Origin of the sequence: Citrobacter sp. Cpo071, assembly GCF_030332765.1 — a bacterium.
Taxonomy (GTDB): Bacteria; Pseudomonadota; Gammaproteobacteria; order Enterobacterales; family Enterobacteriaceae; genus Citrobacter; species Citrobacter portucalensis.
In genome coordinates this window covers 1,362-190,108 of the sequence record NZ_JAOWHE010000081.1, presented here as the reverse complement: position 1 = coordinate 190,108, position 188,747 = coordinate 1,362, and the positions used below count along the sequence as shown (strand labels likewise).

The 188,747-nt window shown below is 52.8% G+C and carries 176 protein-coding genes and 4 pseudogenes; 112 read left to right on the top strand and 68 right to left on the bottom strand.

The window, feature by feature from the left end; genetic code table 11:
- Window positions 1-773 precede the first annotated feature (773 nt).
- A complete protein-coding gene (locus tag OGY09_RS14115; protein ID WP_008785510.1) occupies window positions 774-2,072 on the top strand; it encodes an MFS transporter in 1,299 nt (432 codons plus the stop codon).
- On the opposite strand, the gene OGY09_RS14110 is transcribed toward OGY09_RS14115, so the two are convergent.
- The 5 genes from OGY09_RS14110 to trxC form a co-directional block, all read right to left on the bottom strand.
- Window positions 2,069-2,404, bottom strand: a complete 336-nt coding sequence (locus OGY09_RS14110; RefSeq protein WP_153687927.1) for a YfiM family lipoprotein — start codon at window positions 2,402-2,404, stop codon at window positions 2,069-2,071. The genes OGY09_RS14115 and OGY09_RS14110 overlap by 4 nt on opposite strands.
- A gap of 32 nt (window positions 2,405-2,436) precedes the next feature.
- Window positions 2,437-3,792: a CDP-diacylglycerol--serine O-phosphatidyltransferase gene (gene pssA / locus OGY09_RS14105; RefSeq protein WP_003835350.1), complete on the bottom strand. Its 1,356-nt coding sequence runs from the start codon at window positions 3,790-3,792 to the stop codon at window positions 2,437-2,439.
- Between the two features lie 114 nt (window positions 3,793-3,906).
- Window positions 3,907-6,567: a bifunctional acetate--CoA ligase family protein/GNAT family N-acetyltransferase gene (locus tag OGY09_RS14095; protein WP_032944266.1), complete on the bottom strand. Its 2,661-nt coding sequence runs from the start codon at window positions 6,565-6,567 to the stop codon at window positions 3,907-3,909.
- 36 nt (window positions 6,568-6,603) lie between these two features.
- Entirely contained in the window at window positions 6,604-7,302 is a 699-nt protein-coding gene (tapT, locus tag OGY09_RS14090) for a tRNA-uridine aminocarboxypropyltransferase (protein WP_003835347.1), read from the bottom strand.
- Between the two features lie 69 nt (window positions 7,303-7,371).
- Window positions 7,372-7,791, bottom strand: coding sequence for a thioredoxin TrxC (gene trxC, locus OGY09_RS14085; RefSeq protein ID WP_008785506.1), 420 nt, complete (start codon window positions 7,789-7,791; stop codon window positions 7,372-7,374).
- Window positions 7,792-7,998: 207 nt separating this feature from the next.
- Between trxC and OGY09_RS14080 the strand changes: the two genes are divergently transcribed.
- The gene (locus OGY09_RS14080; protein ID WP_020996710.1) at window positions 7,999-9,078 is read left to right on the top strand and encodes a tRNA/rRNA methyltransferase; all 1,080 of its coding nucleotides are present in this window, start codon (window positions 7,999-8,001) and stop codon (window positions 9,076-9,078) included.
- 33 nt (window positions 9,079-9,111) lie between these two features.
- Here OGY09_RS14080 and ung read toward each other — a convergent pair whose 3' ends face one another.
- On the bottom strand, window positions 9,112-9,801 hold the full coding sequence (gene ung, locus OGY09_RS14075) for a uracil-DNA glycosylase (RefSeq protein WP_008785504.1): 690 nt from the start codon (window positions 9,799-9,801) through the stop codon (window positions 9,112-9,114).
- A gap of 317 nt (window positions 9,802-10,118) precedes the next feature.
- Here ung and grcA point away from each other — a divergent pair, with 317 nt between their 5' ends.
- Entirely contained in the window at window positions 10,119-10,502 is a 384-nt protein-coding gene (grcA, locus tag OGY09_RS14070) for an autonomous glycyl radical cofactor GrcA (protein WP_003037563.1), read from the top strand.
- Window positions 10,503-10,581: 79 nt separating this feature from the next.
- Here grcA and eamB read toward each other — a convergent pair whose 3' ends face one another.
- Complete coding sequence (gene eamB, locus OGY09_RS14065; RefSeq protein WP_032944265.1) at window positions 10,582-11,169, bottom strand: cysteine/O-acetylserine transporter; 588 nt, start codon at window positions 11,167-11,169, stop codon at window positions 10,582-10,584.
- A gap of 102 nt (window positions 11,170-11,271) precedes the next feature.
- Here eamB and OGY09_RS14060 point away from each other — a divergent pair, with 102 nt between their 5' ends.
- The gene (locus tag OGY09_RS14060; RefSeq protein WP_100247265.1) at window positions 11,272-12,168 is read left to right on the top strand and encodes a LysR family transcriptional regulator; all 897 of its coding nucleotides are present in this window, start codon (window positions 11,272-11,274) and stop codon (window positions 12,166-12,168) included.
- A 17-nt stretch (window positions 12,169-12,185) separates the two neighbouring features.
- Here the strand turns inward: OGY09_RS14060 and srmB are convergent, their stop codons facing one another.
- Complete coding sequence (srmB, locus tag OGY09_RS14055; protein ID WP_032944261.1) at window positions 12,186-13,514, bottom strand: ATP-dependent RNA helicase SrmB; 1,329 nt, start codon at window positions 13,512-13,514, stop codon at window positions 12,186-12,188.
- 130 nt (window positions 13,515-13,644) lie between these two features.
- Between srmB and trmN the strand changes: the two genes are divergently transcribed.
- Window positions 13,645-14,382 (top strand): tRNA(1)(Val) (adenine(37)-N(6))-methyltransferase TrmN, encoded by a 738-nt coding sequence (gene trmN, locus OGY09_RS14050; RefSeq protein ID WP_032944259.1) that lies wholly within the window; start codon window positions 13,645-13,647, stop codon window positions 14,380-14,382.
- Here trmN and nadB read toward each other — a convergent pair.
- On the bottom strand, window positions 14,367-15,989 hold the full coding sequence (gene nadB, locus OGY09_RS14045; protein ID WP_286590558.1) for an L-aspartate oxidase: 1,623 nt from the start codon (window positions 15,987-15,989) through the stop codon (window positions 14,367-14,369). The genes trmN and nadB overlap by 16 nt on opposite strands.
- Before the next feature lie 263 nt (window positions 15,990-16,252).
- Between nadB and rseD the strand changes: the two genes are divergently transcribed.
- The 12 genes from rseD to acpS all read left to right on the top strand — a co-directional run bounded on the left by rseD (window position 16,253) and on the right by acpS (window position 25,865).
- Window positions 16,253-16,417 (top strand): rpoE leader peptide RseD, encoded by a 165-nt coding sequence (gene rseD / locus OGY09_RS14040; RefSeq protein WP_122973798.1) that lies wholly within the window; start codon window positions 16,253-16,255, stop codon window positions 16,415-16,417.
- Window positions 16,414-16,989: an RNA polymerase sigma factor RpoE gene (rpoE, locus tag OGY09_RS14035; protein ID WP_003037573.1), complete on the top strand. Its 576-nt coding sequence runs from the start codon at window positions 16,414-16,416 to the stop codon at window positions 16,987-16,989. Before rseD ends, rpoE begins: the two co-directional genes overlap by 4 nt.
- A 31-nt stretch (window positions 16,990-17,020) precedes the next feature.
- On the top strand, window positions 17,021-17,671 hold the full coding sequence (gene rseA / locus OGY09_RS14030) for an anti-sigma-E factor RseA (RefSeq protein ID WP_008785497.1): 651 nt from the start codon (window positions 17,021-17,023) through the stop codon (window positions 17,669-17,671).
- The gene (gene rseB, locus OGY09_RS14025; protein WP_003835334.1) at window positions 17,671-18,627 is read left to right on the top strand and encodes a sigma-E factor regulatory protein RseB; all 957 of its coding nucleotides are present in this window, start codon (window positions 17,671-17,673) and stop codon (window positions 18,625-18,627) included. The genes rseA and rseB overlap by 1 nt, the downstream gene beginning before the upstream one ends.
- Window positions 18,624-19,088: a SoxR-reducing system protein RseC gene (gene rseC, locus OGY09_RS14020; RefSeq protein ID WP_003037576.1), complete on the top strand. Its 465-nt coding sequence runs from the start codon at window positions 18,624-18,626 to the stop codon at window positions 19,086-19,088. Before rseB ends, rseC begins: the two co-directional genes overlap by 4 nt.
- Window positions 19,089-19,358: 270 nt before the next feature.
- Entirely contained in the window at window positions 19,359-21,158 is a 1,800-nt protein-coding gene (gene lepA / locus OGY09_RS14015) for a translation elongation factor 4 (protein WP_003037577.1), read from the top strand.
- Window positions 21,159-21,173: 15 nt separating this feature from the next.
- Window positions 21,174-22,148 (top strand): signal peptidase I, encoded by a 975-nt coding sequence (lepB, locus tag OGY09_RS14010; protein WP_003835329.1) that lies wholly within the window; start codon window positions 21,174-21,176, stop codon window positions 22,146-22,148.
- A gap of 269 nt (window positions 22,149-22,417) precedes the next feature.
- Entirely contained in the window at window positions 22,418-23,098 is a 681-nt protein-coding gene (rnc, locus tag OGY09_RS14005; protein WP_003037579.1) for a ribonuclease III, read from the top strand.
- Window positions 23,095-24,000, top strand: coding sequence for a GTPase Era (gene era / locus OGY09_RS14000; protein ID WP_003037581.1), 906 nt, complete (start codon window positions 23,095-23,097; stop codon window positions 23,998-24,000). Before rnc ends, era begins: the two co-directional genes overlap by 4 nt.
- 27 nt (window positions 24,001-24,027) lie before the next feature.
- Window positions 24,028-24,738, top strand: a complete 711-nt coding sequence (gene recO / locus OGY09_RS13995) for a DNA repair protein RecO (protein WP_008785495.1) — start codon at window positions 24,028-24,030, stop codon at window positions 24,736-24,738.
- Between the two features lie 15 nt (window positions 24,739-24,753).
- Window positions 24,754-25,485 (top strand): pyridoxine 5'-phosphate synthase, encoded by a 732-nt coding sequence (gene pdxJ, locus OGY09_RS13990; RefSeq protein ID WP_008785494.1) that lies wholly within the window; start codon window positions 24,754-24,756, stop codon window positions 25,483-25,485.
- The gene (gene acpS, locus OGY09_RS13985) at window positions 25,485-25,865 is read left to right on the top strand and encodes a holo-ACP synthase (RefSeq protein WP_003037588.1); all 381 of its coding nucleotides are present in this window, start codon (window positions 25,485-25,487) and stop codon (window positions 25,863-25,865) included. The genes pdxJ and acpS overlap by 1 nt, the downstream gene beginning before the upstream one ends.
- Before the next feature lie 106 nt (window positions 25,866-25,971).
- On the opposite strand, the gene OGY09_RS13980 is transcribed toward acpS, so the two are convergent.
- Together OGY09_RS13980 and OGY09_RS13975 are read right to left on the bottom strand one after the other, a co-directional pair.
- Complete coding sequence (locus tag OGY09_RS13980; protein WP_003037590.1) at window positions 25,972-26,232, bottom strand: YfhL family 4Fe-4S dicluster ferredoxin; 261 nt, start codon at window positions 26,230-26,232, stop codon at window positions 25,972-25,974.
- 55 nt (window positions 26,233-26,287) lie between these two features.
- Window positions 26,288-27,136, bottom strand: coding sequence for a MurR/RpiR family transcriptional regulator (locus tag OGY09_RS13975; RefSeq protein ID WP_032944256.1), 849 nt, complete (start codon window positions 27,134-27,136; stop codon window positions 26,288-26,290).
- 117 nt (window positions 27,137-27,253) lie between these two features.
- On the opposite strand from OGY09_RS13975, the gene murQ reads away from it, so the two are divergent.
- The 4 genes from murQ to tadA are packed head-to-tail and all read left to right on the top strand — an operon-like array spanning window position 27,254 to window position 30,725.
- Entirely contained in the window at window positions 27,254-28,147 is an 894-nt protein-coding gene (gene murQ, locus OGY09_RS13970) for an N-acetylmuramic acid 6-phosphate etherase (RefSeq protein ID WP_032944255.1), read from the top strand.
- Between the two features lie 9 nt (window positions 28,148-28,156).
- Complete coding sequence (locus OGY09_RS13965; protein WP_032944253.1) at window positions 28,157-29,521, top strand: PTS transporter subunit EIIC; 1,365 nt, start codon at window positions 28,157-28,159, stop codon at window positions 29,519-29,521.
- 3 nt (window positions 29,522-29,524) lie between these two features.
- On the top strand, window positions 29,525-30,160 hold the full coding sequence (gene yfhb, locus OGY09_RS13960) for a phosphatidylglycerophosphatase C (protein ID WP_032944252.1): 636 nt from the start codon (window positions 29,525-29,527) through the stop codon (window positions 30,158-30,160).
- A 28-nt stretch (window positions 30,161-30,188) separates the two neighbouring features.
- Window positions 30,189-30,725: a tRNA adenosine(34) deaminase TadA gene (gene tadA, locus OGY09_RS13955; RefSeq protein ID WP_275399177.1), complete on the top strand. Its 537-nt coding sequence runs from the start codon at window positions 30,189-30,191 to the stop codon at window positions 30,723-30,725.
- Between the two features lie 40 nt (window positions 30,726-30,765).
- Here tadA and mltF read toward each other — a convergent pair whose 3' ends face one another.
- On the bottom strand, window positions 30,766-32,316 hold the full coding sequence (gene mltF, locus OGY09_RS13950) for a membrane-bound lytic murein transglycosylase MltF (RefSeq protein WP_008785489.1): 1,551 nt from the start codon (window positions 32,314-32,316) through the stop codon (window positions 30,766-30,768).
- Window positions 32,317-32,573: 257 nt separating this feature from the next.
- Between mltF and purL the strand changes: the two genes are divergently transcribed.
- From purL to glnB, 5 genes are all read left to right on the top strand, one after another.
- Window positions 32,574-36,461 (top strand): phosphoribosylformylglycinamidine synthase, encoded by a 3,888-nt coding sequence (purL, locus tag OGY09_RS13945; RefSeq protein ID WP_032944251.1) that lies wholly within the window; start codon window positions 32,574-32,576, stop codon window positions 36,459-36,461.
- 649 nt (window positions 36,462-37,110) lie between these two features.
- Window positions 37,111-38,541: a two component system sensor histidine kinase QseE/GlrK gene (qseE, locus tag OGY09_RS13940; RefSeq protein ID WP_103286014.1), complete on the top strand. Its 1,431-nt coding sequence runs from the start codon at window positions 37,111-37,113 to the stop codon at window positions 38,539-38,541.
- Window positions 38,542-38,563: 22 nt separating this feature from the next.
- A complete protein-coding gene (qseG, locus tag OGY09_RS13935) occupies window positions 38,564-39,307 on the top strand; it encodes a two-component system QseEF-associated lipoprotein QseG (protein ID WP_032944248.1) in 744 nt (247 codons plus the stop codon).
- A complete protein-coding gene (glrR, locus tag OGY09_RS13930; protein WP_304502732.1) occupies window positions 39,307-40,641 on the top strand; it encodes a two-component system response regulator GlrR in 1,335 nt (444 codons plus the stop codon). Before qseG ends, glrR begins: the two co-directional genes overlap by 1 nt.
- A 60-nt stretch (window positions 40,642-40,701) precedes the next feature.
- Complete coding sequence (glnB, locus tag OGY09_RS13925) at window positions 40,702-41,040, top strand: nitrogen regulatory protein P-II (RefSeq protein ID WP_002914032.1); 339 nt, start codon at window positions 40,702-40,704, stop codon at window positions 41,038-41,040.
- A 101-nt stretch (window positions 41,041-41,141) separates the two neighbouring features.
- Here the strand turns inward: glnB and hmpA are convergent, their stop codons facing one another.
- Window positions 41,142-42,332: an NO-inducible flavohemoprotein gene (gene hmpA, locus OGY09_RS13920; RefSeq protein WP_008785485.1), complete on the bottom strand. Its 1,191-nt coding sequence runs from the start codon at window positions 42,330-42,332 to the stop codon at window positions 41,142-41,144.
- Window positions 42,333-42,658: 326 nt separating this feature from the next.
- Between hmpA and glyA the strand changes: the two genes are divergently transcribed.
- Window positions 42,659-43,912, top strand: coding sequence for a serine hydroxymethyltransferase (glyA, locus tag OGY09_RS13915; RefSeq protein WP_003835277.1), 1,254 nt, complete (start codon window positions 42,659-42,661; stop codon window positions 43,910-43,912).
- Window positions 43,913-44,004: 92 nt separating this feature from the next.
- Here glyA and hcaD read toward each other — a convergent pair whose 3' ends face one another.
- The 5 genes from hcaD to hcaE are packed head-to-tail and all read right to left on the bottom strand — an operon-like array spanning window position 44,005 to window position 48,222.
- The gene (hcaD, locus tag OGY09_RS13910; RefSeq protein ID WP_032944247.1) at window positions 44,005-45,207 is read right to left on the bottom strand and encodes a phenylpropionate dioxygenase ferredoxin reductase subunit; all 1,203 of its coding nucleotides are present in this window, start codon (window positions 45,205-45,207) and stop codon (window positions 44,005-44,007) included.
- Between the two features lie 9 nt (window positions 45,208-45,216).
- Window positions 45,217-46,029, bottom strand: coding sequence for a 3-phenylpropionate-dihydrodiol/cinnamic acid-dihydrodiol dehydrogenase (gene hcaB / locus OGY09_RS13905; protein WP_032944246.1), 813 nt, complete (start codon window positions 46,027-46,029; stop codon window positions 45,217-45,219).
- Complete coding sequence (gene hcaC, locus OGY09_RS13900) at window positions 46,026-46,346, bottom strand: 3-phenylpropionate/cinnamic acid dioxygenase ferredoxin subunit (protein ID WP_032944244.1); 321 nt, start codon at window positions 46,344-46,346, stop codon at window positions 46,026-46,028. Before hcaC ends, hcaB begins: the two co-directional genes overlap by 4 nt.
- Window positions 46,346-46,864 (bottom strand): 3-phenylpropionate/cinnamic acid dioxygenase subunit beta, encoded by a 519-nt coding sequence (gene hcaF, locus OGY09_RS13895; protein ID WP_032944241.1) that lies wholly within the window; start codon window positions 46,862-46,864, stop codon window positions 46,346-46,348. The genes hcaC and hcaF overlap by 1 nt, the downstream gene beginning before the upstream one ends.
- Window positions 46,861-48,222, bottom strand: a complete 1,362-nt coding sequence (gene hcaE / locus OGY09_RS13890) for a 3-phenylpropionate/cinnamic acid dioxygenase subunit alpha (protein WP_032944240.1) — start codon at window positions 48,220-48,222, stop codon at window positions 46,861-46,863. The genes hcaF and hcaE overlap by 4 nt, the downstream gene beginning before the upstream one ends.
- Before the next feature lie 135 nt (window positions 48,223-48,357).
- Here hcaE and hcaR point away from each other — a divergent pair, with 135 nt between their 5' ends.
- Window positions 48,358-49,239, top strand: a complete 882-nt coding sequence (gene hcaR, locus OGY09_RS13885; protein WP_032944239.1) for a DNA-binding transcriptional regulator HcaR — start codon at window positions 48,358-48,360, stop codon at window positions 49,237-49,239.
- 4 nt (window positions 49,240-49,243) lie between these two features.
- Here hcaR and OGY09_RS13880 read toward each other — a convergent pair whose 3' ends face one another.
- The 4 genes from OGY09_RS13880 to OGY09_RS13865 form a co-directional block, all read right to left on the bottom strand.
- Window positions 49,244-50,326, bottom strand: a complete 1,083-nt coding sequence (locus tag OGY09_RS13880) for a fimbrial protein (RefSeq protein ID WP_050592534.1) — start codon at window positions 50,324-50,326, stop codon at window positions 49,244-49,246.
- A complete protein-coding gene (locus OGY09_RS13875; RefSeq protein WP_032944236.1) occupies window positions 50,317-52,812 on the bottom strand; it encodes a fimbria/pilus outer membrane usher protein in 2,496 nt (831 codons plus the stop codon). The genes OGY09_RS13880 and OGY09_RS13875 overlap by 10 nt, the downstream gene beginning before the upstream one ends.
- A gap of 42 nt (window positions 52,813-52,854) precedes the next feature.
- Window positions 52,855-53,547, bottom strand: a complete 693-nt coding sequence (locus tag OGY09_RS13870) for a fimbrial biogenesis chaperone (RefSeq protein WP_032944234.1) — start codon at window positions 53,545-53,547, stop codon at window positions 52,855-52,857.
- Window positions 53,548-53,630: 83 nt separating this feature from the next.
- Window positions 53,631-54,209 (bottom strand): fimbrial protein, encoded by a 579-nt coding sequence (locus OGY09_RS13865; protein ID WP_008785473.1) that lies wholly within the window; start codon window positions 54,207-54,209, stop codon window positions 53,631-53,633.
- 493 nt (window positions 54,210-54,702) lie between these two features.
- On the opposite strand from OGY09_RS13865, the gene OGY09_RS13860 reads away from it, so the two are divergent.
- Window positions 54,703-55,851, top strand: coding sequence for a 3-phenylpropionate MFS transporter (locus tag OGY09_RS13860; protein WP_032944232.1), 1,149 nt, complete (start codon window positions 54,703-54,705; stop codon window positions 55,849-55,851).
- Here the strand turns inward: OGY09_RS13860 and csiE are convergent.
- The 7 genes from csiE to OGY09_RS13825 form a co-directional block, all read right to left on the bottom strand.
- The gene (gene csiE / locus OGY09_RS13855) at window positions 55,846-57,123 is read right to left on the bottom strand and encodes a stationary phase inducible protein CsiE (RefSeq protein ID WP_032944230.1); all 1,278 of its coding nucleotides are present in this window, start codon (window positions 57,121-57,123) and stop codon (window positions 55,846-55,848) included. The two genes, OGY09_RS13860 and csiE, sit on opposite strands and share 6 nt — an antisense overlap.
- 883 nt (window positions 57,124-58,006) lie before the next feature.
- On the bottom strand, window positions 58,007-58,606 hold the full coding sequence (locus OGY09_RS13850) for a KpsF/GutQ family sugar-phosphate isomerase (RefSeq protein WP_032944227.1): 600 nt from the start codon (window positions 58,604-58,606) through the stop codon (window positions 58,007-58,009).
- Entirely contained in the window at window positions 58,603-60,240 is a 1,638-nt protein-coding gene (locus OGY09_RS13845; RefSeq protein ID WP_008785469.1) for an FGGY-family carbohydrate kinase, read from the bottom strand. Before OGY09_RS13845 ends, OGY09_RS13850 begins: the two co-directional genes overlap by 4 nt.
- Window positions 60,241-60,257: 17 nt before the next feature.
- Window positions 60,258-61,211 (bottom strand): ABC transporter permease, encoded by a 954-nt coding sequence (locus tag OGY09_RS13840; protein WP_003037658.1) that lies wholly within the window; start codon window positions 61,209-61,211, stop codon window positions 60,258-60,260.
- Window position 61,212: 1 nt separating this feature from the next.
- A complete protein-coding gene (locus OGY09_RS13835) occupies window positions 61,213-62,202 on the bottom strand; it encodes an ABC transporter permease (protein WP_008785467.1) in 990 nt (329 codons plus the stop codon).
- On the bottom strand, window positions 62,195-63,703 hold the full coding sequence (locus OGY09_RS13830; protein WP_008785466.1) for a sugar ABC transporter ATP-binding protein: 1,509 nt from the start codon (window positions 63,701-63,703) through the stop codon (window positions 62,195-62,197). The genes OGY09_RS13835 and OGY09_RS13830 overlap by 8 nt, the downstream gene beginning before the upstream one ends.
- A 103-nt stretch (window positions 63,704-63,806) precedes the next feature.
- The gene (locus OGY09_RS13825) at window positions 63,807-64,790 is read right to left on the bottom strand and encodes an autoinducer 2 ABC transporter substrate-binding protein (RefSeq protein WP_003037665.1); all 984 of its coding nucleotides are present in this window, start codon (window positions 64,788-64,790) and stop codon (window positions 63,807-63,809) included.
- Window positions 64,791-65,210: 420 nt separating this feature from the next.
- On the opposite strand from OGY09_RS13825, the gene OGY09_RS13820 reads away from it, so the two are divergent.
- A complete protein-coding gene (locus OGY09_RS13820; protein WP_032944224.1) occupies window positions 65,211-65,849 on the top strand; it encodes a DUF1007 family protein in 639 nt (212 codons plus the stop codon).
- Window positions 65,840-66,820: a nickel/cobalt transporter gene (locus OGY09_RS13815; protein WP_032944220.1), complete on the top strand. Its 981-nt coding sequence runs from the start codon at window positions 65,840-65,842 to the stop codon at window positions 66,818-66,820. The genes OGY09_RS13820 and OGY09_RS13815 overlap by 10 nt, the downstream gene beginning before the upstream one ends.
- A 103-nt stretch (window positions 66,821-66,923) precedes the next feature.
- Here OGY09_RS13815 and suhB read toward each other — a convergent pair whose 3' ends face one another.
- Window positions 66,924-67,727 (bottom strand): inositol-1-monophosphatase, encoded by an 804-nt coding sequence (suhB, locus tag OGY09_RS13810; protein WP_003835237.1) that lies wholly within the window; start codon window positions 67,725-67,727, stop codon window positions 66,924-66,926.
- Between the two features lie 118 nt (window positions 67,728-67,845).
- Here suhB and trmJ point away from each other — a divergent pair, with 118 nt between their 5' ends.
- The 11 genes from trmJ to sseB all read left to right on the top strand — a co-directional run bounded on the left by trmJ (window position 67,846) and on the right by sseB (window position 76,622).
- Window positions 67,846-68,577 (top strand): tRNA (cytosine(32)/uridine(32)-2'-O)-methyltransferase TrmJ, encoded by a 732-nt coding sequence (gene trmJ, locus OGY09_RS13805; protein WP_003835235.1) that lies wholly within the window; start codon window positions 67,846-67,848, stop codon window positions 68,575-68,577.
- Window positions 68,578-68,816: 239 nt separating this feature from the next.
- Entirely contained in the window at window positions 68,817-69,308 is a 492-nt protein-coding gene (gene iscR / locus OGY09_RS13800) for a Fe-S cluster assembly transcriptional regulator IscR (protein ID WP_003037674.1), read from the top strand.
- A 112-nt stretch (window positions 69,309-69,420) separates the two neighbouring features.
- Window positions 69,421-70,635, top strand: a complete 1,215-nt coding sequence (gene iscS / locus OGY09_RS13795) for a cysteine desulfurase (protein ID WP_003835233.1) — start codon at window positions 69,421-69,423, stop codon at window positions 70,633-70,635.
- A gap of 25 nt (window positions 70,636-70,660) precedes the next feature.
- Entirely contained in the window at window positions 70,661-71,047 is a 387-nt protein-coding gene (iscU, locus tag OGY09_RS13790) for a Fe-S cluster assembly scaffold IscU (protein ID WP_002913991.1), read from the top strand.
- A 20-nt stretch (window positions 71,048-71,067) separates the two neighbouring features.
- Entirely contained in the window at window positions 71,068-71,391 is a 324-nt protein-coding gene (gene iscA / locus OGY09_RS13785; RefSeq protein WP_003835203.1) for an iron-sulfur cluster assembly protein IscA, read from the top strand.
- 108 nt (window positions 71,392-71,499) lie between these two features.
- Entirely contained in the window at window positions 71,500-72,015 is a 516-nt protein-coding gene (hscB, locus tag OGY09_RS13780; protein ID WP_003835201.1) for a co-chaperone HscB, read from the top strand.
- Between the two features lie 15 nt (window positions 72,016-72,030).
- The gene (gene hscA, locus OGY09_RS13775; protein ID WP_003838439.1) at window positions 72,031-73,881 is read left to right on the top strand and encodes a Fe-S protein assembly chaperone HscA; all 1,851 of its coding nucleotides are present in this window, start codon (window positions 72,031-72,033) and stop codon (window positions 73,879-73,881) included.
- A gap of 1 nt (window position 73,882) precedes the next feature.
- Window positions 73,883-74,218 carry an ISC system 2Fe-2S type ferredoxin gene (gene fdx, locus OGY09_RS13770; RefSeq protein WP_003037690.1) on the top strand — a complete coding sequence of 112 codons (336 nt, stop codon included), beginning with the start codon at window positions 73,883-73,885 and terminating at the stop codon, window positions 74,216-74,218.
- 11 nt (window positions 74,219-74,229) lie between these two features.
- Complete coding sequence (gene iscX / locus OGY09_RS13765) at window positions 74,230-74,430, top strand: Fe-S cluster assembly protein IscX (RefSeq protein ID WP_286590551.1); 201 nt, start codon at window positions 74,230-74,232, stop codon at window positions 74,428-74,430.
- A 61-nt stretch (window positions 74,431-74,491) separates the two neighbouring features.
- Entirely contained in the window at window positions 74,492-75,775 is a 1,284-nt protein-coding gene (pepB, locus tag OGY09_RS13760; RefSeq protein WP_032944218.1) for an aminopeptidase PepB, read from the top strand.
- Between the two features lie 70 nt (window positions 75,776-75,845).
- The gene (sseB, locus tag OGY09_RS13755) at window positions 75,846-76,622 is read left to right on the top strand and encodes an enhanced serine sensitivity protein SseB (protein ID WP_016157136.1); all 777 of its coding nucleotides are present in this window, start codon (window positions 75,846-75,848) and stop codon (window positions 76,620-76,622) included.
- 43 nt (window positions 76,623-76,665) lie between these two features.
- Here the strand turns inward: sseB and sseA are convergent, their stop codons facing one another.
- Entirely contained in the window at window positions 76,666-77,511 is an 846-nt protein-coding gene (sseA, locus tag OGY09_RS13750; RefSeq protein WP_032944216.1) for a 3-mercaptopyruvate sulfurtransferase, read from the bottom strand.
- 206 nt (window positions 77,512-77,717) lie between these two features.
- On the opposite strand from sseA, the gene OGY09_RS13745 reads away from it, so the two are divergent.
- The 13 genes from OGY09_RS13745 (at window position 77,718) to OGY09_RS13685 (ending at window position 97,445) form a co-directional block, all read left to right on the top strand.
- Entirely contained in the window at window positions 77,718-82,652 is a 4,935-nt protein-coding gene (locus OGY09_RS13745) for an alpha-2-macroglobulin family protein (protein ID WP_032944214.1), read from the top strand.
- A complete protein-coding gene (pbpC, locus tag OGY09_RS13740) occupies window positions 82,653-84,965 on the top strand; it encodes a peptidoglycan glycosyltransferase PbpC (RefSeq protein WP_032944213.1) in 2,313 nt (770 codons plus the stop codon). It abuts the gene before it with no gap.
- Window positions 84,966-85,113: 148 nt separating this feature from the next.
- Complete coding sequence (gene ndk, locus OGY09_RS13735; protein ID WP_003037710.1) at window positions 85,114-85,545, top strand: nucleoside-diphosphate kinase; 432 nt, start codon at window positions 85,114-85,116, stop codon at window positions 85,543-85,545.
- 251 nt (window positions 85,546-85,796) lie between these two features.
- The gene (gene rlmN / locus OGY09_RS13730) at window positions 85,797-86,963 is read left to right on the top strand and encodes a dual-specificity RNA methyltransferase RlmN (RefSeq protein WP_008785455.1); all 1,167 of its coding nucleotides are present in this window, start codon (window positions 85,797-85,799) and stop codon (window positions 86,961-86,963) included.
- A gap of 283 nt (window positions 86,964-87,246) precedes the next feature.
- Complete coding sequence (gene rodZ / locus OGY09_RS13725) at window positions 87,247-88,245, top strand: cytoskeleton protein RodZ (protein WP_032944208.1); 999 nt, start codon at window positions 87,247-87,249, stop codon at window positions 88,243-88,245.
- 26 nt (window positions 88,246-88,271) lie between these two features.
- On the top strand, window positions 88,272-89,390 hold the full coding sequence (ispG, locus tag OGY09_RS13720) for a flavodoxin-dependent (E)-4-hydroxy-3-methylbut-2-enyl-diphosphate synthase (protein ID WP_032944205.1): 1,119 nt from the start codon (window positions 88,272-88,274) through the stop codon (window positions 89,388-89,390).
- Between the two features lie 110 nt (window positions 89,391-89,500).
- Window positions 89,501-90,775 (top strand): histidine--tRNA ligase, encoded by a 1,275-nt coding sequence (gene hisS, locus OGY09_RS13715; RefSeq protein WP_003835173.1) that lies wholly within the window; start codon window positions 89,501-89,503, stop codon window positions 90,773-90,775.
- A 13-nt stretch (window positions 90,776-90,788) separates the two neighbouring features.
- On the top strand, window positions 90,789-91,409 hold the full coding sequence (locus OGY09_RS13710) for a YfgM family protein (RefSeq protein ID WP_003835172.1): 621 nt from the start codon (window positions 90,789-90,791) through the stop codon (window positions 91,407-91,409).
- Between the two features lie 10 nt (window positions 91,410-91,419).
- Entirely contained in the window at window positions 91,420-92,598 is a 1,179-nt protein-coding gene (gene bamB / locus OGY09_RS13705; protein ID WP_008785453.1) for an outer membrane protein assembly factor BamB, read from the top strand.
- Between the two features lie 118 nt (window positions 92,599-92,716).
- Window positions 92,717-94,189 (top strand): ribosome biogenesis GTPase Der, encoded by a 1,473-nt coding sequence (der, locus tag OGY09_RS13700; protein WP_003835168.1) that lies wholly within the window; start codon window positions 92,717-92,719, stop codon window positions 94,187-94,189.
- A 300-nt stretch (window positions 94,190-94,489) separates the two neighbouring features.
- Window positions 94,490-96,031: a peptide MFS transporter gene (locus tag OGY09_RS13695; RefSeq protein ID WP_003835166.1), complete on the top strand. Its 1,542-nt coding sequence runs from the start codon at window positions 94,490-94,492 to the stop codon at window positions 96,029-96,031.
- Window positions 96,032-96,094: 63 nt separating this feature from the next.
- A complete protein-coding gene (locus OGY09_RS13690; RefSeq protein ID WP_032944203.1) occupies window positions 96,095-97,177 on the top strand; it encodes a Gfo/Idh/MocA family oxidoreductase in 1,083 nt (360 codons plus the stop codon).
- 52 nt (window positions 97,178-97,229) lie between these two features.
- Entirely contained in the window at window positions 97,230-97,445 is a 216-nt protein-coding gene (locus tag OGY09_RS13685) for a zinc ribbon domain-containing protein (RefSeq protein ID WP_003835160.1), read from the top strand.
- On the opposite strand, the gene xseA is transcribed toward OGY09_RS13685, so the two are convergent.
- On the bottom strand, window positions 97,442-98,815 hold the full coding sequence (gene xseA / locus OGY09_RS13680) for an exodeoxyribonuclease VII large subunit (RefSeq protein WP_032944201.1): 1,374 nt from the start codon (window positions 98,813-98,815) through the stop codon (window positions 97,442-97,444). The genes OGY09_RS13685 and xseA overlap by 4 nt on opposite strands.
- A 160-nt stretch (window positions 98,816-98,975) precedes the next feature.
- On the opposite strand from xseA, the gene guaB reads away from it, so the two are divergent.
- The 3 genes from guaB to OGY09_RS13665 all read left to right on the top strand — a co-directional run bounded on the left by guaB (window position 98,976) and on the right by OGY09_RS13665 (window position 103,529).
- Window positions 98,976-100,442, top strand: a complete 1,467-nt coding sequence (guaB, locus tag OGY09_RS13675) for an IMP dehydrogenase (RefSeq protein WP_003037756.1) — start codon at window positions 98,976-98,978, stop codon at window positions 100,440-100,442.
- A gap of 63 nt (window positions 100,443-100,505) precedes the next feature.
- Window positions 100,506-102,083 (top strand): glutamine-hydrolyzing GMP synthase, encoded by a 1,578-nt coding sequence (gene guaA / locus OGY09_RS13670; RefSeq protein WP_008785448.1) that lies wholly within the window; start codon window positions 100,506-100,508, stop codon window positions 102,081-102,083.
- Window positions 102,084-102,275: 192 nt separating this feature from the next.
- Window positions 102,276-103,529, top strand: a complete 1,254-nt coding sequence (locus OGY09_RS13665) for a tyrosine-type recombinase/integrase (protein WP_286590547.1) — start codon at window positions 102,276-102,278, stop codon at window positions 103,527-103,529.
- Here the strand turns inward: OGY09_RS13665 and OGY09_RS13660 are convergent.
- The 12 genes from OGY09_RS13660 to OGY09_RS13605 all read right to left on the bottom strand — a co-directional run bounded on the left by OGY09_RS13660 (window position 103,526) and on the right by OGY09_RS13605 (window position 109,846).
- Window positions 103,526-103,705: a hypothetical protein gene (locus tag OGY09_RS13660; protein WP_286590546.1), complete on the bottom strand. Its 180-nt coding sequence runs from the start codon at window positions 103,703-103,705 to the stop codon at window positions 103,526-103,528. The genes OGY09_RS13665 and OGY09_RS13660 overlap by 4 nt on opposite strands.
- Entirely contained in the window at window positions 103,702-104,349 is a 648-nt protein-coding gene (locus tag OGY09_RS13655; RefSeq protein WP_286590543.1) for an MT-A70 family methyltransferase, read from the bottom strand. Before OGY09_RS13655 ends, OGY09_RS13660 begins: the two co-directional genes overlap by 4 nt.
- On the bottom strand, window positions 104,346-105,020 hold the full coding sequence (locus tag OGY09_RS13650; protein WP_286590541.1) for a hypothetical protein: 675 nt from the start codon (window positions 105,018-105,020) through the stop codon (window positions 104,346-104,348). Before OGY09_RS13650 ends, OGY09_RS13655 begins: the two co-directional genes overlap by 4 nt.
- Window positions 105,017-105,175 carry a DUF1317 family protein gene (locus OGY09_RS13645; protein WP_286590540.1) on the bottom strand — a complete coding sequence of 53 codons (159 nt, stop codon included), beginning with the start codon at window positions 105,173-105,175 and terminating at the stop codon, window positions 105,017-105,019. The genes OGY09_RS13650 and OGY09_RS13645 overlap by 4 nt, the downstream gene beginning before the upstream one ends.
- Window positions 105,168-105,467 (bottom strand): PerC family transcriptional regulator, encoded by a 300-nt coding sequence (locus OGY09_RS13640; RefSeq protein ID WP_000041116.1) that lies wholly within the window; start codon window positions 105,465-105,467, stop codon window positions 105,168-105,170. The genes OGY09_RS13645 and OGY09_RS13640 overlap by 8 nt, the downstream gene beginning before the upstream one ends.
- Before the next feature lie 109 nt (window positions 105,468-105,576).
- Window positions 105,577-105,825 carry a helix-turn-helix transcriptional regulator gene (locus OGY09_RS13635; RefSeq protein WP_000816432.1) on the bottom strand — a complete coding sequence of 83 codons (249 nt, stop codon included), beginning with the start codon at window positions 105,823-105,825 and terminating at the stop codon, window positions 105,577-105,579.
- A gap of 46 nt (window positions 105,826-105,871) precedes the next feature.
- Complete coding sequence (locus tag OGY09_RS13630) at window positions 105,872-106,753, bottom strand: RecT family recombinase (protein WP_053388663.1); 882 nt, start codon at window positions 106,751-106,753, stop codon at window positions 105,872-105,874.
- Entirely contained in the window at window positions 106,750-107,571 is an 822-nt protein-coding gene (locus OGY09_RS13625; protein WP_060683428.1) for a PD-(D/E)XK nuclease-like domain-containing protein, read from the bottom strand. The genes OGY09_RS13630 and OGY09_RS13625 overlap by 4 nt, the downstream gene beginning before the upstream one ends.
- Complete coding sequence (locus tag OGY09_RS13620; RefSeq protein WP_053388660.1) at window positions 107,568-107,870, bottom strand: hypothetical protein; 303 nt, start codon at window positions 107,868-107,870, stop codon at window positions 107,568-107,570. The genes OGY09_RS13625 and OGY09_RS13620 overlap by 4 nt, the downstream gene beginning before the upstream one ends.
- Before the next feature lie 7 nt (window positions 107,871-107,877).
- On the bottom strand, window positions 107,878-108,870 hold the full coding sequence (locus OGY09_RS13615; protein ID WP_108961751.1) for a hypothetical protein: 993 nt from the start codon (window positions 108,868-108,870) through the stop codon (window positions 107,878-107,880).
- On the bottom strand, window positions 108,867-109,025 hold the full coding sequence (locus OGY09_RS13610; protein WP_286590535.1) for a hypothetical protein: 159 nt from the start codon (window positions 109,023-109,025) through the stop codon (window positions 108,867-108,869). Before OGY09_RS13610 ends, OGY09_RS13615 begins: the two co-directional genes overlap by 4 nt.
- A 224-nt stretch (window positions 109,026-109,249) precedes the next feature.
- A complete protein-coding gene (locus OGY09_RS13605) occupies window positions 109,250-109,846 on the bottom strand; it encodes a helix-turn-helix domain-containing protein (protein ID WP_137398964.1) in 597 nt (198 codons plus the stop codon).
- A 155-nt stretch (window positions 109,847-110,001) separates the two neighbouring features.
- Between OGY09_RS13605 and OGY09_RS13600 the strand changes: the two genes are divergently transcribed.
- From OGY09_RS13600 to OGY09_RS13540, 13 genes and pseudogenes are all read left to right on the top strand, one after another.
- The gene (locus tag OGY09_RS13600; RefSeq protein ID WP_003037808.1) at window positions 110,002-110,235 is read left to right on the top strand and encodes a hypothetical protein; all 234 of its coding nucleotides are present in this window, start codon (window positions 110,002-110,004) and stop codon (window positions 110,233-110,235) included.
- Between the two features lie 144 nt (window positions 110,236-110,379).
- Complete coding sequence (locus OGY09_RS13595; RefSeq protein ID WP_137993003.1) at window positions 110,380-110,583, top strand: hypothetical protein; 204 nt, start codon at window positions 110,380-110,382, stop codon at window positions 110,581-110,583.
- A complete protein-coding gene (locus tag OGY09_RS13590; protein ID WP_286590529.1) occupies window positions 110,580-111,641 on the top strand; it encodes a DNA cytosine methyltransferase in 1,062 nt (353 codons plus the stop codon). The genes OGY09_RS13595 and OGY09_RS13590 overlap by 4 nt, the downstream gene beginning before the upstream one ends.
- Window positions 111,631-112,308: a DnaT-like ssDNA-binding domain-containing protein gene (locus tag OGY09_RS13585; RefSeq protein ID WP_286590527.1), complete on the top strand. Its 678-nt coding sequence runs from the start codon at window positions 111,631-111,633 to the stop codon at window positions 112,306-112,308. Before OGY09_RS13590 ends, OGY09_RS13585 begins: the two co-directional genes overlap by 11 nt.
- A 130-nt stretch (window positions 112,309-112,438) precedes the next feature.
- Window positions 112,439-112,903: a crossover junction endodeoxyribonuclease RuvC gene (locus OGY09_RS13580; protein WP_057524760.1), complete on the top strand. Its 465-nt coding sequence runs from the start codon at window positions 112,439-112,441 to the stop codon at window positions 112,901-112,903.
- A gap of 56 nt (window positions 112,904-112,959) precedes the next feature.
- Window positions 112,960-113,460: a hypothetical protein gene (locus OGY09_RS13575; RefSeq protein WP_286590523.1), complete on the top strand. Its 501-nt coding sequence runs from the start codon at window positions 112,960-112,962 to the stop codon at window positions 113,458-113,460.
- Entirely contained in the window at window positions 113,457-114,104 is a 648-nt protein-coding gene (locus OGY09_RS13570; protein ID WP_286590521.1) for a hypothetical protein, read from the top strand. The genes OGY09_RS13575 and OGY09_RS13570 overlap by 4 nt, the downstream gene beginning before the upstream one ends.
- A gap of 17 nt (window positions 114,105-114,121) precedes the next feature.
- Window positions 114,122-114,365, top strand: a pseudogene (locus OGY09_RS13565) (ead/Ea22-like family protein); the annotation flags it as partial.
- Window positions 114,366-114,488: 123 nt separating this feature from the next.
- Window positions 114,489-114,911, top strand: coding sequence for an HNH endonuclease (locus tag OGY09_RS13560; protein WP_181221366.1), 423 nt, complete (start codon window positions 114,489-114,491; stop codon window positions 114,909-114,911).
- On the top strand, window positions 114,908-115,621 hold the full coding sequence (locus OGY09_RS13555) for a DUF551 domain-containing protein (protein ID WP_286590519.1): 714 nt from the start codon (window positions 114,908-114,910) through the stop codon (window positions 115,619-115,621). Before OGY09_RS13560 ends, OGY09_RS13555 begins: the two co-directional genes overlap by 4 nt.
- A gap of 85 nt (window positions 115,622-115,706) precedes the next feature.
- A complete protein-coding gene (locus OGY09_RS13550) occupies window positions 115,707-116,045 on the top strand; it encodes a hypothetical protein (protein ID WP_286590517.1) in 339 nt (112 codons plus the stop codon).
- Between the two features lie 22 nt (window positions 116,046-116,067).
- Entirely contained in the window at window positions 116,068-116,742 is a 675-nt protein-coding gene (locus OGY09_RS13545; RefSeq protein ID WP_286590561.1) for a terminase small subunit, read from the top strand.
- The gene (locus OGY09_RS13540; RefSeq protein ID WP_286590515.1) at window positions 116,739-118,208 is read left to right on the top strand and encodes a terminase; all 1,470 of its coding nucleotides are present in this window, start codon (window positions 116,739-116,741) and stop codon (window positions 118,206-118,208) included. Before OGY09_RS13545 ends, OGY09_RS13540 begins: the two co-directional genes overlap by 4 nt.
- Before the next feature lie 24 nt (window positions 118,209-118,232).
- Here OGY09_RS13540 and OGY09_RS13535 read toward each other — a convergent pair whose 3' ends face one another.
- Together OGY09_RS13535 and OGY09_RS13530 are read right to left on the bottom strand one after the other, a co-directional pair.
- On the bottom strand, window positions 118,233-118,928 hold the full coding sequence (locus tag OGY09_RS13535; RefSeq protein ID WP_286590513.1) for a hypothetical protein: 696 nt from the start codon (window positions 118,926-118,928) through the stop codon (window positions 118,233-118,235).
- Between the two features lie 553 nt (window positions 118,929-119,481).
- A pseudogene (locus tag OGY09_RS13530) lies at window positions 119,482-119,593 on the bottom strand.
- A gap of 551 nt (window positions 119,594-120,144) precedes the next feature.
- Between OGY09_RS13530 and OGY09_RS13525 the strand changes: the two are divergent.
- The 16 genes from OGY09_RS13525 to OGY09_RS13450 all read left to right on the top strand — a co-directional run bounded on the left by OGY09_RS13525 (window position 120,145) and on the right by OGY09_RS13450 (window position 136,200).
- The gene (locus OGY09_RS13525) at window positions 120,145-120,351 is read left to right on the top strand and encodes a hypothetical protein (protein WP_000334867.1); all 207 of its coding nucleotides are present in this window, start codon (window positions 120,145-120,147) and stop codon (window positions 120,349-120,351) included.
- Window positions 120,352-120,365: 14 nt separating this feature from the next.
- Window positions 120,366-122,036 (top strand): portal protein, encoded by a 1,671-nt coding sequence (locus OGY09_RS13520; protein WP_286590509.1) that lies wholly within the window; start codon window positions 120,366-120,368, stop codon window positions 122,034-122,036.
- Entirely contained in the window at window positions 122,033-122,329 is a 297-nt protein-coding gene (locus OGY09_RS13515) for a Bbp19 family protein (RefSeq protein WP_286590507.1), read from the top strand. The genes OGY09_RS13520 and OGY09_RS13515 overlap by 4 nt, the downstream gene beginning before the upstream one ends.
- A 2-nt stretch (window positions 122,330-122,331) precedes the next feature.
- Window positions 122,332-123,060, top strand: a complete 729-nt coding sequence (locus OGY09_RS13510) for a peptidase (RefSeq protein WP_286590505.1) — start codon at window positions 122,332-122,334, stop codon at window positions 123,058-123,060.
- 10 nt (window positions 123,061-123,070) lie between these two features.
- Complete coding sequence (locus OGY09_RS13505) at window positions 123,071-124,078, top strand: major capsid protein (protein WP_279678703.1); 1,008 nt, start codon at window positions 123,071-123,073, stop codon at window positions 124,076-124,078.
- A 12-nt stretch (window positions 124,079-124,090) separates the two neighbouring features.
- Window positions 124,091-124,483, top strand: a complete 393-nt coding sequence (locus tag OGY09_RS13500; protein ID WP_279678705.1) for a Bbp16 family capsid cement protein — start codon at window positions 124,091-124,093, stop codon at window positions 124,481-124,483.
- Window positions 124,476-124,760: a hypothetical protein gene (locus tag OGY09_RS13495; RefSeq protein ID WP_016046608.1), complete on the top strand. Its 285-nt coding sequence runs from the start codon at window positions 124,476-124,478 to the stop codon at window positions 124,758-124,760. Before OGY09_RS13500 ends, OGY09_RS13495 begins: the two co-directional genes overlap by 8 nt.
- Window positions 124,761-124,824: 64 nt before the next feature.
- Complete coding sequence (gene gp10, locus OGY09_RS13490; RefSeq protein WP_032636536.1) at window positions 124,825-125,160, top strand: capsid staple protein; 336 nt, start codon at window positions 124,825-124,827, stop codon at window positions 125,158-125,160.
- Window positions 125,160-125,765 (top strand): phage connector family protein, encoded by a 606-nt coding sequence (locus OGY09_RS13485; RefSeq protein WP_075584439.1) that lies wholly within the window; start codon window positions 125,160-125,162, stop codon window positions 125,763-125,765. Before gp10 ends, OGY09_RS13485 begins: the two co-directional genes overlap by 1 nt.
- Window positions 125,765-128,242: a phage tail protein gene (locus tag OGY09_RS13480; RefSeq protein WP_286590499.1), complete on the top strand. Its 2,478-nt coding sequence runs from the start codon at window positions 125,765-125,767 to the stop codon at window positions 128,240-128,242. The genes OGY09_RS13485 and OGY09_RS13480 overlap by 1 nt, the downstream gene beginning before the upstream one ends.
- On the top strand, window positions 128,242-128,706 hold the full coding sequence (locus OGY09_RS13475; protein WP_286590497.1) for a hypothetical protein: 465 nt from the start codon (window positions 128,242-128,244) through the stop codon (window positions 128,704-128,706). The genes OGY09_RS13480 and OGY09_RS13475 overlap by 1 nt, the downstream gene beginning before the upstream one ends.
- A complete protein-coding gene (locus tag OGY09_RS13470) occupies window positions 128,706-129,248 on the top strand; it encodes a virion core protein, T7 gp14 family (RefSeq protein ID WP_060683445.1) in 543 nt (180 codons plus the stop codon). The genes OGY09_RS13475 and OGY09_RS13470 overlap by 1 nt, the downstream gene beginning before the upstream one ends.
- A gap of 12 nt (window positions 129,249-129,260) precedes the next feature.
- Entirely contained in the window at window positions 129,261-131,771 is a 2,511-nt protein-coding gene (locus tag OGY09_RS13465) for a hypothetical protein (protein WP_286590495.1), read from the top strand.
- Window positions 131,768-133,570, top strand: a complete 1,803-nt coding sequence (locus OGY09_RS13460; RefSeq protein WP_286590493.1) for a hypothetical protein — start codon at window positions 131,768-131,770, stop codon at window positions 133,568-133,570. Before OGY09_RS13465 ends, OGY09_RS13460 begins: the two co-directional genes overlap by 4 nt.
- Before the next feature lie 4 nt (window positions 133,571-133,574).
- A complete protein-coding gene (locus OGY09_RS13455; RefSeq protein WP_286590490.1) occupies window positions 133,575-136,049 on the top strand; it encodes a hypothetical protein in 2,475 nt (824 codons plus the stop codon).
- A 10-nt stretch (window positions 136,050-136,059) separates the two neighbouring features.
- The gene (locus OGY09_RS13450) at window positions 136,060-136,200 is read left to right on the top strand and encodes a hypothetical protein (protein ID WP_234103617.1); all 141 of its coding nucleotides are present in this window, start codon (window positions 136,060-136,062) and stop codon (window positions 136,198-136,200) included.
- Between the two features lie 48 nt (window positions 136,201-136,248).
- Here OGY09_RS13450 and OGY09_RS13445 read toward each other — a convergent pair whose 3' ends face one another.
- Window positions 136,249-136,509 carry a hypothetical protein gene (locus tag OGY09_RS13445; RefSeq protein ID WP_286590486.1) on the bottom strand — a complete coding sequence of 87 codons (261 nt, stop codon included), beginning with the start codon at window positions 136,507-136,509 and terminating at the stop codon, window positions 136,249-136,251.
- A 197-nt stretch (window positions 136,510-136,706) separates the two neighbouring features.
- Here OGY09_RS13445 and OGY09_RS13440 point away from each other — a divergent pair, with 197 nt between their 5' ends.
- Window positions 136,707-139,337: a putative phage tail protein gene (locus OGY09_RS13440; protein ID WP_286590484.1), complete on the top strand. Its 2,631-nt coding sequence runs from the start codon at window positions 136,707-136,709 to the stop codon at window positions 139,335-139,337.
- 17 nt (window positions 139,338-139,354) lie between these two features.
- Here the strand turns inward: OGY09_RS13440 and OGY09_RS13435 are convergent, their stop codons facing one another.
- Window positions 139,355-140,371, bottom strand: a complete 1,017-nt coding sequence (locus OGY09_RS13435) for an acyltransferase (RefSeq protein ID WP_286590482.1) — start codon at window positions 140,369-140,371, stop codon at window positions 139,355-139,357.
- Window positions 140,372-140,531: 160 nt separating this feature from the next.
- Between OGY09_RS13435 and OGY09_RS13430 the strand changes: the two genes are divergently transcribed.
- From OGY09_RS13430 to OGY09_RS13415, 4 genes are read left to right on the top strand one after another with little or no spacing between them, the layout of a single operon-like run.
- Window positions 140,532-140,936: a putative holin gene (locus OGY09_RS13430; protein WP_001275998.1), complete on the top strand. Its 405-nt coding sequence runs from the start codon at window positions 140,532-140,534 to the stop codon at window positions 140,934-140,936.
- A complete protein-coding gene (locus tag OGY09_RS13425; protein ID WP_016046623.1) occupies window positions 140,923-141,231 on the top strand; it encodes a phage holin family protein in 309 nt (102 codons plus the stop codon). The genes OGY09_RS13430 and OGY09_RS13425 overlap by 14 nt, the downstream gene beginning before the upstream one ends.
- The gene (locus tag OGY09_RS13420; RefSeq protein WP_286590480.1) at window positions 141,221-141,847 is read left to right on the top strand and encodes a glycoside hydrolase family 19 protein; all 627 of its coding nucleotides are present in this window, start codon (window positions 141,221-141,223) and stop codon (window positions 141,845-141,847) included. Before OGY09_RS13425 ends, OGY09_RS13420 begins: the two co-directional genes overlap by 11 nt.
- On the top strand, window positions 141,844-142,326 hold the full coding sequence (locus tag OGY09_RS13415) for a DUF2514 domain-containing protein (protein WP_286590478.1): 483 nt from the start codon (window positions 141,844-141,846) through the stop codon (window positions 142,324-142,326). The genes OGY09_RS13420 and OGY09_RS13415 overlap by 4 nt, the downstream gene beginning before the upstream one ends.
- A gap of 246 nt (window positions 142,327-142,572) precedes the next feature.
- Here the strand turns inward: OGY09_RS13415 and mscS are convergent, their stop codons facing one another.
- Entirely contained in the window at window positions 142,573-143,451 is an 879-nt protein-coding gene (gene mscS, locus OGY09_RS13410) for a small-conductance mechanosensitive channel MscS (RefSeq protein WP_032944199.1), read from the bottom strand.
- Between the two features lie 364 nt (window positions 143,452-143,815).
- Window positions 143,816-144,019 (bottom strand): YfgG family protein, encoded by a 204-nt coding sequence (locus OGY09_RS13405; protein ID WP_008785446.1) that lies wholly within the window; start codon window positions 144,017-144,019, stop codon window positions 143,816-143,818.
- A 350-nt stretch (window positions 144,020-144,369) separates the two neighbouring features.
- On the opposite strand from OGY09_RS13405, the gene OGY09_RS13400 reads away from it, so the two are divergent.
- Window positions 144,370-146,640: a bifunctional diguanylate cyclase/phosphodiesterase gene (locus tag OGY09_RS13400; protein WP_032944196.1), complete on the top strand. Its 2,271-nt coding sequence runs from the start codon at window positions 144,370-144,372 to the stop codon at window positions 146,638-146,640.
- Here OGY09_RS13400 and ppx read toward each other — a convergent pair.
- From ppx to purM, 4 genes are all read right to left on the bottom strand, one after another.
- Complete coding sequence (gene ppx / locus OGY09_RS13395; protein ID WP_032944195.1) at window positions 146,620-148,161, bottom strand: exopolyphosphatase; 1,542 nt, start codon at window positions 148,159-148,161, stop codon at window positions 146,620-146,622. The genes OGY09_RS13400 and ppx overlap by 21 nt on opposite strands.
- A 4-nt stretch (window positions 148,162-148,165) precedes the next feature.
- Complete coding sequence (gene ppk1 / locus OGY09_RS13390) at window positions 148,166-150,232, bottom strand: polyphosphate kinase 1 (protein ID WP_032944192.1); 2,067 nt, start codon at window positions 150,230-150,232, stop codon at window positions 148,166-148,168.
- A 216-nt stretch (window positions 150,233-150,448) separates the two neighbouring features.
- A complete protein-coding gene (purN, locus tag OGY09_RS13385) occupies window positions 150,449-151,090 on the bottom strand; it encodes a phosphoribosylglycinamide formyltransferase (protein ID WP_008785442.1) in 642 nt (213 codons plus the stop codon).
- Window positions 151,087-152,124 (bottom strand): phosphoribosylformylglycinamidine cyclo-ligase, encoded by a 1,038-nt coding sequence (purM, locus tag OGY09_RS13380; RefSeq protein WP_020996702.1) that lies wholly within the window; start codon window positions 152,122-152,124, stop codon window positions 151,087-151,089. The genes purN and purM overlap by 4 nt, the downstream gene beginning before the upstream one ends.
- Window positions 152,125-152,419: 295 nt before the next feature.
- On the opposite strand from purM, the gene OGY09_RS13375 reads away from it, so the two are divergent.
- From OGY09_RS13375 to OGY09_RS13360, 4 genes are all read left to right on the top strand, one after another.
- Complete coding sequence (locus tag OGY09_RS13375) at window positions 152,420-153,850, top strand: 6-phospho-beta-glucosidase (protein WP_060683454.1); 1,431 nt, start codon at window positions 152,420-152,422, stop codon at window positions 153,848-153,850.
- Between the two features lie 183 nt (window positions 153,851-154,033).
- Window positions 154,034-154,660, top strand: a complete 627-nt coding sequence (upp, locus tag OGY09_RS13370) for a uracil phosphoribosyltransferase (RefSeq protein ID WP_003835110.1) — start codon at window positions 154,034-154,036, stop codon at window positions 154,658-154,660.
- A gap of 96 nt (window positions 154,661-154,756) precedes the next feature.
- A complete protein-coding gene (gene uraA, locus OGY09_RS13365) occupies window positions 154,757-156,046 on the top strand; it encodes a uracil permease (protein ID WP_003835107.1) in 1,290 nt (429 codons plus the stop codon).
- 95 nt (window positions 156,047-156,141) lie between these two features.
- Window positions 156,142-156,843 (top strand): DnaA inactivator Hda, encoded by a 702-nt coding sequence (locus OGY09_RS13360; protein WP_211924219.1) that lies wholly within the window; start codon window positions 156,142-156,144, stop codon window positions 156,841-156,843.
- A 35-nt stretch (window positions 156,844-156,878) separates the two neighbouring features.
- Here the strand turns inward: OGY09_RS13360 and arsC are convergent, their stop codons facing one another.
- Window positions 156,879-157,238, bottom strand: coding sequence for an arsenate reductase (glutaredoxin) (gene arsC / locus OGY09_RS13355; RefSeq protein ID WP_003037937.1), 360 nt, complete (start codon window positions 157,236-157,238; stop codon window positions 156,879-156,881).
- Window positions 157,239-157,360: 122 nt separating this feature from the next.
- A complete protein-coding gene (gene bepA / locus OGY09_RS13350; RefSeq protein WP_008785438.1) occupies window positions 157,361-158,824 on the bottom strand; it encodes a beta-barrel assembly-enhancing protease in 1,464 nt (487 codons plus the stop codon).
- Window positions 158,825-159,050: 226 nt separating this feature from the next.
- On the opposite strand from bepA, the gene OGY09_RS13345 reads away from it, so the two are divergent.
- The 4 genes from OGY09_RS13345 to iadA all read left to right on the top strand — a co-directional run bounded on the left by OGY09_RS13345 (window position 159,051) and on the right by iadA (window position 162,579).
- Window positions 159,051-160,115 (top strand): AI-2E family transporter, encoded by a 1,065-nt coding sequence (locus OGY09_RS13345; protein WP_003037941.1) that lies wholly within the window; start codon window positions 159,051-159,053, stop codon window positions 160,113-160,115.
- Window positions 160,116-160,281: 166 nt separating this feature from the next.
- Window positions 160,282-160,941, top strand: coding sequence for a nucleoside recognition domain-containing protein (locus OGY09_RS13340; RefSeq protein WP_032944189.1), 660 nt, complete (start codon window positions 160,282-160,284; stop codon window positions 160,939-160,941).
- 1 nt (window position 160,942) lies between these two features.
- Window positions 160,943-161,404 (top strand): YjiG family protein, encoded by a 462-nt coding sequence (locus OGY09_RS13335; RefSeq protein WP_003835099.1) that lies wholly within the window; start codon window positions 160,943-160,945, stop codon window positions 161,402-161,404.
- An 11-nt stretch (window positions 161,405-161,415) separates the two neighbouring features.
- Window positions 161,416-162,579 (top strand): beta-aspartyl-peptidase, encoded by a 1,164-nt coding sequence (iadA, locus tag OGY09_RS13330; RefSeq protein ID WP_008785436.1) that lies wholly within the window; start codon window positions 161,416-161,418, stop codon window positions 162,577-162,579.
- A 107-nt stretch (window positions 162,580-162,686) separates the two neighbouring features.
- Here the strand turns inward: iadA and bcp are convergent, their stop codons facing one another.
- Complete coding sequence (gene bcp / locus OGY09_RS13325) at window positions 162,687-163,157, bottom strand: thioredoxin-dependent thiol peroxidase (RefSeq protein ID WP_003835095.1); 471 nt, start codon at window positions 163,155-163,157, stop codon at window positions 162,687-162,689.
- On the bottom strand, window positions 163,157-163,729 hold the full coding sequence (locus OGY09_RS13320; RefSeq protein ID WP_003037954.1) for a glycine cleavage system transcriptional repressor: 573 nt from the start codon (window positions 163,727-163,729) through the stop codon (window positions 163,157-163,159). The genes bcp and OGY09_RS13320 overlap by 1 nt, the downstream gene beginning before the upstream one ends.
- 145 nt (window positions 163,730-163,874) lie before the next feature.
- Here OGY09_RS13320 and dapA point away from each other — a divergent pair, with 145 nt between their 5' ends.
- From dapA to ypfH, 6 genes are all read left to right on the top strand, one after another.
- Entirely contained in the window at window positions 163,875-164,753 is an 879-nt protein-coding gene (dapA, locus tag OGY09_RS13315; RefSeq protein ID WP_003037957.1) for a 4-hydroxy-tetrahydrodipicolinate synthase, read from the top strand.
- A gap of 16 nt (window positions 164,754-164,769) precedes the next feature.
- Window positions 164,770-165,804: an outer membrane protein assembly factor BamC gene (bamC, locus tag OGY09_RS13310; protein ID WP_003835088.1), complete on the top strand. Its 1,035-nt coding sequence runs from the start codon at window positions 164,770-164,772 to the stop codon at window positions 165,802-165,804.
- 111 nt (window positions 165,805-165,915) lie between these two features.
- Window positions 165,916-166,629, top strand: a complete 714-nt coding sequence (gene purC / locus OGY09_RS13305) for a phosphoribosylaminoimidazolesuccinocarboxamide synthase (protein WP_003835086.1) — start codon at window positions 165,916-165,918, stop codon at window positions 166,627-166,629.
- A gap of 128 nt (window positions 166,630-166,757) precedes the next feature.
- Entirely contained in the window at window positions 166,758-167,621 is an 864-nt protein-coding gene (ypfJ, locus tag OGY09_RS13300) for a KPN_02809 family neutral zinc metallopeptidase (protein ID WP_032944186.1), read from the top strand.
- Between the two features lie 15 nt (window positions 167,622-167,636).
- Entirely contained in the window at window positions 167,637-169,652 is a 2,016-nt protein-coding gene (locus tag OGY09_RS13295) for a tRNA(Met) cytidine acetyltransferase TmcA (RefSeq protein ID WP_286590475.1), read from the top strand.
- A 73-nt stretch (window positions 169,653-169,725) separates the two neighbouring features.
- Window positions 169,726-170,424: an esterase gene (ypfH, locus tag OGY09_RS13290; RefSeq protein WP_008785432.1), complete on the top strand. Its 699-nt coding sequence runs from the start codon at window positions 169,726-169,728 to the stop codon at window positions 170,422-170,424.
- Between the two features lie 103 nt (window positions 170,425-170,527).
- On the opposite strand, the gene OGY09_RS13285 is transcribed toward ypfH, so the two are convergent.
- Genes OGY09_RS13285 through OGY09_RS13275 form a run of 3 tightly spaced genes read right to left on the bottom strand, consistent with a single transcriptional unit; the run spans window position 170,528 to window position 172,243 of the window.
- Window positions 170,528-170,728, bottom strand: coding sequence for a YpfN family protein (locus OGY09_RS13285; RefSeq protein ID WP_003835080.1), 201 nt, complete (start codon window positions 170,726-170,728; stop codon window positions 170,528-170,530).
- A gap of 27 nt (window positions 170,729-170,755) precedes the next feature.
- On the bottom strand, window positions 170,756-171,883 hold the full coding sequence (gene dapE / locus OGY09_RS13280) for a succinyl-diaminopimelate desuccinylase (protein ID WP_003037976.1): 1,128 nt from the start codon (window positions 171,881-171,883) through the stop codon (window positions 170,756-170,758).
- A 3-nt stretch (window positions 171,884-171,886) separates the two neighbouring features.
- Window positions 171,887-172,243, bottom strand: coding sequence for an ArsC family reductase (locus OGY09_RS13275; protein WP_032944182.1), 357 nt, complete (start codon window positions 172,241-172,243; stop codon window positions 171,887-171,889).
- Between the two features lie 389 nt (window positions 172,244-172,632).
- On the opposite strand from OGY09_RS13275, the gene ypfM reads away from it, so the two are divergent.
- Window positions 172,633-172,692, top strand: coding sequence for a protein YpfM (gene ypfM / locus OGY09_RS13270; protein WP_001386977.1), 60 nt, complete (start codon window positions 172,633-172,635; stop codon window positions 172,690-172,692).
- Window positions 172,693-172,767: 75 nt separating this feature from the next.
- Here ypfM and acrD read toward each other — a convergent pair whose 3' ends face one another.
- Both acrD and narQ read right to left on the bottom strand, forming a co-directional pair.
- Entirely contained in the window at window positions 172,768-175,881 is a 3,114-nt protein-coding gene (gene acrD / locus OGY09_RS13265; protein ID WP_032944180.1) for a multidrug efflux RND transporter permease AcrD, read from the bottom strand.
- A 184-nt stretch (window positions 175,882-176,065) separates the two neighbouring features.
- Window positions 176,066-177,763 carry a nitrate/nitrite two-component system sensor histidine kinase NarQ gene (narQ, locus tag OGY09_RS13260; protein ID WP_032944178.1) on the bottom strand — a complete coding sequence of 566 codons (1,698 nt, stop codon included), beginning with the start codon at window positions 177,761-177,763 and terminating at the stop codon, window positions 176,066-176,068.
- A gap of 260 nt (window positions 177,764-178,023) precedes the next feature.
- Between narQ and aegA the strand changes: the two genes are divergently transcribed.
- From aegA to OGY09_RS13245, 3 genes are all read left to right on the top strand, one after another.
- Window positions 178,024-180,003, top strand: a complete 1,980-nt coding sequence (gene aegA / locus OGY09_RS13255; RefSeq protein ID WP_032944177.1) for a formate-dependent uric acid utilization protein AegA — start codon at window positions 178,024-178,026, stop codon at window positions 180,001-180,003.
- Window positions 180,004-180,159: 156 nt separating this feature from the next.
- Window positions 180,160-180,735 carry a GDP-mannose pyrophosphatase NudK gene (gene nudK, locus OGY09_RS13250; RefSeq protein WP_008785426.1) on the top strand — a complete coding sequence of 192 codons (576 nt, stop codon included), beginning with the start codon at window positions 180,160-180,162 and terminating at the stop codon, window positions 180,733-180,735.
- 123 nt (window positions 180,736-180,858) lie between these two features.
- Entirely contained in the window at window positions 180,859-181,902 is a 1,044-nt protein-coding gene (locus OGY09_RS13245) for a DUF1176 domain-containing protein (protein WP_032944496.1), read from the top strand.
- On the opposite strand, the gene tkt is transcribed toward OGY09_RS13245, so the two are convergent.
- On the bottom strand, window positions 181,892-183,886 hold the full coding sequence (gene tkt / locus OGY09_RS13240; protein ID WP_032944175.1) for a transketolase: 1,995 nt from the start codon (window positions 183,884-183,886) through the stop codon (window positions 181,892-181,894). The two genes, OGY09_RS13245 and tkt, sit on opposite strands and share 11 nt — an antisense overlap.
- Window positions 183,887-184,166: 280 nt before the next feature.
- On the opposite strand from tkt, the gene maeB reads away from it, so the two are divergent.
- Complete coding sequence (gene maeB, locus OGY09_RS13235; protein WP_003835063.1) at window positions 184,167-186,446, top strand: NADP-dependent oxaloacetate-decarboxylating malate dehydrogenase; 2,280 nt, start codon at window positions 184,167-184,169, stop codon at window positions 186,444-186,446.
- A gap of 471 nt (window positions 186,447-186,917) precedes the next feature.
- Here maeB and OGY09_RS13230 read toward each other — a convergent pair whose 3' ends face one another.
- From OGY09_RS13230 to OGY09_RS13220, 4 genes and pseudogenes are all read right to left on the bottom strand, one after another.
- Window positions 186,918-187,121: a hypothetical protein gene (locus tag OGY09_RS13230; protein ID WP_286590472.1), complete on the bottom strand. Its 204-nt coding sequence runs from the start codon at window positions 187,119-187,121 to the stop codon at window positions 186,918-186,920.
- 113 nt (window positions 187,122-187,234) lie between these two features.
- Window positions 187,235-187,489 carry a Rhs family protein gene (locus OGY09_RS13225; RefSeq protein WP_223849054.1) on the bottom strand — a complete coding sequence of 85 codons (255 nt, stop codon included), beginning with the start codon at window positions 187,487-187,489 and terminating at the stop codon, window positions 187,235-187,237.
- A 171-nt stretch (window positions 187,490-187,660) separates the two neighbouring features.
- Window positions 187,661-187,770, bottom strand: a pseudogene (locus OGY09_RS25450) (RHS repeat-associated core domain-containing protein); the annotation flags it as partial.
- A 285-nt stretch (window positions 187,771-188,055) separates the two neighbouring features.
- Window positions 188,056-188,747, bottom strand: a pseudogene (locus tag OGY09_RS13220) (RHS repeat-associated core domain-containing protein); the annotation flags it as partial.

Below are 188,747 nucleotides of genomic sequence, written 5' to 3'. Positions count from 1 at the left end.
GAACTGCCAGGCATCAAATAAAAGCGAAAGGCTCAGTCGAAAGACTGGGCCTTTTGTTTTATCTGTTGTCTGTCGGTGAGCGCTCTCCTGAGGAGGACAAATCCGCCGGGAGCGGATTTGAACGTTGCGTAGCAACGGCCCGGAGGGTGGCGGGCAGGACGCCCGCCATAAACTGCCAGGCATCAAATAAAGTGAAGAAGCCCATCCTGCCGGATGAGCTTTTTTGCGTCTGTGCGGGATGAAAACCGCCGGATGCAGCGTGCCGCCTTATCCGGCCTACAGAGGCTGGGCTGAACGTATTTTGTAGGCCTGATAAGCGCAGCGCATCAGGCAACGCGGCGGTACATTGCCGGATGCGGCGTACCGCCTTATCCGGCCTACAGGGGCTGGGCTGAACGTATTTTGTAGGCCTGATAAGCGCAGCGCATCAGGCAACGCGGCGGTACATTGCCGGATGCGGCGTACCGCCTTATCCGGCCTACAGGGGCCGGGCTTAACGTATTTTGTAGGCCTGATAAGCGCATCGTATCAGGCAACACGGTGGTACATTGCCGGATGCGGCGTAACAGCCTTAATCGGCCAACAAAAGCACACTGTCTCGATCTACTACACGGATCTCTCCCTCAGAACATATCTGAATCCTTTCTCTGCTAATTAAAATCGTGATCTTTACCGCACAATAAGATATAACAATTATATAACATTCTGTTCACCAAAAAACACACAACCATCATTGATAAATTCACGCGATCGTTGGCAGGGGTACAATTCTAATGGCTGATAGTAGTGTAACTGAGAACGGGGCGCTGGCAGACGGCGATACCCGTCGTCGTATATGGGCGATTGTCGGAGCATCATCAGGGAATCTGGTCGAATGGTTTGATTTCTATATCTATTCATTCTGCTCTCTTTATTTTGCTCATATCTTTTTTCCATCAGGAAATACCACCACACAACTCTTACAAACCGCTGGCGTTTTTGCCGCTGGCTTCTTGATGCGACCAATTGGAGGCTGGCTGTTTGGCCGTATCGCGGATAAGCACGGGCGTAAAAAGTCCATGTTGCTGTCCGTTTGTATGATGTGCATGGGATCGTTGGTGATCGCTTGTCTACCGGGATATGAAACTATCGGTACCTGGGCGCCTGCGCTATTACTGCTGGCAAGGCTATTCCAGGGGTTATCTGTCGGTGGTGAATACGGAACCAGCGCGACCTATATGAGTGAAGTCGCCGTTGAAGGTAAGAAAGGTTTTTATGCTTCATTCCAGTACGTAACGTTAATCGGCGGACAGTTACTGGCATTACTGGTTGTGGTCATATTACAGCACACGTTAGAAGACTCTGCGCTCAGAGAGTGGGGTTGGCGTATTCCATTTGCGTTGGGCGCCGTGCTGGCTATTGTTGCGCTATGGCTGCGTCGCCAACTGGATGAAACCTCAAAACAGGATGTTCGCGCGCTGAAAGAAGCGGGTTCCCTGAAAGGTCTGTGGCGTAATCGCAAAGCTTTTGTCATGGTGCTTGGTTTTACCGCCGCGGGTTCGTTGTGTTTTTACACGTTCACAACCTATATGCAGAAGTACCTGGTTAACACAGCCGGTATGCATGCCAACGTAGCCAGCGGGATTATGACGGCGGCACTGTGTGTGTTCATGCTGGTACAACCGTTGTTCGGCGCCTTGTCAGATAAAATTGGCCGACGTACTTCAATGTTGTGTTTTGGCGCTTTGGCCGCGATTTTCACCGTTCCCATTCTGACAGCATTGCAAAGCGTAACATCCCCGTATATGGCGTTTGCTCTGGTGATGTGTGCTCTGTTAATCGTCAGTTTCTATACGTCAATTAGCGGTATTCTGAAGGCCGAAATGTTCCCGGCACAGGTACGCGCTCTTGGGGTCGGCTTATCTTATGCGGTGGCCAATGCGCTGTTTGGCGGTTCAGCCGAATATGTCGCGTTGTCCCTGAAGTCTGTCGGTATGGAAACGACATTCTTCTGGTACGTCACTGCGCTGGCAGTAGTTGCGTTTTTAGTATCGCTAATGCTGCATGGGAAAGGGAAAGGTCTGCGCCTCTAGTAATGTGCCAGTTGCCAGACCGCATAGCCGGTAGATGCGCCTGCAACATCCCAGGCGAAGTCCTTCCAGCTCCAGCCGCTCCCTGCGGGACGGCTGTCCCATAGCTCTTTTGACGCACCCAGGCTGACTGAGAACATCAGGCCGATAGCCGCACTGCGATCGCGGCTGTTGCCCTGATGTTGGGCATATTCATTGCCGGCTGCGGCAAGCATGGCGGAGGCGATGAAGTGTTGAGCTTTGTCTTGCCCGCTCCACTGGTCGTTAGCCATATGGCTGCAGCCCGAAATGGCAAGGATACTGGTAAGAATGAACAGGCGCACCGTTGCCTCCATATGAAAAACCCCGTCACTGGACGGGGTCTTGATTACAGAATACGGCTAATTAATCTGTCGATACGAATACGGCGTAGTCGACGGATGAGCTTACGCACTTTGACCGGATAGTCAGCAATGCTTTGCAGGTCGCGATAGTGCTTAACGACGGTAGTATGCGTACGGATAAGCTCCAGCTCTTTATCGCGCTGAGGGGTGAGCTCTTGCTTAGGATCGTGGATAAGGATGGCGTTTTCCAGATCCAGACGCCAGGCACGAGGGTTAAGGTTGTTGCCGGTGAGCAGCATCCATTTATCATCAACCCACATACCTTTCAGATGATAGGTATTGTCATCATCTTTCCATAAGCGCACGACCAACTGGTCGGTATTCACGTAATACTGCAATCTGCTCAAGAAACGGCGCAGATTTATTTCATACAGATAAGGCAGCGCACCGATGATCTTGAATGGCTCATCTTCCGGGATGAAAAAGTCGTTGGCGGTTTTATCACCGACAATGATTTCGACCTTTTTCCCTTCACGCAGCAGTTGAATGATATTGCGCACCAGTATGGCGGGAAGGTTGAAATAAGGGGTACAGATTGTAAGCTTGTGCTCCGCGCAGGGCATAAGATGGAAAATGGTCTTATTTAACAGACTGGATTTCCCAAGGCCCACCAGAGGCGTAACCGAAAGCTGTTCGTTATCAGCATCACCCTGAAAATGGAATGACGCATCGCGCAGTTCCTGACGGTACAGGCGGATGTCGTTTTTAATTTCTGGGCTTTTAGGGCGGTTGATATCATCAAGACGGTTAACGCCGCGACCGTTCATCAGGTTTTGCGTCACCCAATCGAACATGATATCGGCCATTTGCGCGTTGCGAATCAACTGATAACGGTCATAGCGATATTTATCATGCTGATGCAGGTAAACATCGTTCAGACTGGCCCCGCTGTACAGGACGCTGTCATCAATGATAAAGCCTTTGAAATGCAGGACGCCAAGCGCTTCACGGGTGTTAATCGGGACACCGTAGACAGGAATATCGATACCAGGGTTTTCTTGCGCCATTCGGCAATACCAATCAGCATTGGTATTGGATGCCGCAGCACCAATACGACCGCGCTGGGCTCGGTGCCAGTCGACAAGCACCCGGACATCCAGCTCAGGACGCTGCCGTTTTGCCGCATAGAGAGCGTCAAGTATGCCTTTACCACCGTCATCCTGTTCCAGGTACAGCGCAATAATGCAGATCCGTCGCGTCGCGCTGGCTATTTTTTCCAGCAGAGTCTCCCTGAAATTAGCGGGAGCATAAAAGAAATCTACATCATCAACTGACTGAGAAATCTTGGGTAGTTGGGCAAGGTGTTGTTGATGTTTATTACGCTTAAATTTTGACAACATCACAGTGCATTTCTTCTCTGTTCATTGAAGGGTCCTCTGTGCTATGCAGACGACATAAGCGGGCAATGATACCACCAGTACCCATTAATGTGGTCAACATTTCCAGTACCTTACTCACGATTCCTCACATTGGGCCAGATTAAGCGTTAGCCCAACAATTCCCTCTTCGAGCTGGACGTCAACAACAAACCCGAGTTTTCGGGCCAGGGCGACCATCCCACGATTGTTCGGCATCGTAATACCATTCAAACGTATAAGTCCGTGATCTCGAGTATAGGCAATTAATTTTTCCATCAATCGGCGACCCAGTCCAAGCCCTTTGAGATCGGAACGAACCAGTACGGCAAACTCAGCGTCTACGTTATCAGGATCCGAGATTGCTCGCGTTACGCCGAGGATCTCTTCGTGATTATCTTTACAACGCACCGCAACAAAGGCCATTTCCCGATCGTAGTCGATCTGCGTCATATTGGCTAAATCTTCGTGGGTAAATTCGTTGATCTCACTGAAATAGCGATAATAAAGATCTTCTTTTGTCACCTGAGAAATGAACTGCTGAAGATGAGGTTCATCCTCCGGCAAAATGGGGCGGAACAGACAGCGCTCGCCGTTCTTCAACTCCACCCACTCTTCAAGCTGATGAGGGTAGGGACGTACAGCCAGTCTGCTTTCGTTATCTCCCGTGAAAGGGGCAATATCCAGCGTAACGTCCAGCGCGGTAAATTCTCCGGCCGAGGCCAGCAGCGGATGAATATCCAGACGCTGAATTTCCGGGCAATCGACGATCAGGTTGGAGACCTGCACCAGAAGTTGGCTCAACCCGGCGATATCCAAAGGGCGCAGTGCGCTGCGCGCGCGGATCTTTTTATTTTTGATCCCCTGGATCACCAGATAACGCGCCAGATTCATGTTCAATGGCGGCAATGCCACCACGGCTTGCTCTTCCGGTCGCCACTCAACACCACCTTCACCCAGCATAATCAACGGGCCAAATACCGGGTCGTGTTCAACGACGACACGAAGCTCCTGAGCGCCGGCGCGATTCGCCATACTTTGCACTAATAAGCCGTGAATGCGTGCCTGCGGCCAGGCCATTTTTACCCGATCGAAAATTGCATTGGCGGCCTGCTGCACTTCAGTGGCTGTACGCAGGTAGAGCATCACCCCCTGAACTTCTGATTTATGCGGAATATCAGGAGAACGCAGCTTGAGCGCCACCGGGTAGCCGATTTGCTCCGCGATGTGTACGGCTTCCGCGCTGTCGCTGGCGATCCATGTTGGCAGCGTGTGTAAGCCATAAGCCTGTAAAATCGGCTGCACTTCATGGGTATCAAGCGATGTCGCTCCTTCAGCAATCGCCCGCTGTAACAGATTATGCGCTTCGGCGGTGTTGGAGGTCAGGCTGTCAGGCAGCGCAGGCGTTTCTCGTAGCTGCTTCTGGTTTCGCCGATACTCCACCATATGCATAAATGCGGTGATGGTACCTTCCGGCGTGCGGTAGGTGGGCAGTCCGGCTTCGCTAAACAGTCTGCGGGCTTCCTGAGAGGAAAACTCTCCGCACCAGTTGGTCAGCAACGAGACGAATTTTCCTCGGGGGTGATGCTTTACCGCTTCAATCAATGCCAGTGCGCTTTCGGTTCCGGGAGCGGCTGCGCTGGGTGAATGAATCACCATCAGCGCGTCGAAATCCTGGCTGGCGAGCAAAATATCCAGCGTCTTAACGTAGTGTTCGCTGCTGGCGTCATCACGCAGATCCAGCGGGTTGGCGATATCAACATGTTCAGGCAACGCATCACGTAATTTCTGGCAGGTGTCTTCACTCAACGTCGCCAACTTGCCATTTTTTGACCACAGTTCATCTAATGCCAGTGCGGCAGGCGCGGCCCCATTGCTGATGATCATCAGCCTGTCGCCACGTAGTGGACGCATGTGACTCAGGGTTTCGACCGCCGAGAACAGCTCGTGGGTGTCTTGTACGCGTAGTAAACCGGCGCGCTGAATAGCGGCATCCCACGCAGGGTCCATCCCGGCGCTGGTATGCAGTAAACGCTGCGCCGCTGGACTACGACCGCTCTTAATCACCAAAATAGGTTTATTGCGCGAGGCGCTACGGGCGGCGGAAACAAAGCGTCGGGCATCACTTAAATGTTCGAGATACAGCAATATCGCGCTGGTTTTGCTGTCGCGCGCCAGGTAATCCAGCAGCTCATCAACGTCGATATCCAGGCTATCACCCAGCGCGATAAAGTAAGAAAAGCCCATTTCTCTCTGCTGTGCCCAGTCGAGTATGGTATTGGATACGGCAGCGGATTGAGAGATAAAAGCCAGCTTGCCGCGCTTAATCGGGACGGGGGAAAAGCTGGCGTTAAGCCCTTGCCAGGGCGCGAGAAGTCCCAGGCTGTTGGGGCCCAGCAAACGTATGTTGTAGCGTGATGCGCAGGCCAGCAGCTCTGCGTGCTGCGCCGCGGGAGCTGAGAGAATAATGCAGGTTTTACAGCCTTTCTCGCCAAGCGCTTCGAGTAACGCCAGGTTACGGCTGGCATTGGTGCACAACACGGCGAGATCCGGGCTAAAGGGCAGGCTGTTGATATTGGGCCATGCCAGTACGCCCAGCACCGCTTTCCATGCGGGCGTCACCGGTAAAACAGGTCCATTGAAACCGCCGGCAAGCAGGTTACGCATCATCAGGTAACCCGCGCGATTAGGCTTCATTGACGCCCCAATCACCGCAATGGATTTCGGTCGCAGTAGTGCTTCCAGACCACGCTGACTCATATCGGCTTCCTTAATGACACCAGTGACCGAATGATTTTAAACGTTTTCTGAGGAATCTGCTGTGACGCTTCCCTGATGTTGAGTTTTTCCTGCCAGGTAGCGGGTTTTAAAGCGAGTGAAATGATCGCTTAACCCTTCTGCGGCTTGCGTATCTCCCGCCAGATCCAACAAGGCGATGGCCACTTCGGCAGTGCAATATTGCCCTTCAGCGTGAACGCCACGCAGGTGGTAAGCAGAAAGGCGTGATAAATCAACGGAGATCACCGGTAGGTTATCGAGGTACGGGCTTTTGCGGAACATTTTACGCGCCTCAGGCCAGGTGCCGTCGAGCATGATAAACAATGGGGGCTTACCGGCTGGTGGCGTGAAAATCACTTCACGCTCTTCACCCGCATAGGAGGCCGGGAATACAACCATCGGCTGGTAATCCGGATTTTTCACCAGTTCCAGCAGCGCCTGCGGCGGCTCGGTGCGTGACCACTGAAAAGCCGTGGTATCGGGCAGAATATCAGCAATCAAACGCCCCGTGTTGCTGGGCTTCATCGGCTCGGTATCAAACATCACCAGACAAAAGCGACTTTTTGCCTCAGAGGGTGCCAGCGTTGCGCACAAGCAGAGTTTCTGCGGCAGCAGGCAGCGCTGACAGCGGCGAACGCGATTACCTCGGGCAAGGAAAGGACGCGTGGCGCGCGCGAGGCGCTCAGCGCGTAACTGAAGAACAGCGTTATCGGTCATGGGGAAACACGTTGAAAAACGCTATTGTCGCAGAGGTGAAAACGGGGCACAAGATGCGCCCCGTAGAGATTATAATGATTCGTTAAGCCAGCTATCAAACGGGGCTTTTGGTACAGCGCCGTTAAGCATGTCGACGATTTCCCCTTTTTTGAAAATCATAATGGTCGGAATGCTGCGGATACCGAAACGGGCGCTGAGTTCACGCTCGGCTTCCGTATTCACTTTAACAAAACGCACTTTACCGCTACGCTCTTCCGCGACATCTTCAAAAATCGGGGCGAAGTTACGACATGGACCACACCAGGGGGCCCAAAAGTCAACGACCACCGGGAGATCGTCTTTTAACAGTTTATCCAGTGTCTCACCGGTCGCATTGATCACCTCCCCATCAAACAGGTCGTGACCACAGCGTCCGCATTTAGCCGCTTCCTGGACACGATCGTCGGGGATGCGGTTGATAGCCTGGCAGCTGGTACAAACGGTATTCATAACTAACCTCTGGATGAGTGGAGTGGACTTCACGGCAGGAACGCCAGTATGTTTCTATTATGTTACATATTATCGGGGAGTCTGTTCTAAACAACAATGCGTTTTATTCAATGAGTACAATAGTCCTTAGCTTTTAAATGAAATAATGGCTAACGACGTGCACATCGGGTAATCTGCGCGCTTCGCGCAGAGCAGGTGGAGAAAAACATGAGCGACGAACTGAAGAACAAAAACGGCAAGGTCAAAGTGATGTACGTCCGCAGTGACGATGACTCGGATAAACGCACCCAAAATCCACGTACCGGAAAAGGCGGCGGTCGCCCCGGTACTTCCCGAGCCGAAGGCGGTCGTCGCCCTGCCCGTGATGACCGAAAGGGTCCGAACAGCGAACGCGGTCGTGAACGTGGTCGTGACCGCGATGTAGAACGTGACCGCAGACGTGAAGATTCACCGTGGCGTACCGTGTCCCGCGCACCGAATGATGACGCAGCGGATAAAGCCGATCACGGCGGTATTAGCGGTAAGAGCTTTATCGATCCTGAAGTGTTACGCCGTCAGCGTGCGGAAGAAACCCGCGTTTACGGTGAGAATGCCTGTCAGGCTCTGTTCCAGAGTCGTCCGGACGCCATCGTCCGCGCTTGGTTTGTTCAGAGCGTAACCCCGCGCTTTAAAGAAGCATTACGCTGGATGGCGGCAAACCGCAAAGCCTATCACGTGGTTGACGAAGCCGAGCTGGCGAAAGCCTCTGGCACAGAACACCACGGTGGCGTTTGTTTCCTGATCAAAAAACGTAACGGTACTACCGTTAAGCAGTGGGTCGGTCAGGCAGGGGCGCAGGATTGTGTGCTGGCACTGGAAGATATCGCTAACCCGCATAACCTGGGCGGCATGATGCGTAGCTGCGCGCACTTCGGTGTGAAAGGCGTAGTGGTTCAGGATGCGGCGCTGCTGGAATCAGGTGCGGCCATCCGTACCGCTGAAGGCGGAGCTGAGCACGTTCAGCCGATTACCGGCGACAGCATTGTTGATGTGCTGGACGACTTCCGCCAGGCGGGTTACACGGTTGTGATGACCTCAAGCGCGAAAGGCAAACCGCTGTTTACTACCACGCTGCCGGAAAAAATGGTGCTGGTATTAGGGCGTGAGCGTGAAGCTCTGCCAGAAGCAGCATGCTCAGCCGACGATTTGTGCATAGCGATTGACGGCACTGGCAAGGTAGAAACGCTCAACGTTTCTGTGGCAACAGGCGTGCTGCTCGCGGAGTGGTGGCGTCAGAACAAAGCCTGATAATAAAAATGCCAGCGAATCGCTGGCATTTTTTTACTCGCTTTCTGCGGGTAATACCGGCATCCAGTCAATTGGCTTTTCACCTCGTTGTTCCAGCCATTCATTCGCCAGTACAAAGTGATTGCAGCCAAAGAAACCGCGATGCGCAGAGAGCGGTGATGGGTGGGGCGCTTTCAACACATGGTGACGCTGCGTATCAATAATCGCGCCTTTCTTCTGTGCGTGAGAACCCCAGAGCAGGAAAACCACGCCTTCCCTATGTTGGTTAATCAGGCTGATGACTTTATCGGTAAATGTTTCCCATCCAAGGCTGGCGTGAGAATGCGCCTGACCGGCGCGGACGGTGAGTACGGTGTTGAGTAACAGTACCCCCTGGCGTGCCCAGCTTTCCAGATATCCGTGCGTTGGGCGCGTGAAACCTGGAATCGTTGCCTCCAGCTCTTTGTACATGTTCAGCAACGAGGGGGGAGTGGCAATGCCGGGGCGAACAGAGAACGCGAGACCGTGTGCCTGGCCTGGACCGTGGTAAGGATCCTGACCCAGGATGACGACTTTCACGTCACCAAGCTCGGTAAAGCGAAAAGCGTTAAACACATCTTTTTGCGGCGGATAAATTGTCATTCCCGATTGACGCTCGCCGGCAACAGTATGCAGTGTGTTAACAAAATAAGGCTGCTGTTTCTCTTCAGCCAGCACATCGTGCCAGGTTAATTCGGTGGCCATCTCGCTCTCCTGCGAATTTTCAATCCCCCTAGCTTAACTGCTTCTTTCGACGTCGCAAAATTCTGTACGTTACTCAATGGTCTACCCCTTAAAGATAGTTGAAAATTTATGTAAAAAGTTTATCTGCACACATGGCGTAAGTTGATGTAAAACAATAAAATCCACCTATCACCACTTTTCATGTGTGGTTTTTATTGATTTAAATCAAAGATTCAAGGGTGTGTGAGGGGTATATATACACTCAAGCAACAATGGTTTTACCAATTGGCCGGATGACGGCCAACCGAGATCAAATAATTTTGCCGGGGAGGCATCAAATGATTACAGGTATCCAGATTACTAAAGCTGCAAACGACGACCTGCTGAACTCTTTCTGGCTGCTGGACAGCGAAAAAGGCGAAGCTCGCTGCATCGTTGCGAAAGCAGGTTTCAATGCTGATGAAGTTGTTGCAGTCAGCAAACTGGGCGAAATCGAATACCGTGAAGTACCGGTAGACGTACAGCCGGAAGTCCGCGTGGAAGGTGGTCAGCACCTGAACGTGAACGTTCTGCGTCGCGAAACGCTGGAAGATGCAGTTAAGCATCCGGAAAAATATCCGCAGCTGACCATCCGTGTTTCTGGTTATGCAGTGCGTTTCAACTCTCTGACCCCAGAACAGCAGCGCGACGTTATTGCTCGTACCTTTACTGAGAGCCTGTAAGGCTCACGGGGAATAACCCCGTTTAGCAGAGAATCAAAAAGCGGAAGATGCCAGTGCGTCTTCCGCTTTTTTGCATCTGTTAGTAAAAGATCCTCACCGCGCAATACACCAACAGCAGCGCCAGAATGATATTCAACTGTCGACCGTAACGGTGAAAAACGCGCTGAAAAAGATGGCCCGCCAGCGCCCAGCAGGCATTCCCGAAGGTGCCGATCAGCGCTAACAGAATACTCACCCCAATCAGCCAGTGGGCGTCCTGAGTGTACGGTAATACGAACGTGGATAACGCGGTAATGCCGTACAAAATGATTTTCACGTTAACAAACTGCAAGCCAAAACTTGCCCAGAAGCTAATCGGCTCTGACTGCAATCTATCGTTCGAGGTCGGGCTGGTGGCGATCTTCAGCGCCAGCCACAGGATATAAGCGGCCCCAGCCCAACTAAGCCAATGGATGATGGCTGGATCCATGACCGCCAGTGAAAATGAAATCCCGGCGCACATCATCATGACGATTAAAAAGCCCAGACTCATTCCGGCCAGTACGCGTGTACTCTGACGAAAACCGTGTGACGTCGCGGCGCTGAGCGCAAGGATGTTGTTTGGTCCGGGGGTTAGCGCGGTAATCAATGTATAGGTCCAGAATGCACTTAAAAGCGTGGGGGTCACTTGTTATCTCCTCTGTTTTGGTAGACAGTACCCGAGGCAAAACATTAAAAAAAATGAATGTTTTTGCATTCTGAGTTCGATATTTTCGATGGGTTGGTGCGGATGGATTTACGTCGGTTTATTACGCTAAAAACGGTGGTGGAAGAGGGTTCATTTCTGCGGGCATCACAAAAACTGTGCTGTACGCAATCAACGGTTACCTTTCATATTCAACAGCTTGAGCAAGAGCTTTCGGTGCAGTTGTTTGAAAAAATTGGTCGCCGGATGTGTCTCACCAGTGAGGGAAAACGGCTGATGCCGCATATCCATGACCTGACGCGCGTGATGGCATCGATTCGACAGTCGGCACATCAGGATGCGCAGCCGAGCGGCGATCTACGTGTCGCAACAGGTGAAACGCTGCTGGCGTATAAAATGCCGCAGGTTTTACAGCGATTTAAACAACGTGCGCCCCATGTGCGGCTGTCTTTACAGTCGCTGAATTGTTATGTCATTCGCGATGCATTGCTCAGTGATGATGTTGATCTGGGGGTCTTTTATCGGGTGGGTAATGACGATGCCCTGGAGTTGATGCCGCTTGGCGATCAGTCACTGGCATTAGTTGCTTCGCCACTGCTTCAGCACGTTGATTTTACTCAGCATAACCAGCACATTCCCTGCAGTTTTATCATTAATGAGCCGCAATGTATTTTCAGACAACGCTTCGAGGGGCTACTGCGTAAACGACAGATTACGCTGGAAAATACCATTGAGTTATGGAGCATTGAAAGTATTAAGCAGTGCGTATCGGCAAATCTTGGGATCAGCTTTTTGCCGCATTTTGCCGTCGAGAAGGAGTTACGTTCAGGGGAGTTGATTGAATTACCGTTCAGTGAACAACCTGAGTTAATTACGGCATTGTGTGGTTATCATGCCGGAAAAGTCGTTAGCCCGGCGATGCGGGTGTTTCTTGAGTGCATTGAAGAGAGTTTTGCATCACGTGAAAAAATGCCGGGCTAAATGGCCCGGCATTCGGTTTACTCTTTGTCGGACTGCTGGGTAGCAGCGCCGCTCGGCTTACGACGTTTGCCGATATTTTTGGCGTCGCGGTGACGTTTTTTCACCCGCGGCTTCTCTTTCTCTTTCGCCTTTTTCTCAGCGCGCTTCGCCAGCACTTTCTTGGATGGCTTACCGTTAGATTTCTCACTTGGCGCGCGCGTGGTTGGACGCAGTTCGTCAATGACGCGAGCTTTCAGCGGTTCGTCAATATAGCGGCTCGCTTTGCCGAGCAGCAGGTGGTCGTGCGCTTCAACCAAAGAGATCGCAGTGCCTTTACGGCCAGCACGACCGGTACGGCCAATACGGTGCAGATAGGCATCGCCACTGCGCGGCATGTCGAAGTTAAACACGTGGCTGACGTCAGGAATATCGATCCCGCGAGCGGCGACGTCGGTTGCTACCAGCACGTTCACACGACCATCGGTCAGGCGTTTGATCGCTTCGTTACGTTTGTTCTGCACCATCTCGCCTTCGAGATAGCAGTTATTAATGCCCGCCTGGCGCAGCCAGCCTGCCAGCTCGTGCACACGCTCACGTTTGCGTACGAAGACAATCGAGCGAGTCGCTTCCGGCTGTTTTAACAGGTGGATCAGCATGGCAGTTTTGTGCTCGATATCATCGGCACGGTAGTAAAACTGATGGATCTTCTTGCGTTCACGGGTGGACGGATCCGCTGAGACTTCGACCGGGTCTTCCAACAGACGCTCGGCAAAATCTTTAATCGCATCGCCTTCCAGCGTGGCGGAAAACAGCATGGTTTGTTTACGCCAGCGTGTTTCACCGGCGATATGCTCGATGTCCTGGGCAAAGCCCATGTCCAGCATACGGTCTGCTTCATCGAGAACTAGCGTTTCAACCGCATGGCAGTCGAAGTTTTCTTCTTTAATGTATTGCAGCAGACGACCCGTGGTGGCGACCACGATGTCCTGGTTTTCGCTAAAGACTTCCATGTGGTTCATGTAAGCCACGCCGCCGGTAATCGTAGCGATATCCAGATGTGTATTCTTCGCCAGCTCACGAGCGTGTTCGGCAACCTGCATCGCCAGTTCGCGCGTTGGCGTCAGGATTAAAATGCGCGGCGGACCAGATTTCTTGCGCGGGAAGTCGAGCAGGTGCTGCAACGCTGGCAGCAAATATGCCGCCGTTTTACCGGTGCCTGTCGGCGCAGAACCGAGTACATCACGGCCATCGAGCGCAGGCGGAATGGCGGCAGCCTGAATGGCGGTCGGGCGAGTGAAACCTTTTTCCTGGAGGGCATCCAGAAGGCTTTCATCGAGTTCAAGTTCGGAAAAAGTCGTTACAGTCATGTTCTACCTCTGAGTGGGGCGCTGATTATAGACGTTACGGCTGCAATCTTCATCTGTTTGTATGGATATACCTTCTCAGGTATTGTTTTTATCCTATGTTATCGTTTTTTTTCCAGGAAGGTTGTTCTTCATGCCCCAGTCTACATCCGTACTGAGACGTAATGGATTTACTTTTAAGCAGTTTTTTGTGGCACACGATCGCTGTGCAATGAAAGTCGGAACAGACGGCATTTTATTGGGGGCCTGGGCCCCCGTTGCGGGCGTAAAGCGGATCCTGGATATTGGTACCGGGAGTGGCCTGTTGGCGCTGATGTTGGCCCAGCGCACGGATGAAAACGTCATCATTGACGCCGTGGAGCTTGATGTCGATGCCGCGCAGCAGGCGCAGGAGAACATCGCGCAATCTCCGTGGATGCATCGCGTGAGTGTTCATACAGAAGATGCGCAGCAGTGGATACCGCGTCAGACCGTGCGTTTTGATTTGATAATCAGCAACCCTCCCTATTATGAACAGGGCGTGGAATGTGCAACACCGCAGCGCGAGCAGGCGCGCTATACCACCACGCTCGATCACGAGGCGTTGCTTACGCTGGCGGCGGACAGCATTACGGAAGAAGGTTTTTTTTGTGTCGTGCTGCCGGAACAGATTGGGAACGCGTTTACCCAGCAGGCATTAAGTATGGGCTGGCATCTGCGATTACGTACGGATGTAGCAGAAACGGAAGCCCGACTACCGCATCGGGTATTGCTGGCATTCTCCCCGCAGGCCGGGGAGTGCTTTAGCGACAGGCTGGTGATTCGTGGGCCAGACCAACGTTACTCTGAAGGTTATACGGCGCTGACCCAGGCGTTTTACCTGTTTATGTGATGACTTAGCGGCGAGAGAATGGACGGGCCGGCTTCTGGAAGCTGCTCTGGGTAATCCAGCGTGTAGTGCAGGCCCCGACTCTCTTTGCGCATCATTGCGCAGCGGACAATCAGCTCGGCAACCTGCACCAGATTGCGCAGTTCCAGCAAATTGTTCGACACGCGGAAATGGGCGTAATACTCGTCGATTTCCTGTTGCAGCATGGTGATACGGCGCAGAGCGCGCTCCAGGCGCTTGGTCGTACGCACAATACCGACGTAATCCCACATAAACAGCCGCAGCTCATGCCAGTTATGCTGGATAACAACCAACTCATCCGGATTTTCTACCCGGCTTTCATCCCAGCCCGGGAGCGTGCTAACGCCGCGAGCATAAGGCATGCGCCTGTCGATATCTTCAGCCGCGGACCAGCCATAAACCAGACACTCCAGCAATGAGTTCGATGCCATCCGGTTGGCGCCATGCAGGCCGGTGTAACTCACTTCGCCGATCGCATACAGCCCGTCGACATCGGTACGGCCAAAGTCATCCACCATCACACCGCCGCAGGTATAGTGCGCGGCAGGCACGATGGGAACCGGCTCTTTGGTTAAATCAATGCCCAATCCCAGCAACTTTTCATAAATCATCGGGAAATGCTGACGAACAAATTCTTCCGACTTATGGCTGATATCGAGGAACATGCAATCTGCACCAAGGCGCTTCATTTCATGATCAATGGCGCGGGCGACAATATCGCGGGGAGCCAATTCGCCACGTTCGTCAAAATCGGGCATAAAGCGTGAACCGTCCGGGCGCTTCAGGTGCGCTCCTTCGCCGCGCAGCGCTTCGGTCAGCAGAAAATTGCGCGCCTGCGGATGATACAGCGCTGTCGGGTGAAACTGGTTAAACTCCAGGTTGGCGACGCGGCATCCTGCGCGCCAGGCCATTGCAATCCCGTCACCCGAGGAAATATCCGGATTGGTGGTGTATTGATACACCTTTGATGCGCCGCCGGTGGCCAACACTACCGACTTCGCATGGCAGGTTTCGACGGCTTCTTTATTACGATTCCAGATCCATGCGCCGACAACCCGACGCGTTCCCGGCAGACCGATTTTATCGGAGACAATCAGGTCGACGGCGTTGCTCCGCTCAAGAACCCGGATATTGGGGTGATTTTGTGCCTGGCTGACGAGGGTGGTTTCGACTTCTTTGCCGGTAGCATCCGCAGCGTGCAGGATGCGTCGATGGCTGTGACCGCCTTCACGGGTCAGGTGATAGCTCTCTTCGCCGTTAGGCTGAACCTGTGTATCGAATAAGACGCCCTGATCGATAAGCCATTGAACGCAGGTGCGAGCATTGCTGGCGACAAATTCAACCGCATGGCGATCGCACAGCCCGGCCCCGGCAATCAGCGTATCTTCAACGTGGGAGTCGATACTGTCGGTTTCATCGAAAACCGCGGCAATACCCCCCTGGGCATAAAATGTCGAGCCTTCGCTGACCGGCCCTTTGCTCAGGACAATAACCTGATGTTTTTCAGCCAGGCGCAGCGCCAGTGAGAGTCCGGCAGCCCCGCTGCCAATGATCAGCACGTCACAGGATAATTCAGGAGTCGTATTCATGATGTTTGTTTAATTTACTAAACAGTGTTTGGTCACCATAGCACCACATTGCGCGATACTGCACGTTTTATTTTTAAATGTGTTGCAATGACTAAACATGAAGGAAAAGCATGATGAGGGCGAAATAGGCAAAAATATTTTGTGAAGCAGGCCGTTAGCATCAGATTATGTGATGAAATAAAGTGCCCGTTGGGTTACTCTGCAAGCGGTGAAATGGGCATTTCTGTACAGATAGTGCGTTGATCGGGTTATGTAGACTTATAATGAGAGATAAGACCTGTCTACAACATGACAAACAAAAAACAATGCGTAACGGAACTTTACGAAACTTGAGCACTCTAAGCATTTGCTTGCTCATAGTGAAGCTGATGGAGTGGCGTTTCGAAAGCGCGTGGAAATTTGGTTTGGGGAGACTTTACCTCGGATGAGCGAGCAGTTAACGGACCAGGTCCTGGTAGAACGGGTCCAGAAGGGAGATCAGAAAGCCTTTAACCTACTGGTAGTGCGCTATCAGCATAAGGTGGCGAGTCTGGTTTCTCGCTATGTACCGTCGGGTGATGTACCCGATGTAGTACAAGAAGCATTTATCAAAGCCTATCGTGCGCTGGACTCGTTCCGGGGAGATAGTGCTTTTTATACCTGGCTGTATCGTATTGCAGTCAATACAGCGAAGAATTACCTGGTCGCTCAGGGGCGTCGTCCACCTTCCAGTGATATTGATGCGATTGAAGCAGAAAATTACGAAAGTGGCGGTGCGCTGAAAGAAATTTCGAACCCTGAGAACTTAATGTTGTCAGAAGAACTGAGACAGATAGTTTTCCGAACTATTGAGTCCCTCCCGGAAGATTTACGCATGGCAATAACCTTGCGGGAGCTGGATGGCCTGAGCTATGAAGAGATAGCCGCTATCATGGATTGTCCGGTAGGTACGGTGCGTTCACGTATCTTCCGAGCGAGGGAAGCTATTGATAATAAAGTTCAACCGCTTATCAGGCGTTGACGATAGCGGGATACTGGAAAAGGTATTAGGCATGCAGAAAGAGAAACTTTCCGCTTTAATGGATGGCGAAACGCTGGATACTGAGTTACTCAAAGAGCTAACTCACGACCCGGAAATGCAAAAAACCTGGGAGAGTTATCACCTGATTCGCGATTCCATGCGAGGTGATACTGCCGACGTTCTCCATTTCGATATTTCCGCCCGCGTAATGGCCGCCATCCAGGATGAGCCAGTACGTCAGACGGCGCCATTGATTCCTGAGGCCCAGCCAGCACCGCACCAGTGGCAGAAAATGCCATTCTGGAAGAAAATGCGTCCGTGGGCCGCGCAGCTTACCCAAATGGGTGTGGCCGCGTGCGTATCACTTGCAGTTATCGTTGGCGTCCAGCACTATAATGGGCAATCTGAAACGTCCCAGCAGCCCGAAACACCGGTATTTAATACATTACCGATGATGGGTAAAGCCAGTCCGGTAAGCCTGGGTGTACCTTCTGACGCGACGGCCAGCGGCGGTCAACAACAGCAGGTACAGGAGCAGCGTCGTCGTATTAATGCTATGTTGCAGGATTACGAACTGCAACGTCGACTGCACTCTGAACAGCTTCAGTTTGAGCAGGCCCAAACACAGCAAGCCGCTGTGCAGGTGCCAGGAATTCAAACTTTAGGAACGCAATCGCAGTAATGAAGCAACTTTGGTTTGCCATGTCACTTGTGGCTGGTAGCCTGTTCTTCTCTGTAAACGCCTCGGCCAATCCTGCGTCCGGGGCGTTGTTGCAGCAGATGAATCTGGCCAGCCAGTCGCTAACCTATGAGCTGTCATTTGTCAGCATCAATAAGCAGGGTGTTGAATCCCTACGTTATCGTCATGCCCGCCAGGATAACCGTCCACTTGCGCAACTATTACAAATGGATGGACCGCGCCGGGAAGTGGTGCAACGCGGCAACGAAATTAGCTATTTTGAGCCAGGTCTCGAACCGTTCACATTGAACGGCGACTATATTGTTGACTCTCTGCCATCCCTGATTTACACCGATTTCAAACGCCTTGCTCCCTACTATGATTTTATCTCAGTAGGCCGCACCCGTATTGCCGATCGGCTCTGTGAAGTGATCCGCGTTGTGGCGCGTGACGGCACCCGTTACAGCTATATCGTTTGGATGGACACGGAGACCAAACTGCCAATGCGTGTCGATCTCCTCGATCGTGATGGCGAAACGCTGGAACAGTTCCGTGTAATCTCCTTTACCGTGAATAACGGTGTTAGCGACAGCATGCAGACGTTAGCAAAAGCGAATTTACCACCGTTGCTGTCGGTTCCTGCAGGCGAGAAAACCAACTTCAACTGGAGTCCGTCGTGGTTGCCACAAGGTTTCAGTGAGGTCTCAAGCAGTCGACGTCCGCTGCCGACGATGGATAACATGCCGATTGAATCACGCCTTTATTCTGATGGCCTGTTTAGTTTCTCCGTGAACGTAAACCGTGCGACGCAGAACAGCGCCGATCAACTGCTGCGTACTGGTCGCAGAACGGTCAGCACCAGCGTGCGTGATAACGCGGAAATTACGATTGTGGGCGAGCTTCCGCCACAAACGGCGAAGCGTATCGCGGACAATATCAAGTTCAGGGCAGCACAATGATTAAAGAGTGGGCGACGGTCGTCTCCTGGCAAAATGGTCTGGCGACGGTCAGCTGTGATGTTAAAGCATCATGTAGCAGCTGCGCTTCCCGGGCCGGATGCGGGAGCCGCGTGCTGAACAAACTGGGACCACAGACCACACACACTATCGTGGTGCCCTGCGACGAACCCTTGACCCCTGGTCAAAAAGTTGAACTGGGCATTGCCGAAGGTAGCCTGTTGGGATCGGCGATGCTGGTCTACATGTCTCCGTTGGCGGGACTGTTTCTTTTCGCGGCGCTGTTCCAGGTGCTGTTTGGTTCCGATCTTGCGGCATTAAGCGGCGCAGTGCTGGGGGGCGTGGGCGGATTCCTGATTGCTCGTGGATACTCTCGTAAGCTTGCTGAGCGCGAAGCCTGGCAGCCGGTCATTCTAAACGTTGCTCTCCCACCCGATCTTATTCGCGTCGAAACCCAGCAGTGATATCTTTGCCTGATGGCGTTGCGCTTATCAGGTCTACAGCGTGCTCAGATGCAGGCGTAGGCCGGATAAGGCGTTTATGCCGCCATCCGGCAAAAGTTTCACCGACTTTGCAAGGTTGTTTCCAGTTCCCGCTATCCTTGCTCTATGAACGTTTCCTCGCCTCAGCGTTGTAGTGTAGAATGCGGCGTTTCACTTAAACAGACGTTAAGCTCAGATCAGCGACTTCTCAGAGCCTGCTCCGGCGGGCGTAAGGCACAATAATTACACTATATGAAGAACATACGTAACTTTTCAATCATAGCTCACATCGACCACGGTAAATCGACGCTGTCTGACCGTATTATCCAGATCTGCGGTGGCCTGTCTGACCGTGAAATGGAAGCGCAGGTTCTCGACTCGATGGATCTTGAGCGTGAGCGCGGTATTACTATCAAAGCGCAGAGCGTGACGCTCGATTTCAAAGCATCTGATGGTGAAACCTATCAGCTTAACTTTATCGACACCCCGGGCCACGTTGACTTCTCGTATGAAGTTTCCCGCTCGCTTGCTGCCTGTGAAGGCGCATTGCTGGTTGTTGATGCCGGACAGGGCGTAGAAGCGCAGACCCTGGCTAACTGCTATACCGCCATGGAAATGGATCTGGAAGTAGTACCGGTACTGAATAAAATTGACCTGCCAGCCGCCGATCCTGAACGCGTAGCGGAAGAGATCGAAGATATCGTCGGTATCGATGCGACAGATGCCGTTCGCTGCTCGGCGAAAACCGGCGTTGGCGTCACTGACGTTCTTGAACGTCTGGTACGCGACATTCCGCCGCCGGAAGGCGATCCGGAAGGCCCATTGCAAGCGCTGATCATCGACTCCTGGTTCGATAACTACCTTGGCGTGGTGTCACTGGTGCGTATTAAAAACGGCACCATGCGTAAAGGCGACAAAATTAAAGTAATGAGCACCGGTCAGGTCTATAACGCCGACCGTCTGGGCATCTTCACGCCAAAACAGGTTGACCGTACCGAGCTGAAATGCGGCGAGGTAGGTTGGTTGGTTTGTGCGATTAAAGACATCCTCGGCGCACCGGTTGGCGATACCCTGACGCAGGCGCGTAACCCGGCAGACAAACCGCTGCCAGGCTTTAAAAAAGTGAAGCCGCAGGTTTACGCCGGTCTGTTCCCGGTGAGCTCTGACGACTATGAAAACTTCCGTGACGCGCTTGGCAAACTGAGCCTGAACGACGCCTCCCTGTTCTACGAACCGGAAAGCTCTACCGCGCTGGGCTTCGGCTTCCGTTGTGGCTTCCTTGGTCTGCTGCACATGGAGATCATTCAGGAACGTCTGGAGCGTGAATACGATCTGGATCTGATCACCACCGCGCCGACCGTAGTCTACGAAGTCGAAACCACGGCGAAAGAGACTATCTACGTCGATAGCCCGTCCAAGCTGCCGCCGCTGAACAACATCTACGAACTGCGTGAGCCGATCGCTGAGTGTCACATGCTGCTGCCGCAGGCTTACCTTGGCAACGTCATCACCCTGTGTATCGAGAAGCGCGGCGTCCAGACCAACATGGTTTACCACGGTAACCAGGTGGCGCTGACGTATGAGATTCCAATGGCGGAAGTCGTACTCGATTTCTTCGACCGTCTGAAGTCGACCTCTCGCGGCTACGCGTCGCTGGACTATAACTTCAAACGCTTCCAGGCGTCTGACATGGTGCGTGTTGATGTCCTTATCAACAACGAACGTGTCGATGCGCTGGCGCTGATTACCCACCGCGACAACTCCCAGAGCCGTGGCCGTGAACTGGTTGAGAAGATGAAAGATCTGATCCCTCGCCAGCAGTTTGATATCGCGATCCAGGCGGCCATTGGTACGCACATCATCGCGCGTTCAACGGTTAAGCAGCTGCGTAAAAACGTTCTGGCGAAATGCTACGGTGGCGATATCAGCCGTAAGAAAAAGCTGCTGCAAAAACAGAAAGAGGGTAAAAAGCGCATGAAGCAGATCGGTAACGTCGAACTGCCGCAGGAAGCGTTCCTCGCCATTCTGCATGTCGGTAAAGACAGCAAATAATCTTAAGGAGTTGGCATGGCGAACATGTTTGCCCTGATTCTGGTGATTGCCACACTGGTGACGGGCATTTTATGGTGCGTAGATAAATTCATCTTCGCGCCAAAGCGCCGGGAGCGTCAGGCAGCAGCGCAAGCTGCTGCAGGTGATTCACTGGATAAAGCTACGCTGAAAAAAGTGGCACCTAAGCCAGGCTGGCTGGAAACCGGGGCGTCCGTTTTCCCGGTACTGGCGATTGTGCTGGTGGTGCGTTCATTTATCTATGAACCATTCCAGATCCCGTCAGGTTCGATGATGCCGACGCTGCTTATCGGTGACTTTATCCTGGTGGAGAAATTCGCCTACGGGATTAAAGATCCGATTTACCAGAAAACGTTGATCGAAACCGGTCATCCGAAACGCGGTGATATCGTGGTGTTTAAATACCCGGAAGATCCGCGTCTGGACTACATTAAACGTGCTGTCGGTTTACCGGGAGACAAAGTAACGTACGATCCAGTGGCGAAAGAGGTGACTATTCAGCCAGGATGCCGTTCCGGTCAGGCGTGTGAAAACGCGCTGCCGGTAACGTACTCTGATGTTCAGCCAAGTGATTTTGTACAGACCTTTGCTCGTCGTAACGGCGGTGAAGCGACCAGCGGCTTCTTTGAAGTTCCGCTGAACGAAACGAAAGAGAACGGTATTCGCCTTTCTGAGCGTAAAGAAACGCTGGGTGAGGTTACGCACCGCATTCTGACCGTGCCGATTGCGCAGGATCAGGTGGGGATGTATTACCGTCAACCTGGTCAGCCGTTGGCAACCTGGATCGTTCCGCCGGGACACTACTTCATGATGGGTGATAACCGTGATAACAGCGCGGACAGCCGTTACTGGGGATTTGTACCGGAAGCGAATCTGGTTGGTAAAGCGACCGCTATCTGGATGAGTTTCGATAAGCAAGAAGGTGAATGGCCGACCGGTGTGCGTTTAAGCCGTATTGGTGGCATTCACTAATCACCGATAATCGTTCACGTTGTCGTCATTACGGCGGCAGCGTGAATTATTTCTCGGATAAATTCCCGCAGACTAACGACATCCCTTGTCGTTGTGTATAGAATATTCCCCCGAAGTTTTAGGTTGGCACCGACAGGTTGCCACGGCACACGAAACAGCGTTGGTTTGTATACAAAAGCATGCAGGCGAAGCCGGATGGCTCAGCGAAATGCGTATATCAGGTCTGTTTCGTGTGCTGAATTGTTGACGCATTCATTTATTGGTATCGCATGAACCCCATCGTAATTAATCGGCTTCAACGGAAGCTGGGCTACACTTTTAATCATCAGGAGCTGTTGCAGCAGGCATTAACTCACCGGAGCGCCAGCAGCAAACATAACGAGCGTTTAGAATTTTTAGGCGACTCTATTTTGAGCTTTGTTATCGCTAATGCGCTGTATCACCGTTTCCCGCGTGTGGATGAAGGTGATATGAGCCGCATGCGCGCGACGCTGGTTCGCGGCAATACGCTGGCTGAATTAGCCCGTGAGTTTGACCTCGGTGAATGTTTACGTTTGGGGCCAGGTGAGCTGAAAAGCGGCGGCTTCCGTCGTGAATCAATCCTGGCGGATACCGTTGAAGCTTTGATCGGCGGCGTCTTCCTCGACAGCGATATTCAAACCGTTGAGCAATTGATCCTGAACTGGTATCAAACTCGTCTGGATGAAATTAGCCCAGGCGACAAACAAAAAGATCCGAAAACGCGCCTGCAGGAATATTTGCAGGGCCGCCACCTGCCTCTGCCGTCTTATTTGGTGGTACAGGTCCGTGGTGAAGCACACGATCAAGAATTTACTATCCACTGCCAGGTCAGCGGCCTGAGTGAACCGGTGGTTGGCACAGGTTCGAGCCGTCGTAAGGCTGAGCAGGCTGCCGCCGAACAGGCGTTGAAAAAACTGGAGCTGGAATGAGCGAAGAGAAAACCTACTGCGGATTTATTGCTATCGTCGGTCGCCCGAACGTCGGCAAATCCACCCTGTTGAATAATCTGCTTGGGCAGAAGATTTCTATTACCTCACGTAAGGCTCAGACAACACGTCACCGTATTGTTGGCATCCATACCGAAGGCGCGTATCAGGCGATTTATGTTGATACCCCGGGTCTGCATATGGAAGAAAAACGGGCTATTAACCGCTTGATGAACAAAGCGGCGAGCAGCTCGATCGGTGATGTTGAACTGGTTATTTTCGTTGTCGAAGGCACCCGCTGGACGCCGGACGACGAAATGGTGCTCAACAAGCTGCGTGATGGCAAAGCCCCGGTTATTCTGGCCGTCAACAAAGTCGACAACGTTCAGGAAAAAGCCGATCTGCTGCCGCACCTGCAGTTCCTGGCAAGCCAGATGAACTTCCTTGATATCGTACCGATTTCTGCCGAAACCGGCTTGAATGTCGATACCGTAGCGGGCATCGTGCGTAAGCATTTGCCGGAAGCTATTCATCACTTCCCGGAAGATTACATTACCGACCGTTCTCAGCGCTTTATGGCCTCTGAAATCATCCGTGAAAAGCTGATGCGTTTTCTGGGTGCTGAACTGCCGTACTCCGTTACCGTGGAGATTGAGCGTTTTATCTCTAACGAACGCGGTGGCTACGACATTAACGGCCTGATCCTCGTCGAACGTGAAGGGCAGAAGAAGATGGTTATTGGCAACAAAGGGGCCAAGATTAAAACCATCGGCATCGAAGCGCGTAAAGACATGCAGGAGATGTTCGAAGCGCCCGTTCACCTCGAACTGTGGGTGAAAGTGAAATCCGGCTGGGCCGATGACGAACGCGCGCTGCGTAGCCTCGGTTACGGCGACGACGTCTAAACACATCCTCTGAAACACGGCGAGTATATGGAAGGATGGCAACGCGCTTTTGTCCTGCATAGTCGCCCCTGGAGCGAAACCAGTCTCGTGCTGGACGTCTTCACGGAAGAGTCGGGTCGCGTGCGCCTTGTGGCTAAAGGCGCACGTTCCAAACGCTCCAATCTTAAAGGCGCACTCCAGCCTTTTACCCCGTTGTTGCTTCGCTTTGGTGGACGTGGCGAGGTCAAAACCTTGCGCAGCGCCGAAGCCGTTTCTCTGGCACTCCCCCTTAGCGGAATCACGCTGTACAGCGGCTTGTATATTAACGAGCTTATCTCGCGCGTACTCGAATACGAAACCCGCTTTTCTGCACTCTTTTTCGATTACCTGAACTGCATTCAGGCGCTGGCTGGCGCGACGGGTTCGCCAGAACCTGCGTTGCGTCGCTTTGAGCTAGCCTTACTTGGTCATCTGGGGTATGGCGTCGATTTTACCCACTGTGCGGGCAGCGGCGAGCCGGTAGACGACACCATGACCTATCGCTACAGGGAAGAAAAAGGGTTTATCGCAAGCGTAGTGATTGATAACGCCACCTTTACCGGACGCCATCTGAAAGCACTCGAATCGCGGGAATTTCCGGATGCTGATACGCTTCGCGCCGCGAAACGCTTTACCCGCATGGCGTTAAAGCCGTATCTTGGTGGTAAGCCCTTAAAGAGCCGCGAATTATTCCGGCAGTTTATGCCGAAGCGAAAATAAAAAACGAGGATTGTCATGGCCGAATTACTGTTAGGCGTCAACATTGACCACATTGCCACTTTACGTAATGCACGCGGTACCGCATATCCGGACCCGGTTCAGGCAGCGTTTATCGTTGAACAGGCGGGCGCGGACGGTATTACCGTACATCTGCGTGAAGACCGTCGTCATATCACCGACCGTGACGTACGTATTTTGCGCCAGACGCTGGATACACGCATGAATCTGGAAATGGCAGTCACCGAAGAGATGCTGTCGATTGCCGTTGAGACTAAGCCGCATTTTTGCTGCCTGGTGCCGGAAAAGCGTCAGGAAGTTACCACTGAAGGTGGGCTGGACGTCGCCGGTCAGCGTGACAAGATGCGCGATGCCTGCAAACGCCTGGCGGACGCAGGCATTCTGGTTTCGCTGTTTATCGATGCCGATGAAGAGCAGATTAAGGCCGCTGCGGAAGTTGGCGCACCGTTTATTGAAATTCACACCGGCTGTTACGCCGATGCGAAAACCGACGCAGAACAGGCCAGCGAACTGGCGCGTATCGCCAAAGCGGCAACCTATGCTGCAAGTCTTGGCCTGAAGGTGAATGCGGGTCACGGTCTGACGTATCACAATGTTAAAGCTATCGCGCGTATCCCGGAAATGCACGAGCTGAATATTGGCCATGCCATTATTGGACGTGCGGTGATGAGCGGCCTGAAAGAGGCCGTAGTAGAAATGAAGCGCCTGATGCTGGAAGCGCGTGGCTAATGGCGATTCTGGGATTAGGTACGGATATCGTGGAGATTGCCCGCATCGAAGCGGTGATCTCCCGTTCCGGCGACCGCCTGGCAAGACGTGTGCTCAGCGACAACGAATGGGCAATCTGGGAAACGCATCAGCAGCCGGTGCGTTTTCTGGCGAAGCGTTTTGCAGTCAAAGAGGCGGCAGCAAAAGCCTTTGGCACGGGTATTCGCAATGGGCTGGCATTTAATCAGTTTGAAGTCTTTAACGACGAACTCGGTAAGCCGCGTCTGCGATTATGGGGAGAGGCGTTAAAACTGGCGGAAAAACTCGGCGTTGCGCACATGCATGTGACGCTGGCCGATGAGCGTCACTACGCCTGCGCCACGGTGATTATCGAAAGTTAGATTCAGGACGATGCCGGATGGCGACGCGTAGTGTCTTATCCGGCCTACGGGTTATGCGTTTGTTGCAGGGGCAGGGTAGGGGCTTCATCGCCAGATGGCGACGCGGCTAAAGTTTATCGGCGTGGTGCATCAGCACAAACTTATCCCACAGCTGCTCTTCTGTTTCGACATGCGCCGGATCTTTCAAAATAGTATTGGGGATCGGGCACACTTTCTGGCAGGTTGGCGTGTCGTAATGGCCTACGCATTCCGTACACTTGTCGCTGTTAATCTCGTAAATGCTATCACCCATCGAAATCGCCTCATTCGGGCATTCGGGCTCGCACATATCGCAATTGATACACTTTTTAGTGATTAACAGGGCCATCAGGAAACTCTCAAAACATCACAAATCGGGCGGGCATTATACGCGCATTCTTTGCTCAGACCAGTTTTTTTACCAGTGCCTCACTGTGGCGAATACGTTCCGGGGCATGCTCCAGATCCTGCTGCACCAGCGCCATAAACAGTAAATCGGTGAGCATCATTTGCGCATGGGTGGAGGAAATCGCTGCGCTGCGCGTGGCCTGCTCCTCGGCAATGGTGTACAGACAATGACTTGCCCGTTGCTGCAGTGCGTTCGGTGTAAATCCGGTGATGGCGAGGATTTTCGCGCCGGTGCGCAACGTTTCATCCGCAGCCAGGTTGAGCTCGCGACGCTCTCCGGTATACGAAATGGCCAGCAGTAGATCGTTGGGCGAAAGCGCCTGCACCGTCGCCAGTAGGGCGTGCATATCGCGTTCCACCACCGCGTTAAAACCAATCTTCAGCAGCTTCCAGGCAAAATTCTGTGCCACCAGACCCGATGCGCCAATCCCGGTCACGATAATGCGGCGGGCTGAACGCAGCATCGTGACGCTCTCCATCAGTTTCTCTTCGCTGTTGACGTCCAGCGTCGCATGCATCGCCGCCACGTTCTCCTTAATCAGTTTCTCGCCTACCATTCGCATCGGGTCGTCACCGCGAATCTGATTATGTACCGGAATGGAATGGGGGTTGGGATTGCTGGCCAATGCTTCGCTAATCGCCAGTTTGAGTGCCGGGAATCCTTTAAAGCCCATCTTTTGCGCGAATTTCACCACGCTGGACTGGCTGACGCCCGCTTCAAAGGCCAGCTGTTGTGAACTGAGATGACGCGCAGTATCCGGCTGAGCAAGAAGATAATCCGCAAGTTTTTTATCGCTTTGCGCGAGATCCGGATAACGCTGACGAATGCGAATTAAACAGTTCATGCTTTCTCCTGGCGAAAATGTGATGGCGATTACAAAACAAAATATCACTCGCCTTAGTGAATATAATATTCCATTATGACAGATTATTATGAATTAAAAATTCCTAAGGAACAAAAAATGAATCTCGGTGCGTTAGTTTCAGAAACCCGCAATCCTCAGACCATGGATCTGGATGCTCTCTCCACTCTGGAGTTGGTTCATCGTTTTAATCAACAGGATACGCTGGTAGCTGAAGCAGTAAAAGCAACTCTTCCCGAAGTTGCGCGTGCGGTCGATGCGGCAGCTGACGCGCTAAAAGCCGGTGGACGCATTATTTACATGGGAGCAGGTACCAGCGGGCGTCTTGGGGTGCTGGACGCGTCTGAATGCCCGCCGACCTTCGGCGTCCCGCACGGTCTGGTGGTTGGGCTGATTGCCGGGGGACCGGGCGCTTTGCTGAAGGCAGTAGAAGGCGCAGAAGACAACCCGCAGCTAGGCGAAGACGATCTGCGTGGGCTCAATCTTACCGCACAGGATCTGGTGGTGGGGCTGGCAGCTTCTGGTCGCACGCCGTATGTAATTGGCGGGTTGAAATATGCGCGTTCGGTGGGCTGTACAACGGCGGCTATTTCTTGCAATCCGGATTCCCCTATCGCGCATGAAGCGGATATTGCTATTTCTCCGGTAGTAGGGCCTGAGGCGCTGACCGGGTCAACACGACTGAAATCCGGCACCGCGCAAAAGCTGGTGCTCAATATGATCTCCACCGGCGCGATGGTGAAATTTGGCAAGGTGTACCAGAACCTGATGGTGGATATGCAGGCAACCAACGTCAAACTGGTCGATCGGGCGTGCCGTATGGTGGTTGAAGCCACCGGTATTGCGCGGGCTCAAGCTGAAACGCTGCTGAAGCAGACGGATTATGATGTTAAGCCAGCTATTTTAATGGCGCTCACCGGTCTGGATGCCGCTGCCGCCCGCGAAAAGCTTGCCGCTCACCAGGGTTTTTTACGCGCGGCGTTAGAACACTAAGAGGTGTATATGGATAAGACGGCGTTGCTGGCCAGCGACATCCTGCTGGGCGTTGGCGGAGAGAACAATATTCTGCGTCTGGAAAACTGTATGACCCGTGTCAGGGTGGAAGTTCAGGATGACGGGCAGATCGATATTCCCCGCCTCAGGCAACTGCCCGGCGTTAGCGGCTACGTGAAGCAGGGCACACAGCACCAGATTATTGTCGGCCCCGGTAAAGCTGCCAAAGTGGTGGATGCCATGCGTTCCCTGATTGCCGATGGCGGCGAGCGAGTAGGTGCCAATGATATTGAGCGCACCAAGTCAGAGGCCAAAGCGAAGTACAAAGCGCCGATGAGCGATGCGCTGCGCAAGCTGGCGAACGTCTTTATCCCTCTTATTCCGGCGTTTATCGCCTCTGGTTTGATTACCGGCATTATTAACATCCTTAAGCGCCCGGATATCGTGGGGGATTTTGCGACCCACTATCCAAATATGCTGGGACTGATGGGCATATTTGGCAGCGCCGTGTTTGCCATTATGAATATTCTGGTCGGGGTGAATACCGCCAAAGTTTTCGGTGGCTCCCTGGCAATGGGCGGGGTGATGGCGGGGATCCTTTCCAGCCCTCAGCTGGCGCAAATTACCCTGTTTGGCGAAGCGTTGCAGCCGGGGCGCGGTGGGGTGATTGCGGTATTGCTGGTGGTTGCGCTGATGTGCTGGATCGAACGTAAATTCCGCACGCTGTTGCCGGAATCACTGGAGCTTATCCTTAACCCGCTGCTAACCACCATCATTACCGGTGTCATCGCGATTGTGGCGCTGCAACCGCTTGGCGGATGGATTTCTGAATCTATCGCTCACGGCGCATCCTGGGCTATCGATCGCGGTGGTTTTCTGGTCGGTGCTGTGCTGGCAGGAACCTTCCTGCCGTTGGTGCTCACCGGACTTCATCAGGGATTGGTGCCCATCCACGTTGAGCTGGTTCAGGCGCACGGTTATAACGCGCTTTTTCCGATCCTGGCGATGGCGGGCGTTGGGCAAATAGGTGCTGCGATCGCGGTTCTGATGAAAACCCGTAATGCGCGGCTAAAGAAAGTGATCAAAGGGGCGCTACCGGTCGGACTGCTGGGGATTGGCGAGCCGCTCATTTTTGGCGTAACGCTGCCGTTGGGTAAGCCGTTTATCGGTGCCTGTCTTGGCGGCGCGGTAGGTGGGGCGCTGATTAGCTACTGGAAGGTGGCGACGGTCATCACCTTTGGCATCTCCGGATTACCGCTGGCACTGACGATTGTTGCCGGAAAAGTGATGTTCTATCTGTTAGGCTATCTGGTAGCAGTTATCGCCGGGTTCCTGTTTACCTGGCTATTGGGATTCACTGATCCAGAGGAATAAGGTTTGACCAATCACCAGCGCCGCGTTGTCTTTTTTGATTTGGATGGCACGTTACACCAGCAGGACATGTTCGGTAGTTTTATTCGTTATCTGCTGCGTCGCCAGCCGCTGAACGCGTTGCTTGTGCTGCCTTTGTTACCGGTGATTGCGCTGGCGTTGCTGATAAAAGGACGTGCCGCCCGCTGGCCAATGAGCCTGCTGTTATGGGGATGCACTTTTGGGCGCAGCGAAGCGCGTCTGAAAGCGCATCAGGCCGACTTTGTGCGCTGGTTTCGCAGTAACGTGACGGCGTTTCCGCTCGTGCAGCAGCGGCTGACAACCTACCTGTTAAGCTCCGACGCTGATATCTGGCTTATTACCGGCTCTCCGCAGTCACTGGTCGAGCAGGTTTACTTTGATACTCCATGGCTACCGCGAGTCAATCTGATCGCCAGCAAAATGGCGCGGGGATACGGCGGCTGGGTACTGACTTTGCGCTGTCTGGGCCATGAGAAAGTGACACAACTGGAACGCCACATTGGCGCGCCGCTAAAGCTTTACAGTGGCTATAGTGACAGTAATCAGGACAATCCTCTGCTCTCTTTTTGCCAGCATCGCTGGCGCGTCACGCCGCGCGGAGAGCTTCAGCAACTCGAATAGCTAACGCACATGCAATTTGAAGTATGACGTGTATAATGCGCCCGCTTTGATTACTGGAGTTACCCCTTTGTCAGATGTTGAATTTAGCCACGAATACTGGATACGTCATGCTTTAACGCTGGCTAAGCGCGCCTGGGATGAGCGTGAAGTCCCGGTGGGTGCGGTATTGGTACATAACAACCGAGTAATTGGCGAAGGCTGGAACCGCCCTATTGGACATCATGATCCGACTGCCCACGCTGAGATTATGGCGCTTCGTCAGGGCGGCCTGGTGCTGCAAAACTACCGCCTGTTAGATGCCACGCTGTACGTCACTCTGGAGCCGTGCGTAATGTGCGCTGGCGCGATGGTGCACAGCCGTATCGGTCGGGTCGTTTTTGGTGCGCGCGATGCGAAAACGGGCGCTGCCGGGTCATTAATGGATGTACTGCATCACCCTGGAATGAATCATCGGGTTGAAGTGACAGAGGGGGTACTGCGGGATGAATGTGCCACGTTGCTCAGTGATTTTTTCCGCATGCGCCGGCAGGAAATCAAGGCCCTGAAAAAATCCGCTAATCAGTAACTCTCAGCCTGATGGCAGTGCGCTTATCAGGCGTACAAGACTACTTCTCCTCTTTTTTATGCGGTGAAAACAGCAGGGAAGGGGAGTGCGTCAGGTAGTTTGACGACGTTTGAGACAGAAACGCCGAAAGCGGGAATTTCTCTTTACCTAATAGTTCTGCGGGCGTCACCGTCGGGTAATCCTGCGCCAGTTGCTGCGTTTCTAGCGCCTGTTTTTCTTTCTCTTGCAGATATCCCACCAAGCTAATTTGGTACTTACGGATATTTTCCACATAGGCGTAAGCTTCGTGGCCACGTGCATAGCCATAGGTCAGCTTGTTGTAATACGGCTTTTGGCTGAGCAACGGTAATCGCTGTTTTACGTCGGACCAACTGTTCGGATTGCCTTTGGTTTTCACCGTCAGCGCCCGCGCATCCAGCATGTGTGCATAACCCATGTTATAGGCTGCAAGGGCAAACCAGATGCGTTCTCCTTCGGGGACGGTATCCGGTACTTTACTCATCATATCCTGCAAGTATCGCGCGCCGCCGCTGATACTCTGTTCGGCATCGGTACGGTCGGTCAGCCCGAGACTTTGAGCAGTATTTTTGGTCAGCATCATCAGTCCGCGTACGCCGGTTGGAGAGGTGGCCTGCGCGTCCCAGTGTGATTCCTGATACGAGATAGCGGCCAGCAGTCGCCAGTCTATCTCTTGCGCATATTTCTCAAACAGCGGCTTGAGGTCCGGCAACACGCTGTCTACGGCGCGTAAAAAGGAGCGGGTATCAACATAGTCAAAATCATCGCCATGCCCGAGATATTTCTCTTCCAGCCGTGCCAGAGAACCGTCTTCATTCATGGTGTTGAAGAAATCCAGTAGGGCGGCAGACAGCGTGTTGTCATCGTCCAGCCGACTAAACCATGTCACCGGTTGTTCGTCAGAGACGTCGAGCGCTACGGCCAGCTCAGGATGCACGCGTTGATATAAGCTGATGGCAACAGAATCGGCAATGGTGTAATCCAGCTTTCCGGCGATTACATCATCAAGCAGTTCGGTGGTGCCCTTTTTGTCATCGACTTTCCAGCTCAGATCGGGAAATTTTTTCTCTTTTAGCTGCTGGAGGTCATTAACCACCACGTGCCCCGGGGCGATAGTCAGTTGGTTTTCGTTCACCGTGGCAAGCGTGCGCGGACGGTATTGCCCAACCCGGTACACCAGCTGTTGTGAAACCGAATAATAGGTCGGGCCGGGCTGGTAATTTTTAACCCGCTCGCTGTTATAGACCAGGCCTGCGGCTAGCAGGTCGGCATTGCCGTTATCCAGGTCGTCAAAAAGCTGGCTGATGTTCTGGCGTACGGTAACTTTTAACTTCACGCCTAAGTAGTCGGCAAATTCCTGGGCCAGTTCATAATCCAGACCGAATTTTTTGCCGTTGAGGGTCGCGTAAGTTAATGGCGAATCAATGGTACTGACGCGCAGCTCTCCCCGCGACTGAATGGCGGCGATACGATTTTCGGCTTTACCGAACCAGGGGATAGATGGCCAAAGGGCCGCTGCCAACAACAGCGTCAATATGCCGATGAACAGATAATTAATCTTTAATTTTTTCAATTAGTTAATTCTCTGAACCGTACGTTGTCTCTGTCTGCTGTGGTGTTGATTAAGAAGTGAAGTCGTCATTGATGAACGGCATTTTGCTTAAACTTGCGTCAGTTGGCAACTTATTCAGAAATCTGACCGCATTTGATGATAAGTGACGGTCGTGATTTTATTTCGACGCAAACGGTTTCGTCGGCGCGGTAGATTCTTTATAATGACGCCCGTTTCCCCCACTTGGGCACACCGAAAGCTTAGAAGACGAGAGACTTATGATGGAAATTCTGCGTGGTTCACCTGCACTGTCTGCATTCCGTATTAACAAACTGCTGGCACGTTTTCAGGCTGCCAACCTCCAGGTCCACAACATTTACGCCGAGTACGTCCATTTTGCCGATCTGAATGCACCGTTAAATGAAGATGAGCACGCGCAGCTTGCACGCCTGCTGAAATATGGTCCTGCTCTGCAAAGCCACGCCCCGGAAGGCAAACTGCTGCTGGTTACGCCTCGCCCAGGCACCATCTCCCCGTGGTCTTCTAAAGCGACTGATATTGCCCACAACTGCGGTCTGCACCAGATTAGCCGCCTGGAACGTGGCATTGCCTGGTATGTAGAAGCCTCTACGCTGACCGCTGAGCAATGGCAGATGGTGGCCGACGAACTGCACGATCGCATGATGGAAACGGTTTTCTCTGCGCTGAACGATGCCGAAAAACTGTTTGCCCATCACCAACCGGCGCCGGTCTCCAGCGTTGATCTACTGGGTGAGGGGCGTCAGGCGCTGATCGACGCTAACCTGCGTCTGGGTCTGGCGCTGGCGGAAGACGAAATTGACTATCTGCAGGATGCGTTCACCAAACTGGGACGTAACCCGAACGATATTGAACTATACATGTTTGCGCAGGCCAACTCTGAGCACTGCCGCCACAAGATTTTTAACGCCGACTGGGTTATCGATGGTAAACAGCAGCCGAAGTCGCTGTTCAAGATGATCAAGAATACCTTCGAAACCACGCCGGACCACGTGCTGTCTGCCTATAAAGACAACGCTGCGGTAATGGAAGGCTCTGAAGTGGGCCGCTATTTTGCCGATCACAAAACCGGCCGCTACGATTTCCATCAGGAACCAGCCCACATCCTGATGAAGGTTGAAACTCACAACCACCCGACGGCTATCTCTCCGTGGCCAGGTGCTGCAACCGGCTCCGGTGGCGAAATCCGCGACGAGGGCGCAACAGGTCGCGGTGCAAAACCGAAAGCCGGGCTGGTGGGTTTCTCCGTTTCCAACCTGCGTATTCCTGGCTTTGAACAGCCGTGGGAAGAAGACTTCGGTAAGCCGGACCGTATTGTTACCGCGCTTGATATCATGACCGAAGGCCCGCTGGGCGGCGCGGCGTTTAACAACGAATTTGGTCGTCCGGCGCTGACCGGCTACTTCCGTACCTATGAAGAAAAGGTCAACAGCCATAACGGCGAAGAGCTGCGCGGTTACCATAAACCGATCATGCTGGCAGGCGGGATCGGTAACATCCGTGCCGATCACGTGCAGAAGGGCGAGATCGTCGTTGGCGCTAAGCTTATCGTCCTCGGCGGCCCGGCAATGAACATTGGCCTTGGCGGCGGGGCAGCCTCCTCTATGGCTTCCGGCCAGTCTGATGCCGATCTTGATTTCGCTTCCGTACAGCGTGACAACCCGGAAATGGAACGTCGTTGCCAGGAAGTTATCGACCGTTGCTGGCAGATGGGTGATGCGAACCCGATTCTGTTTATCCATGACGTTGGCGCGGGTGGACTGTCTAACGCTATGCCGGAGCTGGTAAGCGATGGTGGTCGCGGCGGTAAGTTCCAGCTGCGCGATATCCTCAGCGACGAGCCGGGTATGAGCCCGCTGGAAATCTGGTGCAACGAATCCCAGGAGCGCTACGTGCTGGCGGTTGCTGCCGATCAATTGCCGCTGTTTGATGAACTGTGTAAGCGTGAGCGCGCGCCGTATGCGGTGATTGGTGAAGCTACCGAAGAACAGCATCTGACCTTGAGCGACAGCCACTTCGACAACCAGCCGATCGACATGCCTCTTGATGTGCTGCTGGGTAAAACACCGAAAATGACCCGCGATGTGCAGACGCTGAAAGCCAAAGGCGATGCCCTGAATCGTGGTGAAATCTCGATTGCAGATGCGGTTAACCGCGTGCTGCATCTGCCGACTGTCGCGGAGAAAACGTTCCTCGTGACCATCGGTGACCGTACCGTTACCGGCATGGTGGCGCGTGACCAGATGGTTGGTCCGTGGCAGATCCCGGTCGCTAACTGCGCGGTCACTACCGCCAGCCTCGATAGCTACTACGGCGAAGCAATGTCTATCGGCGAACGCGCGCCGGTTGCGCTATTGGACTTCTCTGCCTCTGCGCGTCTGGCGGTCGGTGAAGCGCTGACCAACATTGCGGCAACGCAGATTGGCGACATCAAACGTATTAAGCTGTCGGCAAACTGGATGGCGGCTGCTGGTCACCCTGGTGAAGATGCTGGCCTGTACGAAGCAGTAAAAGCCGTCGGGGAAGAGCTATGCCCGGCGCTCGGCCTGACCATTCCAGTGGGCAAAGACTCTATGTCGATGAAAACCCGCTGGCAGGAAGGTAACGAGCAGCGTGAAATGACTTCGCCGCTGTCGCTGGTGATCACCGCCTTTGCCCGCGTAGAAGATGTGCGCCACACCATTACCCCGCAGCTGTCTACTGAAGACAACGCCCTGCTGCTGATTGACCTCGGTCTTGGTCACAATGCGCTGGGCGCTACGTCGCTGGCGCAGGTTTACCGTCAACTGGGCGATAAGCCTGCCGACGTGCGTAACGTTGAGCAACTGAAAGGCTTCTACGATGCGATTCAGGCGCTGGTCGCTGCGCGTAAGCTGCTGGCCTACCATGACCGTTCTGACGGCGGTCTGCTGGTTACGCTGGCGGAAATGGCCTTCGCCGGTCACTGCGGTATTGACGCTGATATCCACTCTCTGGGTGAAGATCGTCTGGCGGCGTTGTTTAACGAAGAACTGGGTGCGGTGATTCAGGTTCGTGCTGCTGAGCGTGAGGCGGTGGAAGCGATTCTGGCTACCCACGGCCTGGCAGACTGCGTACACTTCCTCGGTAAAGCCGTTGAAGGTGACCGCTTCACCCTGACCGCTAACGGCCAGCCGGTGTTTAGCGAAAGCCGTACTACCCTGCGTATGTGGTGGGCGGAAACTACCTGGCAGATGCAGCGCCTGCGTGACAACCCGGAATGCGCCGATCAAGAACACGACGCTAAAACCAACGATGCGGACCCTGGTCTCAACGTTAAACTGTCGTTTGATATCAACGAAGATGTTGCCGCTCCGTACATCGCCACCGGTGCACGTCCCAAAGTGGCCGTACTGCGCGAGCAGGGTGTGAACTCCCACGTTGAAATGGCAGCTGCCTTCCACCGTGCGGGTTTCGACGCCATCGATGTGCACATGAGCGACCTGCTGGGCGGACGTATCGGCCTGGGTAACTTCCAGGCACTGGTGGCCTGCGGCGGCTTCTCTTACGGCGATGTGCTTGGCGCTGGTGAAGGTTGGGCGAAGTCGATTCTGTTCAACAACCGCGTCCGTGATGAGTTCGAAACCTTCTTCCATCGCCCGCAAACGCTGGCACTCGGCGTGTGTAACGGTTGTCAGATGATGTCTAACCTGCGTGAGCTGATCCCAGGAAGCGACCTGTGGCCGCGCTTTGTGCGTAACCATTCCGACCGCTTTGAAGCCCGCTTCAGCCTGGTCGAAGTGACGCAAAGCCCGTCTTTGCTGCTTGCCGATATGGTGGGTTCGATGATGCCGATTGCCGTTTCTCACGGTGAAGGTCGTGTGGAAGTGCGTGACGGTGCGCATCTGGCTCAGCTTGAGAGCAAAGGTCTGGTGGCGCTGCGCTACGTTGATAACTTCGGTAAGGTGACCGAGACCTATCCGGCTAACCCGAACGGTTCGCCGAACGGCATTACTGCAGTGACCACTGAAAATGGTCGCGTCACCATTATGATGCCGCACCCGGAACGTGTGTTCCGTACCGTGAGCAACTCCTGGCACCCGGAAAACTGGGGCGAGGATAGCCCGTGGATGCGTATTTTCCGCAACGCGCGTAAACAGCTCGGTTAATTCGCTCAATAGTCATCAAGCCCCTCTTCGCGAGGGGCTTTTTTTTGTCTGCCGGATGGAACCCGCCTGATGACGCTACGCTTATCAGGCCTACAGGGAAAATGCGGTTGTAGGCCGGATAAGGCGTTCACGCCGCCATCCGGCAATAAACTCAGCGCTTGCACCTAAAAGTAAAGTGTCGGGAAATGCCGACATGGACAGGGTAGCGGTGTCGTCAAAAAGAGACGTTTAATTATTTGATTTAATAGTAATTTGTTTTTAAGTGCTGCAAGTGTTGCTGATTGGCGACAGAGAGAACAAAAAACAGACAGAATTGTTATTTGTGAAAATAATAATATTTTTCATACTTATCATTGTGTTAATAAAGTGTTTTGAATATTGGCACAGATGCTGCATAATATTAACCAGTGGCTCATTCACCTTCTTATGTCAGCCCCTTCGGGACGTGCTACATAAACTTCGAATGACGCACAACAAGGTGCCTGCCGTCCAACATCTGATATTAGCATTGCTCATATCAACCTCCGGGCGAAACGTCGAGTTAGGCACCGCCTTATTCCATAACAAAGCCGGGTTAATCCCGGCTTTGTTGTATCTGGCGTTCCCCTCAGTTAGCATCAATCTTTTCCTGTCCATTGAGAGTAACGCCTTGAAGCGCTGGTCAGTTTTTCCCCGATCTTTACGTCAATTGGTGACGTTGGCCTTCTTGCTTATCCTGCTGCCGTTGTTAGTTCTGGCCTGGCAGGCATGGCAAAGTCTGAATGCCCTGAGCGCGCAGGCTGCGCTGACAAACCGCACCACGCTGATTGATGCCAGACGCAGCGAGGCGATGACCAACGTCGCGCTGGAGATGGAGCGCAGCTATCGGCAATACTGCGTGCTTGATGACCCAACATTGGCCAGGGTCTACCAAAGCCAGCGTAAACGCTACAGCGACATGCTGGATGCGCATGCGGGGGTGTTGCCGGATACCAAGCTCTACCAGGCGTTGCGTCAGGATCTTAACGATCTCGCGCAGTTGCAGTGTAAAAACAGTGGTCCTGACAGTGTGTCGGCTGCACGGCTGGAAGCGTTCGCCAATGCCAATACCGAGATGGTGCAAGCGACGCGTACCGTGGTCTTTTCTCGTGGGCAGCAGTTACAGCAGGAAATAGCCGAACGCGGGCAGTTTTTTGGCTGGCAGGCACTGGTGCTGTTTCTCGTCAGCCTGGCGATGGTCTTGCTGTTTACCCGCATGATTATCGGCCCGGTGAAGGGCATTGAACGGATGATCAACTGTCTGGGAGAAGGGCGCTCGCTGGGGGATAGCGTATTATTTACCGGGCCACGGGAATTGAGATCCGTGGGGCAGCGTATCATCTGGTTAAGCGAACGTCTCTCCTGGCTTGAGTCGCAACGGCATCAGTTTTTACGCCATCTTTCCCATGAGCTGAAAACACCGCTGGCGAGCATGCGCGAAGGTACCGAATTGTTGGCCGATCAGGTGGTTGGCCCGTTAACACCGGAGCAAAAAGAGGTGGTCGGTATTCTGGATGACAGCAGCCGTAACCTGCAAAAGCTGATTGAACAACTCCTCGATTACAACCGCAAGCTGGCGGATGACGAGGTGGAACTTGAAAGTGTGGAAATCGCGCCGCTGGTGGAAAGCGTTGTTTCTGCGCATAGCCTGCCCGCTCGCGCCAAAATGATACATACTGATGTTGCGCTTGCGGTGAACACTTGCCTGGCAGAACCGATGCTGTTGATGAGCGTGCTGGACAATCTTTATTCCAATGCGGTGCACTATGGTGCTGAATCCGGTAACATTTGGATCCGCAGCAGTTTGCATGGCTCAACGGTATACATCGATGTAATGAATACCGGCACACCGATTCCAGAAGCAGAACAGACCATGATCTTCGAGCCTTTTTTCCAGGGGAGTCATCAGCGAAAAGGGGCGGTAAAAGGAAGCGGGTTGGGGCTAAGCATTGCCAGAGATTGCATCCGCCGTATGCGGGGCAAGCTGTATCTGGTTGATGACCATGCGCAAAACGTTTGTTTTCGCATAGAACTGCCGCTAGCTGCTGCGAAAAATCACTAAAATAAACCTAAGTCTGGTGAGTATGCCATACGTTGTTGTCCGAATGCTTAAACGACATTTTCTTCGTCGCGTCATCCTCGCAAGCCTGCCGTGCCTGGCGCTGGTTGGTTGTGTCCCGAACGCGGTGAATCATATTATCGGCGATCCCTCGCAGGAGAAAATTCCGCCTAATCAACTGGCGGACTACCTTGCAACCGACTGTACGGATATCTGGTCGCTGTCTGGCCAGTCTACAGAAACCAATCCGTTGTACTGGCTGCGGGCGATGGATTGCGCCAATCGCCTGATGCCGGTGCAGGCGCGTAGTGAAGCCAGCACCCTGATGGCAGATACTTGGCAGGGCGCTTTCAGGCGTGGGATCCTGCTCGATAATGCCAATATTACGCCGCCAGAAAGGCGGGAGGCTGTTACGCGCCTCGATGCGTTAAGCCCGCAAATTCCGCCACAGGTACGCCCGCTGTATCAGGTCTGGCGCAGCAGCCAAACGTTGCAGTTGCAGCTTGCCGAAGAGCGTATGCGCTACAGTAAACTCCAGCAGGCATCCGACAGCGATCTCGATACGCTGCGTCAACAGCAGCAGCATTTGCAGTCCCAGCTCGATCTCACGACCCGCAAGCTGGAGAATCTGACCGATATTGAGCGCCAGCTTTCCACGCGCAAACCTGGCGGTAACTACAATCCTGATGCGCTGCACGGGAACGATAAACTCACTACGCCTGATAACGAAGAAGGCGCAGCGCCGTCTGCCGATGAGGTTACGCCATGATAAGCCGTAAGCCCGCGCATCTGCTGCTGGTGGATGACGATCCGGGCCTGTTGAAATTACTTGGAATGCGACTGACCAGCGAAGGCTACAGCGTCGTGACCGCGGAAAGTGGGCAGGAAGGGTTACGGGTGCTGAACCGTGAAAAAGTGGATCTGGTTATTAGCGATCTGCGCATGGATGAAATGGATGGTATGCAGCTGTTTACTGAAATCCAGAAAGTACAGCCTGGGATGCCGGTGATTATCCTGACCGCTCACGGCTCCATCCCTGACGCCGTTGCGGCGACCCAGCAAGGGGTGTTCAGCTTCCTCACTAAACCAGTCGACAAGGACGCGTTATATCACGCGATTGACGGGGCACTGGAACAGTCTGCGCCCGCCACCGATGACAGCTGGCGCGAATCTATCGTTACCCGCAGCCCGCTGATGCTACGCCTGCTGGAACAGGCGCGGATGGTGGCGCAATCGGACGTTAGCGTCTTGATTAACGGCCAAAGCGGAACCGGGAAAGAAGTTTTCGCTCAGGCTATTCACAACGCCAGCCCACGCAGCCAAAAACCTTTCATTGCCATTAACTGCGGCGCGTTGCCGGAACAACTGCTGGAATCAGAACTGTTTGGTCATGCGCGCGGTGCTTTTACCGGTGCGGTGAGCAATCGTGAAGGGCTGTTTCAGGCCGCAGAAGGCGGCACGCTGTTTCTCGATGAGATTGGCGATATGCCTGCGCCGTTACAGGTGAAACTGCTGCGCGTATTGCAGGAACGAAAAGTCAGACCGTTGGGCAGTAACCGCGATATCGACATTGATGTGCGGATCGTTTCTGCGACCCACCGCGATTTACCCAAAGCGATGGCACGGGGCGAATTTCGCGAGGATTTGTACTATCGCCTCAATGTGGTGAGCCTGAAGATCCCTGCGCTGGCCGAGCGTACGGAAGATATTCCGCTGCTGGCGAACCATCTGCTGCGCCAGTCTGCTGAACGGCACAAACCGTTCGTACGCGCCTTTTCAACCGATGCCATGAAGCGGTTAATGACCGCCAGTTGGCCGGGCAACGTGCGTCAGCTGGTCAACGTAATTGAGCAGTGCGTGGCGTTGACCTCTTCGCCGGTGATCAGCGACGCGCTGGTGGAGCAGGCGCTGGAAGGGGAAAACACCGCGCTGCCGACCTTTGTTGAGGCGCGTAACCAGTTTGAGCTCAACTATCTGCGTAAGCTGCTGCAAATCACCAAGGGCAATGTGACCCACGCGGCAAGAATGGCGGGGCGCAACCGCACCGAATTCTATAAATTGCTTTCTCGGCACGAGCTGGATGCAAACGATTTCAAAGAATAAATCTGCGGATTATGTTAGCTTTATTCGATCAAAAGACAGGCGACCTTTTCAAGGAATAGCATGAAAAAGATTGATGCGATTATTAAACCCTTCAAGCTGGACGACGTCCGCGAAGCGCTGGCAGAAGTCGGCATTACCGGTATGACTGTGACAGAAGTGAAAGGTTTTGGCCGTCAGAAAGGCCATACCGAGTTGTACCGTGGCGCGGAATATATGGTGGATTTTCTGCCGAAGGTAAAAATTGAAATTGTGGTTACCGACGACATCGTCGATACCTGCGTCGACACCATTATCCGTACTGCCCAGACCGGCAAGATCGGTGACGGTAAGATTTTTGTCTTCGACGTGGCACGCGTTATTCGTATTCGTACCGGTGAAGAAGACGACGCGGCAATCTAAGCCGCGCCGTTAATTTGTAGGCCTGATAAGCGTAGCGCATCAGGCAGAGTGATTGCCGGATGGCGGCGTAAACGCCTTATCCGGCCTACTCGCGTAACACATTACAAGACTTTGTGCGGACCGAAGCATTCGTAATGAATGTTCTCGTTTTTCACGCCCAGACCGACCAGCTGCTTCGCGGCGAACTGCATGAAACCAACCGGACCGCACAGATAAAACTGCATCGCCGGATCGCTGATTGCGCTTTCCAGTTTGTTCAAATCCATCAGACCTACGCTATCAAAGGCACCTTTCGCACGATCGGCTTCGGTTGGCTCACGATACCAGGTGTGTGCGCTAAAGCGTGGCAGCGTTTTGCCGAGTTCATTAACTTCATCAGCGAAGGCATGCACGTCACCATTTTCTGCCGCATGGAACCAGTTAACCTGCGCCGTATGCTGCGCTTTTGCCAGCGTATCCAGCATCGCCAGCATTGGGGTTTGTCCCACTCCCGCGGAGATCAGAGATACCGGGGTGTCGGTCGCAACGTCCATAAAGAAATCGCCCGCAGGTGCGGCCAGGTGAACAACGTCGCCAACATTCGCATGGTTGTGCAGCCAGGTTGAAACCTGACCACCGTCTTCACGCTTAACCGCAATACGGTAGCCTTTGCCATCGGGTTTACGGGTCAGTGAGTACTGACGAATTTCCTGATGCGGGAAACCTTCCGGCTTTAACCAGACGCCCAGATATTGCCCCGGATGATATTCAGCCACTGCGCCACCGTCGACAGGTTCAAACTCAAAGCTGGTGATAAGTGCACTGCGTGGGGTTTTTGCCACGATGCGGAAAGGACGGGTACCTTCCCAGCCGCCATTTTTATTGGCATTTTCGCTGTAGATTTGCGCTTCACGGTTGATGAAAACGTTCGCCAGCACGCCGTATGCTTTGCCCCACGCATCCAGAACTTCCTGGCCTGGGCTGAACATTTCGTCCAGCGTTGCCAGTAAATGGCCACCCACGATGTTGTACTGCTCGGGTTTAATCTGGAAGCTGGTATGCTTCTGTGCGATTTTCTCAACAGCCGGCAACAGTGCCGCCAGATTTTCGATATTGCTGGCATACGCGGCAATAGCATTAAACAGCGCTTCACGCTGATCGCCATTACGCTGATTACTCATGTTGAAGATTTCTTTCAGCTCTGGGTTATGCGTAAACATGCGGTCGTAGAAATGGGCGGTCAGCTTCGGGCCTGTTTCAACCAGCAGGGGAATGGTGGCTTTCACTGTAGCGATGGTTTGTGCGTCAAGCATACGGTCTTCCTTTATCTGAGACTTTAATGATGTATGTCAAATACATCTTATAAAAAATACCCCTGCATTGTAAATGGTTCTTTGTAACTTTGCGTTGTAAAGGTTACATCGTGAAAAATCTGCATCACAAACCTGAAAAGAAATCCGTTGAAATTCAGCAGACCTTTGTTCTCCAAAGCCTTGCGTACCTTGAAGGTAATCGTTTGCGTAAAATCCTTTGTCAAGACCTGTTATCGAAGAATGATTCGGTTATACTGTTCGCCGTTGTCCTACGGACCGCCTTTTAAGGCCGAAAATTTTATTGTTAGCTGAGTCAGGAGATGCGGATGTTAAAGCGTGAAATGAACATTGCCGATTATGATGCCGAACTGTGGCAGGCTATGGAGCAGGAAAAAGTACGTCAGGAAGAGCACATCGAACTGATCGCCTCCGAAAACTACACCAGCCCGCGTGTTATGCAGGCGCAGGGTTCTCAGCTGACCAACAAATATGCTGAAGGTTATCCGGGCAAGCGCTACTACGGCGGTTGCGAGTACGTTGATATCGTTGAGCAACTGGCTATCGATCGCGCAAAAGAGCTGTTTGGCGCTGACTACGCTAACGTACAACCGCACTCCGGTTCTCAGGCTAACTTTGCTGTTTACACCGCTCTGCTGCAACCGGGCGATACCGTTCTGGGTATGAACCTGGCACAAGGCGGCCACCTGACTCACGGCTCCCCGGTTAACTTCTCCGGCAAACTGTACAACATCATCCCTTACGGTATTGATGAGTCCGGCAAAATTGACTACGAAGACATGGCGAAGCAGGCCAAAGAGCACAAACCGAAGATGATCATCGGTGGCTTCTCTGCTTACTCCGGCGTTGTTGACTGGGCAAAAATGCGCGAAATCGCCGACAGCATCGGTGCATATCTGTTCGTCGATATGGCGCACGTTGCAGGTCTGATTGCCGCAGGCGTTTATCCGAACCCGGTTCCACACGCACACGTTGTGACCACCACCACCCACAAAACCCTGGCGGGTCCACGCGGTGGCCTGATCCTGGCGAAAGGCGGTGACGAAGAGCTGTACAAAAAACTGAACTCCGCTGTGTTCCCAAGCGCGCAGGGCGGCCCGCTGATGCACGTGATCGCGGCGAAAGCTGTGGCGCTGAAAGAAGCGATGGAGCCTGAGTTCAAGGTTTACCAACAGCAGGTTGCCAAAAACGCCAAAGCGATGGTGGAAGTGTTCCTGAACCGTGGCTACAAAGTGGTTTCTGGCGGTACTGAAAACCACCTGTTCCTGCTGGATCTGGTTGATAAAAACCTGACCGGTAAAGAAGCTGACGCCGCGCTGGGCCGTGCTAACATCACCGTTAACAAAAACAGCGTACCGAACGATCCGAAGAGCCCGTTTGTGACTTCCGGTATCCGTATCGGTTCTCCGGCTGTGACTCGCCGTGGCTTTAAAGAAGCTGAAGTGAAAGAGCTGGCTGGCTGGATGTGTGACGTTCTGGACAACATCAATGACGAAGCTGTTATCGAGCGCGTCAAAGGTAAAGTGCTGGATATCTGCGCACGTTTCCCGGTTTACGCGTAAGTAATACGGATTGCCAGATGGTGGTGTAAACACCTTTTCCGGCCTACAGGTAACTCACATGTAGGCCAGATAAACGAAGTGCCATCCGGCAGTTATATTGACTTAAGCAAGATTGTTTCATTGATTAAAGTCGCCACTGGCGGCTTTTTCTTTGCCTGAATCCATTTTCTCAATAAACGTATTTCTCGGCCCTGATTCAACGTTACTGCGCCGACAATCACGCCATCCTGTAGGTTAAACCATATTGCTTTCTGCGCATCAGGATCGCCGCGTAGGAGCCAGTTCTCACCCTGCATTTCGCCGACAAACTGTAGATTATCACGGTACTGATCGGTCCAGAACCAGCCCGGCGTTGCTGCTGGCTGCGGTTGATTGAGCATCGCGGCGGCGGCAACCTGTGCCTGAAAATTGGCGTTTTCCCAGCTTTCCACGCGTACTAACGAACCGTCAGCCTGGCGTGTTATCGCTACGTCACCGGCGGCGAAAATCGCGGGATCGGAGGTGGTGCAGGCGGTATCAACGATAATGCCGTTCGCCGTCTCCAGCCCCGCTTCGCGGGCCAGCATATCGTTCGCCACGATACCGATGCCATAGATCACCGCATCAGCGGTGAGAGTTTCGCCGTTTTGTAGCGTGAGCGAGAGAGACTCTCCTGCTTCGACATGCTCTATAGCGCTGTTAAGCAATACCCGCACGCCCGCAAGTTGGTGGCGGGTTAGCAGGTAGTCGCGCACCGGAGCAGGCGCGTTGCGGCCCATGACCGTTGGCGCCAGCTCCACCACCGTCACCTGACAGCCGCGTTGAGTCGCGCTGGCCGCCAGTTCCAGACCAATGGTGCCCGCACCGACAATGACAATCGACTTGCCCGGCAATAAATTGTCGCGCAGGCGCTCGGCATCGCCCGCGTGGCGCAGGGTGAAGCAACGATCGCCCAGCTTATCCAGTTGCGTAAGGGGGCGTGCCGCAGCGCCCGTCGCAATCAGTAGCCGATCCCATGGATAACTCTGCCCATTAGCCAGCACCAACTGATGCGTTTGGCGGCCGAGCGTCTGCACAGTAACCCCCAGATGCAGCTGTACGTTGTGTTCCTGCCACCAGTCAGCGGGGAGTATCGGCTGAAGTTGCGGATTGTCGTCCAGTAGCATCGCTTTGGAGAGCGGTGGGCGTTCATAGGGCAGATGATGCTCATCGGAAAACAGGTGTAATTCGCCGTCAAAACCTTGTTGGCGCAGTGCAGCGGCAGCCATAGCCGCCGCCTGACCGCCGCCGACGATAGCGATAGTTTTTGGGTTCATAACATCTCCTCAGAGATCCAGTCCGGCGGCGACGTGACGAATACCGCGAATACCCAGACCGGCGTCGGCATTGATCATCACGCCGCTCAATGTGCGGTTGTTGCGCTTTGACGCCAGCATCACATACGGGCCGGTAAAATCCGCAGGCTCCGGGAAAAACTGTAGTGGCAAAATAGCGGCGATTTTTTCCGGCGTCAGCGACTGCATAATCGATGTATCGTTTTGTCCCAGCGCCTGCGGGCCGCGTAGATCTGTCGCCATACCGCATGGACCGACACCGTTAACACGAACCTTTGGTGCCAGCTCGTATGCCAGCTGGCGAATCAGCCCGGTAGCCGCATGTTTGCTGGCGGTATACAGCGGGCCGCCGCCGCCTGGATACCACGACGCATTGGACAGGGTAAAGATGATGCTGCCTTCGCTGGCGATAAGTGCAGGGGCACAGGCTTTCGCGCCCAGCAGATAGCCCAGCACGTTGACGTTAAACAGCTCATGAAAGCCGCTCTCCAGCGCATCCGCAGGCGTATTGACCAACGAGGCGTTGTGATCCCATATCCCCGCATTTCCGATAAAACAGTCCAGCGTACCGTAATGCGTCAGGATTTGAGCTACCGCGCGCTGATAGTCGGCGTAGCAGGTGACGTTGCCTTCGATTGCCAGCACATGTTCGCCAAAGCGCTGACGCAGGCTGGCAACTTTAGCTGGCGACAGCTCCAGTGTGGCGACCCGCGCACCTTCTTCGATGAAACGCTCGACCAGCGCCAGGCCAAGACCGGAGCCGCCGCCGGTGATAAAGACCACGTTATCGCGTAAATCGCTCATCTAGCGTCCTCTGGAATATCAACAAACACATCGCTACCGTCTACATATACCGCGTAGGTGGTGAGCGCGTCGGTGGCGGGTAGACACAACGCCTTGCCGGTTTTCAGGCAAAAACTGGCGGCATGCAGCGGGCATTCCACCGTAGCGTCGTCTTCCAGATAGCCTTCCGACATTGAGGCGTTACCGTGGCTACAGCGATCGTTAATGGCATAGAACTCGCCGCCAACGTTGAACAGCGCGATGACGGGCGAGGTATCAAGCCGGAGCGCTTCACCCTCCGGCAAATCCCCTACGGGGCAAGCATAAACACGACTCATCAGAACAGTACACTCAGGTTATGGGAGGTGATCACCGCTTGATCCAGCACGATCTCACGCTCCAGTAAGCGCCACTCATCGCCCGGCAAACGGCGCACTTTGTCTATGCGCATGCCGACGTAAAAGGTTTCATCGCGCTCTTTTTGCGCGCGATACAGCAGATAATTAAGGCGAACGGCAAAGACGTCGGGAACTCCAGTTTCACTGACCTGGCAGTTGCTGATCAGGTGCCGGGTACGCGACGGTGGCTCTTCCGCCCAGGCCATGCCGGTTTCCAGCCGCGCGATACGACGTTCGAGCTGGTCTTTGTTGTCGTTGAAAATCCAGGTGGTCGGCGGCTGCACGCCTTTGCGACGATCGCGCGTCTGGGCATTGACCGTCGTACGCATGGTGTAGCGAATGTCTTCATCCAGTTGTGCCAGCCAGTCACGAAACTTCCAGTCATCCAGCAGGCTGGCTTCATGGTAGAGAAACTGTGTAATGCGGTGGTGTAGTTCCTGAGAAACTAAGGTGCTCATTTCATCACCTCCTGCTGGTAAGCGGCGGTTTTTTCCTGCACTTCCTGCCAGCTTTCGCTGCTGAGTAAATCGGCCCAGCGCTGATACATGCCGCGCGCGGCGGTTTCCGAAAAGATGTAGTTGGTGATCCCCGGAATGCCGTCTTCACGACGTTTCTCCTGGCCCAGCCCCATTTCCAAACACAATTTGGTGTTGCGTGCGCGATGACCCTTCAGCAGTTTTTGAATTTCACACCAGTTTTCCGAGTCGTCCTGCTCCAGGAATCCGGCGGGGCCAAAGGCGCGCGTGGCGCTGTTTTCAAACGCAGCTTTCACTTCATCAGAGGCGGCTTTATCGGTAATACAGAATGCCCATACTTCAACTTGATCCGGCCCGCGCGGATGCCAGACCCTTAAGGTGGCAGTACCGTTGAGCCAGGAAAGCGTTGGGAAAATGTTGTTGTGACCGGCCAGACGCAGGGCGCGAACTTTTCCCAGACGCTGCTCGGCTTCCGCATAGGTGTCACGGTAGTAGCTGGAGACTTCGCCGTCGACCCAGACGTTGGCATCGGGATTTTCGGTAAAGAAAAATCCGCTGCCGTGCCCATCCTGACCGAACTGTAGCGCGTCTTTGGCGGTTTCCCACACCGGGCGGGCGGTTTGTCCGTCGCCCAGGCGCTTGTCGCTGCCGTCGTCTTTTGCCCCCAGCACCTGCACGGCCGAGGCATGGCTGAACAGCGCGTGATACTGGTCGCTGGCAAACTGTTCGGCGGGGAATTTCCAGTTACAATCGATGGTCCACTTTTGTACGCCACCGACGATTTCGGTGCCGCCTTCACGACGATCCAGCACACCGTCGAGATACCAGGCGATATCGCCGAGATAATCGCGCAACGCAGGCGCGGAGGTATCCCAGTTGCCGAAAATCAGTCCCTTGTAGCTCTCTACGCCAGGAACTTCGTTCAGCCCCCAGTGCGATTTGCACAGCCCTTGCGGGTAGGCGCGCGGTTCCAGCGGAACGTCGATCAGCTCGCCGTTAATGCCGTACGACCAGCCGTGATACGGGCAGGTGAAGGCGCGGGTATTACCGCAGTCGGCGTAGCTGACGCGCATTGCGCGGTGGCGACACTGGTTGAGAAACGCTTTGATGCTGCCGTCTTTCTGGCGAACCACCACAACTGCATCCTCGCCCATGTAGGTGTTAAAAAAATCACCGGGTTTGGGGATTTGGCTTTCGTGGGCGAGAAATAACCAGCAGCGTCCGAAGATGCGTTCCAGCTCCAGTTGGTAAATTTCAGGGTCGGTATAAATTCGTGGGGTTACGCGACCGTTTTGCGTGTCGATCAGTTGGTAGATGTCTAAATTTGAGGGTGTGGTCATATTTTTTAATCCTGAAAGCTAAGATGTATTGACCTTCTTTTTTTGTACCTTAAGGATGTTGCTGGTTAGTTATCAATCTGTGAAATAGTAAATTTCTACCAGTTGAGACATTTTTTCGATAACAAGGAGAAGGGCATGGAACTGAGGCACTTACGCTATTTCGTAGCGGTGGCGCAGGCGCTGAATTTCACCCGAGCGGCAGAGAAGCTGCATACCTCTCAGCCGTCGTTAAGCAGCCAGATCCGCGATCTGGAAACGTGCGTGGGCGTTCCGTTGCTGGTGCGGGATAAACGAAAAGTTGCGCTGACGGCGGCGGGAGAGTGCTTTTTACAAGATGCGCTGGCGATCCTCGAACAGGCGGAAAACGCCAAAGTTCGTGCCCGTAAAACGGTGCAGGAAGATAATCATTTCGCCATCGGTTTTGTCCCTTCCGCAGAGGTAAATCTGCTGCCGAAGGTGCTGCCTTTGTTTCGTTTAAAACAGCCTGATACGCTCATTGAGCTGGTGAGTCTGATCACCACCGAACAGGAAGAGAAGATCCTGAGTGGAGAGCTGGATGTGGGCTTAATGCGCCACCCGGTGTACAGCCCGGATCTCGATTATCTGGAGCTGATTCATGAGCCGTTAGTAGTGGTTTTACCGGTGAATCATCCGTTAGCTAATGAGCAAGCAATCTCCGCGGAACAACTACACGGCGTGAATTTTGTCAGCACCGATCCGGCCTACTCCGGCGCGTTAGCGATGATTGTCAAAAACTGGTTTCAGCAGCAAAAAAGCCAGCCCAACATTGTGCAGGTGGCAACCAACATTCTGGTGACCATGAACCTGGTCGGCATGGGGCTGGGGGTGACTTTGATACCCGGTTATATGAATAATTTTAATACCGGACAGGTGGTTTTCCGCCCTATTGTTGGCGATGTTCCGACCATTGCGCTGTTGATGGCGTGGAAAAAAGGCGAGCTAAAGCCCGCCCTGCAGCATTTTATCGAACTGGCTCAGCGCCAGCCGATGTTGTGAGCCATTATTTCACGAGAACGGTGATGGTCGCGGTACCGCTAAATTTCCCCGGCGCGGGCGTGCCGCCGAGCATATTAATCGGCCAGGCTTCCAGGTTGATTACTCCCTTGCCGGAAGGATCGATATTGATCAATCCATTTGTGAACGGGACATTGACATGGGTGCCGTCGATACGGGCCATTCTCACACCGATGTCCGGGACGTTATTGGCTTCCTGGCGGCGGGCGACTAACGTGTACTGCTCAATCACATCATCAGCATCAATCCTCATTTCCATGCTATTTTTGATGGTTGAGGTATCACCGCAGTCATAGTGAATGTCAAAATTGACCGGTGTATAGCCGTCCGGCATCTGGTCCTTGGTGGTGAAACGGTTGGCGTTGATAAAACCGAGATCGACCTGAATCACGTCGCCCTGGTTGATTTTACAATCCTGGGGCACGGTGATGCTCCCCTGGATGCGCAGTTCGGCGATATCTTCCATGCTGCTCACCGATGGTGGGGTGGACGAACTGGTCCATCCGGCCTGTACTGAGGCGACCAGGGTGTCTGGAATTACCAGTTCCCCCAGGAAGGGTTTGGTGACGTACAGCGTAAAACGGGTGCTCGCGCCAATGTTTACCGGCGCGGCGCGGATCTCCGCTGGGTCAGCCGTGCACACGCTACCTTTGCTGCTGCTGGGGCTGTAAGAGCCACTTTCCTGGATAGGTTTAGTGTTCTGCGGCGTGACCGCCGTCTTCCCGGGAATGTCATCAACTTCAGTTTTAATATCCAGATTATCATTCAACTGGTAAAAGCCGCTGAGTTTACCGTTTTTAGATAGCGCGCTGGTGACCGTATAGTACAACGCCACTTTGCTACCCGCGCTACAGCTGCAATCGATTTGATAAGCATTGCCTGAGAGCGGCGTTGGCAGTTCCAGCGAGGTTCCCGTGACGTTCTGTGCTTGCGTCCAGTCGCTGGCTATATTGACGTTAAAGCTTCCCGTCGCGGAGCAGGCCCCGGTCACCGCGTAGACCGGGGTGATAGATAGCGCCAGTAGCGCGGCGGTAATCCCATTTTTCATCCACAGACTCTTTATTGACATAGCGCGTTCCCATTTTGTATTGCGGTGTTGCGAGCAGCATCTTCCGGCAGGCTGAAGGTAAACTGGCACTGTTGATCTGGCTGATTACCCCAGCGCACGGACCAGATCTGCGGCTGGCTGTTTACGCCAGTGATATACAGCACGCCACCTTCATCGACGATGCTCTGCTGCGTCTGACTGCTGGCGATGGCGCCGAAGGGCAGTGCTTTTCCGCGCGCATCGGTGAGTTTCAGCAGTACGCGGTAGCCGGTCTGGGCAATAAAGTGTGCCGTTACGGCGGCACCGCGATTAGGCACTACGGTGCGCACCGTTTCGGTGACGTCGACGTTATCCGGCATCATTGTGGTATCGAGAGAGATGGCGTTTTCCTGATACGCGGTCAGATAGGGGATCACGGCATAGCCAAAATAGTCGGTGGCGATGCCGGGGTAATTTTTCACCCGGATCCCTGCCGCGCCGTTGGCGTCAATCAGCGCAAAGGCATTGCCCAGTGACTGCGACAGGGTCACGCCGTGACGATGGGCGACAATACCGCCAGAGAGGCCGTAGCTCAGTTGGCGGTTATCGCTGCTGTAGTCGTAACCGGCATTCACGGTGCCGTAGGCAGAACGGTAGCTGCCGTACAGACTGCTGCTGCCCGGATCGCCGCCTTCGCTTTGCCGTTGTTTCAGGTTATAGGTCAGCCGACGGTCTTCCAGCAGCGAGCCATTGATGCCCACTTCGTGCTGAGTAGCGCGATCGCGCTGGTCGGTGGTGCGCCAGGTTGCCTGCGCATGCGACAGCCAGCGATCCAACGGCACGCTCAGGCTGAGCGACAGCGTACGGTCGTTGTCGCTGTCATGTGAGTCGGTAAACTGGGCGCTGAGGTTATAGCTCACGCCCCACAGATTGCCGTTCAGGCCAATGGACAGGTTTTTATCCTGCTGCTCGCGATCCCAGTACTCCTGCTGCGAGCCAGAGGCGTAGAAACTGATACCAGAAAACAACGTCTGGCTGACAGTGAACTGAGCTTCATCGCGCAGGTGATCGCCGCCGTTGATACCCTTCTGGTTGGCGTCGGAGAAGTTGAAATAACCGCTGCTGGTGTAGCGGTAGTAGCTTAGCGACACGCTGGTGCCGCTTTCCGGTAGGTCTTTGATGTACTGGGTGCGCCAGCTGTAGCCATGATAGCTTTCATCGTTATCAAGCTGAGTGTCCGCACGGCTGACGTCCATCGATACTGCCCCCAGAACGCCAAGCGTAGAGCCGAGGCCCAGCGCCAGCGCTCGGTAGTCCTGCGAGGCGTTCAGGCCGCCGTAAAGCGTGAACGCGTTGTTCAGACCATAGCTGGCGGTGCTTTCAAGGAACTCCGGCTCGTGGCTGTCCTGCGAGCTGGCAGCGCGAAAGCGCCCCGCGGTGACGCTGTATTTTAGATAACCCGGTCTTTGCATCTGCGGCAGCGCGGAGAACGGCTGGACGAAATGACGTATGCTGCCGTCGGCTTCTTCGATAGTGACGTCTAAGTCGCCGCTGAACGCCGAAGGGTAGAGATCGTTGATTTCAAAAGCCCCAGCCGGAACGTTGCTTTGATACAGGGTGTAGCCGTTTTGCCGTACCGTCACGATAGCGCTGGAGTTGGCGATGCCGCGAATGGTCGGCGCAAAGCCGCGCTGGCTGTTGGGCAGCATGGTTTCATCAGAGTACAGCCGCACGCCGGTAAACTGATAGCTGGAGAACACCGTGCCTTCGGTGGCGCTCTCGCCTATCACCAACTGCGATTTCAGGCTTTTGATATCCCGTTGTAGCCAGCTATTAATGCTATCCCAACGCGTGTCATTATCGCTGTGCGCCCAGGTCGAGTAATTGCGCAGTCGCCAGGGGCCGATGTTGGCACCATTTTGCATATTCAGATACTGACGCCGATCGCTGTCGTTGTCGTACTGGTTTTGCGAACCGCTAAAGTTGTAGTTGGTGAACAAAACCGGCATCCCGTCGTCCCAGCGTGCAGGATCTACATAGCCGCGGGCGTCACGGTAAAGGGCAATCTGCGGCACGCTGAGATTCAGTCGGCTGTGGTTGATATCAAACTGTGAGATGCTGCCGGGAATCGCCTGCGTCAGGTCGGCTACTATCGTGGCGTTGTCCTGCTCCGCCAACTGTGGATAGTTGTCGATTTTAAAGCCCAGCTCACGCAGTTGCCCGAGGGTGAACTGAGGAATCAACTGGTGGTCTTTACCCGCGACAAACGGCAGCCTACGCTGACCGGTTTTCTTGTTGTTAATATAAATATCAACAATATATTCGCCGGGAAGCTGGGCGTTATTCTGCGAAAATACCGCCAGATCCACCGCCTGTTGGCCGCTTTTCTCTGTTTCCAGAAGGGCTGGGTCAAAGTAGAAGTCACCGGCCCAGGCATGGCCGGAGGCCAGGCATCCGCTGGCGATTGCGCAGTGCAACCAGAAGGCAAGTGGCTTCACGGTTGATAAATTCGGCGTTCTTTGCGTCATATCGCTTGTCATTCCCTGAGAGCTATCATCGTGAGGCGTGGCTTATTGCAGTGTCTGGGTTTCTGTTTTGGTGGTACCGCCATAGTCGTTGATCGCGGCCCACCGCACCGTTTTCCCTGCGGCGGCGGGGACCGCCAGCCGTTTATGCTCACCGGGAGCGATGTAATCGATTTTATTCGTGAGATCGGTTTTCCCTAGCGCAAGACCGGCGAATACGACGTGATAAGCCGATGGGTTATATATATCTAACTCATTATTACTATATTTATATTCAAGAGATTTATAAGCATCGTACGGCTTGCCGACTAAATTTGTCGGGCGATAAAATAGTTTTATTCGTGTTTTAAATACCAGCGTTAGCGTATTATTATTCGCATCGGTGGTTTGGCTTTTGGCAGGAATAGCGCGCACATTAATAAAGAACAACGATTCTTTATCGTTAGCAATGTTTTCAGATGATTTTATAATTCGTAATGATGAATCGTTATCAGCATCGAGGCGAAAAAGCGGCGGTGTAATAATAAAGGGGCCTCGTGCGGTTCCCTGTGCATTGTCGACCCACGACTGCAATAAATAAGGCAGACCTTCACTGTGGTTAGCCACCGGCAGCGCGGCCTCTTTTTTCCCGGCATCGTAGATGACACGGGTTCTCTGTAGCACAATACCGCCAGCGAGGCTTTGGCTGACCCAACTGCCCAGCACCAATGCCAAAGCGAGCGCGGTGTTTTTTTTCATCGCTGTTATCCTTAACCTGATGTCAAAAAACGTCTCTTTCCATCCCAGCGGGAAGAAGGGATGGAAAGAGACGGTATACGGGATTAGCGGTAGTCGATGGTGACGTCAACGCTGGCGTTGGCTTCGCCTGGGGAGATCTCTTTAGGATCAACAGTGGAGACGTAATAGGCTTGTAGCCCTACGATAGTGGTGCCATCGGCTTCCGGGGCAAAGCTGATTTTTGAATCAGCCGCGGGCAGCTTATTCAGCACCATCGTTGCGTTGTCGCTGGCTCTTGCGATACGGATGCCCACGCCGGTTGCGGCGGTATCCATGCTGCTAACGGCGACCAGATCGTCGTGATCGGCTACGGTGCCGCCAGCGCGCGTTTCCAGCCACAGCTGGAACGAGTTGTCCGTTGTGCCATCAACGTGCTCCCACGGGGAGGCTGGGCAGTTTTCCAACGGAATATTAACCGGAATCGCCGGGCTGGTATCACCGACAGTTTTAAACTGTGCGGCGGCGTAATGACCCAGTTCCACGTTGATGACGTCACCATCGGCGAATTCACAGGTGCTGGTTAGAATTTCACCCGTAAATTCAATTTTACCGTCCGTCGCCCATGCGCTTCCCGCAGAAAGCGCCAGCAAGCTAACCGCTATAGATTTTGCAATTTTGTTCATTAAAGTCCCTCTTATTTGATTAACCTGTTAGCAATTAAATTAATGAAAAGACAAAGATCAAAATTAATTGCTGGGCAATGGTATTAGATATGCGCTGGCAGTCATATTAATAAGTGAGATTTTCAGATTATATTTATTAAAAATGAACGGGCTAACTGCTATTACATTTAAATAATTTTAAATTAGTACGGAGTCAAAATATTGCAATCACGAATATTGGCTGCTAAATGATATACTTGTGATGATATTAAGGCTTTTGGTATTCAGCTGAGTATTTTTCGCAAAATCCATTCAATTCCTTGCATTACTGTTTATTCATCCCATCATGTTTCCTGCTGTAAAATCATACAGATGTAAACGATTGCGGATGCGGATGACCAATCGTGTTGGTTAAAGGTGATGTTTGTCACAATTATTTCGTAAATGTGAACGGTAGTACTCTTCAGAATGTGGTTTGAGTCATTAGACTAGGGCTTCCAAAACGGGAGGACCCATGGCTTTGCATTCCACGCGCTGGCTGGCGCTCGGTTATTTCACCTACTTCTTTAGCTACGGTATCTTTCTGCCTTTCTGGAGCGTCTGGCTCGAAGGGTTAGGGCTGACGCCGGAAACTATCGGTTTACTGCTGGGCGCGGGGCTGATTGCCCGTTTTGTCGGTAGTTTGCTGATTGCGCCGCGTGTGAGCGATCCCTCTCGGCTGATCTCAGCGTTACGTATTCTGGCCCTGTTGACGCTGGTGTTTGCGCTGGCCTTCTGGGCGGGAACCAACGTGGCGTGGCTGATGGTGGTGATGGTCGGCTTCAACCTGTTTTTCTCACCGCTGGTACCGCTGACCGATGCGCTGGCCAACACCTGGCAGAAACAGATAACCATGGATTACGGTCGGGTGCGACTGTGGGGATCCGTGGCTTTTGTGATCGGCTCCGCGCTAACCGGCAAGCTGGTGAGCCTGTTTGACTATCGGGTGATCCTGGTCCTGCTATCGCTTGGCGTCGCCTCGATGCTGCTGGGCATGATGATTCGCCCGAGCGTGCAGCCAGCGGGTGAAAACCGTCAGCAGGAGAGTGCGGGATGGCCCGCCTGGCGCGCGCTGATAACCCAGAGCTGGCGTTTTCTTGCTTGCGTGAGTCTGCTACAGGGGGCGCATGCTGCGTATTATGGTTTCAGCGCCATCTATTGGCAGTCTGCCGGATATTCCGCTTCGGCGGTGGGCTATTTATGGTCACTAGGTGTGGTGGCGGAGGTGATTATTTTCGCACTTAGCCACAAGCTGTTCCGTCGCTTCAGCGCCCGCGATCTGCTGCTGCTTTCTGCCGTTTGCGGGGTGGTGCGTTGGGGATTGATGGGCTGGAGCACCGAGCTGCCGTGGCTGATCGTGGTGCAAATCCTCCATTGCGGAACCTTTACCGTCTGCCATCTGGCGGCAATGCGTTATATCGCGGCACGCCAGGGGAGCGAAGTTATTCGTTTGCAGGCGGTGTATTCCGCGATAGCGATGGGTGGCAGTATCGCTATCATGACCGTATTCGCGGGCTATCTGTACCAGAATCTGGGCAGCGGCGTGTTCTGGGTGATGGCGCTGGTGGCGCTCCCGGCAATCGTTCTGCGCCCGAAAGTGGTCGCGCAGCCTGCAACGTTATGATTCGAGGATTTTGCGGATCTGCTGCTGCTGATGCGGCGTAAGCGCCAGATCCGCATGAATCAACGGGGGTGAAAATAGCGGTAACGGCGTGGTGTACGGCGTAATAATCAGCGTTACGCCGCGCGGGGCACCCTCTTTTTGAAAGTCCTGCATCGGCATATGTTTTACGTTGAGCGGCAGCAGCGTCAGTTCGCGCAGCTGTTGCTCTATATGCACTTCAAGTTGTTCGTTACTACCGGTCAGCAGGATAATCTGCTTTTCGTGTAAATCCTTCTCCTGCATCAGCCAGGCGCCGAAAATTACGGCCACCAGCCCGATCTCTTCTTCGGAAAATTGCACATCGTATTCGGCCTCGAAGCCGTGAATCGCCTCGCGGGTAGTACGGACCAGCCGGGGATAAAGGCGGCTGAACTCCTCCGGCAGCGTGTTATCAATGCCGATAGCAAACACGCTGCGGTTCAGTGCCTGAGCCAGGTGGATATACAACTGGTCATTCAGCCCTTGTTCATCGCTGAAGCGCACATTGCCATACTCGCGAAAACGCAGCACCAGCCGCGCAATAGCAAGGCGCAGGCGGCGATCCTGCTGGTGATTATCGCGAATCGGGTCGGGGATACGAAGCATTGAGAACAGCAACGCCATAAACAGCGATTCGCCCAGCGGTGCACTCTGCATGACGTGGCGCTGCCAGTGACGGCCAATTTCCTCGGCGAGCGGATATTCCGCGCAGGATTGCGCCCAGCGTTGCTGGAGTGGGTTAAATTCCGGGGTGATCCCCGCGTGATGCTGTAGCAGGCAGTACTGTAAATACAGGCGCAGGAACTGGATGTCACGACACTCAAACGGCTTCTGCAAGCGCCGGGAGCACAGATTAATGAGCGCATGCAGATTGGTGTCGTCATACAGCGTACGTGCGATCCCCCTTTGTTTAAGTTCTGCTTTTAACGCCGGGGTAAACTGCTGGGCGATAAAGGCAGGGCAAATCCGCAGGCCACGGCGCAGCCACTGCAACAGACACAGACGTTGATTTAGCGGGGTTCCTTCGATCGTATAGCCACCATTCTGCGCGGTGGCTATCGCGAGCCGGTGATAGCGCTGGATTTCGAGTCCTGCGCCAATAATATCTTCCTGAACCGTGGCATCATCGACACCGTTGAGGCTGCTGAAGGTTTGTGTAGTAGCGATTTGCCCCGGCAGGAAAAGCGTCAGCAGCACCTGGCAACGGCGCTGGGGAGCGGAAAGTACAGATGGTGGGGCAAGCGTTGACATCATCTGTAGATTCTCCCGTGAGTATGTTTGATAAGAATAGCTAAAGTTTGCTCATAGATTTTGAGAATGGAATGCTTTCCACCAGGAATGCTGGAGAGCGTCACAGAATTTTTAACGTGCGGAACAGATAGCGGTAGTGGAACGCAGCGCGTTAATCCGCTTTTTCACTGTTTTATCTTTTGTTTAGATATGCCAGAGATGCACTGCATGTCATGTTAAACATGATGGAGAATATTTTATTCCGCTATGGGGTTCCGTTCACCCCTGCGTTATCACTTCTCTGAATCATAGATACCCGTGAACGTGCAAGGGAGGCTCACCGCCGCCTCCCTTGCATCCCAGGCTCCCGGCGGGAAAATCGTCGCGATGCGATTCATTCGTCTTATGCCGTCTGCCTGTCGGGTCGGGGACGAGCCTGCGTCCCTGCAGGCCGTCCACTCTGCCCGCATCCATGCGGGCAGACCCGGTCAGCCGTCAACGCCTCATCGATTTTCAGCCGGACCGGGGTCATCGCTTCAACGCTCTGACTTCCAGTGAAACCCGTTTTGCTGTTTAAACAAAAAACGCAGATGGTCAGGTGTGGGCTGGTCCGGCTGAAAATTGCCGACGTGTTTCCGTCAGGCCGGGAGAGCCAGCATGGATGCTGGCTCAGGGCGCGCTTTGCAAGGACGCTACCTCGCGCCCGGCCCGGTAGCCTGAAGGAAAAAGCGGAGGGTATTGCGTAGCAACAATTTTCCCGCCGGGAGCCGGGATTGTTAAGGGTACGGCGATAGTACCCTTAACACGTTCACAGGCAGTATCGTTTCAGAGAAGTGAAAAACATAAGGTGAACGTAGCAATATACCGGAGGCAACAGATTCATTACCTCCGAAACAGCTGTCTGGCGTTACTTACCACGGCTCAGCGTTAATCCCACATCACCGCCGGGATGCACAGACAACAGCGTCTCTTTTGAGTAACCGCTTTCGCTCATCAGGCAGGCGCAGGCGGCGTCAAAGATAGCCAGCACCAGTAAAATTGATGTGGTGGCCAACATGTTGAGCGGGTCGGCCTCACGCTGGACGCCGGTGGAAATCACCAGTCTCGACGCTTTAGCAATGGCAGAATCGGCGTTTTCAGTCACGCTCAGAATCGACACATTTCGCGCATTCAGTCCGGGCAGCAGCCGGGTGAGTTCGTCCGAATTCCCCCCACGCGACAGCATAATCACCAGGTCGTTGGCGCGTAAAAAACCGAGATCGCCATGCGCCGCGTCCGTCGCGTTGAGGTAGATCGCTGGGCGTTCCACGCACGCAAGCATATGCGCCACTTTACGCGCTGCGATGCCGGAAGTACCTACGCCGGTGACGACGATTTTCCCCTGACAGCCGCGCAGCTCCGCCATCAGCGACTGCCAGAGCGGTTCAGTCAGATGCTGCCCCAGACCCGCCAGGGCATTGCTATAGAGCTGAAATACGCCGGTGGCCTGAGACCAGGAGTCGCTCATGCGTCCTCCTGCATCAACTGGCGGTATTTCATATGATCCTGATACATCTCGTGGAATACCCGATATTTGCGATCGTAGTACTGCTTAATGCGATTTGTTTGCGGGGTAACCGTTTTACCAATCCGGCTCATCGCCGACATCGCTTCCGGGAAGGTTTCGAAAACGCCCGCGGCGATAGTTCCCATCATGGCACCACCCAGCAGCATGGCTTCGCTCTCTTCAGGCAGCAGCATCGCGCAGCCGGTGGCGTTGGCATGTTCCTGAACGAAGATTGGGTTTTTCGTCCCGCCGCCGCTGGCCATTATCGTATCGATGGTGTAGCCGCTTTGATTCATCGTTTCAATGATATGGCGGGTTCCCAGCGCAATGGCCTGGATGGTCGCAAGGTACTGTAGCGCCATATCTTCCGGCGTACGTGACAGTTTCAGTCCGGTGATTGCGCCCGTAAGCGTTGGGTTAGCGCGCGGCGAGCGGTTGCCGTGGAAATAGGGCAGGATGTGCATATCGCGGGTTAAAAATGCGATATCTTCCGGCTCACCGGCCATTTTACGCAACAGCGCATTCAGCACTTCGTAAATGGTCTGCCCCTGAGATTTAGCTTGCGCCAGCAGGGTTTCGTAGCAAGGATGCGACTGAATAACGTGGTCGATTAACGCCCCTGTTGCCGACTGTCCACCTTCGTTGAGCCAGTATTCTGGCAGCACGGCTGAGTAGTAAGGACCCCAGACGCCGCCGATAAAACGCGGCTCTTTGGAAATCGCCATGTGTCCAGTGGAAGTGCCGCCAATCAGCGCGATACGACGGTCAAAATCCGCCACCTCGCCGGAAACACCGCTTGCCCCGAGCGTGCCGAGGGTACCGGCGTGGGCATCGATGATCGAGACGCTGACAGCGGTCCCCGGAATCAGCCCCATTTCGCTGGCGGCGCGCGCGGATAGCCCGTGACCGAGCGGTTCGCCCATGGTTTTCACGTAGCGACCAATTTTGGCAGCATCATGCTCCAGCAAATCTTCCAGCCCAATCTGGCGGAAATAGCTGGCATCCCATTTGTCTTCATGGCCCATATAGGTCCATTTACACACCGTCGAACACAATGAGCGCGTGTCATCGCCCGTTGCGCGCCAGGTCAGGAAATCGGGCAGGTCAAAGTAGTATCCCGCATTGGCCCAGGTGTTGGGCATATGTTGCTTCAGCCATAGCAGTTTTGGCGTCTGCATTTCCGGGGAGATAATGCCGCCAACGTAGTCCAGCACCCGATGATGCAGGGCGTTGATGCGCTCGGCCTGAGTAATGGCGCGGTGATCCATCCACACAATGATGTTCTGTTCGCTGCGCCCGGACGGGCTGATGGTCAGCGGTTTACCTTCTTTGTCCAGTACCACCAGTGAACAGGTCGCGTCAAAGCCCAGACCTTTCACCTGGATAGGGTTGATATCCGACTGGTTAATCGCATCGCGAACCGCGTTACACACCGCCTGCCAGATGTTATCGGAAGACTGCTCAACAAAATCGGCCTGCGGGCGGTAAATCTCGATGGCCCGACTGGCCTGACCGACCATTCTGCCGTTGAGATCAAACACGCCAGCACGGGCGCTTCCGGTTCCGACATCCACACCAATAAAGTAACTTGCCATAATTTTTTCTCCTGAAATCAGGCTTTACGATTCTGTAATGCGATAAAGAGGATCAGCACCGCGCCCCACAGCGCCATCGTCAGATAGCTGCTGACCCCCAGCAAGTTAAGGCCGCTTTCCAGCATTTGCAGCACAATCAGTGCCAGCACCAGGCCGATAATGCGCCCGAAGCCGCCATCCGGGTTGATACCGCCGAGGACGGAGGCAAGGATGGTGACCAGCAGGTAGGATTCACCGTATCCGGCTTTAGCTGAGTTGAATTTCGCCATCATCAAAATGGCGGCGACCCAGCCGAGCAGGGCAGAAATCACGTACACCGAAATTTGTACCCGTACGGTATTTACGCCGCTGTAGCGGGTAGCCTGTTCATTGGAACCAACGAGATACAGGCTGCGCCCAAGCGTGGTGTGTTCCAGCAGTACCCACAGCAGGATTGCCACCAGGAAAAAGAGCAGTAGCGCCACCGGAATACCGGCAATCGTGGCGTTACCAAGGTACTGAATGGCGGTCGGGAAACCGGAAATCACCGTCCCGTTGGAAAGCAGAATATTCAGCCCGGAGATAAGCGTCATCGTGCCGAGCGTGGCGAGAATAGGCGAAACCCCGACCCAGGCAATCAGCGCACCGTTGAGCGTGCCGATAGCCACCGCCACGGCAGCGCCTGCCAGCAGCGCCAGCACCAGAAACAGCGGGTTATCCGGATGGGTGACGATAATCGCCGCCATCACCAGCGAGCAGGCGTTCGCCCCGGCAATAATCGACAAGTTAATGCCGCCGGTCAGCATGGTCATGCCCATCCCGAGGGCCAGCATGCCGAGGATTGGTAGCTGTGAGCCAATCGACTGGAAGTTAGCGACGCTGAAGAAACGGCTGCCGAGCAGGGCCGAGAAGACCAGGGCGACGACCACAATAATCACGCATTGCAGACGAATGATGGCATCACCGGGTAAAAATCTGGCGATTGTTTTCATCTCAAAGCTCCCTTGCCAGTTTGCGTTTTTCGTTCCAGGCCGTGGCGCTAATGCTGACCAGAATAATGGCACCGCTGAACACGGTGTGCCAGTAAGAGGAGACGCTGAGCAGCGTCAGGCCATTTTGTAAGAAGGCCAGCAGAACCACGCCGAGCAGGGTTCCGGTCAACGTACCGCGCCCGCCGCTCATGCTGGTTCCGCCGAGTACTACCGCCGCCAGCACCGTCAGCTCAAAGCCGAGCAGCGAATTGGGCGCAACTGACTGGGTGATTTGCGCCTGAACCACGGCGGCAACGCCTGCCAGAATGCCCATGTAGCCATAGACGTAAAAATGCAGCTTCAGCAGATTCAGCCCCAGGCGCGAGGCCGCGTCGCGGTTGCCGCCCATGGCGTAAACCTGACGGCCAAGACGGGTATAGTTCATCAGCACGGCGGTAAAAATGATCACCGCCGCCAGGCACAGCAGGGGCAGGGTCAAACCGTAGTCGTAGCCATCCGCCGCGGTGAACGAGAACCAGTTAATGCCGTTCATAAACCAGTCCGGGAAGCCGTACAGCCAGGTGCCTTTGGTGGCGTAAACCAGCAGACCGTAGTAGACGTTCAACGTGGCGATGGTAATGATGATTGCCGGAACGCGTAGCCAATAGACCAGAAAACCGTTGATCAGCCCAAGCAGCAGGCCCACCGCAATGGCGATGATTAACGCCAGCGCGAAGTTACCGCCGTGACCGATAACCCAACTGGCCATTGCATACTGGGCTATCGCGGTCATCGCCGGAAATGAGATGTCGATCCCGCCGGAAATCAGCACCACAAACAGCCCACAGGCCAGGATGCCGAGAATCGCGTAGCTGGTGGCCACATCCGTCAGGTTCCCCAAAGACAAGAACTCGTCGGTGCTGATGCTTAGCCCAACGGCAAGGGCTACAACCAGCAGGCCCAGCCAGAACTCATGTTGCCCGATTAAACGGGAGAGATGCATCTTATTCATTGATTACCTCGACCACTTCAGCAATCTCCTCTTCACGGCATTGATGAGGATTAAATTCCGCCACCAGCTTGCCGCGACGCATTACCAGCACACGGTGGCTGTTGTAATACGCTTCCGGGATTTCATCGCAAATCATCAGCACCGCCATACCCTGTTCCGCCAAATCGCGGGCTATCTGGTAAATGCCCTCTTTGTTGGCGATATCCACGCCGACGGTAGGCGAGTCGAGGATCAGGATGCGGGGATTGGTCGCCACCCATTTGGCAATGGCGATACGCTGGGCATTACCGCCGGAAAGGGTTTTGACCGGCAGGTGCGGATCGGACACTTTGATATTCAGTTCGCGGATTAAATCGGCGACCAACTTTTGCGCTTTACGATGATCGAGCAGACCGCTACCGGTGTGCAGTTGATCAAACACCGTGACGATGGTGTTGTCGTAGATCGACTGCTCCATGATCAGCCCCTGCGTCAGGCGATCTTCTGAGACATAGCCGATCCCGTGTTGGATGGCGTCATGGTTATTGCGCAGAGTAACCGGCTGACCGTTAATGCGAATCTCGCCGCTTTCCGGGTGCGTCATACCAAACAGGCTCAGACAAAGCTCGGTGCGCCCGGCACCCAGAAGACCAACAATGGAGACGATCTCGCCGCCGTGCAGCGACAGATTGATGTTCTGGTATTTACCTCTGCGGCTGAGATTGCGCAGCTCAAGGAGCGGCTCTTGCTCAATAGCAGGTCTTTCCGGCAATGGGCTGTAGTGGAAGCGTTGTCCGGTCATCAGGAAGGCTAGTTCGTGACTGTCGAGTTCGCTGGCAGGGTATGTACCCACCAGTTTGCCGTCGCGCATTACGCTGATGCGGTCAGCCACTTCCATCACCTCATCCAGACGATGGCTGACAAACACGACGCAAATTCCGGCCGCTTTCAGTTCATTAACTACCCGCAGCAGGCCATTAACCTCCTGGCGGGTTAGCGAGGCGGTGGGCTCGTCCATAATCACCAGACGCGCATCGGCGGCAATCGCCCGGCAAATGGCGACCAGCTGTCGATCAGCAATTGAGAGTTTTTCAACTTTTTTATCGGGATCGATATTCACCCCAATACGTTTCATGGCTGCCAGCGCCTGCTGCTTCATGGCGCCGCGACGCACCCAGATATCGCCACCCGGCAGATAGCGGTTGACCGCGATATTTTCTGCGACGCTAAAGTTGGGGAACAACGACAGGTCCTGATAAATAACCTGAATGCCATAATGGGAAGAGAGCTGCGGCGTCAGATGATGGAACAATTTTCCGTCGAGTAAAATCTGCGCGCCTTTTTCCGGATGATAAACCCCGGAGATCACTTTAATAATGGTACTTTTACCACAGCCGTTTTGACCCGCCAGACAGTGAACTTCGCCTTTTCTCAGCGTCAGATTCACGTTATCCAGCGCCAGCACGCCCGGGAATTGTTTGCTGATATTCTCAAGAGTGATAAATGCGGTGGTGTCTGCCATGGACAATACCCCTGCGCGCGTCCGGGGGGACGCTGAGTGTTAGTTTGGTTGATAGCGCCGACCAGACGGTCGGCGTTAAGGTTCCCTGGTGTTGGCTAAAGCCTTAGAAACCAAGTGATTGTGCGTTGTCTTTGGTGACTTCGAGGATCTTGTTAAAGCGGATCACTTTCTTCTCCGTGTCGATATCGGCTTTCCCTAAACCATCGATACTCAGATCGGCGTTCACTTCTTTGCCCTGCAACAGCTGATCGGCAACGGTGACCAGCGCGTAGCCCGCGTCTTTTGGATCCCACAGCAGCGCTTTTTTGATATCACCGCGCATCAGGTAAGGTGCTGCCTGCGCCGGCATAGCGATCCCGACGACGGCGATCTTATCTTTGGCGCGTTTTTTCTGCACAGCCTGACCCGCACCGATTGGACCCAGTGAGCCGAAGCCGATAATGCCCTTCATCTGCGGGTAGGTTTTCATCAGATCCAGCGTTGTGGCGTAGGATTTATCGATACTTTCCGCGACCGGCAGACGTGAAGTGACTTCGAACATTTCCGGATATTTTTCTTTCTGGTACTTAATCGCATAATCCGCCCACGCGTTATGCAGTGGGACCGTCAGCGAACCAACATAGATGGCATATCCGCCTTTGCCGCCCATATTTTTCGCTAACTCATCGACGTTAGCCTGTGCGTATTTTTCACTATCGATGGTTTCGATATCCCACTGGCCAATTTGCTCATCCGGGGATTCGTGCGTCAGCACCACGATGCCTTTATCGCGCGCTTTTTTCAGTACCGGCTCAAGGACCTTGGCATCATTCGGCACCACGATGATCGCATTAACGTTTTTGGCGATCAGATCCTCAATCACTTTCACCTGCTGCGCCGGGTCCGGCGTTGAAGGTCCGGTCTGGTAAGCATTCACATCCAGTTTTTTTGCTGCTTCATTTACGCCGGTTTCCATCCGGTTAAACCATGGGATCCCGGTGACTTTGGCAACCACAGCAATTTCATATTTTTCCGCCGCAAAGGACGTGCCGGACAACATGCATGCAGAAACCAGGGTTGCACTGAGTAATGCGAGTTTGAATTTCATAGTTGTACCTTTCGTAGGGGGCAGGACATGTCACGGCGTGAAGTTAACAATGAATGGAAGAGGGAATGAATCATAAGTTTGGTAAATGTGATATATGCCCATTATTGTGAATTTATAGAAATAAAATGGTTAACAATTGGTTAAATTTGCATGGTTTTACATTCAGGTTTTCAAATTAAGTGTTAATTAAATATTAAAATGAAACCATCAATTAACATTTTTTTATCATTTGGCTTAAGTTTTGACGCCTAAAAGGTGTTTGGGGGGAATTTCCCGAAGAAGAAATTATCGAAATTGAGAACTGAATCGATACCGGAAAAGGGTGCTCAATATTTTTTCGTTCAATGGTATCCTCAGCACACTTTCGCCAAACCAGGCATCATTATTTGTGGCGGTGTAGATTTTCATCGTGGAGAACTCATGCAAGGCGTTAAACGTATCATTATCACGTTGTTTCTCGCTGTCCTGTCCTTTGGCGCAGGCGCGCATCCCCACAGCTTTATCCATCTGAAAACTGAGATAGTGAGCGAGAATGACCAGTTCGTCGCGCTGAAAATGCGCTGGACGATGGATGAAATTACCTCGGCGGATCTGCTTTACGATGCGGGGAATGCCAAACCTGGTGATGAGATCTGGAAGAAACTGGCGGCGGAAGTGATGGCCAACGTTCTCGGGCAGCACTATTTCACCGAAGTGTGGCACGACGGGAAAAAGGTAAAGTTTAAAAACAGGCCGACGGAATATGGCATGGCGCGGGAGGAACACCAGGCAGTGCTGACGTTCGTTTTGCCGCTGGCCGAAGCTCAGCCGCTGAGTGGTCAAAAATATACCATTTCAACCTTCGACCCGACCTACTACGTTGATATGAGCTATGACAAAGACAGCGACGCCAGGCTGGGGCAGGCCATAAGCCAGAAATGCCGGATTTCAGTACATACGCCGACGCCCAATGAACAAACGCTGAGCTTTGCGCAGTCGCTGGATAAAGAAGACGCACCGCCGGAGGATATGGAGTTGGGTAAACAGTTTGCACAGACGGTAACGCTGCAATGTCAGTAGTTTATCAACAACGTGCAGCCAGACGTCGCTGGCTGACGCTATGGCCGCTGGCTGTCTTTTTGCTGTTGGCGGCAGGCGGCATACTGTGGCTATGGCAGGCCTGGCCGCAGGTGATGATGAAAAGTGTCGTCTGGCAGCGCGACGTTAACCAACAGATGAGCGGGTTGCTGAAAGCGGTTGCCGCCAATCCGGCCCAGGCCGGGGGATCGCTGCTGCTGTTTAGTTTTCTCTACGGTGTTCTGCATGCGCTGGGACCGGGACATGGAAAAGTCGTCATTACCACCTGGCTGGCAACGCACCCCTCGAAGCTGAAGTCGAGTATTGGCCTGACGCTAGCCTCATCTTTATTACAGGGGCTGGTCGCCATCGGACTGGTGGTTGTGGTGCTTACCATCTTGCAGTTGCCCGCACGACAGCTACATATGAGTAGTTTCTGGCTGGAGAAAGGGAGTTATGCTCTGGTTGGCGTGTTGGGCGTTTTATTGTGCGTCCGTGCGCTGAAGAAATTGCGCCAGCTGCTGCGCCGCCCAAAATTCACTGCCTTCACGCCGCATCATGTGCATCACGAGGGTTGCGGCTGCGGGCATCAGCATTTGCCCGATCCTGAACAGCTGCAAAGTGGTGATGACTGGCGTGCCCGGTTGATGATCGTGCTGTCTATGGGGATGCGCCCGTGCTCGGGGGCCATCATGGTTTTACTGTTCAGCAAAGTGGTTGGCGTGTTTAGCTGGGGGATGGCGTCGGCGCTGGCGATGGCGGCAGGAACCTCTTTGACGATTACGTCACTGGCTCTGCTGGTACACAGTTTCCGCTCGCTGGCGGTGAAACTTAGCGGGCATAAAGCGCCGGTATTGTGGCGACAGATTGGCTGGACGACGCTGGCATTAGCCGGTGGTGCGGTGCTGATTGCTGCTGCGATTGTGATGTGGATGAGCGCGGTGCCGGTAGGGCGAGGGATAAGACCGTTTTAGCACTGTTGTAGGATGAATGCCTGATGGCGCTTCGCTTATCAGGCCTACGGGGAACTTCCCTGGTAGGCCGGATAAGGCGCTAGCCGCCATCCGGCATCAACGATTAACGCTTCAGCGCATCGCTCAGTTCGTCACGCATGTTAGCCAGCATGGCTTTCACTACGCGCGGGTTACCTGCAACGATGTTGCCGGTCGCCATGTAGTTATGACCACCGGTAAAGTCGCAAACCAGTGCGCCAGCTTCACGGGCAATCAGCTCACCTGCGGCGAAATCCCACGGGCGCAGGCCAATTTCGAAATAACCGTCAACGCGGGCTGCGGCAACGTAGGCCAGATCCAGCGCAGCAGAACCGGTGCGGCGGAAGTCCGCGCATTCGGTAAACATGTTGCCCAGAATTTTCATGTAAGAAGCGGCGTGCTGTTTGGCTTTGAACGGGAAACCGGTGGCGATGATGGTGCCATCCAGATCGCGGGCGGTGCTGCCACGCAGACGGTAGCCGTTCAGCTGTGCGCCCTGGCCACGGGTTGCGGTGAACAGTTCGTTACGCATTGGATCGTAAACAACGGCGACTTCAGTACGGCCTTTGATGCGTACTGCGATGGATACCGCGAAGTGCGGCAGACGTTTTACGAAGTTGGTGGTGCCATCCAGTGGATCGATAACCCATTGAACATCCAAATCTTCACCAACATGTTCACCGCTTTCTTCGGTGATGATGGTGTGCTGTGGGTAAGATTTGCGAATCGTTTCGATAATAATCGCTTCGGCGGCTTTATCGACGTTAGTCACGAAATCATTGCTGCCTTTCTGGCTGGTTTCTACAGAGTCTGGGGTTTCGTAGTGTTTGGCAATTACATTACCCGCCTTGCGCGCTGCGCGCACGGCGATGGTCAGCATCGGATGCATCGGTCTCTCTCACTGGATGTTAAAGAACGGGAAAACGGCGCAGAGTATAGCAGCGAGTTCGGAATATGTCTTCGTTTTATGATAATATGCCCGAATAATCTTTAGCCGAAGAAATACAATGCTGCAAAATATTCGAATCGTGCTGGTGGAAACCTCTCACACTGGCAACATGGGCTCTGTAGCCCGCGCAATGAAAACCATGGGTTTAACCAATCTGTGGCTGGTAAATCCACTGGTTAAACCGGACTCCCAGGCCATCGCCCTGGCAGCGGGTGCCAGTGATGTGATCGGCAGCGCGCAGATCGTCGATACGCTCGATGAAGCGCTGGCGGGCTGTAGCCTGGTGGTAGGCACCAGTGCGCGTTCCCGCACGCTGCCGTGGCCGATGCTGGATCCGCGTGAATGCGGTTTAAAAAGTGTCTCTGAAGCGACGAACTCGCCGGTGGCGCTGGTCTTTGGTCGTGAACGTGTTGGTCTGACCAACGAAGAGCTGCAGAAGTGCCATTATCACGTCGCCATTGCCGCGAACCCGGAATACAGTTCGCTCAACCTGGCGATGGCAGTGCAGGTCATCTCTTATGAGGTGCGCATGGCCTGGCTGGCGACGCAGGAAAGCGATAAGACCGTAGATTACGAAGAAGCAGAGTATCCGCTGGTCGATGATTTAGAGCGTTTTTACGGTCATCTGGAGCAAACGCTGCTGTCGACCGGGTTTATCCGCGAAGGGCACCCGGGGCAGGTGATGAATAAACTGCGCCGTCTGTTCACGCGCGCGCGTCCAGAGAGCCAGGAGCTGAACATCCTGCGCGGGATTTTAGCTTCAATCGAGCAGCAGAATAAAAGCAAGTAACTGTACTAATGCCGGATGCGCTTCGCTTATCCGGCCTACAGGCCGCACGATTTGCTGGCCGGATAAACGAAGCGCATCCGGCAAGTGAAAATGGCACTGAAGGTTAAATACCTGACTAAATTAGTCAAGTAAATAGTTGACTGATTTAGTCGGGAATGTCAGACTTGCCCCTGCTATGCAATACCCCCATTTTACAATAAAAAACCCCGGGCAGGGGCGAGTTTGAGGCTAAGTAAGACATGAGACTGACATCAAAAGGGCGTTATGCCGTGACCGCAATGTTGGACGTTGCGCTCAACTCCGAAACGGGCCCGGTACCGTTGGCTGATATTTCTGAACGTCAGGGAATTTCCCTGTCATATCTGGAGCAGCTGTTTTCCCGTTTGCGTAAAAACGGTCTGGTTTCCAGCGTACGTGGACCAGGCGGCGGGTATCTGCTGGGTAAAGATGCCGGCAGCATCGCAGTAGGTGAAGTGATTAGCGCTGTTGACGAGTCTGTAGATGCGACCCGTTGCCAGGGCAAAGGCGGTTGTCAGGGCGGCGATAAATGCCTGACCCACGCGCTGTGGCGCGATCTGAGCGATCGTCTGACCGGTTTCCTCAACAACATTACGTTGGGCGAACTGGTAAATAATCAGGAAGTCCTGGATGTGTCTGGTCGCCAGCATACCCATGACGCTCCACGCACTAATCGTGCTCAAGACGCGATCGACGTTAAGTTACGCGCATAATAAAAGTATTTTAGAATCAGGCCGGGGTGCTACACACCCCGTTAACTCGGTCGTACATCCAGCCGGTTGCCTGATTCCTTGCATTGAAGCGATGTACGGAGTTTATAGAGCAATGAAATTACCGATCTATCTCGACTACTCCGCAACCACGCCGGTGGACCCGCGTGTTGCCGAGAAAATGATGCAGTGTCTGACCCTGGACGGAAACTTTGGTAACCCAGCGTCTCGTTCACACCGTTTCGGCTGGCAGGCTGAAGAGGCGGTAGATATCGCCCGTAACCAGATTGCCGACCTCGTGGGCGCTGACCCGCGTGAAATCGTATTTACTTCCGGTGCGACTGAATCCGATAACCTGGCGATTAAAGGTGCTGCCAACTTTTATCAGAAAAAAGGCAAGCACATCATCACCAGCAAAACCGAACACAAAGCCGTGCTGGATACCTGTCGTCAGCTGGAGCGCGAAGGGTTCGAAGTCACCTACCTCGCCCCACAGCGTAACGGCATTATCGACCTGAAAGAACTTGAAGCTGCAATGCGTGACGACACCATTCTCGTGTCCATCATGCACGTGAACAACGAAATCGGCGTGGTGCAGGATATCGCGACTATCGGCGAAATGTGCCGTGCTCGCGGCATCATCTATCACGTTGATGCGACCCAGAGCGTGGGCAAACTGCCTATCGATCTGAGCCAACTGAAAGTTGACCTGATGTCCTTCTCCGGCCACAAAATCTATGGGCCGAAAGGTATCGGCGCGCTGTACGTTCGTCGTAAACCGCGTATTCGTATTGAAGCGCAGATGCACGGCGGCGGTCACGAGCGCGGTATGCGTTCCGGTACGCTGCCTGTGCACCAGATCGTCGGCATGGGTGAAGCATACCGTATCGCTAAAGAAGAGATGGAAACCGAGATGGCGCGCCTGCGCAGTCTGCGTAACCGTCTGTGGAACGGCGTGAAAGATATGGAAGAGGTGTACCTCAACGGTGACCTCGAGCAGGGCGCACCGAACATTCTCAACGTCAGCTTCAACTTTGTTGAAGGCGAGTCGCTGATTATGGCGCTGAAAGACCTGGCTGTATCCTCCGGTTCTGCATGTACTTCTGCAAGCCTGGAGCCATCCTACGTGCTGCGCGCGCTGGGGATGACCGACGAGCTGGCACACAGCTCAATTCGTTTCTCTTTAGGTCGTTTCACTACCGAAGAAGAGATTGACTACGCCATCAATCTGGTTCGCAACTCCATCGGCCGCCTGCGCGACCTTTCTCCGCTGTGGGAAATGTTCAAACAGGGCGTGGATCTGAACAGCATTGAATGGTCACATCACTAATCGGTACCGATAAGGAGAATTCAGCATGGCTTACAGCGAAAAAGTAATCGATCATTACGAGAATCCACGTAACGTGGGCTCTTTTGACAACAGCGATGAGAACGTGGGCAGCGGCATGGTAGGTGCACCGGCCTGTGGCGACGTGATGAAGTTGCAGATCAAAGTCAACAATGAGGGTATCATTGAAGACGCGCGTTTCAAGACTTACGGCTGCGGTTCCGCTATTGCTTCCAGCTCTCTGGTTACCGAATGGGTAAAAGGGAAATCTCTGGACGAAGCACAGGCGATTAAAAACACCGATATCGCCGACGAGCTTGAACTGCCACCGGTGAAAATTCACTGCTCTATTCTGGCTGAAGACGCGATTAAAGCCGCGATTGCGGATTACAAAAGCAAACGTGAAGCAAAATAATTAAGAGTTGAGGTTTTATTATGTCGATTACCTTAAGCGACAGTGCAGCAGCGCGTGTAAATACCTTCCTGGCAAACCGCGGTAAAGGGTTTGGTCTGCGTCTGGGCGTGAGAACCTCCGGCTGCTCAGGTATGGCCTATGTACTGGAATTTGTTGACGAGCCGGCGGCTGAAGATACCGTGTTTGAAGACAAAGGCGTAAAAGTCGTGATCGACGGTAAGAGCCTGCAATTCCTCGACGGTACGCAGTTAGACTTCGTCAAAGAAGGTCTGAACGAAGGGTTTAAGTTCACTAACCCGAACGTGAAAGACGAATGTGGATGCGGCGAAAGCTTCCACGTGTAACGCGCTTACTGATAACCCCACCGTGGTCGCCTGCGCGTGGGGTTTGTTTTACCTGACTCTCTGGTTTTGCCTCATCGAACAACAGAGAATCGATGCCCTGAGAATGTTATGGACTACTTCACCCTCTTTGGCTTACCGGCCCGTTATCAGCTCGATACTCAGGCGCTGAGCCTACGTTTTCAGGATCTACAACGTCAGTATCATCCTGATAAATTCGCCAGCGGTTCCCAGGCGGAACAACTTGCTGCGGTTTCGCAGTCCGCCACTATCAACCAGGCCTGGCAAACGCTGCGCCATCCTTTGATGCGCGCCGAATACTTATTGTCTTTACACGGTTTTGATATCCGCAGCGAGCAGCACACGGTGCGCGATACCGCGTTCCTGATGGAGCAACTGGAGCTTCGTGAAGAGCTGGACGAGATTGAACAGGCAAAAGACAGTCAACGTTTAGATGCGTTTATGAAACGCGTCAGCGAAATGTATAACGTTCGCCATCAACTGATGGTGGAACAGCTGGATAGCGAGACGTGGGACGCAGCGGCAGATACCGTGCGTAAGCTGCGTTTTCTCGATAAACTGCGAAGCAGTGCAGAACAACTCGAAGAAAAACTGCTCGATTTTTAATTTCCGGAAGCGAAAATGGCCTTATTACAAATTAGTGAGCCTGGTCTGAGCGCCGCGCCGCACCAGCGTCGTCTGGCGGTAGGTATCGATTTAGGCACCACCAACTCCCTGGTTGCTACCGTACGCAGCGGCCAGGCCGAAACGCTGGCAGACCATGAAGGTCGCCACCTGTTGCCGTCAGTGGTTCACTATCAGCAGCAGGGCTACTCTGTCGGTTACGATGCCCGCGCCAATGCAGCGTTGGATACGGCTAACACCGTTAGCTCGGTAAAACGCATGATGGGCCGCTCTTTGGCGGATATCCAGGCGCGTTACCCGCATCTGCCATATACGTTCCAGGCGAGCGAAAACGGTCTGCCGATGATTGAAACCGCTGCCGGTTTGCTTAATCCGGTGCGCGTCTCTGCTGATATTCTGAAAGCGCTGGCCGCGCGGGCTACCGAATCGCTGTCCGGCGAACTGGACGGCGTGGTAATCACCGTTCCGGCTTACTTTGACGATGCACAGCGTCAGGGGACCAAAGACGCCGCGCGTCTGGCGGGCCTGCACGTATTGCGTCTGCTGAACGAACCGACCGCAGCGGCGATCGCGTATGGTCTGGACTCCGGTCAGGAAGGCGTGATCGCAGTCTACGATCTTGGCGGCGGTACGTTTGATATTTCTATTCTGCGCCTGAGCCGTGGCGTATTTGAAGTGCTGGCGACCGGCGGTGATTCCGCGCTCGGCGGCGACGATTTTGACCATCTGCTGGCCGATTACATTCGCGAGCAGGCGGGCGTGGCCGATCGCAGCGATAACCGCGTACAGCGTGAACTGCTGGATGCCGCGATTGCAGCGAAAATCGCACTTAGCGACGCTGATTCTGTAACGGTTAACGTGGCTGGATGGCAGGGTGAAATCACCCGTGAAACCTTTAATGAACTCATTTCCGCACTGGTCAAGCGTACGCTGCTGGCCTGCCGTCGCGCGCTGAAAGATGCGGGCGTGGAGCCGCAAGATGTGCTGGAAGTGGTGATGGTTGGCGGTTCAACGCGCGTGCCTCTGGTACGTGAACGCGTCGGTGAATTTTTTGGCCGCACGCCGCTGACCTCTATTGACCCGGACAAAGTGGTCGCTATCGGTGCGGCAATCCAGGCGGATATTCTCGTCGGAAATAAACCGGACAGCGAAATGCTGCTGCTGGACGTTATCCCGCTGTCTCTGGGACTGGAAACCATGGGCGGTCTGGTGGAGAAAGTGATCCCGCGTAACACCACTATCCCAGTGGCGCGCGCGCAGGACTTTACCACCTTTAAAGATGGCCAAACCGCGATGTCCATTCACGTGATGCAGGGCGAGCGTGAGCTGGTGCAGGACTGCCGTTCACTGGCGCGTTTTGCGCTGCGCGGCATCCCGGCATTACCGGCTGGCGGTGCGCACATCCGCGTGACCTTCCAGGTGGATGCCGATGGGCTGCTGAGCGTCACCGCCATGGAGAAATCCACAGGCGTTGAGTCCTCAATCCAGGTTAAACCGTCCTACGGTCTGACCGACAGTGAAATCGCCTCCATGATTCAGGATTCGATGAGTTTTGCCGAGCAGGACGTTAAAGCCCGTATGCTGGCAGAACAGAAAGTCGAAGCGGCACGCGTACTGGAGAGTTTATCCGGTGCGCTGAACGCTGATGCCGCGCTGTTAAGCGCCGCAGAACGTCAGGCTATCGACACCGCCGCCGCGCACTTGAGCGAGGTTGCACAGGGTGACGATGTTGACGCGATAGAACAAGCCATTAAAAACGTAGACAAACAAACCCAGGAATTCGCCGCTCGCCGCATGGACAAATCCGTCCGTAGCGCGCTGAAAGGCCATTCCGTGGACGAGGTTTAATATGCCAAAGATTGTTATTTTGCCTCATCAGGATCTCTGTCCCGATGGCGCAGTTCTGGAAGCTGAGACCGGCGAAACCATTCTCGACGTTGCCCTGCGTAACGGGATCGAGATTGAACACGCCTGTGAAAAATCCTGTGCCTGCACTACCTGCCACTGCATCGTGCGTGAAGGTTTTGATTCTTTGCCGGAAAGCACAGAAGAAGAAGACGACATGCTGGATAAAGCCTGGGGACTGGAGCCGGAGAGCCGTTTAAGCTGTCAGGCGCGGGTAACCGAGGACGATTTAGTGGTCGAAATCCCACGTTACACAATCAATCATGCGCGTGAGCATTAACAGAGGGTAGTATGGGACTGAAGTGGACCGATAGCCGCGAAATCGGCGAGACGCTGTATGACGCTTTCCCCGATCTCGATCCCAAGACCGTTCGTTTCACCGATCTGCACCAGTGGATCTGTGACCTGGAAGAGTTCGATGATGATCCTCAGGCATCGAACGAAAAAATCCTTGAGGCCATTTTGCTGGTCTGGCTGGACGAAGCCGAATAAGTCAACGGGCTGCCCACGGGTGGCCCGTTTTCCTGTATGCGCGAAAATAAGGATAAATAAAATGACAGAAGCCATGAAAATTACGCTTTCCACGCAACCCGCCGATGTCCGCTGGGGTGAAAAGGCGACATACAGCATTAATAATGACGGCATTACCCTGCACCTGAACGGAAAAGATGACCTCGGCCTTATCCAGCGTGCCGCGCGTAAAATCGACGGCCTGGGTATTAAACACGTTCAACTGGACGGTGAAGGCTGGGATACCGAACGTAGCTGGGCGTTCTGGCAGGGCTACAAGGGACCAAAAGGCACCCGCAAAGTTGAGTGGGCTGCTCTGGACGAAGCGCAGCGCAAAGAGCTGGATAGCCGTCTGAAGATTATTGACTGGGTGCGCGATACCATTAACGCCCCGGCAGAAGAGCTGGGCCCGGAACAGCTGGCACAGCGCGCTGTTGATCTGCTGTGCTCCGTCGCGTGCGATAACGTCTCTTACCGCATCACCAAAGGTGAAGATCTGCGCGAGCAGAACTACATGGGCCTGCATACCGTGGGTCGCGGATCTGAACGTCCTCCAGTGCTGCTGGCGCTGGACTACAACCCAACAGGCGACAAAGAAGCCCCGGTTTATGCCTGCCTGGTTGGTAAGGGAATTACTTTTGATTCCGGTGGTTACAGCATCAAGCAAAGCGCATTTATGGACTCAATGAAGTCCGACATGGGCGGTGCGGCAACGGTCACCGGCGCGTTGGCATTTGCCATCACCCGTGGTCTGAACAAGCGCGTGAAGCTGTATCTGTGCTGCGCGGATAACCTGATTAGCGGCAACGCCTTTAAGCTCGGCGACATTATTCACTATCGCAACGGTAAAAAAGTTGAAGTGATGAATACCGATGCCGAAGGACGTCTGGTGCTGGCCGATGGCCTGATCGATGCCAGCGCGCAGAAACCGGAACTGATCATTGATGCTGCCACGCTGACCGGCGCGGCGAAAACCGCGCTGGGCAACGATTACCACGCGCTGTTTAGCTTTGATGATCAGCTGGCTGCTCGCCTGCTGGCAAGTGCGGCGCAAGAAAACGAACCGTTCTGGCGTCTGCCGCTGGCAGAGTTTCACCGTAGCCAGTTGCCGTCGAACTTTGCCGAACTGAATAACACCGGCAGCGCGGCTTACCCGGCTGGCGCAAGCACCGCGGCGGGCTTCCTGTCCCATTTCGTGGAAAACTACCAGCAGGGCTGGCTGCATATCGACTGCTCCGCAACCTATCGCAAAGCGCCGGTTGAGCAGTGGTCTGCGGGCGCAACCGGTCTGGGTGTGCGCACGATTGCGAATCTGCTGACCGCATAATTTATTACTGTATTGCCGGATGGCGCTACGCTTATCCGGCCTACATGTATTCATCCAATTTGTGATACTTATGTCCGAAACAAAAAACGAATTAGAAACATTGCTGGAACAAGCGGCAACAGAGCCTGCGCATCGTCCGGCATTTTTCCGTACTTTACTGGAATCCACAGTCTGGGTGCCGGGTACTGCCGCAGAAGGCGAGGCGGTGGTTGAAGACAGCGCTCTCGATCTGCAGCACTGGGAAAAAGAAGACGGAACGACCGTGATCCCGTTCTTCACTTCTCTGGAAGCACTGCAGCAGGCGGTGGAAGATGAGCAGGCATTTGTCGTTATGCCGGTGCGTACGTTGTTTGAAATGACGCTCGGCGAAACGCTCTTTCTCAACGCGAAACTGCCGACCGGCAAAGAATTTATGCCGCGTGAAATCAGCCTGCTGATGGGGGAAGAGGGGAATCCGCTCAGCACCCAGGAAGTACTGGAAGGCGGTGAATCGCTGATCCTCTCTGAAGTCGCTGAACCTCCGGCGCAGATGATTGACTCGCTGACTACGCTGTTTAAAACCATTAAGCCGGTAAAACGCGCGTTTCTCTGCTCAATCAAAGAAAGCGCGGAAGCCCAGCCGAATCTGCTGATTGGTATTGAAGCTGAAGGGGATATTGAAGAGATCATCCACGCTGCTGGCAGCGTCGCGACCGATACGCTGCCGGGCGATGAACCTATTGATATCTGCCAGGTGAAGAAGGGTGAGAAGGGCGTGAGCCACTTTATCACTGAGCATATCGCACCGTTCTACGAACGCCGTTGGGGCGGTTTCCTGCGCGACTTTAAACAGAACCGGATTATCTAAATTGTAGGCCGGATAAGCGAAGCGCTATCCGGCTTTTCCAGCTTTATAATTGCGGTTCTACCGGTAAATCGTTGCGCGCTCCCCATTCGCTCCATGCGCCGTCATACAATGCGACGTCAGAAACGCCCAGCGTGGCAAGTGCCAGCACGACGACGGCAGCCGTTACGCCGGAGCCGCAGCTGGCGATAATAGGGCGGTCAAAGCTCACGCCGTGGCTGAAGAAAATAGCATCCAGCTCATCGGTGGTTTTCAGTTCGCCGTCACGAACCAGTTCTGTCCACGGTACGTTAAGCGCACCCGGCACATGACCACGTTTCAGACCAGGACGCGGCTCGTCAACTTCGCCATTAAAACGCGCAGCCGGACGGGCATCGACGATCTGCGCCGTTTTTTCATGACTGGCCAGCAGTACATCGGTAACGCGCACAACTGCGTCAGGCGTAAAGGCCACGTTAAATTCACCTTCATGTAAATCCTCATCGCCTTCCTTGAGCATTAACTCATCGCGCTTCCAGCCTGCCAGACCGCCTGCCAGAATGGAGACATTTTCGACGCCAAATGTCCGCAGCATCCACCATGCGCGTGGCGCGGAAAACAGATTACCGTCATCGTAGATAACCAGATGCTTATCCTGATCAACGCCCAGCTCGCGCATCGCAACGGCAAAGGCTTCGGGGCGTGGCATCATATGCGGTAGCGGTGAGGTATGATCGGAAAGCGCTTCAATATCAAAAAATACTGCGCCAGGAATATGGCCCGCACGATACTCCTCGCCAACATCGCGATCTTCCTGTCCTGGAGGTGCCATCCGGGCATCAAGAATTTGTATTTCCGGGTCGTCAATGTGTTCGGCAAGCCAGTCGGCAGCGACAAAGAAGGCGGTGGTCATAGGCATCTCCATTTTTACCAGGTTTTGGCAAATTGTCGGATGTTTACCGTAAAGCGACAAGTAAAACAGGCTGATTTGTCAGGTGAATCCACATTAATCACTTAAATTAAGACAACGTTGTTCAGTTACTGACTTCCACAGCCGGAAATCTGACGCATAATAGTTGTTCTACGTAGCTAACGGGCCACTACGGCCAGGGATGAAAAATGAAACATTTACGCGTAGCGGCCTGCATGCTGATGCTGGCACTGGTCGGGTGCGATAATAATAACGAAAAATCACCGACGGCTGCGAAACCTGATGCGCCTGCGGCACAGACTGCGCCAGCAAAAGATAAAGCTCAATTACAAAAGCTGATGCAGCAAAGCCAGGGCAAGTCGCTGACGCTGCTGGATGCCTCAGAGGTCCAGCTCGACGGTGCGGCAACGCTCGTTTTGACCTTCTCCATTCCCCTCGATCCAGAACAAGATTTTTCCCGCGTCGTGCACGTTGTTGATAAAAAAAGCGGCAAAGTGGATGGTGCCTGGGAGCTAGCGCCAAATCTGAAAGAGCTGCGCTTACGCCATCTGGAACCTAACCGGGAACTGGTGGTGACCATTGAGCGTGATTTGCTGGCGCTGAATAAAGCGACGTTCGCTATTGATTATGAAAAAAACATTACCACCCGCGATGTACAGCCAAGCGTTGGGTTTGCCAGTCGCGGCTCGCTGTTGCCGGGAAAAGTAATTGAAGGCCTGCCGGTAATGGCCCTCAACGTTAACAGCGTGGATGTGAACTTCTTTCGTGTGAAGCCTGAATCGCTCGGCGCATTTGTCAGCCAGTGGGAATACCGCAATTCGTTGACGAACTGGGAATCTGACAATCTGCTGAAAATGGCGGAACTGGTGTATACCGGACGCTTTGACCTCAATCCTGCGCGTAACACCCGTGAGAAGTTGCTGCTGCCGCTGAGCGATATCAAGCCGTTGCAGCAAGCAGGTGTTTACATCGCGGTGATGAATCAGGCTGGACAATACAACTACAGTAATGCCGCTACGCTGTTCACGCTCAGCGATATTGGTGTGTCTGCGCACCGTTACCATAATCAACTGGATGTCTTTACGCAGAGTCTGGAAAACGGCGCTGCGCAGCAGGGTATTGAGGTCACGTTACTCAACGAAAAAGGACAGACGCTGGCGCAGGCTACCAGCGACGCGCAGGGTCATGTCAAACTGGAGACTGATAAAGACGCGGCTTTATTGCTGGCCCGCAAAGACGGGCAAACCACGCTGCTGGATCTGAAACTCCCGGCGTTGGATCTGGCTGAATTTGATATTGCCGGTGCACCGGGATACAGCAAACAGTTCTTTATGTTTGGTCCCCGTGACCTCTATCGTCCTGGCGAAATGGTGATCCTCAACGGATTACTGCGTGACAGCGACGGCAAAACGTTGCCCGACCAGCCGGTGAAGCTGGAGGTCGTGAAGCCCGACGGGCAAGTGTTACGTTCGGTGGTTAGCCAGCCGGAGAACGGTCTGTATCGCTTTAGCTGGCCGCTGGACACCAACGCGCCAACCGGTATGTGGCATATTCGTGCTAATACGGGCGACAACCAGTCACGGATGTGGGATTTCCACGTCGAAGATTTTATGCCTGAGCGGATGGCGCTCAATCTCTCCGCCAATAAGATTCCGGTGGCTCCGGCTGATGAAGTGAAGTTCTCGGTAGTGGGCTACTACCTGTACGGCGCGCCTGCTAACGGCAATGCTCTGCAAGGGCAGCTTTTCCTGCGCCCGCTGCGCGAAGCGGTGCAGGCATTGCCGGGGTTCCAGTTTGGTAATATTGCCGAAGAAAACCTGTCCCGCAGCCTCGATGAAGTTCAGCTTACGCTGGATGAACACGGTCGCGGCGAAGTGACCACCAACAGCCAATGGCAGGAGACGCATTCCCCGTTACAGGTGATCCTGCAAGCCAGCCTGCTGGAGTCAGGTGGTCGCCCGGTGACGCGTCGGGCTGAACAAGCCATCTGGCCTGCGGACACGCTGCCGGGTATTCGTCCGCAGTTTGCGGCAAAAGCCGTCTATGACTACCGCACTGATACCACTGTGAATCAGCCTATCGTTGATGAAAACAGCAACGCCGCTTTCGACATTGTTTATGCCGATGCGCAGGGCGAGAAAAAAGCGGTGTCCGGTTTGCAGGTGCGTTTGATCCGCGAGCGCCGGGATTATTACTGGAACTGGTCTGAAGGCGAGGGCTGGCAATCACAGTTCGATCAAAAGGATCTGGTTGAAGGTGAGCAGACTCTGGATCTTAAGGCCGATGAAACCGGTAAAGTCAGCTTCCCGGTTGAGTGGGGTGCCTATCGTCTGGAAGTGAAAGCCCCGAATGATGCGGTGAGCAGCGTACGCTTCTGGGCAGGTTATAGCTGGCAGGATAACAGCGACGGCAGTGGGGCTGTGCGTCCCGATCGCGTGACTCTGAAACTGGACAAACCCAGCTATCGTCCTGGCGATACCATGAAGCTGCACGTTGCCGCTCCTGCTGCTGGCAAAGGTTATGCGATGGTGGAATCCAGCGAAGGCCCGCTGTGGTGGCAAGAAATAGACGTACCGGCGGATGGTCTCGATATCTCCATCCCGATTGATAAAACCTGGAATCGCCACGATTTGTATCTCAGTGCGCTGGTGGTTCGTCCTGGCGACAAGTCCCGTTCGGCCACGCCAAAACGGGCGGTTGGTTTACTGCATTTGCCGTTAGGTGATGAAAACCGTCGTCTGGCGCTGGCGCTGGAAAACCCGGCGAAAATACGTCCAAACCAGTCGTTGACCGTCAAGATTAAAGCCAGCGTCAAAAATGGCGACGTACCAAAACAGGTTAACGTGCTGGTCTCTGCCGTTGATAGCGGGGTGTTGAACATTACCGATTACGCCACGCCAGATCCGTGGCAGGCATTTTTCGGACAAAAACGCTATGGCGCGGATATTTATGATATTTACGGCCAGGTGATCGAAGGGCAAGGGCGGCTGGCGGCGCTGCGTTTTGGTGGTGATGGCGATGAATTAAAACGCGGCGGTAAGCCACCGGTCAATCACGTCAATATCGTGGCGCAACAGGCGCTGCCGGTCACGCTCAACGAGCAGGGCGAAGGTACGGTGACGCTACCGATTGGTGATTTCAACGGCGAGCTACGGGTAATGGCACAGGCCTGGACGGCGGATGACTTTGGCAGCAGTGAAAGCAAGGTGATTGTTGCCGCGCCGGTAATTGCTGAACTGAATATGCCGCGTTTTCTGGCGGGAGGCGATACCTCGCGACTGACGCTGGACGTGACTAACCTGACTGACAAACCGCAAACACTGAATATTAAGCTCGCGGCCAGCGGTTTACTGGAGCTGATGGGACAAGATCCTGCTCCATTGAATCTGGCACCAGGCGTACGGACTACGTTGTTTATTCCGGTGCGTGCGCGGGAGGGGTTTGGCGATGGCGAAATTCAGGCAGAAATTAGCGGTCTGACTTTACCGGGTGAAACGCTGCCAGTTCAGCATAAACAGTGGAAGATTGGCGTGCGTCCGGCGTTCCCGGCGCAAACCGTTAATAACGGTGTCGCACTTCAGCCGGGCGCAACCTGGCAGCTTCCGGGCGAAGAACTGACCAACTTCTCCCCTGCAACGATGCAGGGACAACTGCTGTTCAGCGGCAAGCCGCCGCTGAATCTGGCGCGTTATATCCGCGAACTGAAGGCTTACCCTTACGGCTGCCTGGAGCAAACGGCGAGCGGGTTGTTCCCATCCTTATACACCAATGCTGCGCAATTGAAGGCGTTAGGTATTGTGGGCGACAGCGATGAAAAACGCCGCGCGGCAGTCGATATTGGGATTTCTCGTTTAGTGCAGATGCAGCGTGATAACGGTGGTTTCGCGCTGTGGGATAAAAACGGATCAGAAGAGTACTGGCTGACTGCGTATGTCATGGATTTCCTCGTCCGTGCGAACGAACAAGGCTACAGCGTCCCGGTTGAGGTGATTAACCGTGGCAACGAGCGGCTGCTGCGCTATTTGCAGGATCCAGGAATGTTGTCGATTCGCTATACCGACGACTCTTCAGCAAGCCGGTTTGCCGTACAAGCCTACGCCGCGTTGGTTCTGGCGCGTCAGCAAAAAGCCCCGCTTGGCGCACTGCGTGAGATCTGGGAGCGTCGTGCGCAAGCGGCCTCTGGTTTACCGCTGTTACAACTGGGAATCGCGCTGAAAAATATGGGCGATGCTAACCGCAGTGAACAGGCGTTGACGCTGGCGCTGAATACGCCGCGCCGCGATACGCAACAGTGGATGGCGGATTACGGCAGTGCGTTACGGGATAACGCGTTGATGCTGGCCTTGCTCGAAGAGAACAAGCTCAAACCTGACGTGCAGAATACGCTGCTGAACACGTTGTCAGAACAGGCCTTTGGGCAGCGCTGGCTCTCGACTCAGGAAAATAATGCGTTGTTCCTTGCCGCGCGTACGTTACAGGACTTGCCAGGCACATGGCAGGCGCAAACGTCACTCTCGGAGCAACCGTTAGCCGGGGAGAAATCACAGACGCGTAATCTGGATGCCGATGCGCTGTCTACGCTGAGCGTCACCAATACCGGTAATCAACCGCTGTGGCTGCGTCTGGATGTGAGCGGTTATCCGCAAACCTCACCGACGCCTGCCAGCAACGTTCTGCATATTGAGCGTCAAATTCTGGGGCTCGACGGAAACAGCAAATCGCTGGATTCGCTGCGCAGCGGCGAGCTGGTGCTGGTCTGGCTGGAGGTGAAAGCCAGCCAGAACGTGCCGGATGCGCTGGTGGTTGACTTACTGCCAGCAGGACTGGAACTGGAAAACCAGAATCTGGCCAACGGCAGCGCCAGCCTGCAGGATAGCGGTAGCGAAGTGGCGAATCTGCTTAATCAGATGCAGCAGGCAGATATCCAGCACGTTGAGTTCCGTGACGATCGCTTTGTCGCTGCGGTGGCGGTCAATGAAGGACAACCGGTTACGCTGGTGTATCTGGCGCGAGCGGTAACGCCGGGGACCTACCAGGTTCCCGTCCCACAGGTGGAATCAATGTATGTTCCGCAGTGGCGCGCGACCGGTGCGACAGAGGGACTTTTGATTGTCAGACCGTAAATGATGCGCCGGTTGGGTCAACGCGGCTGCTGGCTCTGGCTGGCAGCCGTTGCGCTATTGATTGTGGCGGCAGTTTGGGCGGCAGATAAAATCTGGCCGCTGCCTTTGCGCGAAGTCGATCCGGCACGGGTCGTGGTGGCAAATGATGGTACGCCACTCTGGCGCTTTGCTGATGCCGAAGGTATCTGGCGGTATCCGGTAACGATTGATGAGGTGTCGCCCCGCTACCTTGAGGCGTTAATTAACTATGAAGACCGCTGGTTCTGGAAGCATCCCGGCGTCAATCCGTTTTCAGTACTGCGCGCAGCATGGCAGGACCTCTCCTCTGGGCGTGTGGTTTCGGGCGGCAGTACGCTCACCATGCAGGTCGCACGATTACTCGATCCCCATCCGCGAACCTTCGGCGGCAAGTTTCGCCAGCTCTGGCGCGCATTGCAGCTGGAATGGCATCTCTCCAAACGCGACATCCTGACACTGTATCTCAACCGTGCGCCGTTTGGCGGCACGCTGCAGGGCGTAGGGGCGGCAAGCTGGGCCTATCTTGGCAAATCACCCGCGCAATTGAGTTACTCCGATGCCGCGCTGCTGGCTGTTTTACCACAGGCACCAAGTCGCCTGCGTCCGGATCGCTGGCCGGACCGTGCCCAAGCAGCGCGTAATAAAGTGCTCGAGCGTATGGCGACCCAGGGCATTTGGCCTGCCAGACAGGTACAGGAGTCACGTGAAGAACCGGTCTGGCTGGCGCCCCGGCAAATGCCGCAGTTAGCGCCGTTATTCTCACGCATGATGCTGGGAAAAAGCCGGAGCGATAAAATCGTGACTACCCTTGATGCCGGATTGCAGCGTCAACTGGAAGAGCTGGCGCAGAACTGGAAGGGGCGCTTACCTGCACGCAGTTCGCTGGCAATGATTGTGGTCGATCACACCGATATGAGCGTACGTGGTTGGGTGGGGTCGGTAGATATGAATGACGACTCCCGCTTTGGTCATGTGGATATGGTGAATGCGATCCGTTCGCCCGGCTCGGTGCTGAAGCCGTTTGTTTATGGCCTGGCGCTGGATGACGGACTCATTCATCCCGCTTCGTTGTTGCAGGATGTCCCGCGGCGAACCGGAGATTATCGACCGGGGAATTTTGACAGCGGTTTTCATGGCCCGGTGAGCATGAGCGAAGCGCTGGTAAGGTCATTGAATTTACCCGCCGTACAGGTGCTCGAAGCCTATGGTCCGAAGCGCTTTGCCGCATCGTTACGTAACGTCGGCTTACCGCTGTATCTGCCCGCAGGGGCTGCGCCGAATCTGTCGCTGATTTTAGGTGGCGCGGGGGCAAGGCTGGAAGATATGGCCGCAGCGTACAGCGCCTTTGCCCGCCAGGGAAAAGCGGGAAAACTGCGTCTGCAGCCGGGTGACCCACTGCTTGAACGTCCGTTGATGTCGGCGGGCGCGGCGTGGATTATTCGCCGTATTATGGCCGACGAAGCGCAACCGCTGCCGGATAACGCACTGAGCAGAGTGGTTCCGCTGGCGTGGAAAACGGGCACCAGCTATGGCTATCGCGATGCCTGGGCGATTGGCGTTAACGCCCGTTATGTGATCGGTATCTGGACTGGCAGACCAGACGGAACGCCGGTGGTGGGCCAGTTTGGATTTGCCAGCGCCGTGCCGCTGCTCAATCAGGTCAACAATCTTTTGCTCTCTCGCGGGACCAATCAGCCGGAAGATCCACGTCCTGATTCCGTGAGTCGCGGCGTGGTGTGCTGGCCGGGCGGGCAATCCCTTGCCCCAGGAGACAGCAACTGCCGTCGCCGTCTGGCAACCTGGTTACTGGATGGCAGTCAGCCGCCAACGTTATTATTGCCCGAGCAGGAAGGGGTTAATGGCATTCGTTTTCCTGTCTGGCTGGATGATGAAGGCAAACGTGTGGCGGCGGATTGCCCGCAGGCGCACGAACAAACGTTAATCGTCTGGCCATTGCCGCTGGAGCCATGGCTACCGGAATCAGAACGCCGTGGGGCGAGATTACCGCCAGTTTCTGCCACGTGTCCGCCGCTGGGGCAAGACGCTTCGCAGCCATTGCAGTTGACAGGCATTCGTGATGGCGCGATTGTGAAGCGTTTACCCGGTTCTGCTCAAGCCTCATTGCCGGTGCAAACCAGTGGTGGGAGCGGTGAACGCTGGTGGTTTCTTAACGGTGAAAGGCTGGAAGAACGTGGACGTCGTCTTACGCTACGGCTGGCGACTAAAGGGGATTATCAACTGCTGGTGATGGATGACGCTGGTCAGGTAGCGACGGTGAGATTTTCGATGCAGTAGACCAGTTGGTGACTGTTTGTTGCTAAAATTCATCTTATTTTAAAGAAATGTTACCTTCATCAATAGTCAATTGCCGGGATGCTCTTTATAATCCGCGCCAGGTCGTACATCTATATAGACAACAACAGAACACATTACAGAGGTTATCATGGCTATTGAACGTACTTTTTCCATCATCAAACCAAACGCGGTGGCAAAAAACGTTATTGGGAGCATCTTTGCGCGCTTTGAAGCAGCAGGGTTCAAAATTGTCGGCACTAAAATGCTGCACCTGACCGTTGAGCAGGCACGTGGCTTCTATGCTGAGCACGATGGCAAACCGTTCTTTGACGGTCTGGTTGAATTCATGACCTCCGGTCCGATCGTTGTTTCTGTTCTGGAAAGCGAAAATGCCGTACAGCGTCATCGCGATCTGCTGGGCGCAACCAACCCGGCGAATGCGCTGGCCGGTACTCTGCGTGCAGACTATGCTGACAGCTTCACCGAGAACGGTACTCACGGTTCCGACTCCGTTGAGTCAGCGGCGCGCGAAATCGCCTATTTCTTTGGTGAAGGTGAGGTTTGCCCGCGCACTCGCTAATAAGCTCGTGGGGTAGGCCGGATAAGCATTTGCGCATCCGGCTCTGCTTTGCCTGATGGCGATGCTGATGCGTCTTATCAGGCCTACGATCTTCCTTTACATATTATTTTCGCTAATGCTTCGTGCAAACGTGGCATCCCTGCGCCAGACTTTGTACAATGCAACGCCCCGGAAGAGCAGATCGCTTGCCGGGGCGTTTCTTTTTAACCCTCCACGGGCCACAACGTGTAACAACGAGGCCGGAAAAAATTATGTCTGAATTAGTTAACACCTCTGAAGTCGTCATTCCTGCGGTTCCAAATAAAAATGGAAAAATTAACCTGCTGGATCTGAACCGTCAGCAAATGCGCGAATTCTTCAAAGAGATGGGCGAAAAACCGTTTCGTGCCGATCAGGTCATGAAGTGGATGTACCACTATTGCAGCGACAACTTTGATGACATGACTGACATCAACAAGGTGCTGCGTAACAAGCTGAAAGAAGTGGCTGAAATTCGCGCCCCGGAAGTGGTGGAAGAGCAGCGTTCTTCTGACGGTACGATCAAATGGGCTATCGCGGTTGGCGATCAGCGCGTTGAAACGGTGTATATCCCGGAAGACGATCGTGCGACCCTGTGTGTTTCTTCACAGGTCGGGTGCGCATTAGAGTGTAAATTCTGCTCTACGGCGCAACAGGGCTTTAACCGTAACCTGCGGGTATCGGAGATCATTGGTCAGGTCTGGCGCGCGGCGAAGATCGTCGGTGCGGTGAAGGCTACGGGCGTGCGTCCTATTACCAACGTGGTGATGATGGGGATGGGCGAGCCGCTGCTCAACCTGACCAACGTGGTTCCGGCGATGGAAATCATGCTCGATGACTTCGGTTTTGGGCTGTCCAAGCGTCGCGTCACGCTCTCCACCTCAGGCGTTGTCCCTGCGCTGGATAAGCTGGGTGATATGATTGACGTCGCGCTGGCGATTTCTCTGCATGCGCCGAACGATGAAATTCGTGACGAAATTGTACCTATCAACAAAAAGTACAATATCGAAACATTCCTTGGCGCGGTTCGTCGTTATCTGGAGAAGTCCAACGCTAACCAGGGTCGTGTAACCATTGAGTATGTGATGTTAGATCACATCAATGATGGCACTGAACACGCGCATCAGCTGGCAGAACTGCTGAAAGATACGCCGTGTAAGATCAACCTGATCCCGTGGAACCCGTTCCCGGGCGCGCCGTATGGCCGTAGTTCTAACAGCCGTATCGATCGTTTCTCCAAAGTGTTGATGAGCTATGGTTTCACTACCATCGTGCGTAAAACACGTGGTGATGACATCGATGCAGCCTGCGGTCAGCTGGCGGGCGACGTTATCGACCGTACCAAGCGTACTCTGCGTAAGCGTATGCAGGGCGACGCTATCGAGATTAAGACCGTTTGATGTTGGCGCACTACGGTATAATTCCTGTACCGTAGTGCAACGTAAGCCATATGAGGTTTTTTGTTGTCGTCGTCAGGTCAATAATAACGGTGCGTTTTTGTCGACTTTAAGGCAGTATGTAACGGCGTAACAAGTGTTTAGCCCTCAGGTTTACGCCGTTTTGTCATTGATAGTCTGACCGTTTTATACTGTCTGACGAAGGTTAACTGACCAGATGTTTCGCGGTGTGGGTGAGCATTGTGGCTCGCCGGCATCAGAACCCAAATTTACGCAGCTGTAGCGAATGAATACTGAAGCCACGCACGACAAAAATGAAACACTATCCACCGGCGTTCGTCTGCGCAATGCCCGTGAACAACTCGGATTCAGCCAGCAGGCAGTCGCGGAGCGACTTTGCCTGAAGGTCTCCACGGTACGCGATATTGAAGAGGATAAGGCGCCAGCCGATCTTGCTTCAACATTCCTGCGCGGGTATATCCGTTCTTATGCGCGTCTGGTGCATATTCCTGAAGAAGAACTGTTGCCAGGGCTGGAAAAACAGGCTCCGATTCGACCAGCTAAAGTCGCACCGATGCAGAGCTTCTCGCTCGGCAAACGTCGTAAGAAACGTGACGGCTGGTTAATGACCTTTACCTGGCTGGTACTGTTTGTCGTTGTCGGACTGACTGGTGCCTGGTGGTGGCAGAACCATAAAGCACAGCAGGAAGAGATCACCACTATGGCCGATCAATCCTCTGCTGAGCTGAATGCCGGTAAAGAGGGTGCGCAGAACGTACCGTTAGATACCAGCGCAGCAGCAGGGCAGGATACCCCTCCGGCTCCTGACGATGGTGCGGTAGCGGACGCAGCGCCAACGCCAGACGTTGCTGCGACCCCGGCACCCGCCGCTGATGCGCAACAGAACGCCGTTGTTGCCCCATCTCAGGCTAACGTCGATACCGCAACCGCAGCGCCAACAGCGCCAGCTACAGCGGCTCCTCTGCCGACCGATCAGGCAGGTGTGACTACACCTGCAGCCGATCCTAACGCGCTGGTGATGAACTTTACCGCCGATTGCTGGCTGGAAGTAACCGATGCGACCGGTAAAAAACTGTTCAGCGGGATGCAGCGTAAAGACGGCAATCTAAACCTGACCGGTCAAGCGCCGTACAAACTGAAAATTGGCGCCCCGGCGGCAGTGCAGATTCAGTTCCAGGGTAAACCTGTCGATCTGAGTCGTTTTATCAGAACTAACCAGGTTGCGCGTCTGACCGTTAATGCCGAACAATCACCGGCTCAGTAACAGACGGCAATGCGGGAGATTTTTTAATGCATAACCAGGCTCCAATTCAACGTAGAAAATCGACACGCATTTACGTTGGGAACGTGCCGATTGGCGATGGTGCGCCCATCGCTGTACAGTCTATGACTAACACGCGTACCACGGATGTGGAAGCGACGGTTAATCAGATTAAAGCGCTGGAACGCGTAGGCGCAGACATTGTTCGTGTCTCCGTACCGACAATGGATGCCGCAGAAGCGTTCAAGCTTATCAAACAGCAGGTTAACGTCCCGCTGGTTGCCGATATTCACTTCGACTATCGTATCGCGCTGAAGGTGGCGGAATACGGCGTTGATTGCCTGCGTATTAACCCAGGTAATATCGGCAGTGAAGAGCGTATTCGCATGGTGGTGGATTGCGCTCGTGATAAAAATATTCCTATCCGTATCGGCGTCAACGCCGGATCGCTGGAAAAAGATCTGCAGGAAAAATACGGTGAACCGACGCCGCAGGCGCTGCTGGAATCCGCTATGCGCCACGTGGATCACCTCGATCGTCTGAACTTCGATCAATTCAAAGTCAGTGTTAAAGCATCTGACGTTTTCCTCGCCGTAGAATCCTATCGCCTGCTGGCGAAACAGATCGATCAACCGCTGCATCTGGGGATCACCGAAGCCGGTGGCCTGCGTAGTGGTTCGGTGAAGTCCGCGATCGGCCTTGGCCTGCTGTTATCTGAAGGGATCGGCGATACGCTGCGTGTTTCTCTGGCAGCCGATCCGGTGGAAGAGATCAAAGTGGGTTTCGATATCCTGAAATCGCTGCGCATTCGCGCGCGCGGGATCAACTTCATCGCTTGCCCAACCTGTTCGCGTCAGGAGTTTGACGTTATTGGTACGGTTAACGCGCTGGAGCAACGCCTGGAAGATATCATTACGCCAATGGACGTTTCGATCATCGGCTGCGTGGTAAACGGTCCTGGTGAAGCGCTGGTTTCTACGCTGGGCGTGACGGGCGGTAACAAGAAAAGCGGCCTGTATGAAGACGGCGTGCGTAAGGACAGACTCGATAACGACGACATGATTAAGCAGCTTGAAGCCCGCATTCGCGCTAAAGCGAGTATTCTGGACGAAGCGCGTCGTATCGACGTGCAGCAGCTTGAAAAATAACAACGTGATGGGAAGCGGCGTGCTTCCCGTGTATGATTGAACCCGCATGGCGCCCGCATTGTTCGGGTTAGCGCTGAGGGTTCATTTTTATATTCATAAAGAGAATAAACGTGGCAAAAAACATTCAAGCCATTCGCGGCATGAACGATTATCTGCCTGGCGAAACCGCCATCTGGCAGCGCATTGAAGGCACTCTCAAAAACGTGCTCGGTAGCTACGGTTACAGTGAAATCCGCTTGCCGATTGTAGAGCAGACCCCGTTATTCAAACGCGCGATCGGTGAAGTTACCGACGTGGTTGAAAAAGAGATGTATACCTTTGAGGACCGTAATGGCGACAGCCTGACATTGCGTCCTGAAGGGACTGCGGGCTGCGTACGCGCCGGCATCGAACATGGTCTCCTGTACAATCAGGAACAGCGTCTGTGGTATATCGGGCCGATGTTCCGCCACGAACGTCCGCAGAAAGGACGCTATCGTCAATTCCATCAGCTGGGTGTCGAAGTATTTGGCCTGCAAGGCCCGGACATCGATGCGGAGCTGATTATGCTGACCGCTCGCTGGTGGCGCGCGCTGGGTATTTCTCAGCATGTTAGCCTTGAGCTGAACTCAATCGGTTCGCTTGAAGCCCGCGCTAACTACCGTGATGCGTTGGTCGCCTACCTGGAACTGCACAAAGAGAAACTGGACGAAGACTGCAAGCGTCGTATGTACACCAATCCGCTGCGCGTTCTCGACTCCAAAAACCCGGAAGTACAGGCGCTGCTCAACGACGCGCCTGCACTGGGCGACTATCTTGATGACGACTCTCGCGAGCACTTCGCGGGCTTGTGCAAACTGCTGGAATCCGCAGGCATTGCCTACACCGTCAATCAGCGTCTGGTTCGTGGTCTTGATTACTACAACCGCACCGTATTTGAGTGGGTCACCAGCAGCCTGGGCTCTCAGGGCACCGTGTGTGCCGGTGGTCGTTACGACGGTCTGGTAGAGCAACTTGGCGGTCGTGCAACGCCAGCCGTGGGCTTTGCTATGGGGCTGGAACGACTTGTTTTGTTAGTTCAGGCAGTTAATCCGGAATTTAACGCAGATCCTGTTGTCGATATATACCTGGTTGCTTCAGGGGCGGACACGCAGTCGGCGGCAATGACGCTTGCAGAACGTCTGCGCGATGAAGTTCCTGGTGTGAAACTGATGACAAACCACGGTGGCGGCAACTTTAAGAAACAGTTTGCCCGTGCCGATAAGTGGGGCGCCCGCGTTGCACTGGTACTGGGCGAGTCCGAAGTGGCTGACGGTACTGTTGTAGTGAAGGATTTGCGCTCTGGTGAGCAAACGGCAGTAGCGCAGGATAGCGTTGCCGCGCATTTGCGCACTTTACTGGGCTAAGGAGAAGGACAGCGTGGAAATTTACGAGAACGAACACGACCAGGTTGATGCGGTAAAACGCTTCTTTGCTGAAAACGGCAAGGCGCTGGCTGTTGGGATCATTTTAGGGGTTGGCGCGCTGGTTGGTTGGCGTTACTGGACCAGCCATCAGACGGAGTCCGCACGCTCTGCTTCTCTGGCATATCAAAATACGGTGACTGCGGTTAGCGCGGGTAAACCGGACAGCATTCCTGCCGCTGAGAAATTTGCTGCAGAGAATAAAAATACCTACGGCGCGCTAGCTTCACTGGAACTTGCGCAGCAGTTTGTTGACCAAAATGAACTTGAGAAAGCCGCAAGCCAACTGCAACAGGGCTTGGCTGCGACCAGCGATGAAAATCTCAAAGCGGTGATTAACCTGCGTCTGGCTCGTGTTCAGGTTCAGCTTAAACAGGCTGATACCGCGCTGAAAACACTCGACACCATTAAAGGTGAAGGGTGGACGGCCATTGTTGCCGATCTGCGCGGTGAAGCGTTGCTGAGCAAAGGCGACAAACAAGGTGCGCGTAGCGCATGGGAAGCGGGTGTGAAAAGCGATGCCTCTCCTGCTCTGAGCGAAATGATGCAGATGAAAATCAATAATTTGTCCATCTGAGAGGGACCCGATGCAATTGCGTAAATTACTTCTGCCAGGGCTGCTTTCCGTTACCCTATTGAGCGGCTGTTCACTGTTTAGTGGCGAAGAAGATGTCGTTAAGATGTCCCCATTACCGGTGGTTGAAAACCAGTTTACTCCGTCTACGGAATGGAGCACCTCCGTAGGTAACGGTATTGGTGATTTCTATTCCAATCTTCACCCTGCGCTGGCGGATAACGTTGTCTATGCAGCCGATCGCGCTGGTGTAGTGAAAGCATTGAACGCAGGCGACGGTAAAGAAGTCTGGTCTGTGAATCTGGGTGAGAAAGACGGCTGGTTCTCCCGTGCATCTGCACAGCTTTCTGGCGGTGTAACCGTGTCCGGCGGACATGTTTACATTGGCAGCGAAAAAGCACAGGTTTATGCGTTGAATACCAGCGACGGTACCACCGCATGGCAGACGAAAGTCGCCGGTGAAGCGCTGTCTCGTCCTGTTGTGAGCGATGGCGTAGTTTTGATCCACACCAGCAACGGCCAGTTGCAGGCATTAAACGAAGCTGATGGCGCCATCAAATGGACCGTTAACCTCGACATGCCTTCCCTGTCTCTGCGTGGTGAATCCGCTCCGGCAACCGCCTTTGGCGCAGCTATTGTCGGCGGTGATAACGGTCGCGTGAGCGCCGTGCTGATGCAGCAAGGCCAGATGATTTGGCAGCAGCGTATCTCTCAGGCGACAGGCCCAACGGAAATCGATCGTCTGAGCGACGTTGATACCACGCCGGTTATCGTCAATGGCGTTGTTTACGCGCTGGCTTATAATGGTAACCTGACGGCGCTGGATCTGCGCAGCGGTCAGATTATGTGGAAACGCGAACTGGGCTCGGTGAATGATTTCATCGTCGACGGTAACCGTATCTACCTGGTTGACCAGAATGACCGCGTACTGGCGCTGACCACCGATGGCGGCGTGACGCTGTGGACGCAAAGCGATCTGCTGCACCGTCTGCTGACGTCCCCGGTATTGTATAATGGCAATCTGGTCGTCGGTGATAGCGAAGGCTACCTGCACTGGATTAACGTTGACGATGGTCGTTTTGTTGCCCAGCAGAAAGTCGACAGCTCAGGTTTCCTGACCGAGCCGGTCTCTGCTGATGGTAAACTGCTGATCCAGGCGAAAGACGGTACGCTGTACTCCATTACGCGTTAATCGTCCCGGCCGCTCGCTTTGAAAAACGGCTCCTGGTGCAGGGGCCGTTTTACTGTTTTTAACAACGGGGCAAAAAATGTGCCCGTTGTCTGATGATTTTTTAAATGAGGCTTTAAACATGGTACCTGTGGTCGCGCTTGTCGGGCGCCCTAACGTTGGCAAATCCACGTTATTTAACCGTCTAACTCGCACCCGAGATGCGCTGGTTGCGGATTTCCCGGGTCTGACTCGTGACCGTAAGTACGGTCGTGCGGAAATTGAAGGCCGTGAGTTTATCTGCATTGATACCGGCGGTATTGATGGCACCGAAGACGGTGTTGAAACCCGTATGGCGGAACAGTCGCTGTTGGCTATCGAAGAAGCAGACGTTGTGCTGTTCATGGTGGATGCGCGTGCTGGCCTGATGCCAGCGGATGAAGCTATTGCTAAACACCTGCGTTCGCGCCAGAAACCGACGTTCCTGGTCGCCAACAAAACTGACGGACTCGATCCTGACCAGGCGGTTGTTGATTTCTACTCATTGGGTCTGGGTGAAATTTATCCGATTGCGGCGTCTCATGGTCGTGGTGTTCTCAGCCTGCTGGAGCATGTTCTGCTGCCGTGGATGGATGACGTTGCTCCTCAGGAAGAAGTGGATGAAGACGCAGAATACTGGGCGCAGCTTGAAGCCAAAGAAAACGGCGAAGAAGAGCCTGAGGACGATTTCAACCCGCAGGATTTGCCGATTAAACTGGCAATCGTCGGCCGTCCGAACGTAGGTAAGTCCACGCTTACTAACCGTATTCTCGGCGAAGACCGCGTAGTGGTTTACGACATGCCGGGAACCACGCGTGACAGTATTTATATTCCGATGCAGCGCGATGAACGCGAATATGTGCTCATCGATACCGCGGGCGTGCGTAAGCGCGGCAAAATTACCGAAGCGGTAGAAAAATTCTCAGTAATCAAAACGCTGCAGGCAATTGAAGATGCCAACGTGGTGATGCTGGTGATTGACGCGCGTGAAGGGATTTCCGATCAGGACCTGTCGCTGCTGGGCTTTATTCTCAATAGTGGGCGCTCACTTGTTATCGTAGTCAACAAGTGGGATGGCCTGACGCAGGAAGTAAAAGAGCAGGTCAAAGAGACGCTGGACTTCCGTCTGGGCTTTATTGATTTTGCGCGCGTACACTTTATCTCAGCGCTGCACGGTAGCGGCGTGGGTAATCTGTTTGAATCGGTCCGTGAAGCATACGATAGCTCTACACGTCGCGTGAGCACCGCGATGCTGACGCGCATCATGACCATGGCAGTAGAAGATCATCAGCCGCCGCTGGTGCGTGGTCGTCGTGTGAAGCTGAAATATGCCCATGCCGGTGGTTATAACCCGCCAATCGTGGTGATTCACGGCAACCAGGTCAAAGACCTGCCGGATTCCTACAAGCGCTATCTGATGAACTATTTCCGCAAGTCTTTGGACGTGATGGGGACGCCGATCCGTATTCAGTTCAAAGAAGGGGAGAACCCGTTTGCGAACAAACGCAATACATTGACGCCGACTCAGATGCGTAAGCGTAAGCGTTTGATTAAGCACATCAAAAAAAGCAAGTAACTGTTGCTGATGCAGATAAAAACTCGCGCTTGTCGCGGGTTTTTTTTCGTCTGCCCATTGCTGATCTCCCCCTGTGTAAAGTCAATCACTATTCGTTTTTTGCCAAGTTTAAATCTAAGAAAGTAGACATTTGTCGAGTTTTCATCTTAAAGTCCGGGGGCTGGTACTAGACAAAACTAGCCTTAGGTTATCAAATGGTTAAATAACTTTTCGCCGCATGTAAAAAATCGGTCAGATACGTAACTGGCTGGCGTACATCGCGGTGTTTACACGCACGACGACATAACTTTCGGGAGAATTATGCAATCCTCTGTTAATCAAAAAGAAAGCCGAACTTTCTTCGGTCATCCTTACCCGCTCGGCTCGCTGTTCTTCACAGAGATGTGGGAGCGCTTCTCGTTTTACGGCATTCGCCCGTTACTGATCCTGTTTATGGCTGCTACCGTTTATGACGGCGGCATGGGGCTGGCGCGTGAAAATGCCTCGGCGATTGTGGGTATCTTTGCCGGTACGATGTATCTCGCCGCGCTGCCAGGTGGCTGGCTGGCGGATAACTGGCTCGGCCAACAGAAAGCGGTGTGGTACGGTTCCATTTTGATTGCGCTCGGTCACTTGTCGATCGCGCTCTCGGCCATTATGGGGAACAACCTGTTCTTTATCGGCCTGATGTTTATCGTGCTCGGTTCCGGTCTGTTTAAAACCTGTATCTCAGTGATGGTTGGCACGCTGTATAAAAAAGGCGATGCGCGTCGCGACGGCGGTTTCTCGCTGTTCTATATGGGCATCAATATGGGGTCGTTTATCGCGCCGCTGATCTCCGGCTGGCTGATTAAATCCCACGGTTGGCACTGGGGCTTTGGCATCGGTGGTATCGGGATGCTGGTGGCGTTGATCATCTTCCGCGTGTTTGCCGTTCCATCGATGAAACGTTATGACAGCGAAGTGGGTCTGGACTCAACCTGGAACAGCCCGGTAGTGAAACGTAACGGTGTGGGCGCGTGGCTGCTGGCGCTGGCTGTCGGCGTAGCCGTTATCGTTACGCTGATTGCGCAGGGCGTGATTGTGATAAATCCGGTCGCGGTTGCCAGTATGCTGGTGTATGTGATTGCCGCCTCCGTCGCGCTCTATTTTATCTACCTGTTTGTCTTTGCTGGTCTGAATCGCAAAGAGCGCGCCAGACTGCTGGTCTGCTTTATCCTGCTGGTTTCCGCCGCGTTCTTTTGGTCTGCGTTTGAGCAGAAGCCAACCTCGTTCAACCTGTTCGCTAATGACTACACTAACCGTATGATCGGCGATTTTGAAATCCCGGCGGTCTGGTTCCAGTCGATAAACGCACTGTTTATCATTCTGTTGGCACCGGTATTCAGCTGGGCATGGCCGAAACTGGCGAGCATGAACATTCGCCCGAGCAGCATCACCAAGTTCGTTATCGGTATTCTCTGTGCCGCTGCAGGCTTTGGTCTGATGATGCTGGCAGCGCAAAACGTTCTCAGTAACGGTGGCGCAGGCGTCTCCCCATTCTGGCTGGTGGGCAGTATCCTGATGCTGACGCTTGGTGAGTTGTGCCTGAGCCCGATCGGTCTGGCGACCATGACGCTGCTGGCTCCGGAAAGAATGCGCGGGCAGATGATGGGCCTGTGGTTCTGCGCCAGTGCGCTGGGTAACCTGGCCGCAGGTCTGATTGGTGGTCATGTGAAGGCCGACCAACTGGATATGCTGCCGGATCTCTTCGCTCGTTGCTCGATTGCATTGCTTATCTGCGCCGCGGTACTGATCGTCCTCATTGTGCCGATCCGTCGCATGCTGGAGAATACGCAAACTAAACCGGCTACTAGCGCCTGATAACACCTCGATTGTGCCGGGGCAGACGTGATGTCCCGGCCAATTCATTTACGAGGTGAGAACATGCTGTTAGGGTTTGTTGGGCTTGGCGCAGTCGTTGAAACGGCATACTTGCCCGCATTGCGTAAACTTTACGGTGATTCCCTGTGCTGTGTGGGATTTGACGTGCAACCCGCAAAACAGCCCGCTGGTGTGACACGCTGTGCATCGCTCGCTGAACTTCTTGCAACACCGCTTGATACCCTGTTTATCACCACCGCTTCTCTGCATCATCTCGATGTGCTTGAACAGGCGCTGGCCGCTCCCATCGCACGAATCGTGGTTGAAAAACCGATTGTTGCCACGCTTTCCCAAATTGAAAAACTGAAAACGCTGCTGGAGCAACCCGACGCTGCCGACCGTGTGCTGGCGCTCGACCACTGGATGGCGCGTAATGGCGCAATGCAGCTGGCATTGGGAAAACTCGGTGCGCAGTGGCAGGGCGATAACCCACAACAGGCACTTGTCTCTCACTTTTCAGACGTTGTTAAAATCGACGGTTTTTTGCAGGAGCCGAGCGGATATAACGCTACAGGAGAGCCGATCGCGCTCAACTTTGCCACTGGTGAGCCAGATACGCGTGAGCTTCGCCACCCGGACGGTGTGATTCTGGACATTGGCACACACGTACTGGCCATGCTGCGTGAAACAGTGCGTTACCTGGGCGGTAATGACAGCATGACCCTGCAGGTGAAGAGCGCTAAAGACCGTCTGGGACGTAACATCATCCAGGGTGACCTGACCACGGCTGAAGGAGAGGCGCATCTGCAAGGACTGATTAGCGGTGTACCGTTGGATATCTGGCTGAATAAATACGCGGGGCCTGCTGGCGGACAAAAAGGTCTGCGCCTTTATCTGCGTGATGGGCGTATCATCAGCTACGACCGACGGGGTGCCGACGATGTGCTCGAATTGATTGACGGTGATGTTGTGCAACGCTGGTGTCTGCCTGGTACGATTTATGCCCATTGTCTGGCGGAACATATTCTGGGGACGCAAAGTCTGTTTGAACGCAGCCCGCAGGAGGTGAGCCGCACGACGCAGCGCAGGCTGGATGAGGTAGAACGATTACTGATCCTACAGCAACAGTTGCGTGGTTCACACTAAGCGTATCATGGTAAAATTAGCGCAGAATTGAACACCATTTAAAGGAGTCACCATGTCGATGACCTGCCCGGATTGTCATGCAGAACTGGAACCACAAAACGGTGTGGCACACTGTGAAAACTGTAAAAAAGATATTCCGTTAGAAGCGCGCTGCCCGGAGTGCCATCAGCCACTCCAGGTGTTAAAAGCCTGCGGGGCGGTGGACTACTTCTGTCAGAATGGCCATGGTCTGATCTCGAAGAAACGTGTGGAGTTTGTGCCGGTCTAATCTGGCTTTTTCTTACGCGTTTTCTTTGCCGTCGTTACGCCTTTCACTTCGCTCTCTACCCAGCCGTCTGACAGGCGGGTAGTGAGCACATCACCGGTTTTTACCTGTTTGGTCTGCTTCAGTACTTTGCCGTCGGTCGCGGTAGTGACGCTATAGCCGCGAGCGAGCGTCGAGAGAGGACTCACCGCTTCAAGATGCGTCACCACATTACCGAAGCGTTCTCGCTGTGCACTTAAACGCGCGCGGATATTCTCTGCCAGACGGTACTCCAGTTGCTGAATACGGGTTTGCGCCCGATAAATTCGCGGCTGTGGGTTTTGCTGGCTCAGGCGTTGACTTACGCGCTGTTGGCGCTGATTGGCCTGCTTAATCTTATTCTCAAGAGCGAAATTCATCCGCTGACGCAGCCGCTCCAGCACGGTCTGCTGACGGGCCAGACGCAGTTGCGGATGTTGCTGTTGCAAACGGTGATGAAGCTGGGTAAAGCGACGAGTACGGTTGGCGATGTAGTAGTCCATCGCCATCTCCAGACGCTGCTGGCCATGCTGAATTTGACGCAGCAGTTCCAGTTGATTGCGGCTAACAATTTCCGCCGCTGCTGATGGCGTAGGCGCCCGTAAATCTGCAATAAAATCGGCAATAGTGACATCTGTTTCGTGGCCGACGGCGCTTACTACCGGAATGCGGCTGGCAAAGATTGCCCGCGCTACACGTTCGTCGTTAAAACTCCACAAATCTTCCAGAGAACCGCCGCCGCGCCCGACGATAAGCACATCGCACTCGCCCCGCGCGTTCGCCAGCTCAATGGCGCGAACGATCTGTCCTGGCGCATCGTCGCCCTGGACCGCGGTCGGGTAGATAATAACGGGCAGGGATGGGTCACGGCGCTTCAGCACGTGGAGAATGTCGTGCAGCGCAGCCCCGGTTTTCGAGGTAATGACCCCAACGCAGTGAGCCGGAGAGGGTAGTGATTTTTTGAACTGCTGATCGAATAGCCCTTCAGCCTGCAGTTTGGCCTTGAGTTGCTCATATTTTTGCTGCAACAAGCCTTCACCAGCTGGCTGCATGCTCTCAACAATTATCTGATAGTCGCCACGCGGTTCGTACAACGTAATGTTGGCGCGTACCAGGACCTGCTGACCGTGCTGCGGGCGGAACGTTACCCGTCGATTGCTGTTGCGAAACATCGCGCAGCGTACCTGGGCGGTGTCATCTTTGAGCGTGAAATACCAGTGACCGGAGGACGGCTGAGTGAAATTCGAGATTTCACCGCTGATCCAAACTTGTCCCATTTCCTGCTCAAGCAGCAAACGAACCGTCTGATTTAGGCGGCTTACGGTAAAAATTGAGGTGGTCTGAGAGGATAACATGTGAGCGGGATCAAATTCTAAATCAGCAAGTTATTCAGTCGAAAGTAACATGCTCACAGAGGAGCGCAAGGTTTTTTTGCAAAAAAGTGTGGATGCAATCGGTTACGCTCTGTATAATGCCGCGGCAATATTTAATAACCTCCCAGGTGAGATATTGCCCATGCTACGTATCGCAAAAGAAGCCCTGACGTTTGACGACGTCCTCCTCGTTCCCGCTCATTCTACCGTTCTGCCGAATACTGCTGACCTCAGCACCCAGTTGACGAAAACCATTCGCCTGAACATTCCTATGCTCTCCGCAGCAATGGACACCGTGACGGAAGCGCGCCTGGCAATTGCCCTGGCCCAGGAAGGCGGCATCGGTTTTATCCACAAAAACATGTCCATCGAGCGCCAGGCTGAAGAAGTTCGCCGCGTGAAGAAACACGAATCTGGCGTGGTAACTGACCCACAGACCGTACTGCCAACCACTACTCTGCGCGAAGTGAAAGAACTGACCGAGCGTAACGGCTTTGCTGGCTACCCGGTAGTGACTGAAGATAACGAACTGGTCGGCATCATCACCGGCCGTGACGTGCGTTTTGTGACTGACCTGAACCAGCCGGTTAGCGTATATATGACGCCAAAAGAGCGTCTGGTGACCGTTCGTGAAGGCGAAGCGCGCGATGTCGTTTTTGCCAAAATGCACGAAAAACGCGTTGAGAAAGCGCTGGTTGTTGATGACAGCTTCCACCTGCTCGGCATGATCACCGTAAAAGATTTCCAGAAAGCAGAACGTAAACCTAACGCCTGTAAAGACGAGCATGGTCGTCTGCGCGTTGGTGCAGCGGTAGGTGCTGGCGCAGGTAACGAAGAGCGTGTAGACGCGCTGGTTGCCGCTGGCGTAGACGTTCTGCTGATTGACTCCTCTCACGGCCACTCTGAAGGCGTTCTGCAGCGTATCCGTGAAACTCGCGCTAAATATCCTGACCTGCAGATCATCGGCGGTAACGTTGCTACGGGCGCAGGTGCTCGCGCGCTTGCTGAAGCTGGTTGCAGCGCAGTTAAAGTGGGTATCGGCCCTGGCTCCATCTGTACTACCCGTATCGTGACCGGCGTCGGTGTTCCGCAGATCACTGCCGTTTCTGATGCCGTTGAAGCGCTGGAAGGCACCGGTATTCCGGTTATCGCCGACGGCGGTATTCGTTTCTCCGGCGACATCGCTAAAGCGATTGCTGCTGGTGCTGCCGCAGTGATGGTTGGCTCCATGCTGGCGGGTACTGAAGAATCCCCGGGTGAAATCGAACTGTACCAGGGCCGTTCTTACAAATCTTACCGCGGTATGGGTTCTCTGGGCGCGATGTCCAAAGGGTCTTCTGACCGTTACTTCCAGAGCGATAACGCTGCTGACAAACTGGTCCCGGAAGGTATCGAAGGTCGCGTTGCCTATAAAGGTCGCCTGAAAGAGATCATTCACCAGCAGATGGGCGGCCTGCGCTCCTGTATGGGTCTGACCGGCTGTGGTACTATCGACGCGCTGCGAACGAAAGCAGAGTTTGTACGCATCAGCGGTGCGGGTATTCAGGAAAGTCACGTTCACGATGTGACCATCACCAAAGAGTCCCCTAACTACCGCATGGGCTCCTGATAAGTTTCCGCGCCCGGCTATATGCCGGGCGAATTTGTTTCACTTGCCTCGGAATTAGCGTCAATGACAGACAATATTCATAAACATCGCATTCTCATCCTCGATTTCGGCTCGCAGTACACTCAGCTGGTTGCACGTCGCGTACGTGAACTGGGCGTCTACTGTGAACTGTGGGCATGGGATGTTACGGAAGCACAAATTCGCGAATTCAACCCAAGCGGTATCATTCTTTCCGGTGGTCCGGAAAGTACCACCGAAGAAAACAGCCCGCGTGCGCCGGAGTACGTTTTCAATGCGGGCGTGCCGGTGTTCGGCGTGTGCTACGGCATGCAGACCATGGCAATGCAGCTCGGTGGTCATGTTGAAGGTTCTAACGAACGTGAATTCGGCTATGCGCAGGTTGAAGTTCAGACCGACAGCGCGCTTGTCCGCGGTATTGAAGACTCCCTGACCGCAGACGGCAAACCGCTGCTGGACGTGTGGATGAGCCACGGCGACAAAGTGACCGCCATTCCGGAAGGTTTCGTGACCGTTGCCAGCACCGACAGCTGCCCGTTCGCTATCATGGCGCACGAAGAAAAACGCTTCTACGGCGTGCAGTTCCACCCGGAAGTTACCCACACCCGTCAGGGCATGCGCATGCTGGAGCGTTTTGTGCGCGACATCTGCCAGTGTGAAGCGCTGTGGACGCCGGCAAAAATTATCGATGACGCCGTTGCCCGCATTCGTGAGCAGGTTGGCAATGATAAAGTTATCCTCGGTCTGTCCGGCGGCGTTGACTCCTCCGTGACCGCGATGCTGCTGCACCGTGCAATCGGCAAAAACCTGACCTGCGTGTTCGTCGACAACGGTCTGCTGCGTCTCAACGAAGCTCAGCAGGTGATGGATATGTTCGGCGACCACTTTGGCCTGAACATCGTTCACGTGGAAGGCGAAAAGCGTTTCCTGGACGCGCTGAAAGGCGAGAACGACCCAGAAGCTAAACGTAAAATCATTGGCCGCGTATTCGTGGAAGTATTCGATGAAGAAGCGCTGAAGCTGGAAGACGTTAAGTGGCTGGCGCAGGGCACCATCTACCCGGACGTGATCGAATCCGCGGCATCTGCCACCGGCAAAGCGCACGTTATCAAATCTCACCACAACGTGGGCGGTTTGCCGAAAGAGATGAAGATGGGTCTGGTTGAACCGCTGCGTGAGCTGTTCAAAGACGAAGTGCGTAAGATTGGTCTGGAGCTGGGCCTGCCGTACGACATGCTGTACCGTCACCCGTTCCCGGGACCGGGTCTGGGCGTGCGTGTGCTTGGCGAAGTGAAGAAAGAGTACTGCGACCTGCTGCGTCGCGCGGATGCTATCTTCATTGAAGAGCTGCACAAAGCTGACCTGTACAACAAGGTAAGCCAGGCGTTCACCGTGTTCCTGCCGGTTCGTTCCGTTGGTGTGATGGGCGATGGCCGCAAGTACGACTGGGTTGTTTCCCTGCGTGCGGTAGAAACCATCGACTTTATGACCGCGCACTGGGCACACCTGCCGTATGACTTCTTAGGCCGCGTCTCTAACCGCATTATCAACGAAGTGAACGGTATTTCCCGCGTGGTGTATGACATCAGCGGTAAGCCGCCAGCTACCATTGAGTGGGAATGATTTACAGCTAACTCACAGCTAATCATTTCTATTCAGTTCCGCAATCAACCCTCTGTTTTTACAGGGGGTTTTTCTTTATATCACATCATATCTATTCACTCTATCTCACATTTTTCGTCGGTGCAGGTGACGGTATTACCCTAAAGGTATACTCTTCATACCGTCAAACCATGGATGCTTTACGGGTGAATTGTGCTTACTGATACCAAATTAAAAAACCTCAAACCGCAGGACAAACTGTATAAGGTTTCTGATCGTGATGGGCTGTATGTCGCAGTGCTTACTTCCGGCTCTGTCTCGTTCCGGTACGACTACCGCATTAACGGACGACGGGAAACGCTGGTCATTGGTCAGTATGGTCGTGACGGTATCAGCCTGGCGGAAGCACGCGAAGAACTCATTTCTGCAAAGAAGCTGCTGAAGGCAGGCCAGTCACCTGCTGCGGCTAAACGTGACGGTATCAAAAAGATCCGCGGGGCTGAGACATTCTCGGTACATACCGACAGCTATATGAAGCACGTCATTCTGGCTGACAGTACCCGGGCAATGAAACAGGCCGTTATCGAACGCGATATCATGCCGGTTCTTGGTAACAAGATGATGGCTGAGATAACCACCGGTATGGTGCGTGACCTGTGCGATCGCATTGTTGAACGTGGCGGGCGGGCTACGGCTGTGCAGGCCCGGGAGATAATCAGCAGCGTGTACCGTTATGCCAATGACCGCGGGCACGGACTGTTTAATCCGGCTGCTGACATCAAGCCTTCATCAATAGCCATGTTTAAGCCACGCGACCGCACGCTACAACCTGAAGAGATCGGCGTATTCTTCCGTGCTCTGGATAACGTCGGGACTATGGCCACGATGAAGCTGGCATTAAAGCTGGTGCTACTCACCCTGGTTCGTAAAAGTGAATTCACTCATGCCACATGGTCAGAGGTTGATTTCAAAAAATGGACATGGACCATACCGTCAGACCGCATGAAGGGAAGCAGGGCGCACGTTATCTATCTGCCAAAGCAGGCGCAGGATCTCATGGTTGGCCTGCAGATGTGCGCTGGTGGAAGTGAATACCTTTTGCCCGGGCGCTACTCAGTGAGCAAGCCATTATCCAACGCAGCACTAAACAGGCTGATCAATGTCACTGTCGAATCGGTGAATGATGCTGGCGGGCATCTGGATGACTTCTCGGTGCACGACCTGCGCCGCACTGCCAGCACACTGTTGCATGAGGCTGGTTATCCATCTGACTGGATTGAAAAGGCGCTTGCGCATGAACAGAAGGGAGTGCGAGCGGTATACAACAAAGCGGAGTATGCCAGGCAACGTGCCTATATGTTGCAGCAGTGGGCCGATATGGTTGATGCCTGGATTAACGGGGAGCACACCGATCTTGTGCCGTTCTCCCCGTCGAAGTTTGAGCGATGGATGAGTGAAGGTGATTAATTTCTGGATTTTATAAATTCTCGCTGTAGCTCAACTGTCATTTGCAGTTCTTCGCATTTCTTGTGCAAGACACTATTTTCCGTTTGCAGCCAGTTAACTTGCGTGCTTTTCTGCACAATCACAGCGCGCTGCTCTTCCAGTTGGCGGATTAACTCCGCCTCATTGAACATCGTCATGCTGCACGCTCCCGTCCTTGGTTGTCTGATGGTGATAGCGGGACGTTTTTGAATGCCTTCGCCATTCCTGCAATATCGAGTGCATAACCAGGTTGCAGTTGCACAGCAGGTCCATCGCACTGATTCCCCCAAACATCGAAGCCATGCGACGACTGGCGGGCGAATAACTCAATGCGCGGAACATCGCCCAGCAGTTGCACCAGTTTTTCGCGGATGATGTCAGGCTTGCGCGAATTCTCCATGCGCGGTGCCGTTACGTGCTGGCAGATCGAAGCATCCATGCGAGCCGGAAGTTTCCCGCGTACTGCAAACAGGCAGTCTTCGCTGTTCGCCCTGGTCATGTGGCCCATGCCGATCGCGCTGTTGCCTTTGTGCTTGTTCGTCTTGTGCCAGGTGAATCCCTTCATGGTCATCAGGCGGAAGCCCCACGCCTCGACTACCTTCAGCGCTTCAATCGGCTGCGTCGGAACCCACCACATAGCCAGCAAACAATCATCGGCGGCAAGATCCCACACTGGCAGACGGCAGATATCCAGCACGTTCATAACCGGATATTTGAACCCGGCGCCGCGGTCGCCGTCGGCTGCTTTGTCGCGGTATGTCCATGGAGGATCAGCATAGATAAGAGTATATTTACCGGTCATGCCTCACCGCCTTCGATACGCTTAAACTCAATAACCCAGACCCATGGGTTTCCCTGCCAGCTTTCTTCGCCGTAGATGGACGACCACAACTGCGCAAAATTGTCATATGGTGTACAAACCTCGCCTCCGCTATCAGGATCTGAATAAGTCGGTCGCCAACCTGTTAGCTCCATTCCCTCTGCCTGAGCATCTTCCTGGCTGATAGCATTAAGCCGTTCAACGCGCACGTCGGTGATTTCCAGAAGGATGCGGCTGGCCCAGCGCGGCATGTGAATGGATGGACGCCAGCAGCAATGCAGATTATCGTCGGCATCGAAAAACTCTGGTGCGGACTTGCCATCAGCCTTGTAAACGCAGAACTGAGCTTTCTCAAATGGTGTGGAGTCTTTGCAGTAAGAATCCATCTGGTCGAAGTCGAACAATGGGCCCTGGAACGTCTCGCGCACCCAGATACGATCGCCAGGCTTACCATGCGGGCATTTAACATGAGCAAAATTGCGATTGGTTTCACGGTCATCGCTGCCAGAACCAAACACAGCGCCTTTCCATGAAAAACCAGAGCTTTTCGTCAGTTCAGGTTGCGGCTTAACAATGCGCCGCGTCTGCGTTTTGCGACCGTCGATAATGGCGCGAACCATCTCACCGTTAAAAATCATTCCGCGCTCTTTCATGCTGCCACCTTCTTATTGTTCATCAGCTCAGCAATGCGCTGAGCTTTTAATGGTTTTTTGATAACCTTGCCGCCTGGTGCAATCCACCCGCAACGAAGAGATGAATAAACCAGCGTGATGCTACCTACGCGGATATTGTCGTGAGGGTTAGTCATACACCACCCCGCGACATCCGATCCCTGCGTATTCACCACGGCGAAGGCCGTTACCTTTCGATATGCACTGATCGCGGCGTATCGCTATTCTGGCGCGTTCAACTTCACCGACTGCTGCATCCATGCACAGCAACCAAAGCCTGGCTGCAATGCGGAACTGGCCTTTCGATTCACGCTCAACAGCGCGCTTTTCTACCTCCATTGCTGCCGGAGTTACGGCGACTACTTTTGAAGCCTGACGCTGAGACACATAGTTCAGGTGATACTTTTCAAGACGGGTTAATTTGCTCATCGGATCCAGCCTTCTCTGAAAATTACCGCCAGCAGATACAGCCAGGCGGAAACAGAGGTCAGGAATAAGTACCATCCTGACCATTTTTCCCAGTGCCTGATCAGCGCTGTCATGCGGCGTTACTTACTGGGCGGTAAACGCGCTGATCAACCGGCGGCTTTTTTCCGGTGAACTCTGCGGGGCTGGTGGCCTGACGTTCATCAAGCCAGTTCTCAACCTCTTCAGCGTTCCATGCACAACGCTTATCAGTAATCCAGAATCGCTGCGGGAACTCGCCATTGCGCTCCATGCGATCAATGGTGCTCATAGATACCGGCACCACTGCCATCAGTTCCTTTTTGCCAAATGCTCTTTTCATAATTACCTCTCTTGCATTTGCGACGCGCGCGGCGCCGCAGTGGTGGTTACATCGGTACTTCGTTCAGTTCGTCGCAGCGGATGGTGTAAACGTCAGTTGCTTTTGCCAGCAGGTCATCATCACCTGCCAGTTTCTGAGCAACGTATTTGTACGCTTTGTCCAGGTCGGCCTGAGTGTTGTAGTTCATCGCCGCTCCGGAAAATGCGTGCAGAATCTCTTCAGGACCGCGATCGTCTTTATGCTGCTGACGCTCTTCCTGCTTCTGCTCTGGCTTTGAGTTGATCAGGCTGTTCATGCCTTGAGCCGTTGCCGCTGGTGGCGTGATATCTCGCTCAACACGCGGTGTTGTCTCCTGCAATTCGTCAGGGGTGTAAACGCCGAGAAGAACATCAGGGGCATGCAGGCGCGCCCAGCGCTTAACGCACAGATAAGCAAGCTGCTGGCGTGGATCCTGCTCCCACAGCGGAGAGTTACGGACACCGGCCTGAGCCATGCTGATGGTAAGTTCACGCGGCTCTGCTTCGCCTTTCAGCACTGCCGATACTGTTACGGTCAGTGATGGAGATTTGTCGCTCTTGCCATTCACCTTTGACCAGTCGCCATCCCAGCGGTAATTCAGGCGGGTTGAAAGCAGGTTTGAAGATGAAACAACGGCGTTAACAAGCTGCGCTTCATATCCAAGAGTTCCGTTTACAACGTGCGTCTTCTGAGCAACAGCGAACGGGTTCATGCCCCACTGCGCCGCCTGCATTGTTACCGCCAGACAGTCGGCAGGCTTACCAGCAAGGTGCTGCGGAACTGTTGCTTTACTGTCTGCCATCAGGGTTGCGAAACGCACCAGGCGGTCCATACCCTCAGGACTGAAGATTGCCGCAGCGGTCCCTACGGTAGCGCCAGGCTGTGATGTGATTGCGATATCGTTACTCATACGTACATATCCTGTTTGCGAGCCCATTCAGAGCGTTTAATAATTTCCACGCCGCCCCATTCATCGCTGATGCGGCATTCGTGATAGGTGTTCAGATCCCGGCGGAATAACTGATGCCCGGCGTCAACATCCGGCGCATCCAGCTCGAATACGCGGACCGGGTATCGACCGCAGTCGATGGTTTCGCTCACAGCCAGGAAGAAAAATCCGTGTGGCTGCCCGGTTACTTTCAGTGCGCCATCTCTGTACATGGCGTCCTGGACGTGATAGCGGAATTCATCGATGTGACGTGCAAAGCGATCCATGTCTGCAACCTTTTTCACGTCGACGATCACGTTGTGTTCATTCAGCCACTTATCAGGTCGTATTCGGCACAACTCGCCAGTCTCATCGTCATTCCAGTACATCGATGCTTCACAGTGGCCAGGTGCTTCAAGCATCCAGCGCGCCGCCGGGTGAGCCATTGCGCTGTCGCGCATCAGTTTCAGTTTTCGGCCCTGTTCGGCATCCATGACAGTCATTCCCATGCCGGCAACGTCTTTCATGAATGCTTCTTCATCGGCTTTACCCTGATTGGTGCGGCGGTTGAACTGTGGCGCCACGATGAAACGTTTATCGAATTCATCAGGCTCAAGCAGCAGGCAGTGCAGCGCAGTACCCATGTCCAGCGCAGACTTCTTCTCTTCGTCTTCAGGAGCAGCCTTCACCCATTTCAGAAGGGCAGGGTTCTTGGCCACCATATCCAGTTGTGACTTACTCACGCCGTCGCCGGCGTGGTAGTCCTCGTTGCTGATGTCGAAATAGATGCCGGTATTCATGCTGCATTCCTTTTGCTGTCGATCTGGTCAGCCAGGTCAAGACGGGCGATGACGCCAGTTAATTCACGTTTGAACGACGACATAAGCTCTTCGAAATCATCGCTTTCAAATGCCGCCTCCATTACCTCATAACGAACACCGGCACGAAGAATGGCGCGTTTGAATGACTCTTCCATTTCGCAACCAGCAACTGCTTCGATCAGCTCAACGTGGCGGTCGTACAGTTCAGATGACAGCTGGTAGTCATTGCTGAACTGAGTTGCTATTTTTTTCAGGTTATTGAATTGCTGAATGTGCATAGCCACCTCAGTAGTTGATGGTTGTTGCTGGGACTTTCCCGCGAGCGATGGCGACAACACATGCCTTTGCCCAGTCTTCAGGAATGCCCTGGTCAATGATCGCTTGGACCGCAGCAGCATTAATGGCCCGACGGTGCTCTACATCTGCGGCGCGTGCTGCCGCTTCGTCAGCGATACGCTTTTCTTCAGCAAGGCGAGCAGCCTCTTTTGCTTCGGCTTCATGCTTAATGCGATCAGCTTCTTCCTGCGCCTTGCGTTGCTCAGCTGCGATAGCTTCCTGCTTTTCGCGCTCGGCACGATCTGCGACTTCCTTCTTCTCTGCTTCAGCTTTTTGCTCTGCTGCAATACGGTCACGCTCTGCTTGCTCTGCCTTTAGCTTTAATTCAGCCTCACGACGGGCAGCTTCAGCGCGTTCACGCTCTATTTTCTCTTCGGATTCACGCCTGGCCTTTTCTTCCGCCTGGCGCTTCAACTCTTCTTCATGAGCAATGCGCTGGCGCTCTGCTTCTTCTGATTTCGCCTTCGCTTCTCGGTCGAATGCGTCATTCATAAGCAGGGCCATCTCGTGATCTGCTTCGAACTTGGCAGCCCGATCCTGATCGAACTTGATGTTCATCTCCAGTGCTTCGGCGTGCAGCGCATTAATGGCTTCTTCAGCCTTGATTCGCTCCTGTTCTGCTTCCCATTCGGTAAGTGGGCGACGAACCTCATCGCGCATCTCATCGCAAGCTGATACAAATCGACGAAGTTCAGCCTCAGCAGGTTTTACTGCTTCTTTCAGATGACGCAGGTAATCGCGGCCTGGCTTTTCAACTGCTGTTTTACTGCGAGAAACCTGTGCTGCCAGAGATGCAATGCGGGCACGACCTTTGGCAGTACTCAGGTCAGGAACTTCCTTAACGCTTTCGCGGATCTGTTCGAGGAACTTTTCCAGACCGTTTTCTACGTAAATGCTTGGCGCCATATCTGGCGCAATTTCGATAATTGCTAATTCGCTCACTTGCTCACCCCCCATATCCCGTTATCGTTGGCAACTTCGTGCGCAACCTTGTTGGTAAAAGCCCATTTCATGCCCTCACCCAGCGTGCGGAACTTCCAGCTCATCAGCCCGCAAGCTGTAACGCAGTACCAACCGTTAATGACTTTCCACTGCATATGAACCTCTCTATTACCATTTTGGTAATACCTGAAGATGCAGGAAAGCCACGAAGTGGTGGTTTCTGCCTGAGCGATGCGCTCATGTATTACCTTTTGGGTAATAATCAGATCAAAAAGTGATTGTGTCAATAGGTATGACGAGAAAAAATTACCATTTTGGTAATTATATGAGGCGCGAGCTTACCGCCATCGGGCAGGTAAAGCATCAGAATGGCGGGGGATTACTTGCTTTTGTTCTGCTCAAACACGAAGTTGATGAATGAGGTGATCTTGTTTTTCTCTTCCTGTGGCAGAGCTGCATACATCCGGTGGTCGTAGTCGATAACACCAGGAGCGCCGACTGGAATAATCATCTCGTATGCTTCATGCCCGAACGCGCGCGCCAGGGAGGAAAGAACGCCGATGGTTGTGCTGACTTCCGCTTTCATAATCCGGTTAACTGTGGCCGGGCCAATACCAGCAGCTACAGCAACTTTCTTTTCGGATGTCATTTCCGTGTTCTTTCTCATCCAGGCGTTGAGCGTGGCTGCAGCCTGCTTCTCCACAGTCCATTCTCCATCATCAGTGGCCGGAATAAAGATATCAGCCTGCACTGAGTCCAGTTCGTGATCGACATCAAGCCAGAACTTTTCTTTGCGCGCTGCTTCTTCAATGATACGCGCGGCATTCGGTCCGATGTTTTTGATGCCAGTGCACCACCGGTTGACCAGGTTCTGCGAACGCTTCACCCGTTCGGCAAAGCGCAACTGGGTATCATCGAAATCCCGGCGGATGATTTCGTTAAGGTTTTTGCGTCTTATGTCATAAATACTTTTCATAGCTATTGTATTTGTCCATTTAATGTTACCTAACTGACTAAATTTAAATGAATATTACCATAAAGGTAAAGTTACCATAACGGTAATAATCATTGATTTTTTCACCAGAAAGGTAATAATTCAGATATGAATAGACAGGCTGAGATAAGCAAAATATGAGTGACGAAAAAAAATTTGATTTCAAAAAGCACTGGCTGGGACTGTCTCCTGATGAGCGTGAAGCATTTGCAGATGAAGCCGGAACCACCAGTCATTACATCCAGACTCACCTGACCGGGCGCCGCAAGATGCCTGGTAAGCGACTGATGGACGGACTGTTTAAAGCATGCCGTTCCCGCGAATGGACAAAGTCTAAACCTGAATTAGTGCTCTTCTTCTACGACCGATAATCCCTCTGAACACATCAATGCCGTCATCCCCTGGCGGCTCCTTCCTGCATAAAACACCTTTCTGGTAATAAAAAACCATATACGGTTGATCTTTTTTCGTCTTAGTGCAAAATTACCAAAGATAAATAACAAAGAGGTAATCCGATGAAGCGAATCACCCAGCGTGAGGCTCTTAATTTGGGCCTTACTCGCTTCTACACCGGGAAGAAATGTATCCACGGTCATGATAGCGAGCGCTACACCCTGAGCGGGGAGTGTGTGCAGTGCAATAACGAACGGGCACGCCGACAGGCAAAGCTTCGTTCCGAAAAAATGAAGGCAGCCAGAATGGCAAGAGAGGCAGCATGATCCCAGCAGCCTACTACAACGAAATCGACCAATTTGCAGCTCAATGGCTGCGTAACCTTATCGCTGACGGTCATATCGCACCAGGCGAAGTTGATGAAAGGAGTATTGAAGATGTCACACCTGACGACCTCAGAGGATTTACACAGTGCCATTTCTTCGCCGGAATTGGCGTCTGGTCCCATTCCCTCCGCCTCGCAGGATGGCCTGACGATAAACCAGTCTGGACTGGTTCCTGCCCGTGCCAGCCTTTCAGCGCGGCAGGCAAAGGAGATGGGTTTGCTGACGAGCGGCACCTTTGGCCCCACTTCTTCCACCTCATCAGCGAGCGCAGACCTCAGCATGTCTTTGGCGAACAGGTTGCAGCAGGTAACGCAAACGCATGGTTCGACCTTGTACAAACTGACCTGGAAGGAATGGGATACGCCTTCGGGCTTGTGCCGTTTGCGGCAGCGGGCGTCGGTGCGCCGCACATCAGAGAGCGGGCCTACTGGGTGGCCCACGCCAGTAGCGAATACGAATCCGCAGCCGGAAACGAAACGGGGATTACAGCACGTATCCGGAGCAGCTCGACTGACAGGCTGGCAAACACCAGTGGCGAACGACTCAACCGGGTCGACTCATTGCTACAGCGGGAAGAATCAGGACGGGTCGCCAAAAGTGTGCCTGAAGTTGCCGGGCACAGCGTTACTGGCGGGATGGGTTACGCCGACCACTCGCGATTGGAAAGACACTTCGGGAATGAAGGCGCAGCGGGGTGGGAAGGATCGGCTGGATCAGTTACCTCGGCAAGCTTACACAGCAGGCCCCTTGAGGTTAACGGTTTTTGGCGAGATGCGGACTGGCTCTTTTGTCGAGATGGGCAATGGCGTCCAGTTGAATCCGGCACATTCCCGCTGGTTGCAAGGTTTGCCAAAAGCCTGGGACACGGCAAGTCCTCATTACGAGCAATGGCAGGCCGCAACCGCACAGGCCGACTTAAGGGTTACGGTAACGCCATAAACGCACAGGCTGCTGCTGAATTCATACGTGCTTATATGGGGGTTAGCTATGGCCGGTGACTGGATAAAGATGCGTGCCGACCTGCACACGCACCCTAAAGTCGTCCGCATGGCGTCCGCATTGAAAGCGGACAGATTGCGGATAGTTGGCGGACTACATTCCGCATGGTGTCTTTTTGATGTCCACTCTGTTGACGGTTTTCTTGACGGATACAGTGCGGAGACTCTCGACGACCTGATCGGCTTCCCCGGATTTGCGCGTGCAATGATGGCTGTCGGATGGCTGGAAGAAGAAGGCGAAAGCCTAGTAATGCCGCGCTTTGAAGCCCATAACGGACAGTCTGCCAAGCGTCGTGCGCAGGACGCAGACAGAAAGAGAAACGTCCGCAAAGCGTCCGCATCAGAAGCGGACAAAAAGCGGACCAGAGAAGAGAAGAGAAGAGAAGATATTAAACCCCATATAAACCCCACTCATAACGCGCGCGCGAAAAATCCTGTGGATAACTTTTCTGAGGAACAATTTGCGATGTCGGATGAATGGAAGCCGGATCCCGATTTCACTGAACAGTCTCGAGACTGGGGAACTCCGGTGCATAGTGACGTGAAGAAAACAGAGCTGAAGGCGTTTATCGATTTCTGGAAGTACGAAGATGTCCAGTTAAACCAGTACCAGTGGCAGCAGAAACTGGCCAGGCATATCATCCACATCAGGGGTGACTGCTCGTAGAAGTGATTATTTGCAACGGCGCAGTAGCGCATTTTTTTACATCTAGTGAATTACCAAAAAGGTAATAAAATATGCGCATTGCTATTGAAATTAACTCATTTGTGGTTTTAAATTACCTGAGAGGTAAATCATGGCGGCAGTATTAGGGATTGACCCAGGATGCAGCGGATCTCTGGTCCTGATAACTGATCAGGGCGGATACATCGACCATCTGGCAATGCCGACCATCAAGGTTGGGACCAAGTCCAGAGTCAACGGCGCAGCGGTGGCTGCATGGCTGCGTAAGTACGGAATTACGCACGCGTACCTCGAGCAGGTAGGAGCAATGCCTGGGCAGGGAACGGCGAGCATGTTCACGTTCGGGCACGCAGCTGGCGTAGCGGAGGGGATCCTGCAGGGTCTCAACATTCCGTACACGCTGGTAACTCCGCAGGCCTGGAAGAAGTCAGCCGGTCTCATCGGAAGTGACAAGGACGCGGCACGCAGCAGAGCAATTCAGCTCTACCCGGAACTCAGGGCGCTGGATGCAAAAGCAAAAGGCCAGGCCATCGCGGATGCGCTGTTAATCGCCAGGCACGGGATCAGCATCAAATAACGATCCTTTTAGTTATCAACATAATCAATAACTTATACGGGTAAGCGAGGGTAATAATGGGAAGCAATATCATTGAGTTAGCGAAGTTAGGACATGAGCGCGCGGCTGAACTGAAAGCATCATGTGGTGCTGTCGACGTGCGCAGCCTGGCGCAACTGATTAGCGATCTGGCCACGCAGCTTGAAGTGCAGTTTGTTCGCTCAACCAACATGGCAGTACAGCTCGCTAACGCCGAGAGCAAGTGCAGGGAGCTGGAGGCGGAATTAAGCGCTGTAGATAAAATTCACAACGAAGCGGTATTTATCACCGACGACCATTACGAACAATGCCCGCCAGAAGTGCAGAAGATTATTCGCTCACTGGCTGTGTTGCAGATACCTGCTTACGACGCTTTACTGGCTGAAGTGCGGGCGCAGGGTGTGGATGCTGCTCGCAACGCACTGATTAAGTTTGTTGAAGATGAGGTCGGGCCAAATACAAACGTACCAGGTTTAATTCGCGGCGCAGAAGTTTGCGTAAGTATCGCCGCCCAACTTCGCAAAGGAGCAGCCCAATGAGCAACCGATTCTACATGCTGTGTACACGAGAAACTGTAGGGAGCAACGCGTCATTCCACTGCCACAACGGCAAAGGGTATAGCTCAAACATAGACCGCGCTCACGTGTATACCCGCGAAGAGGCACAACACAGCTGGGATTTAGGCAGAGAGATTGATCAGCCAGTTTGCGCAGACAGCGTTGATTCCTTGGCTACCTGGCATGTCGACTGCCAGTACATTCCTGCTGAAAGTGTTATTGAACGCGGATGCGAGTCCTACGTGGCCTACAAAAAAGGAAGCTGGAACGGCAACGATGTGTACTGGCTGCAGAGTGGTGGCCTGCCAACTAATGACTTCTCAAAGGCGTTTGTTTTTGTCTCTGCTAACACCGAAGAACCCGGCGTTGTCTGGTTGCCGTTTTCAATGGCCGACAGTGTGAAGCGGCGCACATTCAGCATCAATGAATTTAATCGCCGCACCATGGTGCAGGCGGCAGGGCTGGTTATGCCTGAATGGTTGAAAAAACAAAACCGCAGGAAAAAGGCACGAAGCGGAAAGGTTCGCTGGAACTGCCCTTGCTGCGGAAAAATTAGCTGGCAGTACAACCCATATGATTTTGAAGGTTGCCGCGACTACTCATGCGAAGGATGGAGACCCCAATGACAGCATTCAACAAACAGGCGCTGCTAATCGAAAACGGTCAACTTGTTGCCGATACGCTACGCCATCTAGCTGATAACGAAATCGACTCTGATTATTTTGCTATCACCTCAACGAGTGAGAACGGCACTGAAATTGAGCATGAACTGGTTATCACTGATTACGCGCTACAGGCTGCCGGAACGGTAGATGAATTGGTTAGGGCGCTAGAGGCCGCAGAGAAGCGCATAGCAGAACTGGAGGCGCGGACAGTGATGCTGCCCCAATATCGCAATTCACCGGACATGCACACAAAACAGTTTTATGAGGCTATCGGATTTAATCAGGGGCTTGATATTTTCATAGAAGCACTCCGCGCCGCTGGCATTGGCGTGAAGGGGGAGTGAGATGGCGCTGACGAAAAAACAACGTGCAGAGCTACGCATGAAGTTTGGCGGTCGCTGTGCTTATTGTGGCTGCGAACTACCAGAGAAAGGCTGGCATGCTGACCATGTTGAGGCTGTCCATCGCAAACTGGTAATTGATGAAGAAGCCAGGCTGAAAGGGAAATGGAAGCTAAAACAGACAGGGGAAGTTTATCGCCCTCAATATGACAATTACGGCAATTTGTTCCCGGCATGTGCTCCATGCAACTTGTTTAAATCTGTTTTCGATATTGAGGAATTTCGCAACCAGATAGCGATGCAGGCAGGTCGTGCATTAAAAACGTCTGTGAATTTCCGCACCGCTGAACGCTTTGGCCTGGTTGAAGTAATCGAAAAGCCGGTTGTGTTCTGGTTCGAAAAATATCAAAAAGAGACTACAGCATGAAAACTAACAACCACCCGGCTAACGGTCCTGTATCACTCGATCGCCTGCACCAGATACGCGAAATACTCAGCAAAGCAGCAGCACAAAGCGACGGCGGTAATCTCTGCTACGCAATGGCTGATGCTGTGAAAGTGATTGATGGGGCGATAGCAGAGTTTGGTGCTGAGCCTGTGCCTTTTGATGCTCTACGTGATGCCGTCGCTGAAGTTTCTGGCGGACCAGTAATGGAATGGGGTGATATTTATAAGGGGCATCAGGCTGTGCCTTTTATCAACTTCAACTCACTGGCTCGAATCGTTGACAAGTTCCGCACCTTCCCGCCAGCACCAGTAGTGCCGGAGGAAATAACCTCAGCCAGTGCGCCGGAGGTATTCGAGATAGCTGCAGAAGCTGAGCGTCTTGGTTTGCGCGGTACTTATGCATCATATGCGGTTGGCTGGAACGCCTGCCGCGCCGCCATGCTTCAGGCGGGCAACTCTCCGGTAACTCCGGATGGTTGGATTCCGGTAAGCGAGATGATGCCTGAAGCACATGAGCCTATTTACATATTTCATCCAGATTACGGCGTTGACGAGGGAGTTTGGTATGACAACCAGGAAGACGCATTCCTGTGGGATAGTGATTGCTCAAGATGCCGGGCGATTGAAACCGTATCGCACTGGATGCCCATGCCTGCTCTGCCAGCAGCACCGCAGCAGGGGGTGAAGTGATGCCGCCAGTTAAAGTGGTTGTTATTACGCTGGCTATGTGCGCTATCTGCCAGTTTATTGCTGCCTCTGGAATGGGATTTTGGTGATGGCTAAATCCGCAGCAGAACGCAAAGCAGCACAGCGTTCCCGCCTGGCTGAAGCCGGTAACCGCAAACTGGAATTGCAACTCGACGAGCAGGAACTGGATATGCTGGTGCGGAACTGCGCCGCCCGTCGTCCTGGTCGTGCGCCGTATGACATGAACGAGTATATCGCGTTGCTTATCCGCCAGGATGATGCTCGCGTTCGTGGGCGCATCAAGTCAATCAGCACCAACCGCTGCGGCAAGTGCGGCGATGAGCTGCCGGTTAAGTCGTGTCCGTGCGATGGTGATTCGCAATGCTGGGTGACGCGTGGATGGCATGAGACTAAATTATCAGTGTGACATGTCACGATAACAACAATAAATTGCAATGGCCGCCGACTATGGCGGCTTTGTTTTGCGTGTTACTATTACCAAAACGGTAATTATTACTTCGGTGGTAACAATGCCCGCAGAACCAAAAGCACCAAAACGCAAATCAACGCAGTATAAGCCACTGACAGCGATGCAGGAGGCTTACGCGCAGGAATATACCAAATGCCCTGAGAATCAGACTCAGGCAGCGATTAACGCAGGATTTTCGCCAAATACGGCGGCAGTCAAAGCCAGCGTCATGATGCGTGATGAGCGTATCCAGAAACGGATCGCAGAACTGATGGAAGAGCGTAACAAGCGTTTGCGCGTCAGTGCCGATTACGTACTGCTCAGGCTGGTTGAAATCGACCAGATGGATGTGATTGACATCCTGAACGATGACGGCACGCTGAAGCCTATCCGCGAGTGGCCAAAGATATGGCGTACTACACTGAGCGGTTTCGATTTGTCATCGACCATCATGAACATGAACGAGGATTCGATAGAGACAATCCTCAAAAAAATCAAATGGCCTGACAAGGTGAAGAACCTAGAGCTTATCGGTAAGCACGTCGACGTCAATGCGTTCAAAGAGCGCCTTGAGGTTTCCGGCACTGTCACCATTGCCGACCGCATGGCGAAGGCCCGCCGTCGCGTGAAAGAGCTGGCTGGTGGTGAAGAATGACAGCCGCATCCGTGTCGCCGGAAGAGCAACTCGTCGAGGATATCGCTGGGTTCACGTATGACCCGCTGGGCTATTCGCTGTATGCGTTTCCGTGGGGAGAAGAGGGAACAGAACTGGCTCATGCAACAGGCCCGCGAAAATGGCAGGCTGATGCATTCCGCGAGATACGCGATCACCTTCAGAATCCCGCAACACGTCACCAGCCGCTGATGCTGGCCCGCGCATCCGGCCACGGTATCGGTAAATCTGCGTTCATCTCTATGCTGATTAACTGGGGCATGTCTACCTGTGAAGACTGCAAGGTGGTGGTGACCGCCAACACCGATAACCAGCTGCGCACCAAGACCTGGCCGGAAATCATCAAATGGTCGAACCTGGCTATCACGAAAGAGTGGTTCACCTGCACCGCCACCGCGATGTACAGCAACGATCCCGGTCACGATAAACGCTGGCGCGCTGACGCAATCCCATGGTCTGAGCACAATACCGAAGCTTTCGCCGGGCTGCACAACGAGCGTAAGCGCATCATAGTTGTATTCGATGAAGCGTCCAACATTGCCGATCTGGTGTGGGAAGTTGCCGAGGGTGCGCTGACGGACGAAGACACCGAAATCATCTGGGTGGCGTTCGGGAACCCGACGCGTAACACCGGGCGTTTCCGTGAGTGTTTCCGCAAGTACAAACACCGCTGGAAGTGCGCGCAGATTGATTCCCGCACCGTGGAAGGCACTAACAAGGAGCAACTGCAAAAATGGGTGGACGACTACGGCGAGGACAGCGACTTCGTGAAAGTTCGTGTGCGGGGGATCTTCCCTGATGCGTCAGAGCTGCAGTTTATCCCAACCGGCCTGACTGATGCCGCAATGAAGCGCGTGGTGACAGCCGGGCAGGTGGCGCACGCTCCGGTGATTATCGGTGTTGACCCGGCGTATTCCGGTGTGGATGACGCGGTGATATACCTGCGCCAGGGGCTGCACAGCAAAGTGCTCTGGACCGGAAATAAGACTACCGACGACCTGATTATGGCAAAGCGTATAGCCGACTTTGAAGACCAGTACCAGGCTGACGCAGTATTTATCGACTTCGGTTACGGTACCGGGCTGAAGTCCATCGGTGATGGCTGGGGACGTTCCTGGCAACTGATACCATTCGGCGGCGGCTCCACCGATCCGCAGATGCTCAACAAGCGCGGCGAGATGTTCAACAGCTGCAAAACGTGGCTGAAAATCGGCGGTGCACTGGATGACCAGGAAACGGCTGACGACCTGTCAGCTGCAGAGTACAAAGTCAGGGTGGATGGCAAGATAGTTATTGAACCGAAGGAAGACATCAAAGAACGGTTAGGCCGATCGCCTGGCAAGGGTGACGCTCTGCTGCTGACGTTTGCTTTCCCGGTGTCGAAAAAACTGAATGACCCACGGCAGCAACAGGGGAGGGCGATTACAGAATATGACCCCTATGCTTGAACCATTAGCGGTATAAGCTCAATATTATGAATCTCTATTAGATAGATTTTTGGTGGTGTTCATGTTGTTAAAAGCGCGAATTTTATCTTTCAAATTATCACCTGATTGATATTTGATATTTTCTTTCATGTATTCATTTTCGGAAGAGATCAATTTCAACCTCTGTGTATAATCATCAATGCTTGCTTGTGATGTAGATATTGTCATATTAAGTTTCGTTATCTCATCTTTTAATGCGTCTCTCTCAGCGGTTATTTCGCCCATTCTTTCCTGAGATTTAAGGATCTGCTCCCTCATTCCCTGTATTTCAGTTTCAGCACCAGTTTTAACTTTGTCGTACGTCACATCATGCTTTGCCTTGAGTCTTTGTAGGCGTGTAGAACGTTGGATTTTTTTTGCCTGCCTATAGTTTTCGATTGAATCAGAATTCATCAACGGTTTACTTTGCCATTTCTGTACAACGTTATTTGCCCAAGGAAGAAATCCACATATAACAATTGCGGATAAAGCCGGATAACAAAAAGTCATCGTCCATCCACTGTGTGCAGAGATAAACTCAATTTTATCGTAGATCTTCGTATCGCTTAGAAACAGATAAAGAAGTGATTTCCAGTTGAAAGCGCACCAAGACAAAGTGAACGCACCAATTACTGGATTTTTAACTCGCTGCGCAGCAGTACTTACGGTAGAAGAAAAAAGTTCTTTGAATGATTCGAGCATACCAGATCCCTTTTTTTGTTTTATCTGATTCTACCTTTAAGATTGTCGGAGGTCACCAGGCAAAAAAATGCCCACCGAAGTGGGCGAACTGGAAGAAAGGGTGCCTTCCATGGCAGTTACGGGTTTACAGCGCAACGCCATCGCAATAGCGTTCTGGTGTAAAAGTGACGGTGGTCAGCATCAAGGGAAACTGCCACCGCCAAAGGCTACACAGCATCGTTCTTATGGGCGCTTCATCACGGTCCTAAGGCGTGATTGGGTTGTGGTACGCAGTCTATTCGGCATAGCAACTCTGCGCAGATGATTCTAACAATCACCGGTGGTAACCGGTTTAATGCCTTATTCACCACAACGGAAAGAGCACTGACTAGTTCGGTACTCCGCAAAGCCTCCGAATAAGCGTGCGGACATCAATGCTCTTACCTGTTGTGTGCTGACCTTACAGCCAGCGTGGCTGGAATGAAGTCGCATAACGACTTTTCACCAACTAGGCAGGATCACCCTGAAAGAGCTGCCTCTTGATTCTTTCAGGCTCCCGATCTATCCCGGTAGTTGTTGTGGTGCCGGATTCGAACCGGCGCGGCGATCATTTCTGAACCCATTTCCCACCCATGCTTGCCATTGCTGCATGGATGGAGCTCTAACCTCGCTGAGCTAACCACAACGCTGAGAGCACTGCGCCTGTATCGGTTAGCGTCACGGGATTAACCGGTCACCCCAATGCTCTCATCGTTGCATCCTCGTCTCTTCCGAGGTGTCACACCGTATCGCCACGATGGTGAGTCGTCTGTCCGTGCTTACCTAACACTGGCCTGCACATTCCGGCTACCCGGCTGGGGAAGTAGCATCAAGGGAACCCATCCGGACCGCTGCGGCACATGTGCCATATGCCGTACTGCTACACACCTGAAAGCGCACTCCACCGTTTGGATTTAACGACCAAGCTCAAAGGTCATTCACTGAAGCGCGCTTTTAGTTGTGTGCGGAGATGATGCTCCGCTTATCCACCGCCTTTACTTTTAAGCCCAATTTATTGCTGCGGTACTCCGGGCTACTGCACAAGCGGTCACATAACCACCTCCGCAATTCATCAATTCAACACATGAACCAATTACCTAAAAGGTAATATCTGATGTTATAAGTGTCAATAGCCTACGATAAATAAATCATATGTGGTTAAATTGGTAATAATTTAATTGCGTACGGAGCTATTGCTATGTGTATCGGCAGCAAGCCATCAGTGCCAGCAGCACCAGAAGTACAGGCCGCGCCACAGGAGCAGGATGCAGCAGTTGTCAGTTCTCGTGACGATGAAGAGCGCCGCCGCCGTGCAGCAGCTGGCCGCAGTTCCACTCTGCTGACTGGTGCACAGGGCGACACCTCAACCGCAAACACCAGCGGTAAAACGCTGCTCGGTCAGTAACGGAGTAGGCAGAGATGGCGGAAACCGAAAAAGAGCGTCTGCTGAAGCAGCTCGCACAGTTGAAGAGTGAGCGCACATCGTTCGAGTCACACTGGCGTGACCTGAGCGACTTCATCAATCCGCGCGGTTCCCGCTTTCTGACGTCCGATGTTAACCGTGATGATCGTCGAAACACCAAGATTGTTGATCCTACCGGTTCAATGGCCCAGCGCATTCTCTCCAGTGGCATGATGTCAGGCATCACCAGTCCGGCCCGCCCATGGTTCAAACTGGCAACGCCTGACCCTGACATGATGGATTACGGTCCGGTTAAGGTGTGGCTTGAAGTCGTTCAGCGCCGTATGAACGAAGTGTTCAACAAGTCAAACCTGTATCAGTCATTGCCTGTCATGTACGCCAGCCTGGGTACTTTCGGTACCGCTGCGATGGCTGTGCTCGAAGATGACCAGGACGTGATCCGCACAATGCCTTTCCCGATTGGCAGCTACTACCTGGCTAACAGCCCGCGCGGCAGCGTCGACACTTCCTTCCGTCAGTTCTCCATGACCGTGCGCCAGTTGGTGCAGGAGTTCGGTCTGGATAACGTCAGCGCGTCCGTTAAAAGTATGTTTGAGAACGGCACGTATGAAACGTGGATCGAGGTTAACCACTGCATTACGCCAAACGTTAACCGCGACACCGGGAAGATGGACAACAAGAACAAGCCGTTCCGCTCAGTGTACTTTGAGACTGGCGGCGACTCCGACAAGCTTCTGCGTGAATCCGGATTCGATGAATTCCCGATCCTGGCGCCGCGCTGGGAAGTTAACGGCGAAGACGTTTACGCCTCATCCTGCCCTGGCATGCTGGCACTCGGTCAGGTTAAAGCCCTTCAGGTTGAACAGAAGCGTAAAGCTCAGCTCATCGATAAAGCCACTAACCCGCCGATGGTTGCTCCTACCTCGCTAAAAACACAGCGTGTTTCCCTGTTGCCTGGCGATGTGACGTACCTCGACGTGTTGAGCGGTCAGGACGGTTTCAAACCTGCATACCTGGTAAACCCGAACACTGCAGATCTGCTGGCTGATATTCAGGATACCCGCCAGACCATCAACAGCGCCTACTTCGTTGACCTCTTCATGATGCTGCAAAACATCAACACCCGCTCTATGCCGGTGGAAGCGGTGATCGAGATGAAAGAAGAGAAACTGCTGATGCTTGGCCCGGTGCTGGAGCGCCTGAACGACGAAGCACTCAACCCGCTTATTGACCGTGTGTTCTCCATCATGGCTCGCAAGAACATGCTTCCTCCACCGCCGGACGTTATGCAGGGTATGCCGCTGCGTATCGAATACATATCCGTGATGGCGCAGGCACAGAAATCTATCGGCCTTACCAGCCTGTCGCAGACCGTTGGTTTCATCGGTCAACTGGCACAGTTCAAACCTGAAGCACTCGACAAGCTCGATGTGGATGAGGCTATCGACGCGTTCTCCGAAATGTCAGGCGTATCGCCTACCGTCATCGTTCCTCAGGAGCAGGTGCAGGGAATTCGTGAAGAACGCGCCAAACAGGCACAAGCCGCACAGGCAATGGCAATGGGGCAGGCCGCAGCGCAGGGAGCCAAGACTCTCAGCGAAACTCAGACCACTGACCCTAGCGCATTAACCGCTATCGCTAATGCGGCAGGAGAACCGCAGCAATGACTGATATCGACGACGAAGGCCGTAAAGCAGCGCTTGACGCTAAACAGAAACTTCTGGCGCAGCGCGATATCGACGACATCCAGTTCGTTATGGGAAGCGAGCAGGGCCGCCGCGTGATCTGGTCACTGCTTGAGAAAGGTCAGGTGTTCGGTGCTTGCTTCAACGTAGATCCGCACATCACAGCATTCAACGAAGGGCAGCGCAACCTGGCTCTGGTTCTGTTTCAGCGCGTCATGGCGCACTGCCCCGATCAGTATCTGAAGATGGCCGCAGAGGCCAGTGAACAGGAGTAACCATGAATTTATTTGAACGTTTGCTGCATCGCCGTCTTTGCAATGAGCAATCCACTGAAGGTGGTCAGGCAGATACAGCTTCAACTGGTGCCACTGAAACAACTCAAGGCGCTGGCGAAATGCAGCAACAAACTCAGGAGCAAACCCAGACGCAGGATAACGCGACGGGTACTGATTCTGACAAAGGTTCAGAAACTCAGAAAACTGAGGAAGAACTTGCTGCTGATAAAGCCAAAGCAGAAAAGGCTGAAAAAGACCAGAAGCAGGAAGGTGCGCCTGAGAAATACGAGTTCAAACCAGCTGAAGGTCAGGAGCTTGATGCTGCTGCTCTGGAACAGTTCGAACCTATCGCCCGTGAACTGAACCTGACCAATGAGCAGGCGCAGAAGATGGTAGATCTGTACGGCACCAAGATCATGCCAATGGTCCAGCAGCAGCAGGTTGAAGCCTGGCAGAAAACCACCGAGCAGTGGGCTGCTGATGTTAAAGCAGACAAGGAGATCGGTGGCGATAAGCTCACCGGTAACCTGAGCGCTGCACAGCGTGCTCTTGCTCAGTTCGGTACTCCTGAACTGAAAGAATATCTGGAAGGTACTGGTCTGGGTAACCACCCGGAGCTGGTTAAAGCATTTGTTAAAGTCGGCAAGGCAATGTCAGAAGACAAGGTTGTCACCGGCGGTCATGAAAGCGGCGGCAGTGACCTTATCTCCGCCTTCTATCCTAAAAAGTGAGGTATGAAAAATGGCTTTAATCGGTCAAACTCTGCCATCGTTGCTTGACATCTACAATCGTACTGACAAGAACGGGCGAATCGCGCGCATCGTGGAGCAGTTGGCTAAAACCAACGATATCCTGACTGATGCGATCTACGTGCCGTGTAACGACGGCTCAAAGCACAAAACCACCATCCGCGCAGGTATTCCTGAGCCGGTATGGCGCCGCTATAACCAGGGCGTTCAGCCAACCAAAACCCAGACCGTACCAGTGACCGATACCACCGGTATGCTGTATGACTTGGGATTCGTCGACAAGGCTCTGGCTGATCGTTCTAGCAACGCAGCTGCGTTCCGTGTTTCCGAAAACATGGGTAAGTTACAGGGATTCAACAACAAAGTCTCCCGCTATACCTTCTATGGCAACACCGATGCTGAGCCTGAAGCTTTTATGGGCCTGGCGCCGCGCTTCAACACGCTGAGCGTCAGCAAAGCCGCAAGCGCAGAGAACGTATTCAACGCAGGTGGTAGCGGCTCTACCAACACCTCTATCTGGTTTATGTCATGGGGAGAGAACACTGCTCATATGATCTATCCGGAAGGTATGGTTGCAGGTTTCCAGCATGAAGACCTCGGCGACGATCTGGTAAGTGACGGTAACGGCGGCCAGTTCCGTGCGTACCGTGACGAATTCAAGTGGGATCTTGGCCTTAGCGTGCGTGACTGGCGTTCAATCTCTCGCATCTGCAACATCGATGTGACCACTCTGACAAAAGACGCAGCAACTGGTGCTGACCTGATCAGCATGATGGTTGATGCGTATTATGCCCGCGACGTGGCGATGCTTGGTGATGGCAAAGAAGTTATCTATGCCAACAAAACCATCCACGCATGGCTGCACAAACAGGCTATGAATGCCAAAAACGTGAACCTTACCATCGAAGAGTACGGCGGCAAGAAGATCGTTTCCTTCCTTGGCATTCCTATCCGTCGTGCGGATGCAATCCTCAACACTGAATCTGCCGTAACGGCGTAAGGAGAGAGAATCATGTTGCTTGATCAACAGGCTTTGTTCTCGGCGGCTCAGGCCATTACGGCTACCGCGGCATCAACCAACGTCATTGATACCGGATCCAGTAAAGATGTCGGTAAATATGGCGATATCCCTCTGCTGATTCAGGTTGTTGAGTCATTCAACACCCTAACCAGCCTGACGGTAACGGTTCAGACCGATGATAACTCAGCGTTCAGCTCTGCAACGGACGTTATCTCTATGGTCATTCCTCTGGCATCACTGACCGTTGGTTACAAAACGCCGGTTATTACGCTGCCTATGAAGCTTGAGCGCTACATCCGTCTTAACTATACCGTCGCCGGTACTGCGCCGACCACTGGCAAAGTAACCGCTGGCATTGTTGGTGGGGTGCAGACCAATGTCTAAATATCGCGTCAAAGAACGCTCCTTCATTAACGGCAAGCTCTGCGAGCCTGGCGATATTGTGGAGTTTTCCGGGGAGGCTGGCAAAAACCTTATCCCTCATAACGACGGTGATGTCGTGGTGAAGGATGACGATCTGCCAACCAATGAAGAGCTTCAGGAGCTGGACCAGCTTCGTACCATTTACGAAGAGATGTTCGGCGAAGCTCCGCATAAAAACACCAGCGCAAAAACTCTCAAAGAGAAGATTGACGCCCGGCGTAAAGAACTGGGCGTGTAAGCGCTCAATAAAGTGCTAAAAGCCGGGGCCATACGGCCCCGCTTTTCTATGCGGAGACCTGAGAATGAAAACTGTAAACATGAAAACAGGCACCGACTCATTCGTTGGTGAAGATGGAAAACCAGAAACCAAAGATCAGTATCCGTGGGGTCTGCGCATCACGCTGGATAACGAATCTCTGCAACGTCTCGGCCTGAATGCAAAATCACTGCCAGCGGTAGGTGATAGCGTTTCAGTTATGGCAATGGCTAACGTATGTTCTGTATCTACCCGCACCACAGATCACGGTGAAGACAACTATGTTGAGCTGCAGATCACCGATATTGGCCTGGCTCCACAGAAACGTGATGATGCCAAAGAGCTGAAAGATGCTTTCTACCCAGGCGGGGAGGATGATTAATGGCCTCCGTTATCGAGATCTGCAACCGCGCGCTGAGCAATATCGGCAACAGCCGCAGCATTAACAGTCTTAACGAAGCCAGCAAAGAAGCCGGGCAATGCTCCCTGCATTTTGATGCTTGCCGCGATGCTGCTCTGGCTGATTTCGACTGGAACTTTGCTACCAAGCGCGTGGCGCTGGCCGATACCAATAATCCGCCTCCTGACTGGCAATACGCTTACCAGTACCCATCTGATTGTGTTCGCATAACCGAGATAATGCCGCCCGGCCTACGCAATCCTACGGCTGCGCAGCGCATTGAATATGTTGTCGGTTCCAATGAGGATCTGACAGGTAAGCTCATTTACACCGATCAGCCGAAAGCGTGGTTGAAGTACGTAGCTCGAGTAACTGACGTCAATATGTATGACGCCATTTTTATGGAGGCGCTTTCCTGGCGTCTGGCTGCTGCCATCAACATGGCGCTGACCGGTAGCGCAGATCTCGGTAACAATGCACTGACGATGTACAACCGCGTGATCCTGAGTGCTGGCTCACATAGCCAGAACGAATCGCAGGAGCCACAACCACCGGTAGATGAGTTCACAGCAGCGAGGTTGTCATAATGGCTTTTAGTTGGATTCAACCGAGCTTTGCCGGTGGTGAAATTGGTCCGTCACTGTACGGCCGCATTGATATGTCAAAGTATCAGGTGGCGCTTCGCAAGTGCGATAACTTCATTGTTCGTCAGTATGGCGGCGTAGAGAACCGACCCGGTACGCGCTTTGTTGGCCCAGCTAAATATCCAGATCGCAAGTGCCGGTTAATCCCGTTTCAGTTCTCGACCGTCCAGACCTACGCGCTTGAGTTCGGTCATAACTACATGCGCGTTATCAAAGACGGCGCATACGTACTGAACAGCAGCAATGTGATTTACGAGCTGGCTATGCCGTATTCGGAGGCCGACCTGTTCCGCATTAAATTCACGCAGAGCGCCGACGTGCTTACGCTGGTTCACCCGGCCTACCCGCCGAAGGAGCTGCGCCGCTACGCGCACGACAACTGGCAGATCGTTGATGTCACCACCAAAAACGGCCCGTTCGAAGATATCAACGTTGACGAGTCAGTGAAGGTCTATGCCAGCGCCAGCACCGGAACCATTACGTTGACGGCAAGTTCTGCCATCTTCGGTGCTGAGCAGGTCGGAAAACTGTTCTATCTCGAGCAGCCTGCTATTGATTCCGTACCGGTATGGGAAACCAGCAAGACCACAGCAATCAACGATGTCCGCCGTGCAGACAGCAACTACTACCGAGCAAATACTGCGGGCAAGACCGGAACACTTCGACCATCTCACACTGAAGGTATGTCGTGGGATGGCTGGGGCGGTACTGGAGATGATGACACCGGGATCCAGTGGGAGTACCTGCACAGCGGTTTTGGCATTGCCAGAATCACAGCAGTAGCAGGTGGTGGACTGACAGCAACTGCCGATGTGGTTTCATTCATTCCGTCTCAGGTGGTTGGCTCCACTAACGCAAGCTATAAGTGGGCGAAATACGCATGGAACAGCGTTAACGGCTACCCGAGCACCGTTGTTTACTATCAGCAGCGCCTGTACTTTGCCGCTTCTACAGCATACCCGCAAACCATTTGGGCGAGTCGTACCGGCGACTATAAAGATTTTGGAAAGAACAACCCTATTCAGGATGACGATCGGATTATCTACACTTACGCCGGTCGGCAGGTGAATGAGATCCGTCACCTGATTGACGTTGGTAACCTGGTTGCTCTGACATCTGGCGGGGAATATACGATATCCGGGGACCAGAATAAGGTCCTCACTCCGGCGGCGTTCTCGTTCAGCTCCCAGGGGAACAACGGTTCCAGCAACGTACCACCTATCGCCGTGGCAAACATCGCGTTGTTCATCCAGGAGAAGGGAAGCGTGGTCCGTGATCTGGCGTATTCGTTTGATGTTGACGGGTACCAGGGTACGGACCTGACCATACTGGCAAACCACCTTTTCCAGAAGCATAGTATTGTCGACTGGTCATTCTGCATCGTGCCGTACAGCAGCGCGTTCTGCATTCGTGATGACGGTAAATTGCTGGTGCTGACCTATTTACGCGATCAACAAGTTTTCGCATGGGCACCGCAGTCCAGCGCCGGTAAGTACGAAAGCACCTGCTCCATCAGTGAAGGCAGCGAGGATGCTGTTTACTTCGTGGTTAACCGTACCATCAATGGGCAGACCGTTCGTTACATCGAGCGTCTTTCCAGTCGTCTGTTCACCAATGATGAGGACGCGTTCTTTGTCGACTGCGGTCTGAGCTACGACGGGCGCAATACATCATCACGCACAATGACCATCAGCGGTGGCACAGGTGACTGGAGCTATCAGGTTGATTATCCGGTTACTGTCAGTGGTGGAGCGTATTTCGTTAATACCGATGTTGGTGCTCAGATTCAGTTCCCATATACCGGCACGGATCCAGACACCAACGAACCGGTGGCTAAAGAGCTGCGCGGCGATATCATCTCCGTAACCAGCAATACCGCGGTTACCGTCAGATTCAATCGCAACGTTCCGGCGATACTTCGCAATGTGGCCACAACTAACTGGCAAATGGCTCGACAGACGTTCGGTGGCCTGTCGCACCTCGAAGGGCAGACGGTAAACATTCTGTCAGATGCCAGCGTTGAACCACAGAAAACAGTAACTGGTGGTTCCGTCACGCTGGAATCACCAGGCGCAGTGGTGCACATCGGTCTTCCTATCACCGCTGAATTCGAAACGCTGGACATCAATATCAACGGTCAGGAAACGCTGCTGGATAAGAAGCAGATCATTCCTACTGTAACGATGGTGGTTAATGCTAGCCGTGGCATCTGGGCCACTACTCCTGGTGGGACATGGTACGAATACCCGCAGCGTGAATTTGAGTTCTACGACGATCCTGTTGATGACGCTACCGGAAAGGTTGAAGTAAAACTCGACAGCAACTGGGATAAAAACGGACGCGTTAAGGTTCGACAACTTGATCCTTTGCCTCTGTCAGTGCTGGCTGTTCTTCCTCGCCTTACCGTCGGTGGCTTCTGATGATTAACGCTCAGATCGTACCCGCTACCTCAGAGCATATAGAAGCTATTATTCCGCATGTTCGCCAGGCTGATATCGATGAGTTTCTGGCAACAAATGGATGGAGTCCGCGGCGCGTGCTGGAAACCGGTCTGCGCACATCAACATTTTGCTGCGCTGGGCTGGTAAACGGCGACGTAGTTACCATATTCGGTGTGGCTCCTGCATCTATGATTGGCGGAAGTGGCATTCCATGGCTGGTTGGGACCGATGCGCTGGAGAAATACCAGAGAACCTTCCTTCGGCGGTGTGGAAAAGTGGTCAATGCAATGCTGACTGTTTACCCGTATCTTGAAAATTATGTTGATGCACGTAACCACACTGCACGCATCTGGCTTCACTGGTTGGGATTCACCATCGATGAGCCTCAGTCATACGGCATTAAAAACCTACCGTTTCACCGATTCCACATGGAGAGAAAATAATGTGTAGCCCGGCTATAGCAATGGTTGCAGTCACAGTGGCGTCAACTGCCGCATCAATGTACAGCCAAAACCAGCAGGCAAAATACACTTCTGCGGTAGCAGAGAAAAATGCCGATGTGGCAGAGGCTCAGGCTCAGGATTCCATAAACAGAGGTAACGCAGAGGCAGATCAGCGTCGTAGAGAAATGCGCCAACGACAAGGAACGCAGGCGGCAACCATGGCGGCAACTGGCGCAGAATTGGGCAGCGGTTCATCCCTGGACATCTTCGGAGATACTGCGCAGTTTGGTGCGCTCGATGCGTTGACTACTGTGAATAATGCCCAGAGAGAGGCCTATGGTTTTCGTGTTCAGGGGGCAAATTATCAGTCTCAGGCAGATTCAGCGCGCAGTGCAGGAAGTGCAGGCTTGACTCAGACATTACTAACCGCGCCACTGAAGGCATATGGGGCTTATCAGATGGGCGGTGGCACTTGGAATCCTTTTTCGCAAAGTAAAGCGGCCCCTATATCTGCCGCAATAGGCACACCAACCGGTCGATAAGGAGATACCGAAATGCCAACAGTACCAACAGTCACTGGTCGTCAGGTTGAAAGTCGCGGGTTTCAGTCTCCAGGGCTACAAACATTTAATACTCCACAGATGGGCGATGTTTTAGGTGGGGTTGCTGATAAATATGTCGATGTTTTTGCACAGGCAAAGCAGCGCGCTGATGTTGCTCAGGCTCAGGATGCATCATTGCAACTCAGCCAGATTTCCAGTGATCTGCTGACTAACCCGGATACTGGGCTGCTGAATCTCCAGGGTAAAAATGCGCTCGGCAAAGGACAGGCTTACACTCAGCAGTTCGATGCTCAGGCAGAACAGATTGCGATGACACTACCGGAAGGTGCCCGGGCTGGTTTTATGCAGCAGGCTCAGCAGCAGCGCATTCAGTTCACCACTCAGGCCGGCAGGCATGAGATAAGCCAACTCAATGCCTATGAAGAAGGTCAGTTCCAGGCGACTCTGGCGAATAACGGGAAACTGGCTGCTGCCGCCTATGGTGATAATGCCAATTATGTTCTCTACAACCAGCAAACTTTCCAGCAGATCGAAGATTACGGCGCCGCGCATGGCTGGAGTACTGAGCAGATTCAGGCCAAGAAGATCGAGTTCAAGGAGAAGGTCGCCGACGCATCACTGTCTCAGTGGTCAGCCAACAACTCCATCGAGTTCATTCAGAGCAATGGTGAGTTAAGCGATACTGTTACCGGTTCTCGCCGTGCGGTATCAGAAGGTGGTTCTGGTGATAGCGCCCGTGGCATTCGTAATAACAACCCTGGTAACCTAGAGTACAGCAAAACAAATCCGTGGGTAGGCCAGACCGGTGATGATGGTCGCTTTGCCAAATTCGAAACGCCAGAACACGGTATTCGGGCGCTTGGTCGCAACCTGCTGTCGTACCAGCGGCAGGGCATTGATACTGTAAACGACATCATTAATCGCTGGGCACCGCCGTCTGACAATAACAACACCGACGCCTATATTCAGGCGGTATGTGCTCAACTTGGCGTAACACCGGATCAGCCGCTTGATGCATCAAACCCTGACACGCTAAAGGCTTTGTGTGCCTCCATTATCCAACATGAGAACGGAAGCCAGCCATATAGCGATCAGCAACTTGCTACTGGTGTTAGCGCGGCTATTGGCCTCTCCCAGCTTCCAACCAGCACAAAGCGCTATACCGGAAACGCGGCATTTGACGCTGCATCTCCGGAGGCGCAGGCCACCTTCCTTCGCCAGGCTGACCAGATCCGTAAGCAGCAGCAGGCTGAATACCGCACCAATATCGACAGCCGTGTGCGTGATGCCAGCGCGGCATACATGCGCGGCGTGGATTTCCCTGATGCTCCTACGCAGACCGATTTTCTCGCAGCCTACGGAGTGCGTGAGGGAAACCTGCGTTACACCGAGTTCAGGAATACGCAGATCGCCGGGCAATACATTGGTTCATTCCGTAATATGCCGACCAGTAGCATTCAGGCGGCAGTAGAAAACCTGAAGCCAGACACCGGTGAAACTGGTGAAGGATATGCAGCGCGCGCCCAAACCTATGATGCCGTTGTCTCTGCTGCCAGTACTGTTCTTGCGCAACGTAAAGCAGACCCAATTCAGTTTTCACTTTCTTCCGGGCAAACAAAGCCTATCGATATGACCAACCAGAAAAATTTCAGCCAGACGATTGCCCTTCGTGCCTCTCAGGCTGCAGAACTGGCTAAATCATACGGCACGCCGCTGACATTCTTTTCCAAAGATGAAGCTAATCAGATCGGTGCTTTCTTCCGTGATGCACCAGTTTCTCAGCAGTCTGCATACCTCGACACCATTCGGCAGAGTACTGGCGGTGGTCAGGTATATATGTCGGCACTTCAGCAGATCAGCACCAATGCCCCATCGGCAGCTGTCGCCGGGATCCTTATGGATAAGCCTGGCGGTGTTGTGGCTGAGAAAAACTGGTTTAACCCTGATGTTTCTGTATCACCAGAAACAGCAGCGCAAACCATCCTGTCCGGCGCCGCGGCGCGGAAAGGAACTGATGATGCTAAGGGCATCCCAATGCCGAAAGATAACGATCTTCGTCTTGAGTTCTCTGACATGGTGAAGGATGCGTTTGCCGGTGACGCGCAGGGAGCATCAATGGCCTACGAAATAGCGAAGGACTATTACGCTGGAGTGATGGCGAAGAAGGGCGTTGTATCAGGTGAGATTGACAGTGACACATGGAAGCAGGCTGTTAACGTAGCTACTGGTGGCGTACATGACTATAACGGCATGGGCAGCGTGCTGTTGCCGTGGGGAATGTCTGCCGAGCAATTTGATAAACAAGTTGATCAGGCCTGGAAAACGCAGGTGACTGGTGCAGGAATAAAGGCCCCACCAGGGCAGTATGGGCTGCAAAGCTATGGAGATAGCCAGTATCTTGTGAAGCTCGGCACTGGGTATTTGCTGAAAGATGATGGAACTCCTGTCGTTATCGATCTTACCCAACAGCGCCAGAGATTCTCAGAGGGGATCCCGCAATGAGTTACTTTGGTCTCAACGCAGTTAACCAGAATCAGCAACTTGATGAAGCAGCATCTAATCCAGCAGGGTTTAATACCGATGTCGGTTTCTTCGATAACTCCGGTACTGCTGCTGTCTCCGGACTGTACTCTGGCCTTGTTGCCAAACCTGACCAACTTCTTTGGGCTGGAATGGATAAGATCGTCTCGCCCATCGCGAAGTTTGTTAACGAAAATACATCCATCAACGACACATCCGCTGAGTACATCACCGAACAGCGTAAGCTCGCAGAGCAGCAAGTTAAGCGCCTGACGCCTGACGCAGCTACGACAGGAACTGCTGGTCAGGTTCTGCATGGTCTTTTCGATATGGGCGGACAGGCGGTAGTAGGCACACTGCTTTCTGGTCCAGCAGGTGGTGCGGCGGCAGTCACTGCGTTGCAGGGATTCTCTGAGTTTGAACGCTTGACTGCTCAGGGAGTAGATTTCAGGACTGCTCAGGAAGCTGGTCTGGTGCAGGGTGTCACGGCTGGCGCTGGTACATTGATCCCTATGAGCCTAGGACTACGCGCTGGTGGTGCGCTGGCAGAAAGTGTTGGCGCACAACTGGCGAGAACAGGTGAAAGTGCTGTGCGTAATGTTGCAGCTACTGCTGTTCGCGCCGCTCCAGACATCGCATACGCAGCCGGAACTAACATTGCCTTTGGCATGGCGCAGCGTGGTCTGACAGCAAAGACGCTGCGTGATGGTGGTTATAACGAAATGGCGAATCAGTATGATGTATTTGATCGCCAGTCTATCGCTATCGATGCTGTTCTTGGTGTGGCGTTTGGTGGTGTTGGTCGGTTCCTGAACGCCCGTGGTGAGATCGCTGCAACTCCTGAATTTTCTCCGGCAGAGGTGGATGCTGCGCTGGCAGCTAATGCCTCACATCACGCTGAGATTGATGTTGCTCCTGGTGTGCCGGTTAATGTCCTGTCACGTGATGCGCATATACAGGCACTACAGAAGGCTATGAATGACGTAAGCCAGGGCCGTGCAGTTGATGTGGCCAGCATTGCCGAACCTGCATCATTTAGCGATATCCCAGGGCGGAGAAACCTTATTTCTCAGGCAATTGATGAAACCCTGTATCGCACTGAAGAAGGAAGCACCCAGATTGCGGTTGATACCCGAGCGCTGGAACAGCAAGCGGATCAGGCTTTAGATGTTGAGCAAGTTAATCAATTGCATTCGGATATCACTGGTATCGAGAGATCCATTGAAACTCTCAACCAGGAGCGTGCTGGAGTGCTGAACGAACAACCATCTGGTAGCGGGAAAGAGTTGTCACGCGCACGTTCAGCGCGTCAGGAAAGACTGCGTGATATTGACCAGCGAATCAATGACGAGTCGGTAAGGCTACAGACTGCAAAAGATAATCTGGCGGCGAATGTAGAGGGTGGCGTTAACTTCGAGGCGCGGGCAGAACTTGTACGGCGTCAGCAGGCAGAAAGCGATCTGAACGCACAGGCCATGTCATTCTATAAAACTGCAGAAGTGCGTACCCCTGATGAAACAGCACCTTTTGAACCTGGCACCGTATTACGACAGGCAGAACAAAGGCCAGCGGCTGAGCAGGCCGGGGATATGGATCTGCGTATCGCTGAAGACTCACTGGTTGAGTCTCCGGACATGATGATCACCGTCCTGGATGACGAAGGAAACCCGCAGTCGCGAAGCGCTCGTGAAGTGCTGGATGAAGCAAGCAGAGAGAACGAACAGGCAATACAGGATTCCAGCCTCTTTGATGTGGCTGTCTCGTGTTTCTTGAGAGGGTAATTTGATGAGACAGGAATGTATTCAAGCAGTACAGCAGGCAGCCAAGCGAACACTGACAGCACGTGAGATACAGGATATTGAAGATCGCATCTACCGCAATATGCGAACGCTTGCCAGAGACGATCCTATGTCATGGCGTCACCTTACTGATGCTGAGAGATTACGCCGTGCCGGTCAACTGGCCTCCGATGAGCTTCAGCGAGAGGCTGCCCTCAAAAAACGCCGTGTCGCGCTTACTATCGCAGCGCGCCAGCGCCTGGACAACTTCATTAACAGTTATCAGGGGGCGGATGGAAAACTCGGTGCACTCAATCGCACGATCGCCTTCAGTGCCGACGGGAAATCAAACTTTCTGTCTGTTGAGTCTCGCACTAAAGCGACACGTGATTACGCGTTAAGCCAGTTACAGGAGGCTTTCGAGGCTGTTGACCCTCGTTTCTTCGGCCTGTTTGAAGATGAGGCTGGTGTGCGGGATCTGGTATTCGAAATGCGCGGGCAGAATACCGGCAACGCCAAAGCCAGAAAAGGGGCAAAAGCGTGGGGAGAAGTTACTGAACTGCTGCGTCGTCGGTTCAATGATGCCGGTGGCGATATCGGATATCTGGAAAACTGGGGTATTCCACAACATCACTCGATGGAAAAGGTTGGCGCAGTAACAAAGGATAAATGGGTCAGTGACGTCATCGGCAAACTTGACCGAAAATATTACACCCGCGCCGACGGTCAGTTGATGAGTGATTCTGAGCTTACAGCCTTCCTGGGCGAGGCATATAACACTATCGCTACCGGTGGTCTGAATAAACTTACTGATACCGGTATGCGTATTTCTGGTGCCCGCGGAAACCGTGGCAACGCATCCCGCCAGATACACTTCAAAGACGCTGATTCCTATTTGCAATACCAACAGCTATACGGCGATCGATCTCTCTGGGAAATAATGGTCGGACACTTGGAAGGGGTAAGCAAAGATATCGCGCTGGTGGAGACATACGGGCCAAACCCGGATCACGTGTTCCGCTCACTGCTGGATCAGACGAAGTCAGAGACTGCTACGGCTAACCCGCAGGATACCGGTCGTATAGAGCGCCAGGCAAACAATACTGAGAACCTGTATAACTTTATTTCTGGTAAAACTCAGCCTGTTGCAAACCCGCATATTGCACGCTGGTCTGATAACATCCGCAACTGGATGGTTGCCAGCCGTCTTGGCTCTGCACTGCTGGCTTCTTTCTCAGACCTTGGCACTATGTACCTGTCGGCGAAGGTTACCAATCTCCCGATGAATCAGCTTTTCCGTAACCAGCTTGAGGCGATGGACCCAACGAACCGTACTGAATTGGCCAGGGCGCGCAGGGCTGGTCTGGCGATGGAATCACTGCTCGGCAGCGTTAATCGGTGGGCGATGGATAATATGGGGCCATCAGTCTCCCGGTGGGCCGCAACGGCGGTGATGCGAGCCAGTGGATTAACAGCATGGTCAGACGCACATAAGCGCGCCTATGGCGTGACAATGATGGGTAGTCTTGGTGACGTTGTTACCAGAACGCCAGATCTGAAAAGCCTTTCAAATGACGATCTTCGCATTCTGAAAAGTAAGGGTATCACCGATACAGACTGGAGCGTGTGGAAACTGGCTCAGCAGGAAGACTGGGGTAAAGGCAATAATACGATGCTGACTCCGGAAAGTATCATGCGCATTCCTGATTCTGCTGTGCAGCACCTTGGTGCTCCAGAGCGTGTAAAATTCGAGGCTATGCGTAAGCTTCTCGGTGCTGTCACTGAAGAAGTCGATATGGCAGTTATTACTCCTGGTGCACGCGAACAGATGATTACCGGATCAGGCATCCAGCGCGGGACGTGGAAAGGGGAATTAACCCGCAGCGTATTCTTGTTCAAGTCATTCCCGATCTCTGTTGTGATGCGTCATTGGTCGCGCGCTATGGGTATGCCGTCTGCCGGTGGCCGTGCGGCATACATCGCGACGTTTATCGCCAGCACGACAATTCTTGGTGCACTTTCTCAGCAACTAAACGATATGGCATCAGGCAGGAATCCGCGAGATATGGCTGGTGAAGATGCTGCTAAATTCTGGCTTGGTGCGCTGCTGAAAGGCGGTGGTCTTGGGCTGTACGGTGATTTCCTGTTGTCTGACCACACCCGGTACGGAAGCGGTGCGCTGGCTTCGATGCTCGGACCGGTGGCAGGCCTGGTCGATGACGTTATCAAAATAGGACAGGGTATTCCCCTGAATGCGGTTGAGGGTAAGAGCGAGCAGACTGGCGGCGATCTGGTTAAGCTTGGCAAAGGCCTGACGCCTGGTGCTAATATTTGGTATCTGAAGGCGGCGCTTGATCATATGATCTTTAACCAGATGCAGGAGTATTTTTCCCCTGGCTATCTGCGCAAAATGGAGCAGCGTTCTAAGAAAGAATTCAACCAAACATACTGGTGGCGGCCGCAGGACGTTACACCGCAATAAGGATGCGAAAATGATTGTTTTTATTCTTGTTGTGTTAGTACTTGTAGCGCTTGGTGTGATGAACCGTAAAGGTATCATTGAAGATGGTGAATTTGCCGTCGCAGTTGTTTTTATATTATCTGGTGTAGCAGGGTACATAGGTTTGTCATAGCGTATCTGTGACATGTCACGAGGCCGCAATAGCGGCCTTTTCTTTCTCTTATGTTGTTTGCTTTCGTAACTTTTCCGCACAGTAATCGAGATGCGTTTGCAGATCCTGCATAGTCATTTGAGAACTTGTGACGTAATTCACAAGCGCAACAAGTTCAGCCAGCGGCCCGTCAACGTTGAAGCCGTCTTTATCGAGTTCCCGCAGCAACTTCATCAGGTGCGAGTCCTCCACCAGGGATCTAACGCCTACCGGCGTGTGTATTCTTTCCTCAAATCCTTCTTCCAGCGGATGGTGATACTGCCGTTGCATCTCTTCTTCTCCATACAATCACTGTATAAACATACAGTAGCAGAAGATATCAGGACTATCCAGCATGAAATGAAAATTACCTGTAAGGTAATAAAGTAACTGATTAATACCTAAACGATTCATATAAGGTTTTTTGGGTAATAGAATGATCCAGAGTGCATGCGCGTCGGGCGCAAAAGCAATCTGGAGAAAATGACATGACGGTTTCAACCGAAGTTGACCACAATGACTACACGGGGAACGGGGTCACGACATCATTCCCCTATACCTTCCGAATTTTTCATAAGTCTGATCTGGTGGTGCAGGTTGTTGACCTGAGCGAAAACATCACTGAATTAACACTGGACACTGATTACACGGTAACTGGTGCTGGCGGATACACTGGCGGAAATGTTGTTTTGTCGTCTCCTCTTGCCAATGGTTATCAGATTTCGATATCACGAGAATTGCCGGTTACCCAGGAAACAGATCTCCGAAATCAGGGGAAGTTCTTCGCAGAAGTGCATGAGGATGCTTTTGATAAGTTGACCATGCTGATACAGCAGGCAATTAGTTGGCTGCGCCTTTCTTTGCGTAAGCCGTCTTTTGTTGCAAATTACTATGATGCTCTTGGTAACTACATACGAAACCTTCGTGACCCGTCACGCCCTCAGGATGCCGCCACTAAAAACTATGTTGATAGCGTAGCCAGTTCTAACCTTAATCATGCATTAAGAACTCCAGAGCCCATTCCATCTTTACCTGGAATAGAACAAAGAAAAAATAAAATCATTGCAATGGATGAGTCTGGTAATCCGATAATGGTTCTACCTGAATCCGGATCTGCAACTGACGTAATGATACAGTTAGCTTCAAATGATGGATTCAAATTTATAGGTCAGTGTCCTGACATAGCTACGCTTAGAACTATTGAACCAGAAACAAATGGGCAGCGAATTACCTTACGACAGCATACGTATGGAACTGGTCTTGGTGGCGGTCAGTTTCGTGGTGTTATTGATGGTTCAACTTACACAGATGATGATGGCATTGTCATCAAAACAACAGGAGGTTCTGTTTGGCTACGCATTAACGCAGACATAGTAAACCCTCTAATGTTCGGAGCAACTGGTGGGGAAGATGATACTACTTCTCTTCAGAGAATGCTTGAATGTGGGAAAGCGGCAGCGTTGGGAACAAATGTCTGGAAAGCGTCAAATCTTGAAATGAATAACAAGACTTGTTCTCTGTCAGGGTCTGGGCTTCACGCGTCAAGAATCGAGCAGATTACAGGAGCAACTGGGGCTTTACTGACGATTAAGAATACATGCAGTTTGATTTATATAAAAACACTAGGATTATATGGTGACAGATCAACAACAGGTACATCTGGGTTGAAGATTGAACCAGGAAACCCTGGAGCAGCAATAAACTATCCGTTCAACACAACTGAGCCAGATGTTCGAAGAGACTCTGTTATTGATATGGTTCACATCATGGGGTTCGATGATGTTGGATTTGATTATCCTGCCACTAACTTCTCAGTTTCAACTAATGGGTTGTTTATTCGAAACATTAAGAAAAATGGTGCTGTTATTGGTGCTACCGATTTCACATGGACAAACCTGCAAATTGATACATGTGGTCAAAGCTGTCTGAAACTTGATGGTGCGGGAAATTGTCGTTTAGAAGGTGTTAAGCTGATTTGGGCTGGATGGAATAGCGTTGCTTCATATCCTGGTCTTCTTGTAAATAATTCTCAGAACGTAAATATGTCATGCGTTGAGATTCAGGATTGCGGATTCGATGGAGCATACTTCAAAAACTCGTCCGTAGCTATCAGTGGATTAAACACTAACAGAAATAGCGCATCAGCAAATTTTGCTTACCATAATATGGTATTCGAAAGTTGCAACGTTGACGTTACAGGATTTACATGTAGGAACTATGCAGCAACCTCTATATATGATCTAAATTCACAAGCAGGCAATGTAAGGTTTATTGGATCAGACAGCTCCGTAAGAATTTCAGGGATATATGAAAGCGAGGTTAACAGTGAACGACTAATGGGTGATAACAATCTTATTCAGCCTTCATCGGCAGACTTGATAATTAACGGTCTGAAAAACTACTACACATACAGTGGTGATGTTTCTAACAGAATACCAACATTTGACGGTGTTTCTACGACGCCTACCTATGTGTCAGCTCCCACGATTCTTGGTCAGGCAAATATGCTCAAATTGACTCAGTCAAATAAAGATAAGATTTTATTTACTGATAAAGTATCACGGTACGGATGCACTATTGGTTTGGTTCTGATACCAGATTTCTCTGGCCCAACAACAATGAATCTATTTACTTTAGGTAGTGGCTATTCATCAGCAGGTAGCTCCGCAATCATGCAATTCATAGTAAGTTCAGGCGGCACACAAACTATAGCCATACTTCTCAGTGGTGATGGAACAACCCAGGCTCTGGAGAGTGTTCTTACAGGTGATCAAGTGATCTCATCTGGCGGTATTTATTATTTCTCTATGGGGGCTGCACCTGGTCGAATCTGGTGGTCTGTTGTTGACGTTAATACAGGAAGGATAGTCCGAAGGGCTTACCGACAACCTGAACTTAACTCTGCATTCAACAGCTTGTTCAACAGCGGAACATCAGCAATTACTGCGTTCTCTGGTCCGCTTTCTGGTGATATTGCATGTGAAGGTAAGGGCTCTCATGTTTATGTAGGTGGTTTTTCTTCAGAGAGTGACTTTGCAGCAAGTCGTATGTACGGATTGTTTACACCTGTCGACATTGACAAGCAATATTCATTCCGTACACTGAACGGAACTATTTAAATTTAAATCATAGGCTGTCACATAAAACGTGACAGCCCAATCTTTCTTAAAATTAAAACTGATATCAAAGATATCGCAAAAACAATTATAGGCATTGTTGTAACAACCCCAAATTCAGGAGATATATTGTATTTTTCAAATATAAATATCCTTAATGTATCAATTATAATAGGGTGTATTAAATAAATGCCAAGAGTACATGGTGATACTAAGTTAATAATCTTTATTATAATATTTGATTTTACATTAACGCTCATAAATAAAAACATAAACGACATTGCAGAAAGTCCAATAAATAATGATGAATTATCATAAAATAGTTGATTAACTGGCCCGCCGTATGGTGTTATTAATTTAGTTATGTAAGATGTTGATATCGTACACATAACTATCAGCATAACTGCAATGGTTATAGTTACTTTATCTGCTTTTATTGCTGAGTCTTTTATTAACTTGCCAAGAAGCAAATACACAGAAAGGCTTGAAAACATCTGGATTTGTAAAGACCAGTTTATGTTTATATTTAAATTAAGTTGCAGATTAATTAGACCAAAAAATAGAAATATCATCCATGCCGCAGCAAAAATTATAACATCCTTTCGTGATGCTGAGTGATAAAAAGCACTTAGGATTGGAATTATTAAAACAAAGCCAATGGCAGCATAAAGATACCAAAGATGGTAGAATATCTGATTTCTAATCAACACGCCAAGAAAAACACTTAATCTAAAATCAGAGTTACCTGTGTAAGTAACATACGAATAATAAATAGCGGACCATGACACCAAAACAAAAAGCAGCCTTTTCGCTCTTTTTAATGCACTGATTAGGTCTGTTTTTTCTCGTATTAGAAGACTACCAGTTATCATTATAAATAAAGGCACAGATATTCTGGTAAATGACTCAATAATATTAAGCTCATCCCAATACTCATGGCTACTATCATTCATTCCGATAACAATGCAATGTAATACAATAACCAAGAAACAAGCAGAAGATCTAATTAACTCGATATTTAAATTTATATTTTTCATGACTATTAAATTCAGCAATATCATTTAACTTTGAATATTATCACCTTTGGGGTAATTTCGATAGAGTTAGCTTGATGTTTTTTGAACCATATATGGTTTATTGTGTATGATGAACTCACCAACTAAGGGGGATTTTTATGCACAGTAAACGGTGGTTGCTATGTCAGCCCAGCTAACCAGTGAGTCTTTAAATCAGTGGCTTAGTATGGGTTCTCTGGCTGCGGTTATCGCAGGAGTTCCACCCGAGGTGGCGCTTGGTGCCTTATCAGGAGCGGTAATATTTATTACCTCAGCCGTTGAGTATCCAATACGCCGCCGGGTTCTCCTGTCGATGCTCAGCTTTCTATGCGGGCTTCTATTCTACAAACCAACTGCATCAATCCTTATCGGCGTAGCCAGCCTGATCCCAACTATCACGCAGGATTCATTCGAGAAAGGGATCGTCTTCTCTGCTGGTGCGTTCGTGTCGGCAATCGTCGCAGTACGTATTGGTATCTGGCTCTATCACCGTTCCGACAATCCACGCGATTTAATCCCGGGGAGAAAAGACGATGACAACTCATGAGCTGCTTTTACTCATTGCCAATGCGGTTATCTGTTCTGCGATAGCAATACGCGTCGGAACCTTCCGGCGTAATGGATCGCAACACCGCCGGTGGGGTGGATGGATAGCCTACTTCCTTATCGTAGCATCAGCCAGCATCCCTGTCCGCGCCGCATATGCAATCTGGTATCACACACCAATGGCCGCTGATTTATCAGAGGTCATCATCAATGCTGTCATGCTTGCCGCCGTTCTGAAGACGCGCGGTAACGTCGTGCAGATATTCAAAATATCGAGGTCTCAACATGGACATTAACCAGTTCCGGCTCGCCTCCGGTATCACTGATCAACTGGCCGCGCGCTGGTACCCACATATCACCGCTGCCATGAATGAATTTGGCATTACCAAGCCAGATGACCAGGCGATGTTTATTGCACAGGTCGGGCATGAGTCAGGAGGGTTTACCCGGTTACAGGAAAACTTCAATTACAGCGTATCAGGACTGTCAGGTTTCATCCGCGCCGGGCGTATAACTCCAGACCAGGCTAATGCGCTTGGACGGAAATCTTACGAGAAGTCTCTGCCGCTGGAACGCCAGCGCGCGATCGCCAATCTGGTGTACAGCAAACGCATGGGCAACAACGGGCCTGGCGACGGATGGAACTACCGTGGACGCGGGCTTATACAGATCACTGGTCTGAACAACTACCGGGATTGCGGTACCGGTCTGAAGGTTGATCTGGTAGCGCAGCCTGAACTGCTGGCGCAGGATGAATACGCGGCTCGTAGCGCGGCGTGGTTCTTCGCTACCAAAGGCTGCATGAAGTACACCGGAGACCTGGTGCGCGTTACTCAGATCATCAACGGTGGCCAGAACGGCATCGACGACCGGCGAGCGCGGTACATCACCGCCAGCAAGGTGCTTTTATGATCTGGGCATTCGCCAAAGCGTACTGGAAACAGTTGCTTATCGTCTTGATGCTTGCTGCTCTGGTCACTGGTGGAGTGGTTGCCTGGAATGTTCATGGTGACCGACAGTACGATGCCGGGTATGCGCAGGCCAAGGCGGACCGCAAAGCCGAAGATGATAAAGCTCGTCAGCAGGACGAACAGGAGAAAGCGACCAATGAACGTGAAGCGCAGCAGAGGATCGACCAGGCGCGTAATGATGCTCTTGATGCTGCCGCTCGCGCTGGCCGGTTGCAGCAACAGCTCGTTGCCATCCGTGAGCAGCTCAGGCAGTATAACGCCACTGTCGGCGCTGGGACGTCAGCCGCAGACACCGGAGTTTTGCTTGCCGACGTGCTCAGCAAATCTCTCGAGCGAAACCGACAACTGGCAGAGTACGCTGACCGGGCCTCCGAAGCCGGACGAGTCTGTGAAAAGCAGTACGATTCACTGACCCGGTGACATGGCATTTTTCATGGTACTGATTTCCGGTGACGGTATATAAAACGGTATGAGAAATTTTATTTTATTAAAAGTTGTTGTCAGTCAATTGCTTATGTTATCCGTAAATAATTGAGTGGGAATAATATCCCTTTCCGTTAGCGGTTTTTGAACCGGTAATATGCAGAAAACCCTCTGTTTACAGAGGGTTTTTTATTGCACGCATTTCAGCAAATACTTCAGGCGCATGTTCTGCAGGAAAGTACGCTAATCGACCAGTTGCAGCTGAGACTGTTGCTGAGGTGCGACATGCTGAATACGCACATCCATCTGTGGATAGGGTAGGTCGATGTGGTTGGCGTCCAGCGCCTCTTTAATGTTTTCCAGCAGATCGTAATAGGTGTTCCAGTATTCGATATTGGGAACCCATACGCGCACGTAAAAATTCAACGCTGAAGCGCCCAGTTCGCCCAGACGAACGGTTACCCCACGTTGCTTATCGATGCGGCTGTCCTGCTCGATAATGTGATTAATAACTTGCTTAACCTCTGCAATCCGACTCTGATAACCCACACCAATCACCAGATCGATACGACGAAAAGGGTGACGGGAATAGTTAATGATGTTGTCAGCGATGATCTTACCGTTTGGAATCACCACTTCTTTGCTGTCCGCGGTTAGCAGGGTGGTGGAGAAGATGTGCACCTTTTCTACTGTTCCGGTGACTGCACCAATCTGCACTACTTCTCCGGCGCGAAAAGGCCGCAGGGAAACCAACAGCACGCCAGCGGCAAAGTTGGAAAGCGAGCTTTGTAACGCGAGGCCAATGGCCAGTCCGGCGGCACCGATGACGGCAATAATGGAGGATGTTTCAATACCGATGCGACCTAATGCGGCGACGACGGAAAAGGCGAGGGTAATGTAACGTACCAGCGCGGTGAAGAACTGAATGATCGTTCTGTCGACTTTACGTTTAAGCAGTAACTTTTCCAGCCCACGAGAGAGCAGACGAGCGATAAATTTACCGATAAACAATAAGATCACGGCGGCAACGATATTCCAGCCGAATTGAATGACAGCATCGCTGTGCCCGGCGATCCACTCAAGGCCGCTTCTTATTTTCGGGAATAATAAAAAACCACTCATAGTATTACCCTGTAGTATTTAAAAATGATAACAATTCAAATAACTATTTAATTTTCATGCGAAATATAAATGCTTGCGTCAGTGATATTTGCTGGTGATATTAATTAGCATTTATTTGAGCACTGTTTGTCTTTTTATGTCCGCTAAACCGGAACGTAAAAATCAGCGCGAATGGTGCGGTGAAGTGGGATGAAAAGATTGTGCATTTGTGCGAAAAATACGGCCGATTATCTGATAATTAAGCGGGAGAGGGGGGATATGTGTAAAGTTTCGTCACTCAAATCCCTTACCGGATGGTTAAATGTCAGGCGATTAGCCATCCGGTAAGGAATCTTAATGCTGGGGGTATCACAGGCGCGAGCGATCAATGTTCGTCGGTTTGTGCAGGAGCTGTCTGTTGCGGCTGAGTGGTCTGCTGAGATTCTTTTTTGTCCTGGTGGTGATGCCACGCACCAATGGCGGAGTAGACGAAGCGTCCGAAGAAGAAGAGAAAGCTGATAAGCAGTACGATCCGGATCATGCGACTGTTAAATCGGTGTCGTTTGCGTAGGCTGGTAACCTGGCTCACAAAAGGTTCCTTGTAGTGTACCCAACTGAGGGCGATACTCACATTAAGGCACACTGAGAGGGAATGGTCAATTCTTCCTTATGTAAAATTGCTTCAGTTGTTTTATCTTCTTATGTTATGGAAATTAATATTATTATTTGCATGAATAATGTATTAACGATAAAAAATAATGAAAAGAGTAATAATTGATGAATGAGGGGCATGTTTTTTGATATGTATCAAGCATCACACTTTGCTGACAACTAAAATCGATGAATCATTGTGATGTATTTTACTTTATCGTTTTAAGGTCAGGTGGGATGCCTGTCTGAATACCCCCTACAGGATGTGTGGGATTCTACTGAGCATCTATGAAACTCAATAAAAATTATATTGGTATCAGAGATAGATGGTGGGCATTACCTCTCATCTTACCTTCTTTGTTGTTGCCTATATTGAGCACTGCCACCACCTATGCCCATATTAGTACGGGGACCGTAATTCTTTTCTACCTGCCGTTAGCGCTGATGATTAGCCTGATGCTTTTTTTTGGCTGGGCGGCATTGCCAGGTATTATCATTTCCATTATCTGGTACAAATATCCGCAGGTCGGGTTATTTGAAACACTTTCAATAATTTCGCACTTTATAGTTACAATCGTGCTTAGCTGGGGAGGATATAAAGTATTTTCTCCTCGACGAAACAACGTTTCCCACGGCGATTCTCACCTGATGTTTCAGCGTATGTTCTGGCAGGTCTTCTGCCCGGCAACGCTGTTTCTGATACTCTTCCAGTTTGCTGCATTTGTGGGTGTTTATGAAAGCAAATCCGGCATGGTGGGCGTTATGCCCTTCAATACAGGCACATTGATCAACTATCAGTCCATACTCGCGGGGAATCTTGTAGGTGTGCCGCTGTGTTATTTCATCATTCGAACAATTCGCAACCCCTTGCATCTGAGAGGCTATTTTTCTCAGTTAAAGCAGCAGTTTGATACCAAAGTGACTAAAACAGAGTTTGCGGTCTGGTTGATTATATTGACTGTGCTAATGGCAATGTTGTGTATGCCGCTCAATGAACAAAGCTCAATATTTAGCACGAATTATACCTTGTCACTGTTACTTCCCGTCATGCTTTGGGGGGCAATGCGTTACGGTTATAGATTTATTTCGTTGATATGGGCGGTCGTACTTATTACCGCAATTCATTATTATCAGCGCTATATGCCATGGTATTCGGGTTACGATACGCAGCTTGCCATTACCTCATCAAGTTATCTGGTTTTTTCCTTCATCGTGAATTTCATTGCGGTCCTGGCAACGCGTCAACGTTTTGTTACCCGGCGCAACCATCGCCTGGCCTTCTTTGACCCTATGGTGCATATCCCGAATTTGCGCGCTTTGAACCGGGATTTGAAAAACGCGCCATGGTCAGTGCTTTGCTTTTTGGGTGTTCCGGGCATGGAGCTGCTGGTGAAAAATTACGGCATTATGCTGCGTATCCAGTACAAGCAAAAACTGGCTCAGTGGATAACACCGTTGCTTGAACAGGATGAGCATGTCTATCAATTGTCAGGTAATGATTTAATCCTGCGTTTTAACACTGAGCTACACCAGGAACGCATTGAAGCACTGGACAGGCATATCAAGCAGTTTCGTTTTGTCTGGGACGGAATGCCTTTGCAACCGCAGGTTGGGATCAGCTTTTGCTATGTCCGTTCTCCTGTTAACCATATCTATTTGTTGCTGGGAGAGTTAAGTACCATTGCCGAATTATCGCTGGCAACCAATTCTCCAGAGAATTTGCAGCGGCGTGGTGTGATGCACCTGCAACGCGACCTGAAAGATAAAGTTGCGATGATGAACCGTATTCAGCAGGCGCTGGAGAACAATCGCTTTTTCCTGAAGGCGCAGCCGATTTTTGGCGTGCGTGGCGACGTTTATCACGAAATCCTCCTGCGGCTTGAGGGGGATGACGGTGAAACTATTGCCCCTGATAACTTCTTGCCGGTAGCCCATGAGTTTGGTTTGTCATCCCGTATCGATCTGTGGGTGATTGAAAATACGTTGAAATTTATGGCGCAGAATCGGGAAAAAATGCCCGCCCACCGGTTTGCTATCAACTTATCACCCACCTCAGTATGTCGCGCGCGACTTCCTAATGACATCAATCAGTTACTGAATAAGTACAAGGTTGAAGCATGGCAACTTATCTTTGAAGTGACGGAAAGCAATGCCTTGACCAATGCGGAACAGGCACAGGCAACGTTGCTGCAGCTGCAATCACTGGGCTGTCAGATTGCGATTGATGATTTTGGTACTGGGTATGCCAGCTATGCGCGGCTGAAAAATGTGAATGCCGATATCCTGAAAATTGACGGTAGCTTTATTCGCAATATTGTTTCGAACAGCCTCGACTACCAAATCGTGGCCTCTATTTGCCACCTGGCGCGGATGAAAAGAATGCTGGTGGTTGCGGAGTACGTCGAAAGCGAAGAAATACGCAGTGCGGTGATTTCGCTGGGGATTGATTACATGCAGGGGTATCTGATTGGTGAGCCACTGCCGTTGAATGAAACGCTGGAAAAGCAGGTGCCAGATGAACTGACACCTGCTGAGATCTTATGCGGCGATATCGGGTGAGCTCTCTTCTTCAATTTTGAGTCGCCAGCCTGTTACGGCTTCCCAGTATTGCTGCTCTTTTTCCAGATCGAGCAGCACCAGCGCATTTTGGCTAAACCAGTCATGCGGGAAGCGTAAGGTCCAGTGGCTGTCGTCGGTAATCAGGGTCAAAGTCGGCGGTGTGGTGGTCGCCTGACGCTGATTATTCAACAGCACGCCCAGGCGCAGCAGCTGAATTAACGGCAGAAACTGTTTCTTCTTAAACAGCGTAAAGCGGGGCAAGTCGTCGAGCTTAATCGCTTTGCGATGATAACGAACTAATGTTGCCATCATCAGCTGTTGTTCCTGATTGAAACCAGGCAGATCGCTGTTTTGTAAGATATACGCAGAGTGGCGATGCAAACCGCTGTGGTTAATGTTCAGCCCAACCTCATGCAGCATTGCTGCCCAACGCAGTAACGCTTCCAGTTGGGGATTGGCCAGCTTTGGCTGCTGCGTATGCCACTGGTCGTACATTTGCATCGTCGTTTCTAGTACGCGCCGGGCCTGTTCGCTGTCAATGTTGTACTGGTTCGCCAGGCTGCTGGCGGTACGGCTGCGAACGTCCTGGTGGCGAAAACGGCCTTCCATCTCGTACAGCACACCTTCACGTAACGCACCATCAGAAAGGCGAAGTTCGCGAATAGCTAACGCGTCAAAAACGCCGCACAGAATCGCGAGTCCGGGTACAAACACTGCTTTTCTTTCTTCTGACAACCCAGGCAAGCTGAGCGCATCAAATGACGCGTGCTTCAACACTTCAGATGTCAGCTTGTCCAGACGTTCGGGGGTGATAAAACCGTCTTTTTCACCCATCTCCAGCAGCACTTCATGGGCTGCTTTAATGGTGCCCGATGCGCCCAGCGCAACGTTCCAGCCCTGAATGCGAAACTGCCAGGTTAAGGTTTCGAGCTTTTGCGCAGCCGCCATGCGGGCACGCTGGAAGTTTTCGCGGTTAATTACACCGCGCGGGAAATACATCTGGGCAAAGCTGACGCAACCCATACGGCGGCTTTCGACCAGTTTAGGCTCGAAATCTTCTCCGATCACCAGTTCTGTTGAGCCGCCGCCGATATCGATAACCAGCTTGCGACCTTTTTCCGGCTGCGTATGTTCAACGCCCATAAAGATCAATCGGGCTTCTTCGTTGCCGGAAATAATCTCAATTGGGTAGGGGATGACTTTTTCCGCTCGCTTGAGAAAATCAGTCGCATTCAGTGCCTGACGCAAAGTATGGGTTCCCACGATACATACGCTTGATGGAGGAAACCCCTGCAAACGTTCGGCGAACAGTGATAAACAGCTTAGCCCGCGCTCCATGGCCTCTTCGCTCAGCTTGTTATCTTCGCCGAGGCCATCCGCCAGATGTACGCGTTGTTTCAGTCGCCCAATAATTTGCATTGCGCCATCAACCACGCGGGCAATGACCATATGGAAACTGTTTGAACCAAGGTCGACCGCAGCAAATTCCTGCGGTCGTGGAGTCTTGTCGTGTATTGGCATATCTTTAGTCAGGTTGCTCGAGTGATTTGATGTAATCGTAAATCGCCAATTGTGACTGAACCTTACGGCGGTTTCCGCGCGGTACGTAGCGATTACTCAGTTCTTTATCAATAAAGCGGGCTTTCACCGTGTCGCTGAACAGGATATCGATAATATCCAGCACGCGTTGCTTAAGGCGCGGGTCAAGAAGCGGTGTGGCAACTTCGATACGATAGTCGATGTTTCTTGTCATCCAGTCAGCGGAGGAGAGATACACCTGCTTGTCACCTCCGTTCTCGAAGATATAGACCCGGTCATGTTCAAGATAGCGATCAACGATGCTGATAACGCGAATATTGTCGCTGATACCTTCCAGATTCGGAATCAAAGAACACATACCACGAATCAACAAATTGACCGGCACACCAGAGCTTGAGGCCGCATAGAGGCGGTCAACCAGACCTTTATCGACCAGGTTATTCAGTTTTAGCGTAATGCCGGAAGGCAGTCCTTGCTGCGCGTTGGCGATTTCTTTGTCGATCATCGCGTACAGCAGACGGCGTGAGTTCTGCGGGGAAACCAGCAGATAATCGAACGTCACCGGGCGATACGGGTTCTCGATGAAGTTAAACACCCGACGCACTTCGTTGGTAATGCGCGAATCGGCAGTTAGCAACGAGTAGTCGGTATACAGGCGTGCCGTTTTTTCGTTGAAGTTCCCCGTCCCGATATGCGCATAGCGCACGACTTCATCACCTTCTTTACGCGAGATAAGGAACAGTTTGGCGTGAATTTTCAGGCCTGGCGCGGAGAAGATGACGTGAACGCCTGCTTCGGTAAGACGCTTGGCCCAATGGATGTTGGCTTCTTCATCGAAGCGGGCCTGCAATTCCACCACCACGGTGACTTTCTTACCGTTGTGCGCGGCATGGATCATTGAATCTATGATGCGTGAATCTTTTGCCACACGGTAGATGTTGATCTTTATAGCCAGCACGCTCGGGTCGAAAGAGGCCTGGCGCAGCAGTTCAAGAACGTGCTCAAAGGTGTGATAGGGGTAATACAGCAGCACGTCGCGTTCGCGAACGGCGTCAAAGCCGTTACGAAACTTCTCGTTGTCGAACCAGATATGGCGCAGACGCGGCAGCGGTTTGTTCACCAGGTTAGCTTTGCCAACGTTAGGGAAGTTAATAAAGTCTTTGAAGTTATGGTAACGCCCGCCGGGAACAATCGAGTCGTAGCGAGAAATCGTCAGTTTTTCACGCAGTACTTCGACCAGTGCATTGGGCATGTCACGCTGATAGACAAAACGTACAGGTTCTGCGGTCAGACGCTGTTTCAGGCTGGATGACATAAGCTCCATCAGGCTCGATTCCATCTCGTGCACCAAATCGTATTCGGCGTCACGGGTCATTTTCATCGAATAGGCGTTCAGTGCATCGTAGTCAAAGAACCCTTTGAAAATGTCGTCAAGGCAGTAACGTAAGATGTTGTCCAGCAGGATCATCGGTTTGCGACGGCGCGGGGTTTCCGGCGGCAGATTCACAAAACGGGGAACCTTGTCGGAAGGGATTTCCAGCAGCGCGTAGCGGATCGTATCACCACGGATAATTTCTACCGCCAGATAGGTGTAATCATCTTTCAAAAACTGGACTAAATCCGTCTCGCGGTTAATCAGGATCGGCGTGATGTGCTGGCGAAGATATTGCTTGAAGTAATGACGCAACCAGCTTTGCTGATTGACCGACAACTGGCGTTCGTTGATTAAGAAAATCTGATTGCGCGCCATTTCCAACAGCAACTCGTTGTACAGGCCGTCAAATTCCTGATCGGCTTTTAATACGCGGGCCTGGATTTTGCCTAACAAATGGCGGGAGTGAGAGTTTGAACCCTGTTCTTCGCTAATAATGATTCGGCGCTTCAGTTCGGCAAAACGAACCTTATAAAACTCGTCGAGATTATTGGAATAGATGCCTAAGAAACGCATCCGTTCGATCAACGGGTTTGACTTATCAGCAGCTTCCTGGAGTACACGTTCGTTGAACGCTAACCAGCTGAGTTCTTTCTCGATGTATAGCTTTTCCTGACCCATTACCACTTTTACTCCGTTTCATTCACGGGACACTACCGATTTATTATGGCGAGCATTGCTCTCAGATGTCCAACTGTGCCAGAAAAATATGACAATAAACCGTCTGATAGCAAAGAGAAAGGGGGAGCGTAGATGAATACCGGTGGTATTAACCGGAAAAGGTAGTTATGCCTGTAAGCCGGATGGTGACATTCGGCTTACAGGTTGGTTTTTTTATTATTCGTCGGCGGCGTAGCCTTGTGGAGGCAAACGAACGCCATCCAGCCATGCAGCGTTATCACGCATCTTCAGGCGACCGTCGATAAACCAGCTTACCACCAGCGGGTAAATGGTATGTTCCTGAGCCTGAACCCGTGCCGTGACGTCATCTTCGCTGTCGCCTTCAAATACTGGGACTTTGGCCTGGAGAATGACCGGTCCGCCGTCCAACTCATCCGTCACGAAATGGACTGAGGTACCATGTTCTTCATCGCCGTTTTCCAGTACCTGGCGGTGCGTATGCAGGCCGGGATACTTCGGCAATAAAGACGGGTGGATATTCAGCAATCGTTCAGCATAGTGAGCGACAAACGCCGGGCTGAGGATACGCATATAACCGGCCAGCACCACGACATCGGGTGCATAGGCGTCAATCTCTTGTATCAGTTGGCGGTCGAATGCTTCGCGACTGGCAAACTGGGCGGCTTCCAGCGAGTGTGCCGGAATATTCGCTTCGCGTGCGCGCTCAAGGCCGAACGCATCGGCCTTGTTACTGAATACTGCACGTATGGTGCCATTGATTTTTTTCTGTTCGCAGGCGTCGATTATCGCCTGCAAATTGCTTCCGTTGCCGGAAATGAGCACCACAATGTTTTTCATTCAATGACCACACGCTGTTCGGAATCAGAAGCTTTGATGATACCGATTTTCCATGCGTTTTCACCTTTCTCATTGAGCAAAGCAAGGGCTTTGTCCACTTCCGGAGCTGGCAGGGCGATAACCATACCTACACCGCAGTTAAAGGTGCGATACATCTCATGCTGGCTGACGTTACCCGCCGTTTGCAGCCAGTTGAAGACGGCTGGCCACTGCCATGAAGATTCGTCGATCACTGCCTGCGTGTTGTCTGGCAGAACGCGTGGAATATTTTCCCAGAAGCCGCCGCCGGTCAGGTGGGCAATGGCGTGCACATCAACCTTCTCGATCAGTTCCAGAATGGATTTCACGTAAATGCGGGTAGGGGCCAGTAAGTGATCGGCCAGCGGCTTGCCTTCAAGCTCGGTGGTTTCTGGGTCACAACCGCTGACTTCTACAATTTTACGCACCAGAGAATAGCCGTTGGAGTGCGGGCCGCTGGAGCCGAGCGCAATCAGTACGTCACCGTCAGCCACTTTTGAACCGTCGATAATCTCTGATTTTTCGACGACGCCAACGCAGAAACCTGCCACGTCGTAATCTTCGCCGTGGTACATCCCCGGCATTTCAGCTGTTTCCCCACCGACCAGCGCACAGCCAGACTGCAGGCAGCCTTCGGCAATCCCGTTAATGACGCTGGCTGCGGTGTCCACATCCAGTTTGCCGGTTGCATAGTAGTCGAGGAAGAACAGCGGCTCAGCGCCCTGAACCACGAGGTCGTTGACGCACATTGCGACGAGGTCAATGCCGATAGTGTCGTGGCGTTTCAGATCCATCGCCAGACGCAGTTTTGTACCAACGCCATCAGTGCCGGAAACCAGTACCGGTTCACGATATTTTTGCGGCAATGCGCACAGCGCACCGAAGCCACCCAGACCACCCATAACTTCCGGACGACGAGTTTTCTTTACTACGCCTTTGATTCGATCAACCAGAGCATTACCTGCATCAATATCAACACCGGCATCTTTGTAGCTAAGAGAGGTTTTATCGGTCACTGCCTGCTTCCCCACATGTTTACTTGCAGTAAAAGTTAAATTCGGCGCAATTCTAACAGGGAAAGCAAACGTTTGCGAGCCTGCTCTGCATCAAGTTTTATCTGCTGGTTTTTTCAGCATTTTACAATCATTTATCTATTTGTTTGAGCTGCGCCACGAAAATGAAACCGGGTACAGTCTTGTGCTTGAATCCTGTTAGCCGAATGCACAGTATCGTACTGAAACCGGTTTCTGTTTTCTGTTGCGGACCTCATCAACAGCGTTTTGCGCAGAGTCATCACGATAGGGGAAGGGTATGTCAGGATTTAAAGCAGATTTCATGTGGGGTGGTGCTGTCGCTGCTCATCAACTGGAAGGTGGCTGGCAGGAGGGCGGAAAAGGCGTCAGCGTTGCCGATGTCATGACCGCGGGAGCGCATGGTGTGGCGCGTGAAATTACCGACGGTGTGATTGCCGGTAAAAATTACCCTAACCATGAGGCCATCGATTTTTATCATCGCTATAAAGGCGACATAAAGCTGTTTGCCGAAATGGGGTTTAAATGTTTTCGCACCTCTATTGCCTGGACACGTATTTTCCCCTTAGGCGATGAAGAACAACCCAATGAGGCTGGCCTACAGTTCTATGATGACCTGTTTGACGAATGCCTGAAATATGGCATTGAGCCGGTGATTACGCTGTCGCATTTTGAGATGCCTTACCATCTGGTGACGGAGTACGGCGGCTGGCGCAACCGCAAGCTTATCGATTTCTTTGTCCGTTTTGCCAGGGTGGTATTCACTCGTTACCAGCACAAAGTGAAGTACTGGATGACGTTTAATGAGATTAACAACCAGGCAAATTATCACGAAGATTTCGCGCCCTTTACTAACTCAGGTCTGAAATACCAGCCTGGCGAAGACCGCGAGCCGGTCATGTACCAGGCGGCGCACTATGAGCTGGTGGCAAGCGCGCTGGCGGTAAAGGTCGCGCGTGAGATTAACCCGGAATTACAAATAGGGTGCATGATTGCCATGTGTCCAATCTATCCGCTGACCTGCGCGCCAGACGATATGATGATGGCGATGAATGCCATGCACCGGCGTTACTGGTTTACTGACGTCCATGTGCGCGGCAAATACCCGCGGCATCTTCTCAACTACTTTGCCCGTCGTGGCTTTGAACTGGATATCACCGAGGAAGACCGTCAGGCGCTGGCCAAGGGCTGCGTTGATTACATCGGCTTTAGCTATTATATGTCTTTCGCGACCCAGGCAACGGCGGACAACCCACAGCTGGATTACGACGAGTCGAAAAGCCTGGTTTCCAACCCGTACGTGCAGAAATCGGACTGGGGCTGGCAGATTGATCCGGTTGGCCTGCGTTATTCACTGAACTGGTTCTGGGATCATTATCAACTGCCACTATTTATTGTGGAGAATGGATTTGGCGCCATTGATGTGCGCGAGGACGATGGTACAGTTAACGACCAGTACCGTATTGACTACCTTGCCGCCCACATACGTGAGATGAAAAAAGCGGTGGTGGAAGATGGCGTGGATCTGATGGGATATACCCCGTGGGGCTGCATTGATTTAGTCTCTGCCGGGACAGGGGAGATGAAAAAACGCTACGGGTTTATCTATGTCGATAAAAATAATGACGGTAGCGGGACATTAACGCGCTCACCTAAAAAATCTTTTTCGTGGTATCAAAAAGTCATCCAGACCAATGCTGAATATCTTTAAAATTCATAGCATTGACAGCAAGCCCCGCCATCAGTGCGGGGCTTGTTTTATACTCATCATTCAGACGCAAATGACTTTGGTTGATCCATATCAAGCGTATGCAGTGTTGCGCCAGAGAGGAAAAGCGGTATAATCCGGCGATTTTTTTTGTGGTTGCCATTCGTCTGAGGAAAGGAGAAGAGTATGAAGATCGTGGAAGTCAAACACCCACTCGTCAAACACAAGCTGGGACTGATGCGTGAAAACGACATCAGCACTAAACGCTTTCGTGAACTCGCCTCGGAAGTTGGCAGTCTGCTGACTTATGAAGCAACCGCTGGTCTGGAAACCGAAAAGGTGACCATTGAAGGCTGGAACGGTCCAGTTGAAGTTGACCAAATCAAAGGCAAAAAAATCACCGTTGTGCCTATCCTGCGTGCGGGTCTGGGCATGATGGAAGGCGTTCTGGAAAACGTTCCGAGCGCGCGTATCAGCGTTGTTGGTATGTACCGTAACGAAGAGACGCTGGAGCCGGTTCCGTATTTCCAGAAGCTGGTTTCTAACATCGATGAGCGTATGGCGCTGATCGTTGACCCAATGCTGGCAACCGGCGGCTCTGTTATCGCCACTATCGATCTGCTGAAAAATGCAGGCTGCACCAGCATTAAAGTGCTGGTCCTGGTTGCGGCACCGGAAGGTATCGCGGCACTGGAAAAAGCGCACCCGGATGTGGAGCTGTACACCGCCTCCATCGATCAGGGACTGAACGAGCACGGATACATTATTCCGGGGCTCGGCGATGCCGGCGATAAGATTTTTGGTACTAAGTAAACGAATAAGTGAAAAGAAGCCGACTTTAAGAGTCGGCTTTTTTTTGAATAAAACAACCCAATGGCTAATAACAAACAACACTCAGAGGAAAACACTATGACGCGCCGTGCTATCGGGGTGAGTGAAAGACCGCCGCTTTTACAGACAATCCCGCTTAGTTTGCAGCACCTGTTCGCCATGTTTGGCGCAACGGTACTGGTGCCAGTCCTGTTCCACATCAACCCGGCTACCGTTCTGCTGTTTAACGGCATTGGTACGTTGCTGTATCTCTTTATTTGTAAGGGTAAAATTCCCGCATATCTGGGTTCCAGCTTTGCCTTTATTTCCCCGGTACTGCTGCTGCTGCCGTTAGGGTATGAAGTGGCGCTGGGCGGTTTCATTATGTGTGGCGTCCTGTTCTGCCTGGTTTCTTTTATTGTTAAGAAGGCAGGAACCGGCTGGCTGGATGTCATGTTCCCGCCTGCGGCGATGGGCGCAATCGTTGCCGTCATCGGTCTGGAGCTGGCTGGCGTTGCTGCGGGTATGGCGGGGTTACTGCCTGCTGAAGGGCAATTACCGGATTCAAAAACCATCATCATTTCTATGGTGACGCTGGCGGTAACGGTCTTTGGTTCAGTATTGTTCCGCGGTTTTATGGCGATTATCCCGATTCTGATCGGGGTGCTGGCCGGTTATGCGCTCTCCTTCGTGATGGGCGTTGTGGACACTACGCCGATTGCGCAGGCCCACTGGTTCGCGCTGCCGACGTTCTACACGCCGCGTTTTGAGTGGGTTGCCATTCTGACCATCCTGCCAGCGGCGCTGGTGGTCATCGCTGAACACGTCGGGCATCTGGTGGTGACGGCGAATATCGTGAAAAAAGATTTGATTCGCGATCCTGGCCTGCATCGTTCTATGTTTGCCAACGGTCTGTCTACGGTAATCTCTGGTTTCTTCGGCTCTACGCCGAACACCACGTACGGCGAAAACATCGGCGTAATGGCGATTACCCGCGTTTACAGTACCTGGGTTATCGGCGGTGCGGCAATTTTCGCCATTCTGCTCTCCTGCGTGGGTAAACTGGCGGCGGCGATCCAAATTATCCCACTGCCGGTGATGGGCGGCGTATCACTGCTGCTGTACGGTGTGATTGGTGCTTCTGGTATTCGCGTACTGATCGAGTCGAAGGTTGACTATAACAAGGCGCAGAACCTGATCCTGACCTCGGTTATTTTGATCATCGGCGTAAGTGGCGCGAAAGTTCACATCGGTGCCGCAGAGCTGAAAGGCATGGCGCTGGCGACCATCGTTGGTGTCTGTCTGAGCCTGATTTTCAAAGTTATCAGCCTGCTGCGTCCGGAAGAAGTTGTGCTTGACGCGAAAGATGCAGACAGTCCGCAACAGTAAATCTCTGACCGGGCGGCAGCGCTGCCCGGTTCTATCGCGACGTATTTCTGTGTTAAACTCAACGCGATTTTATGAAATCCTGGGTTGAGGTATCTCTGAACACACCGGCACAGCTCTCTTTGCCACTTTATCTTCCTGACGACGAAACTTTCGCAAGTTTCTGGCCGGGGGATAACTCCTCTTTACTGGCTGCACTGCAAAACGTGCTGCGTCAGGAACATAGCGGGTATATTTATCTCTGGTCGCGTGAAGGCGCTGGCCGTAGTCATTTGCTGCATGCAGCCTGTGCGGAACTCTCCGCGCGCGGCGATGCGGTAGGCTACGTGCCGCTCGATAAACGCACCTGGTTCGTCCCCGAGGTGCTCGACGGGATGGAGCATTTATCGCTGGTTTGCATTGATAACATCGAATGTGTGGCCGGTGATTCGCTGTGGGAAATGGCGATCTTTGATCTCTACAACCGTATCCTGGAGTCGGGGAAAACGCGCTTGCTGATCACCGGCGATCGTCCGCCAAGACAGCTGAATCTGGGGTTGCCGGATCTCGCCTCACGCCTGGACTGGGGGCAAATCTACAAGCTACAACCGCTTTCCGATGAAGATAAGCTGCAGGCGTTGCAATTACGCGCCAGACTTCGTGGATTTGAACTGCCGGAAGATGTGGGACGTTTTCTGCTGAAGCGTCTGGATCGTGAAATGCGAACGCTGTTTATGACGTTGGATCAGTTAGATCATGCGTCGATCACCGCCCAGCGTAAGCTGACCATTCCGTTCGTAAAAGAAATTCTGAAGCTGTAAGCGCCGCAGCCGAGAAGACTGCGGCAGGTTGCAGGTTAACCGACGATTTCCAGTACCTGCTCAGGCGGGCGTCCAATTCGAGCCTGACCTTTGGCAACCACAATCGGGCGCTCCATCAGTTTCGGGTTTTCCACCATTGCCTGAATCAGCGCATCTTCACTCAGATTTTTGTCCGCCAGGTTAAGCGATTTATAGAGATCCTCTTTCTGGCGCATCAGTTCACGCGCGCTGGACATACCGAGCATTTGCAGCAGTTCGCGCAGGGTCGCTGCGTCAGCCGGCGTTTCCAGATACAACACCACTTCCGGGTCCACGCCGTTGGACTTCAGTAATTCCAGCGTTTCACGGCTCTTGGAGCAGCGTGGGTTATGGTAGATTTTAATCGCGTCTGACATGACTTCTCCTTGCATAACAATACTGCCGGATGGCGGCCAAAAGACCTTATCCGGCCTACATTTTGCGTCTGACGTAGGCCGATAAGACGCTACAGCGTCGCCATCCGGCAAGGGTTCGATAATTACATTTTCGTGTACGGTTTAAAGCGTTCTTGCAGCTGGCGTAGCTGGTCAATACGGGCATCGTATCTGGCCTGCTGCTGGCTACCCAGTTTCACCTGAGAGCTTGCGCTGCTGAGCATCGAAATAGCCTGATCCAGACGTCCCGCGAGGGCATACCCCTCCGCGCGCGCCGCCAGCTCCTGATCGCGGTTGCTCAGGTTGGCTTCCGTTTGCGCTAACAGATCCCAGCCGTTAGGGTCATCTTTATGGTTAAACGTATAGCGATTCAGGATGGTCGCCGCCTCTTTGGCTTGTCCACCCTGTAAATAGGCATTCGCCAGGTTGAGCTGCAGAACCGGGTTAGTGCGCAGGTCGCGGGCGTTTTTCAGGCGGTTAATGGCATCACTGGTTTTCTTCTGGCCGAGATCGATATCCGTTGCCAGGTCGAGATACCAGGCATTGTTAGGATCTGCCGCCAGCAGCGGTTGCAGCGCTTTACGCGCCTCGTCGTATTTACTGGCTTCCATCGCCTGCAATGCCCGGCCATACTGGGCCGCACGTTGCTCACGTACGTTGCCTTTCGACCAGCTACTCAGCAGGTCATCGGTCAACTGGTTACGACCAGAGTTGTACATGCCTAAGGTTCGTGCCTTAGCCAGATAAAAATCTTCTGACGACTGGACGACCACCGGGCGCATCTGGTTGGCGCGGTTACGGGCATCAGACAGACGGCTTTCCGGCAGGGGGTGAGTCAGCAAAATTTCCGGCGGACGCGAAGAGTAACGAGCCTGGTCGAGCAGTTTTTCCAGGAACGTTGGCATGGCCTGGGGATCGAATCCCGAGCGTTGCAGTACCTGAATACCAATGCGATCTGCTTCCTGTTCGTTTTGCTGCGTAAAGCTGATCATTCCCTGACGTGTACCCGCCAGCGTACCGGTCAGCGCCGCCATACCCGCCTGCGGGCTGGCCATTGCTAATAAAATTGAACCTAATGCGCCAACCCACGTTAGCGGTGCGCTACGTTTCTGGTCTTCCATGGCACGCGCCAGGTGGCGTTGCGTGACGTGGGAAATTTCGTGCGCCATAACCGATGCCAGCTGGCTTTCGTTGTCGGAATAGCGGAATAGTGCGGAGTGCAGGACAACGTTGCCGCCAAAGAAAGCAAAGGCGTTGATTTCATCGTTGTTAATCAAAAAGAAGGTGAAGGGCGTTTTTACCGAGTCGGCGTGCGAGACCAGACGCATCCCCAGCGCATTAATGTATTGGGTGAGCAATGGATCGTTAATTAATGGCGCACTGCCGCGCAGTTGGCGTACGTAATAATCGCCCATCTGCATTTCCTGTCCTATGGAAAGCGTACTGCCTGCCGACGTTCCCATATCAGGCAGGGTGTCCGCAGTATCAGCAAATGCGGGCGCAACCTGACCGATAGTCAGTGCGGCAATGAGGGTAGCAACCAGGTTTTTTTTCAACTGCCTGAACATAACCTCTGTCCTGTATTCTTTTTTGAGATAGCCATTTGACCGATGCTGTGAAGTATCGTTCACACTCCGCAAGCTTACGGAGTGTAACTGCGAAACCTGACGATGAACACCCAGGAAAAATGTCTTTTCACTTTGCGTAATCAGCCATAAAAAGCGAAGTCTTTTTTGTGACATTTCGATACAATTCGGGATCGCAATCCCGCTATTGGGTTCATGGAAGGGTTTTATGCTCGAAATGTTGATGCAATGGTATCGTCGCCGCTTTAGCGACCCCGAAGCCATCGCCCTGCTGATTATTCTTGTTGCCGGTTTTGGCATCCTGTTTTTCTTTAGCGGTCTTTTGGCGCCGCTGCTGGTCGCCATTGTGCTGGCGTACCTGCTTGAATGGCCGACAGTGCGGCTGGAACATATTGGGTGTTCACGGCGTTGGGCGACATCGATTGTGCTGGTGGTGTTTGTCGGTATTTTACTGCTGATGGCTTTTGTGGTGATGCCCGTTGCGTGGCAGCAGGGAATTTACCTGATCCGCGACATGCCAGGCATGCTCAATAAATTGTCTGATTTTGCCGCCACCTTGCCACGACGTTACCCGGCGCTGATGGATGCGGGCATCATTGATGCGATGGCGGAAAATATGCGCTCGCGAATGCTCACCATGGGCGATTCGGTGGTGAAATATTCGCTGGCCTCACTGGTCGGTTTGCTGACGCTGGCGGTTTACCTGGTTCTCGTCCCATTGATGGTGTTCTTTCTGATCAAAGATAAAGGACAGATGCTGAACGCCGTGCGCCGGGTGCTGCCGCGTAACCGCGGGCTGGCGGGGCAGGTATGGAAAGAGATGAATCAGCAAATCACCAACTATATCCGCGGGAAGGTGCTGGAAATGGTGGTGGTCGGCGTAGCAACCTGGCTCGGCTTCCTGCTGTTTGGTCTCAACTATTCGCTGCTGCTGGCGGTGTTGGTCGGGTTCTCGGTGCTGATCCCGTATATCGGCGCTTTTGTGGTGACGATTCCGGTGGTTGGCGTGGCGCTGTTCCAGTTCGGGCTTGGCACCGAGTTCTGGAGTTGTTTTGCTGTGTACCTGATAATCCAGGCACTGGACGGCAATTTGCTGGTTCCCGTGCTGTTCTCCGAGGCGGTCAATCTGCATCCACTGGTGATTATTCTCTCCGTGGTGATTTTCGGCGGTTTGTGGGGATTCTGGGGCGTATTCTTTGCGATTCCTCTGGCGACGTTAATCAAAGCGGTAATGCATGCCTGGCCGGATGGTCAGGTTGTTGACGAACCCTAATCTGCAAGATCCGGCGATATCATGTCGCCGGATCTGAACTTGTCTGACCTCTATCCACTCTTTCTGAATAATCTCTTCTGCTGTCGTTTTTCTCCGCGTTTGTCTTTAACTTGACCATCGTGATGTCTTTTAGTCACACAAGGATTAAGGCCAACAGGAGAACAAAATGGGTCACAGCACACACACGCAGCAAAAGGTGGGATGGGGCGGTTATCTCGCTTTTTTTATTACGATTATTCTTTTTTCCGGCATGTTTGCGAAAAGTACCGAATGGTGGCGGGTCTTTGACTTCACCGTCCTCAACGGTGCGTTTGGGCAGATTAATGCTGCGGGCGACACGGCGGTCTCTTTTCGTGGCACTGGGGGGATGGGGGCAAAAGACGGCTTCTTATTCGCGCTTGAACTGGCGCCTTCCGTCATTCTTTCGCTCGGGATTATTTCCGTCACCGAAGGGTTGGGTGGGTTGCGCGCGGCACAACAGCTGATGACGCCGGTCCTGCGTCCGTTACTGGGCATTCCGGGTATTTGTTCGCTGGCGTTGATTGCGAATTTGCAAAATACCGATGCCGCGGCCGGGATGACCAAAGAAATGGCGGAAGAGGGCATTATCACAGAGCAGGAACGCGCTATTTTTGCCTGCTGGCAAACCAGCGGTAGCGCGTGCATTACCAACTATTTTTCTTCTGGCGCAGCGCTGTTTACGATGGTGACCGTTCCGGTGATTACGCCGCTGGCGGTGATCCTTGTCTTCAAATTTGTGGGCGCGAACCTGTTGCGTGTGTGGATCGCGCAGCTGGAAAATCGCCGTATGCAGCAGGAGGCGTGAGATGACAACACAGGTACGTAAAAACGTCATGGATATGTTTATCGATGGCGCACGGCGCGGGTTTACCATTGCAACAACCAGTCTTTTGCCTAACGTGGTGATGGCGTTTGTGATTATTCAGGCGCTGAAGGTGACAGGGCTGCTCGAGGTTGTCGGGCGGGTATGCGAGCCGGTAATGGCGCTGTGGGGGCTACCGGGGGAATCTGCCACTGTGCTGCTGGCAGCAGTGATGAGTATGGGAGGCGGCGTCGGCGTGTGCGCCAGCCTGGTTGTCGCCGGAACGCTTTCGGGACATGATGCCACGGTGTTGTTACCGGCTATCTACCTGATGGGAAATCCGGTGCAAAATGTGGGCCGTTGTCTGGGGACCGCGGGGGTTCATCCTCGTTATTATCCGCTAATTATTGCGGTATGCGTCATTAATGCGCTGCTCTCTATTTGGGTTATGCAGGTTATTGCCTGACAAGGAAGGTTATGAACTGTTCAATTCTTGATTTGACGTTGTTCCAGCAGGGACACGTGTATGCGCCGGAAGATTTAGGGCGACAGGATATACTGGTCTCCGGCAGCAAAATTGTTGCCATCGCCCCGTCAATTTCTCCTGAAGACTTTCCCGGTTGCGAGTGTATCAATCTTGACGGCGCGATTGTATGCCCAGGATTTATCGATCAACACGTCCATCTTATTGGCGGCGGTGGGGAAGCGGGGCCGCATACCCGCACGCCGGAAGTGCGCTTGTCACGGCTGGTTGAAGCTGGTGTCACGTCGGTGGTGGGTTTGCTGGGTACCGATGGCATTACCCGTCACCCTGAATCGCTGCTGGCAAAAACCCGCGCGCTGGAGTTTGAAGGTATCAGCGCCTGGATGCTGACCGGGGCGTATTCTCTGCCTTCCCCGACTATTACCGGCAGTATCGATCGCGATGTGGCGCTGATTGATAAAGTTATTGGTGTGAAATGTGCGGTTTCGGACCATCGTTCTTCAGCCCCGGATACCTCGGCGCTGGCAAATATGGCGGCGCAGTCGCGTGTCGGCGGATTGTTAGGGCGCAAACCGGGGATCAGCGTTTTCCATATGGGCGACAGCCCGCGCATGCTGGAACCGTTGTACCAGATCCTTGACTGTTGCGATGTGCCGATTACTAAACTGTTGCCGACACACGTTAACCGTGCGGAACCGTTGTTCCAGGCGGCGCTGGAGTATGCCCGTAAAGGCGGTTATATCGACATTACCAGCAGCATTGATGAGCCCGTCGACCCGGCCACGGCTATCGCCACGGCGCTGCGCCAGAACGTGCCGCTGTCGCGCATTACCCTTAGTTCGGATGGCAACGGCAGCCAGCCGGAATTTGATGAGCTTGGCAATCTCACCGGCATCGGTGTCGCGGGGTTTGAATCACTGGCTGAGACGGTGCGCCAGTTGGTGAAGGTTCATGCCATACCGCTGGAACAGGCGCTGTGTCCGCTGACGCGTACGGTCGCAGAATTTTTGGCACTGGAGCATAAAGGGCGTCTGGCGGTGGGATGCGATGCGGACATTCTGGTGCTCAACGACGCGCTGGAAGTTCATCACCTGTGGGCGAAGGGAAAAGCCGTAGTCAGGGAGCAGAAAGCGTGTGTGAAAGGGACGTTTGAGTAACCGGGCGGTCATCTGCCGGATGTCGACGCTAACGCGTCTTATCCGGCCTACGTGCGTACATTTGTAGGCCGGATAAGGCGTTCACGCCGCCATCCGGCATTTCACGGTCAGGCGTTCTCTTTCAGCCAATTCATTACCACGTCGTGGTGGTTGCTGGTTTTGAAGTCATCAAACACATGCTCAATTTTCCCTTCGGCATCAATCAGGAAGCTGATGCGGTGGATGCCATCGTAGGTTTTGCCCATAAATGACTTCTCACCCCAGACGCCGAACTGCTCGCAAACCTGATGATCTTCATCGGACAGGAGCGTGAAATTCAGGACTTCTTTCTCCGCGAATCGGGAAAGCTTCTCTGGTTTGTCAGTGCTGATCCCCAGCACTTCAACACCCGCTTTTTTTAACTCATCCATGTTATCGCGCAGGCCGCAGGCCTGTACGGTACAGCCGGGTGTCATGGCTTTCGGGTAAAAATAAACCAGAACACGCTGTCCCTGGAAGTCGGTTAAATTTACTTGTTCTCCGTCTTGATCCGGCAAGCTAAATTTCGGTGCGATATCACCGGCTTTCAGTGGGTTCATTACTTAACTCCATCCTGTTCATCATGCTGTGAGTAATTGACGACGTTAATACTGCCTTGCGCATTGAGTTCTGTACAGAGTGCTTTAAACGCATCTTCAATATTTGCCGAATCATGTGACGCAGGACTATGTGCGGTAATTTGAATAAACAACTGCGCCGCCTTTCCATTCTCAGCCGGTTGCGTGCGTGAAACCAGTTCCGCAATATTCATTTGGTGGCTGTCAAACAGAGCGGTGAAGCGTTCAATCAAATGGGGAGAATCAGGGACATCGACCTGTACCCATACCGTAGCAGGCATTGCCGGACGGGGGCGCGCGGTCGTGCGCTTCATCACAATGAGTAAATCCAGCTCTGCGCCTTTTAAGGGCAGGGTTGATTCAATCAGGGTGATGGCATTCCAGGTTCCCGACAGCAACATGATAAACGTGAACTCATCACCCAGCATGGCCAGTCGGCTGTCTTCGATATTACAGCCGCAACTGCTGACATGACGCGTGATGGTGTTCACAATTCCTGGGCGATCGGCACCCAGCGCAGTAATGACCAGATAGTGTTGCGATGACGATGTCAAACCTGTTCTTCCTTTGAGCGGTGAGGTAATCATAAGGAAAGCATAAAAAAAACATGCATACAACAATCAGAACGGCTCTGGTCGCTTGCTTTTATTGTCGTACCAAACGTACCATTGAGACACTTGTTTGCACAGAGGATGGCCCATGTTCACGGGAAGTATTGTCGCGCTTGTTACGCCGATGGATGAGAAAGGTAAAGTCTGCCGGTCGAGCCTGAAAAAACTGATTGATTATCATGTCGCCAGCGGCACCTCGGCGATCGTTTCTGTTGGCACCACCGGTGAGTCCGCCACCCTGAGTCATGATGAACATGGCGATGTGGTGATGATGACGCTGGAACTGGCTGACGGGCGTATTCCGGTGATTGCCGGAACCGGCGCCAATGCGACCGCGGAAGCCATTAGTCTGACGCAGCGTTTCAACGACAGCGGTGTTGTCGGCTGCCTGACGGTGACGCCTTACTACAACCGCCCAACCCAGGAAGGTTTGTTCCAGCATTTCAAAGCCATCGCTGAGCATACTGACCTGCCGCAAATTCTGTATAATGTGCCGTCCCGTACTGGCTGCGATATGCTGCCGGAAACCGTTGGTCGTCTGGCGAAAGTTAAAAATATTATCGCTATTAAAGAGGCCACGGGGAACTTAAGTCGCGTTCACCAGATCAAAGAGCTGGTTTCGGACGACTTTATTCTGCTCAGCGGTGATGACGCGACCGGACTGGATTTTATGCAGCTCGGTGGTCATGGCGTGATTTCCGTAACGTCTAACGTTGCGGCACGTGATATGGCTGAAATGTGCAAACTGGCGGCAGCCGGGCAATTTGCCGAGGCGCGGGTGATTAACCAGCGTCTGATGCCGTTACACAACAAACTATTTGTCGAACCCAATCCTATCCCCGTGAAATGGGCGTGTAAGGAGTTGGGACTTGTGGCGACCGATACGCTACGTCTGCCGATGACGCCAATCACGGACAATGCTCGTGAAATCGTCAAAGCGGCGCTTAAGCATGCCGGTTTGCTGTAAAGTTTAGGGAGATTTGATGGCTTACTCAGTACAAAAGTCGCGCCTGGCCAAGGTTGCGGGTGTTTCGCTTGTTATGTTGCTCGCGGCCTGTAGCTCTGACTCGCGCTATAAGCGCCAGGTGAGCGGTGATGAATCCTATCTGGAGGCCGCACCGCTTGCTGAGCTTCATGCTCCAGCTGGGATGATTTTGCCGGTTATGTCGGGCGACTATAATATCCCGGTAACCAACGGCAGTGGTGCCGTGGGTAAAGCGCTGGATATTCGTCCACCGGCTCAGCCGTTAGCATTAGTCACCGGTGCTCGCACACAGATCGCGGGTGATACGTCGACATTACTGGTGGAAAACGGTCGTGGCAACACACTGTGGCCGCAGGTCGTTAGCGTCATTCAGTCTAAAAACTACACGATCACCAAACGTGATGATGCCAGCCAGACGTTGACCACCGACTGGGTTGACTGGAACCGTCTGGATGAAGACGAGCAGTACCGTGGACGTTATCAAATCTCGGTTAAACCGCAGGGCTATCAGCAAGCGGTAACGGTGAAACTGGTTAACCTCGAGCAGGCGGGTAAACCCGTAGCCGATGCGGCATCAATGCAGCGTTACAGCGCTGAGATGATGAACGTTATCTCTGCTGGTCTGGATAAGAACGCCACCGACGCCGCGAATGCCGCGCAGAACCGCTCTGCAGCCACCATGGATGTTCAGAGCGCCGCCGATGACACCGGTTTACCAATGCTGGTGGTACGTGGACCGTTCAACGTGGTGTGGCAGCGTCTGCCGGCAGCGCTTGAGAAAGTGGGGATGAAGGTAACCGACAGCACCCGTTCTCAGGGCAGCATCGCGGTGACCTACAAACCACTGTCCGATAGCAACTGGCAGGAGTTGGGCGCAAGCGATCCGGGTCTGGTATCCGGCGACTATAAACTGCAGGTCGGTGATTTAGACAACCGCAGCAGCTTGCAGTTTATCGATCCGAAGGGGCATACCCTGACGCAAAGCCAGAACGACGCGCTGGTCGCCGTCTTCCAGGCAGCGTTCAGTAAGTAAAAATAAAGGGCTGGATAACTCCAGCCCTTTTTTTCTGATATGATACGCAAACGTGTGCGTCGGCAGAAAAACGCAATATTTATCGTTAATTCACACCCAGGAGTAATAAAGATGCAAAAGCAAGCTGAGTTGTATCGTGGTAAAGCGAAGACCGTATACAGCACGGAAAACCCGGACCTGTTGGTGCTCGAATTCCGCAATGATACGTCAGCAGGGGATGGCGCGCGCATTGAACAGTTTGACCGTAAAGGCATGGTGAACAACAAATTCAACCATTTCATTATGACTAAACTGCAAGAAGCGGGTATTCCTACCCAGATGGAGCGACTGCTTTCTGATACCGAATGTCTGGTGAAAAAACTGGAGATGGTACCGGTTGAATGTGTGGTACGTAACCGCGCGGCAGGCTCTCTGGTTAAGCGTTTAGGCGTTGAGGAAGGTATTGAACTGAATCCGCCGCTGTTTGATCTGTTCCTGAAAAACGATGCTATGCACGATCCAATGATTAACGATTCCTATTGCGAAACTTTTGGTTGGGTGAGCAAAGAGAATCTGGCACGTATGAAAGAGCTGACCTACAAAGCTAACGACGTGCTGAAAAAGATGTTTGATGATGCTGGTCTGATTCTGGTCGACTTCAAACTTGAGTTTGGTTTGTATAAAGGTGAAGTGGTTCTGGGTGATGAATTCTCACCGGACGGTAGCCGCCTGTGGGACAAAGAAACGCTGGATAAAATGGACAAAGATCGCTTCCGCCAGAGTCTGGGCGGCCTGATCGAAGCCTATGAAGCCGTCGCGCATCGCCTGGGTGTGAAGTTAGACTAATCTTCCCCTGAGCCGGCGATCGCTCTCCGGCTCATTAACCCCACCTGATTTGATTACTATTTCTTATGGTAATCCTGTTCCGAACCGCCTACGATCATCATCATAATGAATAAAAAGTTGAGGTGATTATGCGCTGGCAAGGGCGTCGTGAAAGTGACAACGTGGAAGACAGACGAAACAGCTCTGGCGGCCCCTCTATGGGTGGGCCTGGTTTTCGTCTGCCCAGTGGTAAAGGCGGCATCATCCTGCTGATTGTGGTGCTGGTGGCGGGTTACTATGGCGTGGATCTCACCGGGCTAATGACTGGCCAGCCGGTCTCCCAACAGCAATCATCACGCTCCATCAGCCCAAACGATGATGAAGCGGCAAAATTTACCTCGGTGATTCTGGCTACAACAGAAGATACCTGGGGACAGCAGTTTGAAAAAATGGGCCGCACCTACCAACAGCCGAAGCTGGTGATGTACCGGGGCGCGACGCGTACCGGCTGCGGTGCGGGTCAGTCCGTGATGGGGCCGTTTTATTGCCCGGCAGATGGTACGGTTTACATCGACCTTTCATTCTATGACGACATGAAAAACAAGCTGGGTGCTGATGGTGATTTTGCTCAGGGCTATGTTATCGCCCATGAAGTGGGTCATCACGTGCAGAAACTGCTGGGCATTGAACCTAAAGTTCGTCAGATGCAGCAGAATGCCTCACAGGCAGAAGTGAACCGTCTTTCCGTTCGAATGGAACTGCAGGCAGACTGCTTTGCCGGTGTCTGGGGCCACAGCATGCAGCAGCAGGGCGTACTGGAGTCTGGTGACCTGGAAGAGGCACTGAACGCCGCACAGGCCATTGGTGACGATCGTCTGCAACAGCAGGGACAAGGACGCGTAGTACCGGACAGCTTTACTCACGGAACCTCTGAACAGCGTTTTACCTGGTTCAAACGCGGTTTTGACAGCGGCGATCCGGGGCAATGTAATACTTTTGGTAAAGGTATTTAAGACTCTGTGGCAGGGATGTCCGATAACACGGCGCTGAGCGCGTTAACCGAACAAATGACCCACGAAGGGATCCGTCGTCTGCTGATTATCAGCGGCGAGGATAACTGGTGTCAGGAACAGGCATTAGCGCTACGTAGCACGTTACCCGGCGACTGGCTGTGGGTAGGGGAGCAAGCCCCTACCGAGCCGTGCTGTACGCCGCAGGCGCTAAAAACATTATTAGGGCGCGAGTTTCGTCATGCGATTTTTGACGCCAGGCAAGGTTTTGACGCTGCGGCGTTTGCCGCCTTAAGCGGCACACTGCTTGCTGGCAGTTGGCTGGTATTGCTGACCCCACCCTGGCATTTCTGGCACACACATCCGGACGCGGATTCACTACGCTGGAGCGATTGTGCTGAACCGATCCCTACACCGCACTTTATTGAGCACGTCAAACGGGTGATTTCCCGCGATAGACAGGCTCTGCACTGGCAACAGCATCAGCCGGTTGCCTGTCCGCATTTTCCTGCTCGCGCAGTCTGGCATGCGGCAACCGGCGAACCCCAGCCAGAACAGGCGATGATATTAAATCATTTGCTGGCTATGCCTCCCGGTGTGGTTGCGGTGACGGCCGCACGGGGTCGGGGCAAGTCCGCTCTGGCAGGGCAACTCATAGCGCGGATTAACGGCACTGCGATTGTGACAGCGCCTGCCAAAGCGGCAACCGATGTGCTGGCGCAATTTGCCGGAGAGCGTTACCGTTTTATGGCCCCGGATGCGCTGTTAAGCAGTTCTGCAATCGCAGACTGGCTAATTGTGGATGAAGCCGCCGCGATCCCCGCGCCGCTGCTGCACCAACTGGTGGCGCGTTTTCCTCGTACGCTGTTAACCACTACAGTACAAGGCTACGAGGGAACGGGGAGAGGCTTCTTGCTGAAATTCTGTGCCCGCTTCCCCAATCTTCAACGCTATGAGTTGCAGCAACCGGTACGCTGGGCGCAGGGATGTCCGCTGGAGCAAATCGTCAGCGATGCGCTGGTGTTTGATGATGAAACGTTCACGCATGCCCCATTGGGGGAGCTTCACTTCTCGGCATTTGAGCAACAGTCCTGGCATGCTAATCCGGCGCTGCCGTTAGCGGTATACCAGCTACTTTCCGGAGCGCATTATCGCACCTCGCCATTGGACCTGCGGCGGATGATGGACGCGCCTGGTCAGCATTTTCTTCAGGCATCAACCGCTGACTCCGTAGCGGGAGCCGTCTGGTTGGTCGATGAAGGAGGACTATCCGCGGAATTAAGCCAGGCCGTCTGGGCCGGATATCGTCGACCGAGAGGGAATCTGGTTGCGCAGTCGCTGGCGGCGCACGGTGGTGACCCGTTGGCGGCGACGCTCGTCGGGAGACGGGTCAGTCGAATTGCGGTTCATCCTGCGCGCCAAAGAGAAGGTATTGGGCAACAGCTGATTATGCTGGCCCACCGCTATTCCACATCGTGTGACTATCTGTCGGTCAGTTTTGGGTATACGGCTGAACTATGGCGTTTCTGGCAACGTTGCGGTTTTGTGCTGGTGCGAATGGGAAATCATCGGGAAGCCAGCAGCGGCTGTTATACCGCCATGGCGTTACTTCCCATTAGCGAAGCGGGGAAACGCCTTGCCGAGCGGGAGCACCAGCATTTGCGCCGTGATGCGGAAATCCTTGCGCGATGGAACGGTGAGAGCATTCCGCTGGTCCCGCTGAAAGAGACTACGCTTAATGAGGATGACTGGGCTGAGCTGGCCGGGTTTGCCTTCGCGCATCGGCCATTATTGACGTCGCTAGGCTGTCTGAGTCGTCTGCTTGAGCACAGTGAGTTACCTCTTCCGGCCTTGCGCGGACGCATCCAGGCAAAACGTAGCGACGCCGAATTGTGCCAACAGCTCAAGATTTCTGGTCGTAAAGCGTTGCTGGTCATTCAGCGCGCCGAAGCGGCGCAGGCATTAAATCAGTTAGATGCAGAGCGTGAACAGCGGCTACATAATCGCATTATGCAATGGCAATTTTTTCACTAACTTCTTCAATTTCCTGGCATGGTCATTGCGGTTAAGCGGCGTAGAATGATTCTCATCAGTTAAGGAGATCGCCATGAAACATGACCATTTTGTTGTTCAAAGTCCCGATAAACCCGCTCAACAGCTACTGCTGCTGTTTCATGGCGTCGGCGATAACCCGGTTGCCATGGGCGAAATCGGCTCCTGGTTTGCGCCGCTGTTTCCGGATGCGCTAATCGTTAGCATTGGTGGAGCAGAGCCTTACGGAACGACGTCCGGACGTCAGTGGTTTTCGGTGCAGGGCGTAACAGAAGAGAATCGTCAGGAACGTGTTGACGCCATTATGCCGGTGTTTATCGAAACCGTGCGCTACTGGCAGAAGCAAAGCGGCGTTTCGCCGCAGGCAACCGCGCTGATTGGTTTTTCTCAGGGTTCAATTATGTCACTTGAGAGCATCAAAGCTGAGCCGGGGCTGGCATCGCGGGTCATCGCCTTCAATGGCCGCTATGCCACCTTGCCAGAGGCTGCAACCACCGCGACGACGGTGCATTTGATTCACGGTGGTGAAGACCGGGTAATTGAGTTATCTCATGCCGTTGCCGCGCAGGAAGCGTTAATTCGCGCCGGTGGGGATGTGACGCTGGATATCGTCGAAAATCTGGGGCACGCCATTGATGAACGCAGTATGCAGTTTGCGCTCGATCATCTGCGTTTTACCGTACCGAAGCACTACTTTGATGAAGCGCTGAGCGGCGGTAAGCCTCACGATGATGATGTGATTACCATGATCTGATTGATCACCGTAGGCCGGATAAAACGCGAAGCGTTGCCATCCGGCACGTAATGCCCGGTGGCGCTAACGCTTACCGGGCCTACGGGAATTATCTGCCTACTAATTATTTCTTCGGTTGGTCCTTATTCGGCCAATCGTCGTCGTCATCCCATTTATCGTTAAAGTCACGATGCGGGGGAAGCTCCGGCTTGTTGGCAAGAAATTTCTTGTGATCGACGCGCTTGAGATCTTTAATCACGTTCAGCAGCACGCCTACCAGAAACACCAACACCAGAATCCACCAATATTTTGCCAGCCAGTCCATGCTCATTTCCTCTTACAGGAACACTCATCAGGCGACGAGTTGCTCCATGATACGTTGATACATACGGGCAAGCAGCTGCAGGTCGGCGGCATTAACACATTCATTAATTTTATGAATAGTGGCGTTGACCGGCCCAAGTTCTACTACCTGCGCCCCCATGCGGGCAATAAAACGCCCGTCGGACGTCCCGCCTGTAGTCAGTAACTGCGGTTTAATCTCATTATAGTGCTCAATGGCGTTCACCACTGCATCCACCAGTTTACCGCGTTCGGTCAGGAACGGCTGACCGGAAAGCCACCAGTCGACGGTATAACGCAGCTGATGTTTCTCCAGCAGCGCGTGAACCCGTGCTTTAATCATCTCATCGGTCAGCTCAGTGCTGAAACGGAAGTTGAACTGGATAAACAGTTCTCCAGGGATAACGTTGTTGCTTCCGGTTCCAGCCTGGATATTGGCAATCTGCATGCTGGTCGCCGGGAAGAATTCGTTACCCTGATCCCACTCGATCGCCACCAGTTCGTTGAGCATGGGGGCTGCGCGGTGTACCGGGTTATCGGCCAGATGCGGATAGGCTACGTGGCCCTGCACGCCGTGAATGGTCAGGTTGCAGGTCAGTGAACCACGACGTCCATTTTTCACCACGTCGCCAACGATTTCCGTGCTGGATGGCTCACCCACCAGGCAATAATCCAGTCGTTCATTACGCGCCATCAGCGCTTCAACCACCTTCACGGTGCCGTTTTTGGCGCTGGCTTCTTCGTCAGACGTTATCAAAAAGGCCAGACGACCCTGATGGTTTGGATGCTGGGCGACAAAACGTTCTGCGGCCACGACCATCGCCGCCAGTGAACCCTTCATATCGGCAGCGCCACGCCCGAACAACATGCCATCGCGAATGGTCGGTTCGAACGGTGGATTGATCCAGCGATCGACATCGCCGGCAGGCACTACGTCGGTGTGACCGGCAAATGCCAGGGTCTCACCTTTACCGCGCCATGCCCAAAAATTCTGTGTGTCACCAAAGTCCATTCGCTCAACGGTAAAACCTACCGCGCGCAGGCGTTCAATCATTAACGCCTGGCACCCGGCATCATCCGGGCTCAGGGAAGGACGGCGAATAAGCTGCTGTGTCAGCTCAATGACCGGGCACGACATAGACTACACCTCATTAAAAAACAGAGTATAACTGGATTCACTGAAACCAAGCAGCATAGGCTTACCCGGCGCGCAGAGCAATGGGCGTTTGATAATTGCTGGCATTTCAATCATCAACGCGGCGGCGGAAGCCGCATCGGTGATTTGACTGCGCGCGGATTCATCGAGTTTACGCCAGGTGGTTCCACGCGTATTGAGCAACGCCTCCCAACCTAATTCGCTGATAAAGGACTGTAATAGCGTGTTGTCCAGACCGTCGACGCGATAATCATGAAAGCGGTAGTCAATACCTTGAGCCTCCAACCAGCGTCTGGCTTTTTTAATCGTGTCGCAATTCTTAATACCGTAAAGGGTGATCATTTGAATCCTTATTGACGTAACTTGAATATTTATTCTTTTATTCTGTGGCAATGAATAATACATATTGTCATTCAATCGTTATAGAAAAATATAACATTGTTGAACAACAGTGAATAATGATTCCTGAAAGCTCCAAAAAATACCGTATAACTAGAAATCAGAATCTGCCTGTTTGCATCAGCCTGTTTTTCCATCAGAATTGCAAAAGTAGTAGATGATGTATGAATATTTCAAAATATTGCAGTAAGTCACATAAAATTTATGGGTATAGCGCATAGTGATCACATAAACCCCAAACACTGGAGGAATCAATCGCAACCATCGGTTAAATTGCCTTCTTTTAATGATGATGATTTCGTAGAATGCCCATAATAATAAGAGAGGTTGTTATGATTGAACGTGAACTGGGGAACTGGAAAGACTTTATCGAAGTGATGCTTCGTAAATAATTTTCTGGAAGAAATTCATATCCTGTAAAGGATAAAAAAAGGCGACTCAACGTAAGTCGCCTTTTTTGTGTCTGATTATTCTGGGCGTGGCTTCAATGGGAAGCGTCTGCGCACCAGCACAAAGAACAGGGGAACGAAGTAAATCGCCAGGATAGTGGCTGAAATCATCCCGCCCATTACGCCAGTCCCCACCGCATGTTGACCGCCAGAACCAGCGCCACTGCTGATGGTCATCGGCAGCACCCCGAAGATAAACGCCAGTGACGTCATCAGAATTGGGCGTAAACGTTGGCGACAAGCATGGAGCGTGGCGTCGAGCAGATCGTGTCCTTTCTCGTTCATCTCATTGGCGAATTCAACAATCAATATTGCGTTCTTCGCCGATAGTCCGATAACGGTAAGTAACCCGACCTGGAAATACACATCGTTTTCCAGGCCGCGCATCCAGGTCGCCAGTAGCGCACCAATGACCCCCAACGGCACGACCAGCATGACGGAGAAGGGTACCGACCAGCTTTCGTACAGTGCCGCCAGACACAGGAACACGACCAGCAGAGAAATGGCGTACAGGGCAGGGGCCTGAGAGCCCGATAGCCGTTCCTGATAAGACATCGCAGTCCATTCGAGGCCAAACCCTGTCGGTAACTGGCGCACCAGCGATTCCATTATGTCCATTGCCGTACCGGTACTGACGCCAGGCGCGGCTTCGCCGACAATCTCGACCGCGGAGTAGCCGTTATAGCGCTCCAGACGTGGTGAACCGGTTTCCCAGCGTGAAGTCGCAAAGGCCGAGAAAGGCACCATGCCACCGTTGTTATTGCGGACGTACCACAAGTTAATGTCGTCCGGGAGCATGCGATATTTTGCTGCCGCCTGCACGTAAACCTTCTTCACGCGGCCCCGGTCCATAAAGTCATTGACGTAGCTGGAACCCCAGGCCGTTTGCAATGTGTCGTTGATGTCGTCGATGGAAACGCCCAGCGCCTGGGCTTTGCGCTGATCGATATCAATTTGCAACTGTGGGCTGTCGTCCAGACCGTTATGACGAACGCGGGTCAGGGACGTGTCTTTCCCTGCCAGCTCAATGAGTTTGTCGCGCGCGGCCATTAACGCATCATGGCCCGCACCGGCGTGATCCTGCAGCTCCATATCGAAACCGGCAGAGCTTCCGAGGCCGCTGATAGCCGGAGGGCTGCTGGCGAAGACGCGGGCTTCTTTAATCTTATTAAAGGCTTTGGTCGCACGTTCGATGATGGCGAAAGAGGTTCCGGTAGTGGTGTCGCGCTCATCCCAGTCTTTTAAGCGGACAAACATACGTGCCACGTTTTGACCGTTCCCGCCAGGGCCAGAACCGACTGTGGAAAAGACTGACATAATGTTGTCTTTCTCATGGGTGAAGTAATACTTCTCCACTTCCTCAACCACTTTCAATGTTTGCTGCTGTGTGGAGCCGCTGGGCAACTGTACCGAGGTGGTAAACATGCCGCGGTCTTCCAGTGGCAGGAAGGAGGTTGGCAGGCGCAGGAACAGGAAAACCATTCCACCGAGCAGCAGGACGTAGATCAGTATCCAGCGCAGACTGCGGTGCAGAATTCTGGCAACGCCTTTTTCGTAGCGCTCAGCGTTGCGATTAAACATCCGGTTAAACCAGCCGAAGAAACCGGTTTGTCCGTGATGCTCGCCCTTATGCAGCGGTTTGAGCAGGGTGGCGCACAGAGCGGGGGTCAGGATCATCGCCACCAGAACAGACAGCACCATGGCGGAGACGATAGTAATCGAGAACTGGCGGTAAATAGCCCCGGTAGTGCCGCCGAAGAAGGCCATCGGGATAAACACCGCTGACAGCACCATGGCGATACCGACCAGCGCACCCTGGATTTGCCCCATCGATTTCCGTGTCGCTTCCCGAGGTGAGAGTCCTTCCTCACTCATAATACGCTCGACGTTTTCCACTACCACAATGGCGTCATCGACCAGCAGGCCGATCGCCAGCACCATCGCAAACATCGTCAAGGTATTAACGCTATAGCCAAAGGCGTAAAGCACGGAGAAGGTACCCATCAGGACGACGGGAACGGCGATGGTGGGAATCAGCGTGGCGCGGAAGTTTTGCAGGAACAGGTACATCACGAGGAATACCAGTGCAATAGCTTCCAGCAGGGTTTTTACCACGTCGATGATTGAGGCTTTGACAAAGGAGGTGGTTTCATAAGCCACCTTATATTCCAGCCCGTGCGGAAAATATTGTGACAGCTCGTTCAGACGGTTAATGACCAGCGTTGCTGTCGCCATTTCATTGGCGCCGGAGGCCAGCTTCACGCCCAGACCGGAGGCGGGATTACCATTAAAGCGGCTGAGATAATCATACTTTTCAGCACCCATTTCGACCGTCGCCACGTCGCCCAGTTTAACTTCCGAACCATCCTGGTTAACGCGCAGAGTAATGGCGCGGAATTCATCCGGAGTCTGCAGTAGCGACTGGGCGTTGATCGTCGCGTTCAGCGCCTGCTTGTCCACCGAAGGCGTACCGCCAAGTTGTCCGACGGCAATCTGCGCATTCTGTGACTCGATAGCGTCGGTCACATCTTTAGCGGTCATCTGGAAACTGTTCAGTTTGGCCGGGTCAAGCCAGATACGCATGGAGTACTGTGAGCCGTAAGCGTCAATATCTCCCACGCCGTTAATACGGCTGAGTGGATCCTGAATGTTACTGGCGACGTAGTCGGCGATGTCCTGCTTATCCATTGAGCCATCGGTGGAGACAAAGGCGATAGTCAGAATATTGGTGTCCCCGGTCTTACGCACCGTGACCCCCTGATCCTGTACCGCCTGCGGCAGTTTACGCATTGCCGATTGCAGCTGGTTTTGCACCTGCTGGACGGCCTCGTCAGGATCGGTTCCGGCAACGAAGCTCAACGTAACCGTCGCCTGGCCTGTCCCGCTGCTCTGCGATGACATGTACATCAGGTTATCGAGACCAGTCATGTTCTGCTCGATAACCTGGGTGACGGTGTTTTCCAGAGTCTGAGCCGAAGCGCCAGGATAGTTGGCGGTGACCCGCACGTTTGGCGGTGCCAGATCGGGATATTGCTCAACGGGCAGTGAAAAAATAGCCAGGGCTCCTGTCAGGCACAACAGGATAGCTAACACCCAGGCAAAAATGGGGCGATCGATGAAAAAATTCGCCATTAAAAGAGGACCTCGTGTTTCTGCGTATCGTTATGGGTATGGCTTGCTTCACTTTAGCGGCAAGGTACGGGTCAAACGTGGAGAAAAAAAGAAGATAATGTAAATTATCATGCCCGTTTACAGCATACCTTTCGTGCCAACGCCGTCAGGCCTGGATCCAGACCCGACGGCGCTTTGCGGTTCTTTACGTTAGCTCACTGTCTGATTCAGCCGAACGGAAACTGATGCTCACCAACGTTCCCCCTCCGGAAGGTTGAGAGAAGGTCAACGTGCCGCTCAGTCTTTCCGCCCGCTCACGCATAATATTGAGTCCATAGTGCCCTGCAGGCTCATGCGGCTCGCCAATGCCGATGCCGTTATCGCGGATATAAACCGTGTGGTTGCCGTCCGGAGCCGTTACGCAGCTGACGGCAATTTCGCTCGCACTGGCATGCTTAATGGCGTTCAGCACCGCTTCGCGGATGATCTGCAACAGGTGCACCTGCATTTGCGCATCCAACGCCAGCGTGGGTAACCGACAGTCGAGTGTGAGTTTAGCTGAGGTTTGATTTTGCAGCGTTTCCAGCATTTCATGCAGGGCGGAGGGTAAGTCTGCCTGCTGTAAGGTCAGACGGAAGGTGGTGAGCAGTTCGCGTAGCTGACGGTAGGCATCGTTCAGCGCCTGGGAGAAATCCGCCATAATGCTTTGCGCCGGGGCGTTATCCTCCGGGATTGAACGTTTAAGCAACGTGAGCTGAATGCGTAAATAAGAGAGCACCTGCGCCAGCGAGTCGTGCAGCTCGCGTGCAATCGTCGCTCGCTCCTCCATTAACAACAGCTGCTGAAAATGTTTTTGCGCCTGGTTGAAGTACAACCCGCGTCCCAGCATCGAGGAGACGCTGTTGAGCAGCGGAGTAGAAGCATTGACGTTTGGACTTTGCCAGTGCAGTTCGCCGTAGACGGTTTCCTGCATGGTGACAGGCAGGATCTGCATCGGTAGCTCGAGGCTTTTAGTCCCTTCGCTAATCCGCCAGTTATCACCGACGGTGAGTTCAAGGAAATACGCGGCGTCATGTTCGCGGACGATCTGTAAAATATGGCGGAAGCAGTGCACGTCAATCTGGCTGGTATTTAACGCCTGGGAGCACTGATACAACACCTCCAGACGGCGATTGGCTTCGTGCAGATCGTGAGTTTTCTCGGCCACAGACGCTTCCAGCGAACGATACAGCTTGTGTAATTCACTCGACATCTGGCTAAACGTTTTGCCCAGCAACCCCAGTTCATTAGGCAAACCGGTATCCAGCGGTGGGATATCAAATTGACCGTGTTCAATTTGCTGACTGGCCATCACCAGTTTATTCAGCGGACGCACCACCTGCTGGCGAATGCGCCGTAGGGTAAAGAAGACGAGGGTGAATATGCCGATCCCGCCCGCCAGAGAGATGCCAAATACCAGCATTACTTTACGCTCGGCATAATGCTGCAACGCCAGCACGAAGAGATCGATCTGATCGACGTAGTTGTTGATGTTGGCCTGGTACCATTTTAAATCGCCGTCGATCAGGCGGGCGTTCATTTCCAGCCAGTTAGCATGCAGACGTCCATAGCGGCTTTTTACCGCTTGTGGCACATACCACGCGTTCAGATTCTGTAATGCTGGCGAGTTTAGCGCCTGCTGGAAAAGCTGGCGGTGGGCATTAAGCTGCGGGCTCTGGCTTTGTAGATCGTAACCCAGACGGTAGCTTTGCATGCGCAATGATCCAGCAACGTTGATGGCTTCGGCATCTCGCAAGCTGCTGGTCAGCGTGAGCAGCGCAATACCCGTTGAGAGAATCGACAGCATCACTATGTAGAAAAAAGCTTTAGCCAGACTGGCCGAGACCGGACGCTTTACCGTCACTTGTGCATCCTCACACAATACACGTCGCGCCTGAAAACAGCGTGAACGATGCGGTGTATTTGATAAATGTTAATAAAACGCCATGAAACTGGATGGTAACTGAAACACAATTTCATATGCGATGAAATAAATTGATCTGCCACAGGTTCTGGATAAATAGTTGTGCTTCCTGGGCAAATGAACATTGCCGCTTCCTTCCGTGTCGGTTAATAACACTCTTATAAAGAATAAGGTTTTTGCAACCAAAAAAGAAGGAAGCCATGAATCGTTTTATTATGGTCAATAGCCAGCAGTGCCTGGGATGCCATGCCTGTGAGGTCGCCTGCGTCATGGCTCACAATGGCGAACAGCATGTCCTGAGCCAACGGCATTTTCAGCCCCGAATTACCGTCATTAAGCATCAGCAGCAGCGCAGCGCGGTGACCTGCCACCACTGCGAAGATGCACCCTGCGCCAGAAGTTGCCCAAACGGGGCAATTAGCCATCATAACGACAGCGTTCAGGTGAACCCGCAAAAGTGTATTGGCTGTAAATCGTGCGTTGTAGCCTGTCCTTTCGGCACGATGCAGATCGTACTCACTCCCGTCGCCAAAGGGAAGGTGAAAGCTACCGCGCACAAATGCGATCTGTGCCAGGGGCGTGAACAGGGGCCCGCCTGCGTAGAGAACTGTCCGGCGCAGGCGTTACAGCTGGTGACGGAAAATTCGCTTACCGGTCTGTCAAAAGCGCGCAGGCTGCGTACCGCAAGTTTGGAAAGCCAGCCATGGCATGCCAGCACTACCGATTTTGTTCCACATGTCATCACTAAACGTGAGCAAATGCAGGCGACGCCTGCGCGCGGGGAGCCGGATAAACTGGCGATTGAGGCCCGGAAAACCAGCTTTGAAGAGATCTATCTGCCGTTTCGTACGGCGCAGGCGGAGCGCGAAGCCTCTCGCTGCCTGAAATGCGGCGACCACAGTATTTGCGAATGGACCTGTCCACTGCATAACCACATTCCGCAGTGGATTGAACTGGTCAAAGCCGGGAATATCGACGCGGCGGTTGAGCTTTCTCACCAGACCAACTGCCTGCCGGAGGTGACCGGACGCGTATGCCCGCAGGATCGACTCTGCGAAGGGGCATGTACGGTGCGTAGCGAGCATGGCGCAGTTACCATCGGTAATATTGAGCGTTACATCTCCGATCGGGCGCTGAGTAAAGGATGGCGACCGGACTTAAGCCATGTGCAGAAAGTGGACAAGCGTGTTGCCATCATCGGTGCGGGTCCGGCGGGTCTGGCCTGTGCGGATGTGCTGGCGCGCAGCGGCGTCAGCGCCACCGTTTACGATCGCCATCCTGAAATAGGCGGTTTGCTGACGTTCGGTATTCCGGCCTTCAAGCTGGACAAATCGCTGCTGGCGCGTCGCCGTGAAATCTTCAGCGCCATGGGCATTCATTTTGAACTTAACTGTGAAGTGGGTAAGGATGTCGCGCTTGAAAAGCTGCTGGAGGATTACGATGCCGTGTTCGTGGGCGTAGGAACCTATCGTTCCATGAAGGCGGACCTGCCAAATGAAGACGCGCCAGGCGTGTATGATGCGCTGCCGTTCCTGATTGCCAACACCAAGCAGGTGATGGGGCTGGAGGAACTGCCTGAAGAACCGTTTATCGATACCGCCGGACTAAACGTGGTTGTGCTGGGCGGAGGCGATACGGCAATGGACTGTGTGCGAACCGCCCTGCGTCATGGCGCAAGCCAGGTGACCTGCGCCTATCGTCGTGATGAAGCCAACATGCCCGGCTCGAAAAAAGAGGTGAAGAACGCCCGGGAAGAGGGGGCAAATTTCGAGTTTAACGTTCAGCCGGTTGAGCTGGTGTTGCATGCCGATGGGCGAGTCAGCGGTGTGCGTTTCTTACGTACTCAACTTGGCGAACCTGATGCGCAGGGCCGTCGCCGCCCGGTTCCCATTGCCGGGAGTGAGTTTGTGATGCCCGCAGATGCGGTGATTATGGCGTTTGGTTTTCACCCACACGGCATGCCGTGGCTGGAGTCGCATGGCGTTAAGGTCGATAACTGGGGGCGCATTGCCGCCGATGTTGAAAGTGCATACCGTTATCAAACCAGTAACCCGAAAATCTTTGCCGGTGGTGACGCGGTACGCGGTGCAGACCTGGTGGTGACGGCTATGGCGGAAGGGCGGCATGCCGCCCAGGGGATCGTCGACTGGCTGGGCGTAAAATCAGTCAAATCTCATTAATCGGCGAGTAGGCCGGATAAAACGCGTTAGCGTTGCCATCCGGCAATGTGCCGCATGAATGCCTGATGGCGCTTTGCTTATCAGGCCTACATTGTTCCAAGACAAACCCGGTTTCACGGCGTAGTATTATTTCTCACTTCTTGCTGTGGAGCCGGTATGTCGCAAAAAATTACCCTCATCAAAGATAAAGTCCTTTCCGATAACTACTTCGTCCTGCGCAATATCACTTATGACCTGACCCGTAAGAATGGAGAGGTGATCCGTCACAAACGTGAGGTTTACGATCGTGGCAACGGCGCCACAATCCTGCTGTATAACCCGGAGAAGAAAACGGTGGTGCTCATCCGCCAGTTTCGCGTTGCGACATGGGTCAACGGTAACGAAGACGGTCAACTGATTGAAACCTGCGCCGGGCTGCTGGATAACGACGAACCGGAAGCATGTATTCGAAAAGAGGCGATTGAAGAGACCGGCTTTGAAGTGGGTGAAGTACGTAAACTGTTTGAGCTATACATGTCGCCGGGCGGTGTGACGGAAATAATCCACTTCTTCATCGCGCAATACCGTGACAGTCAGCGGACAAACGCGGGTGGCGGCGTGGAAGATGAAGATATTGAAGTTCTGGAACTGCCGTTCACACAGGCGCTGGAAATGATCAAAACGGGTGAGATCCGTGACGGTAAAACGGTGCTATTGCTGAACTATTTGCAGTCATCGCATCTCATGGACTAATGCGCGGGATTTATATTTCTTTACAAATTTACGGCCAATCCGACGATTCTTATTGAGCCACATCAGTCGCGCAAGGAAGATACCGCTTAGGCTGTGTGTTTTGACTTCGGGGTTGTACCGTCCATGCGCTATCGCGTTATTCTCCTTTTCCTGCTCGGGTTGCTACCCGCCCGATTGCTGTGGGCTGCGCCCGCGCAACAGGCGTTTTCTGACTGGCAGGTGACGTGTAATAACCAAAATTTTTGCGTGGCGCGCAATACCGGAGAGCACCACGGCCTGGTCATGACCTTGAGCCGCAGCGCCGGGGCACATACCGACGCCGTGTTGCGTATTGAGCTGGGCGGGCTGGAATCGTCCAGCGTCAAAGAGAGCGATATTGCGTCGCGTCTGCTGTTGGATGGTGCGCCACTCTCGCTGAGCGGCGAGCACTGGCGCATAACTCCCTGGCAGCTGACGACCGATGATCCCGCCACCATCAGCGCATTTTTACAAACCGTACAGGACGCGAAGGCGATTACCCTGCAAAAAGGTGCGCAAAACCTTTCGCTGGTCGGGCTAAAAGCCGCATTGTTGTTTATCGACGCCCAGCAAAAACGGGTGGGGAGCGAAACCGCATGGATTGAAAAAGGTGACGAGCCTCCGCTCAGCGTACCTCCGGCCCCCGCGCTGAAAGGTGTGGCGGTCATTAATCCAACGCCAACGCCTCTCACGCAGCAGGAGCGCAGTGAACTGCTGGACTATGGTAACTGGCGGATCAACGGTATTCGTTGCTCTATCGATCCGCTGCGTCGCGAGATGCGCGTCACGGCCCTAACAGACGATAAAGCGCTGCTGATGATTGGCTGTGAGGCCGGGGCGTATAACACCATCGATCTGGCGTGGGTGGTTTCACGTACGACTCCGTTGACTTCACGCGCGGTACGGTTAAGCCTGCCGTTTAAAACGGATGCAGAAAGTCGCGATATGGAGCTGACCAACGCTACGTTTGACGAGAAGTCGCGGGAGCTGGTCACCCTCGCTAAAGGACGAGGGTTGGCAGATTGCGGTATCCAGACCCGCTGGCGCTACGACGGTCAACGTTTTCGCCTGGTGCGCTATGCCCAGGAGCCAAGCTGCGATAACTGGCATGGGCCAGATGCCTGGCCCACACTGTGGATCACGCGTTAAGCACCTTGTGCGCTTTGTCGACGATGTTATCTACCGTAAAGCCGAAGAACGGGAACAGTTTGTCCGCTGGAGCCGACTCTCCATAACCCGTCATCCCAACAATTGCCCCTTTCAGCCCGACATATTTGTACCAGTAGTCAGCAATTCCTGCTTCTACCGCCACGCGAGCGCTGACGTTTGCTGGCAGGACCGATTCCCGGTACGCCTCATCCTGGGCGTCGAAGATATCGGTTGAGGGCAGAGAAACCACTCGCACGTTACGACCTTCGCCGGTCAGTTTTTCCGCTGCCAGCAGCGTGATTTCCATTTCTGAACCGGTAGCAATCAAAATAACATCCGGCTTACCGCCGCCATCCTTCAGCACATAGCCGCCGCGGGCAATTTGCTGCACCTGCTCTGGCGTGCGCTCAACCTGTGCCAGATTCTGCCGCGAGAGGATCAGCGCCGTTGGCCCGTCATGACGTTCGACTGCCAGCTTCCAGCCTACTGCCGCTTCAACCTGATCGCACGGTCGCCAGGTACTGAAATTAGGCGTCAGGCGCAGGCTGGCGAGCTGTTCAACGGCCTGGTGCGTAGGACCATCTTCCCCCAGACCAATTGAGTCGTGGGTATAAACCATGATTTGTCGGGCCTTCATCAGCGCCGCCATACGCGCGGCATTTCGGGCATATTCGACAAACATCAGGAACGTGGCGGTGTACGGTACGAAGCCCCCGTGATGGGCGATACCGTTGGCAATCGCCGTCATACCAAATTCACGCACGCCGTAGTGGATGTAGTTTCCTGCATGATCCTCTTTAAGAGAGGAGGAGCCTTTCCAGATGGTCAGGTTGCTGGGGGCCAAATCCGCCGATCCGCCAAGCAGCTCTGGCAGTACAGGCCCGTAGGCGTTAAGGGTATTTTGCGAGGCCTTACGGGTGGCGATTTTGGCCGGATTGGCCTGCAGCTCGGTAATATATTTCTGGGTTGTTGCCTCCCACTCTTTCGGCAGCCCACCGCTCATCCGGCGAGAAAACTCTGCCGCCAGTTCCGGGTAGGCTTGTTGGTAAGCTGCGAATTTCTCCTTCCAGCCCTGTTGCGCTTTTTCGCCTTTCTCGCGTGCGTCCCACGCCCGGTAAATCTCTTTGGGGATCTCAAAAGCAGGATGATGCCACCCCAGCTTCTGCCGGGTCAGTGCCACCTCTTCTTCGCCCAGCGCAGCGCCGTGCGCTTCCTCTTTCCCTGCTTTATTTGGTGAGCCAAAACCAATCACCGTGCGGCAGATAATCAGCGATGGTTTATCGGTAACAGCCTGCGCTTCCTGAATGGCTTTTTTCACCGCCTCTGGGTCATGACCGTCAATGTCGTGCACCACATGCCAGTGATAAGCCTCAAAGCGTTTTGCAGTATCGTCGGTAAACCAGCCGTCAGTTTCACCGTCAATTGAGATGCCGTTGTGATCGTAGAAGCCAATGAGTTTGCCAAGCCCCAGCGTGCCCGCCAGCGAACAAGCCTCGTGTGAAATACCCTCCATCAGACAGCCGTCGCCCATAAAGACCCAGGTAAAGTGGTTAACAATCTCATGGTCCGGCTGGTTAAACTGCGCTGCCAGCGTACGCTCGGCAATGGCCATACCGACGGCGTTGGCTAAACCCTGACCCAGCGGTCCTGTCGTGGTTTCCACGCCCGGCGTGTAGCCAATTTCCGGGTGCCCTGGCGTCTTCGAATGGAGCTGACGGAAGTTCTTTAATTCTTCGATCGGCAGGTCGTAACCGGAAAGATGCAACAGGCTGTAAAGCAGCATTGAGGCGTGGCCGTTGGACAGAATAAACCGGTCACGATCGTACCAGGTGGGATCGGTCGGGTTATGGCGTAGAAAATCGTTCCACAGAACTTCGGCGATATCGGCCATCCCCATTGGTGCTCCAGGGTGGCCGGAGTTAGCTTTTTGGACGGCATCCATACTTAGCGCACGAATGGCATTGGCAAGCTCTTTACGGGTCATAGGAAATACTCCTTGAAAAGTAAAGTGTTAGATGCGTGTTGTGATTCACACTTTTGGGAAAATTGCGGGCGTTGTCAGCAAAAAGCATAGCAGACAGGCATGGTATTGCTGGATTAAGCAGGTAACATGGTTGTTATAAATTGATAACAAATTCTTTCTTTGAATGGTGAGAGTTTGGGGACCTTCAAAGTTTGTACCGTTGACTGAGGTGATAATGTGCGGCTCAGTAGAATGGTTACCCGCGCCACTTTTTTGATAGATACGTGAAAGGAACAACAAGATGGATGACCAGTTAAAACAAAGCGCCCTCGATTTCCACGAATTTCCGGTACCCGGTAAAATCCAGGTTTCTCCGACCAAGCCTCTGGCAACGCAGCGCGACCTGGCGCTGGCCTACTCGCCGGGCGTGGCTGCACCGTGTCTTGAAATTGAAAAGGATCCGCTGGCAGCCTACAAATACACCGCGCGCGGCAACCTGGTTGCGGTTATTTCCAACGGCACAGCGGTGCTGGGCCTTGGCAACATTGGCGCGTTGGCCGGCAAACCGGTGATGGAAGGTAAAGGCGTTCTGTTTAAGAAATTCGCCGGGATCGACGTGTTCGACATTGAAGTCGATGAACTCGATCCGGATAAGTTTATCAATGTGGTTGCGGCCCTGGAGCCCACGTTTGGCGGTATCAACCTCGAAGATATTAAAGCGCCAGAGTGCTTCTACATTGAGCAAAAACTGCGCGAGCGCATGAATATTCCGGTCTTCCACGATGATCAGCACGGTACGGCAATCATCAGTACTGCCGCTATTCTGAACGGTCTGCGGGTGGTTGAGAAAAATATCTCTGACGTGCGCATGGTGGTGTCTGGTGCAGGTGCGGCGGCGATTGCCTGTATGAACCTGCTGGTAGCGCTGGGTATGCAGAAACACAATATTGTGGTCTGTGACTCCAAAGGTGTGATTTACAAAGACCGCGAACCGAACATGGCGGAAACCAAAGCGGCTTACGCGGTGGTGGATGACGGTAAGCGTACGCTGGATGATGTTATTGACGGCGCAGATATTTTCCTCGGTTGCTCGGGTCCGAAAGTGCTGACGCAGGAAATGGTTAAGAAGATGGCGCGTGCGCCAATGATTCTGGCACTCGCCAACCCGGAGCCGGAAATCCTGCCGCCGCTGGCAAAAGAGGTGCGTTCCGACGCCATCATCTGCACCGGTCGCTCAGACTACCCGAACCAGGTTAACAACGTCCTGTGCTTCCCGTTCATCTTCCGCGGTGCGCTGGATGTTGGTGCTACCGCCATCAACGAAGAGATGAAACTGGCGGCGGTGCACGCCATTGCTGAGCTGGCGCATGCCGAGCAGAGTGAAGTGGTGGCCTCTGCTTATGGCGATCAGGACCTGAGCTTCGGCCCGGAATACATCATTCCGAAACCGTTCGACCCGCGTCTGATCGTCAAAATCGCCCCTGCTGTGGCGAAAGCGGCGATGGACTCCGGCGTGGCAACGCGTCCGATTGCCGACTTTGACGCTTACATCGATAAGCTGACTGAATTCGTCTACAAAACCAACCTGTTCATGAAGCCGATTTTCTCCCTGGCACGCAAAGCGCCGAAGCGCGTGGTGCTGACCGAAGGGGAAGAAGCGCGCGTACTGCACGCTACCCAGGAACTGATCACGTTAGGGCTGGCAAAACCGATCCTGATCGGTCGTCCGAGCGTGATCGAGATGCGCATCCAGAAACTGGGTCTGCAGATCAAAGCGGGCGTCGATTTTGAAATCGTCAACAATGAGTCCGATCCGCGCTTTAAAGAGTACTGGAGCGAGTACTACCAGATTATGAAGCGTCGTGGGATTACCCAGGAGCAGGCGCAGCGTGCGGTGATCGCCAACACTACGGTGATCGGCGCAATCATGGTACAGCGCGGCGAAGCGGATGCGATGATCTGCGGTACGATTGGCGACTACCATGAGCACTTCAGTGTGGTAAAAGAGGTATTTGGTCATCGTGATGGCGTGCATACTGCCGGAGCGATGAACGCCTTGCTGCTGCCAAGCGGTAACACCTTTATCGCCGATACCTACGTCAACGACGATCCTACGCCTGAGCAACTGGCGGAAATCGCCGTGATGGCGGCAGAGACCGTGCGTCGCTTTGGTATCGAACCGAAGGTGGCGTTGCTGTCGCACTCCAACTTTGGTTCCTCTAACTGTCCGTCGGCCAGCAAAATGCGCGACGCGCTGGAGCTGATTAAGGCGCGCGCGCCAGAGTTGATGATTGACGGCGAAATGCACGGCGACGCCGCGCTGGTGGAAAGCATCCGTAATGACCGCATGCCGGACAGTCCGTTGAAAGGCTCAGCGAATATTCTGGTGATGCCAAATATGGAAGCGGCCCGTATTAGTTACAACTTACTACGCGTTTCCAGTTCTGAAGGCGTAACGGTTGGCCCGGTGCTGATGGGGGTTGCGAAACCGGTTCACGTATTAACGCCGATCGCCTCTGTTCGTCGTATCGTTAATATGGTGGCGCTGGCGGTTGTAGAAGCCCAAACGCAGCCACTGTAAAGATTATGTTATTTTGCCCTTATCTTGGCTTTGTCGGGATAAGGGCTTTTTCCGTAGCAAGATATTCCATTTTCTAATTTTCTTATCTCAATCATGCTTCTTCTAAAATAATATAATTGGTGTCAGAACTATCTTTTGTTGCTGCAAGGTAACCTATGGAACTGTTTTAAATAATTAGAATCATACCGATATGGTATGCCTCCTGGCACCAGCGGCAGGCCCCGGTGGTCGCAGTTGTACAGGTGGAATTTACGCAGCGGCGTGTACACCAGTGCCAGCTGGTTCAGCATTCATTCCTGCATCAGGCTACACTAAATTTCTTCACTTCACTCTGGCATATTTACAATTATATGAAAAGGTCTTTGGTGATTTTCATCGGAAATTTATCTTTTATTTATTGAAAACATCAATATATTTACCTTATGCAAGCATCATTTATACACCATCTTTATATTTTTTTAAATTTTAGATTCAGATATCCATCAGTAAAATAAAGGAATGATTTATATTTTGACTTGTTGCTGACTTTTTTACATAACCATTGCTAATATTTCCTGCGTTACGGTTATCATTAAGTTCTGTTGCATCTATAGTCATGGTTACATTTTCGATAATTATAAACTCCACATTTAACTCATTACGTTTATTATCATTGTAAACACTGACGGATATCATCAGATTGATGCTTCCATCTTTACAACTCAGTCGTGAGTCTAAAAATACCCCATCATGCCACTCAATTTCATTAAGAATATTATATTCATTGCATAATACCTTTCATTACGGAGTTACCGCATTAACGGGAATTGTTGGACAAAGAGACGGGCAAGCGAAGATATCATTCGAATGACTCGATATATAATATACCCCATACCAATAGTAGCTCCAGTTGCAACAACCACCTGTGCAGAGGATGTCTCTGAGTCTTTACATGTTAGTTTACTTTGTTCAGGTTCGAAACCATACCTTCTTGCACATTTTTTAATAGAACTTGGTGCGGATGAGTAATCATCTCCGTGAGATTGACCACCAAATTCACCCATTACTCCGTTTCCATTTTTGCATTCCCAGTGCAAATGCCTCCTGTTGCCAACCGCATCTCCATCAATACGAATGTGACAACCTTTGTCACAGTCTTTCTATTTTCCAGATATATGAGCTAAGCCTGGCGGATCAATCCAATTAACAGGATTATTTTTAACATAACTCTATTAGTTCCACCCACCTTCCAACCCTATCGGGGCCTGGGTGATATATCTTCCCTGTAACGGATCATAGTAGCAACGGCGATACAGTACAGCCCGGTTTCTGCATCGTATTGCTGGTGGGAAAATTTCTGTTGCATTTATTATTACCATGCTCGTGTTTTATTAGAGGAAATCCAATCTATCTATTATATCTTTTACTATATACCATGAATCAAAAGCTATTATTAATGATAATACACATAAGAAGTATCTTTTTTTTAAAAAAAGAATAATAATTAAATATGTTGATAATATTAAAAAACATGTGGACAATATCAAAGCGAAAGAGTAGCTACCAATAACGGTTATATTATCAAAAATAATCGACATTATATGAAAAAATATAGAAATAATAAAATAAATCATTTTGATGTGCCTGTGTTTATCATTGTGCTAACACCTCGCGTAGTAGTGGAAAATATACTTGGACTCTCTAATCTAGGAAGGATTTGCGATGGCCTTTCTGCCAATCTCCCCGGCGCATTTTCGAACTGACGTATACTCCACGAGCGACATATATCTGTAATCCCATATATACCCCAGCGGCCCACCATAGCATCCATTTCTTTTTTAAATAAAGCATCCTGTTCTGGAGTTGTTGTTTTATACTGGAGAACTAAGCCGTTAGGATATGGATCTTTGTATACTTCACCGTAAAGTAAAAATGATGATCCAAAACTATAAGATGAATAATCTTGTCCCCATTTTCCAACGCTTACACTCATATGCAAATAGGGTTCATCTGTAGCTCCATCAGCTAAATTTCTTGATGCTCCCTCCAGCCATATATCCAGTCCTCTGGGATCAACGAACTTCACCGGATTATTAAATGCGTAACTATATAAATTCCATCCCCCCCCTCCAGCCCTATCGGATCCTGGGTGATATACCGGCCCAGTCCCGGATTGTAGTACCGGTGGCGGTTGTAGTGCAGCCCCGACTCCTCGTCATACTGCTGGCCCGGCAGGCGTATCAGCTGTTGCAGATTGTGCGGATTATCTTCCCGCAGTACGTTGCCCCATTCGTCATACTCCGCGCGCCAGCTGATGGCGCC

Excerpts from the sequence above, each read along its gene's own strand:
- dapE (WP_003037976.1), bottom strand. The coding sequence starts at position 171,883 with ATGTCGTGCCCGGTCATTGAGCTGACACAGCAGCTTATTCGCCGTCCT.
- OGY09_RS13850 (WP_032944227.1), bottom strand. The coding sequence starts at position 58,606 with ATGAGCGACTCCTGGTCTCAGGCCACCGGCGTATTTCAGCTCTATAGC.
- guaB (WP_003037756.1), top strand. The coding sequence starts at position 98,976 with ATGCTACGTATCGCAAAAGAAGCCCTGACGTTTGACGACGTCCTCCTC.
- upp (WP_003835110.1), top strand. The coding sequence starts at position 154,034 with ATGAAGATCGTGGAAGTCAAACACCCACTCGTCAAACACAAGCTGGGA.
- OGY09_RS13475 (WP_286590497.1), top strand. The coding sequence starts at position 128,242 with ATGATTAACGCTCAGATCGTACCCGCTACCTCAGAGCATATAGAAGCT.
- xseA (WP_032944201.1), bottom strand. The coding sequence starts at position 98,815 with ATGTTATCCTCTCAGACCACCTCAATTTTTACCGTAAGCCGCCTAAAT.
- OGY09_RS13230 (WP_286590472.1), bottom strand. The coding sequence starts at position 187,121 with ATGATATCCGTCAGTGTTTACAATGATAATAAACGTAATGAGTTAAAT.
- dapA (WP_003037957.1), top strand. The coding sequence starts at position 163,875 with ATGTTCACGGGAAGTATTGTCGCGCTTGTTACGCCGATGGATGAGAAA.
- OGY09_RS13645 (WP_286590540.1), bottom strand. The coding sequence starts at position 105,175 with ATGACTAACCCTCACGACAATATCCGCGTAGGTAGCATCACGCTGGTT.
- OGY09_RS13975 (WP_032944256.1), bottom strand. The coding sequence starts at position 27,136 with ATGAACTGTTTAATTCGCATTCGTCAGCGTTATCCGGATCTCGCGCAA.
- OGY09_RS13830 (WP_008785466.1), bottom strand. The coding sequence starts at position 63,703 with ATGGCAGACACCACCGCATTTATCACTCTTGAGAATATCAGCAAACAA.
- hscA (WP_003838439.1), top strand. The coding sequence starts at position 72,031 with ATGGCCTTATTACAAATTAGTGAGCCTGGTCTGAGCGCCGCGCCGCAC.
- OGY09_RS13415 (WP_286590478.1), top strand. The coding sequence starts at position 141,844 with ATGATCTGGGCATTCGCCAAAGCGTACTGGAAACAGTTGCTTATCGTC.
- sseA (WP_032944216.1), bottom strand. The coding sequence starts at position 77,511 with ATGACCACCGCCTTCTTTGTCGCTGCCGACTGGCTTGCCGAACACATT.
- OGY09_RS13980 (WP_003037590.1), bottom strand. The coding sequence starts at position 26,232 with ATGGCCCTGTTAATCACTAAAAAGTGTATCAATTGCGATATGTGCGAG.
- OGY09_RS13425 (WP_016046623.1), top strand. The coding sequence starts at position 140,923 with ATGACAACTCATGAGCTGCTTTTACTCATTGCCAATGCGGTTATCTGT.
- tapT (WP_003835347.1), bottom strand. The coding sequence starts at position 7,302 with ATGACCGATAACGCTGTTCTTCAGTTACGCGCTGAGCGCCTCGCGCGC.
- ppk1 (WP_032944192.1), bottom strand. The coding sequence starts at position 150,232 with ATGGGTCAGGAAAAGCTATACATCGAGAAAGAACTCAGCTGGTTAGCG.
- pepB (WP_032944218.1), top strand. The coding sequence starts at position 74,492 with ATGACAGAAGCCATGAAAATTACGCTTTCCACGCAACCCGCCGATGTC.
- OGY09_RS13225 (WP_223849054.1), bottom strand. The coding sequence starts at position 187,489 with ATGGGTGAATTTGGTGGTCAATCTCACGGAGATGATTACTCATCCGCA.
- aegA (WP_032944177.1), top strand. The coding sequence starts at position 178,024 with ATGAATCGTTTTATTATGGTCAATAGCCAGCAGTGCCTGGGATGCCAT.
- OGY09_RS14060 (WP_100247265.1), top strand. The coding sequence starts at position 11,272 with ATGGATTTACGTCGGTTTATTACGCTAAAAACGGTGGTGGAAGAGGGT.
- nudK (WP_008785426.1), top strand. The coding sequence starts at position 180,160 with ATGTCGCAAAAAATTACCCTCATCAAAGATAAAGTCCTTTCCGATAAC.
- rodZ (WP_032944208.1), top strand. The coding sequence starts at position 87,247 with ATGAATACTGAAGCCACGCACGACAAAAATGAAACACTATCCACCGGC.
- gp10 (WP_032636536.1), top strand. The coding sequence starts at position 124,825 with ATGAAAACTGTAAACATGAAAACAGGCACCGACTCATTCGTTGGTGAA.
- guaA (WP_008785448.1), top strand. The coding sequence starts at position 100,506 with ATGACAGACAATATTCATAAACATCGCATTCTCATCCTCGATTTCGGC.
- der (WP_003835168.1), top strand. The coding sequence starts at position 92,717 with ATGGTACCTGTGGTCGCGCTTGTCGGGCGCCCTAACGTTGGCAAATCC.
- OGY09_RS13345 (WP_003037941.1), top strand. The coding sequence starts at position 159,051 with ATGCTCGAAATGTTGATGCAATGGTATCGTCGCCGCTTTAGCGACCCC.
- OGY09_RS13535 (WP_286590513.1), bottom strand. The coding sequence starts at position 118,928 with ATGCTCGAATCATTCAAAGAACTTTTTTCTTCTACCGTAAGTACTGCT.
- bepA (WP_008785438.1), bottom strand. The coding sequence starts at position 158,824 with ATGTTCAGGCAGTTGAAAAAAAACCTGGTTGCTACCCTCATTGCCGCA.
- OGY09_RS13845 (WP_008785469.1), bottom strand. The coding sequence starts at position 60,240 with ATGGCAAGTTACTTTATTGGTGTGGATGTCGGAACCGGAAGCGCCCGT.
- OGY09_RS14115 (WP_008785510.1), top strand. The coding sequence starts at position 774 with ATGGCTGATAGTAGTGTAACTGAGAACGGGGCGCTGGCAGACGGCGAT.
- pbpC (WP_032944213.1), top strand. The coding sequence starts at position 82,653 with ATGATGCGCCGGTTGGGTCAACGCGGCTGCTGGCTCTGGCTGGCAGCC.
- OGY09_RS13870 (WP_032944234.1), bottom strand. The coding sequence starts at position 53,547 with ATGAAAAAAAACACCGCGCTCGCTTTGGCATTGGTGCTGGGCAGTTGG.
- iscR (WP_003037674.1), top strand. The coding sequence starts at position 68,817 with ATGAGACTGACATCAAAAGGGCGTTATGCCGTGACCGCAATGTTGGAC.
- OGY09_RS13685 (WP_003835160.1), top strand. The coding sequence starts at position 97,230 with ATGTCGATGACCTGCCCGGATTGTCATGCAGAACTGGAACCACAAAAC.
- OGY09_RS13515 (WP_286590507.1), top strand. The coding sequence starts at position 122,033 with ATGACTGATATCGACGACGAAGGCCGTAAAGCAGCGCTTGACGCTAAA.
- bamC (WP_003835088.1), top strand. The coding sequence starts at position 164,770 with ATGGCTTACTCAGTACAAAAGTCGCGCCTGGCCAAGGTTGCGGGTGTT.
- ispG (WP_032944205.1), top strand. The coding sequence starts at position 88,272 with ATGCATAACCAGGCTCCAATTCAACGTAGAAAATCGACACGCATTTAC.
- bamB (WP_008785453.1), top strand. The coding sequence starts at position 91,420 with ATGCAATTGCGTAAATTACTTCTGCCAGGGCTGCTTTCCGTTACCCTA.
- hcaC (WP_032944244.1), bottom strand. The coding sequence starts at position 46,346 with ATGAGTCGTGTTTATGCTTGCCCCGTAGGGGATTTGCCGGAGGGTGAA.
- qseG (WP_032944248.1), top strand. The coding sequence starts at position 38,564 with ATGCCATACGTTGTTGTCCGAATGCTTAAACGACATTTTCTTCGTCGC.
- OGY09_RS13340 (WP_032944189.1), top strand. The coding sequence starts at position 160,282 with ATGGGTCACAGCACACACACGCAGCAAAAGGTGGGATGGGGCGGTTAT.
- OGY09_RS13835 (WP_008785467.1), bottom strand. The coding sequence starts at position 62,202 with ATGAATAAGATGCATCTCTCCCGTTTAATCGGGCAACATGAGTTCTGG.
- pdxJ (WP_008785494.1), top strand. The coding sequence starts at position 24,754 with ATGGCCGAATTACTGTTAGGCGTCAACATTGACCACATTGCCACTTTA.
- OGY09_RS13650 (WP_286590541.1), bottom strand. The coding sequence starts at position 105,020 with ATGAAAGAGCGCGGAATGATTTTTAACGGTGAGATGGTTCGCGCCATT.
- rseA (WP_008785497.1), top strand. The coding sequence starts at position 17,021 with ATGCAGAAAGAGAAACTTTCCGCTTTAATGGATGGCGAAACGCTGGAT.
- OGY09_RS13335 (WP_003835099.1), top strand. The coding sequence starts at position 160,943 with ATGACAACACAGGTACGTAAAAACGTCATGGATATGTTTATCGATGGC.
- OGY09_RS13460 (WP_286590493.1), top strand. The coding sequence starts at position 131,768 with ATGAGTTACTTTGGTCTCAACGCAGTTAACCAGAATCAGCAACTTGAT.
- OGY09_RS13420 (WP_286590480.1), top strand. The coding sequence starts at position 141,221 with ATGGACATTAACCAGTTCCGGCTCGCCTCCGGTATCACTGATCAACTG.
- OGY09_RS13640 (WP_000041116.1), bottom strand. The coding sequence starts at position 105,467 with ATGAGCAAATTAACCCGTCTTGAAAAGTATCACCTGAACTATGTGTCT.
- ypfH (WP_008785432.1), top strand. The coding sequence starts at position 169,726 with ATGAAACATGACCATTTTGTTGTTCAAAGTCCCGATAAACCCGCTCAA.
- OGY09_RS13660 (WP_286590546.1), bottom strand. The coding sequence starts at position 103,705 with ATGACGATGTTCAATGAGGCGGAGTTAATCCGCCAACTGGAAGAGCAG.
- OGY09_RS13585 (WP_286590527.1), top strand. The coding sequence starts at position 111,631 with ATGGCCGGTGACTGGATAAAGATGCGTGCCGACCTGCACACGCACCCT.
- OGY09_RS13625 (WP_060683428.1), bottom strand. The coding sequence starts at position 107,571 with ATGAATACCGGCATCTATTTCGACATCAGCAACGAGGACTACCACGCC.
- OGY09_RS13480 (WP_286590499.1), top strand. The coding sequence starts at position 125,765 with ATGGCTTTTAGTTGGATTCAACCGAGCTTTGCCGGTGGTGAAATTGGT.
- acpS (WP_003037588.1), top strand. The coding sequence starts at position 25,485 with ATGGCGATTCTGGGATTAGGTACGGATATCGTGGAGATTGCCCGCATC.
- OGY09_RS13465 (WP_286590495.1), top strand. The coding sequence starts at position 129,261 with ATGCCAACAGTACCAACAGTCACTGGTCGTCAGGTTGAAAGTCGCGGG.
- OGY09_RS13400 (WP_032944196.1), top strand. The coding sequence starts at position 144,370 with ATGAAACTCAATAAAAATTATATTGGTATCAGAGATAGATGGTGGGCA.
- mscS (WP_032944199.1), bottom strand. The coding sequence starts at position 143,451 with ATGAGTGGTTTTTTATTATTCCCGAAAATAAGAAGCGGCCTTGAGTGG.
- OGY09_RS13430 (WP_001275998.1), top strand. The coding sequence starts at position 140,532 with ATGTCAGCCCAGCTAACCAGTGAGTCTTTAAATCAGTGGCTTAGTATG.
- ung (WP_008785504.1), bottom strand. The coding sequence starts at position 9,801 with ATGGCCACCGAATTAACCTGGCACGATGTGCTGGCTGAAGAGAAACAG.
- OGY09_RS13510 (WP_286590505.1), top strand. The coding sequence starts at position 122,332 with ATGAATTTATTTGAACGTTTGCTGCATCGCCGTCTTTGCAATGAGCAA.
- murQ (WP_032944255.1), top strand. The coding sequence starts at position 27,254 with ATGAATCTCGGTGCGTTAGTTTCAGAAACCCGCAATCCTCAGACCATG.
- rseB (WP_003835334.1), top strand. The coding sequence starts at position 17,671 with ATGAAGCAACTTTGGTTTGCCATGTCACTTGTGGCTGGTAGCCTGTTC.
- OGY09_RS13575 (WP_286590523.1), top strand. The coding sequence starts at position 112,960 with ATGGGAAGCAATATCATTGAGTTAGCGAAGTTAGGACATGAGCGCGCG.
- trxC (WP_008785506.1), bottom strand. The coding sequence starts at position 7,791 with ATGAATACCGTTTGTACCAGCTGCCAGGCTATCAACCGCATCCCCGAC.
- hmpA (WP_008785485.1), bottom strand. The coding sequence starts at position 42,332 with ATGCTTGACGCACAAACCATCGCTACAGTGAAAGCCACCATTCCCCTG.
- OGY09_RS13695 (WP_003835166.1), top strand. The coding sequence starts at position 94,490 with ATGCAATCCTCTGTTAATCAAAAAGAAAGCCGAACTTTCTTCGGTCAT.
- OGY09_RS13245 (WP_032944496.1), top strand. The coding sequence starts at position 180,859 with ATGCGCTATCGCGTTATTCTCCTTTTCCTGCTCGGGTTGCTACCCGCC.
- sseB (WP_016157136.1), top strand. The coding sequence starts at position 75,846 with ATGTCCGAAACAAAAAACGAATTAGAAACATTGCTGGAACAAGCGGCA.
- hcaE (WP_032944240.1), bottom strand. The coding sequence starts at position 48,222 with ATGACCACACCCTCAAATTTAGACATCTACCAACTGATCGACACGCAA.
- hcaB (WP_032944246.1), bottom strand. The coding sequence starts at position 46,029 with ATGAGCGATTTACGCGATAACGTGGTCTTTATCACCGGCGGCGGCTCC.
- iadA (WP_008785436.1), top strand. The coding sequence starts at position 161,416 with ATGAACTGTTCAATTCTTGATTTGACGTTGTTCCAGCAGGGACACGTG.
- OGY09_RS14095 (WP_032944266.1), bottom strand. The coding sequence starts at position 6,567 with ATGAGTCAGCGTGGTCTGGAAGCACTACTGCGACCGAAATCCATTGCG.
- OGY09_RS14080 (WP_020996710.1), top strand. The coding sequence starts at position 7,999 with ATGAGCGACGAACTGAAGAACAAAAACGGCAAGGTCAAAGTGATGTAC.
- OGY09_RS13540 (WP_286590515.1), top strand. The coding sequence starts at position 116,739 with ATGACAGCCGCATCCGTGTCGCCGGAAGAGCAACTCGTCGAGGATATC.
- srmB (WP_032944261.1), bottom strand. The coding sequence starts at position 13,514 with ATGACTGTAACGACTTTTTCCGAACTTGAACTCGATGAAAGCCTTCTG.
- OGY09_RS13285 (WP_003835080.1), bottom strand. The coding sequence starts at position 170,728 with ATGGACTGGCTGGCAAAATATTGGTGGATTCTGGTGTTGGTGTTTCTG.
- OGY09_RS13690 (WP_032944203.1), top strand. The coding sequence starts at position 96,095 with ATGCTGTTAGGGTTTGTTGGGCTTGGCGCAGTCGTTGAAACGGCATAC.
- purN (WP_008785442.1), bottom strand. The coding sequence starts at position 151,090 with ATGAAAAACATTGTGGTGCTCATTTCCGGCAACGGAAGCAATTTGCAG.
- OGY09_RS13580 (WP_057524760.1), top strand. The coding sequence starts at position 112,439 with ATGGCGGCAGTATTAGGGATTGACCCAGGATGCAGCGGATCTCTGGTC.
- acrD (WP_032944180.1), bottom strand. The coding sequence starts at position 175,881 with ATGGCGAATTTTTTCATCGATCGCCCCATTTTTGCCTGGGTGTTAGCT.
- OGY09_RS13525 (WP_000334867.1), top strand. The coding sequence starts at position 120,145 with ATGTGTATCGGCAGCAAGCCATCAGTGCCAGCAGCACCAGAAGTACAG.
- OGY09_RS13880 (WP_050592534.1), bottom strand. The coding sequence starts at position 50,326 with ATGTCAATAAAGAGTCTGTGGATGAAAAATGGGATTACCGCCGCGCTA.
- rpoE (WP_003037573.1), top strand. The coding sequence starts at position 16,414 with ATGAGCGAGCAGTTAACGGACCAGGTCCTGGTAGAACGGGTCCAGAAG.
- OGY09_RS13610 (WP_286590535.1), bottom strand. The coding sequence starts at position 109,025 with ATGCAGTGGAAAGTCATTAACGGTTGGTACTGCGTTACAGCTTGCGGG.
- OGY09_RS13470 (WP_060683445.1), top strand. The coding sequence starts at position 128,706 with ATGTGTAGCCCGGCTATAGCAATGGTTGCAGTCACAGTGGCGTCAACT.
- OGY09_RS13825 (WP_003037665.1), bottom strand. The coding sequence starts at position 64,790 with ATGAAATTCAAACTCGCATTACTCAGTGCAACCCTGGTTTCTGCATGC.
- bcp (WP_003835095.1), bottom strand. The coding sequence starts at position 163,157 with ATGAACCCACTGAAAGCCGGTGATATCGCACCGAAATTTAGCTTGCCG.
- OGY09_RS13295 (WP_286590475.1), top strand. The coding sequence starts at position 167,637 with ATGTCCGATAACACGGCGCTGAGCGCGTTAACCGAACAAATGACCCAC.
- lepA (WP_003037577.1), top strand. The coding sequence starts at position 19,359 with ATGAAGAACATACGTAACTTTTCAATCATAGCTCACATCGACCACGGT.
- glnB (WP_002914032.1), top strand. The coding sequence starts at position 40,702 with ATGAAAAAGATTGATGCGATTATTAAACCCTTCAAGCTGGACGACGTC.
- hcaD (WP_032944247.1), bottom strand. The coding sequence starts at position 45,207 with ATGAACCCAAAAACTATCGCTATCGTCGGCGGCGGTCAGGCGGCGGCT.
- OGY09_RS13505 (WP_279678703.1), top strand. The coding sequence starts at position 123,071 with ATGGCTTTAATCGGTCAAACTCTGCCATCGTTGCTTGACATCTACAAT.
- uraA (WP_003835107.1), top strand. The coding sequence starts at position 154,757 with ATGACGCGCCGTGCTATCGGGGTGAGTGAAAGACCGCCGCTTTTACAG.
- lepB (WP_003835329.1), top strand. The coding sequence starts at position 21,174 with ATGGCGAACATGTTTGCCCTGATTCTGGTGATTGCCACACTGGTGACG.
- OGY09_RS13635 (WP_000816432.1), bottom strand. The coding sequence starts at position 105,825 with ATGAAAAGAGCATTTGGCAAAAAGGAACTGATGGCAGTGGTGCCGGTA.
- OGY09_RS13450 (WP_234103617.1), top strand. The coding sequence starts at position 136,060 with ATGATTGTTTTTATTCTTGTTGTGTTAGTACTTGTAGCGCTTGGTGTG.
- OGY09_RS13495 (WP_016046608.1), top strand. The coding sequence starts at position 124,476 with ATGTCTAAATATCGCGTCAAAGAACGCTCCTTCATTAACGGCAAGCTC.
- OGY09_RS13560 (WP_181221366.1), top strand. The coding sequence starts at position 114,489 with ATGGCGCTGACGAAAAAACAACGTGCAGAGCTACGCATGAAGTTTGGC.
- iscS (WP_003835233.1), top strand. The coding sequence starts at position 69,421 with ATGAAATTACCGATCTATCTCGACTACTCCGCAACCACGCCGGTGGAC.
- OGY09_RS13860 (WP_032944232.1), top strand. The coding sequence starts at position 54,703 with ATGGCTTTGCATTCCACGCGCTGGCTGGCGCTCGGTTATTTCACCTAC.
- OGY09_RS13375 (WP_060683454.1), top strand. The coding sequence starts at position 152,420 with ATGTCAGGATTTAAAGCAGATTTCATGTGGGGTGGTGCTGTCGCTGCT.
- ypfJ (WP_032944186.1), top strand. The coding sequence starts at position 166,758 with ATGCGCTGGCAAGGGCGTCGTGAAAGTGACAACGTGGAAGACAGACGA.
- ndk (WP_003037710.1), top strand. The coding sequence starts at position 85,114 with ATGGCTATTGAACGTACTTTTTCCATCATCAAACCAAACGCGGTGGCA.
- OGY09_RS13820 (WP_032944224.1), top strand. The coding sequence starts at position 65,211 with ATGCAAGGCGTTAAACGTATCATTATCACGTTGTTTCTCGCTGTCCTG.
- era (WP_003037581.1), top strand. The coding sequence starts at position 23,095 with ATGAGCGAAGAGAAAACCTACTGCGGATTTATTGCTATCGTCGGTCGC.
- nadB (WP_286590558.1), bottom strand. The coding sequence starts at position 15,989 with ATGAATACGACTCCTGAATTATCCTGTGACGTGCTGATCATTGGCAGC.
- OGY09_RS13600 (WP_003037808.1), top strand. The coding sequence starts at position 110,002 with ATGAGTGACGAAAAAAAATTTGATTTCAAAAAGCACTGGCTGGGACTG.
- tkt (WP_032944175.1), bottom strand. The coding sequence starts at position 183,886 with ATGACCCGTAAAGAGCTTGCCAATGCCATTCGTGCGCTAAGTATGGAT.
- purC (WP_003835086.1), top strand. The coding sequence starts at position 165,916 with ATGCAAAAGCAAGCTGAGTTGTATCGTGGTAAAGCGAAGACCGTATAC.
- OGY09_RS13745 (WP_032944214.1), top strand. The coding sequence starts at position 77,718 with ATGAAACATTTACGCGTAGCGGCCTGCATGCTGATGCTGGCACTGGTC.
- hcaF (WP_032944241.1), bottom strand. The coding sequence starts at position 46,864 with ATGAGCACCTTAGTTTCTCAGGAACTACACCACCGCATTACACAGTTT.
- arsC (WP_003037937.1), bottom strand. The coding sequence starts at position 157,238 with ATGTCAGACGCGATTAAAATCTACCATAACCCACGCTGCTCCAAGAGC.
- ppx (WP_032944195.1), bottom strand. The coding sequence starts at position 148,161 with ATGCCAATACACGACAAGACTCCACGACCGCAGGAATTTGCTGCGGTC.
- suhB (WP_003835237.1), bottom strand. The coding sequence starts at position 67,727 with ATGCATCCGATGCTGACCATCGCCGTGCGCGCAGCGCGCAAGGCGGGT.
- trmN (WP_032944259.1), top strand. The coding sequence starts at position 13,645 with ATGCCCCAGTCTACATCCGTACTGAGACGTAATGGATTTACTTTTAAG.
- OGY09_RS13520 (WP_286590509.1), top strand. The coding sequence starts at position 120,366 with ATGGCGGAAACCGAAAAAGAGCGTCTGCTGAAGCAGCTCGCACAGTTG.
- OGY09_RS13275 (WP_032944182.1), bottom strand. The coding sequence starts at position 172,243 with ATGATCACCCTTTACGGTATTAAGAATTGCGACACGATTAAAAAAGCC.
- OGY09_RS13590 (WP_286590529.1), top strand. The coding sequence starts at position 110,580 with ATGATCCCAGCAGCCTACTACAACGAAATCGACCAATTTGCAGCTCAA.
- OGY09_RS13815 (WP_032944220.1), top strand. The coding sequence starts at position 65,840 with ATGTCAGTAGTTTATCAACAACGTGCAGCCAGACGTCGCTGGCTGACG.
- hcaR (WP_032944239.1), top strand. The coding sequence starts at position 48,358 with ATGGAACTGAGGCACTTACGCTATTTCGTAGCGGTGGCGCAGGCGCTG.
- pssA (WP_003835350.1), bottom strand. The coding sequence starts at position 3,792 with ATGTTGTCAAAATTTAAGCGTAATAAACATCAACAACACCTTGCCCAA.
- OGY09_RS13445 (WP_286590486.1), bottom strand. The coding sequence starts at position 136,509 with ATGCAACGGCAGTATCACCATCCGCTGGAAGAAGGATTTGAGGAAAGA.
- OGY09_RS13965 (WP_032944253.1), top strand. The coding sequence starts at position 28,157 with ATGGATAAGACGGCGTTGCTGGCCAGCGACATCCTGCTGGGCGTTGGC.
- recO (WP_008785495.1), top strand. The coding sequence starts at position 24,028 with ATGGAAGGATGGCAACGCGCTTTTGTCCTGCATAGTCGCCCCTGGAGC.
- OGY09_RS13500 (WP_279678705.1), top strand. The coding sequence starts at position 124,091 with ATGTTGCTTGATCAACAGGCTTTGTTCTCGGCGGCTCAGGCCATTACG.
- fdx (WP_003037690.1), top strand. The coding sequence starts at position 73,883 with ATGCCAAAGATTGTTATTTTGCCTCATCAGGATCTCTGTCCCGATGGC.
- iscU (WP_002913991.1), top strand. The coding sequence starts at position 70,661 with ATGGCTTACAGCGAAAAAGTAATCGATCATTACGAGAATCCACGTAAC.
- iscX (WP_286590551.1), top strand. The coding sequence starts at position 74,230 with ATGGGACTGAAGTGGACCGATAGCCGCGAAATCGGCGAGACGCTGTAT.
- rlmN (WP_008785455.1), top strand. The coding sequence starts at position 85,797 with ATGTCTGAATTAGTTAACACCTCTGAAGTCGTCATTCCTGCGGTTCCA.
- hscB (WP_003835201.1), top strand. The coding sequence starts at position 71,500 with ATGGACTACTTCACCCTCTTTGGCTTACCGGCCCGTTATCAGCTCGAT.
- rnc (WP_003037579.1), top strand. The coding sequence starts at position 22,418 with ATGAACCCCATCGTAATTAATCGGCTTCAACGGAAGCTGGGCTACACT.
- glyA (WP_003835277.1), top strand. The coding sequence starts at position 42,659 with ATGTTAAAGCGTGAAATGAACATTGCCGATTATGATGCCGAACTGTGG.
- OGY09_RS13620 (WP_053388660.1), bottom strand. The coding sequence starts at position 107,870 with ATGCACATTCAGCAATTCAATAACCTGAAAAAAATAGCAACTCAGTTC.
- OGY09_RS13440 (WP_286590484.1), top strand. The coding sequence starts at position 136,707 with ATGACGGTTTCAACCGAAGTTGACCACAATGACTACACGGGGAACGGG.
- OGY09_RS13550 (WP_286590517.1), top strand. The coding sequence starts at position 115,707 with ATGGCTAAATCCGCAGCAGAACGCAAAGCAGCACAGCGTTCCCGCCTG.
- grcA (WP_003037563.1), top strand. The coding sequence starts at position 10,119 with ATGATTACAGGTATCCAGATTACTAAAGCTGCAAACGACGACCTGCTG.
- iscA (WP_003835203.1), top strand. The coding sequence starts at position 71,068 with ATGTCGATTACCTTAAGCGACAGTGCAGCAGCGCGTGTAAATACCTTC.
- OGY09_RS13485 (WP_075584439.1), top strand. The coding sequence starts at position 125,160 with ATGGCCTCCGTTATCGAGATCTGCAACCGCGCGCTGAGCAATATCGGC.
- OGY09_RS13435 (WP_286590482.1), bottom strand. The coding sequence starts at position 140,371 with ATGAAAAATATAAATTTAAATATCGAGTTAATTAGATCTTCTGCTTGT.
- OGY09_RS13655 (WP_286590543.1), bottom strand. The coding sequence starts at position 104,349 with ATGACCGGTAAATATACTCTTATCTATGCTGATCCTCCATGGACATAC.
- OGY09_RS13875 (WP_032944236.1), bottom strand. The coding sequence starts at position 52,812 with ATGACGCAAAGAACGCCGAATTTATCAACCGTGAAGCCACTTGCCTTC.
- OGY09_RS13555 (WP_286590519.1), top strand. The coding sequence starts at position 114,908 with ATGAAAACTAACAACCACCCGGCTAACGGTCCTGTATCACTCGATCGC.
- csiE (WP_032944230.1), bottom strand. The coding sequence starts at position 57,123 with ATGATGTCAACGCTTGCCCCACCATCTGTACTTTCCGCTCCCCAGCGC.
- OGY09_RS13455 (WP_286590490.1), top strand. The coding sequence starts at position 133,575 with ATGAGACAGGAATGTATTCAAGCAGTACAGCAGGCAGCCAAGCGAACA.
- OGY09_RS13840 (WP_003037658.1), bottom strand. The coding sequence starts at position 61,211 with ATGAAAACAATCGCCAGATTTTTACCCGGTGATGCCATCATTCGTCTG.
- OGY09_RS13865 (WP_008785473.1), bottom strand. The coding sequence starts at position 54,209 with ATGAACAAAATTGCAAAATCTATAGCGGTTAGCTTGCTGGCGCTTTCT.
- rseC (WP_003037576.1), top strand. The coding sequence starts at position 18,624 with ATGATTAAAGAGTGGGCGACGGTCGTCTCCTGGCAAAATGGTCTGGCG.
- purL (WP_032944251.1), top strand. The coding sequence starts at position 32,574 with ATGATGGAAATTCTGCGTGGTTCACCTGCACTGTCTGCATTCCGTATT.
- OGY09_RS13630 (WP_053388663.1), bottom strand. The coding sequence starts at position 106,753 with ATGAGTAACGATATCGCAATCACATCACAGCCTGGCGCTACCGTAGGG.
- rseD (WP_122973798.1), top strand. The coding sequence starts at position 16,253 with ATGAGAGATAAGACCTGTCTACAACATGACAAACAAAAAACAATGCGT.
- trmJ (WP_003835235.1), top strand. The coding sequence starts at position 67,846 with ATGCTGCAAAATATTCGAATCGTGCTGGTGGAAACCTCTCACACTGGC.
- maeB (WP_003835063.1), top strand. The coding sequence starts at position 184,167 with ATGGATGACCAGTTAAAACAAAGCGCCCTCGATTTCCACGAATTTCCG.
- OGY09_RS13570 (WP_286590521.1), top strand. The coding sequence starts at position 113,457 with ATGAGCAACCGATTCTACATGCTGTGTACACGAGAAACTGTAGGGAGC.
- OGY09_RS13595 (WP_137993003.1), top strand. The coding sequence starts at position 110,380 with ATGAAGCGAATCACCCAGCGTGAGGCTCTTAATTTGGGCCTTACTCGC.
- OGY09_RS14110 (WP_153687927.1), bottom strand. The coding sequence starts at position 2,404 with ATGGAGGCAACGGTGCGCCTGTTCATTCTTACCAGTATCCTTGCCATT.
- OGY09_RS13605 (WP_137398964.1), bottom strand. The coding sequence starts at position 109,846 with ATGAAAAGTATTTATGACATAAGACGCAAAAACCTTAACGAAATCATC.